This is a genomic window from Solirubrobacter ginsenosidimutans (genome assembly GCF_027587205.1).
This window is the reverse complement of sequence record NZ_JAPDOD010000004.1, coordinates 56,453-287,138: the sequence shown is the minus strand read 5'-3', so window position 1 is coordinate 287,138 and position 230,686 is coordinate 56,453. Positions and strand designations below refer to the sequence as shown.

Here is a 230,686-nt window from a genome sequence, read left to right as displayed (position 1 = left end):
AGCTGGTGATACCGCGAGTAGTCAAGACTTCTCGACCATAATGAGCCGGAGTCGTAACTGACCTGATAGCGGAATGTCAGTGCACTGACACGAGGTTCCCGCGGGTCAAAAGTCCTCTCGCGGGCAATGGGAAATATGTAGGCTTTCACCAATCGCTCATTGCGAGCTCGTCGATTTCCTCGATGACTCGGCGTGGCGGTGGTCGGACCCGTTGGTCCCGCCTAGCGGCGGTGGCATCACCTTCCAGAGCTGCAGTTCTACCGAGTCCGCGTCGTTGGTGATGCGGCGTGGGGTTCACCTGACCGTCATGACGAGTGCCGGCGAAGTGCTGTCCGCCAGTGCATCGAATGCGCCGGCACCGATCGCCTCGGTCGGGTTGCGTCTGGCTCCAGATCCCGCGCGCGAGCACCGGGCGCTGGGCATCTGTCTCCTGGGAGGCTTCCGCCTCGTGCTCGGGGGCTCGGTGATGACCCTGTCGCTCGGTGCGCAGCGACTCGTGGCGTTCGTGGCGCTGCAGCACGGCGCGGTCAGGCGTGACCTGATCGCGGGACTGCTCTGGCCGGCTGTGTCCGAAGGCCGTGCCCACGCGAGCCTGCGATCGGGGCTCGCCCGCCTTGGCGACGCGGCATCGTGCGCGATTGCGGCCGACGGAATTGAACTCGCGCTCGCGGCCGACGTGGAAGTCGATCTCGTCGAGGCGCGGCAGTTGGCTCACCGGCTGCTCGAACCCGGATCGACGATGACGCCGGCGATGACGGTACGGGCGATCCCGCTGCTGGCGGCCGAGCTGCTTCCGGGGTGGTACGAGGACTGGACCTTGCTCGAGGTGGAGAGCTGGCGACAGCTCCGGCTCCACGCGCTGGAGGCGGCGGCCGGTCTGCTCGTCGTAGCGCGGCGGTTCGGCGACGCCGCCGACGCCGCCGTGGCCGCGGTGCGCGTGGATCCGTTGCGCGAGAGCGCCCGGAGTGCACTGATCGGGGTGCATCTGGCGGAGGGCAATCAATCCGAGGCGCTGCGCGAGTTCGAGCGGTTCAGGGTCCTCCTCGACGAAGAGCTTGGGCTCGCGCCCACGTCCACCCTGCACGACCTGCTGCCCTGACCGCGGTTTCCAGTGACGCCGGCGTCAGGGCACGGCGTCAAGGTTTGCGAGATGCCCGTTGGACCGATCGGCCTGCTGCTGATCCGAGCCTGGGCGCCGTGGCGGCCCTCGTCAGCGCATGGCTGCAGGAGACCGTCGAGAAGCCGGCCGGTGAGAGCTCGGCGCTAACGACGGGGCGCCCCTGTCACGCCCCTGTCACGCCACGGTCACGGCGCGGGAGGGATGCTGCGGCGAATGACTGAATCGCGAGATGGGGCACCACGCGACCTGTCGAAGTACGAGCGTCTGTGGACAGCCCTGAGCCCTCTCGTGAACGGGGCGCTGTCGGACACGACGATCGATGCCCTATCGAAGACGGCAAAGATCGACAGGCCGCAGGTCGAATCGCTCGCCCGAGGTATCGGCCTTCTCGCGGAGAATCAGGTGCCGCTGTCACTCCTCGACGCCGGTGTCCGCGGCCTTTCGTCCTCCGCCGACCGGGCCGCTCCGATCGAGAACTTCTTCCCGGTGGCGTATGCCGCCGCAGTGTCGCATCGCACCGGGGTTCCGTACGAACTGCTCTTCCACGCGCTGCCCGCGACGACACGCTCCGCGGATGACGTCGATCCCGTGGCGCTGCGCTCGTCGCTGAGCGGCGGGGAGGCGACGGCGCCGCTGGTCTCGTCCTCGGAGCTCGACCGCATCATGGATGAGGTCGAAGGCTTCCGCGCGCACGTGCCGTTCGAGCAGCTCGTGCTCGCGGATCTCGCCGGCGGCGTCGGTGCGAGCGAACGGGCGCCGCTGCTCGCACGGCTCACCGACATGAAGGTCACGACCCCGGCCAAGTTGCTCGCTTTGTCCTCTGAGGCGGCCTGGGCGGACGAGCTGAACACCGCGGAGCGGCTTGCGGTCAAGTCGCTCGAGGATCATGCGCAACTCGGTCTGCTCAACCTGTCGGGCGCGGGACGCAAGGCGCTGATCGAGGCCGGGTTCGCGGGCCCGACCGACGTCGCGTCCGAGCCCTTCGTGTCGTTTGAGCAAAAGCTCGCTCCGCTGCTCGGACCAATCGAGACGGCCCGGATTCATGACGCCGCGAGCCTGCAGAAGCCGTTTCTCGACTTCGTGGCGGCCGGGCTGAAATTGGCACCGCAACCAGCGCTGGGATCGTCGTCCTATGCGGCGAGCGCGATGTCCGCGTCGGGTGAGGATGCCGCCGACTGCGGGTGCGGCGATTGCGAAGCGGCCACGAGTCCCGCCGCGTATCTCGCGGACCTCATGTCATACGCGAACGCCAAGCTGTCCTGGCAATACGACCCATCGTTCGCGGCGCAACCGACCACGCCCAGCTTTCTCTCCGGCCTGCTCGAGCAGCGCATCACGGATTTCCGGACCGACTGCGAGTCCGTCGATCAGACGATCTCACAGATGCGGCTGTGCATCGAGTCATTGCTGGCGCTCATCGGCGAGAACCTGGATGGGAGCCCCGACGTCGCGTGTTGCCCGCTCAAGCGCCGGGTCTCCTTCGCCTTCGCCGCCGACGTGGACGGCGACGGTCAGGACGAGCTGATCCTCGGCTTCGATGCGGACTACGACGCGTTGCTCACCGCTCGGGAACCCGTCGGGACGGGCGTATGGGTGATGCGATACGCCAAGTCGACAGGACGCTGGGTGCACTTGGCCGCCGGGTCGGATCCCACGGCGGCGACGTTCTATCTGCCGCGCGGGCTGCGCGTGAAGTCTGCCTTCGCGGGGAAATTCAAACTGGAGACGGCGGGTACCCACAGCGATCGCCGGCAACTCGCGCTCGTCATCGAGGACCCCAGTGAGGGTGGGCTCCCCGTCTGGGTGCTCGAGTTCGACGCGACCACGCGCCTCTGGAAGCACGTGAACCCCGGCCCGCTCGGAGTGAGCGTCGAGCCGGGCGGCACGTTCGACCCCGACGTGTTCGACTTCATGTTCGCGCCCGTGGGAGCGAACATGACCGGCTGTTTCGCGGCGGACATCGATCACGATGGCGTCGACGAGTTCATCGCCTACGGCACCACGCCCACGCATCTGAATGCGTTCTGGGTCTACAAGCGGCGGCCGCAGTCGTGGGACACCGTTGGCCCTGTCGGAGCGCTCTACGACGTAGCGTTCGTCTGCCACGCCCCGGCTGCTGGAGCCTCCACGTATCCGATCAAGCTCGCGCTGGCCGGCGACGTCGACCGCGACGGCGTGATTGAGATCGTCGCGTTCCCCGACGCTACGGGCAGGCAGGGGCGCAGTCCCTGGATCATGAAATGGGATGCGGCCAACAGCGTGTGGACGCACCTGGCGCCCACCAGCGCGCGGAACCTCGGCGCGGACGTCGACCTCGGCGCCGCACCCTTGGCGGCCGCACACGTCGTCGTCGGGGGCGTGACCGGTATCGGCAGCGTGGAGCTTCTGGTTGCGCCGGAGGCGACCGTCGGAGCTGACCCCAATCGCTTCGATGTCTACACCTATGCGCCTGTCGGGTACCCGGTGCCCGACGAGCCCGCGTTCAACGAGTTGGCGCCGGTCAACTGCTCGCCAACGCTCGACCGGGTGAGTTTCGTGATCGCGGCGGATGTGGACGGCGACGCGCGCGACGAGTTGGTCGTCCTGACGCGAGACGCCAAGGCCGCCTGGATCATGGACCGGACGACCGCCGGGGTCTGGCAGCACCTGAGCCCGCTCGTGGGTCATCCGGTCGCGGCCGATCTCGACTGGGCGCCAGGCGGTCGTCATCCGGCGAGCTTCGCGTTCGCCGCAAACGTCGACGGCGACAGCCAGGATGAGATCGTGGTCGTCGGAAGCGACTGCACCGAGATCTGGGTCCTCAAATACCGTGAGGCCACGAAGGACTGGGGGCACGTCCGCGCGCCGGAATCGCACGAGGGCCGCTACGAGACGGCGGCGTACCTCGCGCTCTTGACCGAACTCGGAACGTCGTACGACGAAGTACGCCTGACCGGCAGTGGCGACGTGGCGGACCGGCGCGCGCTGGCCGATCGGCTGGCGCTCTCGCTCGGTCCGCGGACCGGCCCGGCCGGTGATCGGCTGGATCGGTTGGCCAACGATCCGACGTCCATCACCGAGCAGCGGATCGAAGAACTGTTCGGGCTGGTCAACACCCGCCGCGACGCGCTGTCGAGCGTGGCCGTGTCGGGCGACACGCAAGCGCAGACCAGTCAGTGGCGCTTTCAAGGTCTCGACTGGTCGGCCGACCCGGCGGCGTCGGCGACCGACAACGACGGAGCGATGTACTGCAAGCTCGCGCTGAACACCGTCACGAGCAAGGTGACAGTCGAGTTGTACCGCAACGCCGCACAGCAGACGGCGGTGGCAACGGGCGTGGGTCCTCGCGCCGGGAACGTGTCTCTGACGGCGCTCAACGGAAGTGGTCTCTCAGGAAGCGTGAAGCTCGACTACAAGGCCGATACGAAGGCCATCGTCCTCACCGCGCTGCCCCAGGTCGGGGTCTGGCAGGCCATGCGCTTGCGCGAGCAGTGGGACGAGGAAGACTGGCCGGCGGACGCGTTCTCGACCGGCAACGCGACCGCGGCATCCCCCCGGTTGCCGATCATCGATCCGGACGTCGCCGGGCCAGATGAATTTCGCCTGCCGTTGCCGAAGGCTACGACCGCTTCGCCCGACGGCGCGTTCGACCTCTGGCTGCGACGCCGCGCGTGGGTTGACGGGCTTCTCCACGACCTGCAATCGCGGCAGCCGGACCTCGACAGCATGTTCGCCTTTCTGCGTCCGCCTGCGTCGGCCCCGGTGCCGGACGACTACCCCTGGCGCCACGCGCCCCCGACGGCGGAGTTCGACGAGCTGTGCGACGACCTGTCAAACGGTGACGCCGCGACCGTTGAGCGAGCCAGAACCACGCTGACCTCGGACCTGCATCTCTCGGTCGACGCGTTCGTTCGGCTGATGGCATTGCGTGAGCAGAAACTGGCCGCGGCGCCGCCGTTGAGCGACGCGGAATGGGAAGAGGTCCGCTCCATCCTCGCTCAGGCCTACAAAGCGTCTCGTTTCGAGCGCTGGCGTAGCGAGGAGAGCGCGGCCGGGCTGAGGTTGGACGCCGAGTCCTTCATCGCGATGGCGTCGTCTCCGAGCGAGGGCGCCTGGCCGCCCGTGTCGTCCGCGACGGTCCCGTGGGTCGATCCGGAGCTCATCGCGATCACCGATCTGCCGCTTTCGCTGGCGGGCGTCGAAGGCCGGGAACTGTTCCGCCGCCGTAGCGCTGAACTGCGCACGAGCGCCGATGCGCTGCGGGCACGGCGGAGCGCCGGGCTCGAGGCGGTTCTGGTCGAGGGACTAGGCGCGGCGCCGGCGGCTGGACCCTGGATCGCGTGGATCGGTGTGCGCGCGGAGCGGCTGCAGCGATCCGACGCGGCTGTCGTCACCCAGGCGGAAGCCGATATCCACAGCGCCCTACCGGGCGTGTCGCTCTCGGTGTTTCGCCGGATGGCGGCGGTCACCGCGATGTCGGCGGCGGTGCTCTCCGAATCGCATTGGACCGACATCGACGCCGGTGCGAGGACCGTGCGCAAGCACCGTCTGCTGTATCCGACGTGGCGGACCGAGGAGACGGATCACGGACGATTCCCCTACTGGAAGACGCGTCGGGCGAGCCTTCCGCGCTGGCGCGCGCCGGTCGACTACCGCCTGCAATGGGAACAGGCGCTCCGCGGCCGAACTCGCCCCCCGGTGATGGATCCCGATTCCGTGCCGCTGGCGTGGATCCGCAGCCGCACGAGCCGCGCATTCATGCTCTATGCCGGCGGGTTCAACGCCGGAGCTCAGCCGCCGCGATCGCGCGAGCTCCGGTTGCGCGAAGACGCGATGCGAGCCGTTCTCACGGCGGCTCCGAGCGCGCTCGAAGGTCTCGACGGCGCCATCGTCGAAGCGCTGACCCCTGGCGCGGACGCCGCGCGTGTGCTCGCCGACATCGTCGCCCGCCGGCAGTCCGGGGGATTCGATCGTCTGCTCGGCGAGATCTTCGGCGAATCGGCAAGCGAGTTCGTTCCGTTGCTCGCCGCGCTCAATCAGGGCGGGGTCCCGGCGGCCACCGCCGAGCGGACGATTCTGCGGCAGTTGTGCTTCGGATCCCTCGACGCCTTTCGAGCCGTGGCGGGTGCGAAGCTGCCCGGCACCATGACCGCCCTGCAGTGGCAGGGCATCGAGCGCACGCTGGCCCGCGTTGAGACCGTCCGCTGGGTCGTTCTCGCCGAACGCCGTTCCACCGACACCGGTGTGAAGGTCCGCTCGATCGTCGAGCAGAGCGGCTTCTCGACGAGCGCTTGGCGCCGGCTATGCACAACGCGCAGCCTCGCTGCGCAAGGCACATCGGCGCTTCTGCCCGACGAGATCGACGAGGCGTTGGCGATCCTGATGCGCGCTGACAAGTCGCGGCGATACGGCCGGTGGCGCGACGAGGAGCGAGGGACGGGCACGGAGATCCCGATCCGACTCGGTCCGGATTCCTTCAGGGTGCCCGTATCCGTGGCATCGAGCGATGTCGCCGAGCCGTCGGCGTGGCGCGTGGTGCCCGCCGAAGCCCGGCAATGGCGCGACACACTGGACGCCCGCACCGCACAGCACGAAGGCCTGTTCACCGCTCTGCGCACGTCGGTGGCGCGCGTTGAGGACTTCGCCCTCCCGATCCTGCGCGATCGACTCGTCTCGCGGCTTCCGGTAGCGAGCGAAGCGAGCGACGCCGCGATGCGCTGGGTCGGGGACTATCTGCTGACCGACCCGCAGACCGGGTCGTGCCGCCGAACGACGCGCGTGGCGCACGCCATCGAGAGCATGCTCGCGTTGCTGTGGTCGGTTCGCAACGGGCAACTGAGCGACACCTACCCGGCGTTCCGTCTGGACGCCCGGACGTTTGACGACGACTGGCGGTGGATCGGCTCCTACACCACGTGGCGATCCGCGATCCTGGTCTATCTCTATCCGGAGAACCTGCTGATTCCGAGTCTGAACCGCAGGCGAACGCCGGCGTTCAGGACCCTCATCGAGCAGTTGCGCTCGGGTACCCGGCTGTCGTCCGGGGCGGCCAGACAACTGGCAACCGACTATTCGGACTACCTCCAAGACGTCTGCTCCCTCCGCCTGGGAGGCTGTGTCGAAGCGGGGACCGCGCACTTCCCGGATCGCGAGGAACATCCGGAGGGGGCCGTTCACACTGTCGCGTTCCTGTTCGGGGTCACCAGCAGCAGCAGGGTGTACTGGTGCATGCGCGACGAGCACGCGCGGACGCCGGACTTTGCGCAGTCGTTCTGGGAGCCGCTCGACGGCTTCTCCGGACCCGTGATCGACCTCATCGGCGCGACCGTTCAACTGCCTGCTAGCGGCGGCCACCCGACGACGCAGCACCCGAAGGTGTTCGTGTTCGCCAAGGTGGCGGGAGAGATCGGCGAGGCGCTCGAGTTCCTCCGGTACGACTTGGAGACGGGGGTCTGGGAGAGCGACGCGATACCGCTCGAGGTTCCGCGCAAGCCGATCTCGTTCACGGCCGCTTTGATGGCCACGGCGCGGACGTCTCCGCCGATGCTCGAATTGCGACCGCGGGCGCAGGACGTCGCCGGCGTGCAATACGAAGTGGCGTACCTCGCTCTCAACGCCACGGGCAATGGCTGGGCTCGTGAGGATCCCGAGTTCTCGTCGCGTGCTCTGGGTGCGTGGAGTCCCCTTGGCGCGACTGCCTCGCTCGACAACCCGGGGCCGGTGGCGATTCGACAGATCGTCGCCGGAGACTTCGACGCCGATGGCCGCGCCGAGCTCCTCGTCAGCGACACGCTGCAAGGTGCGGACGCGGCGGCGGCCAACGACTACTGGCTGCTCGACTACGAGAACGGTCAGTGGTCTCGCCGGCGCAACCTCAACTGCAGTGACGAGCTGGTGGCAGCCGGGTACGCGTTCGCAGGCGACGTGGACGGCGACGGCCGTGACGAGCTGATCGTCGCCGTCGATGATCTCAACCGCGATCGATTCTGGGTCATGCGCTACGACGGCGCGGCGTGGCAACACGTCGGCAAGTCGCCCACCCAGCTCTATGACCTCAACTGCTTCAGCTGGGACGTCACGGACCAGACCGCGCAGTTCGCGATTGCAGCTGAATTCGCGGTGTCGGGGCGCTTCTTCCCAGGCGACAACCGGGACTCGATCGCGGTCGCCATCAGCCCTGGCACCCACGCCGTGGGGATCAATGCCGTGAAGACCTCAACCGGCTTCTGGGTGTTCACGCTCAAGGGCGGCGTCTGGAAGCGCCAGGGGGTTCTGGGGCTCCTCTACGCAGCCTTCAACTGCTGTACCGATGTCAGTCAGACGTTGCGGGCGGCGTTTGCCGTCACGGGCGACTTCGATGGCGACGGGCTCGACGAGATCGCCGTCGCCGCCGCTCCCATGGACAGCAACAAGTCGCTCGGCAACGACTTCTGGGTCATGGATTTCCGCGGCGGAAGCTGGCAGCCGCTCGGTACGACGAGCGGCCCGGCGCAATCCGTCTTCGACCTCAGCGCGCAACCGGTCACAGCTGCGTTTGCGGTGGCCGGGGACTTCGACGGCGACGGTCGCGACGAGCTGATCGTCGCGCCCTTCGTGCCGGCCACGGGCACGCAGTCGCAGCTGTGGCACGTGGAGTACCGGCCGGGACCCGATCCCGGGAATCCGGCGAATGGGGGCAGTTGGAAGTCGACCACTCCCAATGGGCTCGGGCTCGCGTATGTGGCTGCGGGGGCGGTCGTCGGCGACTTCGACGGCGACGGACGCGATGAGATCGCGATCCTGCCGCTCTTCGGCAATGAGATCCAGATCGCCGACTACGACGTCGAAACGGATGAATGGCAGATCCTTTCGCCGCTCGGGAAGCTGACGTCCACCGCGGTCACGGCCTTCGCTGCCGCGGGGAACTTCGCCGGCGGCAGCAGCGCGGGCATCGCCACGGTCGCCGGCGCGCAAAGCGCGCAGTCATCTTCCGCGACGTGGCGCGGCGACTACGTGGGCAATGCCTTCGTGCAACTGGGCCCGTACATCATCAACAAGTACGTCGGCAGCGCGCAGAACCAGAAGTCGGTCTCGGCCAGCCTGTTCGTGGAGACCCAGCCGCTGGCGCAGTGCTCCTGCGTCGATTTCAAACCGGACTTCGCAGGCCCCTACACGGTTCGCGAACGTGCGGATTCACCGACGCGGCGAGCGCTCGTCGCCGAAACGCTCGCGATGAACCGCGCCAAGCCGTTGTCACAGCAGACGTATCTGCACGAGGCGTTCTACTCCGTCCCGCTGCAGATCGCCCTGGCGCTTCAGCGCGCGCACGACTACGCGGGCGCACTCGACTGGTTCCGCCTCGTCTACGACTACAGCCAGCCCATCGCGGAGCGCAAGATCTACACCGCCCTCGACGAGGTCGAGATCGGCGGCACGAACTTCGTCCGCGACCTGCTGCAGTGGGTGCAGGATCCGACCGACCCGCACGCGATCGCGTCGGCTCGCCCGGGAACCTACGCTCGCGGCACGCTGCTGCTCCTCATCCGGTGTCTCCTCGACTACGCCGACGCGGAGTTCACGCAGGACACCAGCGAGGCGATCGAACGCGCGCGCATCCTGTACGACACCGCGCTCGAGTTGCTGCGGCTTCCCGAGCTCGATCAGCGGCTCGGGGTGTGCGAGGACGTCATCGCGCGCATCCCCCTGGTCTCGACCGAGCCCGCCCTGGTGGCTGGGGCGAGGACGTTCTCGCTCGCGCTGCCGGCGGTGGGCAGCGCACGCGACATCGCGACCGGCGCGGACGCGATCTCCGCCGAGCTCGACCGCGACGACACCCCGATCCAGGATCGGCTGAGCAATGCGGAACACATCCTGGCGACGGCGTTGTCCGGCGCCGGTCGCGACACGGCGATCGGCGCAGTGCTCGAACGCGCGCGCAGCACCGGCGCCGCACAGCACAGGCGGCTCCTACAGGATGAAGGGGTTGCGCATTCGGTCGCCGCCCTAGCGGCGCTCGGAGCACTGAACGGAGGCGCGACGACCAATGGGAGCGGTTCCGCCGCGATGGCGGCCGCCACTGTGTCCCACAGCCCGAATAGCCTGCCGAGCCTCTATGCGCTGAACAACAAGCACGGCTTCTGCGTCGGTCCCAACCCGATGTTGAAGGCCCTCCGCTTCCACGCGGAGGTCAGCCTCTTCAAGATCCGGACCTGCCGGAACATCGCCGGGATGCGCCGCTCGCTGGACCTCTACTCGAGCCCGACCGACCAGACGTCCGGACTTCCGGTGATCGGCCTCGACGGGCAGCTGGTCCTCCCGCAGTCCGGACCGCTGATCGCCACGCCGTACCGGTATTCCGCGCTCATCCAACGCGCCAAGGAGCTCGCTGGGCACGCGCAGCAGATGGAAGGTCTCTTGCTGGCCGCACTGGAAAGGCGCGACGCGGAGGCGCTTACGCTGCTGCGGTCGCGCCAGGAGATCCAGGTCGCCCGCGCGGCCGTCCGCGTGCAAGAGCTCAGGATCACCGCGGCGCAGGATCGAGTCTCGCTCGCGGAGCTGCAGCAGGAGCGTGCCGCGATCGAGGGCGACCACTACCAGCAACTGCTGGATGCCGGCGAACTCGATCTCGAGCTCGACGCCATCGGCTGGCTCGAGCAGGCGACGCGCTACATCTACGCCGCCGCCGGGTTCGAAGGCGTCGCCGCGATGGCGCATTCGGTGGCGGCATCGGCCTACTCGTACTCGGCCGTGTACGCATTCCTCCCCGCCGCGATCTCCAGCGCCGTGGCAGGGGCCGCCGGCTCCACCGCCGCGGCCGCGTCAGCCACGGCGAGCGCCCTGTCGAGCCTGTCCCAGGCAGCGTCGACTTGGTCGCAGATCCGGCAGATTCAGGCCAGCCGTGAGCGCACGCGACAGGAATGGCAACTCCGCGTACAGCTGGCGCTTCAGGACCAACGGATCGGCGATCAGCAGATCCGCGTCGAGACCGATCAGGTGCGCATCGCCCAACAGGAGTTCGCCGTCAGCGATCTCCAGGCCGACAACGCCGACGCGATGCTGGACTTCCACATGCAGAAGTTCACCAACCTCGATCTCTACGACTGGATGAGCGGCATCCTGGAGCGGACGTATAGCTTCATGCTCCAGCAGGCCGCCGCGATGGCCCAACTCGCGGCCCGCCAAGTCGCGTTCGAACGGCAGGAGGGCTTGACGCCCGCCATCCACGCGGACTACTGGCAGCCGGCCGCCGACGGCCCGATCTCGGCGAACGGTGACACCGCGGCGCAGGACCGGCGCGGGTTGACCGGCTCGGCGCGGTTGCTGCAGGACATCGTCGCGCTCGATCAATGGGCGTTCGACAGCAACACGAGAAAATTGCAGCTGTCGAAGACGTTCTCGCTCGCGCAACTCGTCCCGCTCGACTTCGAACAGCTGCGGACGACGGGCGTCATGACGTTCAACACCCCGACCGGTCTCTTCGACTACGACTTCCCCGGGCACTACCTCCGCCTGATCAAGCGCGTCAGTGTCAGCGTCGCGGCGCTCACGCCGCCCGGACAGGGCATCCACGCGACGCTGTCGAACACCGGTGTCTCTCGTGTGGTCGTGGGTCCCGACGTGTTTCAGACGACGGTCGTGCGGCGCCAGCCCGAAACCATCGCATTGACGTCGCCGATCGGCTCGACCGGCGTGTTCGCCTTCGAGGCCCAGAGCGAGTTCGCGAACCCGTTCGAGTCCCAGGGGGTCGACACGACGTGGGAGCTGCGGATGCCGAAGGCGGGCAACTTCTTCGACTACACCACGCTCGCGGATGTGCTGCTGACGATCGACTACACGGCCCTCGACAGCGTGGACTATCGAGTGCAGGTGACCCGGCAGCTGGACCGCCGTTTCGTCGGAGACCGAGCGTTCAGCATGCGCAGTGACTTCGCCGATGCCTGGTGGGACCTCCACAATCCCGATCAGCAACCGTCGCCGTTCGCGACACACTTCGAGATCCGGCGCGAGGACTTCCCACCGAACCTCGAGGATCTCGAAATCGCTGAGGTGTCACTGCTCTTCGTCGCGGGCACGGCCGTACCCACCGAGGCCGTCCCGGCCGGGCTGAAATTCACCGAGACGGGAGCGACGACCGCCATCGGCGGCTCCGCGACGCCGGTTGACCACCTCGTCAGCACTCGCCGCGCAAACGGTGGCTCGTGGCGCCAGATCATCGGAAAGATTCCTGCGGGACGGTGGGACCTGACGCTGGTAGACAGCACGGAGACCCGAGAGTGGTTTGAGGGAGACGATCTGCTCGACATTCTGATCGTCGTCTCCTACGCCGGCCGCACGCCGGCGTGGCCGGCCTGAGCGCTGCCCATGGGCGACGCGAACAGCGCACCTGGTCAGACCATCTCGGTCCCGTCGAGCGGCGGCGGGGCCCGTGGGTTGGGGGAGACATTCACGCCCAATCTCCAGACGGGAACGGGCAACCTCACCATTCCGATCAGCCTCCCGGGGGGACGATGCGGAATGCAGCCCGGACTCGATCTCCTCTATAGCTCGGGCAGCGGCAACGGCGCGTTCGGGCTCGGCTGGAACATGGCCGTACCCGGGATCTCGCGCAAGACGTCTCACGGCGTGCCGCGCTACCACGGCGAGGATTCGTTTCTGCTCTCCGGGGCTGAGGATCTCGTCGCGGTGGAGATGGTCGGCGACGGCACGCGCTACCGCCCTCGGACGGAAGGCCTCTTCGCCTCGATCGTGCGGCACGGCCGCGACGACACCGTCTCCGGCGCGCATGACTACTGGCAGGTGGAGGCCAAGGACGGGACCATCGCCCGCTACGGCACGCCGCGTCCGGCCGGCGCGCCGTCTTCCTGGCGGGACCCGGCCGCCACCGCGGACCCGAGGCAGCCACGTCACATCTTCGCGTGGGCCCTGACATGGACGTCGGATCCGCATGGCAATGTCGTCGAGTACGAGTACGACGCGGACGAGGGCGCATCCGCGGGACACGAATGGCGACGCCCACTACTGCGCGGGATTCGCTACGCCGACTACGACGCGCCCGATGGGTCGATCGCGTTTCTCGTGAGCGTCGCCCTCGAGTCCGAGGACAGACCCGACCAGTTCTCCGCCTACACGTCCGGCTTCGAGATCCGCACATCCCGGCGCTACCGGTCGTTGACGACGACCGTGCATCCCGGTGTCGCGCAACTCGTCAGGAAGTACGAGTTCGCCTACACACAGGACGAGTACACGGGCGTCTCGATGCTGTCGAGCGTTGCCGCGATCGGATTCGACGACGACGGCGCACCGCACCGCGACCTGCCGGCCGTACGCCTCGGGTACGGTCGGCTCGATCCGACCGATCGTCGCTTCGAGCCGATCGGCGGGGCCGACCTTCCAGGACTCTCGCTCGCGCGCCCCGAGTGCGAGTTGGTCGACTTGACCGGCAACGGTCTGCCGGACATCCTCGAGCTCAACGGGATCGCGCGCTACTGGCAGAATCTCGGTGGCGGCGTGTTCGACCGGCCCCGTGCGATGGCGCGGACCCCTGCCGGGATCAGCCTTGACGACCCGGATGTGCAGTTGCTCGACGCCGACGGGGACGGCCGCGCCGAGCTGGTGGTCACGTCGGAGGCGCTCGCGGGCTTCTTCCCGCTGAGGTTCGGGCCTTCGTGGGGGCCGTTCCAGCGCTATCGCTCGATCCCGAGCACGGGACTCAAGCATCCGGCCATGAGGCTTGTCGACTTGACCGGCGACGGTGTGACCGATGCGGTCGTGGTGGGCGATCGACCTCGGTGCCTATTCAGCCGGCCAGACGTCGGATGGAGCGGGTCGTTCGCGGCACGCTTCGCGTCCGATCCAACCGGAGGCGGGCCACCGCCGCTCTTCGCTGCGGACCCGCGCGTGCGCTGGGCCGACATGTCCGGAGACGGGCTCCGTGACGTCGTCTCGATCGAGCGCAGCTCGCTGAGCTATTGGCCGAATCTCGGACATGGCTCGTGGGGCGCTCGGATACGCATGCGCGCCGCCCCCCGGCTGCCTTTCGATCACGATCCCGCGCGCGTCCTGCTCGGTGACGTCGACGGCGATGGACTCGCGGACCTCGTGTATGCGGCAGGCGGCGAAGTCGTCGTGTGGTTCAACCGCGGCGGGAACTCGTGGAGCGAGCCGGTGACCGTTCGCGGCGTCCCCGGCGGTGATTGGGACATACGCCTCGCGGACGTTCTCGGCATCGGGACCAGCGGCGTGCTGTTCAGCCGCGACGGTGCCCGCGGAGGGCCCTCACGCGAGGCGATGTACTTTCTCGACCTCAGCGGGAGTGCGGACGCCCGGATGCTGACCGAGGTGGACAATCAGCTCGGAGCCGTGACCCGGATCGCGTACCGCTCCTCGACGACCTTTGCCGCGGCGGACGCCGCCCGACCGGCGACGCACTGGCGGACCGTGCTGCCGTTCCCGGTCAAGGTCGTCGAGCAGGTCGAGGCGATCGACAGGCTCTCGGGTGGGAAGTTGACGACGTCGTTCCGTTATCGGCACGGATACTGGGACGGGGACGATCGGGAGTTTCGCGGGTTTGCCTACGTAGAGCAGATCGACACCGAGACGTTCGATGCCTATCACGGCGAGGGGTTGCATGGATCGCTGCCGTTTACGCCGGTGGCGCGCCAAGCCTTCTCCCCGCCAAGGCGTACGAAAACGTGGTTCCACGTCGGCGCCCACGACTCCGAGGCAGGAGGTCAGGAGGCGGAACTCGACCTGTCAGCGGAGTTCTGGCGAGGCGATCCGCCGCTCCTGCACCACGCCGACGGCATGAAGGCCTTTCTCCGCGGGCTGCGCGATGCTTCCGGTGGGATCGACCATGCGGCGCGCAAGGGCGCGCTGCGAGCGCTGAGAGGCCGGGTTCTGCGGACGGAAGTCTTCGCGGTCGACGGGTCAGTACGGGAGAGCAAGCCCTACACCGTCACCGAACACGCGTACCGCGTGCGCGAGGAGCCGTCCTTGCCGGAGGCGCGATCACATCGGGTGTTCTTTGCGGCGGAGGAGGCACAGCGCGTCACCCGGTGGGAACGCGGGAACGACCCGTTGACCCGCTTCACGTTCACCGGGGAGCACGACCCGTGGGGCCAGCCCAGACGCTTCACGCAGGTCGCCGCGCCGCGGAGGTCGGCATGCCGGCGGCCGGTGACGGCGGCTGCCGTCGGCGATATCGATCCGGACCCTGTCGAGGCCCTGGCGACGCACACGCGCACCGTCTACGCGACTCCGCCCGCCGGCGTGGGGATTCACGACCGCGTCGCCGACGTATCCACGTACGAGCTGGTCGCGGCTCCCACCGTCATGGAAACGGCGGCGGACGACGTCCAGATGGTGCTGATCGACCAGACGCGTACCGCGCGCGAGGTCGCTACGACGTTCGACGCGTTGAGACCCGCCGACGTCAACCGCATCGGGCATGTGGTCCACCACTACGACGGCAACGCGTTCGCCGGCCTGTCACCTCGTCAGCTCGGCGCCCGAGGCCTGTTGACCCGCAGCGAGCGGCTGGTCTTCACCGACCCGATGCTCCGCGGCGCGTACGGGAGCCTGCATCCACAGGCCCTCGGCGGCGCCGCTCCGCCGCCCAACGGCGCCCCCGCCGGAGGGCTTGGCTCACTCGGATACGTATGGCGGAGCGCGGGACCCGTCTACGCGGCGGGTTGGTACGCCGACACGCTCGTCCAGGCGCACGACGTCCAACGCTCGACCGCCGCGAGCCCGCTGCCCGGACGAGGCCTCGTGATCGCGTTTCGTGACCAGCTCGGACACGAGAGTGAAATGACGCCGGACGCGTATTGGCTGCTTCCCACGCGACTCCGCGACGCCGCGGGCCTCGAGGTCTCCGCGACATACAACTACCGCGCGGGGCGGCCCAGTCGTGTCACTGACGCGAACGGCACGACGACCACGGTCCGGTACGACGCGACAGGTGTGGTCGAGGCCGTCGTCGTCGTCGGCCGTGACGGGGCGGGGGACACCCCGGAGCGGCCCTCGACGCTCTACCGGTACGACCTGAAGGCCTTTGCCGAACGCGGTCAGCCCATCTCGCTCCGGACGCAGCAGCGGATACGGCGAGCGAGTGATGGCGCCTCAGACGCCATTCGCGAGTCCTACCAATACTCGGACGGCTTCGGCAGAGCGCTGCAATCGCGTGTTCAGGCAGATCCGCTCACGTTCGGCGTCGACGGGGCCGACAGCGGACTTCGGGGCGCCGGCGCGGCCGGCCCCGCCACCGCCGGCCAGGTCGCCGACCGCTGGGCCGTGAGCGGCTGGGAGGCGCTCGACAACCACGGGCGCGTCATCGAGTCCTATGAGCCGTTCTTCGCCCCCGGCGCGGACTACCAGCCCGAAGTCGACGCGCGGCGGGGCAGGCGTGTCGCCCATTTCTACGATCCCTTGGGCAGGCCCACCCGCACCGTCAACCCGGACGGCTCGCAGCGGCTCCTCGTCGCCGGCCTGCCGCCGGATCTCGGCGCGCCTGGTGTCGTTGAGCCGACCCCGTGGGTGGCGACGGCATACGACGAGAACGACCTGGCCTCGCTCTCGAACGCTCCGGCGGGTGTGTCACTCGCCGACCGTGCGCCGACGCGACACCACCTCACCCCCGCCACGACGATCGCCGACGCTCTCGGCCGGACGGTCGCAGCGCTCGCACGCGGAGGAGACGGGCCGCAGTCGGACCTTCTCACCCGGACGTCGTACGACATCCGTGGGAACGCGCTCGCGATCATCGACGAGCGCGGGCGGACCGCGTTCCAGCACACCTACGACCTCGCAGATCGGCTCATGCGGGTCACGACTCTGGATGGCGGGTCACACATATCGGTCATGGACGCCGCCAGTAACAGCGTGCTCGCCAGCGATGCCCGTGGCGCACTGGTGCTGCGGGTCTTCGATGTGCTCAATCGTCCGGCCCGTCTGCTGGCACGCGAGGACGCAACGGCACGGTTGACCGTCCGCGAACGCATCACCTATGGCGATGCACTGCCTCCGGGCGCGGGCCGTAACGCCGCGATCGCGGCCCAGGCGCTGGGCCGCGTCCGCGTGCATGACGATGAGGCCGGGCGCGTCGTGATCAATCAGTACGACGAGGTCGGAAGAGCCCTTTCACACACGCGCACGGTCGTGTCGAACGCCGCGCTCGCCGCGGGGTGGGAGCCCAACTGGAGCGCACCCGGGGCGGACTCCGCCTTGGAGCCCGGCGGCTCTAAGTCCACGTGCAGCTTCGACCTGCTCGGTCGTCCCCTCCAACTTCGAGTTCCAGGCGGTCAGACCATCGTGCCTCGCTACGGGCGATCAGGTCAACTCGAGTCGGTGTCGGTCGACGGTGTGCCGATCGTGAAGTACATCGCGTACAACGCACGTGGCGAGCGCGTGTTCCTCGAACGCGCGAACGGGCTCGTGACGCGGTACGCCTATGATCCCGACAGGTTCCGGCTCACCCGGATGCGCACAGAGCGAATGACGCGGTCAGGCCAGACCTGGTCCTCCGCGGGCGTCCTCCTGCAGGATCTGACGTACAGCCATGACCTCGTCGGCAACGTCGTCCGGATCGACGATCGCACTCCCGCGAGTGGCATCGCGGGAACGCCGGCTGGTCGAGACCGGCTCGTACGCAGATTTGGCTACGACCCGTTCTACCGCCTGACATCGGCGACCGGACGCGCTTGCGCCGACATCGGCGGCCAGCGTTCGCTGCGGGACGCCCCACGCTGCGGCGCCATCGGCGCCTCCTATGCCCGGCGACCGGTTGTGCCCGACCAGCACAACGCGCCTGACCTCACCGCGGGCTACGTCGAGTCCTACCGGTACGACGAAACGAACAATCTCCTCGACCTCCACTACCGTCCTGCGAGCGGAGCGGGCTGGCACCGGCTGTTCGGCGTGGGTGGGGAGGCGGTGGGCGATTCCGCGAATGCCCCCAACAATCGGTTGACGAGTGTTCGCAATCCCGGCAGCGCTCTGCTCAAGCTCGACTACGACGCCGCGGGCAACCTGCACACCGAGGGCGGGACCCAGACACTGCGCTGGGATTACACCGGGCGCATGGTGGGCTTCACTGTGCAGGCCGGTGCGGGCACGTCGATGCGTGCTCGCTACCTCTATGGCGCGGACGGAATGCGCGTGAAGAAGTGGATTCGCCGCGGCGCGGCCGACGATGAAGACACGATCTACCACGGCGAGCTTTCCGAACAACACAGCTGGAGCGCCGGCGGCGGTGGAGTGAGCGATGTGCTGCACGTGCACGTTGGAGCATCACGTGCAGCCGTGATCAGAACCGGTGACCGTCACCGCCGCGATTTCGGCCCGCCGCTGCGCTATGAGTTGGGCGATCACCTGGGCAGCTCGGCGGTCACGGTGGACGAAGCCGCGACGTGGGTGAGCCGAGAGGAATACTTCCCCTTCGGTGAGACGAGCTTCGGCGGTTTCGCGCATAAACGCTACCGCTTCCAAGGCGTCGAGCGCGATGAAGAATCCGGCCTTTCGTGTCACGGCGCCCGGTACTACGCGGCGCCCTTGGCCCGCTGGACCGCTCTCGACCCGGCCGGCCCTGTAGAGGGCCCGAATCGCTACGTGGCGTTCCGCAACAACCCGATCTCGAACGCCGACACTTCAGGCTGCCAGTCGAATGAGTCGGGGAACATCCTGAACGGCACCTCGTCAGCCAACGGGGCAGGCGGGGCAGAGGGCAGCAGCGGGGCAGGGGGCGCCGCCGGGACGGGGGGCGCCGGCGGGGGAGGGGGCGCCACCGGGGCAGGCGGCGCCGGCGGGGCAGGGGCCGCCGGCGGGGCAGGGGGCGCCGGCGGTGCACAGGGCGGGAACGGTGCCTCGGCACCAGCGCCGAGCGCGCCATCCGACGCGCCTGACCCCTACGGCCAGACCATGTGTTACGACCTCAAGCTGCCGTTGCTGCCTCCGCTGATCGGCGAGATCACCGACGCGCAGCGAGCGCGGCACGTAGCGTTGGACGGCCCGCAGTGGCAGGCCCGCCCGTCTGGCCCCCGTGCGACCGACGACGCGTTCCTGAAGGACATGCAGCGGACGGGACAGAACGCGGCCATCAATTCAGTCGCAGGCGCCGTGCTCGGGGGTCCGACGGTGGCCACCCTGTTCACGAGACAGGCTGTGATGTCAGGTCTCACTTCGTCCGGCTTCAATGTGCTCAACCAGTATTCCCAGCACGGAACCAACCTTTCGGCCTATAACGTCGAGAGCATTCCGGTCGACTATGTCCTCGGCGCCTTTTCGAGCCGATACGTCACCGGAGTGTGCAGCCTCTATCAACCGTTCTCGCGCGACGCTCTCACTGGCGCACTGAAGTTCAGCTTTGCGACCTTCGGTTCACAGCAGGCCAGGATCATCCCCTACATCATGATGAGCTCGGCGGCTCGTGCGACCGTGCTCGATGTCGACTCGGCAAAGAATCTCAAGTCGTCACTCGCAAACACGCTCGGCGCAGCGATCCAGAGCGTGCTCATGCAGTGGTTCTTGAAGTCGGACGTGGGCACGGCGAAGTTCCCGATGGGACAGAACGACGGGGTCATCATCGTTGTGAACAGGGCCCTCAGCTCCCTAAGAAGCTGGGGCGTGGGAAAGATCTGGAATGTCAACGCGTCGAATGAACCGGCGCCGTCGACGCACTGATCAGCGAGGGACGATGCCTACGCCCACTGACCATGAGGTGGTGTACGCGGCGCTGCGAACCCGCGACGCGCTCCGTGGCGCAGCCTCGAGACGCTGCGCCAATTGCTGCTGAGAAGGGGCGGCTGCACACTCCTCGGGCCCCAGCAGATCGGCACAGCAGCCGCTTTGTACACGCATCGTGAGTGCTTCGACGTCTCGAACGATCAGATGGCGGGCGAGGCGGCGCTCGGGCAGACGCCCGTGACGACGCCTGGCTTCCGGTCGCGCCGGTCGTGTTCGACTGGCCGCAGCCGGTCGTGCCGATGTCGACCTGTTCGCGGGCGGCGGCCGAAACCGCAGGCCGTCCGCCCCGGCGCCGGTCCTCCCGGTACGCGGCCCGCTCGTGGGTGAGTTCGCCTACGTCGGTGAGCTCATGCCCCGACGGCGAAACAACTTCTCGAGCGTTGCGGCTTGCCCGTCCTGAGCCATCCCGCGTCGGACCTACAGGATGGCGATGTGGTCGCTCCAGTCGTCGCCGAGCGCGTTCAGGAGCTCCGCGAGATGTTCGCGCGCGTCGTCGCGTTCGCGACCGAGCGGGATGCGGGCGTGGCCGGTTTCGTTCCAGGGCACCGGGGGCTCGATCGCCAGCGAGCTCTGGAGCCGCTCGAGCAACTCGTCCGCGCGCGGGCCCGGGCGCCGACGCTGCAGGTCGATCATCGCCATGGCCATCGTCAAAGTGTCGCGCATCGGCGTCCTCATTGCGGCGGGGTAGCCTGGGCCCTATCGACGCTGCCACCGACATATAGATCGTCGTGGACAACACGGCGGGCGGCGATCGGGACTTTGCCGCCGAGGTTGCTCGCCTACTCGGTGCGCGCGGGTTAGCCGTCGAGGTTCGCGGGCCGAGCGGGCAGGTGCGCTTCGACACGGCGGTCCACCTGGTCTCGACGGGGATCGCCATTCGCGTCTCGAAGGTTCCGGAACCGTCGGTGCTGGTCGCCATCGAGCACGACGTGCGGGCCGCGCTGCAGCACCGCCCGAGCGAGCGCCGGCGCACACGGAGCGTGCCCGTGCACCTCGGCGACACCGTGCGCGTGCTCGAGTGGATCGACATCTTCGACTGACGGTGCGCAAAGCCGTGACTGAATTGGCACAGTTTCGGCACAGTCGCGTCTTGTTCCGTTCAGGCGCGGGTCGCAGGCTTGACGGGTGGGGTCAAAAGATCACGCCACGCGCAACCGAGGGTCCTCACCCGACAAGCGAATCGCCGATATCGCCGCCCGCCAGCACGGGCTCGTCCGGATACAGGACCTTCGCGCGATCGGCGTGAGCGCGGCCGCGGCGAGCCGGCGGCGGGCGCGCGGGCTGCTGCACCGCGTCCATCGAGGGGTCGACGCGGTCGGACACGTGGCGCTCTCGCGAGAGGCGCGCTGGCTGGCGGCGGTGTTCGCTGCCGGGAAGGGCGCGGCGCTGAGCCATCTTGCGGCCGCGGAGTTCTGGCGGCTTCGAGGTGCGAGGGGGTCGATCACCGTGGTGGCGCCGCGCAGAGTCCGGATCGAGGGCGTCCGCGTGTATCGCTGCAACCACCTGGACCCGCGCGATGTCACGATCCGCAATGGCATCCCGGTGACGACGGTTGCGCGGACGATCGTCGATCTCGCGGAGGTCCTGACCGTCAGCCAGCTCACGAACGTGATGTACGAGGCCGAGCACTGGAACCTGCTCGATCTCGATGCCGTGCGGGCGACCGCCGAGCGCCTGCTCGGCCGACATGGCATCGCCGTCCTCGAGGAAGCGATCGACGCCCACCTCAAAGGCAGCGCCGGGACCAAGAGTGACAAGGAGGACGAGTTCCACGCACTGCTCGGCGACCGGGTGCCGAAACCGATCGCCAACGTCAAAGTGCTCGGCCACGAAGTCGACGCCTTTTGGCCCGAGTTCAGGCTCGTCGTCGAGGTCGACGGGCCTGGGCACGAGCGGCCTCGCGCGCGCCGCAGGGATCGCAGTCGCGACCGGGACCTGCGTGATGCGGGCTACGTCGTGCTGCGGTTCACGGATGTCGAGATCGAGCAGCGGCCGGGCACTGTGCGCGCCACGCTCCGCTCGGCGATGAACGGCATGCCCACGGGGTGATGCGACGGAATCAGGCTGAGTCGGCGCGCTCGACCGCCCGGGCGAGTTCGACACGGGAGGAGACGTCGAGCTTGCGGAAGATGTTGCGCAGGTGCGTCTCCACCGTCTTGAGGCTGAGGAACAGCTCGTTGGCGATCTCCTGGTTGGTGCGGCGGTCGACGACGAGGGCCGCGACCTGGCGCTCTCGGCCCGTGAGCGACGCGAGGCCGTTGCCGTCGGCGGAACCGGGGCGGCTGCGGCGGTGGATGACGTGGCCGAGCTTGCGCAGCTCCTGCTCCGCCGCGTCGCGGTGGGGGCGTGCGCCGCAGGCGTCGAACGTGGCGGCGGCGGCTTGGAGTGCGGCCGTCGCCCCATCCGGGTCACCGCTCGCCGCCAGCGCACGTGCCGCGAGCATGCGGGAGAGCGCGGCCTCGAGCACCGCGCCCGCTTGTTCGGCGGCGGCGATCGACGCCGCCGCGCGAGACGCCGCGCCCGCGCTGTCACCGGCGTCGAGCGCCACCGCGGCCTGCGCGCGCTGGGCCCAGGCAACGCCCATCGGCAGCCCGAGCGACACCGCGTGCTCCTCCGCGGCCAGACCCACCCGCGCCGCCTCGTCGCGCCGGTCGACGCGGAGGTATGCGGTAACCAGGGCTTCGAGGCCGAGGAGTCGCCAGACGCCGGGAATCGATCCGAGCACGTCGCCGCCGGCGAGCACGTCGATGGCGCGTTGATGGCCACCGGCCGCCACCGACGCCTGCGCGAGGACCATGGCGGCCCAGGCCGACAGGACGCTCTCGTCGAGTTGCTGCGTGTGCCCGAACGCCTCCTCGGCCAGGGCGAGCGCGGCGGGCGTGTCGCCGATCGCCAGCGAGAGCCAGGAGCGGTTGCGCAGCATCCAGGCCATGCTCTGGGTGATCCCGGCCAGCCGGGCCGCCTCGACGCCGCCGTCGAGGACCGCCGCCGCCTCGTCGAGCCGGCCGCGCATGAGGTGCGCGGCACCCAGCGCCGGCAGCAGCGACGGGTGCAGGTGGCCGGCGGCACGGCCGAGCCGCAGCGCCCGCTCGCCGAGCGAGCACGCCTCGTCGTAGCGATCGATGTACGTCGCGGCCGAGCACAGGTACGCGACGGCTTCGGCGCGTGCGCTGAGCTCGCCGTCGGGCATCGCGGCCACGAGTCGCGTCGTCTCGACGAACGTCGTCTCGGCCTCGGCGACGGCGCCCGAGACGGCGTGCCCGAGGGTCAGGATCGCCGAGGCCGCCGCGGTCAACGGGCGCTCCCCGAGCGAGCGCGCCAACTCCAGCGCCTTCCGCGCCCACGCGAGCATCGACTCCGGCTGCGCACCGAACAGCGCGTCGATCGCGAGCTCGATCATGAGCGAGATCGCGTCGGCGGCCGCCTGGTCGGGCAGGTCGTCGAGGCAGGCGAGCAGCCGCGCGTGCGCCTCCTCGTGCCGTCCGAGCAGGCGCTCGACGCCGGCGCAGGTCGTCGCGAGCTGCACCCGCAGACCCACCGCATCCGCGGGCGCGAGCGCGATGCTCTCCAACAGATCGGCATGGCTCTCGGCGAGGCGACCTTGGGCGGCGAGCGCACGGGCGCGCAGCAGCAACAGCGAGACGCGCTGGTCGAGCGCGATGCCCTCCGGCAGCAGTCGCAGCGCCGCGCCGAACCAGCGGGACGCGCTGGCGGGAGCGCGAAGCAGCGCCGCCGTTCCGGCTTCCGTGAGCACGGCGACGGCGGCGAGGTCTCCGTGACGCGCGGCGAACTCGACGTGATGCGCACGCGCGGTCGCCGGCGCGCCGCGCTCGGCGAGGGCGCCCGCCGCGCGCTCGTGCGCACCCAACCGCCAGCCGCCGGGCGCGCTCTCGTAGATCGCGCGGCGCACGAGCGGGTGGCGGAAGCGGAACCGCCGCGGGATCTCGGTCGCTCGCACCAACCCCAGCGCCAACAGCTCGTCGAACGCCTCCAACGCCGCGTCCGCGTCGATCCCGGCCGCCGCGCACGCGAGGTCCAACTCGAACGGGTCGCCGGAGACGGCTGCCCCGCGCAGCACCCGCTGGGTCTCAGGCGACAAGACGCCGAACTCCTCCGCCAGCGACGCGATCACCGCCGCCGGCACGCCGATCGCTTCGAGGCCCGGCTGCCGCGCGGCGCCCCCGCTCGCCCCCTGAGAGCGCGCGAGCTGCTGCAGGTAGAACGGGTTGCCGCCGGTCTCGTCGTAGAGCTGCTCGACCCCGTTGGCCGTTCCGAGCAGCTCGCCGGCCGCCTCGCGCGACAGGCCGCCGAGCGAGATCCGCACGAGCTCGTCTTGGCGGGCGGTGCGTTCGAGCGCGGCCGCGAGGCGCTCGTCGAGCTGCCGGGGGCGGGCCGCCATGACGAGGAACACCGGGGCGTCGGGCGGGCTGCGCAGCAGCGCGGCGAGCAGGTCCACCGAGGCGGCATCGGCCCAGTGGACGTCGTCGAGGACGAGCACGAGCGGCTGTCGCGCCGCCAGGCGCTCGAGCAGCTCGCGCATCGCGCGGTGCACGCGATAGCGGTCGTCCTGGAGGCCCGGCGCGGCGGCGATCACCGTCTCCGACAGGGACGGCAGCACGTGGGCGAGCTCGCTCCGGACATCCGTGGGCAACGAGGCGATCACCCGCGGATCCAGACCCGCGACATACGCGTCGAGCGCGTCGACGAAGACCCAGAACGGCAGATCGCGCTCCAGTTCGGACGCGCACCCGGTGAGGACGATGCACCGGCGGGCGTCGGCGCGCTCGACCAGCGCCGCGAGCAGGCGCGTCTTGCCGATGCCAGGCTCGCCTTCGAGGACGAGCGGAGCGATCCGCCCGCGACCGAACGTGCCGAGCGAACGGTCGATGACGTCGAGTTCGGCGGCACGACCGACGAGGGGGTTGTCGGCGACCCGGGGCATCCTGTCCAAGCTCAGGGTCGAGCATAACCGGAGATCAGGGTCGGCCGCCGATGTTGCGCGGCCCCACCGCAGGCATGCTCGTCCGGTGCCCCGCTTCCTGATCCACCACCGGCACGAGCCGCATGAATGCCGGGTCGCGTTCGTCGCCTTCCGCGGGCACGACAGCACGCTCCGCCACAAGGCGGCGCTCGCGTCGTGCGCGTTCGGCGACCACGCGATCTGGTGGACGGTCGATGCCGCCGACGAGCAGGAAGCACTCGCGCTCTTGCCGTTCTTCGTGGCGGAGCGCTCGACGGTCACCCGTGTGATCAGCGTCGTGATCCCCTGAACTGAGCAAGGAGAACCGCATGCCCCCCGCCACATCCCCGTACGCCCAGCGCTGGAAGGCGCTCGGCGTCCTGGCGCTGAGCTTGTTCGTGGTCACCGTCGGCAACACCATCCTCAACGTCGGCCTGCCGACGATCCGCAACGAGCTCGGTGCGAGCTCCAGCCAGCTGCAGTGGATCGTCGACGGCTACCTGCTCGTCTTCGCCGGGCTGCTGCTGACCGCCGGGAGCCTCGGCGACCGCTTCGGCCGCCGCCGCGCCCTCGTCACCGGACTCCTCGTCTTCGCCGCCGGCTCTGCCCTCGCCGCGCTCTCGGGCAGCTCGAGCGAGCTGATCGCTTCACGCGCCCTGATGGGGCTCGGCGCCGCCGGGATCATGCCGACGACGCTGTCGATCCTGACCAACATCTTCCCCGCTCAGGAGCGCGCCAAGGCGATCGCGGCCTGGGCGGCCGTGTCCGGGCTGGGCATCGCGGCCGGACCGATCTCCGGTGGCTGGCTGCTCGAGCACTTCAGCTGGAACAGCATGTTCCTGGTCAACCTGCCGATCGTCGCGATCGCCCTCGCGGGCGTGGCGCTGGTGGTGCCCGACTCGCGCGACCCCGCAAAGCCGCGGCTGGACCTGGCCGGCGTGGCGTTCTCGATCACCGGCCTGGGAGCGATCGTCTGGGGCCTGATCGAGGCGCCCGAGCGCGGCTGGGGGGACCCGGCGATCGTCGGCGCGTTCGCGCTCGGCATCGCGGTCCTCACGGCCTTCGTCGCGTGGGAGCGGCACACCGCGCACCCGATGCTCGACGTGCGCGTGTTCCGCAACCTGCGCTTCAGCGCCGCGAGCCTGTCCGTGACGTTCGTCTTCTTCTCGCTGATGGGCGTGCTGTTCTTCCTGACGAGCTACATGCAGGCCGTGCTCGGCTACACCCCGCTCGGGACGGGCGTCCGGGTGCTGCCGGTCGCGTTCGGCCTGGTCGCGGCGTCCAAGCTCTCGGTCAAGTTGGTGCAGCGGGTGGGCACGAAGCTCGTCGTGGCGGGCGGCCTCGTCACGGTCGCGTCGGCCCTCTCGATGTACACCGGCTTCGGCGTCGACACCGGCTACCCGTCGGTCGCGCTGGCGCTCTTGGGGATGGGCGCCGGCATGGGGCTCGCGATGGCACCCGCGACGGAGGCGATCATGGGCGCGCTGCCCAAGGCCAAGGCGGGCGTCGGCTCGGCGATGAACGACGTCGTCCGCGAAGTCGGCGGCACGCTCGGCGTCGCCGTGCTCGGCAGCTTCCTCAGCAGCGGCTTCTCTTCGGCCATGGACGGCAGCGTCGCGGGCCTGTCGCCGGAGCAGGCGCACGCCGCGAGCGACTCCGTCGGAGCCGCCCACGAGGTCGCCTCGCACCTCGATGCCACAGCCGCGTCGACGCTGATCGATGCCTCCAATCAGGCGTTCGTCGACGCGATGGCGACGACCGCCACGATCGCCGCCGCCGTCGCGCTGATCGGCGCGCTGATCGCGGTCGCGTTCCTCCCGTCGCGGGCCCGCTCGACCGGCCTCGCTGCAGGCGCCGCGCTGCCGGCCGTCGGCTAGGTGCTTGAAAGTCAACTGCGCCCTGTGGGGGGGAGTGGCTCGCCCTCCGTTGCTGGCTCGCCGTGAGTCCGCTGCTCGGCTCGGCTCTGTTGACCTCGAATTGCCGCGCCGGGATACCGACAGTTACGGGCTACGGAGAGAGAAAGGGTGTCCCTCGCGCCCGTCTCTCGGTCGCCATGGTGGACCGTGCGCGTTGAGGGTCCGCGCGCGGGTCTCGATCGGGTTCGCACTGGTCGAGTTGGCGCGTTGATGGGGGTGGGGTCAAGAAACTTCCTGTCAGGACGTTTTTTGACCCCACCCCCTCGCAGACCGCGGCATCCGGGTGATCGGCGTGCGTGAGAACGCCCTCGTCCCTCTACGGCGCGCGCTTCACGAACCGCTCGACGGTGTCGATCATCTCGGCGACCTTGAACGGCTTGGTCACGTACTCGTCCACGCCGATGCGCAGGAGGCGCCGGCGCTGGGACGCGTACGCGTCGGCGCTGAGCACGATGATCGGGATCGCGGCGGTCGTCTCGTCGGCCCGCAGTTCCAGCGCCACCTCGTCCCCGCCGATGTCCGGCAGGTGCAGGTCCAGCAGCACGAGGTCGGGCTTCTGTGCGCGGGCGAGCTCGATGCCCGCGCGGCCGAGCGGGGCGGAGATCACGGTGATGTCACCCAGCCGGCTGAGGATGTGCTCGACGAGCCGGAGGTTCGCGGGGTTGTCCTCGATGTAGAGGACGGTGGCCCGCAGCGCGGCGCGTTCGGGCTCGGCCGGCGCCGCGGGGCCGGCGGGGCGGGGTCCCTGGGCGAGCGGCAGCGAGATGGTGAACTCCGACCCGCTCCCGACCTCGGTGTCGATGGTCAGCGTCCCGTCCATCAGTTCGACCAGCCGCTTGGACAGGGCAAGGCCGAGCCCGGTTCCCCCGATGGCACCGCCCGTGGCCGCCAGGCGCTCGAAGGGCTTGAAGAGCTGGTCCAGCGCGGCAGCGTCGATGCCAGGCCCGGTGCCGGCGACGGTGATGATCACGCACTCGCCGCGCATACCCGCCTCGACCCGCGCGTGCCCGTTGGGCCGGTTGTACTTGATCGCGTTGGAGAGCAGGTTGGTGATCGCCTGCCGGAGGCGCTGCGCGTCGGCCACGACGTAGAGGTCGGGCCAGGGCGCCGAAGGGGTGACGATGCCGATCGCGTGCTCGGTCGCCAAGGACCCGACGAGCTCGATCGACTCCACGATCACGGCGCCGACGGCCACGGGTTCGAGCGAGACCGTCATCTGGTCGGCTTCGATGCGTGCCACGTCCAGCAGCTCGTCGACCAGCGCCAGCAGGTGCTCGCCGGCCCGGCGGATCTGGTCCATCGCGTCCTGCTGGTCCGAGCGCAGACCGTCGAACTCGAGGAGTTGCGTGAAGCCGAGGATCGCGTTCAAGGGGGTGCGCAGCTCGTGGCTCATGCCCGACAGGAACAAGGTCTTCGCGCGGTTGGCGTTCTCGGCCGCCTCGCGGGCCTCGCGCTCGGCCGCGGCGGCGGCGCGCTGCTGGGTCATGTCGCGCGTGACCTTGGCGAACCCGCGCAACACGCCGGCCTCGTCGCGCAGCGCGGTGATCACCACGTTGGCCCAGAAATGCGAGCCGTCCTTGCGGACTCGCCAGCCCTCCTCCTCGTACCGGCCGATCTCGCGGGCGATCGTGAGCTCGCTGTCGGGATGGCGCGACTCGACCGCGTCCGGCGTGTAGAACAGCGAGATGTGACGGCCGATCACCTCGTCGCCGCGGTAGCCCTTGATGCGCTCGGCGCCGGTGTTCCAGCTGACGACGCGGCCCTCGGGGTCGAGCATCATGATCGCGTAGTCCTTGACGCCGTCGACCAGCAGGCGGAACCGCTCTCGTTCCTCCGAAAGTTGGGATGCCAGCGTTCCGGGAACCATCGGTGCGAACGGTAGCGAGGCCGTTGGGGGAGACTTCGACATATGCCAGATGAGGGACTCGGCGAACGGCTGCGGCAGATCCCGGACGACAGCGCCCGCTTCTGGGAGCTTTCGAGCGACCTGCTGTGCAGCGTCTCATCCGACGGGCACTTCAGGCGGCTCAATCCGGCCTGGACGCGGATGTTGGGATGGACGGTCGACGAGTTGCGCTCGCGCCCCGTCCTGGACCTCATACATCCGGATGACCACGAGCAGTCGCTGGCCGAACTCGCGCGACTGCAGACCGGCGTCTACGAGTCGGTCGCGTACGAGAGCCGCTTGTGCTGCAAGAGCGGCGGCTATCGGACGATCCTCTGGAGCGCGACGTCGATCCCGGACGAGGGCCTCGTCTACGCGATGGGGCGCGACGTCACGGTGAGCCGGCGTGCCCAGGAGGAACTCGAGCGGTCCGAGCGCTTCCTCGAGTCGGTGCTGGAGAACCTGCCGACGATGGTCTTCGTCAAGGACGCGGACGAGCTGCGGTTCGTGCGCATGAACAAGGCCGAGGAGGAGCTCCTGGGCTGCGCGCCGGGAGAGCTCGTCGGCCAGAACGATCACGACCTGTTCCCGAAGGTCGTGGCCGACGCCTTCGTGGCCAAGGACCGAGAAGCGTTCACGACCGAGGGCGTGGTCGACATCCCGGAGGAGCTGATCGAGATCCCGGGCAACGGCACGCGCGTCCTGCACACGCGAAAGATCGGGCTGCGCGACGAGACCGGCAAGCCGCTCTACCTGCTCGGCATCTCGGAGGACATCACCGATCGCAAGGTCGCCGAGCGCGCCGCGGACGTCGCCCGCGCCGAGGCCGAGCGCGCGAACCTGGCCAAGAGCGAGTTCCTCTCGCGCATGAGCCACGAGCTGCGCACCCCGCTCAACGCGGTCATCGGCTTCGGGCAACTGCTCGAGCTCGACGAGCTCGAGCCCCACCAGACCGAGGCCGTGCAGCACATCCTCGGCGCTGGGCGCCACCTGCTCGACCTGATCAACGAGGTGCTGGACATCTCCCGGATCGAGTCGGGGACGATGACGCTCTCGCTGGAGCCCGTGCACCTGGCGAGCGTCCTCAACGACGCCGTCCTACTGATCCGGCCGCTGGCCGACGCCGCGCAGGTGCGCCTGACGTCCGACGGCGCCTGCAACGGCGACGTCCACGTCGTGGCCGACGAGCAGCGCCTGCAGCAGGTGCTGCTCAACCTCCTCTCCAATGCCGTCAAGTACAACCGCGCCGGCGGCAAGGTCTCCGTCCGCTGCCTGCCGACGGCCGGGGACCACATCGAGATCGCGATCACCGACACCGGGATGGGCATGAGCCCCGAGCAGGTGCAGCGGTTGTTCGAGCCCTTCGACCGGCTCGGCGCCGAGCGGACCGACATCGAAGGCACCGGGCTCGGCCTGAGCCTCGTCAAGGGGTTCGTCGAGGCGATGGCGGGCAGCATCCAGGCGGAGTCCGAACCGGGCGTCGGCACGACGATGCGCCTCCGCCTGAGCGCGGTTCCCGCGCCGCCGGACGGCGCGCAGGCGCGCGAGGACGCCACGCAGTACCTCGGTGGTCTCACCATCGTGCACATCGACGACAACCCCACCAGCCTCCAGCTGGTCGAGCGCCTGCTGCAGCCGCTCCCCGGCCTGCGGCTGTTCGCGGCCCGCAAGGGCCGGGAGGGCGTCGCGCTGATCCGCGCCCACACGCCGGACCTGATCGTCCTCGACCTGCACCTCTCAGACGGCGACGGGCGCGAATTCCTCTCCGAGCTGCGGCACGATCCGCAGACCGCCGCGATCCCGATCGTCGTGCTCAGCGCCGCCGCCACACCGGACGAGGCGGAGCGGCTGCGCGCGGCCGGCGCCGCCGACGTGCTGGCCAAGCCGGTCGACGCCGCGCTGCTGCTCAAGGCGGTCGCGCGCGCTAACGCACGTTGAGCTCCAGCTCGCCGTCGCGGGCGAGCAGCATCGTCAACCCGGTGCGGGGATCGCGGGGCGAGTCGCGACGCTCGCGCAGCACCACCGCGCTCCACCCGGAGCCCACGAGCGGGGCGACGTCGCGGGGGACGTAGCCGACCGGCTCGCCGGACGCCAGGAGCACCGCGACCGCGTTCGGGTCGTGCGGGTTGTCCGGTTCCGCGCGAAGCGTCAGCGGCCGGCCGGGAGCGGCGTCGTCGGACGCCAGCGCCTCCGGGCGATGCACGGCGCCGGCGACGTGGGAGACGATCAGCTCGTCCGGCAACGCCTCACGCGCGAGGAACCGGCCGCCGGCGTCGATCGGGTGGTACCCGGAGACCCACACCACGCCGCCATCGTCCGGATACCAGTACCGCTCCTGGAACTCGACGTCCACGCGCACGCCCTAATGGTTACCCACCGGGGCACTACACCTCGGGGTGATGGCGCTCCTGGTCGCGCTGCCGGTCGCAGTCGCGGCCATGCCACTGCTGCGAGACGTCCTGTTGCAACGAAGGCTGCTCGAGCGGTGCCGGGGTGGCGGCCGCGATCTGCAACGTGCTGTCGACGTTGGTCATGCCGTGCACGGCCACACCAAAGAGCCCGACTCCGGCGGCGAGCATGGCGACGAATCCTGTGCGACGGAGCAACATGGCCCTCAGTGAAGCGCTGGTTCCTGAAGGTTTCTCAAAGCAACCGACGGAACCACCGAAGAGATAGGGCGCTGGCGAGCAGCAGGAGGATCGCCGCCCCGCCCGCGAAACCGGCGGTGACCTCGCGCGGCTGCTTCTTCATCGCGACTTCGGAGCCGAGCTTCTTGTAGACCGCGCTGAGCGCGCTCGTGTCGGACGCCGTGAACGCTTCCCCGCCCGAGCGCGTGGCGATGTCCTGCAAGGTCGTCGTGTCGGGCGGGACGGCGTCGCCGTTGGGCAGCGTGCCCGAGGCGGTGCCCAGCGCGACCGTGTAGATCGGGATGCCGAGCTTCTTGGCCTCGTCGGCCACCGGCAGCGGATCGCGCCCGTGGGTCTCCTTGCCGTCGGAGAGCAGGACGATCGCGCTCGGGACCTTCTTGCCGCTCGAGCGCGCCATCTCGAGTGACACCGCGAGGGCGTCGCCGGTGGCGGTGCCGCCGCTCGGCTTCATGGCATCGCGCAGCGCGGCCTTGAGTTCGGCGCGGTCGGTGGTCGGCGACTGGACGGCCTCGGCCACGTTGTCGAAGACGACGCCGCCGACCCGCACCTGCTTGGGCACCTTGCCCAGGAACGCCTCACCGGCGTCCAGCGCGGCGGTCAGCCGCGAGGGGGCGACGTCGGTCGCCGCCATCGAGCCCGAGTGGTCCATGGCGAGGACGATCGTCGCCTGCTCGGCCGGGACCGCGATGCTCACCTGCGGCCGCGCCAGCGCGCCGATCAGCGCGGCGACGGCGAGCCAGGCGAACGCCAGCGGCGCGTGCCGGCGCCAGCCCGGCCGCCTCGGCACGACCGACGCGCTCACGGCCGGCGCCGCGAACGCCGCGGCGGCGCGCCGGCGGCGCTTCTCCGCCGCGGCGTACGCCCACGCCAGGAACGGCAGCAGCAGGAGGCCGAGCAGCAACCAGGGCGATTGGAACGTCATGGCGTCGCCGTGGACGGCCGTTCGGCGAGGGTCACGTTCAGCGTCTGCGCCGACCCGCCACGCGTGATCTGGACCGCGACCGACTCGCCCGGGTGCTTGTCCTGGATCGCGGCCGCGACGTCGTCCGGGGTGGCGACGGACTTCCCGCCGACCGCCGTGAGGACGTCACCGACCTGCAGCCCCGCGGAAGCCGCCGGCCCACCGGCCGAGACGGCGGCGATCGTCACCTTGCCGGAGTCGGCCGAGGTCGACACGCCGAGGTAGGCGCGCTTGATCTGCTCGCCCTTCTCCAGGCGCGGGATGACGTCGCGGACGGTGTTCGACGGCACCGCGAACCCGATGCCGACGCTCCCGCCCGACTGCGACGCGATCTGCGAGTTGACGCCGATCACGCGCCCCGTGGCGTCGAGCAGCGGCCCGCCCGAGTTGCCCGGGTTGATCGGGGCGTCGGTCTGGATGACCGAGTCGATCTGGAAGCCGTCCGGCGCCTGGATGTGGCGCCCGGTGCCGGACACGATGCCGGCCGTGGTCGTCTGCGAGAGGCCGAACGGCGAGCCGATCGCCACTGCCAACTGGCCGGTCCGCACGGTCGCCGAATCCGCCAGCGCCAGTGGCTTCAAAGTCCGCGACGTCGACACCTTCACGACCGCCAGATCGGAGGAGCGGTCGACGCCGCCGACCGTGCCCTGGACGGTCTCGTCGTCGGCGAACTGCACCTGCACCGTCGATTCCGTCCCCACGACGTGGGCGTTGGTGACGATCGTGCCGTCGGCCTTGACGACGAAGCCGGTGCCCGAGCCCTCGGACGTCTTGATCGACACGACCGAGTTGCGCGCGGCGGCGTAGATCGCGGCGACGTCGCCGGTCTGCTTGGCGCCCACGAGGGCGGGACCGGGCGTCGGCGCCGCGGCGTTGGAGCTCGTGTCGACGAGGCCGAAGGCGAACGCGCCGCCGCCCACGAGCACCGCCGAGACCAAGCCGCCGGCGAGGGCGGCGCTGAAGAGCCCGCGGCGGCGCGGCGGCTCATCTTGAGCCGGCAACGGCGGCAGCGGTTCGGTTCGAGCCTCAGGCGCGGGCTCGTGCGGGCGGGCACGGCGACCGTCGGTCGGATCGCCGTCGAGCCAGAGCAGGGGGTCGGTCATATGCACCGACTCTGAGACACGGTGCGTCAGGTCCGCATAAGCCGCCGCCCGCCGCTTACGTTTCCTTTAATCGCCGCGCACCCAGTCCTTGAGATTCGCGAACGACTGTGCTGGGCCATGGCCGATGAGCTCACCCCGTTTCTGCAGCAGATCGCTCGTACCCCGCTGTTGACCCCCGCTGAAGAGACCCGCCTTGCCCGTCGCGTCGAGAAGGGCGATCTCGCCGCCAAGGAGCGCATGATCGAGGCCAACCTGCGCCTCGTGGTCCACGTCGCCAAGCGCTTCCAGCGCGCCGGCCACGGGCTCACGCTCGCCGACCTGATCCAGGAGGGCACGCTCGGGCTGGTCCGCGCCGTCGAGAAGTTCGACCACCGCAAGGGTTACCGGTTCTCCACCTACGCGACGATCTGGATCCGGCAGGCGATCGGGCGGGCGATCGGCGACAAGGGCCGCACCATCCGCCTGCCCGAGCAGGTCGGCCAGCGGCTGCGGGCGCTCGAGCGCGAGGAGCGCAAGCTCGCCGCCGAGCTGGGGCGCGACGCCCTCCCGGCCGAACTCGCGGAGGCGACCGAAGCCACGCTCCCGGAGGTGATCGAGCTGCAGCAGCTGCGCCGCTCGACGGTCTCGCTCGACGAGCCCGTCGGCGCCGAGCACGACGGCACCTCGCTCGGCGACCTGCTCCCGGCGCCCGCCACGGTGGACCCGGACATCAAGCTGCTGGCCGAGGACGTGCAGCGGGCGCTCACGCATCTTCCCCCGCGCGAGCGCCGCGTGATCGAGACGCGCTACGGCCTGTCGGGCGCGAAGCCGTCGACGCCCTCGGAGACCGCCAAGGCCCTCCGGCTCAGGCCCCGCGACATCCGCCACTTGGAGGAGCTCGCGCTCAGGCGCCTGCGCGCCGCGCCGGAGCTCGCCGCCGCCTGAAGCGCGACGGCCGCCAGGCCGGCGAGGAGCCACGCGACGAGGGTCGCCAGGGGCGCGAGGAGCGAGGCCGCGGGGAAGTAGGCCGCGTCGCGGAACGCGGTCACGCCCGCGCCGACCGGGATCGCCTGCCCGATCTCGCGCCAGAAGGCGGGGAGCAGCTCCGGCGCGGCCAGGCCGCCGGACGACGGGTTGCCGAGCACGACGAAGAGCAGGATCGCGATGCCGGTCCCGGCGATCCCGAAGACGGCCTGCAGCGCGACGGTCACCGCTCCCACGCTGGCCACGATCAGCGCGCCGAGCAGGGACAGGCCGAGCCACGGGCCGGGCAGGCCGCCGAGCGTCTTGGCCAGCAGCGCGCCGCCGAGGCCGACGACCAGCGCGACGCCGGTCAGCGCGCCCAGCCGCAGCAGCACCCGCCCGCGCGTCCCGAACGTCATCCCGAACAGCGTCGCGCCCAGGTAGCCGGCGATCACCCACCCGATCACGGTGTAGGTGCCGAGCAGGCCGCGCGGGTCCTCGGTGGCGAGCGGGTGCGTGGTGGCGTGGGAGACCTTCCCGGGCAGCACTTGGTCGTTGAGCAGCGTCGCGACCGTCGCCGAGGCGGCCGGTGCCGTGGTGAGGCGCAGGCCGCCGCCGTCCTGCGCGGTCAGCGCGCCGTAGGCCTCGCGGCGATCGAGCGCGCCCAGCGGATCGGTCGTGCGGATGACCTTCAGCGCCGGCGAGCGGTCGAGCTCGGCCGCGACCCGCGCGGGCACCCCGGCGCCGACCGCGAGCGGTACCTCGTGCGGGGTGGGCGCGCGCAGGGCGGCTGAATAGGAGGCGATGAAGGCGAGCGAAACGGTGACGATCGCGAGGCTGACGAGGAGGATCTTGCGCATACCTCAAGGGTCGACCCGCGGGCCTTGGTCGACGTCGGCGCCGCACCCGAACCTGAGCGCCTAACTTGTGCACCGTGCACAACGACGTCCTGCGCCGGATCATCGCGCGGATCTCCCTCGACGACCTCGCGGCCGACCTCGAGCGGCGCCTGCTCGAAGCGGTCCCCGCCTACCGCGACTTCGCCAGCGAGGAGACCGCGCAGATCCTGCGCTGGAACGTCGACCAGTTCGTCCGCTGGCTCACCGAGGGCACGCCGCCCACGCGCGAGGACCTGCAGCGCCTGGAAGCGCCGGTGCGCCACCGTTTGAGCGAGGGGATGACGATGGAGGACGGGCTGCGCATCTACCGCAGCGCCGCCCAGGCCGGGTGGGACGCGCTCGTCGCGGCGGCGGACGACGAGGAGCGCGCCGCGCTGCTGAGCGGCGCCGACGTCCTGTTCGCGTACATGAACGCCGTCACCGACGTGTTCTACGGCGCCGAGATCTCGACCGCCGAGCAGCGCGCGCACGAGCAGCTGACCAGGGTGCTCGCGGGCGAGGACCCGGACGCGCGGGACACCTACACGCCGTTCGTCGCGCAGCTCGGCGACGGTACGGCGGGCCGGCACGCCGCGCTCGCCGCCGAGCTGCGCACGCAGGGCGCGCTGGCGGTGAGCGAAGGCCGGCGGGTCGCGGGCCTGCTCACCCGCTCCGCCCGCTGGCCCGCGGCGGCGCTCGTCGCGCTCGGCGAGGAGACGGGGCGCGCAGAGCTGGCCGACGCGCTCGACGATCTGCGCGCCCTCGCGGCCGTCGCGCACGCGCGGACCGGCGTCGTCCGAATCGAGGATCACCTCCCGGAGCTGCTGCTGCACAGCGCACCGCGCCACGCCCACGCCCTGCACGTCCTCGTCTACGGCCCGCTCGACGACGAACTGGCCCGCACGCTGGAGGCGCTGGTGGCGCACGGCTTCGACAAGTCCGCCGCCGCGGCCGCGTTGCCGGTGCATCGCAACACGCTCGGCTACCGCGCCGCGAAGATCGAGCGGCTCACCGGCCTGGACCTCGACACGACCGATGGCCGTGGCCGCGCCTGGCTCGCGACACTGCAGCGCAACGCCGCGTGATATGACGCGGGGATATGGCTTCCCTCAGCGATCCCGCGGTCTCCGCGCTCCTCGACAAACCGAACCACGCCGTCCTCTCGACGCTCAACCAGGACGGCTCGATCCACGCGACGATGGTCTGGCTCAACGTCGAGGACGGCAAGGTCGCGATCAACAGCCAGCGCGGCCGGCACTGGCCGAACAACCTCGAGCGCGACGGCCACGTCACGCTGACCCTGCTCAACGAGAGCGACCCCTACGAGTACGTCGTGATCACGGGCGTCGCCGAGGAGGCGGGCGAGGGCGCCGAGGAGCACATCGACGCGCTCGCGAAGAAGTACATCGACCAGGACGTCTATCCCTGGCGCGTCGAGGGCACCGAGCGCGTGAAGTTCTTCGTCGCGCCCTCGCGCGTGCGCTACGTCAAGGCGGGCTGAGCGATATAGGGCGTAACCCTCGAGCGAGATAGATCGATCGCCCGATGTGCGCGGGCCGAGCGGGGCATACGTTCGGCCGATGTTCATTGCGCACCGTGCGTGTCTCCTCGCGGGGACCGCCCTGCTCGCGTGCGCCGCCCCCTCCGCTGAGGCGGAGCCGGTCAACGGCCGCATCGCCTTCACCACCTTCGAGTCCAGCGCCGATCCGGCCGCCGGCGACATCTGGACCATGAACGCGGACGGGGCCGACAAGCGTCAAGCGATCTTCGATCCCGGCTACGACGCCCAGTCCGACTGGTCGCCGGACGGGACGCGGATCGTCTTCCGCAGCCGTCACAACAACCAGTACGAGGTCTCGATCGTCGACTTCTCGGTCCTCGACCCGGCGACCGGTCGCCCGCGGGTCGTCGAGCTGCCCAAGGCACCCGACGGCACGCAGTCGAGCCAGCCGGCCTGGTTCCCGGACGGTTCCGCCCTCCTCTACCGCCGGACCAACGGCCCGGAGTCGACGCGCTCGGACATCTGGGCGATGAACCTCGACGGGACCAACCGGCACCCGGTCGCGGTCCTCCCGCAGGATCAGTTCTATCCCAGCTTCTCCCCGGATCGTTCGAAGCTGCTGTTCGCGACCGTCGCGCCGCCGTCGGGCCGCAGCATCCAGGTCATGGACGTCGCGACGGGCGCGGTCACGACGCTGTTCGACTACAGCGCGCAGAGCTTCGATTCGGCGCCGGCCTGGTCGCCGGACGGCCGCCAGATCGCCTTCGAGAGCAACCTCGACGGCGACATGGAGATCTTCGTGATGAACGCCGACGGCTCGAATGTCCGCCAGATCACCCACAACACGCTGTGGGATGAAGGGCCGGCGTGGTCGCCGGACGGCACCCGGTTCGCGTTCTCGCGCGGCGCCGACGACCTGCACCTCGACATCTGGACCATGAACGCCGACGGCTTCGACGCCCGCCAGCTCACGACGTACCCGGGCCGCGACGAGTCACCGGACTGGGGCGTCAACCCGCACCCCGTGAGCGTGGGGGCGAACGTCGCGCCCGTGCTCTCGCTCCAGCTGGGCACCGGGGGCTTCGGCGCCTTCATCCCGGGCGTCGCCCGCGACTACTCGGCGAGCGTCGCCGGGTCGGTCACGAGCACCGCCGGCAACGCGACGCTCTCCGCGGCGGACAACACGGGCCGCTCGCCCGGGCATCTCGTCAACGGCACGTACGCACTGGCGCAGCCGCTGCTCCTGCGCGCGGCGGGCGGGACGTTCGCGCCGTTGCCGGCGGACCTGCTGCGCTATCCCGGGCCAGTCTCTAACGCTCAGGTCGAGGTTCAGTTCCAGCAGGCGGTGGGCGCCACGGAGCCGCTGCGGACCGGGACCTACGCCAAGACGCTGACGTTCACCCTGTCGACGACGGAGCCGTGACGCGCAGGAACGAGCCGTCGACCGCATGCTCGTGCCCGGGAGGGATCTGGACCCACGATCCCTCCGGGGCATAGGTCTCCTGGGCGCCGGCGGTGAGCTTGAGATCGCCCTCGAGCGCCCAGTAGGACGCGAGCGCGTGGAACGTCCGCGGCTCCGTCACGCCGTCGAGACGCTCGACGCGGATCGCGTCGACGTCTGTCAGGACACCGACACCCTGGCTGACCTCCGCCTCCGTGAGCGGGCGGCCGCCGTCGGCGGGTGGGTCGTGCTGGTCGTAGACGACCTTGACGCTGTCCCGCAGTCCGCGCATGTAGGTCGCGAAGTCGCACCCGGGGGCGTGGAAGTTGAGGTAGCGCATCTCCACTTGGCCCGCGTTGCGGAAGCCGTGGACGACCCCCGGCGGAACCCGCGCCAGCGCGCCCGCGGGCACCGTCAGCTGCCGATCTTCAAGCCCCAGGCGGACGGTGACCTCGCCGGCCAGCACATAGAAGAGATCGCTGTGCTCGTAGTGGACGTGGAGGTCCGCTCCTTCCTGCCCGGCCGCCAAACGCGCGACGGTGGCGTGGACCGGGGGCCGGTCGGAGAGGATCTCGACGCGGCGGGTGGGGGAGTCACCGATGACCTCGCCGCCACCCGGGCTGACAACCGTAAGTGGACGCACGTCGTAAAAGGTTAGGCGGCGTCAGATTTCGGGCTACCGTTGAGCCACCCGACCCGAGGACCACGACCCGTCTTGCCTCTCCCGCTCAGGCGCGCTGTCGCCGTGCTCTCTGCATCCCTAGCTGTTGCCATCGTCGCGCCGGCCGCCGCGTCCGCGCAGACCGCTTCCTGGAACGACCCGACGTACGGCGCGAGCCTTCCCGCGCACGAGTACGTGATGCCCGCGGGCACGTCCGAGATCCACGATGTGAGCACGGACCCGACCGACCGCGCGTCGCTCGCCCGCGCCGGCGATGCCGAGAGCTTCGCGCTCGGCTACGCCAAGGACTGGTACACGTCGCACGTCGGCGCGATCAACCCCGACACGACGTACTCGGTCGGCGACACGGACACCACGCTCACCAGCGAGACGGAGACCTCGCGGACGTGGAGCACCTGGGTCCTGATCTACACGGTCGCCGATCCCGAGCGCGGCTACCGCTACTGCGAGTCGCACTACACGACGACCGCGGAGCTCCAGGACGACGAGTGGACCACGTCCGCGACCCTCGCTCAGACCGTGGCCTGCCGGATGATCCCCACCTGGGGGCCGATCGCGGGCTCGCCGATGCCGCTCGAGACGACCGCCTACACCTCGCCGGTCAGCAAGATCAGCCGGGGCAACGCGGGTTACCAGGCGATGACGAGCGAGTCGATGCGCTGGGAGAGCACGCTGCCGAGCCTGGCCGACTACGGCATCGGCGTCAACTACGCGGCACAGCTGGACGCCGACACGTGGTACGTGATCGTCACCGCCTACTCGCCCTCCGCGCGGTACTTCTGCTCCGACGGATGGACCGTGGACTTCAACTCGCCGACGTCGATCGACACGACGCCGTCGGGCTATGAGACCTGCACCGACTACTAGTCGGGGGGATTGACGACCTTCCAGGCGGGCGGGAACCAGGCCGTGAAGTCCTGCGGCCGCTCGTCCAGCCACGCCGACAGGTCGTCGAGGGCGATGAAACGCCATTCGACGACCTCGTCGGGGTTGGGCTGCGGGGTGTCGGTGACCTCGGTCAACAAGAGGTGGTCGAGCTCGTTCTCGACCAGGTCCATGATCTCGGCCCGGTAGCGGTACACGCCCGCGGGGACGAGCTTCCCGCACGTCATCCCGAGCTCTTCGAACAGGCGCCGGCGGGCGGCGTCCTCAGTGGCTTCGCCGGGACGCGGGTGCCCGCAGCAGGTGTTCGTCCACAGCCCGCCGGAGTGGTACTTCGACAGCGCGCGCCGCTGCAGGAGCAGCTCTCCGGCCGCGTTGAACGCAAAGACGGAGAACGCCCGGTGGAGCGCTCCCTGCCGGTGGACATCCAGCTTCTCGCCCTCGCCCAGGGCGGCGTCCGCCTCGTCGATGAGCACCACGTTCTCGATCACGGCGAGAAACGGTATCCGCTCGGCTCGAGATGCCGTGCGACACTGCGAAGGGCGATGAGCGAGACCACTCCCGAGACCGTTCCGGTCGGTCCGCGCCCGCCGCGCGAGGCGGTCGCGGCGATGCGCATCCACGCGCCGACCGAGCGCAACCCGCGACTGAGCCGGTTCCTCGAGGCGGCCAACGCCAGCGAGAAGCTCAAGGCCCGCTGGCTCGGCCAGCAGGTGACCGCGGACCGGCTGGAGATGTCCGACCACTCGTGGGTCCACCTCCAGATCGTGCTCAACCGCGCCCTGCACCTCTTCCGCCTGCTGCACCGCAGCGGGCTGAAGTCCTCGGTCGAGACCGACTACGCGATGTCGCACAAGGACGCCGAGGTGATCATCGCCGGCGGCTGCCTGCTGCACGACCTCGGCATGTCGATCCACCGCATCGACCACGAGGCGTTCAGCCTGTTCCTCGCCGCCGACCTGCTCGACACGCTGCTCGAGAAGGTCTATGACGAGCCCGAGCGGACCGTGATCTCCTCCGAGATCATGCACGCGATCATCGGGCACCGCAAGGACGGCCGGCCGTTGACCTTCGAGGCGGGCGTGGTGCGGGTGGCCGACGCGCTGGACATGGAGCACGGCCGCTCGCGGGTGAACGTGGAGACGTCGCTGGCGAACATCCACTCTTTGAGCAGCGCCGCGATCGACGAGGTCCGGATCGTGCCGGGCGAGGAGCGCGCGGTCCGCGTCGAGGTGCAGATGAACAACTCGGCGGGCGTCTTCCAGGTCGACTCGCTGCTCGCGAACAAGCTGCGCGGGTCGGGGCTGGAGAAGCACGTCGAAGTCGTCGCGCGGATCGACGCCGAGCACGAGAAACGCCTCCTCCGCGTGTACCAGATCTGATGACGCGGATCGGACTCGCGGGGTACGGCTTCGGAGGGCGCATCTTCCACGCTCCGCTGCTGGCTTCGGCCCCGGGCGTCGAGTTCGCGGGGGTCGTGACGCGTTCGGAGCAGCGGCGCGCCGAGCTCGAGCAGGATCATCCCGGGACGCCCGCCTTCGAGAGCCTGGCGGCGTTGCAAGCGGCGGGCGCGGACGCCGTCGCCATCTCCACGCCCGCGGACACGCACATCCCGCTGGCTTTGGAGGCGATCGCGCTCGGCCTCGCGGTCGTGTCGGACAAGCCGTTCGCACTCGACGCGGCGCAGGCACGGACCGCGGTGGACGCCGCCGCGGCGGCGGGCGTCCTGCTCAGCGTCTACCAGAACCGCCGCTGGGACTCGGACCTGTTGACCGTGAAGCGCCTGCTGCGTGAGGGCGCGCTCGGCGAGGTCACGCTGTTCGAGTCCGCCTTCGAGCGCTTCGCGGGCGACGAGCCGGTGCCCGCGGCGGGCGGCGGCATCCTGCGCGACTTCGGCAGCCACCTGATCGATCAGGCGCTGCACCTGTTCGGCCCGGTGGCGTCGGTCTACGGCGAGGTGGGGGGCGGCGGCCCGCTCGAGGAGCGCTTCTTCGCGGTGCTCGAACATCGCGGCGGCATGACGTCCCACATCAGCGGCGACTGGTGCCAGGGCGCCCCCGCACCGCGCTTCCGCGTGCGCGGCAGCGCGGGTTCCTACGTCGTCGAGGGCATGGACGGGCAAGAGCCGGCCTTGATCGCCGGCCGCACGCCCGCCACCGAAGGCGATGCCTGGGGCACCGAGCCACCGGAACGCTGGGGCCGCCTCCAGCGCGGCGACGCGAGCGAGCCGGTACCGAGCGAGCGCGGGCGCTGGGACACGTACTACCCCGCCTTCGCGGCCGCCGTCCGCGGCGAGGCGCCGGTGCCGGTCGACCCGGCCGACGCCGTCGCCGCGCTCACCGTGATCGACGCCATCCGCGCGAGCGCGGCGCAAGGACGGACCATCGGGCTGTAGGTGCTTGAAAGTCAACTGCGCCGGGTCGGGGAGGGGGAGTGGCGAGCCACCCGTCCCGGGCTGCCGTTGTTCGCTCGGTGCGCGGCTCTGTTGGCTCGAAACGCCGTGCTGGGATACCGGCAGTTACGGGCGTGGTATTGACACCCCCGTCCGCTCCGGGCCTGCCCGTGATCGGTTTCGGTGAGCAACGAGGTCATGCGCGAGGGGGGTAGTTCGTTTTGGTTCACCCCCTGTGAACAAAGTCGAAACACCCCCTCGAACGCGCCAGCTCGACCAGTTCGATCCTGATCGAAACTCGCGATCCGGCCCTCAAACGCGCACGGTCGACCATGGCGACCGAGACAGCACGAGTGTGGGAGACACCGGCCAGCCCACGCCCGTAACTGTCGGTATCCCAGCACGGCGATTCGGACCAACAGAGCCGAGCCGAGCGGCGGACGGCGCGAGGCAGACCCGGAGGGTGCGCCACTTCCCCCTCCCCCACCCGGCGCAGTTGACGTTCGTCCCCAGAATCGACGATCCGACGATCCTCAGCCAGATCCGCGGGTGAGGCGCGCCCGGCCCCGCGGGGCCGGGCGCCTGGGTCCTACGGGGTGGTGGTCGAGAGCGTGAACGTCAGCGTGCGGCTATAGGTGCCGGTGCGCAGGGCGTCGGTGGCGCCGATGTGCTGGCGGAACGTGATCGCCACCGCATCGTTGGAGATTGGCCCCGTCCATGACGCCTTCGAGAACTCGACGCGGAGTGCCTCGGGGAGCGAGAACGCGCCGTTGGTGAGGTGGCCGGGATCGGAGACGGTGAGCGCCGCGTCGCCCGCGGTGGACGTCACGGTCGCGGTCGTCGAGGCGGTGTACTCCTTGTCGGCGCCCGGCGTGAAGGCACCGAAGCTCGCCTGAGCGCCGAGGGTGAGCGAGAGCGTCGCCGGCACGGTGCCGCCGACGCCGCCGATCGCGCAGGAGCTCTCCGGGCAGGTGGCGACGGTGTGCGCTCCCGCCGCCGCGTCGACGTACGCGTAGTCCGCGTCGGTGCGCGACGGCGTGACCTCGCGGCCGTCGACGAGCAGCCGCACGCTGCGGCCGTAGGTCGGCACCGCGACCGTGCGCAGCGCACCCGCCGGCGCGCTGTAGCGCGAGACGAACGTGCCGGCGGCCGGGTTGGCGTCGTAGGACTGCGTGATCACGCCCGCGGGGGTCGTGAGCTGGCCCTCGACGTGATGCAGGTCACCCGGATGCGGGATCAGGTCGTACGCCGGCCCGCCGTCGGGGTCGGGATGCACGCCGAGGACGTAGAAGGTCAGCGACGCGGTCGGGCCGGCGGACCAGCCGTGCGACGCGCTGATGTAGGAGCCGCTGTAGTCCGAGGAGCCGTCGGTCTTGTAGCCCTCCCAGTACGTGCTGCCGGTGCCGTAGGGCGCGTTGAGCATGTAGCCCCACTCGAGGCGTAGCAGGTCGAGGCCGGCCTTGTCGTCGCCGGCCTGGAAATGGGCCATCGCCTCCATCGAGCCGGGGAACGGGTGCACGGAGGTCGCGCTCTTCTCGGGCGTGAGCGCACCGACCGGCGTCCAGCGCTTGCTCAGCGCCTGGCTGATCGCCAGCCCGGTCTGGGGCGACCCCACGAGCCCGAACCAGACCGCGAGCGAGTTGCCGTCCTGCGGGTAGACGCTGCTGGTCGGCGTGTCGCGGTAGAGGCCGGTGGCAGCGTTGTAGTAGCCGCCCGCGTTGACCGCCGTCTTCAGCGTCGCCGCCTTCTGCGTGCAGGCGTCGGCGGTCGCGATGTCGCCCTCGGTCCTGGCGACCGCGGCACACGTGGTGAGCGTGCGGTACATGATCGCCTCGGCCTCGATGTTCTTGCCGCCGGAGTTCGCGCGCGCCCAGTCGGCGGACGCGGTGACGTTGAGCAGGCCGTCGGCGCCGAGCTTGGCCGTGATGTAGTTCAGCGCGCTCTTGTACTTGGGCCAGATCGCGTCCAGCCACGCCTTGTCGCCGCTGTACTGGTAGTAGCTCGCGGTCCCGATCAGCGTCCACATGTGGTACGCGTCGGAGTTGCCGATGAAGTTCACGGCCGGCCCCGCGTAGGGCAGCGCGCCCGCGGCGTTCTGGTGGTTGTAGAGCGTCTGCAGGGAGCTCTTGATCGTCTCCATGTCACCCAGCGACACGAAGTCGGTCGGGACCGAGATGCCGAGGTCGCCCGGCCACACCGTGCGGTCGCGCTTGGCGCCGTCGACGAGGACCGTGGTGCCCAGCTCGCCGACCACGGCGCCGTTGTTCCATCCGATCGCGGGGGCGGAGTTCCACACCCGCCCGGTGTCGTTGCCGATGATGTTGGTCTGGACGGTGTAGGCGCCCGCGTACCAGATGCGATTGATCAGCGGGTCGTCGGAGTAGAAGTAGTTCGGGTAGGCCCGCAGGTCGCTCATGTTGGGCGCGAACGAGATGTTCACCGAGGCGCCGTCGAGCTGCAGGTTGCCCGGGCCGGGGTTGGTGACGGTCAGGTAGCGGAAGCCGCCGCGCAGCTCGCTGTTGGCCTGCCAGACCGTGGCGCCGGAGGCATGGGCCTGGGCGAGCGGCGCGGTCAGCGTGACGGTCGTGCCCGAGACCGAGGCCACGCGCGCCGTCTCCCCGCCGACGTCGAGCTTGGTGCCCGCGGTCAGGTAGGTCGTCGCCGCGACCTTGATCGCGGCGTCGCCGGCCGCGGCCGCGGCGGTCAGCGTCGTCGCGGAGCCCGTGCCCGCGCCGTTGGACGGGCCCGGATCGGCGAACGTGCCCCAGGGCCCGGCGCCGTAGGTGCCGTTGGCGAAGGCGCCCGACCAGGTCGAGTCGTCGAACGCGGCGGTGTTCCAGCCCGCCTGCTCGGTCTGGCTCGCCTTCCACGAGGTGTCGGTGACGATCGTGGTCGAGCCGAGCGCGAGCTTGGCGAGCGCGCCCGCGGGGCCGGCCGAGGCGTTGGCGGCCTTGATCGCGACCACGTTGGTGCCGGCCACGAGCTGCGGCTTGATGTCGGCGATCGCCGACGTCTGGAACGAGTTGCCCATCGAGGCGACCTGGGTGCCGTTGACGTAGGTCACCTCGTTGTCGTCGACGTTGACGCGCAGGATCGCGGAGGCGAGCGCGGACGGGTCGGCGACGGTGAACGTCTTGCGCAGGTAGACGGTCGACGCCGGCGCGCTCGAGTTCGCCCCCTGGGTCGCCCAGATCCAGTTCGCGCCGTCCAGCGGCAGTGCGGGGGTGCCGGCGACGGGCTGGGTCGAGCCGGTGTCGATCGCGCCGCCCGCGGGTGCGGGGTAGATCACGGGCGGCTCGTTGTTGCTCGCGCCGTTGGACGCGTCGCTGCTCGTCGGCGACGCGTAAGTCGACCACTCGGAGTAGGTCAGCCCGGCCGTCGGCGCGGCGCTGCCCGGGGCGAAGTGCAGGCGGGCGAAGCCGCCGACCTCCTTGCCGAAGTCCAGCGTCACGTAGCCGTTGGGCCCGATCGTGGTGACGCCGCCGTTGGTCACCCCGGCGGCGTTGGTCACGTCGCCGCCGCTCTTGAGCACGCCCGTGGCCGGGACGGAGCGGCTCGCGGGCGACAGGTTGAACGCGTCCCACGGCCCCGGAGGCGCAGCGGCCTGCGCCGGAGTTGCCATCGCGGCGAGCGCGCAGAGCACTGCGGCTGCACCGACTACACGGTTCATCACGGGTTCTCCCCCCATACCTCGTTACGCCAACTGCGATGCGACCATACATGATCGAAATGACGAGATGCGTCGATCTATCTCTCATGATCGCTCAGAAGCGAGCAATTTTCGAAACCCGGGAATAACTGCGGGTCCGCGAACGTCCGCACTACGTGCGCGTTCTCGCTACCACGACCGGGTCGGCCGGTCACTTCGGTCCGCTGATCCCGTTCCTGGACGCCATCCGCGGCGCCGGGGGCGACGTCCTGGTCGCGACCCGCGAGTCGTCGGCGGAGACGATCCGGGACGCCGGGTACCCGGCGTGGTCCTTCGCCGACGCTCCCGCCGAGCGGCGCGCCGCGATCTTCGCGACGCTGCGAGGACTGCCCGTGGTCGAGGCCAACCAGCGCGCGGCGCAGGAGATCTTCGCCGGCATCGACGCCGACGCCGCGCTGCCGGGCGTGCTCGAGGCGTGCACGCAGTGGCGGCCCGACATCGTCGTCTCGGAGGCGAGCGAGTTCGCGGGCGGGCTCGTCGCCGGGCACCTGGATCTGCCGACCGTCACGGTCGCGATCACGCAATTCGCGGTCGAGCACGAGGTCTTCGACGCGACCGACACGGCGCTTGCGCGGCTCCGCGCGGCCCACCGTCTCCACGCGTCCAACGGCGCCGGCGCGGCGCATTTCACGCTGGTGCCGCCGTTGCTCGAGCGCCCGGCGCAACCCGGGCGCCCCGGCGTCCGGCGCTTCCGCGAGCGCGACGCTCCCGCCGCCCGGCCGCTGCCCTACGACTGGGAGAACGCCGACGCTCCGCTGGTCTATGTCACGTTCGGTTCCGTCGCGGCGCAGATGGGCTACTTCCCCGATCTGTACCGCGCGGCGATCGAGGCGCTGGCGCCGTTGCCGATCCGGCTGCTCGTCACGATCGGCCGTGACGCGGACCCGCGCGTGCTCGTCCCGACGCCGGCCAACGTCCGCGTCGAGCGGTGGATCGCGCAGTCCGCCGTGGTCGCACACGCCGCGGTGGTCGTCTCCCACGGCGGCTCCGGCACGGTCCGCGGCGCGCTGGCGGCCGGCGTCCCGCTGGTGGTGGCCCCGCTCTTCGCCGACCAGCCCGACAACGCCGAGCGGGTGCAGGAGCTGGGCGCCGGCATCGTCCTCGAATCCGACGGCCACGGCCTCGCGACCGCCGTCGCCAGGGTGCTCGCCGACGGCCGCTTCGCCGAGCGCGCCGCGACGGTCGCGGCGGACATCCGCGCGCTCCCGCCCGTCGACGCCTCCGTCGACGTCGTGCGCGACCTCGCCGCGCGCGGCGACGGAGGCTAGAGCGCCCTCGCCGCGTCAGAGGGCCGAAACTCAACTGCTCCGGGTGGGGAGGGGGGGCGGTTTCGTGGTGCCACCCGTCCCGGGCTGCCGTGGGCCCGCGGGGTGGCCGGCCTTCCCACCTCATTTGGCCCCGAGACTGACCGTCGAGGTACGGGCCACGGAGACAGAAAGCGCGTTCTCACGCGCGCCGATCGGTCATCGGCGAGGGGGTGTGTAACCAGAGCTGCCTCGCAGGAAGCTCTCGTTCCGCACCCCCACCCTCGCGCCAACTCGAACAGTGCGAACCTGATCGAGAACCGCGCTCGGGCCCTCAAACGCGCACGGTCGACCGCGGCGGCCGGACCCAGGCGTGTGCGGGACACACTTTCAATACCACGCCCGTAGCTGTCGGTAGCTCAGAGCGCGTGCAACCGGTCGAGGACGCGGTCCAGCCCACCGCGCACGTCGTCGAACACGCCGGCGGTGGCGAGCGTCTCGTGGAACAGCTCGTTGATCCCACCGCGGGTCGCGTGATCGCGGGCGAGTTGTGCGAAGTCGTGCTCCCCGCGGAGCGCGGTGGCGAGGTCCGCGAACAGCGAGGCGACATACCGCTCCGCCTCGTCCTTCGGGAGCCCGCGCATCTCGAGCCAGCCGCTGATTGCCTGCAGGTAGGCGAAGTGCGCGGCGACCGTCGCCGTCGACGCCGAGAGCGCCTCGAACCCGGCGAGGTCGGGCACCTCCAGCGCCTCGCCCAAACGGTCGAACAGCGCCTTCGCGGTCGCGTTCGGCGGGTGGATCGGGGTGATGCCGGCGCGCGTCGCCACGGACGGGAGCGGAATCGTTCGCGCGACGTCCGTCGCCGGCGCCACCAGCCGGAGCAACTCGCCCACCGACACTCCCGCCATCGCGCTGATCACGACCTGGCCCGCGGTGAAGCGCAACCGGCCCAGCGCCTCGCGCGCGTCCTGCGGCCGCAGGCACAGGAGCACCACCGACGCTCCATCGACGACCGCCTGGTTGTCCGCCGCGACCGTGACGGTCGGGAAGCGCCCCGCGAGGTCCGCGGCGATGCCGGCATTGCGCGGTGAGAGCAGCACCGGCGGCGCTCCGTCCGCGTCGTCGCACAACCCCGTCACGATCGCCGCAGCGATCGCGCCCACGCCGAGCACGCCGTAATCCATCGCGGAAGCCTGTCAGGTCAGGTCTTCAGCCACCCCGCGTCGACGACGAGGTCGGCGACGAGCCCGGTCCAGCCGGTCTGGTGCGACGCGCCGAGGCCGGCGCCGCTGTCCCCGTGGAAGTACTCGAAGAACAGCAGCTGATCGCCCCACGCGGGATCGTGCTGGAAGCGATCGGACGCACCGAGCGAGGGCCGCGCGCCGTTGCGCTGGAGGAAGACGGACACGAGCCGCTCCGACAGCTGGTTCGCGACGTCGGCGAGGCTCGCCTGAGTGCCCGAGCCGGCGGGTGACTCGACCCTCAGCGCGTCGCCCGTGTAGGCGTAGAACCGGCGCAGCGCCTCGATCACGAGGTAGTTGACCGGGAACCACACGGGTCCGCGCCAGTTGGAATTGCCGCCGAAGAGGCCGGACTGCGACTCGCCCGGCTCGTAGTCGAGCTGGGCGGTCGTGCCGTCGACCGAGAACGCGTACGGGTGGTCACGGTGGAAGCGCGAGACCGAGCGCACGCCGAACGGGGAGAAGAACTCCTCCTCGTCGAGCAGGGTCTCGAGGATGCGCTTCAGCCGGTCCGGGGAGACGATCGAGAGCAGCCGGTCGGCGTCGTCGAGCGAGATGTTCGCCACCTCGGCGTACTCCGGCTTGCGCGCCACGAAGTCGCGCAGGCGCTCGGCGAAGCGCGGCAACCGGTCGAGCGTCTGCCGGCTCAGCACGGTCACGGCGTACAGCGGGATCAGCCCGACGATCGAGCGCACGCGGACCGGCAGCGAGCGGCCGTCGGGCATGCGCAGGACGTCGTAGTAGAAGCCGTCCTGCTCGTCCCACAGGCCCTTGTTGTTGATCGCCCACGCGATCCGCGCGAAGTGCTCGAAGAACTTGGTCGCGATGTCCTCGTAGGTGTCATCGCGCTCGGCCAGTAGGAGTGACATCTCGAGCAGGTTGAGGCAGTACATCGCCATCCAGGACGTGCCGTCGGACTGCTCGAGGAAGCCGCCGCCCGGCATGCTCGCCGAGCGGTCGAACGGGCCGACGTTGTCGAGCCCGAGGAAGCCGCCCTCGAAGACGTCGTCGCCGCCGACGTCCTTGCGGTTGACCCACCAGCTGAAGTTGAGCATCAGCTTGTGCAGCACCCGCTCGAGGAACTCGAAGTCCTTAGAGCCGTCGATCTCGAAGATGCGCAGCGCCGCCCAGGCGTGCACGGGCGGGTTGACGTCGTCGAACGCCCACTCGTACGCCGGCACCTGCCCGTTGGGATGCATGTACCACTCGCGGCAGATCAGCACGAGCTGGTTCTTGGCGAAGTCGGGATCGACCTGCGCGAGCGCGACGCAGTGAAACGCCAGGTCCCACGCCGCGTACCAGGGGTACTCCCACTTGTCCGGCATCGAGAGGATGTCGAAGTTGGAGAGGTGCCGCCAGCGGGCGTTGCGCCCGCCCTTGCGACTGTCGGGCGGCGGCGGGCCGGCGGGATCGCCGTCGAGCCACTTCTCCACGTCGTAGTGGTAGATCTGCTTGCTCCAGAGCATCCCGGCGAAGCCCTGGCGCATCACCGAAGCGATCTCCGGCGTCGCCTTGGCGGGGACGATCGACGCGTAGAAGTCGTCGGCCTCGGCCTCGCGCGCGGTCAGCGCGGCCTCCCACGTGGCATCGAGATCGCGAGCCTCGGGAGCGAAGCGCAGCCGCAGCTCGGCGGTCTCGCCACCGGCCACCGTCAAGACGTGATGGAAGGCGGCCTTCGTCCCCTCCTGCGCGGGGTTGACGCTCGCGCTGCCCGACACGACGTGATCGTTGATCGCGTCCTTGGGATAGGGCGCGCCGTCGACGCCCCACAGACGCCGCGCGTTGGACTCGTTGTCACAGAACAGCAGCTCGGCGTCGCCACTTGCGCTGAGCACCATCGGATCGAGCTCGTCGTGGGCCGCGGCGATCGCTGAGTCGTGCACCACCAGCGACGGCTTGTCCGCCGACCCGGTCCACGACCAGGTGTTGCGAAACCACAGCGTGGGGAGGACGTGCAGCGTCGCCTCGTCCGGCCCCGCGTTGCGCACCGACACGCGGATGCAGACGTCGTCGTCGGCCGCCTTGGCGTAGTCGACGGTGAGCTGCCAATAGTCGTCCAGCGCGCCCGTGTCGAGCAGCTCGTACTCGGGGTCGAACTTGCCGCGGCGGCGATTCTCCGACACGAGGTCGTCATACGGGAACGCCTGGCGGGGATAGTGGTAGCGCCAGCGCATCCACGAGTGCGAGGGCGTGGAGTCCAGATACCACCAGTACTCCTTGGCGTCCTCGCCGTGGTTGCCCTCGTTGCCGGTCAGGCCGAAGATGCGCTCCTTGAGGATCGGGTCGTGTCCGTTCCAGAACGCGAACCCCAGACACAGTCGCTGGCGGATGTCACACAGCGCACCGAGGCCGTCCTCGCTCCAGCGATACGCGCGCGAGCGTGCCTGATCGTGCGGGAAGTCCTCCCACGCGGTGCCGCCCGCGCTGTAGTCCTCGCGCACGGTGCCCCACGCGCGCTCTGACACATACGGGCCCCAGAACTTGGAGCGCTCTTCGCCCAACCGGGCGCGCTCTGCCTCGCCGCTCACGTTCGCCACGCCCCTCAGTCGGCTTCGCGAGCCCACGCGAGCTCGTTGACGACCGTTCCGGTCGCGGTCACCATCGGCGGCGTGCGCAGCACGAGCTCGCCGTTGTCATATGTGAACGGCCGCGACTGCTCGGCGCCGGCCCAGTTCGGATACAGACATTGATCGATCGTGTGCACGACGGTGTCACCCTGCACGACGTAGGAGCCGACATAGGCCAGACAGGTCGAGTACGCGGCGGCCCGCTCGCTTTCGTCACCGCCGAGCGGGTCATCGGTATGCAATTTCGGACGGCCGGCGGCGGTGAGTTGCACCGCCATGCGACCGCTCGCACTGTACATCAGCGTGCCGGTCGCGTTGTCACCAAGCGGATAACTGACTTCCCCGTCGCCGGCGATCCTGCGCCACGCGACGAGCCTCCAAACCCCCGACAGATCAATGGCCACGGCGCGAGCGTACCCGGCCTCTCAGTAGCGCATTTTCCGGTAAGTCATGACGGGGACTTTTGCTCAACACGGTGTGTTCAAACCGTGTAGGAATCGCGCCGTGGACTCCCGTTCCGATCGCTTCATCGTGCTCTCGGCACGTTTGACCGGCTTCGGCCGTGTGACGTTGCTCGGCACCGGTATGACCGCCGAATATCTCGCCGCGCTCGATGCCGTGCTCGGCGCGGCGCTGGTCGATGAACTGCTGGCGACCGAGGACGTCGCCGCCCTGGTCGAAGACCCCAAGCTCGGGCCGGTCGCGAAGAACGTGATCCTGCTGTGGTACTGCGGAACCTGGACCGCGCTGCCCGAGGACTGGCGCGCGCTGTACGGGACCTCACCCCTGGACACCACGCGCGTGGAGTCCGCCGAGGCCTACCAGGCGGGGCTGCAGTGGGTCGTCGCCGGCGGGCATCCGGCGGGCGCCCGCCAGCAGGGGTTCGGCGCCTGGTCGATCGCACCCGAGGGAGTGACCGGATGAGTGACGAGACCTACGACGTGGTCGTCGTCGGCGCCGGTGTCACCGGCGCGCTCATGGCCAAGCAGCTGACCAACGCCAAGCTGCGCGTGCTCGTACTCGAAGCAGGCCCGGATACCGCGTGGTCCTTCGAGGGCTACACCCGCCACGTCGAGCGCTTCTTCGCAGCGGCCGCCAAGAGCCCCGAGTCGCCCTGGCCGGCGAGCCCGAACGCGCCCCACCCGGACACGCGCGACGTCCGCGCGGGCAACGGCTACTTCGTGCAGAACGGCCCGCAGCCCTACGGCTCGAGCTACACCCGCCTGCAGGGCGGTTCGACCCTGCACTGGCTCGGCGTGTCACTGCGCATGCTCCCCGAGGACTTCGAACTGACATCGCGTTACGGCGTCGGTCGCGACTGGCCGCTCGGCTACGACGAGCTCGAGCCGTACTACCGCGCCGCCGAGTTCGAGCTCGGCGTGGCCGCCGACGTCGCCGACCAGGCGCATCTCGGCGTGACGTTCGCCGACGGCTACGACTACCCGATGCAGCGGGTCCCGTCGAGCTACGCCGACGCGGTGCTCGCCGAGGCCACCGACGGGATGGAGGTCACGGTCGGCGGCGAGCGGATCGAGCTGAAGATCCGCAACTATCCCGCCGCTCGCAACTCGATCCCGCGCGGCGACTATGTGCCGGTCGGCGCCGTCGACGAGCGGCCCGACGGCCAGGCGCTCGGGCGTGACCTCGGCCAGCGCTGCGCGGGCAACACCGCGTGCACGCCGATCTGCCCCATCCAGGCCAAGTACAACGCGATGAAGTCGCTCGCGCAGGCCGATCGCGGGCACCTGGAGGTACGCGCGCAGGCGGTCGCGTCGAAGGTCAACGTCGACGCGGTCAGCGGCGAGGTCACGAGCATCGAGTACCAGCGCTACGAGGACCCCGACTCGCCACGCCACACCGTCCACACGGTCTCCGCCCGCGCCTACGTGCTCGCCGCCCACGCGGTGGAGAACGCCAAGCTGCTGCTCGCCTCCGGCCTCGAGGGTGCCAATGGCCTGGTCGGCCGCAACCTGATGGACCACCCGTCGATCTACGCGTGGGGACTCTCGCCGGTCCCGATCGGCTCCTACCGCGGCCCGCTCTCGACGTCTGGCATCGACGACGCGCGCGGCGGGCGGTTCCGCGCCCAGCACGCCGCGTTCCGCGTCGACATCGGCAACGACGGCTGGCGCGCGCCCGCGGGCGCGCCCGACACGACCGTGGCCCGCGCGGTGACGAAGGACGGGCTTTACGGCGACGCTCTGCGCGCGCACCTGGCCGACACACTGCCGCGTCACGTGCGCTTCTCGATCAACGTCGAGCAACTCGCCTCCACGGAGAACCGCGTGACCATCGACCCGCGCCACATCGACGCGCTCGGCAACCCGCGGCCGGTGATCGACTACCGGATCGACGACTACACGCTGGGTGGCATGGCCGCGGCGACCGCCTTCTACAAACAGGTCTTCGCCCACGCCGGCATCGAGGACCGCACCGATCCGGCCACGGGCTCCTGGTTTCCGACCGTGCCCTACGGCGACACCGAGTTCCACTACCACGGCATGGGGCACTTCGCGGGCACGCACGTCATGGGAGCCGACGCGAGCACCTCGGTGGTCGACGCCGACCAGCGCGCGTGGGAGCACCGCAACCTGTTCCTCGTCGGCTCCGGGAGCTTCCCGACGATGGGGACCTCGAACCCGACGCTGACGATGGCGGCGCTCACGCTGCGCACCGCCGAGCGCCTGGTGAAGGAGCTCACGGTATGAGCGTCGCGCGACTGAAGGAGCTCCTGCAGGCCGCGGTGACGCTCGAGCTCTCCACGATCCCGCCCTACCTCTGCGCGCTGTATTCGATGCACCCGCATGGCAACGACGAGGCCAAGCTCGTCATCCGCTCGGTCGTCGTCGAGGAGATGCTGCACATGGTGCTGGCGGCGAACACGCTCAACGCGATCGGCGGGCAGCCGCTCGTCGCGGGTGGCGAGCACGTGCCGCGCTACCCGCACGAGCTGCCCGACGGCGTCGTCCTGGACCTGCTGCCGTTCTCGCCGGAGGCCGTCGAGGCGTTCCTGGCGGTCGAGAACCCGGGCCACAGCGTCCACACCGCGCTCGACCCGGCGGTCCGGCGGCACGAGCATCACCTTTCCAAGGCGGTCGAGACGGCGACCGGCCCGACGACGATCGGCGAGTTCTACGCCGAGATCGTCGCGCTCCTCGACGAGACGGCGAAGGACATCGGCGAGGCCGCGCTGTTCAGCGGCGACCCCGCGCGCCAGGTGACGCGCGAGTACTACTACGCGGCGGGCGGCGGGTCGATCACCGTCACCGACCTCGCGAGCGCGCACGCCGCGTTGGCGGAGATCGTCGAGCAGGGCGAGGGCGAGATGCACTCGATGTACGACGACGAGGGTGACCTCGCGCACTACTTCCGCTTCCAGCAGCTCAAGTACGGGCGCGCCTACGTGCCCGAAGACGACGCCGGGGAGCCCAGCGGCGCCCCGGTGAGCGTCGACTACGCGGCCAGCTACCCGATGCTCGCGAACCCGCGCACGGCGGAATACGGCGACCCGGAGTTGCGCGCGGTCTCCGACACCGCCAACCGCGCCTGGTCGGAGCTGCTGGTCCAGCTCGAGCGTTCGTTCAACGGCGAGCCGGCGGAGCTCATCCCCGCCGTCCACAGCATGTTCAAGCTCCGCGACGCAGCGCTCGTCCTGCTCGCCAACCCGGTCGCGGAGCATCCGGGGCGCCACGCCGGGCCCACCTTCGAGTGGCTGGAGCGCGTGTGATCTTCCCCCGCGGCGCAGCGCAGGAAATGGACCACGACAGCGCCGCCGAGGTGCTCTACGACGCCGTGGTCGTCGGCTCAGGCATCAGCGGCGCGATCGTCGCCAACGAGCTCAGCAGGGCTGGGCACCGCGTCCTGGTCCTCGAGGCCGGACCCGGCGAGGACGCGACGCTGAAGGGCTACGAGGACTACCTCGAGCGCTTCTATACGACGGCCTTCAAGGACAACCAGTCGCCGTACCCGGTCACCCACGAGGCGCCGATGCCACGCGGCACCGACGCGCGCAAGATCCGCCCCGGCCACCCGGACGCCTCGGCCTACCTCGTGCAGAACGGCCCGTTCGCCTCCGACACCACGTACACGCGCGTGCTCGGCGGGACGACCATGCACTGGGAGGGCAAGACCCCGCGGATGATCCCCGAGGACTTCGCGCTGGGCGAGCGCTTCGACCAGGGCGTGGACTGGCCGCTCAGCTACGAGCAGATCGAGCCCTACTACGTTCGCGCCGAGCGCGAGATCGGCGTCGCGGCCGACGTCGAGGACCAGTCCTACCTCGGGCTCACCTACAAGCCCGGCTACGTCTTCCCGATGCGCGGCCTGCCGCTCTCGCACCTCGACAAGACGGTGGCGAAGGGCGTCGACGGCACGCCGGTCGAGCTCGACGGCGAGCAGTTCGAGCTCAAGGTGCGTCCGTTCCCGCAGGGCCGCAACGGCATCCCCAACCCCGCCTACGACGAGGGCAAGGGCTTCAAGCCGGTCGGCGCGGTCAGCACGTCGCAGGTCGACGAGGGCGAGCGCTGCCAGGGCAACATCAACTGCGTCCCGATCTGCCCCGTGCAGGCGAAGTACAACGCGGGCAAGACGCTGGCGAAGGCGCTGCAGTCCGGGCGCGTCGACCTGCTCGCGCAGTCGGTGGCGTCCAAGGTCGTCGTCGATCCCGACAGCGGCCGCGTCACCCACGTCGAGTACAAGACCTACGGGGACACCGAGGGGCGCACGACCCGGATCGCACGCGGGCGCCTGTTCGTGATCTGTGCCAACGCCATCGAGACGCCGCGCCTGATGCTCGCGTCCGGCTTGAAGAGCTCGAGCGGGCTGATGGGCCGCAACCTGATGGACCACGCGTACCTGCTCAGCTGGGCGCTGCTGCCGCAGATCGCCGGGACGATGCGCGGGACGGTCTGCACCGGCGGGATCTCCGATCTGCGCGGCGGCGCCTTCCGCCGGCGCCAGGCCGCGTTCGCCGTCGACATCCACAACGACGGCTGGGGCTGGGCGACCGGCTCGCCCTACACCGACCTGATCAACCTCGTCGACGACCAGAACCAGTTCGGCGCCGGCCTGCGCCACGAGCTCGTGCAGCGGATCTCGCGCCAGCTGCTGCTCGCGTTCATGGTCGAGGTCCTGCCGAGCCCGAGCAACCGCGTCTCGGTCGACGCGAGCTTCAAGGACGAGCTGGGCAACATGCGACCGGTCATCTCCTACAACATCCCCGAGTACACGATGCGCGGCGTCGCCTACGCCCGCCAGCTCTCGCGCCGGATCTACCAGCGCCTCGGCGCCGCCGACCACACGTTCTACGACCCCTCCGACTACGGCTACGTCAGCTACGAGGGCGAGGGCTACGTCATCCGCGGCGGCAACCATCTCGCGGGCACGCACATCATGGGCTCAAGCCCGAGCACGTCGGTCGTGGACGCCCAGCAGCGCTCGTGGGACCACGAGAACCTGTACCTGGTCGGCGGGGGCAGCATGCCGTCGGTCGGCACGTCGAACATCACGTTGACGATCGCCGCGCTGTGCTTCCGGAGTGCCCGCCACATGGTCGAGCAGATCCGCAAGGAAACCGCGCCACTCGAGCTCGCACGGCACTAGGGGGAACTGTGGCATCACCGAGGATCACCACCGTCGAGGAGCTTCAGCGCTACCTCTACGCGGCCATGCAGCTCGAGCACGCGACGATCCCGCCGTACCTGACCGCGCTGTACTCGATCCATCCGGGCACCAACTCGGACGCGTTCCACGTCCTGCGCGTCGTGGCCGTCGAGGAGATGCTGCACCTGACGCTCGTCGCGAACGTGCTGAACGCGATCGGCGGGACGCCGGACCTCACGGCGCCCGACTTCATCCCGGTCTACCCGGCCTACCTGCCCGACGGCGAGGTCGACTTCGCGGTCAGCCGCGAACGGTTCTGCCGCGACTCGCTCGACACGTTCCTGAAGATCGAGCGCCCGCGCGAGGCGCCGGACGAGGAGTCGCGCCTCGTGCATCGCCAGCACCGCGGGACGAAGCTGATCACCGCAGCGATCGGCGCCGAGGACATGCGCTTCTACAGCATCGGCGAGTTCTACCGGGAGATCGAGCGCGGTCTGCGCTTCCTGGAGAAGGAGAAGACCGCGGCCGGCGAGGAGCTGTTCGTCGGCGACCCCGCGCGCCAGATTCTGCCCCAGTACTACTACTCCGGCGGCGGCGAGGTCGTCCCGGTGACCGACCTGCACTCCGCGTGCGCGGCGCTGCGGCTGATCGCCGAGCAGGGCGAGGGCGTGGGCGGGCGGATCTACGACGTCGAGCGCGAACTGGCGCACTACTACCGCTTCAAGCAGCTCCTGCACGGCCGCTACTACCAGGACGGCGACGAGCCGGACGACCCGACCGGGCCACCGCTGGACGTCGAGTGGGACGCGGTCTACCCGCTCAAGAAGAACGCGAGCCTCGCGGACTACCCGGAAGGCTCGGAGCTGCACACCGCGGCGCTCGCCTTCAACGCCGCCTACGCGGACTTCCTGGAGCTGCTGACGCGCGCCTACACCGGCAGCCCTGAGCTGCTGATCGAGGGTGTGGCGGACATGTTCCGCCTGCGCGAGCGGATGACGGCGCTGATGCACAACCCGATCCCTGGACAGGACGGCGTCAACGCGTCGCCCACGTTCGAGCTGGCGCCGGTGGCGGTGGGGTCATGACCCGGCTCGACCAGTTCCTGGCGTTCTCCGCCGATGTCACCGCGTTCACGGTCTTCCAGCTGCGCGGGACCGGGCAGGCGGAGGCGTACCTGGGCGCGGTGACCGACGTCGTCGGCGAGGAGCTCGTCGGCGACCTGCTCGACCGTCACCAGGCGCTCGGGACCGGCGAGCTCGACGATCTGCTGCGGCGCGAGATCTTCAGCGACGAGCGGCTCGGGCCGATCGCCCGCAACATCGTCAAGCTCTGGTTCGTCGGCACCTGGTACGAGCTGCCCGCGGCGTGGCGCGAGCGCTTCGGCCCCCTCGACGGCGATGTCACCTTCACGGTCTCGGCGATGGCGTACACCGAAGGCCTGCTGTGGCCGGCGATCGGCGCCAACCCGCCCGGAGCCAAGGGGCCGGGGTACGGCTCCTGGTCCGGTCCGCCGCTGATCCCGGAAATCGCATGAGCGCGCCCGCCGCCGTGGCCGACGACGTCGCGCCGATCCGCTTCGGCCGCGAGGTGGCCGGCGACCTCGAGGTCGCCGAGCAGCGCGAATGGCTCGTGACCAACGGCATCGGTGGGTACGGCTCCGGGACCGTCGCGGGCACGATCACCCGCGGCTACCACGGGCTGCTGGTCGCGTCGCTGAAGCCGCCGATCGACCGCCGCCTGATGCTGGTCAAGCTCGACGAGTCGCTGACCTACCGCGGCGAGTCGTACGACCTCGCCGCCGATCGCTGGGCCTCGGGCGCCGTCGGCCCGACGGGCTTCGCGAACATCGAGAGCTTCGAGCTGGAGGGCTCGGTCCCGCTCTGGCGCTACGCGTGCGCCGAGGCCGTGATCGAGAAGCGGGTCTGGATGAAGGCGGGCGCGAACACCACGTTCGTCGCCTACACGCTGGTCTCCGCCGCCGAGCCGGTGCAGCTCTCGATCCGCGCGATCGTCGACAACCGCGTCTTCCACAACACCGGGATGGTCGCCTGGCCGCAGAGCGTGGAGCCGGTCGACGGGGGCCTGCGCGTGACCTCCGGCGGCGACAGCCGCCCGCTGCTGCTGCGCGCGAGCGCCGGCACGGCCACCGCCACGTCCGAGCTCTACCAGGGGTTCTCGCTGCCCCAGGAGGCCGCGCGCGGGCTCAACGACCGCGACGATCACGTCCACGCCGGCACGTTCGAGGCGACGCTCGCGCCGGGCGAGACGCTGACGTTCCTGGCCAGCGCGGAGGACGAGGCGGCGTTCGAGGAGGCAGAGGTCCGGCACGCGCACGACGCGCGGCTGCTCGAGCGCTTCAGTGCGACGCGGAGCGCGCCGACGCCGGCGTGGGTCGAGCGGCTCGTGCTCGCGGCCGACCAGTTCATCGTCGCCCGCCCGACCGAGGCGCAGCCCGACGGGTTGAGCGTGATCGCCGGCTACCACTGGTTCGAGGACTGGGGCCGGGACACGATGATCAGCCTCCCGGGCGTGGCACTCGCCGCCGGGCGCCCGGAGCTGGCGGCGCCGATCCTGCGCGCGTTCTCGCAGTACGTCGATCAGGGCATGCTGCCCAACCGTTTCCCGGACGGCAGCTCCACCCCGGAGTACAACACGATCGACGCGACGCTCTGGTACGTCCGGGCGATCAAGTCCTACGTCGACGCGACGAGCGATCTCGCGCTGCTGCGCGACCTGTGGCCGACGCTGACCGAGATCGTCCGTTGGCACGTCGAGGGCACGCGCTATGGCATCAAGGTCGATGCCAGCGACGGGCTGCTCGCGGGCGGCCAGCCGGGCGTGCAGCTGACGTGGATGGACGCGAAGGTCGGCGATCACGTGATAACGCCGCGGATCGGCAAGCCGATCGAGGTCAACGCGCTCTGGTACGACGCGCTGCTCTCGATGGTGGCCTTCGCCCGGCGGCTGCGCAAGCCGACGAAGACGCTGCAGGCGCAGGCCGATGCCGCCAAGGCCGGCTTCGAGCGCTTCTGGAACCCCGAGACCGGCTACTGCTTCGACGTCCTCGACGGCCCGGACGGGCACGAGTGGGCGTTGCGGCCGAACCAGCTCTTCGCCGTCGCGCTGGGCGGCGGCCTGTTCGACGCGCCGCGCGAGCGGGCGATCGTCGACACCTGCGCGCACGCGCTGCTGACCTCGCACGGGCTGCGCTCGCTGGCGCCGGCCGATCCGGCGTACGTCGGGTTCTACGGCGGCGACCAGACCCACCGCGACGGCGCGTACCACCAGGGCACGGTGTGGGCGTGGCTGATCGGGCCGTTCATCGACGCGCACCTGCACGTCTACGACGACCCGGCCGCGGCGCGGCGGATCCTCGAGCCGTTCGGCGACCACCTCGCCGCCGCGGGTCTGGGCACGGTCTCAGAGATCTTCGACGGCGATCCGCCCTTCACGCCGCGCGGCTGCGTCGCGCAGGCGTGGAGCGTCGGCGAGCTGCTGCGCGCCTTCACGCGAACCGACAATCACTAGAGAGATGAGACGATGAGCCTCGATGCCGAGAAGGTCCGCCTGGGCGTCACGCCGACGCTGTGGTGGAACGACGACTTCCGCAACATCGACATCGGGATCACCTTCGGGCAGTGCGTGTCGGAGATGGCGCTCGCCGGCTTCCAAGGCTGCAGCGTCGGCCACAAGTACCCGACCGATGTCACCGAGCTCAAGGCCGCGCTCGATCTCCGCGGGCTGGCCGTGTCGGAGCCGTGGGTGAGCACCTACTTCACGATCAACGCGATGGAGGAGCAGACGCTGGCGACGTTCCACCAGCAGCTCGACTTCATCAAGGCGGTCGGCGGCACCGAGATGGTCGTCGCCGAGTTCGGGGGCGCCGTGAACCCGCTGCCCGTCGCGGTGTTCGCCAACCGGCCGATCTTCGACGACGCGCAGTGGGACGCGCTGACGACCGGCCTGAACCGGCTCGGGAAGATCGCCCAGGACGAGGGCATGCGGCTCTGTTACCACCATCACATGGGCACCGGCGTGATGACCCGTGCCGAGGTGGACCGGCTGCTGGCGAACACCGATCCGGCGCTGGTGAACCTGCTGCTGGACACCGGGCATCTGGCGTTCGCCGGCGACGACCCGGTCGCTGCCGCGCTCGCCCACGCGGACCGGATCAAGCATGTTCATTTGAAGGACGTGCGCCCAGACATCGTCGCCAAGGCCACGGCCGAGGGCTACTCGTTCGAGGCCGCGATCGAGGCCGGCGTCTTCACCGTGCCCGGCGACGGGTCGATCGACTTCGTGCCGATCTTCGAGGCGCTCGCGGACGCGGGCTTCGAGGGCTGGCTCGTCACCGAGGCCGAGCAGGATCCGGCGAAGGCCAACCCGCTCGAGTACGCGCTCAAGGCGCGGGCGTACCTGCGCGAGGTCCTGGGCTGGTGACGCCGCGGGAGCTGTACTTCAGCTTCTTCATGTTCACGGTCGACCTGCGGCCGGGGGACGCGAAGTACGCGGAGACGATCGTGCGGCACATCGAGGCGCTGTCCGAGCTCGGCTACGCGGGCTTCGACCTGCCGATCTCGGCCACGCCGACGCGCGATCACGCGGCCGAGGTGGAGCGCTACGCGGTGCTGAAGGACGCGCTCGATGCCGCCGGCGTCGGCGGCGTCGGCATCTCGACCAACGTGGGCGCCACGCGCACGTTCAATCCCGCGTCGCCCTACGCGGAGCAGCGCGAGGACGCGCTCGCGTACCTGAAGTCGCGGGTCGACATCACCACGCTGCTCGGCGGCACGATCATGGCCGGGCCGATCATCTTCCCCTACGGGCTCTATCCGACCGGTGACTTCGGCGACCCATTCTGGAGCGACGCGTTGCAGGACTGGACCGCGGCCGGTTACGCGGCCGCGCAGCCGGTACTGCAGGAGCTCGGGGTCTACGCGGAGACCAAGGGCGTCACGCTCGCGATCGAGCCGGTCGACCACTGGGAGACCGCCGCGCCGAACATGGTCGGCGAGGTGCTCGCGTTCCTCGAAGGCGTGCCGAGCACCCAGGTCGGCGTGTGCGTCGACAGCGCGCACGTCCTGCTCGGCGACGACGGTCCCGCCGCGTTCACCGCGCAGATCGAGGCGTCCGCGAGCCGCGTGCACTCCGTGCACGTCTCCGCGCCTGACCGCGGCGCGATGCGCGACAGCTGGATTCCGTGGGACGCGTTCTTCGACCCGATCCTGCCGGTCTACGACGGCCCGCTGCTGGTCGAGGTCTTCAACGCGATCCCGCCGTTCTTGGAGTCGCTGCGATTGACGCGGCGCAAGTTCTGGATCCCGGGCGAGGACGCGCCCGTCGACGGCGTCCCGGATGCGTACACGGTCGCGGGTGAGGCGCTCGCGGCGACCCGCGAGGCATTGGAGAGGAGCGGCGCGTGACCTTCAGAGGTGTCTCCGGCCACGCCGCGACCGCCGACAGCCTCGGGCCGTTGCGCGATCTGAGCGGCTTCTGGGAGGGCACGGGCTTCAGCCTGATCGCGCGGCCGAGCTCCGATCCGGCGAACGAGGACGGGTTCTTCCTGGAGCTCAACGTGCTCCGCGAGACGATCGAGTTCACGGCGATCGCGTCGCCGATCTTCAATCGCGGCAGTCGCCAGGACGACATCGCGATGTACGGCGTCACGTACCTGCACCGGGTCACCGACGGCACCACCGGCGGCGCGCTGCACATCGAGCCCGGCGTCTGGCTCACGATCCCGGACACGACCGTGCCCGCCTCGGGGCCGACGATCGCGCGCTTGTCGACGATCCCGCACGGGAACGCGTTCTGCGCCGTCGGCACGGCGTTGGAGCTCGTGCCCGACGGGCCGCCCGAGATCCCGCCGGCGAACACCGTGCCGTTTGCGATCGGCGGCTCTCCGCCGCCCGCCGGGACGAAGAACCCCTACCGCGCGTACGACCTCACCGTCGAGTCGCCGCACCGGACGAGCCCGCTCCCGCTCTCGATCACCCAGGAGCTGGTCGACGATCCCAACAGCCTCGGCCGTCAAGCGCTACAGGGCCAGACGCTGAGCCACGTGACCCATCTGTTCGCCTCGACGACGTCGGCGGCGGACCTCGGGAACATCCCCTTCATCAACGAGAACGCCAACACCGTGAGCCTGGACTCCGTGTTCTCGGTCGAGCGCGTCCACGGGCTCGGCGACACGGAGTTCTTGCAGCTCCAGTACTCGCAGACCGCGTTGCTGGAGTTCGGCGGGATGTGCTTCCCCCACGTCACGGTGGGCACCTTGGTCAAGGCCTTCTGACCCGGTGGTGGAGACGTGGCTGCTGTTGCACTTTCCGACCTGGCTGCTCGGGTTGGTCATCGTCGGGGTGTGCGTCGGGATCTCCCTCGGCGGCGTCGTGCTCGTGCGGCGCAGCGTCAAGCTCTCAGACCTCGAAGAGCATCACGACGTCGCCGGCTTCATCCTCGCGTGGTGGGTGTCGTCTACGCGGTGCTGCTCGCGTTCGTGGTGGTGATCGCGTGGCAGCAGTTCGATGATGCCCGCAAGGACGCCGACCACGAGGCGACGGTCCTGACCGCGATGTACCGCAACGCCGACGCGTTGGAGGGCGCCGGTCCCGATGCACGCCCGGCGATTCGCGACTACGTGCGACTCGTGGCCGACCGGGAGTGGGACAAGATGGCCACGTTCCATCGCCAGGATCTCGCGGCGGACCGCGCGCTCGGCGCGGTATGGACCGCATTCCGGGCGATCGAGCCGCGCACCAAGTCCGACGAGGCGTTCTACGACCAGGCGGTCTCGAGCCTCAACGACGCGACCGAGCTGCGCCGGGAGCGGATCGCGACGAGCGGCCGTGAGCTCCCGACCGCGATGTGGGGCATGCTGATCATCGGCGGCATCATCTCCATCGGCTTCACGTACTTCTTCGGCGTCTCGAGCTTCGCCGCGCAGGCGCTGATGGTGGGGGCGCTGGCGGCGTTGGTGGGGCTCGTGCTCTCGCTGATCCTCGCGCTCGACCTGCCGTTCACGGGCAGCGTGGGCGTGGGGCCGGACGCGATGCACGACGCGCTGCGCGAGTTCACGCTGATCTCTTCGTAGGGACGAAAGTCAACTGCGCCGGGTGGGGAGGGGGAGTGGCGAGCGACCCGTGCTTGGCTGCCGCCGTCCGCCTCGCGGCTCGGCTCCCATGCCTGGGTTGTCGCGCCGGGATACCGACAGTTACGGGCTACGGAGAAGCAAAGTGTGTCCCTCGCACGCCTTGTCCCGGTCGCCATGGTCGACCATGCGCGTTTGGGGGTCGTTGCGCGGGTTTCAGTCAGGTTCGCACTGTTCGAGTTGGCGCGCTGATGGGGTTCGTACGCTAAGTCCGGTCAGGCCGGAATAGAAGTACGCACCCCCCGGCAACCCGCTCCGGCGGGGTGATCGGCGAGTGTGAAAACGCACTTTCTGTCTCCGTGGCCCGTACCTGTCGGTGTCCCGGCGCGACGCCTCAGCGTGGGCAGGCGGACAAGGCGCGGTCCACGAGAGTAGGACCCGGAGGGCGCGCCACTTCCCCCTCCCCCACCCGGCGCAGTTGACTTTCGTCCCGGCGTAGCCCATCTGCGATGTTTCGCCGATGGCGCACCGCAAGCAGCTTCCCGGCGTGCAGCTCGTGAAGCCGAGCCGCTTCCGGCCGCGCTTTCACTACGAGCTGCTGGTGTGCGGGGTGGCGGGCCACGAGTTGATCGGCATCGACGCCCGCACGCTGACCGCGGAGGATGCGCTCGTGGCGCGCGAGATCGACGGGGTGCGCTGGCATCGTTGCGTGCGCTGCGACTCGTGGTTGCCGCTGTCCGCGCCGGTCGCGCCGGCGCGCGAACGCCCGCCGCTGCCGGCCGACATCCAGCTCCCGCTGCGCGGGAAGCCGCTGCGCGACAAGATCGTGCTGCGCCTGATCGCCATCAATCGCGCCGTGCACTTCGTCGTCCTGGGAGCGCTCGCGGCGTTCGTGTTCGTGTTCGCCTCGCACCGCGAGGACCTGCGCGGCCCGGTCTACCGCGTGCTCGTCGACCTGCAGACCGGCGCGGCGTCCGGGAAACCGCCCCAACACGGCCTCGCGCACGAGATCGAGCGCGCCTTCTCGCTGCAGTCGGACACGTTGCGGCTGGTGGGTCTGGTCTTCGCGCTGTATGCGCTGGTCGAGGGGGTCGAAGCCGTGGGGCTGTGGTATCAGCGCCGCTGGGCCGAGTACCTGACGTTCCTGGTCACGACCTCGCTGTTGCCGCTGGAGATCTACGAGCTGGCGCACCGCCTCTCGCCCTTCAAGCTGGTCGCGTTCGTGATCAACGTCGCGGTCGTCGTCTACCTGCTCCTGGCCAAGCGCCTGTTCGGTCTGCGCGGCGGCGTTGCCGCCGAAGCGCGCGAGCGTGCCGAGGACATCGGCTGGCCGGCGCTCCAGCGCACCGCCCCCGAGGCGATCACCGCCGCTTGACACATCGCCGGCCGCCTTTCCCGTAGGCTTGCCACCGATGTTCCCCGCCTTGCCCGGCGTCGTGACGCGGCAGTTGCCGAAGGTCGTCGGTCCGCTCGGCCTGAGCGGCGTCCCGCCGATCCGCAGCCTCCTCAGCCGGCTCGTGATCAACCAGTTCGGGTACGCGACGACGCTGCGCCCGCGCGCGCTGTCACTGGCGAGCGACTACACGAGCTGGAAGAGCCTCACCGATCGCACGTACTCGGGGCGCCACCTGCCGCCGGCGACGCCGGAGGAGCACGCCGCGCTCCCGCCGGAAGCGGACGTCGTGGCGCTCTACCGGCGCGAGCGCATGCTCCCGTCGACCGACACCAGCGTGATGTTCATGTTCTTCGCGCAGTGGTTCACGGACAGCTTCCTGCGCACCAGCCTCACCGACTACCGCAAGAACGACTCCAACCACGAGATCGACCTCTGCCAGATCTACGGGGTCAACCCCGCCAAGACCGAGCTGTTGCGCGCGCATCAGGGCGGGCGGTTGAAGAGCCAGCGGATCGACGGCGAGGAATACCCGGCGTTCCTGTTCGAGCCGCGCTCGCCGGGTGGGCCGCTGGTGTTCAAGCCCGAGTTCGTGGGCCTCCACGACGCGCACTTCATCACCGACGTGATCCTGCGCAGCGCGCCCGAGGAGCAGAAGGACACGTTCTTCGCGGTCGGCCTCGAGCACGGCAACTCGACCATCGGCAACACGGTCATGAACGTCGTCTGCCTGCGCGAGCACAACCGGCTCGCGGGCATCCTCGCCATGGAGCATCCGGACTGGGACGACGACCGCGTGTTCGAGACCGCGCGCAACATCATGATCGTCCTGCTGCTCAAGCTCGTGGTCGAGGAGTACATCACCCACATCGGCCCGTTCGACTTCGCCGTCGAGACCGTCCCGTTCATCGCCGACGAGGAGCGCTGGAACCGGACCAACTGGTGTGCGATCGAGTTCAACCTGCTCTACCGCTGGCACCCGCTGGTGCCGGACACGATCGGCACCGGCCCGGGGCAGCTCGCCTCGACGGAGTTCCGCAACAACAACCCGCTCGTCATCTCCGAGGGCATCGAGGCGTTGATGGCGCTCTGCTCGATGGAGGCCGCCGGCCGGATCACGCTGCGCAACACCCCGGCTTTCCTGGTCGACAGCCCCAACCCGGAGTGGCCGTCCGTCGAAGCGGTCACGATCGCGCTGATGCGCAACGCGCGCCTGCGGTCCTTCAACGACTACCGCGAGGCCTACGGGCTGCACCGGATGCACAGCTTCGAGGAGCTGACCGGCGATCGCGAGGTCCAGCAGCGCCTGAAGGCCCTCTACGGGCACATCGACAAGCTCGAGTGGTACGTCGGCATCTTCGCCGAGGACTCGCCCGACTACATGATGATGGGCGAGCTGATGACCTACATGGTCGCCAACGACGCCTTCACCCAGGCGCTGACCAACCCGCTGCTCGCGCGCAACGTCTTCAACGAGGACACCTTCACCAAGACCGGCATGAAGGTGATCTCCGCGACCAGCTCCCTGCAGCAGATCGTCGCCCGCAACTCGCGGCGCCCGGACGCGATCCACGTCAGCTTCAAACGCGCGAACTAGCGGAGGTTCCAATGAGCAGCACGCAGCAGAGTGACGTCGCGGCCCTCGCGCAGCTCCTGCACGAGACGGCCGAGGCCCATGGCTCCTTCGAGGCGATCGCTCCACCGCACGACTGGTGGGACTGGTACGCGGCGTACATGCACGCCCGCCAGGCCGGCGGCACACCGGATGAGGCGACCGCGAGCGCCGACCGCTACATGGCGGAGGTCAAGCAGGTCGTGGTATCGCGCTGAGCCCTCACGAGACCAGCTGCTGGCCGCCGTCGATGTCATAGGTCGCGCCGGTGAGCGCGGTGTTGATCATGAGGTGGACGGCGAGCGCGGCCACGTCGGCGGGGCCGACGACGCGCCCGATCGGGAGCATCGACCGCAGCTCGTCGCGCCGCCGATCCAGGTCGTCGCCGAGGATCGCGGCCGAGAGCGGCGTGTCGACGAAGCCCGCGGCGATCAGGTTGACGCGGATCGGCGCGACCTCGAGCGCGAGGTTGGCGATCAGCGTGTTCTGCGCCACGGTCGCGGTCGAGGCGATCGCGAGCCCGACCCGCGGGCGGCGCGCGCCCGTCCCGCCCATGAACACCAGCGAGCCGAGCGGCCGGACCTTGCCGACGGCGACACGGGCGATCGTGAGGGTGAGCAGGAGGTGCTCGGTGAGGCCGCGCTGCGCCTCCTCCCGAGACATCTCCAGCGGCGGTCCGTAGTGCGGTGCGCCGGCCGTGACCATCACGTGGTCGATCGGCGACTGGAGCTCCGCGAAGAACGCTTCGACGGCGGCGGGATCGGTGGCATCGAACGCGGCGGTCCGCTGGACATCGAGCTCGTCCGCGGCCTGATCGAGCCGCGCTTGGTTGCGGCCGGTGAGCACGACCTCGGCGCCTTCGCCGAGGGCGCGCCGGGCGGTCTCGAGGCCGATGCCGGCGCTGCCGCCGATCACGACGACGGTCTGCCCGAGCAGTTCCGGTTCGCGTGTGGAGGGTGTCATGGGTGCTCCGGTGGGTCGGCGGTTGACGAGGTGGGTGCCGCTCAGGCCGGGATCAGGTCGGACTCCGAGCTCGGCATCGCGCTCGGCAGCTCCCGGCGCGACCGGATGCCGAGCTTGGTCCGCCATCTCCGAGAACAGGCTCAAGACGCCCAGGCCGACGAGAAACCGGTCCGGCGCGGCGCCCGCGCTGCGCCCGAAGACGATCTCGAGCGCCTGACGCTGCGGCAGCGGCAGCCGCGGAAGCCGATCGAGCATCGGTGCGCAGAGCTGATGCAGGCTGGCGAAGGCCAGCTCCATCTTTGACTCCACGCCCGTCGCCCGCGCGAGCGAGACGTCCGTGGCCGAGGCGACGAGGTGGTCCAGGAGCGCGGTCTTGCCGATGCCGGCTTCGCCGCGCAGCACCAATGAGCGGCTCTCGCCGCCCCGGATCGCCACGACGAGCGCATCGAGCGCGGCGCATTCTTCGGCCCGTCCCCGCAGCCCGTCCATCCTCAAGCGGATCGTAAAGGACGCGCGGGTCCGTATGTGGATTTCAGTACGGTGACGAACCGTGTCCGGCGGTGTGCACCTGCCCGCGCTCGACGGGGCGACCGAATGGCTCAACACCGAGCCGCTGGACCCTGCCGGCCTGCGCGGACACGTCGTCGTCGTGAACTTCTGGACGCTGACGTGCATCAACTGGCTGCGCCAGGAGCCGTACGTCCGCGCGTGGTCGCAGGCCTACCGCGACGACGGGTTGATCGTCATCGGCGTCCATACGCCGGAGTTCTCCTTCGAGCAGGAGCTCGAGGGCGTGCGGGAGGCGACGCGGGTGCGCGGGATCGACTACCCGGTCGCGCTCGACAACGACTACGAGGTCTGGAGCGCCTTCAGCAACCACTACTGGCCGGCGCTGTACTTCGTCGACACCGACGGCATCATCCGCGACCAGCACTTCGGCGAGGGGCGCTATGAGCACTCGGAGCACACGATCCAGCGGCTGCTCGGCGTCAAGCGCGATCACGTGGCGGTCGAGGGGACCGGTGTGGAGGCGCCGGCGGACTGGCATCACCTGCGCACGCCGGAGACCTATCTCGGCGCCGCGCGCGGCGAGCGCTCCGATCATTGGTCGCTCGACGGTCGCTGGCGGACCGGGCGGGAGAGCGTCGTGCTGGAGGAGGCGGGCGGGAGCATCACGTACCGGTTCCACGCGCGTGACGCGCACCTCGTCCTGGCACCGGGAGTGCGCGATCCGATCGCGTTCCGGGTGCTCCTCGACGGGGAGGCTCCGGGCCCGTCGCACGGGGCGGACGTCGACGCCGAGGGCAACGGGGTGCTGCGCGACGGGCGGCTCTATCAGCTCTTGCGCGAGCCCGGCAAGGTGCGCGAGCGGACGCTTGAGATCACGTTCCTCGCGCCCGGCGCCGAGGCGTACGCGTTCACGTTCGGATAGTGCGCGCGCTCTGCGCGTTGGTCAGGCCCCAGCTGACGATCCGCTCCGGGTGGATGCGGATCAACGGCGTGGGCAGCGCGATCGCCTCGCCGCGCCCGCGGATCTCGATCCCGCGCGGATGCCAGGGCTCGGTGCTCGCCAGATCGTCGATCACGATCGCGGCCCGGCCTGAGCGGGCGATGTCACGGAACTTCTTGGTGTCCTCGAGCTCGTAGCCGCCGATGTCGATCGTCTCGCTGGCGGCGTTGTAGAAGAACGCGACCGGGACGACGTGCGGGGTGCCGTCCGCACCCACCGTCGCGAGCCGACCGAGCTGCCGGCCTCCGACCATGTAGCGCAGCTCGATCTCGGTGAACACGCTCACGGGGTTCAGAAGGACCGGTGGGCGCTGTAGCCGCACTGCACGCTCGCCGGCGGGAGCTGCAGCGGCACGCTCTGCTTGCCGGCCCGCAAACCTTCCACGGCGGCGTCGGGCAGGAACGCGACCCAGGCGTTCTCGCCGCGCAGGGAGAACGTGCGGGGCCGGATGATGCGCTTGCCTTCGAGGATCACCTGCGGCGCTGTGAGCCCGTCCGGCAGGGGGCCGTAGACCATGGCCTGACGCGGGTCGCAGGGAACGGTGACGGCGGCGCGGTAGCGGTTGACCGGACCGTCGATCGGGGTCCCGGGGTGCGGGTCCGTGCAGAAGGTCGGCGCCTGCGGCGGGCCGGTCGCGAAGGCGGTCAAGCAGGGTGGCTCGCCCGAGGTCCGGACGAGTTCGAAGCGCTGCGCGCCGCGCCTGGCCAGGACGGTGCGCTTGACCCGCGGCACCCGGATCCCCTTCGTGCTGAGGCCGATGATCGTGCCGGCCGCGTTGCGGACCACCGCGCCGGTGACCTCGCGGCCGGCAGCGATCTGCGCGGCGAAGAACCGGACGCGGCCCGCCCACCGGCCCGTGTAGGCGGGGCCGTCGGTCGTGCCCACCGTGACGTCCCGGCCGCGGTTCAGCTGGAGCGTGATCCGCGCCGCGTCGCGGCTCAGCGCGCCGGCGACGGTCCGGCCCTGCCGGATGAGCGCCGGAGCGTCGGAGTCAAACGGCGGCGGCGGGCACGTGCCGGCCGGCAGTGCGCTGCCCAGGCCGACGCACAGCGTCTCGCCCTGGTCGGCCACGAGCAGCGATTCGCCGCCGGCTGCCGCGACCGCGACGGCGCCGGCCGGCGGCGCCAGCGGCTCCAGGTCCCCGCTGAAGTGCACATCGCCTCGATCGTCGCCGACGCACGGCCGGCCGCCGGGTTCCGTGCCGACCAGGATCTGGGCGACGCCTTGGCCCGCGGCGTCGAGCGCCGTCGCCGTGCGAACGGCCTCGCCAGGCGGCACCGTCGCGCCGATCGCGCGCCGGCCGCCGAAGACCGCGGGCAGCTCCTGTGCCGGGATGCCGACCTCTCCGCCGCTGCCCAACGTCAACCGCACGCTCTCCACGCCCGCGGCGACGATCCCGCCGACGAGATCAGGCGCGCCGCACTCGCCCAGCAGCTGCAGTCCGTTCTCGCTGTCGAGGTCGCAGATCCCGCCGCCGCCGAAGCGGTTGGCGACGTCGACGCACGCGAGCGTCCGCAGGCGGTCGGCCTGGTCGGGCGTCGGCGCGAGCCGCAGTTCGGTGTGCGCCTCGACGCCTTCGTCGTGCGTGCCGAAGACCGGCGTGAGGTTGGCGCCGAGGTCGATGTAGCCGGCCGGGCCGCCGTCGATGCCGAGCAGCGTTCCGTCCACCCCGTAGAAGCGCACGAACATCGCGCTCGGCGGGGCCGGGATGAGCACGAAGCGCTCCGCGAACCCGCGCGCGGCGAACGTCCGGTGCCGCGCCCGCTTGCCGCTCCGGCTCTCGGTCTCGGCCGTCGTGACGGAGGCCGGCACGGCCGCCGCGTAGTTGTCGAAGCCGATGTACGGGAACATCCGCACCGGCCGCTGCGCGGACCGCGGGATCCGTCCGCACTGGTCGCCCTGATAGTGCCGGTTGCGCCGCAGCGTGATGCAGACCTTGCCGCCCTTCTCCTGCGCCTGCAGCGTGAACTCGCCGGTTCGCGCGACGGTCTTCGCGGCCGCGTGCGCCGGAGCGCACCACACCAACGCCAGGACCGCGATGAGCGCGCCTCGCCACATGCCACCAACCTAGTGTGTCCTGAGTGGGCAGTGCGCCGCACGCTTGGTTGACGAACCGCGCCGGGTGGGGGGAGGGGAGACAGAAAGGGCGTTCTCACGCACGCCGATTCCCCGGATGCCGCGGTCTGCGAGGGGGGTGGGGTCAAAAAACGTCCTGACAGGAAGCTTTTTGACCCCACCCCCATCAACGCGCCAACTCGACCAGTGCGAACCCGATCGAAACCCGCGCGCGGACCCTCAAACGCGCACGGTCCACCATGGCGACCGAGAGACGGGCGCGAGGGACACCCTTTCCTTCTCCGTGGCCCGTAACTGTCGGTATCCCGGCGCGGCAATTCGAGCCGACAGAGCCGAGCCGCGAGGCGGACTCACGGCAGCCCATGACCGGTGGCTCGCCACTCCCCCCTCCCCACAGGGCGCAGTTGACTTTCGTCCCTCTAAGCGCTCACAGCGCGTCGCAGTCCTCAGCGCGCGCGGGCGACGACGCGCAGCTCGCACGTGTGGCGGCCGGCGTCGCTGCGCAGCCAGCAGTCCTGCGGGCCGGGGAGCATCTCGGTGAACTCGAACGGCGCGCCAGGCGCCTGCTCGCGCGCGGGAGCGACGAAGCGCGCCAGCGTGCGGGTGAGCGAGGCGCTCTTGAAGTCGACGTAGCGGGGCTTGCGCTCCAGCGGCGAGCGTGCGAAGACGCGGCGGGGGAGACCACGGTCGCGCGCCCATGCGGCGAGCTCGGGCGCGCCGGTCGGCAGCTCGTTCGCCGGCGCCGACCAGTGCTCGCGGCGCACCACGAGCTTGCCGAGCTGCGCCCGCCCTTCGTGCTCGCCGATCGGGTCGAAGCTGCGCAGGGCGGCGACGAAGATCGGCAGATAGAGAAACCGCGCGAGCGGGGTGCGAAACGTGCCCTGGCGGTCGCGCACGTGCCCGTCGCCGTCGATGACGACGTCGTCCAGCGCGACGCGGTGGGTGCCCGGCGGCGCGGGCTCATCCCCGCTGGTGACGACGACGTCGCCCTCGGGATACAGGGGCCAGCTGCGCGCGGTCATCTCGACCACGCCCCGTCGCGGCGGCGAGAGGTGGACGCCGGGGCCGGCCTCGGCGGCGATGCGGCGCAACATCCCGGCGGGATCGGGGTGCCGTAGCCCGAACAGGCCCTGCGCGAGCGGGTTGTCGCCGCCGTGGAAGTCGCCGAGCACGACCAGGAAGTCGCCGCGGGCGATCGCGTCGGGGCTCTGGGCGGCGATCTGCAGATCGGCCGAGTGGTAGTCGGACGCGTACCAGGCGGGCGTCCAGTCGGCGAACGCGGCGGCGTCGCCGTTCACCGCCGACGCCCAGCGGCGCCGCAGCTCCTCCTGCTCCTCGCCCATCTGGTCCCAGAGACCGAAGCCCGCGCCCATGAGGCGGCCGAGCAGCGGGGCGAGCGGCCCCTCGTGGCCGTGCGCGATCCGCTCGAGCAGCTCGGTGCCGCGGTCGAACACCCGCCCGCACCACCAGCGCGACGCGGCGAGGACGATCGGCAGGCTCGAGCGCAGCTCGTCGATGACCGCGGGACCGAGTGTCAGGTCGAGGTCGCGCATGCTGTCCAGGTAGGCGATCGTCCGCCCGCCGCCGCTGTCGCCGGTCGCGTGCGCAGCGGCGCGACCGGTCACCTGTTCGAAGACGGCGTCGAGCTGATCGAGCGCGGCGGCCACGTGCTCGCGGGGCGCGTTGCCCACGTCTTCGCGCGTCCGTTCGAGCCGGTCGAGCGCGGACGTGTCGTGCAGGAGCGGGCGCAGCGCGCGCTCGGGGAACGGGCCCATCGGCAGCGGGGCGTGCACGCCGGACGAGAACGCCAAGGCCTCCATCGCCCAGGTCTCGAAGTGCACGACGCGCTCGCGTTCGAGCGTGCCCGCGCGGACCGCGATCGGCGCACCGTCGGCTGCGAACGACCCCCACGCCAGCGGGCCGAAGAACCCGATCGTGTCGTTCTTCGCGCAGTAGCGCTGCCAGTACCCGGCGACCACGTCCGTCCAGCGGCGCTGCTTCGACGGGCTGCCGGGCGCGCCGGCGGCGAGCTTGTCGACGGCGCGGGTGAGCGACTCACGGCTCTGCCACGCGACCGCCTCGCGGAAGGCGGGATCGCGAGCGACGCGCGCGAGCCGCTGCTCCTCTCCGGGCCCGAACACGTCGAGCCCCTCCACCGGGAAGCCCGAGCTGCGCACGGCGAACTCCGGCCACAGATCCCACTCGCGCGTCAGCTCCATATTCACTAGAGTGTCACCTTAGTCAATGGCAGTCAAACGCAAGTACGATGCGCCAGGACGCCGCGAGGCGGCGGCCCAGACCCGCGAGCGGGTGTGCGCGGCGGCAGAGGCGCACTTCCTCCGCGACGGCTACGCCCGCACGAGCATCCGCGCCGTGGCAAAGGCGGCGGGCGTGGCGGAGGCGACCGTCTACCTCGCGTTCCCGAACAAGCCCGCGCTCCTGAACGCCGTCATCCTGCGCGCCGTCGGCGACAACGCCTCCGAGCCTCTCGACGTCATCGCCGCCGCGCCGCCTGCGGAGATCCTGCCCCGCCTCGCGACCTCCAACGCCGCGCTCATGGTCCGGGCCGGAGCGCTGATCGCACTCGGCGAGGCCGCGAGCCTGATGGACACCGAGTTGCGCCCCTGGCGAGACCGCGCCCACACGAACCTGCGCGCCGCGTTCCGCGTGATCGCCGGCGCCCTCGACGCCGCCGGGCTCCTACGCGTGAGCGCCGCCGAGGCCGCCGACACCCTCTACGCCCTCGCGAGCGAGAGCACCTACCTGCGCAGGAGCGAGGCCGCCGGGCCCGGCGACTACGCGCGGTGGCTCGAGCGCGTCCTCACCGCGGCGCTGACCTGATCGCTGCGCTAGGCGCTGCCGAGGCGGGCGCGCATGCCGGTCGCGGCGCGGTCGAAGACCGTGCGGTCGTGCATGAGCTGGAACTGCTGGTTGGCGGCTGAGCCGAGGGCGTCGAACTCGAAGGCGAGCTGGGCGGGCTCGACCGACGGGTCCAGCTCACCCGCCTCCTGGGCCTTGGCGATCTCGCGTTCGAGGAAGGCGAGGAACTGGCGCATGTCCTCGGTGACGATCTCGCGGACCGCGTTGTCCGGGCGGCTGTCGAACTCGGCCTTGACGCTGCAGAAGAAGCACCCGCCCGGGAAGACCTCGGCGCGGAAGTAGCGCAGCCAGTCCTCGAGCAGCGCTTCGAGGCGGGCGCGGCCGCGGGGGAGCGACCGCGACGGGCGCACGACGTGGTCGACGAAGCGCCGGCGGGCCGCGGCGATCGTCGCCAGCTGGAGCTCCTCCTTGGAGCCGAAGTGGGCGAAGAGGCCGCTCTTGCTCATCCCGAGCTCGGTCGCCAGGCGGCCGATCGTCAGCCCTTCCAACCCCTCGACCGAAGCGAGGTCGGCGGCGGCCTGGAGGATCGACTCGCGGGTCGCGTTGCCGCGGCGCTTGCGGCCGTCGGCCTCGTCGTCGGAGACGGGCTCGGCGCTCGCGAGCGTCTCCAGATCCTCGGCGTCGACCATGCCGAGAAAAGTAGCACGATCGTTCGATCTGTGGTACAAAGCACGACCGATCGTTCTTTTTTACACCGACCAGAGGCGGACTCGATGACTGCGATCGCGGTACCGCGAACCACTCAGAACGTGCTGGCGGTCGCCGCCGGCGCGGCCTTCCTGGCCCTGCTGGACACGACCGTCGCGAACCTCGCCGTCGCCGACGTGCAGACAGACTTCGCGGGCATGTCGGTGAACGGGGCGACGTGGATCATCACGATCTACGCCGTCGTGTTCGCGGCGCTGCTCGCGCCCGCCGGGCGGGTGGCGGACGTCGTGGGACGGCGCACGCTGCTGATCGCCGGCGTCGGCGGGTTCACCGCCATGAGCCTGGCCTGCGCGCTCGCGCCCAGCCTGCCGGCGCTGCTGGTCGCGCGAGCCCTCCAGGCCGCGGCGGCGGCGGCGATGATCCCCGCCTCGCTCGCCGTCGTCCTCGCCGACACGCCGCCGGAGCGCCGCGCCGCCGCGATCGGCGCGTGGAGCGCCGCCGGCGCCCTCGCCGCCGCGGCCGGGCCCGCGATCGGCGGCGTCCTCGTCGATCAGGTCGGCTGGCGTGCGCTGTTCCTCATCAACGTCCCGGTCGGCGTGCTGATCGTGCTCGGCGCGCGGCAGATCCCGGCCGGGAAAGGCGCGGGACACCTCCCGGACGCGCTCGGGACGCTCCTGCTCGGCGTGGGGATCGGCGCCGCGGCGCTCGGCATCTCGCAGGGTTCGACGTGGGGCTGGGGCGACCCGAAGACCGTCGCCGCGATCCTCGGCGGCGTGCTGGCCGCCGCGGCCGCGATCTGGCGTTCCACCCGCCACGCCTACCCGGCGCTCGAGACCCGCCTGTGGCGCTCAAAACGCTTCGCCACGGCCAACGTCGCGAGCCTGCTCTACGGCGCCGCGCTGTTTCCGTGGATGCTCGTCGGCGTCCTCGTGCAGGTGACGCTGTGGGACTACTCGCCGCTGCAGGCGGGCCTGGGCATGACGCCGGGCGCGATCGTCGCCGCGGTCGTCGCCGTGCTGGCGTCCAAGCGCCCGCACAAGCCGGTCATCCTCGTCGGCGCCGCCACGCTCGCCGCGGCCGGCGCGATCTGCGCCTTCGCCCTGCCCGCGACGCCGGACTTCCTCGGCTTCTGGCTGCCGGTGGGCGTGCTGATCGGGATCGGCATGGGCGCGGTCACCACCGGCATCTCGACCGCCGCCGCGCTCAGCGTCACCCCGGACCGCTTCGCCGCCGCGGTCGGCCTGAACTCCGCGGCCCGCCAGGTGGGCGGCGCGCTCGGCGTCGCCGTGCTGGCGGGAATCGTCGACGGCGACATCGCGTCCTTCAAGGACGTCTACCTCTTCTGCACACTCGCGACGCTCGGCGTCGCCCTCGCCGGGAGCCGGCTATGAAGCTCGACATCACCCTCGATGAGATCCTCGAAGACCTCTGCCACAACGGCCTGCCGCCGGGGCGCTGGAACGTCCCTCAGAGCCCGAACTCGGCCCGGAAGTCCTCCGGCACCAGGTCCACGTACTCCGGGTGGCGCGAGATGTACCCGTTGACGAACGGGCAGAACGGCAGCACCGCCACGCCCGCCGAGCGTGCTTCGCCCAGCACGGCCGCGATCAACTGAGACGCGAGCCCCTGGCCTTCGAAGCGCGCATCGATCTCGGTGTGGATGAACGCGATCAACCCCTCGCGGCGGCGATACTGCACGAAGCCGGCGAGCTCGTCGGAGACGTGGATCTCATAGCGGTGCTGGTCCGGGACGTCTCTGATGGTCACGTACGGCAGAACCCTAACCGCCATAACGGAGGAGGAGCAGTGTCAAGGACTCCGCAGGAAGTGTTCCAGCACCACGCCGAGGTGCTGATCGCGGGCGATCTCGAGGGCATCGTCAGCGACTACGCCGACGACGCGGTCTTCATCACGCCCGCCGGCGCGCTGCACGGCAAGGACGGGGTGCGCGAAGGCTTCACGAAGTTGCTCGCCGACGTCCCGAACGCCGAATGGGCCGTCCCGACGCAGATCTTCGAGGGCGACGTCCTGTTCATCGAGTGGAGTGCGAAGGCGGCGAACTCCCGGGTGGAGGACGGCATCGACACGTTCGTCTTCCGCGACGGCGAGATCACCGTGCAGACCGTCAGGTACACGTTGATCGACTGAACATTTTAGGTTTGGCGAGCGTGTCTACGGAGCACGCGTGCGAGCGAGATGAAGAGGCCCCTCCTCGCCGCCGTGGGCGCGCTCGCCGCCCTCGCCTTCGGTGCTCCCCAGGCGCTCGCCGCCTGCCCCGCGCAGCCACTCGACCAGACCTTCCGGCCCTGGCTCGACCCCGCCTACTACCAAGCGGCGCCGGACAGCGGCTTCGAGGCCGGCGGCAGCTGGGTACTGGCGGGCGGCGCGACGGTCGTCGACGGCAACCAGCCGTTCCTCGCCGGCACCCGCTCGCTCGACCTCCCGCCGGGCTCCTCCGCCACCACCGCGCCGATCTGCGTGACCGTCGCCCACCCGACGATCCGCTTCTTCGCCCGCAACGCCGGCGCGGCCCTCTCGCCACTGATCGTCACCGTCCAGTTCAAGACACTGCTCGGCCTGCAGCTCGAGCTGCCGGTGGGTGTCGTCCTGGGCGGCGGCGAGTGGCAGCCGACGCTGCCACTGCTGATGCTCGGCAACCTGCTGTCCAACGAGGTCCGCTTCCGCCTGACCGCGGCACCGGACAGCGCCTGGCAGGTCGACGACGTCTACGTCGACCCTTACAGCAAGGGATAGACGCGCAGCGCGAGCAGCGCCAGGTCGTCGCGCGGAGGCCCTTCGGCCTCCGCCTCGGCCTGCGCGGCGAGATGATCGACGATGCCCTGCGCGGAGCGCCGCCGCGCGCCGCCGATCGCCGCGTCCAGGTGCGCGCGTGACCACACCCGCGGCGCCGTGACCTCGGTCAGGCCGTCGGTGTAGAGCACGAGCGCGTCGCCCGGACCGAGCTGCGAGCTGCGGTCGTCGAGGTCGACGTCGGCGAGCACGCCGAGCAACGTGCCGGTCGTCCCGAGCTCCTCGACCAGCCCCGTCGAGCGCAGGATCCGGGGCAGCGGGTGGCCTCCGCTTGCGACCGTGGCGATCACCGTCCCGTCGGTCTCCAGCTCCAGGCGCGCGATGGCGAGCGTCACGAACCGCCCCGCCTGCTGGCGCAGCATCGCCGAGTTCAGCCAGCGCAGGATGCCCGCGGGGGAGCGGTTGCGCATGACCGCGGCGCGGATCGTGTAGCGCACCATCGCGGTCACCGCCGCGGCGGGCGCGCCCTTGCCGCACACGTCGCCCATGACCGCGAACCACTCGCGCTCACCGGTCGCGAAGAGGTCGTAGAAGTCGCCGCCGACCTCGATCCCCTCGCCCGCGGGGCGGTAATGCGCGGCGGCCTCGACCCCGGGGATCTCCGGCAGCTCGGGCGGGAGCAGGGACTGCTGCAGCGTGTGGGCGATCGTCGCGCGCTGGTGGTAGAGGTTCGCGTTGTCGACCGCCGACCCGACCCGGAGCCCGAGATCCTCGGCGAGCGCGATGTCGGGCTCGCTGAAGTGGTGGTTGTGCAGCGTGATCGTGCCGGCGATCCCGTCGCGGACGAGGATCGGCACCGCCAGCGCAGTCGTCCGGCCCGCCTCGACCCACAACCTCGGAGTCCCGCGCGCGACGACCTCTTCGAGCCCGGGCGGCGAGACCATCTGGCCGCGGCTGGCGCCCATCAGCCGCAACTCTCCATCCTCGAACAGGTGGATGGCGCAGTCGTCGGCGAGCGTCGCTGCGACCAGCCGGGCGACCTCGGGCAGCGTCTCCTCGAGCTCCAGCGACCGGGCCAGCGCCCGCGAGCTGTTGGCCAGGAAGCGCTGCGCCTCCTCGGCCTGCTTGATCTCGGTGATGTCCTCGAAGACGCTGATCGCCAGTCGCGCGCCACCGTCCTCGAGCACCGGGCTGGCCTTCACGCGCGACCACCGCGACTCGCCGGGGTGACGCACGACGAGCGCCTCGGCGGGCGCGCCCTTGAACACCCGCCGTCCCGGCAGCAGGTCGGCCGGGACGCCCAGCCGCGAACCGAACTCGTCCGCTCCGCCCAGCAGCCGCGCGGCGGCGGCGTTGACGTAGACGAGACGGCCGTCCGGATCCTCGGCCGCGACGGCATCGGCGACGCCTTCCAGGATCGCGCGCAGCTCGGCCGACGTGCGCCGCATCAGCTCCTCCAGGCGCAGGTTCTCGAGCGAGACCGCGGCCTGCGCGGCGAGGTGCTCCAGCAGGTCACGCTCGACAGGGGAGAAGGCAGCTCCGGGACGCGCGACGACGAGCACGTGGCTCAGCCCGACGGCGATCGCCAGGGCGCCGTCGCACAGGGTCCCGAGGGAGAGCTCCGCCGCGCGCAGGGCGTCGTCGTCGCGGCCGATCGTCAGCCGCGCATGCAGCACACCCGCCTCGTCGAGCTCGCTCAAGCGCCCGCAGTCGGCCTGCAACGCCTCGATCGTGGTCGTCAGCAGCATCCGCTCGAGCGCGCTGCGATCCTCGGGCGGGCTCGCCGATTCGCCCGCCTGCAACCGCCCCGCCTGGCGGCGCAGATCCTCCGCGCGCGCGTCCAATGCGCGGGTGGAGCGCCGGAACGCCCGCTCCAGTGCGAGCTCGTGCGCGATCCGGCTGCTGCGCTCGCGGGCGATCAGGCCGAGCAGGGCGCCGGGAGCGATCGCGAGTAGGTACGCGTGCTGGTAGACCTCGGACGCGAGCACCGCGAGGAAGCCGATCGGCGCCAGCGTGGCGTCGATCAGATACACCAGCGCCAGGACGGGCAGCAGCTCGCTGGGGGAGATGCCCGCGCCCAGCCATTCGCGCAGCGTCGAGGCCGTGAAGTCGACCGAGATCTGCGCTGCGAGCGCGAGCAGGAGCACACCCCAGGCGGCGTCGACCGGGTCGCCGCCGGAGAGCGCGGCGATGACCACGGCGGGCCCCACCGCGTACCAGCCGTCGGCGATGATCACGAGCAGGCGCTCCGGGTGCGCCCGCCGCCGCAGCAACTCGGGCAGCTCGCCCAGCAGCGAGCCGGCCGTGACCAGCAACGGCACCGCCGCCGCGGGCGTGAGGAAGAGCATCGGGACGAACACCAGCTGGGTCGGGCGGATCAGACCCGGCCCGAGCGGGAAGCGCACCCGCCGCATCAGCGCGTAACACAGCGTCAGCAGGACGGCGGTGGAGGCATCGTGCTCGTGGGGCGCGACGAGCGCCATCACCATGGCCACGACGAGGAGCAGCACGGCCGCGGTCGTCTCGACGCCTCGCTCGCGGGCGGACAGGCGGCGGGTGAGAGCGGGCCCTCGGCGTTCGAGCAGCGCTTCGGCGACCGCGGCCGCGGCAGCGACGGCGACCTGGGGCTTCTTCAACGCCGCGCCCATGTGCGAAGGGAGTATCCGCGTGCGGACACGCCGGTCCGCCGGTTCCCTTTTGCACCTCGAAGCCACTTTTCTTACACATGGCCGAAGTGGCCCGGACTGAGCGGAAACTACGGGGTCAGCGCGCGAACATTGCGGCCTAGAGCGTGTCGCTCGTGCCGGCGTGGAAGGCGTTGTCCTTGACGCCGAACCACTTCGACAGGATCAGCCGTGCGGCGGGCGCGGCGGTCTCGGCCCCGAACCCGCCCTTCTCGACCGTGACGACGACGACGATCGGGCGCTCCGGATCGTTGACGAAGCAGGCGTACCAGGCCTGGTCGGGGTTGACGCCGCGCTCGGCCGTGCCGGTCTTGCCGTAGACCGTGTAGCGCTTCGGCCAGCCCTTGAACACGTCGGCAGAGGTCCCGTCGGGCTGCGTCGTGGCTGCCTTGAGGCCGCCGAGGATGACCTGGCGATCGCGCGCGCTGAGCTTGATCTTGCGTCGCGGGTCGGTGTGGATCGCGTGGATCGGGAAGCCATTGCCGTCCTCGACGGAGAGCCCGAGGTGGGGCTTCACGATCGTGCCGTCGTTGGCGATCGCCGAATAGGCGACGGCGAGCTGCAGCGGCGTGGCCTGGAGGTCGCCCTGACCGACGGCGAGGTTGACGTTGTCGCCCGGCGTCCAGGGCTTGTCGATCCCGCCGCACTTGTACAGCGCCGGCAGCGTGTTCTGCAGCAGGTGCGCCTTGTCGACGCAGGCGGCGTACGCCTTGTACTCGCGGGTGCGCCACGCCGAGTCGGGGACGAGGCCGGGGGACTCGCCGGGCAGGTCGATCCCGGTCTTTGACCCGAAGCCGAACCGCTTCGCCCAGCGCTGGATCAGGTTGTCGTGATCCTCCGCGGCCGCGCCGAGCTGGAAGAAGAAGATGTCCGAGGAGACCTTCAGGGCGTCGGCGACGTTGATCGTCCCGAAGCTCGCCTGGTTGGCGTTCTGGTACTTCTGCGTGCCGAGCGCCCAGTGGCCCGTGTCGTCGATCGTGTAGCTGGGGTTGATCAGCCCGCCCTCGAGCGCGGCGAACGCGGTGACGGGCTTGAACGTCGAGCCGGTGGGATAGGCGGACTCGGTGACGCGATTGAGCAGCGGCGCGTCCTGGGCTTGCGAGGTCAGTTCCTGATACGTCTTGTCCGAGAACGGCTTGGCGAGCTTGCTCGCGTCGAAGCTCGGCGCGGACCCCATCCCGTACACGGCGCCGTTGCGCGGGTCCATCGCCAGCCACGCGCCCGCGCGGGTGGGGTACTTGGAGGCGCTGAGCGCCTTCGCCAGCGCGGCGTCCCCGGCCTGCTGCAGCCCGAGGTCGAGCGTCAGCTGCAGCCGGTCGCCCTGCTTGGGCTCGGTGACCTTGACGCCCTGGCTCTCGTCGAGCTGCCCGCTCGCGTCGACGGTCAGGCGGGTCTTGCCCGGCACGCCGCGCAGGACCTCGTCGTAGTGCTGCTCGAGCCCGCTCTGGCCCTTCTCCTGCGAAACCGTGCCGAACAGCTGCGCCGCCAGCGATCCGTGCGGGTACTCACGCAGGAACGTGTCGGTGATCACGACGCCCGGGAACTGCTGCGGCCGTTCGCGCATGTAGTCGAACTCGGCGCGCGGGACGTCGGTGCGGATCGTGACGTTCGTGTACGGCGCCTCCGCGAGCCCGCGGATCACCCGTCCGTGCACGGTCTCGGGGCGGATCTGGAGCACCCGCCCGATCCGCGCGTAGAGCTGCGCGAGCTCCGGCTCGGTCGCGGGCAGCGGCGGGATCGGGACCGCCTTGGCCGTCTCGGCGGCGGCGCGCAGCCGCGCCGTGGCGGCGTGCTCCGCCTTGGTCGCCCTGTGGCCGTCGTCGCGCAATTGGCGCTCCAGCGCCTTCAGTTGCGTCTCCGCCCGCGCCCGCGCGTTCTCGGCGTCGGCGAGCGCGACGTGGTAGTCGTCGCCCTGCGTCCGGACCGCCGCGGGCAGCGACGCGGGCGCGATCTGCACCACCGCCGCCCTGCGCGTCGTCACCAGCTTGTGGTCGTTGCGATCCACGATGTCGCCGCGCGGGGCCTCGATCGGCACCACCCGCCGCCCGTTGTCGCGCGCCTGCGCGACAAACCGGCTGCCGGAGAGCACCTGCAGTGACCACAGACGGAAGAACACGGTCGCGAACAGCAGGAACGCGACCGCCCCGAGCACGGCGACGCGCCACGCCAGCTGGGGCGTGATCGGCGGCACCCGCTCGTCGGTACGGCGCACTGTCAATGCATTGCCTTCGCGGCGGGATCTGTGACGGGCACGACGCTCGAACGTAACCGCCACAAATGAGATCCCACGCAGACCGCATATCTGAACAGTCCTTCAGCTATCGTGTCGGTGATGGCGCACGGCTCCGAACACGAGGACGTCACGCGGCTGCTCGACGACGCCGCCTTCGCGCGTGCCGCGGCGGACAGCATCCAGGCGCTGTCGGCGCCGAGCCGGCTGCGCATCCTCGCCCGCCTGCACGCCGGGCCGGCCTCGGTGAACGAGCTCGCCGAGGCGGTCGGGATGGAGGGCTCGGCGGTGTCGCACCAGCTCCGGCTACTGCGGCATCTCGGGCTCGTGACCGGACAGCGGGACGGTCGCCAGGTCGTGTACGAGCTCTACGACGATCATGTCGCGGACCTGCTCGGGCAGGTCGTCTCGCACGTCGAGCACGTGCGGCTCGGCCTTGCGGGGCGCCATCAGGCGGTCGAGGCGTGAGCCACGCCCACACCCACTCGCACGGCCTCGTCCACGATTCGATCAAGCGTTCCCACGAAGGCGTGCGCGCCGTCTCGCTCGCGTTGGCGGTGCTGCTGCTCACCGCCGTGGCGCAGGTCGTCGTCTACGTCGCGTCCGGCAGCGTCGCGCTGCTCGCCGACCTGATCCACAACGCGGGTGACGCCGCGACGGCGATCCCGCTCGGCATCGCGTTCGCGCTGCGCAGTGCCCGCGCCGAGCGGTGGGCGGGGCTCGCGGTCGTGCTGGCGATCTTCGCCAGCGCGTGCGCCGCCGGCTACGAGGCGGTGGCGCGGATCGTCTCGCCGACCGACGTGCACCGGCTCGGCGCGCTCGCTCTCGCGGGGGCGATCGGCTTCGCCGGCAACTGGCTCGCCGCGCGCATCCGCACCCGCGCCGGCCGCCGTCTCGACAGCCCGGCGCTGGTCGCGGACGGGGCGCACGCGCGGGCGGACGCCTACGTCTCGCTGGCGGTCATCGCGTCGGCGGCCGTGGTGGCGATCGGCGCGCCGGTCGCCGACCCGCTGATCGGCCTCGCGATCACATTGGTGATCCTGCGGATCACGTGGACGTCGTGGCGGACGCTCCACGGCCACACGCACTAGCCACTCCACACCTCGAGACGGTGGCACTCCGTGATGCTCGGCGCCTCCCAGTCGTCGAGCACCCGCTCGACCGCCTCCCACGGGACCGGCCGCCGACGCTCTTGATTGTGCCGGCGCAGCTCGTGGGGGCGTGCTTCGACGGCGACGATCGTGACGTGGGCGCGATAGTCGGCGAGCAGCGAGATCGTGGAGGCGCGGAGCTCCCGGGAATGGTGGGTCGCGTTCCAGATGAACGGCTTGCCCTCGCGCAGATACGTGCGTGCCCGTTCACGGTCGTCGACGGCGATCGTCGGGCGCCCTTGGTGATGGCGGGCGATCCACTGGTCCTTGCCCGCGCCGGGCAGGCCGGACAGCACGACGACGCGGCTGCGGGTGTCGTCATGCGCCGCGTAGGCGGGGTCGCGGCTCGGGTGGGTGAAGTAGGTGAAGCGGGCGTGGTCGGACGCGAACGGGTACGGGCGCTCGAGGCAGCCGAGCTCCTCCGCGTGCACGGCGAAGAGGTCGACGTCGGTCGTCAGGTCGTCGCTGCGGGCGAGGGCGTCGGAGCGACTCAGCAGGTGCTGGCGGCGGACGCCGGCCTCGAGCGAGATCTCGATCGTGCGGCGCGTCGCGTGCTCGGAGTCGATCAGGCGATACGGCGCCATGTGGTGGCGGACGAGCCCGCAGATCCGCTCGCGCGCGAACGGGCTCAGGCCCGCTTCCCACAGCACGCGACGGGCGATGATCGCGCCGTGGCGGGCGTGGCCCGGCGCGGTCCAGCGGCCTCTCTCGTAGCGGGTCGTGGCGGGCTTGCCGGCGTCGTGCAACAGCGTCGCGAGCCAGAGCTCTCCACGGTCCTCGGGCTCCATCCGCCGCCACTGCGGCGACCGCAGCAGCTGCTCGGCGACCAGTCGCGTGTGGTCCAGGACGTCGGTCTCGCCATCGTCGACCGGGGTGCCGGCCAGCGCCGCCAGCCACGGGTGCTCGGCGGCGAGCACACGGAGATCCGGGCACGACGCGCCCGGCTCAGGCGTCGCCGGCAAAGCCATCGCTTACGCGGCGGCCTCGTCGGACACCGCGGGGTCGACAGCCCGGCACCGGTGGATGACGGTCATCCCCGGCACGATCGGGCACGCGTTGGCTCGCTTGAGCCAGCTCACGACGATGTGCCACGTCCGGCTCACCGCGCGAGCATCGCAGCCGGTCCGGACGATGATTTTCGGAGACGATCCCGGTCATGACTCCCATGCGCAAGCTCTTCTTCTCCATGAGTGTCTCGCTGGACGGCTACATCAATGGCCCGGACGGCACGTTCGGATGGACCGCTCCCAGCGAGGAGCTCCACCGGTTCCACAACGAGCGGGTGGCCAAGATCGGGACCCAGCTGCTCGGCCGGCGCCTCTACGAGACGATGCTCTTCTGGGAGGCCGACGAGTGGGACGACCCGGTGATGGCGGACTTCGCCCGCGTCTGGAAGGGGCTGGAGCGGATCGTCTTCTCGCGCACGTTGAGCACCGTGCAGGGCGACGCGCGGCTCGCGACCCGCGGCGTCGCGGAGGAGGTGGCGGCGCTGAAGGCGCAGCCGGGGAAGCCGATCGCGGTCGGTGGCGCCGGGCTCGCCGCCGAGTGCACGAAGCTCGGGCTGATCGATCAGTACGAGCTGTTCGTCTATCCGGTCGTGGCGGGTGGCGGGACGCCCTATTTCCCGCTCCTGGACGGCCTGCTGGAGCTCGAGCTGGCCGAGACGCGGACCTTCGGCTCAAACGTGGTCTACCTGCGCTATGTCGTCCCCGCCCTCGACTAGCCGCGGGCCGTAGGCCGGAGGGGCGATCAGGAAGCTCGTGCCGAAGCCGGAGCCGATGCCGATCACGCACGCGCCGACCCACGTCGTGGTCTTCCAGCCGATGCCGTGCTCGAGCGCGAGCAGCCCGAAGTAGGAGAACCAGAGCACGACCGCGGCGAGGCTGCCGACGAGGCGGATGCCGCCGAGCGTCAGCCGCCGCCGCGGGCCGGGCGCGAACCAGTGCTGCATCAGGTCGATCGAGACGCCCGTGAGGACGAGCACGATCAGCGTCCAGGCATCGCGGTACTCGGTCATGATGTTCATCAGCAGCCCGAACGCGGCGAACGTGATCGTGAACGTTCCGTCCGGGACCCGCCAGCGGCGCAGGATCAAGAGCGTCGGCCCGAGCAGCACGATCGTCGAGATGACGATCGAGCCGAGCGCCTGGCCGACCGTGTAGTAGTGGTACGGGAAGAGCTTGCCGCTGTAGTCGCGCAGGCCTTCGGAGAGCCCGATGTGCTGGTTGCTCATCACGTCGGGGAAGTGCTTGAGGTTCTCGACGAAGGCCTTCGTCGGCGCGACGTTGGTCATCCACGCCGACAGGTACATCGTGATGAAGTTGATCATCGCGATGAAGAGGATCCCGCTCAGCAGCGCGGGCAGGTACTCGCGCATGCTGGGGGCGATGTCGCGCTTGGCCCACATCGACCGGATGCCGGTGGAGGAGACGAGCAGCCCGCCGAGGAAGAGCGCGAGGTGCGGCGGGCTGACGATCGCCTCGACATTGATCTCGAAGCCGTAGAGCGAATGCCAGGTCAGGTCCGCCGGCCCGGCCACGCCGAGGATGCACAGCCCGATGATCGAGACGCCGTAGCCGACCGGGATCGCCTTGAAGTCGAACGAGCCGCGGCTGGGATGGGCGCCCGACTTGAGCTGGTAGCGGTTGATCAGGATCGCGACGTAGATCGCGAACACCGTCATGCCCGCGTAGAGCACGATGTGGGCGGTCGTGAAGAACGACTCGATGCCCGTCCGGTTGTTGTGGTTGCGGCCGTCGAAGAACAACGCGGTGATCGGCCAGATCGCGAGGATCATCGCGTTGAGGTCCTCACGCCAGGTCGTCGTCGGGCGCACGCCCAGGGCCGCTGCCGGCGCCTCGCGTACGGATTCGATCAGTCGTGAAGTGGCCACCGGCGTCGATCGTCCTCGACGCCGGGGGAGCGATCGATGAGAGCCCTCCGGCTAGAGGCCGGACTTGACCGCCTTCTCGAACGCGTCGACGCCGAACGAGCCCTCCAGGCGCGCGGTGATCTTGCCGCCCTTGTCGACGACGAACAGCCACGGCTCGGTCTCGACGTGGAAGGCCTGCAGCGGCGGTCGCAGCGCGCTGTTGAGCTTGTTGTCGGCCCAGACCTCCTGATGGATGAAGGTCATCCGCTTGCCGTATTTGGCCTTCATCTGCAGCGCGATGTCGGCCACCGGACCGCAGACCCGCGACACGCACAGCTGCGGCGTCGCGAACAACAGCGCGACCGGCTTCTTCCCCACCGCGTCGGCGAAGTTGGAGTGCATGTCGGTCTTCGGGTCGCGCGTGTCGAGCAGGTCCTTGTCGCCGTCGAGCGACTCGAGCGTGTCGGTGGCGACCTTCGGCGCGCTCTCGCCGACGTCCGGGATCGTGTCCTGCTTCTTGGTCTTGACCTGGATGCGCATCGGCGCGCCCACGAGCCGGCCGCCGCTGCGCGTCATCACCAGCACCGCCCACGTCCCGGGGGCCGAGAACTTGACCTGCGTGGCGTAGATCGCGGCGAACGGATCGGTCTCCGTCGCGGCCTGCTTGGAGCGATAGCGGGCCTGCGTGAGCAGCACGTCCGCGGGGGCGGCGAACGGGCCCTGCGCGGGCTGGTTGGGGGCGGGCGCGACGTAGATCGCGCTCGGCCCATAGATCGGCTTGCCGTCGGCGTCGATGACCCCGAACGCGAACCGGTTCTCGCCCGTCGTGTAGACCGAGCCGGCGACTGCCGCCTGCGGACCTGACGTGACCAGGCCCGCGATGTCCTCCAGCGTCTGACCCTTGACGGGCGGGAACGACGTCGGGTCGGGCGATTGCGCCTCGCGCACCGCGTCGCGCAGACCGGGCGTGTCCGGGACCTGCTCGACCGGATCGGTGTTCGGGGGCGGGGCGGAGTCGTTGCCGCCGCCGCACGCCGCGAGTAGAGCGGCGCAGACGAGAAGGATGGAAGCGATACGGATCATCGGAGCGGGCAAGGCTAGCCGGACGGTCACGCGGTTACACGCACCATGGGGCGCGTAATGTCAGTCGCCTTCATACTCCGCTCGGCGCCGAGCTTGAGCTCGACGTCGATGCGCTTCTCCGTGGCTGGGGCCGCACCCACGTAGAGGCCGTCCGAATAGCACGTCGGGAAGCGCACGTCGGCGGTCGCCGCCCCGAAGACGGACTCGCCCGGGAGCGCCTCTAGGGACACGATGCGATCCCCGCAGTCGTCAGGGGTGATGTCGCTGCGTTGAGTCCGGCAACGTGAGGGGGCGGCGGGGGTTCCCCCCGGATTACCGCGCGGGGGTGGGCGTCAGTTGGTGAAACCAGCCAACGCGAAGGAGCCCCACCGTGTCCGTCCTGAAGCACCTGCTCAGTCCCCATTTCGCCCTCGCCGTCGCGACGCTCGTCCTCGCGCTCGGCGGCACCGCCATCGCGACCACCCAGATCGCGGGCTCAGACGCTCCGGAGACCGTGCTGCGGATGCGCGTCACCAAGGACGGCAAGACGATCGGCAACCACAATGACGGCACGGTCAAGAAGGCCGGCGTCGGGATCTACGACATCACGTTCAACACCGGCCCGACCGGCGGGAAGCTCCCGCTGGACCTCGAGGACTGCGCGATCGTCGCGACGACGCGCGTCGAGACGGCGTCGAAGCCCGAAGAGGTCGCCGCGGACCTGGACGTCCAGCGGCTCGGTGGCGCGCGCATCTTCGTCGAGTCCACCCGCCTGATCCCGTTCGGCGACAACAAGATCACGCCGTTCCTCACCAACGTCAGCTTCGACGTGGCGGCCATCTGTTAATCGGGTTTCACTTCTCCGGAGCCGTCGACGCGCTTGGTCACGGCCGGGTGGCCGTGGTAGTGGATGGTGCCGGAACCGTCGACCTTGGCGTCGAGGCGGCTCTCGGCGCGGACGCGGGCGTCGCCTGAGCCGCCGACGGCGACGTTCGCGTCGCGGGCGGTGAGGGCGGTGGCGTTGGCGTCACCGGAACCGTCGAGGGCGAGCGCCAGCCGTCCCGCCTTGCCGTCGAGCGAGATGTCGGCCGAGCCGTCGGAGCGCACCTGGAGGGCGTCCGCGTCGATGCCGTCGGCGTCGACGTCACCGGAGCCCGAGGCTTCGATCCCCGTCAGCTTCGGCACCGTCGCCTCGACGACGACGTTGCTGCCGCCGATGCCACTGTCGTGGTCGAAGGTGAGGTGCAGCGTGCCGTCGCGCACGTCGGTTCTGACGTCGTCGATCACCTTCCGGCCCGCGCGGACCTGAAGCCGCTGCGGCCCGCCGACGTGGAGCCGCACGTCGACCGAGTCCTGGTTGTCGATGCGGGTGAAGCCGGCGACGTCGCGGTTCTGCGAGGTCATCGGGCCGTCGTCGGAGAGGGCGCAGCCGGTCAGCAGGACGGCGCCGACGGCGATGGGGACGAGGAGGACGGAGCGGCGCGGGGAGGACATGGCCTCAAGCTACGCGCGGCCCGTCGCCCCGACACTGCGGGTCCCCTGCGGACGCGGCGGGGGTCCGCACGCGTCCGCAGGTAGGGCTTTCCGCAGGCTCAGCCCGCGACGCGGATGAGCTTCTTGTTGACGAACTCGTCCGCCCCGAAGCGGCCGAGCTCACGGCCGAAGCCGGAGTTCTTGACGCCGCCGAACGGCAGCTCGACGCCCTCGGCGCCGACGGCGTTGATGAACACCATCCCGGCCTCGATCTTGTCCGCGACGCGCAGCGCCTGATCGGGGTCGTTGGTGAACACGTAGGAGCCGAGGCCGTACGGCGTGTCGTTGGCGAGGCGGATCGCCTCGTCCTCGCTTGAGGCCTTGTAGACCGACGCGACCGGACCGAAGAACTCCTCGCCGTAGGCATCGTTGTCGGGCGTGATGTCGGTCAGGACGGTCGACTTGAAGAAGTTGCCGTCGCGGCCGCCGCCGGCCACGAGCGTCGCGCCCTGGTCGGTGGCGCGCTTGACCTGCTCCTCCAGGCGGTCGGTCGCCAGATCGGAGGACAGCGGGCCGAGCACCTCGCCACCCGGCTCGACGTCGGTCAGCGCCTTGGTGAACTTCTCCAGGAACGGCGTGTAGAGGTCATCGACGACGATGAAGCGCTTGGCCGCGTTGCAGGCCTGGCCGCCGTTCTCCAGACGCGCGCCGACGGCCGCCTCGACGACCGTGTCGAGGTCGTCCGTGGCGAGCACGAGGAACGGGTCGGAGCCACCGAGCTCGAGCACGACCTTCTTCAGGTTGCGGCCGGCGATCTCCGCCACCGCCGCGCCCGCGCGGCCGGAGCCGGTGAGCGACACGCCCTGGACGCGCTTGTCGGCGATCACCTCCGCGATCTGGTCGTTGGTCGCGTAGATGTTGATGTAGGCGTCGGCGGGGAAGCCGGCGTCGTGGAAGATCTGCTCCATCGCCTCGGCGGACTCCGGGCACTGCGGCGCGTGCTTGAGCAGGATCGTGTTGCCGATCACCAGGTTCGGGCCGGCGAACCGCGCCACCTGGTAGTAGGGGTAGTTCCACGGCATGATCCCGAGCAGCACGCCGAGCGAGCTGCGGCGGATGAACGCCGACCCTTCGCCGTCGAGCAGGTCGATCGGCTCGTCGGCGAGCAGCTTGGCCGCGTTGTCGGCGTAGTACTGATAGATCGCGGCGCTGAACTCGACCTCGCCGACCGCCTGTTCGATCGGCTTGCCCATCTCGCGCTTGATGATCTCGGCGAGCTCTTGCTTGCGCTCCTCGTGCAGCTCGCCGACGCGCGCGATCAGCGCGGCGCGCTCCTCGACGGTGGTGCCGCGGCTCCACCCGTCGTGCGCCGCGTGGGCGCGGCCGATCGCCGCATCCAGCTGCTCGTCGGTGATCGTGGGGTAGGTCTTGATCGTCTCCCCGGTGGCCGGGTCGACAACCGCATAGTCAGCCATGAAACTCCTCCGTTTCCGCGATCTGCTCACCCTATCGAGACGCCGAGAACGGGCGCGGAACCTGCAAGGCAACGAGCTCCTCTTGGTGCCGTTAGCGCAATGACAATCCTCACGGGCTTGACGGCGGGTTCACATCCAGGGCGGTAGCGGCTCATAGGTTGGCCGGCGAATCGGCCCGCCTGACCGAGGGCGGGCGACTCCTCACTTCCCTGAAGGGGACTCCATGACGAAGCTCGCTCGCACCGGGTTGTGCGACGAACCCCGCTGCGCTGTTCACGGCCGTGGGTGCGCGCTGTGATGCGCCACAACCAGCTCAGTCGCCGCAACTTCCTGCGGCTCTCCGGCGCGAGCACCGCCGCCGTGGTGCTCGGCACCGTCGGCGCGGACTCCGCGATCGCGACCGCGACGAAAGGCAAGAACGCGACCGTGACCGGCCGCGTCTTCGTCGACAACGGCGGCCGCGGCAAGAACCTCGCCGGCGTCCTCGTCTCCGACGGCGTCAACATCGCCGTCACCGACCAGCGTGGCGAGTACACGTTGCCGATCGATCCCAGCCGGCGCCTGACCGACATGGTCTTCGTCTCGCTGCCCGACGGCTACGAGGTCCCGGTCGCGCCCGCCAGCCGTACGCCGCAGTTCTTCACGCGCATCGACCAGCTCCTCAAGGGCGAGACCCGCCGCTACGAGCTGGCGGTCAGCAAGCGCCAGGGCGGGCAGAAGCCGACCGGCGAGTTCATCCACCTCACCGACGTGCACGTGAACCGTGGCAGCGACCTCGCGAACAACCGCGAGCGCTTCCGGGCGCAGGTCGACCAGCTCAACGCGTTGAGCGACCGGCCCGACTTCATCCTGCTCAGCGGCGACCTGATGGATGCCGGCACGGTGGAGGAGTTCATCGCCTACCAGGACGCCGTCAAGGACTCGGTCGACACGGTCTTCTCGAGCGTCGGCAATCACGATGTCTCGGGCGGCCCCAAGAACGACTACGCCGAGGACATCGAGAACTTCCGCCACTACCAGGGCCCGGAGTGGTACTCGTTCGAGTGGCGCGGCCACCACGTCGTCGTCATCGACAACTACGACGCGGGTGACTTCAGCCCGAGCGGCGAGCCGGAGTCGACCCGCAACGAGCAGCAGTTCAACTGGCTCAAGGCCGATCTGCAGCACATCGACAAGTCGCGCCCCCTGATCGTCGTCGCGCACGTCGCGCTCAACGATCCGCTGACGATCCCCGGCACGGACCGCTACATCAAGCTCCTGCGCAAGTACAACGTGCGGCTGGCGCTCTCCGGGCACACGCACCGCAACGACGTCGACCCGAACGTCTTCCCGGGCGCGTTGACGGTCGTCACCGAGCCCGGGTGGTCGCCGCAGGACGGCGGACCGGTGGGCTTCCGGCGGATCATCCTGGAGCAGGACGGGACCTTCTCGATCCCGTTCAAGCAATTCGACGTCGACCGTCGCGTCGTCGTGGCGCACCCGGCGGACGGCTCGACCGTTCCGGTGGGCAAGGTCCCGTTGCACGTCAGCGCCTACGACACCTCGTCCGAGGTCAAGAACATCGCCGTGCTGCTGGACGGCCGTCGGTGGGGCGACCTGGAGCGCGACGGCGCGTGGACCTGGGTCGACGACAGCCCGGACCGCGTCGACGCCGGCGCGCACCGCCTCGACGTCCGTGTGAAGGACGACGCCGGCCGCGAGTGGACGACCTCGACAACCTTCACGGCCGAGAAGCAGGCGCAGGGCCCGGCGCCCGTCGCGGGCGCCGACTGGCCGAGCTTCGGCGGCGGCATGAGCCACGGCGGGAAGGCCACGGAGGCGGTCGTGCCGCCCCTGAGCCTCGCGTGGACCTTCCGCAGCGGCGGCGGCGCGATCCTCAACAGCTCGCCCGTCGTCGTCGGCGGCACCGCGTATATCGGTCTCAAGGACGAGAACGGCGTCGACAACAACGGTGTCGTCGCGGTCGACCTGTGGACCGGGCGCGAGCAGTGGCGCGTGCACACCGACGCCGCGGTGGACGGGACGCCGTGCGTCGTCGACGGGCGCGTGCACTTCAGCTCGATCCGCGGAACGGTGCACACCGTCGACGCCAAGCGCGGCACGATGCTGTGGGAACGGCGCTACGGCGTCGATCCGGCCGACAACGTCCAGCGCTGGTGGGCCTACGCCTGCCCGATCGCGGCGAACGGCCTCGTCTACCAGAGCTTCGGGCACCAGATCGTCGCGCTCGACGCGGTCTCCGGCGAACAGCGCTGGGCGTTCAACGGCGGCGGCGCCAACAGCTACTACGGCATGCCGGCGCTGAGCGAGGACGGCAAGATCGTCTACTTCCTCTCGAAGGGCGACGCGATCTGGGCCCTCGACGCGCTGACCGGCGCGCAGCTGTGGCGCGTCAACCCGGTCGACGGCCTGTACCGCTCGACTCCGGCCGTGTCCGGTGGCGTCGTCTACGCTCGCGCCGGCGGCCTCGTGCTCGCCGTCGACGCGGCGACGGGCGCCGAGGTGCGGCGCTACACGGGGCTCGGGTACACGTACAACGCGGAGTCGCCCGCGGTCGCCGGCGGCGAGCTGTTCAGCCCGGGCCAGAACGGCCGCGTGATGTGCTTCGACGTCGCCTCCGGCGCGGCGAAATGGACGTTCAACGCGCCCCCGACGGTCGAGTCGACGCCGGTCGTCAGCGGCGACACGGTGTACTTCGGGTCCCACGACGGGTCGCTGTACGGCGTCGACCGCGCGGCGGGCACGCTGAAGTGGCGCCACCCGATCGGCCCGTGGGTCAAGTCGTCGCCGGCCGTGACGGGCAACTCCGTCCTGGTGGGCGCTTACGACGGGAACCTGTACTGCTTCACGGCGGACGCCGTCTAGGAGGGCCAATGGCGGGCGCCGGTCGCACCGGCGCCCGCCCGCGGCGGCGCCAGCTCGGATGAGCGTTTGGCAGCGAGTTTGATCGTTTGAATTGACAATCGACCAATAGCGCGCAAATCTTCTCTCCGTTACCCAAGGAGGAGAGGTTGTGAGGAGACGTCTGCTGACGGTCGCCGTGGCGGCCGCCGTCGTCGTTGCGCCCGCTTCGGCGCAGGCAGCCGGGTTTGCGGATTCGTTCGCGGCACCCGCGCGCCAGTACCAGCCGAAGTTCCGCTGGTGGTGGCCGAACGCGCTGGTCGACAACGCCGAGATCCAGGCGGAGCTGGACCAGATGGCCGACGCGGGATTCGGCGGCGCCGAGATCACCGACGTCCACCACAGCGCCACGCAGCCACTCGATCCCGCCGGTCATGGCTGGGGCACGGCCGCGTGGGTGTCGGCGACCCAGACCGCGCTCGAGAAGGCCAAGGCGCGCGGCATGAAGATCGACCTCACCGCCGGCCCGGCGTGGCCGTCCGCGGTCCCGAGCATCACGCCCGACAGCGCGGCGGCGATCAAGGAGCTCGCGTACGGCACCGCCGATGTGGCGTCCGGCGCGACGTTCAGCCGCGCCCCGCCCGCACCCGCACTCGCACCCACCTCGAGTGCGGTCACGCAGAAGCAGCTCGTCTACGTGCAGGCCGCGAAGGTGACGGTCGCCGGCGCCCCGCCGAAGACCGCGTACACGCTCGACGGCTCGACGGTGACCAACGTCCCGATCGCCGCCGACGGCACGGTCAGCTGGACCGCGCCCGCCGACGGCGGCAACTGGATCCTGATCTCCTACTGGGAGCGCGGCTCCGGGCAGAAGCCCGAGGGCAACGCGCACACCACGCCGGACTCCTACGTCGTCGACCACTTCAGCCAGACCGGCACGAAGGCGATCACCGACTTCTGGGACCAGCACATCCTCACGCCGGAGATCCGCTCGCTGCTCAAGGACGCGGGCAACTCGTTCTTCGAGGACTCGCTGGAGCTCGAGACCAAGTCCGCGCTGTGGACGCCCGGCTTCGCCGACGCCTTCCAGCAGCAGCTCGGCTATTCGCTGCTCCCGTACCTCCCGCTGGTGGCCAAGAACGCGGAGAAGGCCGTCTTCAACTACACGGACGCGACGACCGCCGCATCAGTGCGGCGTGACATCAACCTCGTCCTGACCAACCTCTACAACGACAACCACCTCAAGCCGCTGAAGGCGTGGGCGAACGCGCTGGGATTGAAGCTGCGGGTGCAGCCGTACGGCCTGCAGACCGACGCGATGCAGGCGTCCTCGATCCTCGACATCCCCGAGGGCGAGTCGCTCGGCTTCAAGAACCTCGACGACTACAAGCGCGAGGCCGGCGGGCGTGACATGGCCGGCAACACGATCCTCTCCAACGAGGCGGGCGCGACCGCGGGCGGCGCCTACAGCACGACGTGGGAGACCGAGCTGCGCAAGCTCGCGCCGGAGCTGGCGGCGGGCGTGAACCAGAACGTCTTCCACGGCTTCTCGTACGCGACCACGCCGGAGTCGCGCTGGCCGGGCTTCTCCGCGTTCTCGCCGCTCAGCGGCGTGGCCGGCTACGGCGAGTCGTGGGGTCCGCGCCAGCCGACGTGGAAGCACGCGGCGGACATCAGCGGGTACTTCGCGCGCAACCAGGAAGTGATGCAGACCGGCAGGAACACGGATGACGTCGGCGTGCTGATCCAGACCGGCTACGTCGCCGCGGGCTACGGCGCGCCGTACTTCTCCGCCGACACCCGCGAGGCGTCGCAGATCCTCAAGGACGGCGGCAACCACGTCGGCTGGACCGACGAGATGATCAGCGAGTCGATGCTCGACCTGCCCAACGCGACGGTGCGCGGCAAGCGCTTCGCGCCGGACGGGCCGAACTTCAAGGCGCTCGTGCTCGAGGGCGACGTCGCCTTCAGCCGCGCGATCCTCCTGCGCGTCGCGACGGCGCAGAAGCTGTTCGACTGGGCGAAGGCAGGGCTACCGATCGTGATCGTCGGCAACTGGTCGGCGCCGAGCGTCCCGGGCCTGGCCAAGGCGGGCGAGAACGCGACGCTGAAGTCGCTGGTCGACCAGATCCTGGCCCAGCCGACCGTCCGCAACCCGCAGACGAAGGACCTGATCCCGAGCGCGCTCGCCGACCTCGGCGTGCAGCGCGACGTCGAGTACCCGGTCGCGCCGCTGGAGACCGCCCACCGCGTCAGCGGCGACACCGACTACTACTTCATCGCCAACAGCCACGCCACCGCGGCCGCGAGCGTGGACGCGTCGTTCGCGATGACCGACCCGACCGCCGTGCCGTACTTCGCCGACGCGTGGTCGGGCAAGCTCGTCCCGGTCGCGAACTACACCGTGTCCGGCGGGCGCCTGAAGACGCGCATCGCGTTGAAGGCGGGCCAGACGACGATCCTCGTCCTCGGCCACGACCTGAGCGCGCTGCCGCTGCACGCGACCGCGACCACCGCGGACGCGGTCCGCGCCGACGGGTCGAACCTCGTCGCCCGCGCGGCCACGCCCGGCACCTACACGACGACGCTGTCGGACGGCCGCTCGGTCGATACCACCGTCGCGTCGGTCCCGGCCGCGCAGTCGCTGACGCACTGGAACCTGTCGGTCGACGACTTCCTCCCGGGCGCCACGGCGACACAGACCCTGCATGCGACCCACACGCTGACGCTCGACGGCCTGAAGGCGTGGTCGGACATCCCCGAGCTGGCCGATGTCTCCGGGGTCGGCACCTACACGACCACGGTCAACTGGCAAGGCGGAGGGGGCGCGTACCTCGACCTCGGCGAGGTCTTCGACACCTACCGCGTGAGCGTGAACGGTGTCGCGTTGCCGCCCTCCGACCAGCTGTACACGACGGTCGACATCGGCCCGTGGCTGAAGGCGGGCGAGAACACGATCACGGTCGAGGTCGCCACGACGCTGCTCAACCGCCTGCGGGCGGGTGACGTCGCCTACGCGACCGCCAAGCGCCAGGCGTACGGCCTGATCGGCCCGGTCAAGCTCACGCCCTACGGCGAGGCGACCGTGTACGCGCGGACGGACACGCCCGGCACGGTGGGCGGGTCGGTCCCGGCCACACTCTCGCTCTCGCTCGGCGCGGCGGCGTCCTTCGGCGCGTTCACTCCGGGCGTGGCGAAGGACTACACGGCCTCGACCATCGCGAACGTGATCAGCACCGCGGGCGACGCGGCGCTGACCGTGAGCGATCCCGGCCACCTGACCAACGGGACGTTCTCGCTCCCCTCGCCGCTGGAGGTCGCCTTCAGCAGGGCGAGCTGGACCGCCCCGGTCTCCAACGACCCCGTGACGATCGCGTTCAAGCAGCACATCGGCGCCACCGACGCCCTCCGCACGGGCGCCTACGCCAAAACGCTCACGTTCACGCTCTCCACGACCACGCCGTAGATAAAGAGGGTCTGACCCCCTTTACATAAATGGGGTCAGACCCTCTTTAGATTTGAGGGATGCACGCCGACGACGATCCGCCTCCCGAAGCCGCACGGCTGCCGAAGGGGCGGATCGCCCGGACGGCTCAGATCGGCGGGATGGTCACCGGGCAGGGGCTGCGGTGGGCGGGGATGCGCACGGCCAACCGGGTGCGCTCGCCCGAGCGGGCGGCCGAGGCGCGCGACGAGCGGACGGCGAAGCTCGTGGGCGAGCTGGTGGATCAGCTGGGCAAGATGCGCGGGGCGGCGATGAAGGTCGGGCAGCTGCTCTCGATGATCGAGTTCGACGAGTTGCCCCCGGAGCAGCGCGGCGAGCTGGAGGCCAAGCTCGCGACGCTGCGCGACGACGTCCCGCCGGTGCCGTTCAAGCGGCTCGAGAAGCTGATGCGCGAGGAGCTGGGCGGTCCGCTGAGCAGCGTGTTCTCCGACTTCGACGAGCGGGCGTTCGCCGCCGCCTCGATCGGTCAGGTGCACCGGGCGACCACGCTCGACGGCGAAGACGTCGTCGTGAAGGTGCAGTACCCGGGCGTGGCCGAGGCGGTGGACAGCGACCTGCGCAGCGCGGGGTTGTTGCTCCCACTGCTCAAGCGGCTCGCGCCCAGCCTCGATGCCAAGCCGCTGCTAGCCGAGCTGCGTGACCGCATCGGCGAGGAGCTCGACTACGAGCTCGAGGCGCAGCACCAGCGGCGGGTGGAGCGGCGCTTCCGCGGCCATCCCTTCATCAGCGTGCCGCGGGTGCGGACCGACCTCAGCACCCGCCGCGTGCTCGTCTCGGAGTACGTCGAGGGCGAGCGCTTCGAAGCGGCCCGCGCGCTCGACGAGGCGCAGCGCGACCGCTACGGCGAGATCGTCTTCCGGTTCTTCTTCGGCCTGCTCTACCGCGACCGGATCGCGCTCGGCGATCCGCATCCGGGCAACTACCTGCTGCGTCCCGACCGTCGCGTCGCGTTCCTCGACTACGGGCTCGTGCGCGATCTCAGCGCGGAACGCATCGACGCCGAGCGCGCGATCGCGCACGCCGTGCGCGCCGAGGATCCCGCCGCGCTTCAGGCGGCGCTGACCGCCGGTGGCTACCTTCGCGACGCCGACGGCTTCGATCCCGAGATCGCGCTGACGATGACCCGCGGGGCAATCCGCTGGTACGCCATCCCGGGGGAGCGGCGCCTCACGCGCGAGCGCCGCGAACGCCGGGCCCGCGAGATCGACGCGCAGGACGCGGAGCTCCGGGCCGCCTACAGCGATCAGGCGTCACGGTTCGTCCTCCCGCCGGAGACGATGCTGATCCGCCGCATGCACGTGCTCGTGGCGGTGGTGCTGAGCCGGTTGCGCGCGAACGCGGACTGGGGCGCGATCGCCGCCGAGTACCTCCATGGCGAGCCGCCGGCGACCGAGCTCGGCCGCGCCGAGGCGGACTTCTTCTCACGCTGAGCTCTCGAAGATCCCGGTCCGGTAGGCCAGCACCACGGCCTGGACGCGGTCGCGCAGGCCGAGCTTCTGGAGGATGTGGGTGACGTGGGTCTTGACGGTCGTGTCGCCGATGTAGAGGCGTTCGGAGATCTCGGCGTTGGAGAGGCCGTCGGCGATCAGCCGGAAGATGTCGAGCTCGCGGGCGGTGAGCTCGTCGATCGCCGCCGGCGGCGCGGGGCGGGGCAGGCGCGCGAACTGGCGGATGACGCGCTTGGTGACGGCGGGGGAGAGGAGGGCGTCGCCCGCGGCGACGGTCCGCAGGGCGGCGATCAGCTGCTCGGGCGGGTCGTCTTTGAGGACGAAGCCGCTCGCCCCCGCCTGCAGCGCTTCGTAGACGTACTCGTCGAGGTCGAAGGTCGTGAGGATCAGGATGCGGGCGGCGGCGTCGGCGGCGAGGATGCGGCGGGTGGCCTCGAGGCCGTCGAGGTCGGGCATCCGGATGTCCATCAGCACCACGGTCGGGTTGAAGCGCGCGGCCTGCTGGACGGCTTCGATGCCGGTGCGCGCTTCGGCGATCACGTCGATGTCGGGCTCGCGGGCGAGCAGGAGGCGGAAGCCGGCGCGGACCATCGACTGGTCGTCGGCGACGAGGACGCGGATGCTCATGCGCCGTACTCCTTCAACGGCAGCGTCGTGCTGAGCCGGAAGCCGCCGCCGGTCGCGGCGCCGGCGGTCATCTCGCCACCGTAGAGGTGCACGCGCTCGCGCACGCCCACGAGACCGTGCCCGGCGCCGTTCGCCGGTGCGCTTCCGTCGCCGTCGTCGAGCACCTGGATGCGCAGCTCGTCCTCGCCGTAACCGATGCGGACATGCGCCTGGCCGGCGTGGGCATGCTTGAGCGCGTTCGTGAGGCCTTCTTGCACGATGCGGTAGGCGGAGAGGTCGATCGCCACGGGCAGCGGCACCGGCTCGCCCTCGACCTGCAGGTCGACCGGGAGCCCGGCGCGCCGGACCTCGCCGAGCAGGTCGTCGAGGCGGGCGAGGCCGGGTTGCGGCGCCAGCTCCGCGCTGTCGTCGCCGCGGCGCATCGCACCGAGCAGCCGGCGCATCTCGCCGAGGGCGGAGCGCCCGGTCTCCTCGACCCCGCGCAGCGCGTCGATGTCCTCGTCCAACTCCGGCGGGAGGCGATGCCGGACGGCGCCGGTCTGCAACACCATCACGCTGACCGCGTGGGCGACGATGTCGTGCAACTCGCGGGCGATCCGGGCGCGCTCCTCGGCGACGGCGATCCGGGCGGCGACCTCGCGCTCGCGCTCGGCCTGCAGCGCCCGCTGCTCCGCGCGCAGGACCTGCTCCGCCCGCTCGCGGTGGGCGAACCCGCCGAGCCACGCCAGCGCGAACGTGGCCGGGATCAGCAGCACCTCGCTGAGCGTGTGGTTCGGATCGTTGAGCGCGATGATCGCGGCGCTGCCGGCGACGATCGCGAGGCCGATGCGGCCCTGGCGCTCGTCGCGCAGCGAGCCGATCAGGAACGCCGAGATCAGGCCGGCCGCGTAGACGAACGCCGAGCCGACCACGAGCCGGCCGTCGAGGAAGGACAGGGCGGCGGCGAGCAGCCACAGCCACGTGGGGGCCAGGAACGGCGAGCGCCGGCGAGCGAGCAGCGGCAGGATCAGCGCCAGGACCGCGGCTGACGCGACGAGCGGTGCGGTCGCCGCGTCGTCGTCGCGCAGGACCACCTCGACCACGGCACCCACGGCCACGATCACGACGAGCAGATCCAGGGCATGTCGGGCCGGTTTCACTGCCAGCGAACCTACTCCCGTCCGGGCCGTGCCGCCTCCTACTTGAGGAGGAGATCGGAAGGCACGCAGTGACGATGTGGGAACGCCGGCGCGGCCGTAGCTTCGGCGCCATGAGACCGACGACACGCATCTGGACACCGGGCAGGATCCTCGCGCTGCTGGCGATCGGGATCGTGATCGCGGGCCTTGCGCGCCAGAGCCTCGCGCACCCCGCCGGCTGGGCGAAGGTGCCCGACGGGGCGCGGGCCGGGCAGCTGAGTTTGCAGCGCTGCACCTATCCCACGGAGGCGGGCAAGGTCCGCGCCGACTGCGGCACGCTGGTCGTGCGGGAGAACCGCGCCGATCCGAAGTCGCGGCTGATCGCGGTGCCGGTCACGCGCATCCGGTCGCGCTCAGCGCACCCCGGAGCACCGATCTTCCGGCTCGAAGGTGGCCCGGGGCGGAGCAACATGGACTTCCCGTTCGCGAGCCGCTACATCGACGGCCATGACCTCGTCCTGGTCGGCTACCGGGGCGTGGACGGGTCGGCGCGGCTGGACTGCCCCGAGGTCACCGACGCACGCCGGCACACCGCAGACTTGGTCAGTGCTTCCGCGTTGCGCGCCTCGGCCGCCGGGATGCGCGCGTGTGCGAGCCGTTTGACGGCGGACGGATACGACCTGGCGGGCTACACGCTGGCCGAGCGCGTCGACGACCTCGATCAGGCCCGTGCCGCGCTCGGCTACCGCAAGGTCGACCTGCTCAGCGAGAGCTTCGGCACCCGCGTCGCGCTGGTCTACGCGTGGCGGCACCGGCAGAGCATCGAGCGCTCGGTGATGATCGGCGCCAACCCGCCCGGGCACTTCGTCTGGCAGCCCGAGCAGACCGCCGCGCAGCTGCGGCGCTACGCGACGCTGTGCGGGCCCGATCCCGCCTGTCGCACCGGCTCCGGCGACCTCGTCGCCTCGATGCAGCACACCGCGACGCACTTCCCGAAGCGCTGGGGCCCGTTCCCGATCCACCGCGGCAACGCCGAGCTCGCGGCGTTCTTCGGCCTGATGGACGCCTCGTCGGATGCGGCGCCGATCTCGGCGCCGATGACGATCGAGGCGTGGCGGGGCGATGCCTCCGCGCTCTGGTTCGAGTCGCTCGCGAGTGCGCTGCTGTTCCCGCGGGCGCAGGTCTGGGGCGACTCGGCCGCGATGGGCCGGATCGACGTCGCCACGGCCGCGGCGCACTTCGGGAGCGCCCAGGGCGGGGTGCTCCGCGACGCCGGCTCGCGTTTCCTGTGGGCGGGTGGCGAGCTCGCGAACGCCTGGCCGGCAGGCCCGGACGAGCAGGCGTACGCTCGGATGCGCGGCTCCGACGTCCCGACGCTGCTGATCGGTGGCGCGCTCGACGGCGCGACGCCGGCCGAGAACGCGACGAAGGACCTGCTGCCGCACCTGTCTCACGGCCGTCAGGTGATCCTGGACGGCTTCGGGCACACGACGGACTTCTGGAACCAGCAGGTCCCGGCCGGCAATCACCTGATCAACACCTACTTCGATCGCGGCACCGTCGACGCGTCGCGCTACGTGCCGCAGAAGATCGACTTCACGCCGTCGCTTGCGCAGAGCACGCTCGCGAAGGACGTGGTGGGCGCGCTGGTGGGGCTGGCACTGTTCGCGCTGGCGTCGCTGGCCTGGATGGCGTGGCGGGTGCGGGCCCGGGGTCGCCTCGGGCGCGTGACACGGGTGCTCGCCCGCTCGGTGTGGGCGGCGATGATCGGGCTCGGCGGGTGGTTCGCCGTCACCCTGTTCGTCGTCGTGGTCACGCCGAGCGTTCCGGTCGACGCCGTGGTGCCGCTGGTGGGTGGCATGGCCGTGCCGGTCGCGCTGGCGAGCTTCTTCGGCTGGCGCGTGCCCACCCGCTCCGCGCCGAAGGCGGCGGGCCTCGCCGTCGCGCTGGCCGGTGCGCTGGTCGGCGGCTGGCTCGGCCTGCAGTGCGGTGCGCAGCTGCTGGCGCTGCTGACCACGCTCGCGGGCACGGTGGCGGGTGCGAACCTCGCCCTGATCGCGTGTGACATCGCGTTCGACGTCAAGCGTCGCCCGGCTGACGCGGCCCTGGTCGTCGACCGCGCTACGGCGGTCAGCCTGACGGTGTGACGAGCCTCGAGGTCAGGGGTGAGCGACCGTGCCGCGCTCATCCGCTCATGGGTGTCATGAGCGCATCGGTGGGGCGGGTGTTGAGGACGTCGGCGCGCGTCGCGCCGCCGCGACGCGCGGTGTGCACGGAGAGCGGCAGGTTCGCGAGGCCGTTCACCGAGTGCGCGTCGGTCGAGCAGACGATCCGCACGCCGGCGCTGAGCGCCTCGCGGACGTGCTCGCCGCTGAGGTCGAGCCGGGCGGCCAGGCCGTTGACCTCCAGCGCGACGCCGTGCTCGCGCGCGACCTCGAACACGCGCTCGAGGTCGAGCGCGTTCTCGGGCCTGCGGCCGATCAGCCGGCCGAGCGGGTGGCTGAGGCAGCGCACGGCGGGATGGCGCAGCGCCTCCTCGACCCGCCGGGTCATCTCCGGGCGCGGCATCCGCTGCCCGCCGTGCACGCTGGCCTGGACCCAGTCGAGCTCGGCGAGGACGTCGTCCGGGAGGTCGAGCCGGCCGTCGGGCAGGATGTCGCACTCGATGCCGCGCAGGATGCGCAACGGCGCCAGCCGCTCGTTCGCGGCCGCGATCTCCTCGCCCTGACGGCGGACGTCGTCGGCGGTCAGGCCGCGAACCGCGCCCACGGCCGGCGTGTGGTCGCAGATCGCGATGTAGTCGTAGCCGCGCTCGCGGGCCGCGCGGCCCATCTCCTCGACGCTGAACCGGCCGTCGGACCAGGTCGTGTGGCAGTGCAGATCGCCGCGGATGTCGTCGACTTCCACGAGTGCGGGAGGCTCGCCGTTGAACGGCGCCTCGCGCAGCTCGGGCGGGAGCCACGGTACGCCGAGTGCGTCGTAGACGGCGGCCTCCGACGGCGCGTCGGGCAGCGGCTCGAGCGCCGCGACGTAGTGTGCGGAGCCCGTGGCGCGGAGCAGCTCGGTGCCGAAGCGCTCGGGTGCCGCGACCACCACGTCGATCGGCACGCCCTCGACGGTCAGCCCGCGCACGCGGCGTTCGTCGCGCTCGATCACCGCGACGATCTGCGGCAGCGCTTCGAAGCGGGTGAGCAGCGAGGCTGGATCCGCGGCTGAGCAGACGACGGCGAGGTGTTCGCACGTGTCGCGCCAGCGGCGGGTGTCGCCCGCCGGCTCGCCGTCCAGCGCGCTCGCGATGGCGCTCACGAGCGCGCGCGCCCGATCGAGGAGCAGCCCGGGCCGGGGCGTGTTCTCGCGCGCGAGCGCCTCCACCACGCGCGCCTCGAGCTTCGGCCCCACCCCCGGGACCGTACGCAGCCGGCCCGCGGCGACCGCGGCGCGGAACTCCTCCGGGGTCTGCACCTCGAGCGCTCGCGCGAGCTCGATCGAGCGCTTCGTGGTCAGGCCGAGGAAGCGACCCAACCCGACGATCCCGGGCACGATCTCGCGCTCGAGCTCGCGCAGCTCGGCGATCTCCCCGGTCTCGACCAGCTCGCGTAGCCGCGTGGCGATGCCGGAGCCGATCCCGCGCAGCGCCTCCGCGCGGCCCGTCCGCACGAGCTCCTCGATCGGCACCGGCGCCGCCCGGATCGTCTCCGCGGCCCGGCGGTAGGCGCGGGGTTGGTACGGGTTCGCCTCGGCGAGCTCAAGCAGCGTCGCGAAGGCGTCGAGGCGGTCGGCGATCTCCGCGTTGTCCACCCGCACAGTCTGCTCGGCTCGTCGTCCGACTAACCGGACAGGCTATCCGCTACTCTGATCCGGAGAGGCTATCCACTTCGAGAGGAACCATGGACCATGCCTGAAGCACCCCGGACCCGCTTCGGGATCATGACCGCCCCGATGCAGGTCGACTACCACGACATCCTGCGTGTCTGGCGCGAGGCGGACGCGATCGCGGAGATCGAGCACGCGTGGCTCTTCGACCACCTGATGCCGATCGGCGGCGACCCCCTCGGCCCGGCCTACGAAGGCTGGACGCTGCTCTCCGCCCTCGCCGCCCAGACGCAGCGCCTGCGGCTCGGCCTGCTCGTGACCAGCAACCGCTTCCGGCCGCCCGCGCATCTGGCCAAGATCGCCGCGACCGTCGACGTCGTCTCCGGCGGGCGGCTCGACTTCGGCATCGGCGCCGGCTCGCGGCCGAACCACCCGATCGCGCGCCGCGAGTACGAGGCCCACGGCCTGCCCTTCCACGACTTCGCCCACTCGGTGGGGAGCCTCGCCGAGGCGTGCACGGTCATCCGGCGGCTGTGGACGGAGGACGAACCGTTCGACTTCCACGGCACGTACGTCGACGTCACCGGAGCCTTCGGCAACCCCAAGCCCGTCCAGCGCCCGTACCCGCCGATCATGATCGGCGGCCGCTCGGCCCCGGTCCTGCGCGTGGTCGCCGAGCACGCGGACATCTGGAACATCCCCGGCGGCGACATCGACGACGTCACCCGCCGCAGTGCCCTCCTGGACCGCTACTGCGCCGAGATCGGCCGCGACCCCGCCACGATCACCCGCTCGATCCACCTCTCCGTGTCCTACGACCGCCCGAGCGCCACCCGCGAGGCGATCGCCGGCGCGACCGCCGCCGGCTTCACCCACATCGTCCTCGGCCTCCCGTCGCCCTACCCGCCGAATGTCGCGCGGTGGGTGGCCGAACAACTGCTCCGGTAAAGCCAACGCGAGCCCCTTCAAACCATCTCTCAGTCGCAATGGACGACCGTGCGCGCCTGAGGGGCGCACTGTTCGAACGGAACCGCCACTCCCGGCTCCCTCACCGGCGAGTCTCGCGCTACGGCCGGCCGCGCCAAACCGGGGCTCGCCACCAACTAAAGCGCGTTCCAGAGCGGCGCGGCCGGGTCGCCCTCCCAGTAGCGCAGCCGGGCGCGCGCTTCGGCGGTGAAGCGCTGGTCGGCGACGATGTTGAGGGTCGCGGCGAGCAGGCGCAACGTCGCGAGCTCTTCAGCCGGCGGCGATCCGCGGAGGTCGGCGCCGTAGCCGCGGGCGAAGTCCGGGTACGCCGCGGGGTCGCCGCCGTAGCGGTCGGCCCAGGGCAGCAGTGCGGCGTGGTCGAAGGCGGCTGGAGCGAGGCAGAGGCTGTCCCAGTCGACGATCACGACGTCGTCGCCGCGCATCAGGACGTTGCGGGGGTGGACGTCGCCGTGGCAGACGACGAGCGGAGCCGCACGGGCTCGCTCCTGCCAGCCGCGCAGCGCGTCACAGGCGCGTACGAGCGCGGGGAGTTCGGTGCCGGTCTGCGCGAGGCGGCGATCGACGGCCAGCCAAGCGGCATCGCCGAAGAACGGCAGCGCACCGAGCTCGGACGGCGCGACAGCGTGCAGGCGGGCGATGATCGCGCCGAGCTGCTCGTAGTCGATCGTCCGACCCGCGCCGGCGACGTACTCCCACAGGCTCACCGGTACGCCGTCGACGGTCTCTGCGTCGGCGAGCGGCGCCGGGACCGGGAAGCCCTCGGCCACCAGCCGGCGCGCGAGGCGGACCTGGCCCGCGACGTCGGCGGAGCCGGCCGCCACGCGGATCACCGCGTCGCCGGCGCGGAAGACGTGGTTCGCGCCGCTGCGCAGCAGTTCGACCTGGACTCCGAGGCCGTGCCGGGCGGCGGCGAGCGTGGCCACGCGCGTCGCCTCCGCGGGCGACACGCCGCGCATCAGGCGGCGAAGTCGACCGCGGCCGTCTCGACCGTGCCCGCGGTGCGGCCCGGGGCCGTGTGGTACGCCCAGTAGAGGTTCGTGTGGGCGATGACGCCGGCCGGGGGCGGTGCGCCGTAGGGCGAGAGATCCTCGGTCGTGTGGGCGTCGCTGACCAGCGTCGCGTCGTAGCCGCGGACGAACGCGCCGTGCAGGGTCGAGCGGATGCACTCGTCGGTCTGCGCGCCCGCGATGAAGAGCCGGCCGATGCCGCGCTCCGCGAGCACCGACTCGAGCTCGGTGGCCTCGAACGCGTCGGCCCAGACCTTGTGGATCAGCGGCTCGCCGTCACCGTGGACGAGCTCGGGCACATACTCCCACGCCTCGCTGCCGCGCACGAGCTCGTCGCCGCTGTGCTGGACCCAGATGACGTCGACGCCGGCGTCGCGCGCCTTGTCCACCACCGCGGCGACGTTGGCGATGACGGCGTCGCGGTTGTACGCGTCGCCGACGACGCCCTTCTGCATGTCGAGGATGACGAGGGCGGTGTTGGGCCGGTCGGCGAGCGTGGTCATGGCTCGGCGAAGGCTAGCCTCCGAGCGGCGTCTCGCGCCAGCCGATCGCGAGCGCCTGTGCGTTGAACGCGGCCGCGGCGGCCCGGGCTGCTGATGCTGATGATCTCTGATGCAACCGCCACGCCGCACGCGCATCACGCCCCGGACCGTGTGAGCGCCTCCGCCACCCGCCAGGCGTTGGCCATGATCGTCACGCACGGGTTCACGCCGCCGTTGGTCGGCAGCAGCGAGCCGTCGGCGACGAACACGTTGGAGGCGCCGTGCAGCAACCCGTCGCGGTCACAGGCCGACGTCGCCGGGTCCTCGCCCATCCGGCACGTGCCGGCCGAGTGCTCACCCGCCGCGGCGGGGCGGGCGGTGGTGAAGTCCACGACGCCTTCGACGCCGGCCTCGGCGAGCCACCGCGCCAACCGCGAGGCCATGTAGGCGCGCACCTCGAGCGTCGCCGGATGCACCTCGGAGGCGATGCGGGCCACGGGCATCCCGTGCACGTCGACCACGGCCGGGTCGGCGCTGACGCGCGTCCGCGCGGCGGGGATCTCCTGACCGATGCCCATGCCGCCGACGAGCTGAGGCAGCCCCGTGCGCATCCACTGCTTGTGCGCGGCGCCCCAGGCGGGATGGCCGAGCCGGCCCGCCGCGTCGGCCGCCGCGACCGGCAGCAATGAGGGCGCGTCGAACAGCACGCCGCCGCCCCACGCCTCGCCGTCGCGGTGCACGAAGTCGAGCGTCGCGACGGAGTGGCCGGGACCTTCGAAGTGCTCGAGCCCTTCACGCGCGGTGCCGTAGAGGATCGAGAACGAGTGGCTGTGCAGGTTGGTGCCGACGACGTCGTTGCCGAGGCCGGAGGCGAGCAGCAGGCGGGGCGTCTCGACGGCGCCGGCGCTCACCACGACGCGGTCGCAGCGGACCTCGCGCTCGACGCCTCCCGCGATCACCCGCACCGACCGCGCGCGGCCGCCGGCGTGCGAGATCCCCACCACCTGCGCGGAGACCAGCAGGTCGCAGTTGCCGGTCGCCAGCGCCCGCGGGATGACCGTGTTCTGCGTGCCGTTCTTGGCGTCGACCACGCACGCGTGGCCGACGCATTGCGAGCAGTGCGCGCACGCCGCCCGGCCGTCGCGCGGCACGCTGTTGACCGCGAACGGGACCGGTCCCCATCCCCACCCGAGCCGATCGGCCGCGGCGCCGAACGCGACCCGGATGGCGTCGTCGCGCAGTGGCGGCATCGGGTAGCCGCGGGCACGCGCGAACCGGTCGGTGAGCGGGCCCGAAGACGCGCCGGCGACGCCGATCTCCCACTCGACCCTGTCGTAGAACGGCGCCAGGTCCTCGTAGCCGATCGGCCAGTCCGCGAGGCAGCTCCCGGCGGGCACGCCGTAGCGCGTCGCCATCTCGAAGTCCTCCGGCAGGAAGCGCCACGCCATCCCCTGCCACACGCGCGTGCCGCCGCCGAGCGCCATCGCGTTCAGCCCCCACGCCCACGGATCGGTCACGACATCGACGACGCCGACACCGTCCAGCACGCGCGGGTGGCCCGGACCGGGCCCGGCGACGGGGTCGTAGCGCTGCGAGCGCTTGCCGTGCAGGTGATCGTCGCGCAGCTCGGCGCCGGTGTGCCGGCGGGCGCGTTCGACGAGCAGCACGCGCAGCCCCGCCTCAGCCAGCACGCACGCCGCCACGCCGCCGCCCGCGCCCGCGCCGACGACCACGACGTCATAGAAGTCGCGCGGCGATGCGACGACCGGCAGCGGCGCCGGCTCGATGGACGCCGACGCATCGCCCAAGGGCCGGAAGCCGACCATGTCCCACGACCGCGAATTCGCGTAGTAGCCCTCGAAGCAGACCCGCACCAGCGCGGCGAACGCTTCCGGATCATCACGCTCCAGCGCACCCACGCTCTCCGCCCGCGTCGCGCGGTCGAGCAGCGGCCCCGCCCAACCGAGAACGTTTTCGGCCTCGCGCGTCAGCAGCTCGCGCACGCCGCCCTCCCACCCGCCCGGCCGGTCGTCAGGCGGGATGATCGCGTCGACCAGGTCCTGGAGCCGCACTCAAGGCCTCAGCAGGATCTTGCCGACGCCGGGCTCGGAGGCCATCACGCGGAAGGCCTCCCGGATCTCGCTCAGCGGCAGCTCGTGGGTGACCAGCGGGACCGGGTCGAGCAGGCCCGCGGCGAACGCCCGCACCGTGTGCACCCACGCCCGCGACGGCGCGCCGAAGACGTTGAAGACGCTGACCGCCTGCGTGACCATCTTCTGTGCCGAGACGCCGTCGGCCACGTCGACCGGGATGCCGGTCAGCACGACCCGCCCGCCGCGGCGCGCGATGTCGACCGCCAGCTGCGCGGAGCCCGGCGTCCCCGCGGCCTCGATCACGACGTCGAAGCCGGGGGAGACCTCGTCCGGCGTGACGAACCGGTCGGCGCCCATCCGCAGCGCCAGCGGCTCGCGCGACGCGTGCCGGGCGACGACGACGAGCTCCCGCGGGGAGGACGCTCGCAGCAGCTGCGCGGACAGCATCCCGAGCGTCCCGCTGCCCACGACCGCCGCCCGCTCGCCCGGGACCAGCGCGGCCAGCAGGCACGCCTCGGCGACGCACGCCGCCGGCTCGAGCAGCGCGGCGGCGCGCAGGTCCGCGTCGTCGGGGAGGACGTGCAGCAGCCGCGCCGGCAGCCGCAGGTAGTCGTTCCACGCGCCCGGCTGGGTGAAGCCGGTCTCGTCGTAGGCCGCTTCGCACAGCGTCGTCTGCCCGGTCCGGCACGCGGCGCACGCCTCGCAGTTGCGAAACCCCTCGCCGACGACCTTGCGCCCGACGAGCCGCGGGTCCGCGCCTGCTCCCACCTCGCTGACGACGCCCGACCACTCATGCCCCGGGATGACCGGATAGCGGACGAACCCGGCCGGACGCCCGCCTTCGAGCAGCTCGCGGTCGGAGCCGCAGATGCCGGCGTAGGCGATCTTCACGATCGCGTCGCCCGGCCCTGGCGGACCCACCGGCTCGTCGACGAGCGCGAGCTGACCTGGAGCCGCGATCCGGACCGCTGTCACTTCGTCCCCCGGAACTGCCAGTCGTGCGCGAAGAGGTCGAAGTGGGCGCCGGAGCTGGGGCGCTCCGCCACGAAGTCCACATCGAGGACCACGCCGAGCCCCGGCGCCGTGGGCAGCGAGAAGTACCCGTCGACCACCGGCGGAAGCCCGGGCGCCGCCTGCAGCACGTCCTGGTCGGCGAAGTCGTTGAAGTGCTCCTGGATCTTGAAGTTGGGCGTGCACGCGGCGAGGTGCAGGCTCGCCGCGGTGAGCACCGGGCCGCCGACGTTGTGCGGTGCGATCAGCACGTAGTGCGTCTCGGCCGTCGCCGCCAGCTTGCGCGTCTCCAGGATGCCGCCGATGTGGCCGACGTCGGGCTGGATGATCCCCGCGGCCTGGCTCTCGAACAGCTCGCGGAACTCCATCCGGTCGTGGATGCGCTCGCCGGTCGCGATCGGCAGCGGCGTGTGCTCGGCGACCTTCGCCAGCGCTTTCAGGTTCTCCGGCGGGACCGGTTCCTCCAGCCACGCGGGGTGGAACTCCTCGAGCAGCCCGGCGACCCGGATCGCCTCGTGCGGCGCGAAGCGCCCGTGCATCTCGACGAGCAGCTCGACCTCCGGCCCGACGGCGTCGCGCACGGCCTCGACCAGCGCCACCGAGCGCATCCGCTCGTCGTGCTCGAGCTCGAAGCGCCCTTCGCCGAACGGGTCGAACTTCAGCGCGCGATAGCCGCGCTCGACCACCCGAAGCGCCGCCGCATGGAACTCCTCCGGCGAGCGCTCGACCGTGTACCAGCCGTTCGCGTAGGCCTTCACGCGGTCGTGGACGGCGCCGCCGAGCAGCCGGTACACGGGCTGGCCGAGCGCCTTGCCCATGATGTCCCAGCACGCCATCTCCACGCACGCGATGCCGGACATGACGATCTCGCCCGCCCGCCCGTAGTCGCCGTACTTCATGCGCTGCACGAGCGACTCGATCGCGAAGGGATCGCTGCCCACCACGTGATTCCGGGTCGCCTCGGCGAGGTACCCGATCAGCGCCTGCGTGTGGCCGAGCATGCGCGTCTCGCCGACGCCGGTCAGCCCTTCGTCGGTGTGGACCTGCACGAACGTGAGGTCGCGCCACGGCGTGCCGAGCACGTGGGTGGTGACGTCGGTGATCTTCATCCGAACCGCTCCGGCACCGGCAGCGCCGGTGCGCCGATCGGGGACATCTCCAGCGGCGCGCCGCCGCCGCGCTCCACGATGTCCAGCGCGAGCCGCGCGCGCCCCACGCGCGCCCGCCCGGTGTCCGCCGCAGCGCCCCGCAGATGCTGTCCGACGGGATAGATCCCGGGCGCGTTGCGCAGACCGAACTTCACGTAGACGGGTGCGGCGACCCGGATCAGCTCGGCGGTGTCGTAGAGCCGCACGAAGCCGCCGACGTCGTCGGGCGACTCGACGTAGAGGTCGAGCGTGACGGCGCTGGCCGCGCGCAGCTCCGCGATCTGCGCCACGCTCAGGTCGCTCGGGACGTTGACCGAGTCCGCCCCGATCCCCGCCCACACCCGCAGCGCGGCCGGGTTGGTCGGCCCGGTCAACACGCTCACCTTGAAGCGCATGTCGGTGGGCAGTTCGCCGCTCGCCCGCAGCTGGTGCGCGGCCCACAGCACGCCCTCGTCGGCGACCAGCACATTGCGCACGCCCAGGTCAGCCGCGCGGCGCGCGTCCTCCAGGCATTGGCCGAGCTGGTCGCGGCCGCGCGCCCGCGGCCCGGAGCCGCCGCTCAGCGACCGCGTCGCCGCGCCCACGTCCCACGTGCCGCGCGGGCCGAGGAAGAGCGAGACCTCGATGTCCCCCGCCAGGTCGAGCATCGCCGAGATCTCGGCGTCGGTCAGCATCATCACGCCGCTGCCCTGGCTGACGCGGTGGATCGGCACGTCGAGCGTCGCCGCCTCCTCGAGCACGGCTTCGAGCGCGTGTGGCCCTTCGACCGACGGGATCTCGACGCGCCACGCGCCGCCGTCCGGGAAGCGCTTCTCCGACGTCGCGGGCCGCGGCTGCGTGACGTCGAGTCCGAGCCGGACGAGCGCGGCCTCTCCTGGCAGTGGTTGCACGTTCTCCTCCTTCATGTCAACCGCAGGACGTTCCAGGACCGGGGCGGGAGCTCGGCCCCCGCGACGCGGCGCGGGGTGACCCGATCGGGGTGTTCGGCCGTGTTGGACGCGCCGAGCTCGCCGTCCAGCACCAGATGCTCGGTGACCGTCAGGTCGAGGTCGCGCACGACGAGGTCGAGCGGCGTCGTCCCGGCGGACCGATTGACCGCGAAGACCGTCACGCCGTCGCCGTCCCGCACCGCGGTCGCCTCCACCTCGTCGCCGGCGAGCTCGACCCGCAGCACGGTCCCGTGGCCGAAGCGGGCGGCGTGCGCGAACGGGTGAAACGTCGTCTGGCGCCACGCCGGGCCGCCATTGGAAGTCCGGATCGGCGGGATCACGTTCACGAGCTGCGCGAGGCAGCCGATCCTGACCCGGTCCGCGTGGCGTAGCAGCGTGATCAGCAGGCAGCCGACGACGAGCGCGTCGGCGACCGTGTGCTCGTCCTCCGCCAGCGCGGGCGCGTGCTTGAACGGGCCGTCATGGCCGACGTGATGCGGGTTGGCGGTCTGATGCCACACGTTCCACTCGTCGACGCTGATTCCGATCCGCTTGCGGGAGCGCTTCCGCCCGGCGACCGCGTCCGCGGTCGCGACGACGGTGTCGATCATCCGGTCGAGGTCCTGCGAGCAGCGCAGGTAGGCGTCGACGTCCTCGAACTTGGCCGGGTCGTAGTAGGTGTGCAGGGAGATGTGGTCGGCGATCTCCCACGTGAGGTCGAGCACCGTGTCCTCCCAGGACCCGAACGTCGGCATCGACGAGTTCGAGCTGCCGACGACGCACAGCTCGATCGACGGGTCGACCCACTTCATCGCCTTGCCCGTCTCGGCCGCGAGCCGGCCGTACTCGACGGCGGTCTTCTGTCCCACCTGCCACGGCCCGTCCATCTCGTTGCCCAGGCACCACAGCTTCACGCCGTAGGGCTCGTCGCGCGGCCGCATGTCCGCCCACTTGGTCCCGCGGGGCGCGTTGACGTACTCCAGCAGCGCCCGCGCGGCGTCGATCCCGCGCGTGCCGAGGTTGACGGCGAGCAGCGGCTCGATGCCGGCGACCGCCGCCCAGCGCAGGAACTCGTCGGTGCCGAACGTGTTGGGCTCGATCGAGTGCCAGGCGAGGTCGAGGCGGGTCGGGCGCTCCGGTCCGACGCCGTCCTCCCAGTCGTAGGCGGAGACGAAGTTCCCGCCCGGATAGCGCACCAGGCTGACGCCCATTTCTCGCACCAGTGCGAGGACGTCGCCGCGGAACCCGTCCGCCGTCGCGGAGGGGTGCGTCGGCTCGTAGATCCCGCCGTAGACGGCGCGACCCATGTGCTCGACGAACGAGCCGAACAGCCGGTCATCCACCTCGCCGACCTTGAAGGCCGGGTCGATCACGATCCGCACTCTGTTCCTCCGGAGTAGCTTCCCAGCATGATGCCGTGGACGGACACGACGCGCCCGCTGCCTGAACGCGTGGAGGCATTGCTGGCCGAGATGACGCTCGACGAGAAGCTCGCGCAGCTCGGCAGCGTGTGGGTGGGGGCGGAGCTGGGCTCGGGCAACGTGGCGCCGATGCAGGAGGCGTTCGCGGAGCCCGCGGCGTTCGAGGAGGCGACCGCGCACGGGATGGGCCACATCACCCGCCCGCTCGGCACGAGCCCGGTCGACCCGGCCGACGGCGCGCGGCGGCTCGCCGAACTGCAGCGCGACCTGATCGCGCGCAGCCGCCTCAAGGTCCCCGCGATCGCCCACGAGGAGTGCCTGACCGGCTTCACGACCTATCACGCGACGGTCTTCCCGACGCCGCTCGGGCTCGCCGCGACGTTCGATCCCGAGGGGGTCGAGCGGATGACGACCGCGATCGGCGAGAGCATGTGCGCCACCGGCGCACACCAGGGACTGTCACCGGTGCTTGACGTGGTTCGCGACTACCGCTGGGGCCGCGTCGAGGAGACCTTCGGCGAGGATCCGTATCTGGTCGGCATGATGGGGGCCGCGTACGTGCGCGGCCTCGAGTCGACCGGGCTCGTCGCGACCTTGAAGCACTTCGCGGGCTACAGCGCCTCGCAGGCGGCGCGCAACCACGCGCCGGTCTCGATGGGGCCGCGCACGCTGCGCGACGTGATCCTGATCCCGTTCGAGCTGGCGATCCGCGAAGGCGGCGCCCGGTCGGTGATGAACTCCTACTCCGAGATCGACGGACTGCCGGTCGCGGCCGATGCGGGGTTGCTCACGGGTGTGCTGCGCGACGAGTGGGGCTTCGAGGGAACCGTCGTCAGCGACTACTGGTCGATCGTCTTCCTGCTGAACATGCACCAGGTCGCGGGGACGCCCGGCGAGGCGGGTGCGCTGTCGCTGGCGGCCGGGATCGACGTCGAACTGCCGCACACGCGCTGCTACGGCGAGCCGCTGGCGGAGGCCGTGCGGGCGGGTGCGGTGCCGGAGGAGCTGGTGGACCGCGCGGCGCGGCGGGTGCTGCGCCAGAAGGGCGAGCTCGGCCTGCTCGACGCGGGCTGGACGCCGACGGTGCCCGACGGGCCGCTGGACATCGACCCGCCGGAGCACCGCGCGCTGGCGAAGGAGCTGGCGGAGCGCTCGATCATGCTGCTCGCCAACGACGGCACGCTGCCGCTGCGCCCCGGGCAGCTCGCGCTCGTCGGGCCCTGCGCCGCCGATCCGCTCGCGTTCCTCGGGTGCTACTCCTACCCCAATCACGGCGTCATGGCCGGCCACCCGGACATGGGCCTCGGCGTCGAGGTGCCGACGCTCCTCGACGTGCTCGGCCACGCGCTCTATGCGCCGGGCTGCGACGTCATGGACGACGATCCGACGATGCTGCTCGCCGCCGTCGAGGCCGCGAGCGCCGCGGAGCTGTGCGTGTGCGCCGTCGGAGACCGGCCCGGCCTGTTCGGCCGCGGCACGTCGGGCGAGGGCTGCGACGCCGCGGACCTCTCGCTGCCGGGCATCCAGGACGAGCTGGTCGAGGCGCTGATCAAGACCGGGACGCCGATCGTGCTCGTCGTGATCAGCGGGCGGCCGTATGCGCTGGGGCGCTACGAAGGCCGCGTGGCGGCGATGGTCCAGGCGTTCCTCCCGGGAGAGGAGGGCGCGGCGGCGGTCGCCGGCGTGCTCACGGGCGAGGTCATGCCCACCGGCAGGTTGCCCGTCCAGGTCCCGCGGGTGGCGGGCGCGCAGCCGAGCACGTACCTGCATCCGATCCTCGGCGGCAACAGCGAGGGCGTGTCGAACCTCGACCCGACGCCGCTGTTCGCGTTCGGCCACGGGCTCTCCTACACGACGTTCGAGTACGGCGAGTTCGCGCTGAGCGCGGCGGAGATCGCGACCGACGGCTCGGTTGAGGTCTCATGCGTCGTCCGCAACGCCGGCGAGCGGGCCGGGGCGGAGGTCGTTCAGCTCTACCTGAGCGGTCCCGTCGCGCCCGTGACGCGGCCCGTGACCCAGCTCGCGGGCTTTCTCCGGGTCGAGCTGGAGGCGGGTGAGGCCGCGCGCGTGACGTTCACGCTCCACGCCGACCGCACCGCGTTCACGGGCGTCGACCTGCGGCGGGTCGTGATTCCCGGGGAGATCGGGCTCGCGCTCGGCGCCTCGGCCGCGGACGTCCGCGGCCGCCTCACGCTCCAGCTCGTGGGGGAGGAGCGTGAGGTCGGCCACGACCGCGTGCTGACTACCCCGGCAACCCGTTCGCCCGTGTGACCTGCGCGTAGAAGCGGGCGCTGTCCTTCGGCGTGCGCTTGAGCGTCTCGTAGTCGACGTGGATCAGGCCGAAGCGCTTGCTGAAGCCGTACGCCCACTCGAAGTTGTCCAGCAGCGACCAGACGAAGTAGCCGCGCAGGTCGACGCCGTCTCCGATCGCGCGCTGCGCCGCCGCGAAATGCGCCCGCAGGTACTCGACCCGGTCCGGGTCGTGCACGGCGCCGTTGGTCTTCACATCCGCGAACGCGGCGCCGTTCTCGGTCACGTACAGCGGCACGCCCGGGTAGTCGCGGGCGACGCGCGCGAGGATGTCGTAAAGGCCCTGCGCGTCGATCTCCCAGCCCATCTCGGTTTTGGGCAGACCGCGCTCGACCGGGTCGATGTCGCGGTGGAGCGGCCAGATCGTCGGGCCGTCCTTCTCGGCGGCCTTCCGGACGACGGTGCGGAAGTAGTAGTTGACGCCGAGGAAGTCGAGGTCGGCGTTGATCGTCTCCAGGTCGCCGTCGGCGATGTGATCGCTCGGCAGCCCGAGGTCGTCCGGATAGGTGCCCTTCAGGAGCGGGTCGAGGAAGAGGCGGTTGGCGAGCCCGTCCGCGCGGCGGGCCGCATCGACGTCCTCCGGAGCGCCTGAGGCCGCATCTGTAGGGCTCAGGTTGAGCGTTATGCCGAAGACGCTGTCGCCGCCTCTGGCCCGCATCGCGTCGATTGCCAGCCCGTGGCCGAGCATGAGGTGGTGGGCGGCTTTGATTGAGGCGCCGTCGTCGGTCAAGCCGGGCGCGTGGGCGCCGGCCGAGTAGCCGAGGATCGAGGAGCACCAGGGCTCATTGAGCGTCGTCCAGGCGGTGACGCGGTCGCTGAGGCGTTCGTAGACCGCGGCCGCGTACTCGGCGAAGCGCTGGGCGGTATCGCGCTCCGGCCACCCACCCGCGTCCTCGAGGACCTGCGGGAGATCCCAGTGATAGAGCGTCACCCAGGGTGTGATGTCCTTCGCCAGCAGCGCCTCGATCAGGCGGGCGTAGAAGTCGACGCCCGCCTCGTTGAGCGCGCCCCGGCCGTCCGGTTGCAGCCGCGGCCAGGCGAGCGAGAAGCGATACCAGCCGACGCCGAGGTCGGCCATGTGCTGCACGTCCTCGGCGTAGCGGTGGTAGTGGTCGTCGGCGACGTCGCCGTTGTCGCCGCCGTCGACCTTCCCGGGCGTGTGGGAGAACGTGTCCCAAATCGATTTCGATCGCCCGCCTTCGTCGACCGCACCTTCGATCTGGTAGCTCGCGGTCGCCGTGCCCCAGGCGAAGCCCTCGGGAAAGCTCATGGTGCGATCTCCTCCCACAACTCGTCCGGGATCGGCCGGCGAGCGTTCTCGATCAGGCGGTCGACCTCGCCCGGCGTGACGCAGCCGGCGAGCGTCGCGGTGATGCGGTTCTCGCGCATCGGGAACTGGATGGCGGCGGCGGCGAGCGGGACGTCGTGGCGCGCGCAGGCCGCGTCGAGCGCGTCGACGCGGGCGAGGATCTCCGGGCTCGCCTTGCGGTAGGCGAAGAAGCCCTTCGACGCTCGCGATCCAGCCAGGATCCCGCCGCCGAACGCGGCCGCGTTGAGCACCGCCACGCCGAGCTCGGCCGCCTCGTCCAGCAGCGGCTCGGCCGACTGGTCGATCAGGTTGAAGCGGTTGTGGGTGAGGACGACGTCGAACGCGCCCGTGCGGATGTACTGGCGCATCAGGTCGATCGGTCCGCCGGCGACGCCGAGGTGGGCGATCACGCCCTCGCCTTTGAGCTCCTGCAGGGCCTCGAGCGGACCGTTGGGCGCGACGCCTTCCTCGAACGTGATGTGCTCGGGATCGTGGAAGTGCACGAGCCCGAGCCGGTCGAGGCCGAGCCGCTGCAGGCTCTCCTCGACGGACCGCCGGACGCGGTCTCCGGAGAAGTCCCCGGTCTCCATGTCGCGATCGACCTTGGTCTCGAGCACGAAGCCGTCGGGCAAGCCGCCGAGCTCGCGCACGACGATGCCGATGCGCTGCTCGGCGTCGCCGTAGTTGTTGCTCGTGTCGAGGTAGTTGATCGGGCCCTCGAAGACCCTTCGCACGGTGGCCAGTGCGTCCTCTAGCGGGACTGCCTGCTGGTAAGCCAGCGGCGTGTTGCCGAGCGGCGCGCTCCCGACACACAGCGGTGTGACCTGCAACCCGGTCCGGCCAAGCGTGCGAAACGCCAGGCCCTCTCCTCCATAGCGGACCATCTCGGCAGCTTATGGGACGATGGGCCCGAACCGTGCGCCTGGCCTCACCGCTTCCACGGACCTTCGACTCCGCCGACGGCTGGATCGTGCTCCTGCGCGAGCGGGGGTTCCGCACGGCGTACTGGCCGCTGGCCGACGACGCGCCGCTCGACGAGGTCGACGCCTACGCCGCGGCGGCGGAGGCGGCCGGGATCTCGATCGCGGAGATCGGCGCGTGGCTGGCCAACCCGATCAGCCCCGACGACGCGGTACGGGCCGCCGGCCTGGCGCGCTGCAAGGCGCAGCTCGCGCTGGCCGACCGCGTCGGCGCCCGCTGCTGCGTGAACGTCGCCGGCTCACTCGCCGGCACGTGGGACGGTCCCCACCCGGAGAGCCTGAGCGCGGACACGTTCGCGCTGATCGTCGACAGCGTGCGCGACATCCTCGACGCGGTCGCACCCACGCGCACCTACTACTCGCTCGAGCCGATGCCCTACATGCTCCCCGACTCCCCGGAGCGCTACCTCGAGCTGCTGCAGGCCATCGACCGGCCGCGCTTCGCCGTGCACCTCGACCCGATCAACATGATCAACACCCCGGCGAAGCTCTACGACAACGCCCGCTTCCTGCGCGAGTGCTTCGACACCCTCGGCCCGCACGTCCGCGCCGTCCACGCCAAGGACATGACGATCACCAACGCGCTGACCCTCGACATGCCCGAGCGCCGCCCGGGTCTCGGCGACATCGACTTCCACGCGTTCATCCGCGAGATGCAGCGCCTGGACCCCGACACGCCGTTCCTCGTCGAGCACCTCGACTCCGACGCGGACTACGTCGCGGCCGTCGCCCACGTGCGCGCCGTCGCCGGCGAGCTCGGCGTCGCCAGCTGAATACACCGAGAGCGTTGAGACACTTCCACGCTGACCACTCGTCGAAGGCGGCCGGCACGCGCAAACGCCCTTAGCCGATGCTCATGCGGCTTTCGTAGCGTCGCCCAGGTGTACGAGCGAGTCGAGGTGGCCGCTGCGCCGGAGGTCGTCGTCCTGCGGCTGCGGGAGGCGCTCGTCGCGCGCGGGGTGACGGAGTACGCCGTCGTCGACCACGGGCGTGACATGGCGGCGGCCGGGCGGCCGGGGATCATCGCGTGGACGCTGGTGTTCGGGAACCCCGCGGCGGGTGCCGACGTCCTCGAGCATGACCTCGCGGCGGCGGCCGACCTGCCGCTGCGGATGGGCGTGATCGCCGACGGGAAAGGACACGCCGCGATCGTGTTCCGGGACATGCGGACGCTCTTGCGCGACGAGCTCGCCGATGTGGCGGACGCGATGACCGCGACGCTGCGGTCGCTGGCGACGGGGGTCTGAAGAAGCCCGTATGTTCGACGCGCCACCCGCCTGAGACCAGGAGACACGCACATGCCCGAGGTTCCGCGCCGCATCGTGACCGGCCACGACGAGACCGGGAAGTCCGTCGTGCTCTCCGACGCGCCGACGCCCAAGACGCTCGACATCGGCACCGCGGTCTTCCACGAGCTGTGGGCCACGAGCGCGGTGCCCGCGGCGATCGACGCGACCGAGCCCGAGCCGACGACCCGCCCTCTGCGCACGCCGCCCGATGCCAATGGCATCGTCGTCCGCTTCACCGAGATGTCGCCTGGTGCCGCCTCGCCGATGCACCGGACGGAGTCCGTGGACGTCGGCATCGTGCTCGACGGCGAGACCTGGCTGCTGCTCGACGACGGCTCCGAGACGCGGATGGGCGCCGGCGACGTGGTCGTCCAGCGCGGGACCAACCACGCGTGGGAGAACCGGTCCGAGCGGGTCGTGAAGATGGCGTTCGTGATGATCGACGGGACGATCGGCGACGGCGTGCGCGCGACCGCGCAGCCGCTGGAGTTCTTCGACGCCGTGCTGGATTAGGCCGGGTCAGGCCGGAGGTCGAGGTCGCGGAGGCGGGTCCCGTTCACGCGGATCAGTCCACGCACGACGAAGAGGAACGCGCCGCCCGGGCCGGGACGCACGGATCGCCGCCGACCGTCGTCGTTGATGCTGACGGAGCGCACGGACGGCTGTGCGCGGCCGTAGAGGATCGTGCGCGGGGGGGTCTCGCGGATCGTCAGCGCGTCCGAGAACAGGCGCAGGTGGCGGAGGCTCCCGCAGGCTCCGGTGGTGCCCTGCTCGTAGGGCCGGAAGCGCCCGTCGCGTACCCGCCCCAGCGACACGCCGCGGACCTGGCCCGCGATTATGCAGGGCTGCCCACCGCTCGAGGTGTAGATGCCCGCGCCCCACGCGAGCTCGGAGTCGGGATCGGGTGCCTTGACCACGAGCTTCACCTGCGAGCCGCCGCGTGGGGCGTAGCGCGGCACCTTCACGCTGCCGTCGGGCAGCGGCGCGCCGACGGAGATCAGATCCGTGGCGCCTGCGGCGACGCTCACGCCGAGCAGCGCGACGACGGCCAGGCCCGCGCCGCGCCAGCGCCACGAGAACCGCCGCCGGCGCGGGGCGACGGCGAGGTCTCGCCGCGCCGCCTCGAGCAACTGGTCACGGATCGAGTCCTGTGCCGCCCGGCGGGGATCGGCGGTCTTCATGCCGGGTCCCGCGTGAGTTCGTCGGTGGGCGAGGCGGCCATCGCGCGCGCCAGCGCCCGCAGCCCGCGGGAGACGCGCGCCCGCGCCGCGGCCTCGGCGACGTCGAGCGTCGCGGCGATGTCGGGGTAGCCGCGTTCCTCGACGACCCGCAGCTCGATCGCGCGCCGCTGGTCGGACGGCAGCGCGGCCAGGGCCTCCGGCAGCGTGGCGAGCAGCGGCGCCAGCCCTGCCAGCTCCTCGATCCGCTCGAATTCGGGGTCAGTCAACACCGGCACTGTGACGGAAAGCCGGTGCAGTGCGCTGCGCTCGACTCTGCCCGCGCGCCAGTACTGCGAGAGCTCGCGGCGGGCGATCGCGAACAGCCAGCCCTGTTCCTCCTCCGTCGTCGTCCCCCGGAACTGGCGCGAGCGCTCCAGCGCCGTGGCGAACGTCTCGGACATCAGATCGAACGCGACCTCGGGATCGAGCACGCGCCGCGCGAGAAAGCCGAGGACGCGGTCCGAGTAGGCCTCGAAGAACGCCGCGAAGGCCTCTGGGTCCTCCCACGACTGCGCGAGCAAGCAGTCGCGCGACTTTGGCTGGCGGAAGCGGCGGAGCACGCTGGGGCGAGCGTAGAACACGACGCTCACCATTGGACCTTGTCACAGAATTCGGCGTCGCGCCTCTTATGGCCTGAAGTCGCCCTGGGCTGGAGGGAACGTTGTGAGCAGTGCAAGCCATATCTCGCACCGGGGATTGGGTGCGGACGCCATCGTCGAGCTCTACCGGCGGCTCCGGCCGCGGCTCGTCCATTTCTTCCTGCGGCGGACCCGCGATCTCGACACCGCGTGCGACCTCGTGGGGGAGACGTTCGCGCGGGCGCTGGAGCACGCCCGGCGCTTCCGCGGCGGCCCGGACGCCGATCCGTGGGTGTGGGGCATCGCGCGCAATGTCCTGGCCGAACACGTGCGCCGCGACCGCGTCGAACAGCGCGGCTTGCACCGGCTCACGCTGGAGCGGACGGAGACCACGGCCGAGCTGCGCGACGAACGTGCGGGCGACGAGCCCGGCCCGGCCGTGCAGGCCCTGGCGACCCTGGTCGTCGATCAGCGCGACGCGCTGCACCTGCGGGTGGTCGAGCAGCTCGACTACGAGGTCGTCGCGCGGCGGCTCGGCATCAGCGAGCCGACGGCGCGCGCGAGGGTCTCGCGCGGTCTGCGCAAACTCGCCCTCTCGCTCGACGGCGGTCACAACCTCAATGGTTGGACGCACTAGAGGAATATGCGACGTCTCATTGCCGCAGTGGCCTTCCTCTGCCTGTTGCCGGCCGGCACCGCCGCCGCTGCCGGCGTCCAGCAGGAGCGCATCGACCTCCTCAACCGCGCGATCAAGCAGGTCTACGCCGGCGCGCCGAGCTGCAAGCCGCCCGACCCGTTCGCGCAGCGGACGACCACGACCGACGCGGACCCGAGCGCGGATCTGCTGAACACGTTCGCGATCTTCCGCCGGCCCGCGACCGCGGAGGAGCTCGCGCTGGCGACCAAGGAGCGGCGGCTTCCGGCCGGCGGCCTCTACCGGCGTTACGCCCGCATCGTCATGAGCGCGAGCGGTCGCCGGCAGCTGGTGCTGCCCGCGCAGAACGCGCGCTCCTACCAGCCGCGCCCGCAGCGTTGCGTGGACTCGCTGCGCCGCCACATGGCTGCGCTGCTGCGAGGCCATGACGCGGCGTTCAAGCGGGGGACGAGCCGCGTGCTCGAGCAGGTCATCCGCGACGAGTGGGCCGGTGAGGCGCAAGGGCCGACCGAGGGCATCTTCTTGTTCACGTACGACGGCCACGGGACCGGCGGCGGAGGCGGCGGAGCCGACCTGAACACGCTGCGCACGAAGGGGATGTTCTTCTCGTTCGGCGGTGGCGCGCGCCCGTCGCTCGTCACCGGGCTGATCCCGGACGGCGTCGCCTCGATCGAGCTCCTCTATCCCGCGACCGCCGATTCCGCCGAGGTCAAGCGGACGGTCGCCGTGCGCGACAACGTCGTCTCCTACGAGGTGCGGCGATCGGGGATCGACGCGCTGGTGGAGCCGCAGATGACGTGGCTGGCGGCGGACGGTTCCGTCGTGCGCGTCGTCAATCCCGTCACCTACGTGGCCGGCTGCGGCGTGGCCGGTCAACTGGAGTTCAAGCCGTCGCGCTGTGCGGCGGGCAGCCTGAACCTGTCGAAGGTGCAGTGGCAGTGGTGGGACAGCGCGCACGCAGCGACCGGCACGGGTGAGGCGCTGCTGCGCAAGGGGTATCGGGCGCGGGCGAAGATCGTCCTCTCGCGGCCACTCTCGTGCACGACGGAGAACGGCGTCATCCTGCGCTACTTCTCGCGGGCTCGGGTCTCGGTGCTCTACCGGTCCGGCAACACGCTCGGCGAACGACCCGGGTGGCGTTCGTACGTCGTCAAAGTGGAGGCGTCGGACGGGCTCTGCGAGCTCTCGCCCTAGTCGGTGTCCCGAGTCGGATTGCGCCGGGCCGCTCGACCGCCGGCGGCGAGGGGGTGTGTAACCAGAGCTGCCTCGCAGGCAGCTCTCGTTCCGCACCCCCACCTGCGCGCCAGATCGAACAGTGCGAACCTGATCGAAACCCGCGAGCCGGCCCTCAAACGCGCGTGGTCGATCACGGCGACCCGGCCACTCCCCGACCCGGCGCAGTTGACGTTGAGTCCTTCTAGGCGATGCGGTCGAGGTCGGCGCGCGTGACGGGGTGGGCGAACGGCTCGCCCCGCGCGTAACGTTCGAGCTCGGCCAGCGCCGACTCGCCGAGCCGCCGGACCTCGACCCCGAGCGCGCCCGCGATGTGCGGCGTGAGCACCACGTTCGGAAGGTCGTAGAGCGGTGAGCCGGCGGGCAGGACCTCAGGCTCGGTGACGTCGAGCACCGCGTCGATCCGGCCGGTCTGCAGCTCGGCGACGAGCGCGTCCTGGTCGATCAGTGCGCCGCGGGCGGTGTTGATCAGCGTCGCGCCGTCGCGCAGCAGCGCGAGGCGCCGGGCGTCGAGCATGTGGCGGGTCGAGGGCAGCGAGGGTGCGTGGAGGCTGACGACGTCGCACGCCTGGAGCAGATCGTCGAGCTCGACGCTGCCTTCGAGGTACGGATCGCTGACGAGCACGCGCAGGTCGAATGGTCGGAGGAGCTCGACCACGCGCCGGCCGATCCGCGACGCGCCGACGATGCCGACCGTCTTGCCGAAGTTGCCGATCTCCGGGTAGGCGGCGATCAGGTCGATCGCCTCGCGTCGCTGCCGGTAGGTGCGGCTGAGGCGGTCGGCGGCCTTGTTGGCGAGCAGGATGCGCGCGAGCGTGTACTCGGCGACGGGCTCCGCGTTGGCTCCCGCCGCGGTGGAGACGAGCAGCCCGCGCTCCCAGCACGCGTCGGTCACGTGGCCCTTGACGCCGCCGGCGGCGTGGACGATCGCGCGCAGGTTCGACGCGCGGGCGAGCAGTTCCGCGTCCAGCGGCGGGCAGCCCCAGCCGCTGAGCACGATCTCCGCGCGCTCGAGATCGACGACCGCCGCGACCTCGTGCAGCCGGTCGCCGAACAGTCGCTCCGGCAGGTCCGGGCGCATCATCAGCACGACCTCAACGCGCGACACGTCGCAGCTCCTCGGCTTCCTCGGCGACGAGCGCCGCGTCGTCACCCGGGACGAACTCGAGCAGCGCGTCGCCGTGGGTGAACGTCGCGAACACCGCCTCCCACAGCTCGCGCCGCTCGCACAGCCGCAACCGCGTGCTGCCCGGCCACCACGAGAAGACGTGCACGGCGGGCACGTGGGGGAGACGGCGCAACGCGTCGAGCGCAGCCGCGTCGGCCATGTCCTGCGGCGGCTGCCAGTACGCGCGAACGCCGGAGGCCTCGATCAGCGCGAGCGCCGAGTCGACGTCGTCGGTCAGCGTGCCGCCATGAAACTCGAACGCGAGGTCGATGGGTGCGGTGGCGGGGGGCGAGGTCGCGGTGGTGGCCGGCGTGGCCGCGGTGGTGGGCGGCGTGGCCGCGGTGGTGGGCGGCGTGGCCGCGGTGGTGGGCGGCGTGGCCGCGGTGGCGGGCGGCGAGACTGCGGTGGCTGCGGCCGCTCGCGCGGCGCGCGCGATCTCCTCACGCTCGGCCGGCGACGCACCGGCCGAGCCCACTTCGCCCGCCCAGATCCGCACCCGCGGCGCGCCCAGCTCCCGTGCACTCGCGAGCACCGGCGCGAACGGGCCCGCGCAGCGCCAGTAGGACCCGTAGGACGCGACGCGCAGGCCGGCGGACTCGGTGGCCGCTCGGGCGCGGCGCGCGGCGTCGAGGTCGCCCGGGGGGACGTGCACGTCGGCGCCCCACTCGATGCACTCGAGGCCCGCGTCAGCCGCCACCGCGACGACCGCTTCGATCCCCAGCGCCCGCAACGTCACCGAACACAGACCGAGGCTGAGGTACGGTTTCGGCATGGCCGTCGCCGACAGCCTAGGCCCCGCCGCTCGAGGACGCCGGCTCGAGCAGGTCGGCGCGCTGCGCGAGTCGCGCGCGACCGACGACCTCAACGCGCGCCTCCAGCAGGACGGGTATCTCTTCGTGCGCGGTCTGCTCGACCGCGAGCTGGTCCAGGCCGGCCGCGCGGAGCTGCTCGACCAGCCCGTGCTCGAGCAGACGTACCCGATGCGCAGCGACGCGATGAAGGCCGTCGTCCACGGCCCACGGATCCTCGGCTTCTTCACCGAGCTGTTCGGCACGCCCGCCCGCAGCTACGACTTCATCTGGCTGCGCCACCAGCCGCCGAGCTATGGCATCGCGCCGCACTGCGACACGGTGTTCATGGGCCGCGGGACGCCCGACGTGCTCACCGCCTGGATCCCGTTCGGCGACATCGCGATCCGCGGCGGCGGGCTGATGCTGCTCGAGGACTCGCATCGCATCGGCCGCGAGCGGATCGCCGACTACCTCGCCCAGGACGTCGATCGCTACTGCGAGAACGGTCCCAACGCGCAGGCGGTCGAGACCGGCGAGATGAAGTGGGAGCACTGGCGCGACCACACCGACTGGAACGGCGAGATCACCGAGGACCCGCACCAGCTCGCCGCTGATTGGGGCACCCGCTGGCTGACCGCCGACTTCAGGATGGGCGACGCCCTGATCTTCACGCTGCGCACCGTCCACGCCGGCACCGACAACGAGACGGACGCGCTGCGGCTCTCGACCGACAGCCGCTACCAACCCGCGAACCAGCCGATCGACGAGCGCTGGATCAATGGCGAGCATGGGGAGGACCCGATCGGTCACGGGCTCGCCGCCAAGCAGGGCACGATCTGCTGAGCGCACTCAGTCGACGCCGGCGGCCAGACCGGTCTGCCAGAAGCGCTGCAGCAGCACGAACGCCAGGATCATCGGGATGATCGCGATCAGCGAGCCGACGATCGCGCCCGAGTTGCCGATCTGCGTCAGGCCGATCGTCAGCGGATACCACTTGGATTCCGAGAGCATCAGCAGCGGCAGCAGATAGTTGTTCCACGTCTGAACGAACGCGAACAGCATCACGGTCACGAACCCGGGCGCGAGCAACCGGAACACGATCGAGCGGAAGATGCGCCACTCGCTCGCGCCGTCCAGGCGCGCCGCCTCGATCAGCGACGAGTCGATCGCGCGATCGGCGTAGATGCGCATCAGGAAGACGCCGAACGGGCTGACCGAGCACGGCAGGATCACCGACAGCGGGCTGTTGGTCAGATCGACCTGCGCGAACAGCAGCCAGGTGGGCACGGCCAGCGCCTGCGTGGGCACCATCACCGAGCCGAGGATGACCCAGAACATGACCTGCCGGCCGCGGAAGGCGAACTTCGAGAACCCGTAGCCGGCGGCGGTCGCGCACAGGCCCGCGATCACCGCGCTCGACACCGAGTACAGGAACGAGTTGCGCAGCCAGACGACGTACGTCCCGCCGTCGAGCGTGCGGATCGAGAACAGGTCGCGGACATTCTGAACGAGGTGGAAGTCATCCGCGAACCACAGCCCGAACGTGCTGAAGAGGTCGCTGCGGTCCTTCGTCGCCGCGACGAACAGCCAGAACAGCGGGAACGCGAAGTAGGCGAGGAACGCCAGCATCAAGAGCTCGGAGGCGAACGAGCGACGTCGTCCGCCTCCGAGCGCTCTGCGTGCTTTCACCCCTTGACGCCGCCGCTACCGAGGCCGCTCTGCCAGTAGCGCTGCAGGAAGATGAACGCGAGGATCAGCGGCACGATCGACAGCAGCGAGCCGGTGATCACGATGTTGAACGCCGACGTCGCGCCGCCGCCGGCAGTGGCCTGGCTGTTCCACTGCTGCAGGCCGACGGTGAGCGGGTACCACTTCGGCTCCGAGAGCATCACCAGCGGCAGGAAGTAGTTGTTCCACGTGGCGACGAACGTGAACAACAACACCGTGACGAAGCCGGGGGTCAGGAGCCGGAACGCGATCTTGCGGAAGATCAGGAACTCGCCCGCGCCGTCGATCCGCGCCGCCTCGATCAGGTCCGACGGCACCGCCGCCTCGGCGTAGATCCGCATCAGGTAGATCCCGAACGGCGAGACCAGGGACGGCAGGATCACCGCCAGCGGGTTGTTGGTGAACCCGAGCTTCGAGAACATCAGATAGGTCGGGATCGCCAGCGCGGTCGTCGGCACCATCACCGAGCCGAGCACGAACCAGAACATCAGGTTCTTGCCACGGAAGGCGAACTTCGCGAAGCCGTAGCCGGCGGCCGCGGCCAGCAGCGCCGCGCCGACCGCGCTCACCACCGAGTACATGACGGTGTTGCGCAGCCAGTCCAGGTAGACGCCGTTGTCCTGATTGAACGTGTCCTTGACGTTGTCGATGAAGTTGAAGTTCGCGAACCACAGCCCGAACGAGTCGAACAGGTCGTCCAGCGACTTCGTCGACGCCACCACCAGCCAGAACAGCGGCATCAGGAAGTAGACGAGGAACGCGAGCATGAAGATGGTCGGGACGACCATCCCGCCGGTCGATCCCGGCTTGCGCTGCGCGCGGGTGCGGCGACGCGTCTTGGCGGCGGTGGGGGCGCCGACATCCGGCGCGACGGTGGGAACGCTCACGACCGCACCTCCTGACGAGCGGAGATTCGCATCACGATGAACGACACGACGAACACCACGGCGCCGAGCAGGAATGACAGGGCGGCGGCGTAGTTGAGCCGCTGGTCGGCGAACGCGAGGTTGTAGACGTAGAGGTTCGGCGTGTAGGACTTGCCGATCACCTGCGGGGCGATGTCGTAGAACACGCGCGGCTCGGCGAACAGCTGGAAGGAGCCGATCACCGAGAAGATCGTGCACAGCAGGATCGCCGGCCGCAGGAGCGGAAGCTTGATGTACAGCGCCGTGCGGAACGCGCCCGCCCCGTCGACCGCGGCGGCCTCGTAGAGCTCGGCCGGGATCGCCCGCAGCGCGGCGTAGAAGATGATCATGTTGTAGCCCGTGAACGTCCACGTCGAGACGTTCGCGATCGACCACAACATCAAGTCCTCGCCGAGGAAGTTCGGTGGTGTGGCGCCGAGCTTGTCGGCGACGTCGGCGATCGGGCCGAAGTCACGGCCATACAGGAAGCCCCACATCAGCGCGGCGATCACCGTCGGGACGGCGTAGGGCACGAAGAACCCGACGCGATACAGCCGGGCGAAGACGACCTTGCCCGAGTCGATGATGAGGGCGAAGACCAGTGCCAGGACCAGCATGATCGGCACCTGGACGATCATGAACAGCGCCACGCGCTTCACGCCGTCCGTGAACGCCTTGTCCTTCAGGCCCTCGGTGTAGTTGTCGAGCCCGACGAACGCGTTGCCGCCGACGAGCTGCTCGCGATAAAGACTGAGGTAGAGCGCGTAGATGAGTGGCGCGATGAAAAGCGCGAGGAACAGCACCATGAACGGCGCCGTGAACAGGAAACCGGCGAAGCCGTGGCGCTTGAGGGCCTTCTTGCGGCGGCCGCCGGGCACCCGTGTGGTTGAACTCGTGACGGTTGCTTGAGCCATGATCGTGAGTCGGTCGGCGGAGTGCCCGCCCGCCGCTCGAGCGGCGGGCGGGCTTGCTCCTGCTATTGGCCTTGGACCTTCAGGCCCTGCTGCTTGGCGTAGTTGACAACGGCGTCCTGCCACGGCTGGAGCGCCGCGGTCGCGCCCTTGCCCTGGTCGACGGATTTGCTCTTGATGTCATCGCCCTGAGTGGCGACGTATTCGAGGATCGGCGGCCACTGCCAGGTCTTGTCGACGACGCTGGCCGCGTTCGCGTAGACCTTGTTGACCTCCTGGCCCCCGTAGAACGGGTACTTCTTGGTCAGCCAGGTGTCGTTCTTGAGCATCTCGTTCTGCGGCGGGAAGAGGAAGCGCTCGTAGCTGAACATCTCGACCGGCTGCTGGTTGGTGAGGATCCAGCGCGCGAACTCGACCGCGGCGGCCTTGTTCGGGGAGTCCTTGAGGACGGCGAGCGTCGAGCCCCCCCAGTTGCCCGAGATGTTCTCGCCCTCGTTCCACTGCGGCAGCGGCTGGGCCTGCCACTTGCCCTTGGAGCTCTTCGTGTAGTCCTGGAGGAAGATCGGGCCCCAGGCGGCGGAGATCCAGCCCGCGTACTTGCCCTTCGAGAAGCCCTGGTACCAGGCATCGGCGAAGTCGGCGTCATGTGAGATGGCGCCGCTGGCGTAGAGCTTGTCCCAGTACTCGGTGACCTGCTTGATCTTGTCGCTGGTGAGGTCGACCTTGAGGTTGTTGGGGTCGGAGTTGAACGGGCGCGCCCCGGCCTGCCAGAACAGGCCCATCCACTGGCCGGTCTGCCCGCCCGGGAGGTTGGTCAGATACGACTTCGGGAACTTCTTGTGGTACTGCTCGGCCGCGGTCGCGAAGTCCGCCCAGGTCTTGATCGGCGTCTTGATGCCGGCTTGCTCGACCAGGTCCTTGCGGTAGATGAACCCGAGCGGGCCGGTGTCCCACGGGATGCCGTAGATGCCGTTGTCGACGTTGATCTGCTTCTGGATCCACTCGGGGTAGCCGGAGAGGAAGTTGTCCGGCAGATACGGCGTCATGTCGAGCAGGCTCTTGGTGAGCGTGAAGCTCGGGATGTACTGGAACTCCATGTGCACGACGTCCGGCAGGCCCTTGCCCGACTTCAGAACGGTGCGCAGTTTGCGGTAATGCGGCGGTCCTTGGCCCACGTTCTGGAGCTTGACCTTGATGTTCGGATGGGCCGCCTCGAACATGGCGACCGCCTTGTCGGTACCGGGCGTCCACGCCCAGACCGTGATCGTTGCCGGCTTCTTGAGCTCGGCGGCCATGTCGACTTTCTCCGTCGAGCTGCTGCTGCTACTGCCGCCGCTGCCCGACCCGCTTGAGCTGGAGCTGTCGCTGCCTCCGCAGGCGGCCACCATGGCCGCGATCCCAAGACAACACGCGACCAGCAGAGCGCGCCATCGGGCGCTGTCGTGCCGTGCCGTGTTACGCAAGAGGTCTCCCCTCCTCGTCGTCCTTCTTCCGGGGCCTCTCCAAGAGCACCCGGACGTCCCATGCTCCCAGATGCAGTTCCTCGCCGAAAGCGAGATCTGTCCCGTTGAGCACATCTGTCATCGCGACCGGCAACGCCAGCCGCGCCTGCTCCCATGACCAATTCGCGACAAACCGCACAAGTCCCCCCTCCGGGGCTCGTCCGCTCGTCACCGTAACCGTTTTTGGGCGGTCCGCAAAGACGTCCGGATTCGGACGTAGCCAGCGCGCGAGCCCGACCGCGAGCTCGCGGTCCGGGAGGGTGCCGACGTACGTCACGCGGCCCTTCCCGTGCTCGTGGGTGGTGATCGCCGGCCAGCGTCCGAGATGCGGATGCTCGTAGTACGCGAGCGTCTCGGCGGTGGTTGGTTGCAGCGCGTCGGCCCAGGCGGTGGCGGCGCCAGTGAAGTCGCCGCTGCACCGCACCGGGGCGGTCAGGTTCGTGTATTCGTCATAGGTCGCGCCGACCGCCTCGAACAGGCGGCCGGGCTGCTTGGTCGTGCGCGGGCGCGCCTCGTGGTCGGCGTACCCGCCGCGGAAGCTCAGCACCAGGTGGCCCCCGTCGTGCGCGTAGGCGGCGAGGCGGTCCAGCAGCGCGTCGTCGGCGACGTAGAGCCCGGGCACGATCAGGACCGGATGCTCGGTCCCGTCGAAGTCCTGGGCGAACAGGATCTCGGTCTGCACGCCGGCCGTGAACAGGCCCTCGTAGAAGCGGCTGAAGATGCGCTCGTAGGAGCTGCGGTCGGCGGCGCCGGCGGCGGTCGCCAGAGGCGGGTGGAACTCCATCGCCCACTTGCTCTCTCGGCTGTAGAGCAGCGCGACGTCCGCGGTCGGCTCGAGGCCGACGACGGCCGCTCCGGCCTGCTTGAACTCGGCCGCGATCCGCTGCACCTCGGCGTAGGCGCGGCCGGGCTCGCCGTCGTGGTTGAGCACGCCGAGCCAGAACTGCTCGTGGCCGTAGTGGATCGAGTGCCAGTGCCAGTACTCGATCATCCGCGCGCCGCGGGCCACCAGCGCCCACGCCGCCTGGCGCCACTGGCCGTCGAAGGCGGGGAAGTTGCCGTGCGACGCGCCGATCGAGAGCGCGTTGGTCTCGGTCACGAGGAAGGGCTGCCGGAGCGCGGCGCGCGCAAGATCGGCCTGGTAGTGGATCGCCCAGACGCCGCTGTGCGTCTCCCACTCGAGCTGGGGCGCGTCGGGCGGCGGCTCCGGCATCGTCAGCGCGTCCTGCATCGGGTAGTAGGGGTTCACCGCCGCGATGTCGAGGCTGCGGTTGAGCTCGCGCGGGTCGAACGCGGGACGCTTGAGCGCCATGCAGGTCGTCACGAACTGGTCCGGGCGGGCGAGCTCGCGCACGATCTCCGCCTGCGCGGCGATGAAGTCAGTCGTCAGCTGCGACTGGTAGCGCCGCCAGGCGAGGTCGTAGGACGGCACCGTGTTGCCGTCCGGCGGCCACAGCTCGTCCCAGCGGGCGATGCGGTGCGACCAGTAGACGAGCCCCCATTCGCGGTTGAGACGCTGCGGGTCGTCGTCGTAGGTGTGGCGCAGGCGGTCGACGAAGCCCTGGAAGGCGGCGCGGTTGTGGAAGAGCTCCATGCCCGGCTCGTTGTCGACCTGGAAGCCGATGACCGCCGGGTGCGGCGCGTAGCGGCCGGCGACCTTGCGCGTGATCCGGTCGGCGTAGTGGCGGAAGGCGGCGTTGGAGTAGTCGCCGTCCTGGCGGTGGCCGTAGGGGATGCGCACGCCGGTCTTGCGCTCGGCCGTGACCTCCGGGTACTTGCGCACCAACCAGGGCGGCATCGCGTAGGTCGGTGTGCCGAGGATGACCTTGATACCGCGCGCGTGCGCGCCGTCGAGCACCGGATGCAGCCACTCCAGCTCGAAGCGTCCGTCCTCCGGCTCCCACGTGGACCAGACGGATTCGCCGACCCGGATCACCGTCAGCTCGGCGGCGGCCATCAGGTCGAGATCGCGCTCGAGGCGGTCGTACGGCTGGTACTCCGCGTAGTAGGCAACGCCGTAGAGGACCTGCTGTGGCAGACCTGAAAGGCGTTGCTCTCGTTGCGCGACCTGCGGACCCACGTCTCCCTCGTGATCCGGGTTTGCCACCACTTTCCTCCTTGCGGCGAACCGGTTTGTACCAAGGATTCGGTCGGACGTGTACTAATTGCTCGTCTGTAACGCCCGCTCAATGCAGCCTTTACGCGCCAGCGCGCATTCCTGGGAGCCGAAATCGTTTGCCACGGGCGTCCGGCGTTGCCTGCGGACCATCAGCGCGCGAAAGTGGCGTCTCAGGCAATACTTCAGTCGCGAACCTGACGACAGGAGGGGATCCTGGCTGTGACTGTGCTCGATGACCTGCGGGTGGTAGAGGAGCGGATCGCTGCTCGCTTGGCGGAATTGGAGCCGCTCGTGCAGGAGTACAACGAGCTCCAGCAGATCGCCGAACGGCTTGGCATCGATCGCGAACGTGCGCTGGCTGAAGCCGCCGCGATCGTGGCGACGCCACAAGCCGCGGCAGTGCCTGCGACGGCGCCCGCGCCCGCGCCCGCGCCGAAGGCTGCGGCGGCCAAGCCCAAGCCCAAGCCCGCGGCCAAGGCGAAGCCCAAGGCCAAGCCGAAGGCCGCGGCGGCCAAGCCCAAGGCGAAGGCGGCGCCCAAGCGGCGGGCGGCCAAGGGCGCGGCGGTCCGGCGCCAGCCCGGTGGCACGCAGAAGGCCGGCGCCGAGCGCCGCGAGCGCATGCTCCAACTGATCCGCGAGACCCCGGGCATCACGGTGCCGGATCTCAGCGTGGCCCTGGAGACCGACGCCCCGTCGCTGTACCGCGTGGTGCGCAAGCTCCAGTCCGACGGCATCGTGGCGAAGGACGGCAAGAGCCTGCGGCTCGTCGCGGGCGGCTGAGCTTGCTGGGCGTCGAGCCGATCGGATACGTCGTCGGCGGCCGCGCGGAGCCCGTCGATGACGACTGGGACGCGGTCACCGCGACGATCCGGCTCGATGCCACACGCTTCGACGCCGACGCCCTGCGCTGCCTCGACGCGTTCTCGCACGTCGAGGTGCTCTACCACTTCCACCAGGTCTCGCCCGACGCCGTGCAGTCGGGCGCGCGGCGCCCGCGCGACAACCCCGCGTGGCCGGAGGTCGGCATCTTCGCCCAGCGCGGCAAGGTCCGCCCGAACCGGCTCGGGGTCTCGGTCTGCGCGATCGAGGGCGTCGAAGGGCTCGAGGTCGCCGTCCGCGGCCTCGATGCCATCGACGGCACCCCGGTCGTGGACCTCAAGCCCGTGATGCGCGAGTTCCTCCCGCGCGGCGACGTGCGTCAACCGCCGTGGTCGAGCGAGCTGATGGCCGGCTACTGGCGAAGCTGAGCACCTCTTCGAGCGGGCGGCGGAGCGAGCGGGCCGTCGGGGCGCCACCGTGGGAGACACGCAGGACGAGCAGGATCGGGTGCGCGGGGTCCAGCGCGAAGGGCTCCGCCGCGCGAGTGAGCGCGTCGCGTTCGAACGGTTCGAGCGACGCCGGGTCCTCGTGGAGCCGCTGGAAGAGGAACGGCGAGCCCCACGGGTGGATCGCGAGCCGGAGGCGGGTGGCCTCGAGCCACAGCCGCATCAGGCCGCGACCGGCGTCGACCAGCGCGGCGTCATCGAGCGCGGCCGCCCGCAGCACGATCGCGCCCCCGGACCCCGCGAACGCGTCCCGAGCGGTCTTGCGCAACCCCCACCCGCGATCGTTGGCGGCCAGGAAGTCCATGCCCGCACCGGTGCGCAGCACGTCCATCGCGGCACGGTCGGTGGCGTCGAGCTCGAGCGAGGCCACGTCGATCCCATCCGCCGCGGGCTCGCCCCCGAAGCGCAGCTCGCCGAGCATGTCGGCGCGCAGGCGTGGCGACAGAAACCGCACTCGGTCCAGCGCACCCAGCGCGGTGCCGAGCGCGGGCAACCCGCCGGCGGGCACGACCTCGGCGCGCAGCGGCGCGCCGCGCCGCGCAAGCGAGGCGAGCACCTCGGCCGCAACCGGCGGCGAGCCATCCACTCGCCGGTTGCAGCACCGCGCCCACAGCAGCTCCACCCACCTAAAGGGGACAGTCCCCTTTAGGTTCGCGGGCAGCGGCAGGCCGTCGCCGCAGGGGTCCGCCAAGGTAAAGGGGACAGTCCCCTTTAGGTTCGCGAGGGCCCAGACCGCGTCTGCCGGTGCGACGCGGGTCGGTTCCAGGCCGATTGCGCGGGCGCCGATCGTCGCGCCTTCCAGCGCCGCGCCGAGGGCGAGCAGCGACGCCCGGCCGCGGAAGTCCAGCAGCGATGAGCGGGTCGGGTCGAGGTAGGCGCGCAGGACGTCGTCCTCGGCCTCGAAGCGCCAGGGCTGGATGTTGCCGCCGGACGGCGCGGAGGTCGCGCACGCGACCACGAAGCGGATCGCGTCGCGGCCGTCCGCGGCCGGACGGGCCGGGACCCGCACCACCGGCGGCGGGGCGTCAGGTGCGGGCGGCGGCGGCAGCGGCGCCTGGCGCCCGTCGGCGATCAGGTGGTCGAGGTCGGCGAAGAAGCGGCCGGATGCGGTCAGGCCGCCGAGCGCGATCCGGCGCACCGCGTTGGTGACCATCGCGCCGCCGAGGGCGACGTCCGAGGCGAGTTGGGGCCACGTCGAGACCGACTCCTTGACCTCGATCAGCGACGCGGCCGCGCGGTCGGTCAGGGTCTCGACGCCGAGGATCCGGAGCACGTACGGGACCTTCTGCTTGGTCGTCAGGCCGGACAGCTCGGCCGAGGTGACATCGCCGAGCAAGCCGTGGAACGGCGCCCGGGCGGGCTCGAGGTCGAAGCGCTCGACGTCGAGCATCCCGCGGTGGCTCGTCGCCATCACGACCGGAACGCGCGCCGCGCGGGCCCGCTCACGCAGCCGGACCTTGATCTCCAGCCCGTCGCACTCGTCGACGATCACGTTCGCGCCGCCCACGAAGGCCTCGATGTTCTCCTCGTCCACCCCTCGCTCGAACGGCACCACGCGCAGGTACGGATCGAGCTCGGCCACCTCCCGCGCGGCCAGCACCACCTTGCTCACGCCGACGTCGGCGACGCCACCGGGCACGCGATTGAGGTTGGACAGATCGAGCACGTCGAAGTCGGCGAGCCGCAGCTCGCCGCCGATGCCCTCGTGCACCAGGGTGGTCACGACCGCTCGCCCGACCGACAGCCCCGCGACACTGACAACCAGCGCGCCGAGCCGTTCCTGCTCCTCCTCGGTGATCGCGTACCGGTTGCGGTCCAGCCGCAGCTCGCGGTGCAGCGGCGCGGGCAGGACGTGGACGAGCCGGCGGCTCCACGGATAGAAGACCCACGCGGGCGGATCGCAGCCGTCCAGCACTTCAGCAATCGCCTCCGGCGAGGGTGGCGCGTCGTCGCGCGGCGAACGCCCACGGCAGAGGTGCTCGAGCTGCGCGGGGAGCTCGTCGACGACGGTCACCGTCGGGTCCCCGGCGAAGTCGCCACGATCGACGAACAGCGGCGCGAAGGACGTGACATCGCGCTCCATCACGCCGCCGCCCGCATGCCCGCGAAGCCGGCGGCGGATGCCATCGCGGCCAAGGTCGGCGTCGCCGGCGGCGCGGCGAGCAGCCGCTCGGCGTCGAGCACGATCAGGTGCGAGCGAAAGCGCCAGCCGGGGCGCGGCTCGACCATCCGCTCCTCGAGCAGCTCGAAGCCCATCGCCGCGTACATCGCGAGCAGCTCGTCATCACACGCGCCGAGCACGTAGCGATGCCCGGACTGCACGGCGACCCGCACGGCGTGCTGCATCAGCGCCACGAACAGCCCGGCGCGCTGGAAGTCGGGGTGCATCGCCCCCGCACCCGCCTCGACGAACCCGGCGTCCCAGAGCCAGCGCGGCACCTCGTGCCCGCCCCAGCTGACGTACTGGCTCCTGGTGGGTTCACCGTCGACGAAGATCACCCGCACGTAGCCCACGATCCGCCCGCCGAAGCGACACGTCAGGTGGCGCGCGTGAGCATCGAAGGGGGAGCGGAGGTCGGCGATCGACGCCGCTTCGAGATGCCCCGAGGTCTTGTGGGCGAGCAGGCGCAGGGCGAGGATCTCCTCGTGCTCGCCGGCGCTGGTCGCGTAGCCGTAGGAGACGACCCGCTCGACGCTGCCGACGCGCACCCCGCCCGCCCGCAACCGCGCCGGCGTCAGCGTCGTGTCGGCGGAGAGCAGGTAGTCCGCGAGCGCCTCGTGCAGGGCGGGCGACGGAGCGTCCCACGCTACGCCGATGTAGGGGCGCCGCACCGTCGTCACCCGCCCGCGCACCCGCACGGCGGCCGCGAAGGCGAACTGGAGGTCGAGCTCCAGCTCCATGCCGCCGAGCAACGCCGGCGCAGGCCGCGCCGCGCGCAGCGTCACGCCCTCGGCGCCCGCGCGCACGATCCTGAAGCGCAGGTGCTCGCCGAAGAACCACGGGCAGCTCGCCGTCGCGAACGCGGGCTGTCCCTCTGGGCAGTCGAACTGGGTGTCGCGAGCCGGCGAGCCGTCTCCGATCAGCGCGAGGCCGATCCGAGTCAGGTCGCGCACGCGGCCGACATGGCGCACCAGCGCCGGCAGCGCGGTGTCCGTCGCGCCCCGGCCGACCGGGCGGACGCGGACGCGCTCGCCCACCGCGGGCGCGTCGCCGTGGGTGATCGCGAGCCCCAGGCCCTCCGACGTCAGGTCGACGGCCTCGGCGTCCAGCCGGCGGTCCCGCCGCAGGACCTCGAAGGAGAGGCCTTCGCCGAGATAGACCCGGCGGCGCTGCAGCGAACGGAAATCGTGTCCTTCGGGCATATCCAGCAGAGCGGATCTCCGGCAACGCGGATACACCGGGCTGGGATACTTCCTCCCTATGAGTACGGGTGCCGTGCAGATCCGACTCTCGGCGGTGATCGGCGCGATGTCGTACGCGCTCGACGTCACGGAGGGCGAAGCGCCTGGGCACGCCCAGCGGGCGTGCAAGATCGGCATGCGCCTGGCCAGCCAGCTCGGGCTCGACCCGCACACGCGCTCGCAGCTCTTCTACGCGCTCCTGCTCAAGGACGCGGGCTGCTCGGCGAACTCCGCGAAGATGGCCGCCCTGTTCGGCGCCGACGACCACGTCGCCAAGCGTTCCTCCAAGCGCGTCGACTGGTCCGGGAAGCTGCCCGCGCTGGCCTGGTCGTTGCGCACCGTCGCGCCTGGCGGCTCGGCCCGGGCGCGGCTCGATCGCCTGCTCGCGATCAAGTCCGAGGGCGAGGTCACCAAGGCGCTGATGCAGGCGCGCTGCGATCGCGGGGCTGACATCGCCCGCCTGCTCGGCCTCGAGAGCGCGACGGCCGAAGCGATCCGCGGGCTCGACGAGCACTGGGACGGCGGCGGCCAGCCGCGCGGGCTGCGTGGCGAGGAGATCCCGCTGCTGGCACGGATCCTCTGCCTCGCCCAGACGGTCGAGATCTTCCACGCCGCGGGCGGAGTGGGCGTGGCGTGGCGCGTGGCGCGCAAGCGACGCGGCGGCTGGTTCGATCCCGCGCTCGTCGACGCGCTGGGCGCGACCCTGGGTGACACCGCGTTCTGGGGCACGCTCGCGGACCGCAACATCGGCGACTGGGAGCCGCCGGACCAGGTCCAGACCGCCGATGACACGAGGCTGGACCAGATCGCCGGCGCGTTCGCGGGCGTGGTCGACGCGAAGTCGCCGTGGACGTACCGGCATTCGGACCGCGTCTGCCTGATCGTGCTCGGCCTGGCGACCGCGTTCGGCGCCGACGAGGCCGAGCTGCGCGACCTGCGCCGCGCCGCCCTCCTGCACGATCTCGGCAAGCTCGCGATCTCCAATCGCATCCTCGACAAGCCCGCGGCGCTGACCAACGCGGAGTTCCGGCAGGTCCAGCGGCACCCGCTGGTTACCGAGCAGATCCTGCGCCGGCTGCCCGGTCACGAGCACATCGCCGAGGTCGCGGCCGCGCACCACGAGCGCCTCGACGGCGGCGGCTACCCGCGCGGCCTCTCAGGCGCCGACATGACCCGCAACATGCGCCTGCTGGCGATCGCCGACGTCTACGAGGCGCTGACCTCCGAGCGCCCGTACCGCCGCGCGCTGCGCTCCGACGAAGCGCTGACGATCATCCGCGCCGACGTCCCGCATCGCCTGGACCGCGAGGTGTTCGTGCTGCTCGAGCAGCTGCTGGCCGACGAGCCCGACGCCGACGAGCGCTTCGACGCGGGCCGCGTCCAGGCGGCCCTCGATCACGACTAGGTTCCCGCCCAGGTGGAGGGGACGTCCGCGCCGCCCTCCTGCGCGATCCTCGGCCCCATCTTGACCAGCGCGGGGTGCGACGACAGCTTGCCGCCGACCAGCGCCTGCCCGAGCGTGAACCCCGCCGCGAGGTCCAGCAGGCCGGCCGGGATGAACGAGAAGACGTCACGCGCGTAGGCGAGGTCGGCGGAGGAGTTCATCCGCATCAGCACGAGGTTGTCGCACTGCGAGACCACGTTGGGGTGCACCTTCTGCGGGCGCTGCGTGGCGGTCAGCAGGTACAGGCCGAACTTGCGCCCTTCGGCGGCGATCCGGATCGCGTGCTCGGTGGCGAGCGCGGTGAGCGGGTCGGCGGGTACGGCGGGACAGACGTTGTGCGCCTCGTCGATGACGATCAGGGTCGGCTCGCGGCGCGCGCGCAGCCGCCACAGCCGTTCGAGCACCGCGCCGGCGGTGAGCGCCTGCTCTTCGCGGGTGGCGAGCGAGCCGAGGTCGACGACCAGGCAGCGCACGGCGGGGTCCTCGAGCGCGTCGAGCGTCGAGCCCGGGTCCGTGCGCGCCCAGACGCTCCATGCGTCGACGCCGAGGTTGCTCGCGCGCCGCGCGAGTGCGGCGGCGGCGGGCCGGTCCGCGGTGTGCAGCGCCGCCAGCGTCTCGGGCCGCAGGTCCGCGAGCAGCGCCGTCAGCTCGGCGTACTCGTCGCGATCGCGGATCGGGTCCAGCCGCAGCGCGGCGGCCTGCGCCTGCTCGTCCAGCTCGCCCAGCCGGAAGCGCAGCCGCCCGGTGCCCGACGCCGCGGCGCGATGCACGACCACGCCCGCCGCCGCCTCGCGGTAGCGGGCGGCGAGCTCGGGCGCGACGTCGTCGCGCACCTCGGTCAAGCGCACGTAGTCCGAGTTGGGGTCGAGCACCACGATCCGCAGGCTGGTCGCCAGCAGCAGTCGCTCGAGCAGCACGCCGAGCGCGTAGGTCTTGCCCGAGCCCGACTGGCCGCACAGGAACGTGTGGCGGTCGAAGCCGCCCGCGTCGAGCGCGTGCACCAACCCGTCCGCGCGGGTCAATTGGCCCGCCGGGAGCACCGCGCGGCGCGGCGCGGTGGCGTGCAGCCACGTGCGCACCTCCTCGGGGGCGGCGGGGCGCACGATCGCGTCGTGGAACGGCTCCAGCGGCCCGTCGAGCACGACGCCCTCGCCCCGGGCGAGGCGAATCAGCATGTGCGTCGAAGCGCCATGCAAGCCGACCTCGCCGGCGTCGGCATGCTCGACCGCGAGCGAGAGCACCTGCCCGAGCCGGGGCGCGCCGGTCGACTCGAGGACGACGTAGCCGCCGACCCGTAGGGCGAGCGGTTCCAACGGCGCCTGGAAGCCGAAGCGGAGCCCGTCGACGGACGTCGCCAGCGGGAGCACGCTCGCTTCGAGGTCGCGCCGCATGACGCGGTACTCGGCGAGCCGGCCTGCGAGGGTGGCATCCATGCCGCGCATGCTCACCGCCGGCCGGGCGAAGACGCCTCGTCCGCGGGGGATGAGGCGCCGTCAGCCTGGTGCGACGCGGGGTCCGGATAGGACCGAGGGGCGATTGCACGGCAGGCTCCGGTACGGGAGAATCCTTGCGTGGTGAGCGGTCGGCCCCTCGCGCATTTGCCCCCGGTCAGCTCGCTGGCGCTCGAGGCGCTCGCGCGGGTCAGCGCGATTCCCGTCAAGATCGACAAGCATGTTCCGGTCCGTTTCTCCGACAGCGTCGAAAGCACCGCCGCGACGGTGCGGCCGGCGGGCGATGAGGCGGGGCTGCGCTTCGACGTCGTCGACGACGGCCACGGCTTCGACCCCGAGGCCGGCGTGACCGGCTTCGTCCCCGCTACAGGAGCGCTCGCCACGACATGATCACCGTCGCGATCGCCGACGACTCCTATCTGGTGCGCGAGGCGCTCCAGCAGATCATCGGGCGCAGCGAGCACCTCACGCTCGCCGCGGTCTGCGCCGACGGCGACGAGTTGCGCGAGGTGATCGCGCGCGAGCCGCCGGACGCCGTCGTCACGGACCTGCGGATGCCGCCCTCCGGGGACGGCGAGGGGCTCGCCGTGGCGCGCGAGCTGCGCGAGGCGCACCCGGAGATCGCCGTGATCCTCCTCAGCCAGTTCGCCGAGCCGCGCATCGCGCTCGAGCTCCTCGAAGACGGCGCGCAGCGTCGCGGCTACCTGCTCAAGGACCGCGTCGCCGACGCGGGCGGGCTGCCGGCCGCGATCGAGGCCGTGGTCGCCGGCGGGACGCTGATGGACCCGGGGATGGTCGGGAGCCTGATCGGCGCCGCCGCCCGCAGCAACCACTCGCCGCTCGGCGAGCTGAGCGGGCGCGAGCGCGAGGTCCTCGCGCTGATGGCCGAGGGAATGTCGAACGCCGCGATCGCGGAGCGGCTCGTGGTGACGCAGCGGGCCGTCGAGAAGCACGTCAACGCGATCTTCCGCAAGCTGGGGCTACGCGACGAGCATCTGGTCAGCCGGAGGGTCAAGGCGGTGCTGTTGCACCTCTCCGGCTGAGCAAGTGGTGCTTGCACCACCAGTGACACGTGCCAACACCGTTGCGCGCCGGTCACTGCGTCGTCAGCCTCGCACCCATGGGGATTTCCCCACCGCTGGTACTCGCCCAGCTTGCCGTTCCGCCGCTGCCGCCGGCGACGATCGCGAGGCCTCGGCTGACCGAAGCGGTCATGCGCGGCCTACAAGGCCCGGTCACTCTGGTCTGCGGGCCGGCGGGGAGTGGCAAGACCGTTCTCGTGTCCTCCGCGGTCGGCGGAACGCGCGTCGCGTGGGTCTCGGTCGAGCGCGAGCACAACGAACCCGCCCGGCTGTGGGAGGCGCTGCAGCGCGCGCTGGCGCCCGAGCCGGGAACGCCGACCGCCGAGCTGACCTACGCGCCGGGGCCCGCGTTCGGCGTCGCGCTGGTCAACGCGCTCGCGACCCTGCCCGAGCAAGCCGTCCTGCTCCTGGACGACGTGCACGCGCTGCGTTCGCGTGCCTCGCTCGCCTGGCTGAGCTTCCTCGTGCTGCACGCTCCGCCGACCGTCCGGCTGCTCTTCTCGAGCCGGTCCGACCCGGTGCTGCCGCTGCATCTGCTGCGCGTCCACGGCTCGCTCACCGAGATCCGCTCCGACCTGCTGGCGTTCACCGAGGACGAGGCGGTCGAGCTCTTCGCCGCGCACGGGGTGACGCTCGATCCCGAGCAGGTCGTCGCGCTGCACCGTCGCACCGAGGGCTGGGCCGCCGGGCTGCGGCTCGCGGCGCTCACCCTGCAGCGCCGCGACGACCCGGCGCGGTTCGTGACCGAGTTCGCCGGTGACGACCGTGCCGTCGCCGACTACCTCGTCGCGGAGGCCTTGAAGACCGAGACGCCGCGGCGCCGCGCCTTCCTGCTGCGTACCTCGATCGTGGCCGGGCGGATGTGCGCCGAGCTCACCCACGCGATCTCCGGCGACCCGAATTCGGAGACGATCCTCGAAGAGCTGGCGCGGACCAACGGCTTCGTCGTCCCGCTGGATGCGCAGGGACGGTGGTTCCGGCTGCATCGCCTGTTCGCCGAGCTGCTCAATGCGATGGCGAGGCGTGAGCTCGCGGGCGAGCTTCCCGCGCTGCATCGCCGCGCCGCGTTGTGGTTCGCGGGCGCGGGCGAGCCGTGGAACGCGCTCGACCACGCGGTCGCCGCCGACGAGCCCGAGATCGTCGGGGCCCTCATGCTCGCGCACTGGGTGGAGCTCTCCGCCGACGCGCTGCGCCTACAACCGTTCCTGGATGCGGCGGCGGGCCCGGCTGCGCTGGAGCCGCTCGTCCGGCTGCGCCGGGCGCGCGTGGCCGGCGACCTCGCGGCGGCGGAGACCGCGGTGACGGAGGTGGCCCCTGCCCTGGAGTCCGTCGTGCGGCTCGACGTGGCGATCACCGCGTTCTGGGCGGGAGCGGACGAGCGCGCGGAGCAGGAGCTCGCCGAGGCGCTCGCGCTGGCGGTGGCCGGCGACGTGCACTGGGCCGCGGCCGAGGCCGCCGCCCACCTCGCGCTGCACGCGGCGCTGCGCTCGGGCCCGGTCGCGGCGGGCCCGCTGCTCACCGAGGCACGGCGGCTCGCCTGCGGTCGCTCGGTCGCGGCGCTCGACGCCGCGGCGGGCACGTGTGCGCTGTTCGCGGGGCACCCGGCGGAGGCGGCGGCGTTGCTGGCGGCGGCGCGTACGGCAGCGCTCGACGCCGGCCTGATCGAGCTGCTGGAGGACCCGTCCCGCGCCGCGCCCGGGTTCGCCGCGATCGAGGCGCTGCTGATCGACGCGCTCTCCGACGACGATCCGCGGGTCGCCGACGCCGCGATCGGGGCCGCGCTCGCACAGGCGGAAGCGACGGGACACCGTTCCGTGTTCAAGACCCTCGGCGAACGCGGCGCCGACCTCCTGCAGCGGCAGGTCCGGCATGGCACGTCCCACGCGGCGCTCGCCGCCGAGCTGCTCACGCTGAGCGACGCCGCTCAGGCCCCGAAGCGATGCGAGCCGCTGACCGAGCGCGAACAGGCGGTCCTGCGGCTCCTCCCGAGCCCGCTGTCGGCCCAGGAGATCGCCTCCGAGCTCTCGATCTCGCGCAACACGGTCAAGACGCACCTGCGCAGCCTCTACCGCAAGCTCGACGCGGCGGATCGCCGCGACGCGGTCGACAACGCGCGCGCCCAGGGTCTCCTGCCGCGCTCGATCGGCCGCTCAGGCTCAGTCCACCCCGTCGGCTGACCCGCCGCGCAGCGCGGCCATCTGCTCCGTCCGCGGCCGCGTGGCCTCGCGCAGCACGATCTTGACCACGGCGGCGAACGGCACGGCCAGGATCGCGCCGACGACGCCGAGCAGCGATCCGAACATCAGCACCGCGGCGATCGTCGTGAACCCCGAGAGCGAGACCGCCTTGCGATAGACGATCGGGTAGACGACGTAGTTTTCGAGCTGCTGATAGACGAGCTGGACGATCAGCATGATGATCGCCTCGGTCGTGCCGACGGTCAGCGCGACGGCGACGAGGATCACCGCGGCGACCGTCGCGCCGATCTGCGGGATCAGGTCCAGCAGGCCGGTGATCACCGCCAGCACCAGCGGGAACGGCAACCCCAGCAGCCAGGCCGACACGCCGGCGACCGTCGCGGCCACGAGCGAGATCGCGAGGTTGCCGATCAGTGAGGAGGAGATCGCGCTGATCGAGTCCTCGAGCACCGGCCGCCAGCGCCCGTCGGTCTCCGGCCGGGTGAACCCGAACAGCCAGTCGGTGATCGTCGGTCGTTCCATCAGCAGGAAGAGCGCGAGGAACGTGAGCGTCACGAGCGACAGCACCGAGCCGAAGACGCCGCCGGCGATCCCGAGCAGCGCGCTGGCCGCGTCCGGAAGGCCCTCGGCCAGCTGCTTGAGCAGGTCGGCGATGTGGTTGTCGGCGTTCGCGGTGGAGAGGATGTCCTGGAAGCCCGGCTTGCTGCTGATCTCCTCCCAGTAGCCGGGAACCGCTTGGATGAACTCCACGATCTCCCGCCACACGGGTCCGGCCGTCACCAGCACGAGCGCGAAGACCGCGGCGAAGAGCCCGAAGAAGACCGACAGGGACGCCACCCCGCGTTTCCAACCGCGGGCGACCAGGCCCACGACGATCGGATCCAGGCCGAACGCCAGCACCGCCGCGAGCACGATCGAGATCACGGTGCCGAGCGAGAGCAGTCCGAGCGCCACCAGCGCGGCGACGCCCAGCAGCGTGAGCAGCGTGCGCGCGGTGAAGACGATCTCGACGCGCTGGGCCTCGGCCCGGCGCGGATCCTCGCCGGGCGGGTCCTCCGTCATCGGGGGCAAGGTCGCCATGATGGGGCTGGAGCTTGGTGCGCCGGGGGGTGGGGGCGCGTCATCCGGAGTGGGTGACCCAGCGGCGGCGGGCGAGCAGCGAACACGAGCCACCAGGTGTGCGACCCGACGCCGGCTAGGGCGACCGTCGGACGCATCGGAACCCGATGTGGCTCATCCCCGTGTCGATCATCTGCGGGCGCCGCGCGGCGGGGCGGTAGCGGGCGCAGTAGCAGTCGGCGCACAGGAAGGAACCGCCCTTGACGACCCGGCGCGGGATCCGCACGGTGGGCTGGTTCGGGTCGAACCGCGGCTCGAACCAGGTCCGCGTCCACTCCCAGACGTTGCCCGCCATGTCATAGAGCCCGAAGCCGTTGGGCGCGAAGGAGCCGACCGGCGCCGTCGTCCCGTAGCCCGGCTCCGCTCGCCACGGGAAGTCACCGTGCCAGTAGTTGGCGCGCCGCTCGCCGGCCGCCTCCGGCTCGTCACCCCACGTGTAGGCCGCGCCGTCGAGCCCGCCGCGCGCGGCGAGCTCCCATTCCGCCTCGGTCGGGAGTGCCTTCTCCGCCCACTCGGCGTAGGCGCGCGCGTCCGCGTACGCGACGTGGACGACCGGGTGCTGCTCGCGCCCCGCGAGCGTCGAGCCGGGCCCGTCCGGATGCCGCCAGCTCGCTCCCGGCGTCCACGCCCACCACTGATCCATCCGCTTCAGGTCAACGGGTCCGCGGCTGCGGCGGAAGACCATCGACCCGGCTTTGAGGTTCTCGGGCGGGGCGCCGGGGAATGCGGCCGGGTCGAGCGGGCGCTCGGCGACGGTGACGTAGCGCGTGGCGTCCACGAACGCCGCGAAGGCGCCGTTCGTGACCGCGTACGGATCGATCCAGAACCCCTCGACCGCGACCTCGCGCGCCGGCGCCTCCTCGGCGTGGTGGGCGTCCGAGCCCATCCGGAACGTCGCCGGGGGGATCCAGACGGCGCCGTCGATCGCGGTCGTGCTCATGCGAAGACGCGGCTCCAATCGCGCTGCATGCTGACCACCGTCCAGCCGAAGTGCTCCGCGGTGGTGAGGATCGGCTCGGCGTCGGGGTTCGTGACCGCCACGCTGTCGTAGGCGTACTCGCGTTCCTCGTCGTCGTGGTCGATGACCACGCACAGCGACGGCCGATCACCCGCGTGCACGTACTCGAGCATCTCACGGTCGCCGGCGCTGTTGCCGACGGCGAGGATCGGGCGGCGGCCGATGTGGGTCTGGATGTTCACCGCCTTGGGCGCGCCCTCGTTGGGCGAACCGAGGATCGCCGGCTGGCGGACGAGCACCGCGCGCCCGTCGCGGCGCTCGAAGCTGACCTGCACCGCGGAGCCGATCACGTCGTTGGGCGCGACCCCGTAGAGCGCCTCGCCGACGGCGCGCACGAACTCCACGCCGCCGCCGGTGACGACGAACACGTGGAAGCCGTTGGCCCGCACGTACTCGAGCAACTCGAGCATCGGCTGGTAGGTCAGCTGCGCGAATGGCACGTCGAAACGCGGGTGCTTGGCGCCGGCGAACCACGTCTCGACGTCGCCGGTGAACTCCTCGGGCGTGCGGTCCGCATCGAGCGCGAGCACGGCCTGGACGAGCCCGTGCTCCATCAGCTCCGGGCGCTTCGCGAGCCGCTCCTTGAGGAACAGCTCCTGTACGTAGGCGGGACGCTCGACCCACAGGGTGCCGTCGTTGTCGAAGACCGCGAGACGTTCGTTCTCGGGCACGTCGCGCACCGTGCGCTCGACGAACTCGATGATCGCCGAGCGGGCCTCCCCGTCGTTCCAGGACTCGAGCGTCATCGGCCTGAGGTGATGACCGACTCGAGCTTGGCGACGACCTGGTCGATCGTGAAGCTGGCGGCCTTCTGGCGCGGCGGGAACTCCTGGAAGGTGGACAGGAACTCGGCGACGACCGTGGTGGCGGCGAGCAGGATGAAGTCGCTGTTGAGCAGCCAGTCGTAGTAGGTGTTCGAGGTGATGTCGGCGCGCTCGAACGGGTCCATCCGCAGGTTGTAGAGCTTGGGCACCCGCAAGGGGACGAACGGCTCGGCCCAGATCTGGATCGTGCCCTGGACGCGCTGCTCCATGAAGACGACTTTCCAGTTGTCGAAGCGCAGCGCGAGCACGTCGCCGTCATCGGAGAAATAGACCATGCCCTTGCGCGGCGAGGAGTCGACCTCGCCGGTGAGATAGGGCAGCAGGTTGTAGCCGTCGATGTGGACCTTGTAGCCGTTGTGGCCGGCCTTGAGCTTTTCCACGATCTCGGCATCGCCGGCGGCGGCGAGGAACGTCGGGAGCCAGTCGTGATGCTGGATGATCTCGTTGGAGATCGCGCCGGCGGCGATCTTGCCGGGCCAGCGGATCATCTCGGGGACCCGGAAGGCGCCTTCCCAGTTGGTGTTCTTCTCGCTGCGGAACGGGGTCATGCCGCCGTCGGGCCACGTGTTCATGTGCGGGCCGTTGTCGGTCGAGTACACGACGATCGTGTCCTCGGTCAGCCCGAGCTCGTCGAGCTTGTCGAGCATCGCGCCGACGACCTTGTCGTGGTCGATCATCGTGTCGTGGTAGGGCGACTGCCAGCGCCCCGCCTGCCCGAGGCTCTCGGGTTTGCAGTGCGTCCGGAAGTGCATGTGGGTGGTGTTGAACCAGACGAAGAACGGCGTTTCAGCGGCAGCCTGGCGCTCGACGAAATCCACCGCGTGCTCGAGCACCTCGTCGTCGATGGTCTCCATCCGCTTGGCCGTCAGCGGGCCCGTATCCTCGATGCGCTGGCGCCCGATCGGGCCGTAGCGGCCGTCCTCGGTCGGATCGTCGGTGTCGGTGGCCCAGGAGTGGACGACGCCGCGCGGGCGGAAGCGCTCGTTGAAGCGCGGGAAATCCTCCTGCGACGGCCAGTTGGGATGCTCGGGCTCTTCCTCGGCGTTGAGGTGGTAGAGGTTGCCGAAGAACTCGTCGAAGCCGTGGACCGTCGGCAGGAACTTGTTGCGGTCGCCGAGGTGGTTCTTGCCGAACTGCCCGGTGGCGTACCCGCGCTCCTTCAGCAGCGTCGCGATCGTCACGTCCTCCGGCTGCAGACCGACGTCCGCGCCCGGCATGCCGACCTTGCTCAGCCCGGTGCGGAACACGCTCTGACCGGTGATGAACGAGGACCGCCCGGCGGTGCAGCTCTGCTCGCCGTAGGAGTCCGTGAAGCGCATGCCCTCATTGGCGATGCGGTCGATGTTGGGCGTCCGGTAGCCCATCAGCCCATCGCTGTAACAGCTCAGGTTCGTGATGCCGATGTCGTCGCCCCAAATGACCAGGATGTTGGGTGGCATGACCGGCACCGTCGTGGCCGCGCGGGCGAGTACGCATCGCCCACCCCGGGTGACGCGGGCGTTCAGCTCGCCCGTGTCTCTTTGAGCTCCTCGAGCGCGCGCTCGATCCGGTCCAGGCGCTCGGCGAGCTCGTCTTCGTCGCCGCGCTTACGCCGCGCGGACTCCACGAACGCGGCGCTGATCGACGCGGTGATGACGCTGAGGAAGCCGATGCCGAACACCATGACGACCCCCGCGAGCACCTTGCCGCTGGTGTTGGCCGGGACGTGATCGCCGTAGCCGACCGTGGTCACCGTCTGCACCGCCCACCACAGCCCGCTCCAGACGGTCGGGAACTCGTGCGGGTCGAGCAATCGCATCAGGACGGCGCCGACGATCGATACGAGGACGGTCGCGATGGCGATCAGCTGACCCGCGCGGCGGGCGGTGGGAGGCGAGATCTTCATCAGAACACGCAGCGTTTCCGAATCGCGGGTGGTCGCGCGTCATCCAGACGAGGTGAAGTCGCATCACCCGGCACAGCGTGACGATGCCGGCATGACCCGCTCGCAGACGCCGGCGTCGCTGTCGGCGCTGACGCAGGACCTGACCCGCCTCGCGGCGATCCCGTCGATCTCCGCGCCCGGCTACCCCGAGTCCACCCACGCCGCCCTCGGGGAGGCCTACGAGCTGACCGCGGAGCTGCTCCGCGACGCCGGGTTGCAGAACGTCGCCCCGCTCGAGCTGCCCGGCACCGCGCCGGCGGTCACGGGCGAGATCCCCGCGCCGCCCGGCGCGCCGACCGTGCTGCTCTACAGCCACTACGACGTCGTCCCCGCCGGCGACGAGTCGCTGTGGACGTCGCCACCGTGGGTGCCGACGGAGCGCGACGGCGCGCTCTACGGCCGCGGGACGTCGGACTCCAAGGCCAACGTGATCGGCCATGTGGGTGCGCTGCGCGCGTGGGACGGCAAGCCGCCCGTCGGCATCAAGGTCATCATCGAAGGGCAGGAGGAGGTCGGCGGCGGCGCGCTGCTCACCTACCCGCAGGCCCATCCTGAGACCTTCGCGTGCGACGCGATGGTGATCGCCGACATGGGCAGCGTCCGCCCGGGCGTGCCGACTCTGACGGTCGCGCTGCGCGGCATGGCGATGGCGACGATCGAGGTCACGACCCTGAAAGGGGCGAAGCACAGCGGCCAGTTCGGCGGCGCCGCGCCCGATGCGCTGCTGATCCTCCTGCGCGCGCTCGCGTCGCTGCACGACGACAACGGCGACGTGGCCGTGGCCGGCCTGGATCGCAACGAGTGGACCGGAGAGTCCTACAGCGACGACGAGTTCCGCGAGCTCGCGGAGGTCCTGCCCGGGCTGCCGCTGCAGGGCACCGGCGGGCTCGGCTCACGGGTCTGGTCGGGGCCGGCGATCACGGTCACGGGCATCGACGTGCCGTCGGTGGCCAACGCGCTCAACGCGGTCTCCCCCCATGCGAAGGCGAAGATCAACCTGCGCGTGCATCCGGCGCAGGACGCGGGTGAGGCGCAGGCCGCGCTGGTCCGCCATCTCGAAGCCGTCAAGCCGTTCGGGATCGCGCTCGAGGTGACCGCGCAGGAGACCGGCAACGGCTTCGCGGCGGACACGACCGGCCCGGCCTACGAGGCGGCGCGCAAGGCATTCTCGGCGGCCTGGGGCACGACGGCCGTGTTCGCCGCGGGCGGCGGATCGATCCCGCTCGTGAGCGCGCTGCAGTCCGCGGTGCCCAAGGCCGAGGTGCTGCTCGTCGGGGCGACCGACGGGTACGCGAACATCCACGCTCCCGACGAGCGCGTCCTCCTCGACGAGCTCGACAAGGCGACGCTCGCCGAGGCCACGTTCTTCGGCGAACTCGCCGCCGGCTGGAGCTGAGCGACGATGGCGGACACGATCCCGGCCCCGGAGGCCGCCGATCACACGTTCACCGAGCGCATGCTCGACGGCATCGAGCGCCTCGGCAACAAGATGCCGGACCCCGCGCTGCTGTTCGTCTGGCTCTGCCTCGGCGTGATCCTGCTCTCGCAGGCGCTGGCGTGGCTCGACGTCAAGGCGACCTACGAGGTCGTGGCGCCGCCGCCGGTCCCGGCGCAGGAGACCTACTACGGCGGCTCGATCGACCCGGTCTACGTCGCCCCGTACGAGCACGAGCCGGCGGACCTCTACAAGGTGCGCAAGGAGACGACCGAGGTCAAGGGGCTGCTGACCGTCGACGGCATCCGCTTCCTGTTCACGTCGTTCGTCGACAACTTCCGCAACTTCGCCGCGGTGGCGATCATCCTGGTGGTGATGATCGGCGTCGGCCTGGCCGAGGCGGCCGGGCTGATCGGGGCGCTGATCCGCAAGCTCGTCGCGGCGTCCTCGCCGAGCACGCTCACCTTCATCATCGTGCTGCTCGGGATGATCTCGAGCGTCGCCTCCGACGCGGGGTACATCGTGCTGATACCCCTGGGGGCGGCGGCGTTCTTGAGCGTCGGCCGGCATCCACTCGCGGGCATCGCGGCCGCGTTCGCGGGCGTCGCGGCAGGCTTCGGGGTCAACTTCCTGATCACGCCGCTGGACGGCGTGCTGACCGAGATCACCAACGACGCGTCCGCGCTTGCCAACCCGGATGCGAACATCGACCTCGCGGCGAACCTGTTCTTCGGGATCGCCTCGGCGCTGTTCGTCACGGTCCTGCTGACCTTCGTGACGGCGCGGTTCGTCGAGAACCGGATGGGCGCCTACGACGCGTCGCAGGCGGGCGACGAGCCCGAGGACGAAGCCCCGGCGCTCGCACCCGAGGCCGAGGCTCGCGGCCTGCGCTACGCGCTGTGGGCGACGCTCGGCGTGGTGGTCGTCATCGCGCTGCTGACGGCCATCCCCGGCGCGCCGCTGCAGGACCCCGAGACCGGCCGCGTCATCGGCGACTCGCCGTTCATGGACAGCCTGATCGTGATCATCGCGGCGATCTTCTTCGCAGCGGGCCTGGCGTACGGCTACGGGGCGGGAACCATGAAGGGCAGCGCGGCCGTGCTGGCCTCGATCACCAAGTCCTGGGCCGGCCTGGCGAGCCTGCTGTTCCTGTTCCTGCTGATCGCGCAGTTCATCGCCTACTTCAACTTCTCGAACATGGCGCAGGTCGCGGCCGTGCAGCTCGGGGACCTGCTCGAGCGGGCCGACATCGGCGCCGTCTGGCTGCTGATCGGCTTCATCCTCGTGACCATGGTCGTCGACCTGATCATGCCCGCGGCGATCGCCAAGTGGGCGATCCTGGCGCCGATCTTCATCCCGCTGTTGATCCGCCTGAACGTGACGCCGCAGACCGTGCTCGCGGCGTACCGCGTAGGCGACTCGCCGCTGAACGTGGTCACGCCCTTGATGGCCTACTTCCCGCTGATCGTGATCTTCGTCAAGCGCTACCAGCGAGATGCGGGGATCGGCACGGTGGTCTCGCTGATGCTGCCGTACGTGGTCATCCTGTCGGTCGGCTGGATCCTGTTCTTCGTGGCCTGGTACCTGCTCGGCATACCGTGGGGTCCGGGCGCGCCAGTGCATTTCTAGTCGTCGTCGATGGACGACAGCACAATCACCTTCGTCGTACTCGGCGCAGTCGTCGCGCTGTTCGTGTGGGACCGGCTGCCGGTGGCGATCGTCGCCATCGGCGTCGCGTTGTCGTTGTGGGCGACGGGCGTGCTCTCGCTCGACGACGCGCTGGCGGGCTTCGGCGATCCGACGGTGCTGTTCATCGCGTCGCTGTTCGTGGTCTCCGAGGCGCTGGACGCCTCGGGGGTGACGGCGTGGGTGGGGCAGGAGCTGGTCGCGCGCGTAGGGGACAGCCGGACGAAGCTGATCGTCTACACGATGGGGCTGGTCGCGCTGCTCACCGCGCTGATCAACGTCAATGGCGCCGTGGCGGCGCTGGTGCCGGTGGCCGTGGTGATGGCGGTGCGGACCGGGCGTTCGCCATCGCAGTTGTTGCTGCCTTTGGCGTTCGGCGCGCATGCGGGCTCGCTGCTCGCCCTGACGGGGACGCCGGTCAACGTGATCGTCTCCGAGGCGGCGGCGGACGCCGGCGTGGGGAGCTTCGGGTACCTCGAGTTCGCGCTCGTGGGTGTGCCGCTGACGCTCGGCGTGATCCTGATCGTGGTGCTCTTTGGCGAGCGGCTGCTGCCCGAGCGCCACCCGCGCTCGATCGCGCCGGACTTCAGCGGGCATGCGCGGACGCTGATCGAGCAGTACGAGCTCGACCATCGTGAAGATGCCCTGATGACGCGGCGCTACGGCGTCGCCGAAGTGGTCATCCCACCCCGTTCGCAGCTCGCCGGTGACCGCGTGTTCCCGGGCATGATCACCGCGAGCGGCGATCTCGCGATCCTCGCCGTCCAGCGCGGCGGCGATGACACCGGCCCCGGCGAGACGGTGCTCGCGGAGGGGGACACGCTGCTGCTGCAGGGCTCGTGGGCGGCGCTGGACTCCAACCTCGACGACCCGGAGGTCCTGGTCGTCGACGCTCCCGATCTGGTGCGCCGCCAGGCGGTGCCGCTCGGAGCGGGGGCGCGGACGGCGCTGATCGTGCTGCTCGCGATGGTGGTGGCGCTGGCGACCGGTGCGGTGCCGCCCGCGGTCGCCGGCCTGGGCGCCGCGTGCCTGATGATCCTGCTCGGCGTGCTGACCGTCGAGCAGGCGCAGCGCGGCATCTCGTGGACGACCGTGGTGCTGGTCGGCGGCATGATCTCGCTGTCGACCGCGATGGTCTCGAGCGGCGCCGCGGGTCAGCTCGCGGACGCGCTGGTCGACGTGGTCGGCGATGCCGGCCCGCACGCCCTGCTGCTCGGTCTGTTCGTGCTCACCGCGGTGCTCGGCCAGCTGATCTCGAACATGGCGACGGCGCTGATCGTGATCCCGATCGCGCTTTCGGCGGCGGCGGACATGGACGTCTCGGCCAAGCCGGTGCTGATGGCGGTGACGGTGTCCGCCGCGGCCTCGTTCCTGACGCCCGTCGCGACGCCCGCGAACCTGATGGTCATGGAGCCGGGCGGGTATCGCTTCGGCGACTACTGGAAGCTCGGGCTGCCGCTGCTCGTGCTCTTCGGGGTGGTCGCGGTCCTGCTCGTCCCGGTCTTCTGGTCGTTTTGACGCGGCGGGTCTTCGCGGCGCCGGCCGACCAGCCGCGGGTGCGGCGGGGGACCGACGTCGTGCTGCTTGCGCCCGCGGTGTGCGTGTTGGTGATCGCGATCGCGTCCTATCCGCCGCGGCGCCTGGAGGTGGCGCTGGAGCGGCTGCTCTCCGCGCTGCCGGGCTGGCTCGAGCCGGTGTGGCAGATCCTCGCGTCGGCGTTGTGGGGGTGGGCGGCGGTGCTGATCGTCGCGGCGGTGGGTGCGCGGCGCTGGGTCGTGGTCGCGCAGGCGCTGACGGCGCTCGTGGGCGCGGCGTTGCTCGCCGCGCTGACCACGCGGATCGCGGTCGGGGACTGGCCCGACTCGCGCTTTCCGACGCTGTGGGTGGGGGAGGCGACGACGGTGTTGGTGACCGTGTCGCCGCACCTCGTGCATCCGCTCCAGGTCTTCGGCCGGCGCCTGCTCGTGGTGGGCGTGCTCGGCGCCGTGGTGACCGCGAACGGGACGCCGGGCGGGACCGTCGCTGCGCTGGCGATCGCGGTGGCCGTCGCGTCGGCGCTGCGGCTCGCGTGGGGCACATCGGCGGGGCGGCCCGGACTGGATGACGTGGCGGCTGGGCTGGCCGAGCTCGGGGTGGTCGCGTCGTCGCTGGCGGACGCGGATCAACACGTCGCGGGGGTGTTCGGCGTGAGCGGGCGCGGCGCCGACGGACGGCCGCTGCTGATCAAGGTCTACGGGCGCGACGCGTATGACCGGCAGTTGCTCGCGCGGGTGTGGCGGCGGATCTGGTACCGGCGACCCGGCCCGTCGCTCGCCCTCGGGCAGCTGGGGGCCGCCGAGCACGAGGCGTTCGTGACCCTGCTGGCGGCGCGCGGCGGCGTGGCGGCGCGCGAGGTCGAGACGGCGGGGGAGACCTCCGTGCACGATGCGTTGCTGGTGTTGCGCGGCGCGGTCTCGCCGCTCCCGGGCGAGCGCGTGGGTGAGGCGTGGGACGCGCTGGCGCGGCTGGCAGCGCTGCGGATCGCGCATCAGCGGATCGAGCCGTCGACGCTGGCGGTCGCGGGCGGCGGGCGGGTGGGGTTCGTCGACTTCGGCGTGGCGGCCGTCGGACCGGACGAGCACCAATTGGGGACGGACCGCGCGCAGCTGTTCGTGAGTTCCGTGGTGGTCGCGGGGGAGGAGGTCGCGCTCTCGTCGGCTCTCGGCGCTCTGGGCGCGGACGGTCTCGCCGAGATGTTGCCCTACCTGCAGACCGCGGCGTTCCCGCCGTCGTTGCGGCGGGTGCTGAAGGCGGCGTCGATCGACGTCGACGAGTTGCGCAAGCGGGCCGCTTCGACCGCGGAGGTCGAACCGCCGGAGCTCGTGAAACTGCGCCGGGTCTCCTTGTGGTCGGTAGGGCAGGGCCTGCTGCTCGTCTTCGCCGCCTCGACGATCCTCACGATCGCCGCGCACGTCGACTGGGACGAGGTCGGCTCAGAGCTCGCCCACGCGTCGTGGGGCTGGCTGGCCGCGGCGCTCGTGGTCGCGCAGCTCCCGCGCCTCGCGCAAGCCGCCGCGACGCTGGGCACCGTGCCGGTCTCGCTCCCGTTCGGCCCCGTCTACGCGCTCCATCTCGCGTCGGGCTACATGAACATCGCGCTGCCGTCGAGCTTCGCGCGGATGGCGGTCAGCGTCCGCTTCTTCCAGCGCCAGGGTCTGAGCGTCACCGTCTCCGTCGCCTCCGGCGTGATCGACATGATCGCGACCGCGGCCGTGCAGGGCGTGGTGCTCGTGGCGCTGCTGGTGTTCTCGGAGGCGACCCTCTCGCTCGACCTCGACCTCCCCACCGGCGACACCCGCACCGTGTTGTGGATCCTGGTGGCGCTGCTCGCCGTGGTCGTCGCGCTCGGCTTCGTCGGGCCGATCCGGCGCCTGATCGTGGGCCGTGTGCGCGCCTGGTGGCCGGACGTCCGCGCCGCCCTGATCGGCCTCCGCGCCTCCAACAAACTCGCGCTCCTCGTCCTCGGCAACCTCGCCGCCGAGGTCCTGCTCGCGATCGCCCTCGGCCTGATCGCCCGCGCCCTCGGCTACCACGTCACGCTCGCCGAGCTCCTCGTGATCCAGACCAGCGTGGCGTTGTTCTCAGGTCTGATCCCGGTCCCGGGCGGCATCGGCGTGGCCGAACTCGGCCTCACCGTGGGCCTCGTGGCCGCGGGTCTGACCCCTGAAGCGGCGCTGGCCGCCGCGATGGCGTTCCGGATCGCGACCTTCTACCTCCCGCCGCTGTGGGGCTTCTTCGCGTTGTCGTGGCTGCAGCGCGGGAGGTATCTATAGGGCCGAAAGTCAACTGCGCCGGGTGGGGAGGGGGGAGTGGCTCGCCCTTCGTTGCTGCCTGCCGTCGTCCGTCGCTCGGCGCGGCTCTGTTGGCCCGAATCGGAGTGCTGGGATACCGACAGTTACGGGCGTGGTGCTGACACACCGGTCCGCGGTGGGCCTTCCGGTGATCGGTTCGGCGAGCAACGAGTCATGCGCGAGGGGGGGTGCGTACTCCTATTCCGGCCTGACCGGACTTAGCGTACGAACCCCCTCAACGCGCCAACTCGACCAGCGCGAACCTGATCGAAACCCGCGCACGGAGCCTCAAACGCGCACGGTCGACCACGGCGACCGGGACAGCACGAGTGCGGGACATACTGGCCAGCCCACGCCCGTAACTGTCGGTATCCCAGCGCGAGATTTCGGGCAAACAGAGCCGCGCACCGAGCGGGTCCACGGCAGCCGAGGGACGGGTGGCTCGCCACTCCCCCTCCCCACCCGGCGCAGTTGACTTTGAGTCCCTAGACCGGGTACCGAAGGATCGCCGCCACACCCGCCTCGGACGGGATGTCGTCCCGCCGCAGAGCCAGGACGCGGCCGCCTGACTCGAGGACGCGGCGGGCGATCTCGTCGCGAGACACCAGTCCCGGGCTGCCGTGGGTCCGGCGCGCGGCGCGGCCCTGTTGGCTCGAATTGGGGTGCTGTGACCGTGCGCGTTTGAGGGACAGATCGCGGGTTTCGATCAGGTTCGCACTGGTCGAGTTGGCGCGTCGGTGGGGGTGATGAACAATTGAGTCCTCACAGGACGCATTTGTTCATCACCCCTCGCGCACGACTTCTTTGCTCGCGGACACCGATCACCGCAAGGCCCGGCGCGGACGGGGGTGTCAGCACCACGCCCGTAACTGTCGGTATCCCAGCACGGCACTTCGACCCCGACAGAGCCGCGCACCGAGCGGGTCCACGGCAGCCGAGGGACGGGTGGCTCGCCACCCCCCCTTCCCACCCGGCGCAGTTGACTTTGAGTCCCTAGACCGGGTACCGAAGGATCGCCGCCACACCCGCCTCGGACGGGATGTCGTCCCGGCGCAACGCGAGCACCCGGCCGCCGGATTCGAGGACGCGGCGGGCGATCTCGTCGACGACGCCGTAGTTGACCGCGTCGTCGTCTCCATCCAACGTCACGACGCCGCTCTCGGCGTCGACGAAACCGGGAACGACGTCATCGATGTCGGTCATCAGGGTGTCCACGGCGCCGAAGGTCGCGGCACGGGCGACGTCGGTCAGGTCGGTTGCGCCGCGGCCTTGGGTGACGCGGCGTTCGAAGCGGCGGCGCACCGCGACCAGCTCGTTCGCGTAGAGCGCGTCGAGGATCGGGCGGGCGGCGGCGGCGAGCTCGGCGGCCGAGGACTCCTCCGGGTTGCCGGTGATGCCTTCGGCGAGCAGGTCCGGGTAGCCGTTGACGGAGCGGTAGATCGACGCCAGCGGCTCGGTGGCGGCGAGGATCAACGGGAGGCCGAGGCCGGCCAAGACCGGTCGCAGGGCGCGGTCGACCGCGCGGGCGTACTGGCGCATGCGGACCTTCTCGGCGCCTTCGATCCGCCCGGTGGTGGTCGCGTCGACCTCGAGCGGGAGGTCGGCGATCGACAGCTCGGAGGCGGGGACGTCGCCGGCGACCTCGATCACGCGGACCGAGCCCTGCGCCAACGCGAGTACCAGCGCGGCCTGCGGGAAGGTCACCGAGCGAAGCAGCGGTTTCAGGTGGAAGCGGTCGGAGACCTCGACCATCGCCGTCAGGTGGTTGGGCAGCCGGAACGTGCGCAGCGAGTCCGGCGTGATGAACACGGCGAGGCTGTTCGCGAGGTAGGCCCAGAAGGCGTCGTCGGCGAGCAGGTCGTCGAGGTGTTCCTGGACGCGAGCGTCGCCGTCGAGCTGGCGGAGCGCCTCGGCGCCGAGGTTCTTGAGCTCGATCCGGGCGCCTTCGGCGTCCTGCGGCAGCGGGCTCGTGGGGAGGTAGATGGAGACGGAGCCGGGTTCGCGCGCGTCCAGCAGCGCGGCGACCTGAGCCCGCGTCGGGATGTCGATATGCAGGGCCACGCTCGCAGCCTCGCGCGCCCGCGGGTGACGGCGCATCGTCCGGCCGGGGTGACGTCGCGTCACCCGCGCGACCCGCAGAGTTCCGGTCCGTGCCCGTCCGCCTGCTCGGCCGTCTAACGCTCGTTCTGATCCTCGACGCGCTGGCGCTGCTCGCGCTCAGCGCGCTGCTGTCGGGCTTCACGCTCGCCGGCCCGCTCGCCGCGCTCGGCCTCGCCGCCGTTCTGGGCATCGCCAACGCGGTCGTCTGGCCCCTCATCCTGCGCTTCGCGCTGCCGTTCACCGTCGCCACGCTCGGCCTCGGCGCGCTCGTGCTCAACGCCGCGATCCTGCTCGGCGCGGCGGCGCTGCTCGACGACGTCGAGATCGCGGGCCTGACGGAGGCGATCGTCGTCGTGCTCGGCCTCACCCTGATCACGACGCTGGTCGGCGGCGTCCTCGCGCTCGACCGCGGCGACCTGTGGTATCGCCACATCGTCCGCCGCCAGCTCAAACGCGCGCAGCTGGCCGAGAAGACCAAGGTTCCCGGCGTCGTCTTCCTCGAGATCGACGGCCTCGCCCACGACGTGCTCCGACGCGCGCTCCGGGACGGCAACGCCCCCGTGCTCGCCGGCTGGATGCGCGATCGCGGCTACCGCCTCGAAGGCTGGGAGACCGACTGGTCGTCGCAGACCGGCGCCTGCCAGGCGGGCCTGCTCCACGGCTCCGACGACGACATGCCCGCCTTCCGCTGGTGGGAGAAGGACACGGGCCGCGCGATCGTCACCAACCATCCACGGGACGCGGCGGAGATCGAGCGCCGCCGCTCCGACGGCAAAGGCCTGCTCTACGCGGACGGCGCCAGCCGCGCGAACATCCTCTCCGGCGATGCCCCGCACAGCATGCTGACGATGAGCACCGTCCTCGACCGCAAGCGCGAGGGCCGGCTCGGGCAGGACTACTTCGCCTACTTCGCCAGCCCGTACGGCGTCGCCCGCACGCTCCTGAGAGTCATCGGCGAGTTCTTCATCGAGCGCTGGTCGGCGGTGCAGCAGGTCCGTCGCGACGTGCGCCCGCGGATCAAGCGCGACTGGAAGTACGCGCTCGTGCGCTCCTACGCGACCGTGATCCAGCTCGACCTGCAGGTCGCCGCGGTCACCGCCGACGTGCTCGCCGGCCGCCCGGTGGTCTACACGACGTTCCTGGCCTACGACGAGGTCGCGCACCACTCGGGCATCGAGCGCCCGGACACGCTCGCGGTGCTGCGCAAGGTCGACCAGGCGATCGACCGGATCGCCGCCGCCGTCGAGCACGCGCCGCGCCCGTACGAGCTGATCGTGCTCTCCGACCACGGCCAGAGCCAGGGCGCCACGTTCCGCCAGCGCTACGGCGAGGGCCTGGAGGACATCGTCGGCCGCTTCGCCGGCGAGGGCGAGGTACGCGCCGAGGACGCGCACAGTGATGAAGGCCTCGCCTCCTTCAACGCCAGCGTCAGCGAGGTCGCCACCCGCGACACGCCCGTCGGCCACGCCGTGCGCACCGCCGCCGGCAAGCGGCTCGACGAGGCGCCGGACCCGAGCATCCCCGAGGTCTCCGTGATGGCGTCGGGCAACCTCGGGATCATCTCCTTCCCGCGCGAGCCGGGCCGCGTCACGCTCGAGCAGATCGCCGAGCGCCGCCCCGGCCTGCTGGACACGCTGCGCGGCCACCCGGGCATCGCGTTCGTGCTCGTGCGCTCCGAGCACCTCGGCCCGGTCGTGCTCGGCCCGGCGGGGCAGCGCTTCCTCAACGACGACACGGTCGAAGGCGACGACCCGCTCGCCCCGTTCGGCCCGTTCGCCGCCGACCACATCCGCCGCACCGACGGCTTCCCGCACTGCCCCGACATCGTCGTCAACAGCACCTACTGGGACGAGCTGGAGGAGGTCGCGGCGTTCGAGGAGCTCGTCGGCTCGCACGGCGGGATGGGCGGCGGCCAGGCACACCCGTTCGTGATGCACCCGCCGGAGCTGCAGTGGCCGAGCGAGCCGGTGGTGAGCTCGGAGGCCGTGCACCGGATCCTGCGCGGGTGGCTCGTCGAGCTCGGCCAGACCGCCTACGCCGAGGAGCGCGAGCCCGTCACCCGCTGACGCTAGGAGACCAGCAGCGAATCACCGGGCGCGAGCGTCTCCACCTGGACCGAGGGCGCGTGCTTCTCCATGTGCCGGGCGAACTCCAGCGGTGGCTCGACGAGCAACCCCGGGTAGCGACGCCCGAGCCCGATCGGGAGGAACGTGCCCCAGTGGATCGGCACCGCCACCCGCGGCTGCACCAGCGCCATCGCGCGGGCCGCGCCCTCGGGGTCGAGATGGCCCGGCCCGAGCGACGTTCCCCAGCCCCAGATCGGGATCAGCGCGACGTCCACCTGGCCGCGCAGCGCGGCCATGTCGTCGTCGATGTCGGTGTCGCCCGCGAACCACACATCGCCGATCAGGTAGCCGAGCGTGTCGTGCTCGACCACGCCCGGACCGGGCCGCCGGCGCCCGTCGTGCCACGCCGGCACGGCGCGCACGGTCGCGTCGCCGATCGTCACCGACTCGCCCGCCCGCAGCTCGAGCACCCGCCCGAACGGGATCCGGTCGAGATAGTGCCCCGCGCCGGTCGGCAGGATCGCGGTCGTCGACGCGTTCGCGACCGTACGCAATGACGGCTTGTCGAAGTGGTCGTGGTGCAGGTGCGAGAGCAGCACCGCGTCGACCGGCCCGGGATCGGGCGGGTCGGGGACCTGGCGCAGCAGGTGCGCGACCCGATGGCGCAACACCGGGTCGGTGATGATCCGGGCGCCGGGCGTCTCGACCAGCACGGTGGCGTGGCCGACCCAGGTGACCCTCACCCCGGCGGGGCGAGGCTCGATCACCCCGGGCACCTCAACACTCGCCGCATGCCACTTGGTCCGCTGCAGGTCATGGTCGTGAATTTCGAGGACACCAACTTCACGGGTGAGATCGAGGCCGAGTTGATCCGCCTCGAGGAGACCGGCACGCTGCGCGTGCTCGACGTGATCTTCGTCGCCAAGTCACTCGACGGCGAGATCGAGGTCGTCAGGACCGACGACGTCCACACCGGCGCGCTCTCACAGGCGCTTCTGGGCATGGGCGACGGGGTCTCCGCGACCGAGGCGCTCGCCGAGGACGCCGACGTCTGGTACGCCGCGGACGCGATCGAGCCCGGCTGCGCCGCGGGGATCATGGTGCTCGAGCATCGCTGGTCGATCCCGCTGCGCGAGGCCATCCTCGCCGCCGGCGGCAAGAACGTCGTGACGGAGTGGGTCGACGAGGCCGAGGTCGCGGGACTCGGCGTGGCCCTGCCGACGGACTGACACATGGACACGAACCGGATCCTCGGGCGTGAGGGAGCGACCTTGCCTCATCCAGTGAGGGTGACGTCGCTGTGAGCGGCCCCTTCGTGCTCTGTTACGACGGCTCGGACCTGGCCAAGCACGCGATCGAGGTCTCGATCGGCTTGCTCGGCCGCGGCCACAAGGCGAAGCTGCTCTACGTCTACAAGCCGATGGAGCGCTCGCTCGGCGTCGCGCAGGCGCTGACCGGCGGGCGCATCGACGCGCCGGTCAGCGGCGAGACGGACGCCAACGAGCTGATCGAGCGGGGCGTCGCCTTCGCCCGCGAGGTGGGCTTCGACGCCGAGCCGGTGCTGGTCAAGGCCGACCGCTCGATCGCGGAGATCATCACGGCCACCGCCGAGGAGGTGGACGCCCCGGCGATCGTGATGGGTCAGCGTGGACGTTCGGGCCTGAAGAGCGCGTTGCTGGGCAGCGTTTCGCGTGACGTGGTAAACGCCTACCATCGCCCCGTCATCATCGTCTGAGCGCCCCCTGGGTCGCTACGCCCTCTGGCGCCACCGGCTCGAGGACGGCGAGCGGACGACGGTCTACGCCGTCCGCTACTCGCTCGCCCGCACGACCGTGCGCGTGCTGCACTTCCCGCGCCCCCAGCGCCTGGACGTGTGGTGCCGCCGCCACGGCGTGGGCGAGGCGATCGTCGGCGGGTTCTTCGTACGCGACCCCTACCGCGCGCTCGGCGAGGTGTGGGTGCGCGGCCGCGTCGCGCGGCACGAGCCGATCGCGGAGCCGTACGCGCTCCCGCGCGCCTGCGTGGTCAGCAATGGGGACGGGGTGCGATTCGCCGCACGCGAGCACGCGCCCGACCCGCCGCGCGGCGACCTCATCCAAGCCGGCCCGCTGCTGGTCTCTGGCGGCGCGATCGCCTTCGACGCGTCCGACGACCGCGAGGGCTTCTCCGCCGGCGCGGGGCAGTTCGACTCCGACATCACCGACGGCCGTCACCCGCGCGCGGCGCTGGGGGTCTCGGCCAAGGACGTGATCGCCGTCGCGTGCGACGGGCGGCGCTCCGGCGTCGACGCCGGCCTGACGATGAGCGAGCTGGCCGCGGTGATGGTCGAGCTCGGCGCCGAGAGCGCGATCAACCTCGACGGCGGCGGCTCGACCACGCTGGTGCACCGCGGGCATCTGCTCAACCGGCCGTACTCGTCGCAGGATCAGCCGGCGCCGCAGTCGCGCCGGATCCTCAGCGCGCTGGCGTTCGAGTGATGCGCCGCGCGGCGTCCTGGGCCCTCGCGGTGTTCGCGGCCGTCGCGCTGACGGTGGGCGTGCTGGCGCAGTTCGCGAACCGCACGATCTTCAGCGCGGACGGCTTCGCGGACCGTACCGAGGCCACGCTCCAGTCGCCGGCGGTGAGCGCTGAGCTCGCGCGCCGCATGACCGACGGCGCGATCCGAGCCGAGCCGGACCTGATCGCCGTCCGCCCGCTGGTGACGGGCGCGGCCGAGGGCGTGGTGAGCAGCGCCGCGTTCCGCTCGGTCGTGCGGGCCGCGGCGCGTGACGTGCACCGCTCCGTCTTCGACCGCGACGCGACGACGGTCACGCTCACGGTCGTCGACGCGGGCGTGCTGCTCTCCGAGGCGGTGAACCATCTCCGCCCCGATCTCGCGAAGCGGATCCCTCCCGAGCTGCAGGTCACGCTGTCCGGCGCGGCCGAGCGCGCGACCGCGCACACGCTCGACGCGGCCGAGCGCGTGCGACTGCTGGCGGTGATCGCGCTGGTCGCGGCGCTCCTGCTCGCCGCCGGCGCGGTGCTCGTCGCGCCCGCGCGACGCGACGCCGTCGTGCGCGTCGGCTTCGCGGTCGCCGTGGTCGCCGGCCTCGCCGGGCTGACGGCGACCTTCGCCCCGCCCGTGCTGACCGAGAACGCGGCCGCGCGGGCGGTGCTGCGGGCGTGGCTGGACCCGCTCGCGGTCTGGTGCTGGACGCTGGCGGGCTCCGGCCTCGTCGTCGGCCTGGCGGCGGCGTCGGTGCTGCGGCCGGTCGTCATCCTGCCGCTGCTCGCGCGCGGGCGCGCCGCGATCCTCCACACCCCCGACCGGCCAGGGCCGCGCGCTGCGCGCGCCGTGGCGGCGATCGCCGTCGGCCTGCTGGCGATCCTCGACCCGCTCACCGTGCTCGAAGTCCTCGTCGCCTCGGCGGGGCTGCTGCTGGTCGTGGCGGGAACGAGCGAGCTGCTGCGGCTCGTCGGCGGGCCGGACGCGCCGCGCGCCCGCGTGCGGCGCGGCGTCCCTCGCGCGGTGCGGATCGGCGCGCTGGCGGGCGCGCTGATCGCCGCCCTGGCCGTGACCGCGTTCGCCGTCGGCGGCGGCCCCGAGCCGATCCGCGTCGGCCGCTGCAACGGCGAGGCCGCGCTGTGCGACCGGCCGCTGAACGAGGTCGCCTTCGTCGGCACCCACAACTCGATGGCCGCCGACGGCGAGCCCGGCTGGCTGTTCGCCGCCCAGGACGCGGGCATGGACGCGCAACTGCGCGAAGGCGTGCGCGCGCTGCTGATCGACACCCACTACGGGTTCGCGACCCCGCGCGGCGTCGCCACCGACCTCTCGCGCGACTCTAAGAGCCGCGAGAAGGTCACCTCCGAGGTGGGCGAGCGGTTCGTCGACACCGCGGAGCGGCTGCGCGAGCGGATCGGCTACACCGGCGGCGGCACCCGCGAGGTCTTCCTCTGCCACGCCTTCTGCGAGGTCGGCGCGACCCGTGCGCTGCCGGCGCTCGAAGGCGTGCACCGCTTCCTGCTCGCCCACCCGGAGGAGGTCCTGATCCTCTCGATCGAGGACGACACGGACGCCGCCGACACGGCGAAGCTGATCCGCGACAGCGGCCTGATCCACGAGGTCTACCTCGGTCCCGCCAAGCCGCCGTGGCCGACGCTGCGCCAGATGATCGACCGCGATCAGCGGGTGCTGGTGCTGATCGAGAACGAGCCGGGCGACGAGCCGTGGATGCACAAGCAGGACGAGGTCGCCCAGGAGACGCCGTACCGCTTCAACACCGCGGCCGAGCTGGCGGCGCCGACGACGTGCGCGCCCAACCGTGGCGGCACCACCGGCTCGCTGCTGCTCGTCAATCACTGGGTCGACACGTCGCCGGCGCCGCGCAAGTCGATCGCGCGGGAGGTCAACGCCCCGGCGTTCCTCGGCGGTCGCCTCAAACGCTGCCAGGCGGAGCGGCACCTGCTGCCGAACATCGTGGCCGTCGACTTCTACCGCCAGGGCAACGTCTTCGGCACGGTCGCGCGGCTCAACCAGCCTCAGTGAGCGAGGCGGGCTCACCCGATCGCGGTCTAGCCTGACGGTTGCATGGGCGGCCGAGCACGCATCGCTTGGGTCTGCGCCGCGCTCCTGATCCTCGCGGGCTGCGGCGGCGACGACACGCAGACGGCGGCGACGCCCACACCCACCCCGACGGCGACCGAGACCGCGACGCCAACGCCAACCGCCGAAGCCGCGATCGAAGCCGACGCCGTCGCGAAGATGCCGGAGGTTCCCGTCGGCGCCGTCGGCACGCTGCCGCCGCCCGCCTCGGCCAAGGTCCACGACCCCGGGCTGCTGCACACCGCGTTCGAGTCGGCCGAGACGATGTGGGAGCGCGAGTTCGGCGCCGCCGGCTCCCGCTACCAGCACGCGAAGCTCGTGTTCTTCCACAGCACGGTGCGCACGAAGTGCGGCGAGCAGAGCCGCGAGACCGGGCCGTTCTACTGCCCGGCCGACTTCGGGATCTACCTCAACACGACGTTCTTCGACGGCCTGGCGCGCAAGTACGCGCTCCAGAGCGGCTTCGCCGCCGGCTACATCACCGCCCACGAGGTCGCCCACCACGTGCAGGAGCTGCTCGGCGTCCACCAGCGCGTGGCGGCGGCCAACGCGAGCGATCCCGCCGGCGCCAACGCCCGCTCGATCCAGGTCGAGCTGCAGGCCGACTGTTATGCCGGCGTGTGGCTGCACACCGTGTCCGCGCGCGGGGAGCTGACCGAGGCCGACGTGCAGGACATCGTCACCGCCGCGACCGTCGTCGGCGACGACTACCAGCGCAACTCGGCGGGCGCCGAGCTCGCGCCGGAGACGTGGACGCACGGCTCCTCGGCGGACCGCGTGCGGTGGGTCCTGACCGGGTTGCAGCAGGGCCTGCCGTCGGCCTGCAACACGTTCGCGTCGTGAGCGACCCGATCACGCGGGCGCTCGACGCGCTGCGCCGCGAATGCATCGACGAAGCGGGCGAGGGCGCGCTGGCCGACTACATCCCGGAGCTCTCGCGCGCCGACCCGTCGCAGTTCGGGATCGTGCTGGAGAGCCACGAGGGCGACGCGTACGCGGTGGGCGACGCGACCGCGCCGTTCACGATCCAGTCGATCTCCAAGCCGTTCGTGCACGCGCTCGCGCTCGAGGACCTCGGGCTCGACGCGGTCTACGCGCGCGTCGGGGCCGAGCCCAGCGGCGAGCCGTTCAACGCGATCAGCCTGGAGCCGGGGACGGGGCGCCCGGCGAACCCGCTCGTCAATGCGGGCGCGATCCTCACCACCTCGCTCGTGCGCGGCGGGTTCGAGCGGATCGCGGCGGGCCTGTCGGCGTTCGCCGGCCGCCCGCTCGAGGTCGACGAGGCGGTGTTCGCCTCCGAGCGCCGGACCGGCGACCGCAACCGCGCGATCGCCCACCTGATGCGCGGAGCGGGGTCACTGCGCGGCGACGTCGACGAGGTCCTGGACACCTACTTCCGGCAGTGCGCGCTGATCGTCACCGCGGCCGACCTGGCGGTGATGGCCGCGACGCTGGCCAACGCCGGGCGCGACCCTGTGAGCGGCGCCCGCGTCGTGGGGGAGGAAACCGCGCAGCACGTGCTGTCGGTGATGGCGATGTGCGGGATGTACGACTCCGCCGGCGCGTGGATGCTGCGGGTCGGGCTGCCGGCCAAGAGCGGCGTCTCCGGCGGGGTGCTGGCGGTCAGTCCGGGACAGTTCGGGATCGGGCTCTTCAGCCCGCCGCTGGATGCCACCGGCAACAGCGTCCGCGGCGTGCTCGCGTGCGAGCGGCTCGCGGCGCGCTTCGGACTGCACCTCCTGCACGACGCGACCGCGGGCGCCAGCGCCGCCAAGGTCCTGCCCGACGGCGACGTGCTGCGGTTGCGCGGCGACATCGACTTCGCGGCCGCCGAGCTGGTCCTCCGCCTGAGCCGCGAGCACGGCGGCGCGCCGCTCGTGCTCGACTTCAGCGGCGTGACGCGCCTGCACCCGGTCGCCCAGCGTCTGCTGGAGGCGCTTCCGGGTCATCCGGCGTGACGGTCGTCTGGCGCGGGCCGATCCGGTCGGAGATCAGCGCGCCGCCCGTGGCGGCGACGACGAGCACGCCGGCGACGGCGACCATCCAAGTGAGCAGCGCGAAGCCGATCCCGATCACCCCGAACTGGTCGGCGGAGGCGGCGATCGTGTGCGGCATCCACAGCACCGACCAGATGCCGACGCCGGTCATGCCGATCACCGACAGCACGGCCAGCGGCGCCAGCCGCAGCCAGTAGACCCGCCGGCCGAGCAGGAGATACGGCGTCACCAGCCACAGGAGGCCGGAGATCAAGAGCGACATGATCGTCTCGAGGTGGCCGCTCAGCCCGCCCAGCACCATCGGGCGCAGCGTGACGAGGACCGTCACCGCGGCCAGCCACAGGACGCCCCACTTCGTGTTCTTCACCCCCAGCGTCGGCAGCGAGAACGCGCCCTCGTAGAGCCGCTGCAGCCCGCGCGTGAAGGAGAGCCCGGAGAACAGCAGCAGCGCGACGCTCAGCACCGTGATGCCCGACTGCACCGCACCCACCGGCGCGAACGCCTGGCGCACCGAGGCGGCCGCGGCCCCGTCGAGCTCGAGCCGGTCGATCAGCATCTGCGACATGCTGCGCCCGCTCTTGAGCGGCGAGATCGAGATGTAGACGATCAGCAGCGGGAAGAGCGCGGTGTACGCCTGCGCGCCGATCGCCATCGCGCGATCGACGCCCTGGACGGCGACGAAGCGGCCGATCCAGTCGCGGATCAGGTCGGCGAACGCCGCGATCGGGGAGAACCGCTGCACGCGCCCCGGCACGGAGAGCTTCACGCCGGGCATCGTCGGCGGGGGCGAGGCGACGCGGCTTCACCCCGGCGGGATGACGTGCGCTCATCCCGGCACGGGGCACCTTGACTACGACCCCGATGCGAGTGAGGTGAGGACGATGGAGGCCGGATCACGGTTCCGTCAAGAGTCGTCGGCCGAGATGCCGACGCACCCTGCAGACCAGGCGTTCCGAGACGCGCCGCGGATCGGCAGCGGGTGGGTGGCGTTCGCGGGCTCCTATCTCGTTCTCGCCGGCATGCTCAACCTGATCTGGGGCATCTCCGCGCTCGCCAACAAGAGCTATTTCGCCGAGAACGGCCTCCTCTGGTCCTCGCTGAGCACGTGGGGCTGGATCGCGATCGTCATCGCCGCCGTCCAGATCATCGGCGGCGGGCTGCTGTTCGCGCGCAAGGTCGGCGGCGTGATCATGGCGATCGTCATCTCGATGTGCGGCATGCTGGTGAACTTCCTCTCGATCGGCGCCTACCCGGTGTGGTCGGTCGTCGCGATGGTCTGCAACGCACTCGTCCTGTGGGCCGTCACGGTGCACGGGAACGACTTCACCTGAGCCGCACGTCGCGGCGATGCGCTGGTCCACCGGGCGCCTGGAGGCCTTCAGCGACGGCGTGATCGCGATCGCGATCACGCTGCTCGTGCTGGAGATCAAGATCGAGCCGCCCGGGTTCGAGCACCTCTGGAAGTCACTGGCGGATCAGTGGCCGTCCTACCTCGCCTACGTGACGAGCTTCCTGACGATCGGGGGCGTGTGGCTGGCCCATCACGCCCTCTTCGAGCGCCTGTCGGCGATCGACCCGGTGCTGATGCGGCTCAACCTGCTGTTGCTGATGGTCGTCGCGTTCCTGCCGTTCCCGACCGCCCTGATGGCGGAGGCGCTGCAGGAGTCACGCGAGGCCGAACGCGCCGCGGTCGTCGTCTACGGCGTCACCGCGGCGGTGATCGAGCTGCTGCTGGCCTCCGCGTCGCGCTACGCGGCGTCACGGCCGGACCTGCTGGCCGGGGACGCCCCGCCGCCGGCGCCGGCCGACCGCACCCGGGGCGGCGTGCGCGCGTTCCTCTACGCGGCGATGCTCATCGCGGGGATCCTGATCCTCCCGAGGCTCGCCGCGTTCGGCTACTTCGCCGTCGCCGCCTACGCCGTCCTCTCCCCGCGCGGGGAGGGACGGCTGACCCTGAGGGGCGGACGTCAGGCGTAGGACGCGGTGTGGACCTGCGCCGACTCCGGGTGGTGCGCGAGTTTGCGCAGCTGGAAACCGAGCACGATCGCGAGCGTGCCGCGGACCAGCATCGTGATCGCGAAGAAGACCGCGAGGGTCACGAGCCCGATGTCGGGCCAGGCGAGGATGATCGCGCCGACGGCGACGTCGATGACGCCCGCGGCGACGCCCCACCAGCGCCTGCCCGTCGACCCGAACGCCCGCACCACGCGGATCACGCCCTCGGCGACGAGGAAGATGCCGGCCACGATCACGATCGCGAGCAGGCTCTCGCCCGGGCGGCGGAGGAAGATCAGGCCCGCGATCAGCGAGACGATCCCGAGGATCGCGCTCAGCGCCCGCCCGCCGGGCTCGCCGATGATCGCGTCGATGATCTCCATGATCGCGGTGACCAGCAGGTAGATGCCGGCGAAGATGCCGAGGGTCAGCAGCGTCAACCCCGGCCACACGATCGCCAGCACGCCGGTGATCACGCAGACCACGCCGAGGACGACGAACAACCACCAGTTCTTGCCGATCTCCGGCACGTCGCCGACCATCTAGAGCTCCTTCCGCCAGGGTGTTCGTGAAGCGTGCGCGCGCGTGGGATGAGCGCGCTTCATCCCGGCCGGGCGAAGCAGGCTCACACCCGCGCGCGGGAGCCTGCGGACATGAGCAGCAACGTCGAGATCAGGATTCGCGGGACGCTGCCGGCGGACGCGGCAGAGCGCCTCGGCATGACCGCCAGCCGCCAGCCCGGGGACACCGTTCTGCGCGGCGTCGTCGCCGACCAGCCCGCACTGCACGGCGTGCTGGACCGTTTGCGCTGCAACGGCATCGAGCTGATCGACGTCCGCCGGATCCCCGGCCACAGCGAGGTTCCGCCGCCGCGCTGAGGGCTCGTCACGGGCGGACGACGCAGCGGAAGCCGATGTGGCTGGTGGAGGTGTCGATCGCCTCGCCCTGCAAGGCGGCCGGGCGGTAGCGGTGGCAGTAGTTGGGGGCGCAGAGATGCGAACCGCCCTTGATGACGCGCCGCGGCACCTCGCCCGCGGTGGGGCCGCAGCACCCGCCGTGGCCGAGCTCGTAGGGGTCGGCGGTCCACTCCCACACGTTGCCGACCATGTCGAGGAGTCCGCGGGCGTTGGGCGGAAATGCCCCGACGGGCGACGTCCCGCGATAGCCGCGCCACGGGAACTCGCCGTACCAGCGGTTGACGAGCTCGTACTCGCCGGCCGCCGCGTACTCCCACTCGGCCTCGGTCGGCAGCGACGCGCCCGCCCACGCCGCATAGGCCTCCGCGTCCTCGGGCGTCACGTGCACGACCGGGTGCTTGCCGCGCGTGTAGGTGTCGCTCCCCGGGCCTTCGGGTTGATGCCAGCAGGCGCCTTCGACGTACGACCACCACTGCCGGAAGTCGTCCAGCGCCACCGGTCCGGCGGTCGGGTGGAACACGAGCGAGCCCGGCGCCGGGTCGAGCTCGCGCTCCGCGACGGTGACCCAGCCGGTCTCGCGCACGAAGCGCCGGAACCGCGCGACCGTCACCGGCGCCACGTCGATCCAGAAGCCGTCGACCGTGACCTGCCGCACGGGCCGTTCCTCGGGGTAGAAGTCCTCGGAGCCCATCGCGAACGTCCCGCCCGCGATCCACGTCATGCCCTCGCGCGGGGGTGCCCCAGGCTGCGCCGTCGCGGCCATCGGGAGGCAGACTACGCGGCGCGGGATGAGCGCTCATCATCCTCGGAGGGTGACCCGGCCTCACCCTCCAGGCGTTGACGATCCGGCCTATCCGAGTGACCACGATGGAGCCGCTCGCGGCCCGGCTGGAGCGCGCTCTCGTGCGTTTTCGGGTCCAGACCGCACACAACCTGCTGGACGAGGCGTTCGCCGCGGGGCAGCCGGAGGTCATCGCGCGTGACTTCGTCGTCCCGCTCTTCAGCCGGGTCGAGGCGGGGGGCGATCCCGCCGTCACGCGCTTCGCGGCCTCGCTGTTCGAGATCCGCCTGCTCGTGCAGGCGCGCGGGTGGGAGCGGATCGACGGCCCGCGGGTCACGCTCGCGTGCGCGCCCCGCGAACAGCGCACGCTCGCGCTGATCGCGCTCGGCCTCGGCCTCGCCGGGCGCCACTGCCGGATCAGCTACCTCGGCGGCTTCACGCCGACCGCGGCCGTGATCGAGCAGCCCTCGGCGCTCGTCGTCGTCAGCGCCGAGGAGGACGACCTCACGCTGGTCGAGCGCGCCGACCTGCGCGCGCTCGCTCCGCTGCTGATCGGCCGCGCCGCGCCGGCCCTCGCGCCGGCCCTCGGCGGCACCGCGCTGCCCGACGACCTCGAGGTCGCGACGGTCCGCGCGGCGAGCCTGGCACACCGGAGGTCATCCCGGACGGGGGACGCGACGTCACCCGGCGACCGCTGATCATTCCCAGACTCGATGTCCCTCATCTACGAGATCCGCATCAAAGGGCGGGTCGGCGATCATCTCGCGGACGCGCTGGGCCTGGCGACCGTCGTCGAACCCGTGGACACGGTCCTGCGCGGCCCGGTCGCCGACCAGGAGGACCTGCACGGCATCCTCGCCCGCCTGCAGGACATGGGTCTCGAGCTCGTCGAGATCCGTCAGCTCCCGCCGGTCTAGGTCGCTGGGTGCTTGAAAGTCAACTGCGCCGGGTGGGGGGAGGGGGGAGTGGCGAGTCGCCCGTCCCTGGCTGCCGTGTGTTCGCTCGGCGCGCGGCTCGGTTGGCCTTCGAAATGCCGTGCTGGGATACCGGCAGTTACGGGCGTGGTGCTGACTCCCCGAGCCGCGCCGGGCCTTCCGGTGATCGGTTTCGTCGAGCAACGAGGTCATGCGCGAGGGAGGTGGGGTCAAAAAGGGTCCGGTCAGGAAGCTTTTTGACCCCACCCCCACCAGCGCGCCCACTCGACCAGTGCGAACCTGATCGAAACCCCGCGATCTGTCCCGCAAACGCGCACGGTCGACCACGGCGACCGGGACAGCGCGAGTGCGGGACAACACTGGCCAGCCCACGCCCGTAACTGTCGGTATCCCAGCACGGCGATTCGGGCCGACATAGCCGCGCACCGGGCGGAACCACGGCAGACCGGGACGGGTGGCTCGCCACCCCCCTCCCCACCCGGCGCAGTTGACTTTCAAGCCGCGAGCGACTGGGCGGCAGCCAGCGGGTCGCCGCACACGATCGTCGCCTCGAACGGCCCTGTGAACGTCCGCGCGCGTGTCGGGTCGCGGAACCCTACGACGATCCGCGCGGGGACCAGTGCGGCGGCGATGCTCGCGAACACCTCGACCGCGGTGTCGGCGCCGAGGTAGACGACGCGCCAGCCACGGCGGCGCAGCGCGAGCACGAGGACGAGCAGCTCGATCGTGTCGTGCTCGCCGGGCCCGCAGCCGGCCAGCGCCAGCGGACCGGTGCCTTCGTGCCACGTCGCGCCACGCGCCGAGAGCCGCGCCTCGACCATCCGCTGGGCGAAGTGCCGGCGCTCCGGTGGCAGCTCGGCGAGCAGCGGGAGGATCTGGCGTGCGACGACCACTTCGGGCTCCGGCCCGCCCAGCAGCGCGTCCAGCGCGACCTGCGCGCCGTCGGCGTCGAGCGTGCGCCAGGCCTCGGCGAGCGCGGGCCGGCCGTGGCTCTCGTCCTCCTCGGCGAGCACCACGCGGGCGGACTCCGCGGCCGCCATGCCGCGCCCGAGCAACGCCCGCATCCGTCTCACCCGGCGTTCCTCTTCGGGCCCGTACAGACGGAACCCGCCGCTGGTGCGCCGCGGGTTGAACAGGCCGTACCGGGTCTCCCACGCGCGCAGGACGGCGGCCGAGATCCCGACCTGGCGGCTGAACGCGCCGATCCGTAGCGAGCTGGAAACTGGTGCGGACACGGCGGGCGATGTTCCCCGATCAAACACTCGACAAACCTTCGACAGCCGGTAGTCTCACGCTTGACATGCCGGGAGGCAAGTCCGACGGGACTCCATCACTTGTGACGCAGTTCGCGCCACCGTCTCCACCATTCGGTCTGGTGGAACGCGGACGGTTGCTCGAACGCCTCGAACGCGGGCTCACCGAGCCCGTGACGCTCGTCTGCGGCCCGGCCGGGAGCGGGAAGACCGCGCTGCTCTCCTCCGCGCTGGGCACGGGCGGGGATCACCGCGTCGCGTGGGTCTCGCTCGAGCCGGGGGATGACGACCCGGCGCGCTTCTGGGACGCGGTGCTGGCCTCGCTCGGGCTGGCGGGCGCGGCGCCGTGCGGCTCTGCCCTGGCGACGCTCGCCCCGCCGGTCCGCGATTCCCGCAACGTGTTCATGCCGCTGCTGGTCAACGCGCTCGCCGAGCTCGACGAGCCGGTGATCCTCGTCCTGGACGACGTGCACACCCTGCGCTCACGCGAATGCTTGAACGATCTGGGCTTCCTCGTCCTGCACGCTCCGGCGCAGCTGCGGCTGGTGCTCGGGGCGCGCGCCGACCCGGCGCTGCCGCTGCACGTGCTGCGGGTGCGCGGGCGGCTGACCGAGATCCGCGCCGCTGAGCTCGCCTTCACCGAGTGCGAGGCGGCGGCGATGCTGGCCGCCCACGGGCTGTCGCTCGCGCCGGAGCTGGTGTCCGCGCTGTGCGTGCGGACGGAGGGCTGGGCCGCCGGGCTGCGGCTGGCCGCCCTCAGCCTGCAGGGGCGCGACGACCCCGAGCGCTTCGTCATGGAGTTCGCCGGTGACGATCGCGTGGTCGGCGACTACCTGCTGGCCGAGGTGCTCGACCGTCAGCCGCCGAAGCTGCGCGCGTTCCTCCTGCGCACCGCGCTGGTCGACCGGATCAGCGGCGACCTCGCCGACGCGCTCACCGATCAGAGTTCGAGCACCGACATGCTGGCTGACCTCGAACGCACCAACGGGTTTGTCATCGGCGTCGACTCCCGCCGCGAGTGGTACCGCTACCACCGCCTGTTCGCGAAGCTGCTGCGCACGCGCGCCCGCCGCGAGCTCGCCGACGAGCTGCCCGAGCTCCACGCCCGCGCCGCGCGCTGGTACGCCGAGCGCGGCATGGGCTCGGAGGCGCTGCACCACGCGGTCGCGGGGGGCGAGTGGAACCTCGCGGTCGAGCTCGTCGCCGAGCACTGGTTCGACCTCTTCGTGTGCGGCCAGGGCGACGCGATCCGTGGCCTCGTGGACGCGCTGCCGCCGGCGCTGCTGCGCTCGGACGCCGAGCTGGCGGCCGCGCTCGCGTGCGCGGCGTTCGAGGTCGGTCACACCGAGGCGGGTGAGCTGCATCTCGCGCACGCCCGTGAGGCGGAGCCGAGGCTTCCGGCCGCGCGTCGCCGCCGCTACCTGGAGACGCTCGCGCTCGCGCGGCTGTACCGCGCCCGCCTGGACGGCGACTTCGACTCCGCCCTCGAGGCCGCTGACGAGCTGCTCGCGGAGGCCGCGGTCCACGGCGGCTGGTCCGACGACGCCCGCCAGGCGCTCGTCCGCGCGCAGCTCGGCCGCTCCGCGCTCTGGGCCCACAAGCTCGAGCGCGGGCGCGTGGAGCTCGAGCAGGCCGTCAGCCAGGCGCGCGCGGTCGGACTGGACTATGTCGCGGTCTCCGCGCAGAGCGTCCTCGGGCTGCTCGCGGTGATGCAGCACGGGCCGGTCGCGGTCGCGAGCGCCCGCGACGCCGTCGAGCTGGCCGAGCGCCGCGGCTGGCTGACGATCTTCGAGACGGCGTCCGCGCACGCCGCGCTCGCGATCGCCGCCTTCTACGACCTTCGCCCCGAGGCCGCGGAGGAGCATCTCGCCCGCGCCCGTGACGCGGTCAGCCATGGCCGCATGCGGCACGTCGAGTTCATGCTGCATCACCTCGAGGCGCGGATGGCCGCCGCGGCCGGACATCCCGACGAGGGCCTGCGCGTGCTGGACGCCTACGTCGTCACCCACCGCCACGGGACGCCTTCGCCCTACGAGGACGCGTCGATGGCCAGCCTCCGCGCGCGCCTGCAGGCCGGCCTCGGCGACTTCGAGGCGGCCGCGGCGACGATCGCGCCGCTGCTCGACGCCCCGTGGCTGGACGTCCAGGTCACCGCCGCTCGGCTGCGGCTGGCGGCGGGGGAGCCGGAAGCGGCGCTGGAGATCCTCGGCCGCGCTCAGGGCAGCCCTGTCCACACGGTCGCGCTGGTCGAGCACGCCGTGCTCGAGGCGATCGCCCGCGACAGCGCGGGAGAGGCGACCCGCGCGAGCGAGGCGCTGGAGCGGGCGCTCGAGCTCGCCGAGCGCACCGGCCACCGCTGGACCTTCCTCGAAGGCGGGCGGCGGGTCGAGACGCTGCTGCGGCGGCAGATCCGCAGCGGCACCGCGCACCGCTCGATCGCGGGCGAGCTGCTGCTCGCGTTCGACGACCGCGACGACGAGCGGCGCACGGTCGCCCCGCTGCTGGAACCGCTGAGCGAACGCGAGTGCGCGATCCTGCGCTACCTCCCGACGACGCTCTCCAACCGCGAGATCGCCGCCGAGCTGTTCGTCACCACCAACACCGTCAAGACGCACCTGCGCAGCATCTATCGCAAGCTCGACGTCGCCCGCCGCCGCGAGGCCGTCGACCGCGCGCGCGACCTGCGCCTGCTGTCATCCGGGCGCCGCTGACGCGCGCGAGTGCAGCGCGAACGCCGCGAGCCCCAGCGGCAACGGCAGCCAGTAGGAGAAGAGGCGATAGGCGAAGGTCGCCAGCACCGCCTCGCCCGCGCCCACGCCGGCGAGCGCGAGCATGGCGGTCAGGCCCGCCTCGACGAACCCGAGTCCGCCCGGCGTGACCGGGATCTGCGCCAGCACCTGGGCACCGCAGAACGCGAGCAGGACCAAGCCCGGGCGCGGGTGTGAGCCGATCGCGGCCAGCGCGGCGAGCAGCGTCAGGTAGTCGAAGGTCCAGCGCCCCACCGTGGCCGCCAGCGCGCGCTTCCAACGCGGGCCGAGCGTCGCGAGGATGCGGTCGCGCTCGCGCAGTAGGCGCTGCGGCAGGTGCTGCAGCGGCTCCGCGTGGCGGCGGCGCAGCCGGTTGCGGATCCGCTGGGCGAGGCGCCCGATCCAGGCGAGCGGGCGATCGGTCGAGAACAGCACGGCGCCGATCGCGCTCGCCACGAAGAAGATCACCAGCCCGATCACCGCGGTCTCGAGCAGGCCGCGATCGACGGCGCCGCGCAGCAGCGCCGGGATCGCGAGCACCGGGAGCGCGAGCACGACGGCGAAGACGAGCAGGTTCACCGCGGTCAGCGCCGACACCGTTGCCGCGGGCGGGAGCCCGGACTGCACGAGCATCCGGTACTGCAGCGCGGCACCGAGCGCGCCGCCGCCGGGCGCGACCTTCGCGAGCGCGTTGCCCGCCAGTTGCGACGTGATCACCGGCGGCCACCGCTTCGCCCGCAGCGCGACGTGCTGGAGCGCCCACAGGCAGGCGAGCGACGCCACCTGCAGCGCCGCCATGCCCAGCAGCGAGCCGACCGAGAACCGCGTGATGTCGCGCCAGGAGCCCAGCGTCTCGATCACCGACGGGAAGACCAGGTACAGCGAGATCCCGGTGACCGCGAGCCAGAAGACGTTCTTGAACGTGATGCGGCGGCGCGGCTCTGCTTGCTCGAGCTCGGCAGCGACGTCCGTCCGCTGCTCGATCGCGTGCTCGAGCCGGTCGCCGAGCGTCTCAGCGGGCCGTGCGGAGGGCGTCTCCGTGTGCGGTGAGGGCGTAGATCACCACCCCGTCGAGCGCGAGGATGACCAGCGCCCATACGGGATACGCCCCGACGGACAGCAGTACGAGCACGGCGTTGAGCACGGCCAGCGTGATCCCGAGGAACGCGCCGATGATGTTGCCGCGGAAGACGAGCATCGCCGTCAGGAGTTGTACGGCACCGAGCACGAGGTAGAAGGTGCCCCACATCGACAGGTCGCCGAACAGCAGCTCGTCGGCGTGGAAGTAGTCGTCGTTGGCCAGCGCGGCGATGCCGTCGACGATGTTGAACATCCCGAGGACCAGGAAGACGATGCCGGCGAAGGCGGCCCAGTTCTCGCCCCGATCGCTCTGCGAGGGATAAGCGCTCATACCTGCACGGTCTCGCGCGACGGGGTGACGGTGGATCACTCCGGCCGGATGAGCACATGTCACCCGTGCGCACGCGAGGCTCGTATCCGATGGCCGACGAAGACCTGGTCGCCGAGGTCGAGCGCCTCCGCGCGGAGAACGACAAGTTGCAGCGCAAGACCGCGCGGCGCGAACGTAGACGGCGCGCGGCCGTGGTCGGGCTGCTGGTCCTCGGCTGCGGGCTCGCCGCCCTGTCCGTGGTCGCGATCTGGCTGCGGGTGACGCTGCTGGACACCGACCGCTACGTAAACACGGTCGCGCCGATCGCCGCGCAGCCCGCGGTCCAGCAGGCCGTGGCGGACAAGCTCGACACCGCGATCAACCAGAAGATCGACTTCTCGTCGCTGGCCCAACAGGTGCTGCCGGACCGGGCCGACGTGCTCGGGCCCGTGATCGAGACCGGCGTGCAGGGGTTCATCCGCACGCGGATCGACGAGTTCACGAAGTCGCCGCGCTTCCAGGAGTTGTGGATCGAGGCCAACCGGCGCGCGCACACGCGGCTCGTCGAGTTGCTGGTCGGCGGGCAATCGAAGCGGCTCGTGCTCGACAACGACACCGTCTACCTCGACCTCTCGCCGGTGATCGAGCGCATCAAGACCGGCCTGCAGGACCGTGGGCTGACGCGGATCGCGGACGCGATCCCGCCGACGGTCGACGGGCGCATCGAGCTGGTCCAGTCGCAGGCGCTGGTCAGCGCCCAGAAGGGCGTCAAGCTTCTGAAGGCGATCGCGATCCTGCTGCCCGTGCTGGCGGTGCTGTGCCTCGCCGGCTCGGTCTACCTCTCGCGTCCGCGGCTGCGCGGGCTCTTGCGGGCGGGGATCGGCGTCGCGCTGGCGATGCTGCTCCTGGTCGCTGCGCTCGGGATCGCGCGTTCGGCCTACCTCGACGCGCTCGGGAACGGCGCGCTGCCGCGCGACGCGGCGTCGGGCATCTTCGACGCGGTCGTGGCGTTCCTGCGCCACGGGCTGCGGATCGTGACCGCTGTCGCCGTCGCGCTGGCGCTGGTGGCGTTCATCTTCGGGCTCCCGCTCGGGAAGGTGTGGAACGCGCTGGTGACCGACTCTCGGCGCACCTGGATCGCCGAGCACCGCAACCCGCTGCTGATCGCGGACGCCGTCATCGCCGGACTGTGGCTGCTGCTGCGCAACCCGCTCACGGGCGGCGCCGCGCTGGTGATCCTGCTCGTGGCGGCGATCGCGGCGGGCGCGATCGCCCTGCTCGGCCTACAGGCCGGCGATTCCGTCGCCGACGAGTTTGACGCCGATCACCAGGGTGATCACGGCCATGATCACGGTGTTGTTGGCGGCCATCCATGACTTGACGCCGTCGAGGAGCTTGCGCGAGCGCTCCCCGAGGACGAGGTACATGACGACCGGGGCCCCGACGCCGAGTGTCCCGATCAGGATGAAGATGGCCAGCGCGATCGTCTCCTGAGCGGGGTCGATCCCGGTCCCGGCGATCGCGGCCGAGGCCGCGACGGTCAGCATCAGGTTCTTCGGGTTCACGCTCGAGAGCAGCACCCCGAACCCGAGCGCCTTCGCCGGCTTGAAGCTGTCGATGGTCGTCATCCACTTCGGCAGCGGCGCCTCCTCGTCGCCGCGCGGGCGGCCGCGCCATTGCTTGAACGCGAGCCCGACCAGCGCCAGGCCGAGCACGAGGACGAGGATGCTGACCCAGGTCGCGGGCCCGCCGTCGTCGGACGGGTCGATGGCGCCCGAGATGAGCAGCACGATCACGCCCACGATCGTGAGGCCGGCGAGCCACCCGACCAGGAAGGCCACGCCGTTGGCGCGCGCCCGCGGCGTGGCGAGCATCAGGACGATGGCGATGATCGGCACGGGGCTCAGCGCCACGACCAGCGCGAGCGGGAGGATCTGGCCGATGGCTTCGTTCATGACCGGCGATGCTGCGGCGCGCGGGGGTGGAGCCGCATCACCCGCGACGCATGAGGTGCCATCACCCCTCGCCTTCGCAGACTGCCGTCGATGTTCGCCTCGCTGCGCGGCTATCAGAAGGCGTGGCTGCGCGGCGACCTGATCGCGGGGCTGACGGTCTGGGCGGTGCTGGTTCCCGAGTCGCTGGCCTACGCGTCGATCGCGGGCGTCTCGCCCGTCGTCGGCCTCTATGCGGCTCCGGGCGCGCTGCTTCTCTACGCCGCGCTGGGCAGCTCGCGGCACCTGATCGCGGGGCCGATGTCGGCCACCGCGGCGCTGAGCGCCGCGACGGTCGCGTCGATCGTGCCCCTCGGCGACTCGAAGTTCGTGGCGATGACCGCCGGGCTGGCGATCGCGACGGGGCTCGCCGCGCTGATCGCCGGGCTGCTGCGGCTCGGCTTCCTCGCGTCGTTCATCTCCGAGCCCGTGATCAAGGGCTTCATCGTCGGGCTCGCGCTGACGATCATCATCGGCCAGGTCCCGAAGCTCTTCGGCGTCCCCAAGGGCGAGGGCGACTTCTTCGAGCAGGCGTGGGACTTCCTGTCTCACCTGGGGGACACCGATCTTTTGACGCTCGTCGTCGGGCTAGGGTCGCTGGCGGTGGTGCTCGGGCTGCGGCGGGTCGCCCCCGTGGTGCCCGGCTCGCTCGCGGCCGTGCTGCTGGGGATCGCCGCCGTCGCGGCGCTGGACCTGAACGTTGACATCGTGGGTCACATCGACGGCGGCCTGCCCTCGCTCGGCCTGCCCGACCTGAGCCTGCACCAGTTCGGCCAGCTCGCTTCGGGCGGGGTCGCCGTGATGCTCGTCGGGTTCGCCGAGGGACTGGGCGCGGCGAAGACCTACGCCGCGCGCGAGCACTACGAGATCGACACCAACCGCGAGCTGCTCGGCCTCGGCGGCGCCAACCTGGCGGCGGGGCTCTCGAGCGGCATGGTCGTCAACGGCAGCCTGTCCAAGACCGCGGTCAACGGCGGCGCGGGCGCGCACTCGCAGCTCTCCGGGCTGATCGTCGCCGCGCTGACGATCGTCACGCTGCTCGTGCTGACCGGGCTCTTCGAGCAGCTGCCCGAGGCGACGCTGGCGGCGGTCGTGATCGCCGCCGTGATCGAGCTGGTCGACGTGGGGGCGCTCATCAAGCTCTACCACGACGCCACCCGCGGGCTCAACCGGGTCGCCGCCCGGCCGGACTTCATCGCCGCCGTCGCCGCGATGCTCGGCGTGCTCGTCTTCGACACGCTCCCGGGCCTGTTCATCGGGATCTCGATGTCGCTGGGGCTGTTGCTCTATCGCGCGTCGCGGCCGTACGTCGCGACGTTGGGGCGGGTGCCCGGGAGCGAGCAGTACGGCGACATCTTCCGGCACCCGGAGAACCGCGCGCCCGAGGGCGTCCCGGTGCTGCGGGTGGAGGGCGGGGTCTACTTCGCCAACGCCGACGCGATCCGCGGCCACATCATGCGCGCCGCCTCGGCCGACGGCGTGCGGGCGGTGGTGCTCGACGCCGGGACGATCCCGTTCGTCGACGTCACCGCGGCCCGGATGCTCGGCGAGCTGGCGGGTGACCTGCGCCGGCGCGGCATCGAGGTCCTGATCGTGCGCGACGTCGGCCAAGTCCGGGACCTGCTCGGTCGCGAAGCGCCGGACCCGGCGCTGCAGCACGTGTACCCGAGCGTCCAGGCGGCGGTCGATGCCGCCGCCGGACGCCCGAGGGTCAGCGCCTAGTCACGCGCCATCGCGGCGGCGAGGTGGCTCTCGACGTCGACGTACGCGTCGTCGGCGACGTCGAAGACGACCTTCTCGATCGTGCCGCCGGTGAACTCGAAGCGATGCGGATACGACGTCGTGACCTGGTCGCCGCTGTCGTAGCCGATGCACAGGCCTTCGCCGCAGAGTGAGAAGTGCCCGAGCACCGTCCGGATCTCCTCTTCGGCGACCTTCTCGTCGTCGACATAGAGCCGGAGCGGGCCGATCGCCTCGCGATGGTCGCCCACGCGCTCCTTGGCGAAATCGATGCCGACGATGTGCTTCCCGGAGCTCGGCAACGGCGCGGAGATCCGGTTCTCCGGCGGGATGCCCAGGAAGTTGTACGTGTAGTGCAGCTGGTGGTCCTGCACGTACAGCGCGTGGCCGCCGAAGCGCGACCCGTGGGCGAAGATGACGCCCTCGGTGTCGGGGGTCAGCTCGACCTCGGCCAGCGCCTTGTACGACACCCCGTGGACGTTGGCGGCGGAGCGCTCCGGGATCTCGCTCGTACCCGGGTAGTACGTGTACTGGCCGCTCGGCGGGACGGGCAGATGGAACTCCATCTTGATGAAGGTCTCGAAGTCCTTCGGGTTGCCGAGGATCTGCAGGTCGTTGAGCGGCAGGACGTTGTTGGCCTTGGCCTCCTGCATCCACAGCGCCTTGAGCTGCTCGACCTTCTCCGGGTGCTGCTCGGCGAGGTCGTGCGCCTCGGAGCGGTCCTCGTCGGTGTGGAAGAGCTGCCAGACGTCGTCCTCGAAGTGGCTGCGGCCGTTGCCGGGCCCGTGCACGGTCACGGCCTTCCAGCCTTCGTGCCAGAGCCCGCGAGAGCCGAACATCTCGTAGTACTGGGTCTGCTTGCGCGTCGGAGCGGCCGCGTCGTCGAACGAGTAGCGCATCGACACGCCGGCGAGCGGGTTCTGCTTGGCGCCGTTGTATACGTCCGGCATCGTGACGCCGCAGACGTCGTAGATCGTCGGGACGATGTCGGTCGAGTGGTGGTACTGCTCGCGGACCTCGCCGCGCGCCGCGATTCCGGCCGGCCAGTGAATCACCAGCGGGTCGCAGATCCCGCCCTGGTACGTGTAGCGCTTGAACATCCGGTAGGGCGTCGAGAACGCCATCGCCCAGCCCGTCGGATAGTGGTTGTAGGCGTCCGGGGTGCCCAGCTTGTCGACCATCGTCAGGTTCTGCTCGAGGTCGTCCGGATAGCCGCCGAAGATCTTGCCTTCGTTGACCGAGCCGTTGGGGCTGCCCTCGCCCGAGGCGCCGTTGTCGGCGCAGTAGAACACGATCGTGTTCTCGAGCTGCCCCGAGACCTCGAGGTAGTCGACGATCCGCCCGACCTGCGCGTCGGTGTACTCCGAGAAGCCGGCGTAGACCTCGGCCATGCGGCAGAACATCGCCCGCTCCTCGGCGGAGAGCTCCGCCCACGGGCGGACGGCGTCCATCGGCGTGAACGTCCCGTCGGGCATCGGGTTCATCGGCGTCAGCTCGGTACCGGGCGGGAGGATGCCCTTCTCGATCATCCGCGGCAGGACCCACTCGCGGTAGGCCTCGTAGCCGTCGTCGAAGGCGCCCTTGTACTTGTCGATGTATTCCTGGGGCGCGTGATGCGGCGCGTGATTGGCGCCCGGGCAGAACCACAGGTACCAGGGCTTGTCCGGCTCGGTCTGCTTGGAGTCGCGGATGAACTCGAGCGCCTTGTCGGCCAGGTCCTTGGAGAGGTGGTAGCCGTCCTCCGGCAGGTAGGGCTGCTCGATGTAGTGGTTGTCCTCGGCGAGGCTCGGATACCAGTTGTTGGTCTCGCCGCCGATGAAGCCGTAGAAGCGGTCATAGCCCTGGGCGAGCGGCCACTCCTTCTTCGACGAGCCCATGGTCCACGCGTCGATCGGGACGTTGTGGTTCTTACCGACCCAGAACGTCGACCAGCCCGCGTCGCGCAGGATGTGCGCCATCGTGGCGTTCTCCGGCGGGATATGGGAGCTGTAGCCCGGAAAACCGGTCGAGGACTCCGAGATCGAGGCGAAGCCGTTGGAGTGGTGGTTGCGGCCGGTGAGGAACGTCGAGCGCGTGGGTGAGCACAGCGCCGTCGTGTGCCACTGGCTGTACGTCAGGCCGCTCGCCGCCAGGCGATCCATGGTCGGCATCTGGATGCGTCCGCCATACGGCGACCAGGCGGCGCACCCGGTGTCGTCGTACAGCACGACGAGCACGTTCGGCGCTCCCTCTGGCGCGCGATCGGCGAGAAACGCGTCCCAGTCCGGCGTCGAGTCCCGGACGTCGAGGTTGATCACGCCCTTGAATGGTTTGGCCATGCGTCGATGGTTCCGGCGCGCCGGGCGGGCTCGCCTCGCCCGTTGCGGGTGATGCCGGACCACCCTCGCGGCTCCCAGGATGGCTGCACCCGATCGGAAGGAGTTCCCTCCCATGAGCAATCTTGTCGCCGTCGCGTTTCCCGACCGTGCCACCGCCGAAGAGGTCATGGCCACCCTCGGCCGCCTCCAGACGGAGCACGCGATCGAGCTCGAGGACGCGGTCATCGTCACCCGCGACGACAAGGGCAAGGTCAAGCTGCACCAGTCCAACAAGCTGGCCGCCGGAGGCGCCCTCGGCGGCGCGCTCTGGGGCGGGCTGATCGGCCTGATCTTCTTCGTGCCGCTGTTCGGCATGGCGATCGGCGCGGCCACGGGCGCCGCGACCGGCGCGCTGACCGACGTCGGCGTGGACGACAACTTCATGAAGGACCTCGGCGCCAAGCTGCAGCCCGGCGGCGCCGCGGTGATCGTGCTGATCCACAAGTCGACGCCGGACAAGGTCCTGCCGGAGATCGCCGGCTTCGGCGGCGAGGTCATCCAGACGTCGCTCGACGACGACGCCGAGCAGCGGCTGCGCCACGTGCTCGAGACGCGCAGCGCGACGGCCGTGTAACGCCTTGTGGGGGAGGGCGTGATGCGTCGCGTCCTCCCCGCGTGGCTCGCCGGCTACCAGCGCGCGTGGCTGCGGCCCGACGTGGTCGCCGGCCTGGTGGTCTGGAGCGTGGTCGTCCCGCAGTGCGTCGCGTACGCGCAGATCGCGGGGCTGCCGCCGCAGGCGGGCCTGATGGCGGCGCCGGGAGCGCTGATCGCGTATGCGTTCCTCGGCACCTCGCGCTCGCTGGTGGTGAGCGCCACGACGGCGACCTCGGCGTTGTCGGCGGCGGTCGTCGGGCCGCTCGCCGGCGGGGACGTCGCGAAGTTCGCGGTCTTGTCGGCGGCGCTGGCGCTACTCACCGGGGTCGTCCTGCTGGTCGGCGGGTTCCTGCGCCTCGGCGTGATCTCGGACTTCGTGTCGGTGCCGGTGATGACCGGCTTCCTGTTCGGTCTCGGCCTGACGATCATCGTCGGGCAGTTCCCGAAGGCGATGGGGCTGAAGGACGGCACGGGCAACTTCTTCCCGCGCTTGTGGGACGTCGTGTCGTCGATCGGCGACGCGCACGCGTTGACCGTCCTGGTGGGCGCGTGCAGCGTGCTGGCGCTGGTCGCGCTGGCGCGGACGCCCGTGCCGGCGACGCTCGGCGTATTGGTGATCTCGATCGCTGTGTCGGCGGTGTTCGACCTCTCCGCCCACGGGGTCGACGTGATCGGGAAGATCCCCTCGGCCCTGCCCGACCCGGCCTGGCCGTCGATCACCGGCGACGAGTTCACCACGCTGCTCCCGGCGGCGTTCGGCGTGCTGATCCTCTCCACCGAGGCCGTCGGCGTCGCCCGCTCTTTGGCGACGATCCACGGCTACCGCGTGGACCCGAACCGCGACCTCTCCGCGATGGGCGCCTCCAACGTGCTCGCCGGCCTCTCGTCGGGGTTCGTGCAGTCCGGCGGCGCCAGCCAGACCGCGGCCGCGGACCGCGCCGGCGGCCAGTCACAGCTCGCGACGCTGATCACCGCGGCGCTCGTGCTGCTGACCGGCGCGTTCCTGGCGCCGGTGTTCAAGGACCTGCCGCAGGCGACGCTGGCGGCGATCGTGATCGTCGCCGTGACGAGCTTCCTGCGCGTGGGTGAGCTTCGCCGCTTCGCGCGGGTCCGGCGCAGCGCGATCGTCCTCGCGCTGCTGGCGCTGCTCGGCGTGCTCACGCTGGGCGTGCTGTCCGGGCTGATCGTCACCGCCGCGATCTCCCTCGTCGTGGTCATCCAGCACATCAGCCGGCCACCGGTCGTCGTGCTCGAGCAGGACCCGCTGGTCCTGCGCGTGGAGGGCGGCCTCTTCTACGCCAACGCCGTCTCGGTCAAGGACCACGTCCTCGCCCTGGCCCCACCGGGCACAACCATCACCCTCAACCTCAGCTCGAGCTACGACCTCGACGTCGAGTCCTTGGACATGCTCGGCGAGCTCGCGGCCGTCGTCGACCTGCGGCTCACGAGGGTCCGCCCCCGAGCCGCTGAGATGCTCGCCCGCGCCGGCCTCGCCGACCGCGTGGTTCACGAACGTCAACTGCTCCGGTGATCCGTTCGCGGGTTTCGATCAGGTTCGCACTGGTCGAGTTGGCGCGCGGGTGGGGGTGTCAGCACCACGCCCGTAACTGTCGGTATCCCGGCACGGCATTTCGAAGGCCAACAGAGCCGCGCACCGAGCGGTTCCACGACAGTCAGACCCGGAGGGCGCGCCACTCCCCCCTCCCCACCCGGCGCAGTTGACGTTCGTCCCTCGGCACGCGCAGGACCCCGCCCACCGGCCCGGAAGTACCCGCCTACCGTGGCGCTCGACGACTTCAACGATTTCCTGCTCGCCTCGGGCGGTGTGGCCGGCGCGCTGATCGGGCTGCTGTTCGTGGCGATCTCCGTCGCGCCGGAGAAGCTGCTCTCGGAGAAGGCGGCGCAGTCGCATCGTGTGCGCGCGGCGACCGCGCTGACGACGTTCACCAACGCGCTCTCGATCTCGCTGTTCACGCTGATCCCCGGGCTCGGGGCGGGGTGGACGGCGGCGATCGTCGCGATCGTCGGTGTGCTCTTCGTGGCCGGGTCGCTGATCTCGCTCGTGCGCGTCCGCAAGACGCAGCCCGGCGAGTTGCGCGACGCCGGGTTCCTCGTCGGCGTCGCCGTCGTGTTCGTCCTGCAGCTGTGGTTCGGCCTGCGGCTGGTCGCCGATCAGGACGACCACGGGGCGCTGCAGGGCGTCTGCATCCTCGTGGTCGTGTGCTTCCTGGTCGGTATCGCCCGGGCCTGGGAGCTGATCGGCGGCCCGTCGATCGGCTTGCGCAGTCAGGTGGTCGCGACGTTCCGCGACCACGGCGACGGCGAGTAGCTCAGGCGTCGCGGGGACGGAGCAGCAGCGCGGAACGCGTCCAGCGGGGCATCCACCAGTTCGCCTCGCCGAAGAGGCGCATGAGCGCGGGGACGAGGAGGGCGCGGATGATGGTCGCGTCGATGATGATCCCGGCGGCGAGGCCGATCGCGAGCTCCTTGGTCTCGACGCCCGGGGTGGTGGAGAGGACGAGGAACGCGAACATCAGGATCAGGGCGGCACTGGTGACGAGCTTGCCGGTGCGGGCGAGGCCGAGCTCGATCGCGCGCTCGGTGGAGCCGGTGGCGTCGTAGGCCTCGCGCATGCGGGTGAGCATGAAGACCTCGTAGTCCATCGAGAGGCCGAACAGGAACGCGAAGATCAGCAGTGGGATCCAGGCGTTGATCGAGTGGGTGGCGTCGAGGTCCCAGAGCGAGGCGCCGAAGCCGAACTGGAAGACGAGCACGATCACGCCGAAGGCCGCAGCGAGCGAGAGCAGGTTCAGCAGCGCCGCCTTGACCGCCAGCACGATCGAGCGGAAGGCGCGGGCGAGCAGGACGAGCGTGAGCAGCACGACGAAGGCGAGGACGGCGGGGAAGCTGCCGTAGAGCGCGTGGACGAAGTCGCGGTCCGCCGCGGCGGGGCCGCCGAGGGTCGCGCGCTCGCCTTCGAGCGAGCTCCGGATGCCGTCGATCGTGGCATCGACGCCGTCAGCTGCGCCGTCGACGGCCGGGAAGGCCTCGACGATCGCGAGCTCGCCGCTGCGCCAGGCGGCGGGTGCCGCCGCGCCGTCGACGCCCTCGACGCCGCGCAGCTTCGCCGCGACGGCGTTTGCGTCGCCGCCACGCTCCACCAGGACGTCGAACGGCTTCATCACGCCGGCGCTGATGCCGGCGGCGGCGAGGGCGTCACGGCCCGCGACCGCGTCGCCGCTGCCGGGCACGGTCTTCAGCTGCGCCTCGTTCGGGTTCAGCTGGGTCCCGGCCACGGCGAGCGCGACGACGATCGCGAGGCCGGCGATCGCGGCCGGCCAAGGACGGCGGTTGACGAGGCGGGCCCAGCGACCCCACGCGCCGCTCTCCGCGTCCCCGCGGTCCATCAGGCGCCGAGGCAGCACGCGCACGCTGTTGATGCGCGTGCCGAGCACGGCCAGCAGCGCCGGGAGCAGCGTGATCGCCGCCAGGACCGAGACGGCCGGGATCAGCATCCCCGCGATGCCGATCGACCGGATGAAGGGCAGCGGCAGCAGGACGAGCGAGAGCAGTGCGATCGCCACCGTGGAGCCGGAGAGGATCACCGAGCGGCCGGCGTGGGTCATCGTCTCGACCAGCGCGGTGTCGACGTCCTTGCCCTCGCGGAGCTCGGCGCGGAAGCGGAAGATCATCAGCAGCGCGTAGTCGATCGCGACGCCGAGGCCGACGAGCGCGATCAGGAACTGCACGATGATCGAGACGTCGGTGACCGTCGTCAGTGCCCACACGAGGGAGAACGTGTTCAGGATCGCCGCCAGCGCGACGGCGAGCGGCACCATCACGGCAGGCACCGTGCCGAAGACGAAGAGCAGGATCACGAGCGCGCCGAGGGCGCCGATGAGCGCCTCGACCAGCACGCCGGTGCCGCCCCGCTCGCCGTGCTTGCTCTCCTCCGACAGCGGGTCGCGACCGGTGACGTGCACGCTGATGTCCGCCGGCAGCCCGGCCATGGCCGCCCGCCGCGTCTGCGCCGCGTGGCTCGGCAGGTCGAAGATCGCCTCGCCGCGCGGGTAGATCTGCAGGAACGTCGTGTGCCGGTCGCGCGAGACGTAGGCGAGGCTGCCGGTCGAGAAGAACGAGCTCGTGCGGGCGCCGGGGTTCGCCTGCTCCGCCCGGGTCATCGCCGCGCGGATCTCGGCGCTCCGGGTCGCATCGCCGGCGGTGTGGAAGACGACGACCTTGGGCGGGCGCTGACCAGTGCCGAACTGCTCGAGCGTGCGCTGGTTGGCGTTGTAGGCCGACGAGCCGGGGACCGAGAACGACTGGGTCCAGCGGTCGGCGACCTGCCCCGCGGCGTAGGCGCCGAAGACGGTGAGGACGATCCAGCCGGCGATCACCGCCCAGCGGTGGCGGGAGATGACGGTGGCGAGGCGGGCGAGCGGGGAGGGCATGGCCACAGCATCTGCCTCGGAGCGCGGTTCCACCATTGGTCGCTGGGCGACCATCGGCCGCCGAAGGTCGATGGTGCGATCGACTTCGGTCGGGTGTTCAAGGAGCCCCGTGGGGCATAACCTGGACGCGTGCTCGAAGAGGAGACGCCCACGCGCCGGACGCGGCGCGACTGGATCGTCGACAGCGCGCTTTTCCTGGCGACGGCTGTGGCCAGCGCCGCGGCACTCGCGGAGCAGATCGACCGCGGGCTGGACGGGCCGCTGCTGATCCTCGACGTGATCGCCGGCGCGGGACTCCTCCTCGCCCTGTGGGGCCGGCGGCGCTGGCCGCTGGGAGTCGCGCTCGCGGGGGTCCCGATCGCCGCCTTCTCGTCCTTCGGGTTCTTCCCGGCGATGGTCGCGCTCTACACCGTCGCTGCGCGCCGCCGCTGGCAGCTCGTGGGCCTCGTCTTCGCGCTGCAGCTCGCGGTGCTGCCGATCTACCGCACCGTCCAGATCGGCGACACGGTCCCGAACGCGCTGCACTACGCCGTCTGCTTCTTCGCGTACACGGCGATCGTCGCGTCGGGCATGTTCATGCGGGCGCGCCGGCAGACGCTGCGCGAGCGCGCCCGCCGCGCCGCGGCCGAGCAGCAACTGCTGCTCGAACAGGCCCGCTACGCCGAGCGCACGCGCATCGCGCGCGAGATGCACGACGTGCTCGCCCACCGGATCTCGCTGCTGAGCCTGCACGCGGGCGCGCTCGAGTTCCGCCCCGGCGCTCCCGCCGAGGAGATTGCGCGCGCCGCCGCGGTGATCCGGGCCAGCGCGCACCAGGCACTCGAGGACCTGCGGGCCGTCATCGGCGTGCTGCGCGACCAGCACGACGGCGAGTCCCCGCAGCCGCCGCAGCCGACGCTCGCATCGCTCCCGGCGCTGCTGGAAGAGTCCCGCGCGGCCGGCATGCGCCTGCACGCCGAAGTGCTCCTCGACGATCCGTCAAGCGTCCCGGACGCCGTCGGGCGTCACGCGCTGCGGATCGTGCAGGAAGCGCTGACCAACGCGCGCAAGCACGCGACGGCGGCGCCGGTCGAGCTGCGGGTCGAGGGCGCGCAGGGGGAGGGCCTGACGATCGAGGTCCGCAACCCCGCGCCGGTCCTGGCGGGCGGTGGAAGCGTGATCCCCGGCGCTGGGGCCGGTCTCGTCGGCCTCGCCGAACGCGCGACGCTCTCCGGCGGCAGCCTGGAGCACGGGCTCGACGAGGACGGCGAGTTCCGCGTCCACGCCTGGCTTCCATGGCCGGCGTGATCCGCGTGCTCGTCGTCGACGACGACGCGCTCGTGCGAGCCGGGCTGGCGATGCTGCTCGCGGGAGTGGAGGAGATCACGATCGTCGGCGAGGCGGGCGACGGCACCGAGGTTCCTCACGCCGTGGCCGAGCACCGGCCCGACGTCGTGCTGATGGACATCCGGATGCCCGGGATGGACGGCCTCGCCGCGACCGAGCTCCTGCGGGCAAGGCCCGACCCGCCCGAGGTGATCGTCCTCACCACGTTCGAGGCCGGCGACGACGTCGTCCGCGCCCTGCGCGCCGGCGCGAGCGGGTTCCTGCTCAAGGACACGCCGCCCGCGGACCTCGTCCGCGCCGTGCTCGCGGTCGCGGCCGGGGATCCGATGCTCTCGCCCGCGGTCACCCGCCGGCTCATCGGTCAGGTGACCGCGGACGGCTTCAGCGACCGGCAGCGGCGCGCCCGCGAACTGCTCGCCCAGCTCACCGACCGCGAACGCGAGGTCGCCGTCGCGGTCGGTCTCGGCAAGTCCAACGCCGAGATCAGCCGCGAGCTCTACATGAGCGTCGCGACCGTCAAGGCGCACGTCTCACGGCTGCTCTCGAAGCTCGAGTTCAACAACCGCGTCCAGATCGCGCTGCTCGCCCACGACGCCGGCGAGGCGTAGCTACGCCGCGAGCCCGGCCTTCTCGGCCCCCTTCGCGCTCATCGCCGCCGGGCCGGAGATGATGCACTCCGTCGTCAGGATCGTCTTGGCGATCGAGGCGGCGTTCAGCAGCGCGCAGCGAGTGACCATCACCGGGTCGAACACGCCCGCGTCGAACAGGTCGCCGTAGACGCCGGTCGACGCGTCGAGCCCTTCGCGCAGCCCGAGCGCACCGACCGCGGTCACGGCCGTCGACGGCTCCAGGCCGGAGTTGCGCGCGATCTGGCGCAGCGGCTCCTCGAGCGCGCGGCGCACGATCTCGGCGCCGGTCACGACGTCCTCGTCCTGCCCGGAGGCGTCGATCGCGGCGCGGGCGTGGATCAGCGCGGCGCCGCCGCCGGCGACGATGCCCTCGGTCCGCGCCGCGCGGGCGGCCTGCACGGCGTCCTCGACGCGGTGCCGGCGCTCGTGCATCTCGGTCTCGGTCGCGGCGCCGACCTTGATGATCGCGACGCCGCCGACGAGCCGTGCCATGCGCTCGCCGAGCTTGCCCTTGTCGAAGTGCGTCGTTCCGCGCTCCTCCATCTCGCGCCGGATCTGCTCGATCCGCATCTCGATGCCGACCGGGTTGCCCTGGCCTTCGATGATCGTCGTCGTGAGCTTGTTCACGACGACCCTGCGCGCCCGCCCGAGGTGGGCGAGCTGGATGGTCTGGAGGCTGAGCCCGAGGTCGGCGGCGATCGGCATGCCGCCGGTCAGCAGGGCGAGATCCTCGAGCACGCGCGAGCGCCGCTCGCCGTACTCGGGCGCGACCACGGCGACCGACTTGATCGACCCGCGCAGGTTGTTGCGGACCAGCGTCCGCACCGCCTCGCCCTCGATCATGTCGGCGATGATCAGCAGCGGATTGCCGGTCGGGGCGACGAGGTCGAGGACCGGCATGAGGTCCATCGCGAGGTCGATCTTGCTGTCGGCGATCAGGATGTACGGGTAGTCGAGCACCGCCTCGGACCCGTTCCCGTCGGTCGCCATGTCGCCGGAGATCAGCCCGCAGTCCATCCGGGCTCCTTCGCTCACCTCCAGCTCGAGGTGCAGGGTCTGACCGTCCTGGATCGAGAGCCGGCCGTCGTTGCCGACCGCGTCGATCGCGTCGGCGATCATCGCGCCGATCGCCGGGTCGCCGGAGGAGATCGCGGCCACGCGCGCGGTCTGGTCACGATCGGTGAGCTGCACCGCCTGGACGTCGCGCAGGTGGGCGACGACCTGGCCGACGGCGAGCTCGATGCCGCGCCGCAGGGCGAGCGGGTGCGCGCCGGCGGCGACGTTGCGCAGCCCGTGACGCACCAGCGCCTGGGCGAGCACGGTCGCCGTCGTCGTGCCGTCGCCGGCGACCTCGTTGGTGGCCGCGGCGACCTGCCGGACGAGCCGCGCCCCTGAGCGCTCGAAGACGGCCCCGAGGTCGATCCCGGCGGCGATCGTCGCGCCGTCGTTGGTGATCGTCAGCCGCCCTTCCTCGTCGACCACGAGCACGTTGCGGCCATGTGGGCCCAGCGTGACCTTGATCGCGTCGGCGATCCGGTCGACCCCGGCCTGCAGCGTCGCGCGCGCCTCGGCGCCGTAGCGCAGCTCGCGCGGCGGGCGGTGCACGACGGTGTTCGAGTGGTCGTTGACCGCGCGCGCGAGCGTCGTCAGGTCGCCGAAGCCGGGCTCCGTGACGACGCATTCGGTCGTGAGCACGTTCTTGGCGATCGAGGCGGCGTTCGCGAGCGCGACGCGCGTGACCATCACCGGGTCGATCACGCCCGCCTCGAACAGGTCGCCGTAGTCCCCGGTCGCCGCGTCCAGGCCTTCGCGGACGCCGAGCATCGAGACCGCGGCAACCGCTGACGACGGCTCCAGCCCGGCGTTGATCGCGATCTGGCGCAGCGGCTCCTCCAGCGCGCGGCGCACGATCTCGGCGCCGGTCGCCACGTCCGCCTCGCGGTCGCCGGCGTCGATCGCCGCACGCGCGTGCAGCAGGGCGGCGCCGCCGCCCGCGACGACGCCCTCGGTGAGCGCGGCGCGGGTCGCCCGCACGGCGTCCTCGGTGCGATGGCGGCGCTCGATCAGCTCGGGCTCGGTGTCGGCACCGACCCGGATCGCGGCGACGCGGCCGCCGAGCCGCGCCATCCGCTCGCGCAGCTTGTCGACCTCGAACTCGTTGAGCGCTTCGCCGTTGGCAAGCTCGGAGCGGATGCGCTCGACCCGCGCCGCGACCGCCTCGTCGCTGCCTCGGCCGCCGACGATCGTCGTCGACTGCCCGTCGACGATCACCCGCTCCGCCTGGCCCAGCTGGCTCAGCCGGATCGCGTGCAGCGACACGCCCAGCTGCGTCGTCACCGGCAGCCCGCCGGTGAGGACCGCGATGTCCTCGTGCAGGCGCGCGCGCTGTTCCTGCACGAACTCCGGCGTCGGCACGGCGACCACGCTCAGCGCGCCCTGGTTCTTGTTGAGCACCAGCGTGCCGAGCGCCTCGCCCTCGATGTGCTCGGCGAGGATCAGCAGCGGCCGGCCGGTCGGGATGACCTGCTCCAACAGCGGCAGGACGTCCTGCGCGGTCAGCAGCCGGTCCCCCGAGATCAGGATGTACGGCTCCTCGAGCACCGCCGTCGACGAGCCCTCGTCGAAGAGGTACGGCGAGACCGCCCCGCCGGGAAGTGTCATGCCTTCGACGAACTCGAGCTCGACGCCCGGCAGGTCGCGGAACTCGACCCGCACCACCGCGTCATTGCCCGCCTCGGCGAACGCGTCGCCGATCAGCTCGCCGACCTCCGTCTCCCCGGCCGAGATGCCCGCGACGCGGGCGATCAGCTCACGCGACGTCACCGGCACGGCCTGCACGTCGCGCAGGTGCGCGGTGACCTGCTCGACGGCGAGCTCGATCCCACGGCGCAACGAGAGGGGATCCGCCCCGGCGGCGACGTTGCGCAGCCCGTGCCGGACGATCGCCTGCGCGAGCAGCGTCGCGGTCGTCGTCCCGTCGCCCGCGACGTTGTTGGTCTCGCTCGCGACCTCCTTGACCAGGCGCGCGCCTTGACGCTCGAACAGCGGCCCGAGCTCGATCTCTCCTGCGATCGTGACGCCGTCGTTGGTGACGACGACGTCGCCGGTGCCGAGCGCCAGCATCACGTTGCGACCCTTGGGGCCGAGCGTGACCTTGACGGCGTCGGCGACGGCGTCGATCCCGGCCAGCAGCGAGGCGCGCGCCTCGGCGTTGTAGCGCAGGTCCTTGGCGCTCATCCGATCGGCACCTTGATCGTGGCGCTGTTCTCGTCGAACTCCGACGTGCGGACGGTGACCTCGATGCTCCAGGTCCCGGCCAGGCGAAGCGGCGCGCCGGAGACCACGAAATGGCCCCCGCCGAGCGACTCGACCGTGGGCTTCAGTGGCGCGATGCCCAACGACGGGAGGCTCATGGCGACCCGCACCTCCTTGGCGCGCGTCGATGCGCCGCCGTCCGGATTGCGTACGAATAGGTTGATGTGATTCGGGCCGACCCGTCCGGGGTCGACGGTGTAACGGACGAGCACCGGGCCGATCGTCACGCGGCCGGCCGACGGGGCTCCGGTGGAGCGGACCACGGTCGCCGCCGCGGCCTGGCTGTTGCGCTCGTTCGCGGGCGCGTAGGCGACCAGCGCCGCGGTCACGGCGAGCACGAGGCAGATGACGGCGACCTCGACACGGACGTTGCGCCGCAGCCAGTCCGCGACGCGGCTCGGCTCCACGCCGGCGGCCACCGCGCGCTCCAGTGCGGGGAGCAGGCGCTGGCGATTCGCGGCGCCGAGCCCGATCAGCGCGAGCAGGAGCACCACCTTGATCACGACGGCCCGGCCGTAGCCGGTGTCCACCAGCGCCGGGAAGCCGCCGACCTCGACGATCGCCTGCACCGTGCCGGTGATCGCGAGCGCGATCACGGAGGCGAGCGCGAGCGGCGAGAAGCGGCCCAGCGCACCGAGCGCGACCCGTGCCCGCGCGCTCGGCTCCAGCGGCGCGAGCGCCGCCGGGAGCGCGATGGCGAGCGCCGCCAGGCCCCCGAGCCAGACGCACATCGCGCTGACGTGGATGACGTCCGACGGCAGCAGCAGCCAGGCGCTGCTCTGCGTGCGGGCGTGGCCGGAGAGCGCGGGGGAGACGAGCAGCGAGCCCGCAGGGAGCAGCAGCAGCGCCGCCAGCTCCGGGCTGACCGGCCGCCGCGGCGCGAGGCCGGTGGCGCCGAGCGACGCCGGCCGCATGACGGCGGTCCGCCCGCGGGCGGTGATCGCCGCCAGCAGCACGCCGAGCAACAGCCACGCGGCGAGCCGCAGGGTCATCAGCGAGCCGAAGCGGGTGTTGAGGACCTCGTCCAGCGTGTCCGAGTTCAGCGCCGCCCAGAAGGTCGTCCCGCCGGCGCTCGCCGCCTCCAGCGGCAACGCGACGGCCGTCGCGAGCGTGCCCGCGACCACCGCGCCGGCGGTCAGCAGGCGTGCCCGCCGGTCGAACCCGGCGGAGGCCTGCAACCACTCCTCGCCGCCGCCCGCCTCGGCGGCCAGCGTGCGCCACCAGCTCCAGACGACGAAGAACGGGACGCCGAGCGCAAGGCCGAGCGCGAGGAAGCCGATCCAGCGATCAGCCCAGAACGCGGTCGAGGTCACCTTCCCGGACGTGATCTGCGGCGGCGGCAGGACCCGCTTGCCCGCGACCGCCCCCGCCGCCGGATTGCCGACCGAGAACGTCGTGGAACCGGCGACCGGGTGCGAGTCGGCGGAGATGATCCGGTAGGTCGCGGTGTACGTGCCCTCGGGCAGGTTCGGCTTGAGCGCGATCGCCAGGGCTTCGTCGTTGCCTTCGGGGCGGAAGACCGACCCGGTCTCGACCTCGTTGCCGCCGGCGTCGAACACGCGCAGGGCCCCGAAGTTCGCCTCGATGACCTCGTTGAAGTAGAACGCGATGCTGCCCGGCCCCTTCCGGAGGTGGGCCCCGTCGGCGGGGACCGCGCGGTCGAGCTTGGCGTGTGCCTGCGCCTGCGGAGCCCAGATGAGCAGGACGGCGAGGACGATGACCGGAAGCCGCTTCACTTGCGCCCCTTGATCTGGCCGATGACCCGCTGCTCGTCCTCGGCCACGAAGGCCACGCCGTCCGCGTTGCGGCTCTTGCCGAGATAGAGCGCGAACACGGCGGTCGCCGCTTCGCCCTCGTAGTTGGCGGGGTAGGAGACGTAGCGCCAGCAGCCGTCGCGCCACTGCTCGCTCGGCGCGTCCGCGGCGAGGTAGGGGCGGGCGTCGCTGAACAGGTTGCTCTGGCGCAGCCGCTCGAGCGTGCGCCTGGGCGGGGCCGGCCGGTGGGCGCAGACGAGGTCGTGGGCGCGCGCCCGGGCGTGGCGGGGACGAAGCTCCGGCGTGGTCGCGGCGAGCGCGGCCCCGGCGCCGAGCACGACCGCCGCGGCGGCGGCACGCGGCAACGAAGCGGCTCCGCCTCGCCGGCCGGCGGCAGGGCGCCGGAACGCGTTCGTCCACGCGCCGCCGCCGGTCGCGGCGGCGAGCGCCAGCGCCGACAGCACACCCGCGCGCACCGCGGTCCGCGGGCTGACGGGCTCAGAGCGCGCGCCGAAGCAGCCACAGCCGGCATCGGGCGCGTTGCGGACGCCCCACGCGGCGAGCGCGCCCGCCGCGGCCAGTCCCGTACCGCCGGCGAGCTGCGGGTAGGGCCGTGCGACCCCCGCGAGCACGAGGCCGCCGACCACGAGTTCCGCGCCCGCGACGGCCGCCCACGCCGGGCGCGGCGGCACCGAACGCCCGACCGCACGGAACAGCAACGTCCCACCGTCGACCGCGTCGTCGCGCACTTCGCGCGCCTTCGCCACGCCCCCGGCCAGCAGGAACACGCCCGGCCAGACGGCCAGGCCGGATGCGGACGCGGACAAGGATTCAGACCACTGCGACATCGTCTCTCCGGGACGTTCGGAACCTACCAACTTCGTTCAAAGTGCGGTAGCTTTCGCATGGATGCGCTACGGGTTTCGTCTCATGTTGGTGCTCATCCCCCTGATCGCCGGGGTCGTTCTGACCGTGGTGATCGCCGGCGGCGGGGATGAGACGCCCTCCGGCAAGAACGCGTCCGCGGCGGCGACGCCCGCCCCCGCGCTGCCGCCGATCCAGGGGCTGCAGATCGGCGTCGAGGGGCTCATCTACAACGTCACCGACGTCCGCCTGCTCGATTTCGACAGCCCGTCGGCCGCGCCGTACCTGACCAACCTGCAGCGTCCGCCCAAGGGCAACGCCTTCCTCGGCGTGTTCCTGCGGGTCTACAACCCGACCGGCCGCGCCATGGGCAGCGCGCCCGGCTTCCTGCTCGAGCCGAGCAAGAACCCGGAGCTGGTCGAGCAGAACAAGGCCACCGAGAGCCCGTACAGCTTCAAGCTCGGCGCGTCGGTGCCGGCCAAGGGCGTGATCCCCGCACCGGGCAGCGCCGCGGCTTCCGGCCAGTTCCCGGGCGGGCTGCTGCTCTACGGAGTCACGTCGAACACGACCAAAGCGCAGCCGCTCGATCTCGTGATCCATACCGCCAAGGGCGCGATCGCCAAGCTGCGGCTCCCGCCGGTCCCCCAGGTGAATGGCAAGCCAGGACATGGCTAGCCGATCCCCGGGAAGCGCCGCGCCAGCGCGCTGAGCGCGGGCGCCCAGTACTCCTCCAGCACGCGGTCGGCGTCGTAGGGGAGGGCGTGCTCGCGCGCCTGGGCGGCGAGCGCCGAGCGCTCGGCCGCGCTCTGCGCGTAACACGCCTCCAGGCTCTCCACGAGCTCCTCGAGACGCGGGCGCGCCTGCCATGACGACTGGTCGCTCCAATAGCGCTCGTAGCCGACCTTCCAGCCCGCGCCGCACACCTCGCGCATCGCCGTGAAGTCGGTCACGATCGCGGGCACGCCGCAGGCCTGCGCCTCGAGCACGGTGAGCCCGAACCCCTCGCCCATGGAGGCGTTGAACAGCACGTCGAACGTGGCGTAGGTCGCCGCCATGTCCTCCGGCGCGAACGGCTCGTACAGGTAGCGGTACTGGTCGACGACGATCACGGATCGCTCGTCGATCCCGAGGTCCTCGATCAGCGACGGCAGGTGCGTGCCGGACTGCATGCCGGAGAGCTCGGTGTGCAGGTAGAGGATCGCGTCGTCGTGGCGCTGACGGAAGATCGCGAACGCCTCGATCATCTCGGCCAGCGACTTCCGCGACGGCGCGCCCTTGTTGACCGCGACGATCCCGACCACGAACGCGTCGGCGGGCAGGCGCGCGGCGGCGCGCGCCGCACCCCGGTCCTGCGGCGTGAAGACGTCGGTCGCGACGCCGTGTGGGATGTAGAGCGGGTCGAGCTCGCTCAGGCGATCGGACCCGAAGCGGCTCATCGCGATCGGCACCGCGCCGGTGGCCTTGAAGAACGCCGGAACGGCCGGCGGCGCCGGGTCGTGGTCGACCGGCGTCCAGCAGGCGACGTTGAGCCCCGCGAACGCCGACGGCTCGAGCACGAAGACGTCCACCAGCGTGATCACGAGGCCTGGCGAGGGCCCGAAATGGCGCTCGGCGTGGGGGCGCAGGATCTCGTTGCCCCAGCCCGCGCCGCTGCCGGGGTAGACCCGCAGCGCGCCGAAGTCGAACGGCGAGCCCGTGAGCCCCTGGAAGGCGCTGATGCCGACCTCGTGGATGTCCGCCAGGCGCGGCGCGAACATCGCCGCCTGCTGGCCGTAGCCCGACGCCGACCAGGGCGCGTTGCTGTGCAGGAGGATCTTCATAGGTCCTCCACCAGTCGCCAGAAGTCCCGCGAAGCTGACTCGATCGCCTCAGGTTTCTCGAGCCACGCCAGCGCGCCGACGTTGCGGTTGACGATCAGCTCGCAGCCCGCCGCCCACGCCTCGACCACCGCGCGCCCGAACGGCTCGGGGTGGGTGGGAAGGAAGACGAAGCGCCGGTAGAGCCGCAGGATCGTCCCCACGTGGTCGTGCGGGACCGGGCCCTTGACGCGGACGCGCGCGGTCTCGGGGACCGCCACGTGCCCCCAGAAGTCGACCGGCTCGTTGGCCTCGGCCCACTCGCACGCCTGCAACAGCCCCTTGCCCGCATGCTGGCCGGAGCCCAGCCAGCACGCCCCGCGCACCCGCTTGCGGCCGGCGCTCGCGCCGTAGCGTCCGAGCCCGATCGCGGGCGGGATCAGCCTCGAGCCCTCCGGGACCGTGTGCGGAAAGCGCGCGCGATGCAGTGGCGAGGTGAACACGTTGGTCGCGTGCGAAAGCGCCCAGCGCAGCAGCGTGGTGTGCGCCGCGCTGTCGGGCCACGCGAGGTCATGCCAGTAGCGCAGGACAGGCTTGCCCGCGAGCGCGTCAACGGTCTCGGCCGGATAGCTGACCGTGTTGTGCACGCAGGCGACATCGCACGCGGCGAGCGCGTCCAGCGCGCCGGGCGGGCACTCGACGACCTCGATCCCCGAAGGCGCCGCGGCCCGGAACTCCGCCTGCGTCAGCTCGGCCCCACCGGCGAACTCGACCGTGTCGGCCAGCCATGCCACCTTCATGCCAGCGCCTCCCGCCAGCGCGGGGCGAGCATGGCCATCGAGTGGCGCTCCTCGACCGCGCGGCGCGCCCGCGCACCCACCTCGGCGCGCATCGCGGGGTCGTCGACCAGCCGCAGTAGGACCTGCCCCAGCTCGTCCGGCGTGCGCGCGTGAAAGCCGGTGACGCCCGGCTCCAGCGAGGAGTGCAGCCGCGGATCGCCGACGAACGGCATGCCCCACGCCGCCGCCTCCAGCCAGCGCAGCGGGCTGCGCGCGCGCCGCCAGGCCGCCTTGCCCAAGGGGTCGAAGACGATGTCGAAGACGCTCATCGCCGCCGGGAGCTGATCCGGCAGCACCAAGGGGATCGAGAGGCAGCGTTCCGGCGCCACCGCGCCCGACTCGGACAGGACCTCGCCGTAGGGCTCGCCGATGCTGACGAAGTTGGCGACCGACCGCGCACGCAGGACGCCCGCCACCTGCGCCAGCCACACGCGCATCTCGTCGTATTGCAGCGTCCGCCCGGACCAGCCGATGTTGACCGTGTCGTGCGGCGGGCGGGTGAGCGTGTAGGCCGCGAGGTCGATCCCGCTCTCGCAGACGTGCGTGTTGGCGTTGAACGCGCCGTAGCGCTCGGCGATCTGCTCGGTCGCGCAGATGACACCGTCGCAGAGCTCGATCAGCGACTCGACCAGCGCCAGCGCCTCAGGGGCTTGGCCGAACGCGTGCAGGTCGTAGTCGATGTCATAGAACACCCGCGTCCCGGACGCCTGCGCGCGTGCGATCACGTCGAGCCAGCCGTCCTGCGCCGGCGTCTGCACGACCAGCACGTCATAGCTGTCGAACGCGGGCAGCCCGTCCTGCCCGCGCACACTCCCGCGCCCGACCACCGACAGCGGCGGTGGGGCGTCGAGCCCGCACCAGTCGCAGCCGAGCGCCTGCGCCGGCAGCATCACGCGGTGATAGCAACTCGCGTCGGCCGTCTGACCTACGAACAGCGCGTCCATCACAGCCCGCCGGCGAGTTCGGCGACGGGGAGGTGCGCCCACTTGCGACGCAGGATCTCGAGGCTCTGGTCGTGCCAGCGCTGCAGCTTCTCGTCCGGCCGCGAGCGGAACAGCGACTCGTGGTGGATCGCCGTGATCGCCGGCTCATAGAGGCAGCGGAAGCCTGCCTGGAAGACGCGCAGGCAGTAGTCGACGTCCTCGTAGCCCATCCGGAACTCGGGGTCATACGGGCCGACGCGCTGGAGCACCTCGGCGGGGATGTACTGGAAGGCGCCGGTGACCGGGCAGACGGTCTGGACGTTGGCCTCGGGCAGGTTGCCGGGCGCGTAGCGGAAGCGGTGCTCGAAGACGTTCGCGATCAGCGAGAAGTACAGCCCGGCGTGCTGGATCAGCCCGTTCGGGTAGAGCAGGCGGGCGCCGACGAGCGTGGGCGACGACGCGGCGCGCCGGCAGCGGTTCAGCCAGCCGGGCGTGAGCATCACGATGTCGGCGTTCATCAGGATCGCCTCGCGCCCCTCCGCCAGCGCCCGCTGCAGCCCGACGTTGACGGTTCGCGAGAACCCCTCGTTGGTCTCGGAGCGCACCAGCTCGAAGCCCGCCCGCTCGTAGCGCTCCTCGAAGACGTCGACCAGCCACGGCGCCGGTGAGCAATCGTCGATGATCAGCACGTCGACCGTGTCGGACACCGTGCGCCGGATCGACTGCACGCACTCGCCGAGGATCTCCATGTCGGCCTCGTGCGACATGTAGTTCGGGATCACGACGAGCGGTTTCATGCAGCCCTCGCGGGGATCCGGATCGGGGCGCGGTCGGCGATCCGCTGCTCGATCGCGTCCAGCGCCGGCAGCCAGTCGCGCTCGAACACGGTGTCGACGTCGTAGTGCAGCGCGTGCTCGCGGGCACGCGCGCCGAGGGCACGGCGATCCGCCTCCGGGAGCGCGTAACACGCCTCCAGCGAGTCGACGAGCTCGTCGACCTTGGGCCACGCCTGCCACGAGCGCATCGGCGTGCGCACGCGGTCGTAGCCGACCTTCCAGCCGGCGCCGCAGACCTCGCTCATCGCGGTGAAGTCGGTGACGATCGCCGGCACGCCACATGCCTGGGCCTCGAGGATCGGCAGCCCGAAGCCCTCGCCCATCGCGGGATTCAGCAGCACGTCGAACGAGCTGTAGAGGTCGACCAGGTGCTCGGCGGGGAGCGGGTCGAAGCGGTAGTGGTACTGATCGGCCAGCACGACCGCATCCTCGCCGAGCCCGAACGCGGCCAGCAGCGGCCGCAGGTCGTAGCCCTCGTTGTAGTGGCCGGTGACCTCGGTGTGCAGGTACAGCAGGGCTTCGCCATGACGGGCGCGGAAGGCGGCGAACGCCTCGACGATCTGCGGCAGCGACTTGCGCGACGGGACGCCCTTGTTCATCGCCACGGCGCCGACCACGAACGCGGACGCCGGCAGGCCAACGCGCTCGCGCGCGCCCTCGCGCGCGTGAAACAGCGTCGTGTCGATTCCGTGCGGCACATACAGCGGGTCGAAGCCCGCGAGGCGATCCTGTCCGAACCGTGACATCGCGATCGGGATCGCGGCGGTCTGGGCAAGGAACGCGCCGACCGACGGCGGTGCCGGATCGTGGTCGACCGGCAGCCAGCACGCGACGTCCAGCGCGCGCCAGAGCTGCGGGTCCAGCGCCGGGACGTCGAGCAGCGTGAGGACCAGGCCCCCGCGCAGCGCGCCGAACACCGACTCCGCGTGCCCGAGGATGCTCTCGTCGCCGTAGGTGCCGCCGACGCTGGGCAGCACGTCGATGTCATGCCAGCGCAAGCGGCCGCCCTGAAGGCCGTGGAACGCGCTCAGCGACAACTCGACGCGGCCTGCGAGCCGCGGCGCGAACAACGCGACCTGTTGCCCGTATCCCGACGGGCTCCAGGGCGCGTTGCTGTGCAGCAGGACCTTCACACCCCTACGCGGGGCACTTCTGGCGCTTCGTGCGCCCCGGCAACAGGCAGCTGTCGCTCCGCTGCGGCGCGTGCCCACGGCGAATCGTCACGATGGTTACCTCACTGACATAGCCCTTGCGCGCGATCGTCAGCTGGATGTGCGTCCCGGCCTTCAGCGTGCGCTCGAATTTCGCCAGGTGCGACGTGTGGCCGCCCTTGACGGTCTGCTTGCGCACGGGGCAGGTGCCCTTGCTGCAGGCCAGCGTCGTCGTCGCGCCCTTCGGCGCCTTGACCGTGAACGTCGTGATGCGCGCGCCGGTCGAGGTGTACTTGCCGACGATCCGGACCACCGGCTTGGGCTTGATCCGCTTGGAGCCGGCCGGGAGCGCCGGGCCGGGCTTGCTCGCGGTGGGAGTGACATCGAAGCTCGGGCCGCCAGGCGTCGCCGGCGGAGCGGGCGTGTCGCCCGAGCTGGTCTTCACGACCGCGGTCGGATCCGAGGCCTTGTAGCTGGAGTCGTCGCCCTCCGCCGCCCACATCGTCACGCGGATCATGCTGCCCGCGTCCGCGTTCTGGACCTCGTACGCGTCCGTGGTCGCGCGCGGGATCGTTACGCAGTCTTCGAAGTCGGTGTCAGGGCAGCGCAGCCACGTGAAACCGGTCGCCGCGTCGGCGCTGCCCGAGTACGCGCCGTTGACGGCGTGCAGCGTTTCGCCGACCATCGGCGTGCCAGTGATATCCGGCGCCCTCGTGACGACCGGTGGGTCGGCCGCGGCAACCACACTCGGCCAAGCGAGCGCAGCTACGGCGCCCAGCGCCAACAGGCCATCACGGATGGCGCCCTTACGAGTGAAGATCCAGACCACCTTCGCCCTCCTCCAGGGTTCGACGGCGATTGTGGCTTTCCCAGCGGAAGCGGTCAAGGTCAACGCGCCGAATTTATTAGTCGCTCACTTTTGCCGGGTGGGGGACTAGCTTTTGCGTCTTCGGTGCGGTAGAAGTCGGGGAGTTGGGTCTGTGAGTTGTGTCGCAAAGTCTTTCCCCCGGGGGGCGATGGCCGCCCGGATCCCCGCCAGTGGAGGAGGAGCAGGTGAAGGAGAAACACTCAGGAGGCCGTCTGGATCGACGCGGTTTCCTGGCTGCTGCCGCAGGAGCTGCGGCTACGGGAGCCGCTGCCGGTGCATTGGGACCGCTTTCCGGCGCTGCCGGAGGCAAGGTTCAAGCCAAGGGCGCCAAGGCCAGTGGGGACGTGTGCCTCGAGCACCCGATGGAGCTGCCGAAGATCCGTCGCGGCTCGATCCTGTACACGCTGCCGGCCACCGCGTGGAACACGAAGGACCTGTTCCTTCAGCACATCGCGTTCATGAAGGACCTGAACATCAACGCGTGGGAGTTCGCGGGGCAGTACCCCGTGGTCGACGGCGTGAACCTCGGCACCAACCCGGCGGGTTGGGCCACCTTCGGGTCCTACGCGAAGCAGTACGGGTTCCGCATCGTGGGCACCCACGACGGCCCGAACGCTTCGAGCGCCGCGAACCTCGGTTCCGCCATCACGAAGATGAACGGCTGGAACTGCAACCAGCTCGGCGCCGGCAGTGGTTGGCCGAGCGTCCCGGGCGCGGGTACGGCGATCACCACGCCGACCACGATCTCCGCCTGGCAGGCGAGCTGCGCCACCATGAACAGCTGGGGCAAGGCGTTCCAGACCGGTGACGGCAGCGGCGTCCTCGGCGCCAACCCGGCGTTCACGTCGGGCCTGTTCAACGGCAACCCGGTCGCGGGTCGCCCGTGCGCGCGGTACTACCGCCACTTCCACTCCGAGCAGGGCAAGTGGATCACCGGCACCGGCACCAAGTACGACAACAACTACATCTCCGCCGTCGCGTACACCGAGCTGGACTTCCAGTACTCGTACGCGCAGTCTGACCTCTGCTGGCTGCTCGACGGCCTGTGGATGTCCGGCGGCGGCCCGAGCATCGGGCTCCAGGGCGCCGGCGATCCGAACCCGGGCCAGGGCAAGAACCGCCTGATGGCGCCGGACGTCATCGAGCGCTGGCAGGACCGCGTCGCCACCTTCCACGTGAAGGACCTCGGCCCGAACGATCAGGGCACGCAGGTCGCCAACGTCGGCGACAACAACGGCCCGGGCGCGGCCGCGTACCCGTTCGGCGCGGTGCCGTACGACCCCAGCCAGGACACGGTGCCGTTCCAGGCGATCTTCGAGCGGCTGCGCCGCCCGGAACGCCACGAGTACCTCTACGAGCGCGATGGCCAGAGCGGCACGGTCACCAGCAGCGCGTACTACAAGAAGCTGTACGTCCAGGTGTCGGACATGTTCGACAAGCTCGAGCTGGACCGCACGCTCGTCCGCAAGCCGTTCGTGTTCCCCACGAGCGACGCGGAATGGGCGGCGATCGGCGTGACGGCCATCGGCCAGCGCCCGCCGGAGACGTCCGGGGCCCCCGGTCCCGCGTGCCCGCCGAAGCTCTCGGGTGGGTCCGAGGTCGGCGACACGGTCGAGGTCACCGACCTCGGCGTGTGGTCGCGCTTCTCCGAGAAGGCGCGCAACTTCAACTACGTCTGGCTGCGCGACGGTGCGCCGCTGGCGAGCTACAACGGCGCGCCGATCGGCCCGGAGGACGGGCCGTGCCACACCGACGACGAGCCGACGTACACGCTCACGCAGGATGACGTCGGACACTCGATCAGCTGCCAGGTCACGGCGCTGAACCCGAAGAGCACCCAGGACAGCGCGTCCTCGCAGATCACCAACGCCATCGCCGTCTCGGCGAAGCCGCTGCTCGGCACTCGCACGCTCGGCTCGGGCTCCTCGACGCTCACGGCCGGTCTCCCCGAGGCCTACCGCGCGCAGACGGGCGACACGGGCGGCACCGTCGACTCGCTCCAGGTCTACGTCGAGGAAGGCACGACCGCGAACTGGCTCGTCGCCGGCATCTACACGAACTACCACAACCATCCGGACCTGCTCCTGGCCACCGGTGAGGTGCGGATCAGCCGCAACCGCGCCGGCGGGTGGGAGACGGTGGACATCGGTTCCGTCAAGCTCGCCAAGAACACCAAGTACTGGATCGCAGTGCTCGGCACGGGCGGCAACCTCAACGTCCGCAACTACGACGGCGCCAACGGCTTCTCGCCCAGCGAGACCTACAAGCGCACGAAGGGCGACGCGGCCGAGCTGCCGACCGCCTGGAAGACCGGCACGGTCTACCCGCACGACGGTCCGCTGACCGCCGCCGCCGGCTAGTCCGCATCGATCGCTGACCCGCGGGGCCCGGCTGATGCCGGGCCCCGCGTCGGTTGACCGCCAGATCGGGGCGCGAAAGCGACACCGGTCAGACGGGGCAGCTCATTGGCGGCGGGTACGGCCGGCCGCGAGGGTCTGGGGCATGCCCCCACGTGCCAGAGCCCTCCTCGCCGCCGCGCTGCTCGCGCTCGCGGCACCGTCCATCGCCGCGGCCGAAACGCCGCTCCCCGATACGCCTGACGCCGAGGTGTGGACGACCGACGGCCCGGTCCGGACGATCGCCACGGTAGGGGAGACCACCTACCTCGGGGGCACCTTCAGCTACATCGGCCCACCGACCGGTGCCGCGGTGTCACTCGACGGGGCCGGGCACGCCACGCCGCTGGGACCGGTGCGAGGCCAGGTCCGCGTCGCGATCTCCGACGGCGCCGGAGGCGTCTATCTGGGCGGGCAGCTCCAGGTCGTGGGCACGAAGACGGCGTCGAACCTGCTGCACGTGCTCGCGGACGGAAGCATCGACCCGGCGTTTCACCCGCCCGCGTTCTCGGGCGGCGGCGGCGCCTTCACTCAGGGCGTGCGCGCGCTCGCGCTGTCGGGGCAATCGCTCTACGTCGGCGGCGACTTCCTCCACGCGGGCGCGGCGGTGCGCACGGCGCTCGCGGCGGTCGATGCGGCCGACGGACACCTGCTGCCCTTCGCGCCCGTGTTCGCCGAAAGCGGGGATGTCGCGAGCGTCAACGCGCTCGCGGTCGACGGCACGTTGCTCTACGCGGGCGGCGAGTTCGACCACGCCGGCGGCGGCGCCCGGCAGAACCTCGCGCTGCTGAACGCCCAGGGTCAGCTCCTGTCCGGCATCGCGGGCGCCGAGCCTGACGGCACCGTCGAAGCGCTCGCCGTCCAGGGACCGCACCTGTACGTCGGTGGGCAATTCGGCAAGCTCGGGGCTTCCGCCGGTGCATACCTGCGCCGGTACTCGCTGTTCAGCGATCAGCCCGATCCGACCTGGCTGCCCGCGCCCGACGGCAGCGTGTGGTCGCTCGCCGCGACGGGTTCGGCGATCTACTTCGCGGGCTACTTCACCCACGCGGGGAAGGGCGCGGGCGCGCCGCGAGCCGGCGTGGCGGCGGTCGCTATCGGTGACGCGAGCGCGACGGCGTGGGATCCGGCGCCCAGCGGCACGTTGAACGGCCTGAGCACCGCTCGCGTGTCGAGCCTGCTGGTGTCGGGGGGAGCGGTCTACGTCGGCGGGTCGTTCACGACGCTCGGCGGGCAGCCGCGGAGCGACCTCGCGGCCGTCGATCCCGCGACCGGTGCGGCGACCGCCTGGGATCCGAGCGCGGGCGGTGACGTGTCGGCGCTGGCCGCGACGCCGGCGGGGATCGTCGCGGGCGGCTCGATGGCCTCCTTCGGGGGCGTGCAGCGTCGCAACCTCGCGGCGCTGGGGGAGAACGGCCGGCCGACGCCGTGGCGCGCCGACACTGACGGCAGCGTCGCCCGGCTGCTGGCGGACGGCGACACCCTGTTTGCCGGGGGCAGCTTCCTGCACGTGAACGGGGTGGGACGCGCGCATCTCGCCGCGCTCTCGGCGGTCACCGGTACGCCCAGCTCGTTCGAGCCCAAGCCGGACGGTGACGTCTACGACCTGCTGCTCACGCCCGATCACGCGACGCTGTACGTGGCCGGGACCTTCGCCACGCTCGGGCAGTCGGCGGCGGTCAGCCGTCCGCACCTGGCCGCGGTGTCGACGACCACCGGCGATCCGACCGCCTGGCGGCCCGCGCCGGACCAGTGGGTCGGGCGCATGGCGTTCGCGCCCGACCGCTCGGTCCTCTACGTCAGCGGCGTCTTCGGGCACATCGGCGCGCAGTCGCCGCAGCTCGCCCGCCGCTCGATCGCGGCGCTGACGCTCGACGCCGGTGTCGCGACCGCCTTCGAGGTCGTGATGCCCGTCGGCGGGATCTACGACCTGCTGCCGCTGGCGGACGACGTCTATGTGGCGGGGAGCTTCACCAGCCTCGGCGGCGGGAAGCGCAACGGGTTCGCGGCCGTCGGCCTCGACGGGATCGCACGGCCGTTCGACCCGCACCCGCTGACCAACTCCGGCGGCGTGCTGGCGCAGACCGCGTCGGGCTCGCTGCTGATCGGCGGCTCGTTCTACGGGCTGGCGGGAGCCACTGACCGGACCTCACTCGCCGAGGTCGACCCGGCGACGGGCGCTCCGCTGCCCTGGAATCCGCGCGCGACCGGGATCCCGGGCATGATCGCGGTGGCCGGGCGGCACGTGTGGGTGGGAGGACCGGGAGCGATCGGCACCGTCGCCGACCAGGGCCTCGCGCGCTTCACGCGGCCGGCGGCGCAGCCTGACGGAGGTACGGCGGAGCCGGGCACGGATGCGGGAGGCGGCACGGATCCGGGTGTCCCGGCCGCACCCGCGAGTGACATCACCGCGCCCCGGCTCTCGGCGGTGTCACTCACGAGGAAGCGGTTCGCGGTCGCGAAGGGCGCCACCGCGCTGACCGCTCGCGCGGCGGCCAAGGGAACGGCCCTGCGGCTCACGCTCAGCGAGGCGGCGACCGCGCGTCTCGCGATCGAGCGCGCCCTGCCGGGCAGGCGCACCGGGCGCGCCTGCCGCCGCGCCTCCCGCGCCACCGCCCACCGCGCGCGCTGCACGCGCTACGTCGCCGCGGGCGCGCTCACCCGTCGCCTCGGCGCCGGCGCCGCCCGCATCGCGCTCAGCGGCCGGCTGGGCTCCAAGCCGCTGCGTCCCGGTCGCTACCGCCTCGTCGTGTCCGCCCGCGACGCAGCGGGCAACGCCTCGGCCCCGGCGACCCTCGCGTTCACGGTCGTTCGTCGCTGATCCCCTTGACACGAGGCATGTAGTTTTGATTTCATAATAGTTATGGATCAGCAACTACATGCCTCCGGGTCGCTCACCCGCAATCGCAAGGTGGGTGTGCTGCTGATCTGCTGCCTGAGCCTGTTCGTCGTCGGCCTCGACATCACCGTCGTCAACGTGGCGCTGCCGTCGATCGCGCGCGATCTGGACGCCGGCATCTCCGGGCTGCAGTGGACGGTGAGCGCCTACACGGTCGTGCTGGCGAGCCTGCTGCTCTTCTCGGGCTCGACCGCGGACCGGTTCGGCCGGCGGCGCATCTTCGTCGTCGGCCTGGCCGTGTTCTCGCTCGCGTCGCTGCTGTGCAGCCTGGCGACGAGTGTCGGTCTGCTCGTGGCCTTCCGCGTGCTGCAGGCGGTGGGCGGGTCGATGCTCAACCCGGTCGCGATGTCGATCGTCACCAACACGTTCACCGAGCCGCGCGAGCGGGCGCAGGCGGTCGGCGTCTGGGGCGCCGTGTTCGGCGTGTCGATGGCGCTCGGCCCGGTCGTGGGCGGGATCGTGGTCGACGCGATCGGCTGGCGGCCGATCTTCTACGTCAACGTCCCGATCGGGCTGATCGCGATCGTCCTCGCGCTGCGCTTCATCCCCGAGTCCAGGGCGCCGCGGGCGCGCCGGTTCGACCCGCTCGGGCAGGCGCTGGTGATCGTGTTGCTGTCGACGCTGACGTTCGGCATCATCGAAGCGCCGAGCCAGGGCTGGGCCTCGCCGGTGATCGTGGGCGCGCTCTCGGCGTCGGTGGCGGCGCTGGCGGGCCTCCTGTGGCACGAGCCTCGCCGCGAGGAGCCGCTGATCGACCTGCGGTTCTTCCGCTCGATCCCGTTCTCGTCCTCGATCACGATCTCGGTGGCCGCCTTCTCCGCGTTCGGCGGGTTCCTCTTCCTCAACACGCTCTACCTGCAGGACACGCGCGGCCTCTCCCCGCTGCACGCCGGCCTGGCGACCGTGCCGATGGCGCTGATGACCGTGATCGCGTCGCCGCTCTCGGGCCGGATCGTCGGGCGTCGCGGTCCCCGGATCCCGCTCCTCGTGTCCGGCTTCTGCCTCACGATCGCGTCCGCGATGCTGATCGGCATCGAGCCCGCGACCCCGCTCGCGCACCTGATCGCCGCCTACGTCATCTTCGGCATCGGCTTCGGGCTGGTCAACGCGCCGATCACCAACGCCGCCGTCTCGGGGATGCCGCGGGCCCAGGCGGGCGTGGCCGCGGCGCTGGCCACGACGTCGCGGCAGTTCGGCCAGACGCTCGGGGTCGCCGTCGTCGGCGCGATCGTCGCGTCGCAGGCGGGCGGGTCCGCCGGGGCCGACGTGGTCTCGGCGGGTCATGCGGCCTGGTGGGTGCTCGTCGCGTGCGGTGGCCTCGTCTTCCTCCTCGGGCTCGTGGCGACGGGCGCGCGCGCCCGCGCCTCTGCCCGCAGCACGGCCGTCGCGCTGAATCCGGAGGCGCTCGTTGCGTAGCCTGGGGGCGGATGAATGACCCATCGGCCACCGCGCGCGACGTCTGGCTGCTCATGTCCGACCTCGTGCTCGACAACCAGCGGCGACGCGAGGTCGCCGACGCCGTGGGCATCAGCTTCGGCCGGACCCGCGCGATCCGTCGCCTCGCCAAGCGCCCGATGTCCATGCGCGAGCTGGCGACGGCGCTGGGGATCGACCCGCCGAACGCGACCGTGGTCATCGACGACCTGGAGTCGCAGGGGTTCGTGCGCCGGCGGCCGCATCCCACGGATCGGCGCGCCAAGCTGGTCGAGACGACACCGAAGGGTCAGGCGCTCGCCGAACAGGCCGACGCCATCCTCGCCACACCGCCGCCGGCGCTGAGCGCGCTCAGCCCCGACGAGCTCGAGACGCTGCGGCAGCTCCTCGCGCGGGCGAGCGTCTAGGACACCGCTTCGGCGAGCCGCGGATCCGGCGCTCGGACCCGGCTGCCGAGGGCGGTGAGGTCGATGACCTGATCGAGCGACAGCTCTGACCCGATGCGGATCGCGGCCGTGTCGGCGGACACCGTGACATCGCGTCGGCGACCGGCGACGACGACGCTCACGCGGGTGCCCGAGCGCTCGTCGCCGACCTGCGAAGCGACCTTCGACGGCCCTGTACCGACGCGCCGCACGTGCACGCCGTACTTGCGGACCAGTTCGGCGACGAAGCCGTCGGCATAGCACTGCCGCGTCTGCGGGCTGATCGTCGCGGCGTACGCCCGCTGCGCCCCGCCGGCGTCGGAGAACTGCAGCGCCGCGGTCACCAGCTGCACGCCGCTCTCGTTGACGACCATCGACGCGCCGTCGCCGGACCCGCTGTGCCGCGCCCGCATCGCCGCGGGGCATCTGACGCCGTAGCCGCGCGGTAGCTGCACCAGCTTGTAGCCGAGGAAGTCGCCGGGAATGGTCTTCGTGACGGGCTCCTGCGTCCCGCAACCGGCGAGCAGCGCGACGGCGAGAGCGAGGAGCGGGAGGCGAGCCATCGCGCGGAGTCTCGCGCCATGGCCACCCAGCGGCAATCGGGGAACCACCCCGAGGTTTGCGCCGCCGCAGATGCATGACTGGTCATGTATCTGCGCTATGATTGTCCGAACAACCAACCAGGCGGACGACATGCAATTCGGCATCTTCTCGGTCAGCGACATCACTCGAAATCCAGTCACGGGGTACACGCCCAGCGAGGCGGAGCGGATCGCCGCGATCGTGCAGATCGCCCGGCGCGCCGATGAAGTCGGGCTCGACGTCTTCGCGATCGGCGAGCATCACAACCCGCCGTTCTTCTCCTCGTCGCCCACGACGCTGCTGGCGAACATCGCCGCCCAGACCGAGCAGATCGTCCTGAGCACCGCGATCACGCTGATCACGACCAACGACCCGGTGAAGATCGCCGAGGACTACGCGATGCTCCAGCACCTGGCCAAGGGGCGCCTGGACCTGATGCTCGGCCGGGGCAACACCGTGCCGGTGTATCCGTGGTTCGGCCAGGACATCCACAAGGGCCTCGAGCTCGCGCTGGAGAACTACAACCTGCTGCACCGGCTGTGGCGCGAGGACGTCGTGGACTGGGAGGGCAGCTTCCGCACGGCGCTGCAGGGCTTCACCTCGATCCCGCGGCCGCTGGATGACGTGCCGCCGTTCGTCTGGCATGGCGCGATCCGCACGCCGGAGATCGCCGAGCAGGCCGCCTACTACGGCAACGGCTACTTCGCCAACCACATCCTGGCGCCGAACTTCCACTTCAAGCCGCTGGTGGACCTCTATCGCCAGCGCTTCGCCCACTACGGCCACGGCACCCCGGAGCAGGCGATCGTCGGGCTCGGCGGCCAGTCCTACATCGCCAAGCGCTCGCAGGACGCCGTCCGCGGCTTCCGTCCCTACTTCGAGGGCTCGCCGATCTACGGCACCAGCTACCGGCTCGAGGACTTCATGCACGGGACGCCGCTGACCGTCGGCAGCCCGCAGGAGGTGATCGAGAAGACGCTCACCTTCCAGGACGGCTTCGGCGACTATCAGCGCCAGCTGTGGGTCGTGGACGCGATGGGTCTGCCGCTCGAGGAGGCGCTGGAGCAGGTCGAGTTGCTCGGCACCGAGGTCGTGCCGACGCTGCGCAAGGAGCTGGAGTCCCGCCGCGCCGCGGGCGCGCCGGACGCGCCGACGCACGCGAGCCTGGTGCGGGCGAAGTACGGCGACGCCGAGCCGCGCCAGCCGCGCCCGAACCCCAATCGCGGCGACAACGTGACCGGGACCTCTCCCTACCAGGACTCGGATCCGGAGCTCGTCGCCGATCTCCCGCTCGTGGGCTGAGCACGATGCCGAGCCGCACCCGCATCGCGAACGAGGCGTGGGAGGCGCTGTTCCGCGCGCAGGCGACGGTGGGCCGGGAGCTCGCCGGCGCCGACGTGTGGGACCGGGTCAGCTCGAGCGAGTACGGCGTGCTCTACGCCCTGTCGAAGGCGCCGGAGGGCATGCGGATCACCGAGCTCAGCGGCGACGCGCTGCTGACGCAGGGCGGCATCTCGCGCCTCGTGGCGCGGCTCGAAACGTCCGGGCTGCTGGAGCGCGTGCCCGATCCCGATGACGGCCGCGCCTCCCGCATCCGCCTCACCGAGGCCGGCGCGAGCGCCCAGCGCCACGTCGGCCTGCGCCACGGCCACCACGTCGCGCAGATCATGACCCAGGCCTTCAGCGTCGAGCAGCTCGAACAGCTGCGCGCGCTCTGCGAAACCCTCACCGAAAGCGCCGCACCATGAAACGTCTCGTCGTCATCAGCGCCGGCACCGGCAACCCGTCGTCCACCCGCCAGCTCACCGATCGCCTCGCGCAGAAGAGCCTCGATCTCCTCGACGACGCGACGGTCAGCGTGATCGAGCTCGGACCGCTGGCCGCCGACACCGCGCGGGCAGCCGTCGCCGGCTTTCCCGGCGAGGTGCTCAAGCAGGCGATCGACCGGCTCGCGGTCGCCGACGCGATCATCGCCGCCACCCCGATCTACAAGGCCGGGATCAGCGGGCTGTTCAAGACCTTCATCGACGTGCTCGACAACGACCTGCTCGTCGCTAAGCCGGTCCTGCTCGCGGCCACCGGCGGCGCCGCGCGCCACGCGCTCGTCATCGACGACCAGATGCGCCCGCTGTTCGCCTACATGCGCGCGCTGACGCTCCCGACCTCGGTCTACGCCGCCCCTGAGGACTGGGGGACCGGCGACCTCGGCCAGCGCATCGAGCGCGCCGCGACCGAGCTCGCGGTGCTGGTGCGCGCGGGCGTGGAGCAGCAGATCGCCGACCAGGCGTGGTCGGGCTACCAGCACCAGTTCGCCGGCAACGCCAGCCGCGCGGAGCGCACCGCGGCCGACCTGGATTTCGAGTCCCCGCTGATGCGGCTCGCCGCGGGCGGCCAATAGACGGCGGCGGAGGAGCCCGACGCCGTCGCGCGGTCCAGCGAGGCCGTCGACGCGCCCGAAGGCGCGGCGGTGTGACCAAGGGCTGACGGCCGGCAGGGGGGACGCGAGGGGTTCCCCCTGGATTGCCGCGTGACGGCGGGCGTCTTTGGCGGTGAACCCACTCCCAAGGAGACCCGCCATGACCTCGCTCCGCCACCTGCCGACGAGCTTCTTGCTCGCGGCGCTCGTCGCCATGCTCGCCCTCGCCTTCGGTGCCGCGGCGCGCGCCGACGCCGCACCGACCCAGTTGACCAACGCCGCGCAGCGCCAGAACGCGATGGAGGTCCTGGCCAACGGGACGGTCGCACTGCGTCCGTCCAAGGCGGCCTCGTTCCGCCAGAAGTGGGAGAAGGAGCCGTTCGGCACGATCGGCTTCCGCTTCCGCAACCTGGCGACCAACGCCTGCCTGATCACGCCGTCGACCGCCATCAACAACGAGGTGCTGCGTGTCGGCGCCTGCGGCGGGGTGGGCAGTCGCAACCTGTGGGGCGTCCGCAACCCGGTGAAGTTCAACGGTGCCGGCCAGCCCGTGAGCGTGCAGACGGGGCAGGCTCCGCTCCCGGATTCGACGGGCCTCCTGCGGCTGCGCCCCGCTTCGTTCGTGGCCTCCCTCGGCCCGATCGCCGAGTACTTCGGGATGTAAACCCCGCAGGCCCCTTCTCCTTAAGGAAGTCAACGGTGTAAAGTCATCGTAGATGAATTCATTCTTGAGGAGGTCGCGCATGTCCGCCCAGAACCGATCTGAAGGCTTCTGGGCGGGGTGCGCCGCGCATTTCGCCGCGGCGCGCTTCGCGGTGATCGGACTCGTCCTGCTGTTCGGGTTCTCGGCGGTGTTCGCGGCCGCGTTCCACAATCCGCAGCCGCATCAGGTCAAGGTGGCAATCGTGGGTCCGCCGGAGGCGTTGCGGCAGGCGCGCGCGACGCTTGACCCGCAGCAGTTCTCCGCCGTCTCGTATCCGACGGAGGCGGCCGCCCGCGAGGCGCTGCGCGCGGAGGCGGTGCACGGCGGCTACGCGAACGGCCGCATCCTGGTCGCGTCGGCCTCGGGCTTCGTCGCCGCGCAGAAGACCGGTCAGGCGCTGCAGGCGCTCGATCCGCGGGCGGCGGTCGTCGACGTCGCGCCGCTGCCGGCACACGATGCCCGCGGGCTCTCCCCGTTCGTCACCGTGACGGCCACGACGATGGCGAGCATGGTCTTCGCGGTCCTGCTGACGTTCGCCGGCGGGCGGCACGCGCTGCGCGCGCGGATCGTCGCGCTGCTGCTGGTGGCGGGGCTCGGCGGAGTCGCGGTCGCGCTGTCGGTCGACACGATCGTCGGGGCCTTGACGGACGACTTCTGGGGTCTGGCCGGGGTGATCGCGCTGCTGATCCTCGCCGTGGCGCTGACGGTGCATGGCCTGGGGCGCCTGATCGGCCACGCCGGCGTCGGCGTCGCCGCCCTCACCTTCATGCTCGTCGGGATCACCTCGTCGGGCGGCGGCGTCGGGCAGCAGTTCGAGCCGGGCTTCTACCGCGCCGTGTCGCAGGTGCTGCCCAACGGCGCCGCGCTGACCGCGGTGCGCAACGACGTCTACCTGTCAGGTGCGCACACGGCCGGAGCGCTCGCCGTCCTCTGCGCGTGGGCGGCGGCGGGCGCGGTGGCGCTGCTCGTCGGCCACCATCGCGGACCGCTCTTCGCGACCGCGTGACCCGCCTACTGGGCGATGATGAACCGCCCGTTCCTCCGCACGAACACCTGAACCCCGTTCCGGCGTTCGAGCCGCGCGACCCGCGTCGCGAAGGCCAGTTGAACCGCAGCGGAGCCGGCAGCGAGCAAGCCGACCAGCCAAGTGTGGTGGGTCGGGTAGACCACTGCTCCGAACGCGAGGATCGCCGGGCCACAGCAGATCAAGGCGATGCGCCCCGCCGGCTGTCGTGGCGATGCGTCGTCCGCGGAGTCGGTCGTCGCGCGCGCGAGCCGGCGCAGGAGCCGCCAAATGACACTGGCCAACCCGGCGAACGCGGCGCTCGCGAAGATGGCCGCGAGCCGATCGGCGCGTGGATCGCCGCCCACCAGTCCTGCCCCCGTGATGATCAGTCCGGCGACCAGCGTCGCGGCGCCTCCCCACCGGAATTGCTCGATCGCGCGCACCACGCCGCGCACCGTAACGCGAGACGTGGTCCGCTCGGGAGCGGGTTCGACGAACGTCCTATCAGGACTCGTGCACTGGCGTGAGCTTGATCGGTGCGGGCCGCGTGGCCGGCGGGCGCTCGCCGAGCTTGACGACGACCACCCCGGCCACGATCAGCAGGCCCCCGGCGAGTTGCAGGGAGGTCGGAACCTGGTCGAGCAGGAGCCACGCGAACGTGACGCCGGCGACGACCTCGAGCAGGGCGACGAACGAGGACAGACGCGACCCGAGGCGGCGGCTGGCGGCGATCCCGAAGCAATAGGCGAGGCCGGCGGTCACGACCCCCAGCCCGAGCAGCGGGAGCCACCATGTGACGGAGCTGTCCGCGTAGACCGGCGAGGCGGTCGTGGCGTGCATCGGGAGCAGGCCCACGGCGCCGACGGCCGCGAGCACGAGCGCCCCGACGGCCAGGCCGGAGCCGGCCAGCGCGACCGGCGGCAGGTTCGGGCGCGGGGTGGCCGCGAGCACGAAGTAGGAGGCGCAGCCGACCATCGCGATCAGCGCCCAGAGGATCCCGGCGGGCGCGAGGTCGGACCCTGACAACAGGTCGAGGACGAGCACGAGGCCGAGCGCGGCCAGGCCGGCGCCGCCCACCGTCAACGGGCCCGGACGCTCGCCGTGGCGCAGCCAGAGCCACAGAACGACGGCGGCGGGTGCCGTGTACTCGATCAGCAGCGCCGGGCCGACGTCCATGCGCTCCACCGCGGAGAAGTAGGCGAACTGCGCGCCGGCGACGGGGATCGCACCGAAGAGCAGGATGAACCCGGCGTCCGCACGCAAGGCGCCCCACCGGCCGCGCAGCGCGCGGGCCGCGAGCGGCGCGACGACGAACGCGGCGATCGCCAGCCGCGCGAGGACGACGGCGCCGGCGGTCCAGCCGGCGTCGAGCAGTCCGCGCGCGAGCGACCCCGACAGCCCGAACGACGCCGCCGAGGCGATCGCCAGCACCAGCCCGGCCGCGACGTCTGGGCGCGCACCCGCGTCATTACCCATCCCTGTCATGGCCAATGACAATAGGCGACGTGGAGTAAGCTGTCAACGTGCTGTTCGCCAATGACACCGAGGCATCGCTCAGATCCGCGGTCGCGCTGGTCAACAGCGCTGCGGAGCCGGACACGCTCACCGAGATCGGTCAGCTCGACGCCTGGTACGACGAGCACGCATTCACCGGCCGCCACGATTCCGATGCGGCCGAGCTCGAAGCGGTGCGCGCGCTTCGGCCCGTGTTGCGCGCGTTGCTCACCGCCGAGCGCGACGACGCCGCGGCGCAGGTCAACGTGCTGCTCGCCGACGCGCGGGCGCTGCCGCAACTGCGCCGCCACGACGGCCTCGACTGGCACATCCACGCCGTTCCGGCCGACGCCCCACTCGACCGCCGGGTGGCGGTCGAGGTGGCGATGGCGATGATCGACGTCATCCGGGCCGACGAGCTCTCGCGGCTCTCGGTCTGCGCCGACCAGGGCTGCGAAGGGCTCGTCCTCGACCTCTCACGCAACCGCTCGCGCCGCTTCTGCAGCACGACGTGCGCGAACCGCAATGCGGTCGCCGCCTATCGCGCCCGGGCGCGGCAGCAACCCTGAGTCAGGCGGCGGTCTCCCGGTGCGGAAGCTTCCAGCCCGGCCGCGGGAAGTGGCAGGTGTAGCCGTTCGGGATGCGCTGGAGGTAGTCCTGGTGCTCGGGCTCGGCCTCCCAGAACGGGACGGCCTCGCTGATCACGGTCACGACCTTGCCGGGCCACAGGCCTGAGGCGTCGACGTCGGCGATCGTGTCCTCGGCCACCTGGCGCTGCTCGTCGCTCAACGTGAAGATCTCCGAGCGATAGCTGGAGCCGATGTCGTTGCCCTGGCGGTCCTTGGTCGTCGGGTCGTGGATCTGGAAGAAGAACTCGAGGATGTCCCGGTAGGAGATGCGTTCGGGGTCGAAGACGATCTCGACCGCCTCGGCGTGCCCCGGATGGTTCCGGTAGGTCGGGTGCTCGTTCTCCCCGCCGGTGTATCCGACCCGGGTGGAGATGACCCCGTCGCGCCGGCGCAGCAGCTCCTGGACGCCCCAGAAGCAGCCTCCCGCGAGGATCGCGGTCTCAGTGTTGTCGCTCATCGTGCTCTCTTTCGTCGGAAAGCTCTGTGGCCAGTATGAGCATGTATCAGACGGGTCGCGCGCGCGGTCATTAACCGACCGATGGCCTCGTTGTTCATCAGCTACGCCAGCAGCGACCGGGCTGCGGCGGCGGCGATGGCCGAGCGCCTCCGGACCTGGGGCTTCGCCTCGCTGTTCCTGGACGCCGACCCGGTCGACGGGCTCCCGGTCGGCAGCGAGTGGGAGGAGGAGCTCTACCGTCGCCTGCGCAGCGCCGACGCGGTGATCTTCCTCGGGACGGATGCGTCGGTTGCCTCGCGCTGGTGCTCGATCGAGCTCGCGTTCGCGCGTGCGGGGCGCAAGCCGGTCTTCCCGCTCTGGCTGGGCGGAGACGGCGGCCGGCGCGCGCTCGAGGATCGCCAGTGGCTGGACGTCACCAACGGCGGCTACGAGCGGCTGCGCCAGGCGTTGACCGACCGCTTCGACGCCCGCGTCGGCTTCACGTGGGACGCTCGCCGCCCGCCCTACCCCGGCCTGCGTTCCTTCGAGCGCGACGACGCCGCCGTGTTCTTCGGCCGCGAGCGCGACGTCGCCAAGGTCCTCGCGCATCTCGACCCGGGGCTCGGGCGCAGCGGGTCCGTCGCGGTCGTCGGGGCCTCGGGCAGCGGCAAGTCGTCGCTGGTGCGTGCGGGTGTGGTCCCGCTGCTGGAGCGCGCGCCGGACGCGTGGGTGGTCGTGCCGGCGTTCACGCCGGGCGAGCGCCCGCTCGCGTCGCTGGCGCGCGCGCTGGGCGTCGAGCGCGTGCAACGGGACGGGCTGCGCGAGCTGATCGCGGACCGCGCGGTCGCGGCGGATGGCTCGCGCCGTGCCGTGCTGCTGGTGATCGACCAGGCCGAGGAGCTCGTGTACCTCAGCGGCGACGCGCGGCGCGAGGAGTTCATCGCCACCGTCCGCCACGCACTCGGCGGCGCGGCGCGCCTGTGGGTGCTCGGGACGCTGCGTTCGGAAGCGCTCGGCACGTCGTTGCAGGAGGGCGGGCTCGGCCGGCTGTTCGACGAGTCCGTGCTGCTGTCGCCGCTCGGCCGGGACCGCATCCCCGCGGTCATCGAGGGCCCGGCGCGCAAGGCGGGCATCGAGTTCGCCCCCGGGCTGATCGCGCGCATGGTTCAAGAGACGCACGGCGGCGACGCGCTGCCGCTGCTCGCCTACACGCTCCAGCAGCTCTACGACAGCGACGCCACGGCGGACGGGTTCGTCTCCGAGGAGGAGTACGACGCGCTGGGCGGCGTCGACGGCGCGCTCCAGAAGCGCGCGGACGCCGTCGCGGCCACGCTGGCCAACGAGGGACGCGGCGAGCTCGTCGTCCCGACGCTCCTGCGGCTCGCAACCCTCGACGCCGACGGTCAGCCCGCCCGTCGGCGCGTGCCGCGCCGAGACCTCGACGAGGATGTCGTGCGCGCGTTCGTGGAGGCGCGGCTGCTCACGAGCGACGGGCCGCTCGTGGAGGTCGCCCACGAGGCGCTGCTGCGGACGTGGCCGCCGCTCGTCGACGCCATCTCCGCGTCGCGCCGGCGCCTGCGCACCGAGGCGGAGGTCGAACGGCTGGCGCGCGAGTGGGACGAGGCCGGACGCCAGGCGAGCTATCTGCTCCGCGACCAGCGGCTCGACGCCGTCCGGGCCGAGGGCGTCGAGTTCGACGGCCTCGCCGGCGAGTTCTACGCCGCGAGCGTCGCGCTCGAGCGCGACGCATCTGCGGCGGCGCGCCGCCGGCGGCGGTGGACAGTGGGTGGGCTGAGCATCGCGCTGGTCCTGATCAGCGCCGCCGCGGTCGTGAGCTTTCTCCTCTACCGGCAAGCCAACGAGCAGTCGCGCCTCTCGCGCGCGGGCGAGCGTGCCGCCACCGCGCTCGCGCAGCTTCCGAACGAGCCCGTGCGCGCGCTTCGCTCGGCGCTCGCCGGGGCCCGCGGGGCCGAGACGCCCCGGACCCGCGACGCGCTCCGGCGCGCGCTGGCGTCGCCGGCGCGGCTCGACCTGCGCGGCCACCGCCAGGCCATCGTGACCATCGACTCCACCCGCGACGGGCGGCGGATCGTGACCGCGAGCGAGGACGGGACGGCGCGGATCTGGGACGCCGCGACGGGTCGCTCGCTGCACGTCCTCAGCGGGCACGACGGCTTCCTCAACGCCGCGAGGTTCAGCCCGGACGGCCGACTTGTGGCCACCGTCGGCGGAGACGACGACACGATTCGCCTCTGGGACAGCAGCACCGGCGCCGAGCTGCACACCCTCACCGGTCACACCGGCATGATCGACGACGTCGCCTTCAGCCCGGACGGAACGCTCCTGGCGTCGTTCGCCGGCGACGGCACCGTGCGGCTCTGGACGACGGCCGACGGCGAGCTGCACGCGCTGCTGCGCGGCCATTCGCGCACGATCGTGGCCGCGGCGTTCGACCCTTCAGGGAAGCTGCTGATCACCGGCGACGTGGACGACACGGCGCGGATCTGGTCGGTCGCGGACGGCAAGCAGCTGCGGGTGCTGCGCGCCGGTGAGGGGATCGTGTTCGCCGTCGCGTTCAGCCCGGACGGCAAGCAGGTCGCGACGTCGCTGAGTCGCGACGACGACAGCCTGATCACACTCTGGGACACGAAATCCGGGCGCATCGAGCGGCAGCGGACCACGCCGGACGACATCGTCGGCGACATCGAATACACCCCGGACGGTCGTATCGTGCTGCTGGGGGGCGAGCACGCGAGCCCGCGTCTCTGGACGCTCGCGGGCGGCCGCGACCGTGTCCTGGCAGGCGGCGGGACTCCCGCCCATTTCGACGCGGACGGACGACGGGTGGTCACGGCCGGCGAGGACGCGCGGGTCTACGACGTACGTTCCGGCGTGCGGCTGACCGTGCTCGACGCGGGGATCTCCGGGTTGCGGGACGCGCGCTTCGCACCGGACGGCCGGACCATCGTGACCGGCGGCGACGACGGCGTGGCCCGGATCTGGGCGGTCAACGTGGAAGCCAAGCACGTCGACCCGATGGCGCCGACCGGGCTCGCGTTCAGCCCGGACGGCCGGCGCTTCGCGACCGCGGCACGGACGGGTGAGGTCACGATCCGCGAGGTGGCGAGCGGACGCGAACTGGCGCGGGCGCTCCTTGCCACCCCGACCGACAAGACCCGGCCGCTGGCCGGCGAGCTGAGGTTCAGCCCGGACGGCCTTCGCCTGTTTGCCACCTTCGGCGACGGCATGGCGCGTATCTGGACGCCCGATACCGGCGAAGTGCGCGTGCTGCGACACGTCGGCAACCGGTTCATGGACGTCTTCGTTGCGGTCCCCGGCGTCCTGTCCCGCGACGGCGCGCGCATCGTGATGCGCGGGGACGAGCCCATCGTTCGTGATGTCGCAACCGGCCGCGAGGTGACGCTGCGGCGCCCCAACCACAAGGTGGAAGGATTCGGCGTCGTGCGCGTTGCCGCGTTCGACCCGGCCGGAAAGCGCGTCGTCACGGCGGGCCGTGACGGCATCGCGTACGTGTGGAATGCCGAGACCGGAGCGCGGATCAAGCAGATCGCCGCCGCCGAGGTCTCGGTCGGAGACGCGCAATTCTCGCCCGACGGCAAGGAGATCATCACGGCCTCCGACGACGGGGTCGCGCGGATCTGGAACGTCGCGACGGGCGCGCGCCGCCTCGAGCTACGCGGCCACACCGACTCCGTCTTCACCTCCGCCTTCAGCGACGACGGCCGTTTCGTGATCACGAGCGCGAGTGACCAGACGACCCGCATCTGGTCCGCGCGCACGGGCGAGCAGGTGCTGCAACTGGCCGACTCGGGCGCGAGCGTCACGCTCTCGCCGCACAACAGCGTCGTGGCGGTCGTGAAGCGGGGCTCCTCGGCGGCGCTCTTCGTACCCTGCGACGCGTGCGCGGGCTGGGAGGAGCTCAAGGCGCGCGCGGCGCAGCGGCTGGGTGAGTAGTCAGCGCAGCGTCAGGATCGCCGAGCCGAGCTGCGGAAAGCTGACCAGCACGTCAAACGGAGGCGGTTGTGCGGCCATTGCCTGCACGCCGGCGGGCGTCAACGGCAGCGGCATCGATGCCGCGTGATCCGGCGGTGCGGTGACGGTGCCTTCGGCCAGGACGACGGTCGGGTCACGCGCCAGGCTCACCGTGAGTGCGATGACACCGATGCCGGTGACGGAAAGCTCCCCGCCATCGGCGACCAGCTCCGTCGAGATCCGCGGACCGTCACTGGAGTGGCGCGACGGGATCCACCACTCGCAACCGGGAAGGCGCTGCGGCTGGCGTCGTGTACCCCCTCCGGCACACGTGTCCGTACCGGTTCCGCCCGACGATGCGTGCCCCTGGCTGACCAACGTGTCGTTGCCGTCGCCGCCGGCGAGGTGGTCGCCCGCGGTCGTCGGCACCGGGGACCCGAAGACGCCCGAGCTGAAGGACGGCTCGCTCCAGACGTCGCCGCCGCCCTGCAGTTCGTCGTCCCCGCCACGACCGTCGAGCCGGTCAGCCCCGGCCATGCCGTCGAGCGCGTTGGCGCCGTCATCGCCGATCACGCGGTCGGCGCCCGAGCCGCCCTGGGCGTCTTCGATGCCGCGCAGGACGTCACGCTCGCCCCGGCCCGTGGCGCGACCGCCACGCAGATCGACGCGCATCGCTCGCCGATGCGCGCGATAGGAGACACGATCGCGTCCGGGACCGCCGTCGAGCGTGTCCGAACCCGCCGGCGTGTGGTTCCGATGCCGGCCGGAATGCGCGTCCTCGTCGTCGTAGAGCTCGTCTTGGCCGGCGCCGCCTGAGAGATGGTCATCGCCCGCACCGCCGAACAGCGAATCCTCCCCCGGCCCGCCCACAAGCCGGTCGTCGCCCGGTCCACCATCGAGCAGGACACCTTGGAGGCCGGCCGGAGCGCGCAGCTCGTCAGGTCCGTCCCCGCCGTAAAGCTCCACCCAACTCGGCGTTCCGGCGACGACGATGCGATCGGGGCCGTCGCCGGCGCGGATCGTGACGACGACGGGGTCGCGGGACAGGCGGCAGCGGACCAGCTGGGGCGATGGGCTTCGGCACGTGGGGGAGCCGGAGCGCACCGGCGCGCCCGCGTCCCGCACGATCAGCTCACGGTCGTTCACGGTCACCGACAGGCGATTGCGTTCGCCGCGCGCCGCGGCGATCGTCACGTCGGTGTAGGCCTCACCGTCGTAGGTCTCCTCGCCCTCCGTGTACGCCGTTTCGAGCTCAACCGTGGAACCGATGGCCGTCGCCGGCGCGGCCAGCGCCAAGCACGCACACGCGGCAGCGAACGCCACGTTGTGAGCTGCTCGCGATTCTCCGGGGATTCCGCCGACGCTACTCCCTTCGCAGCGCTCGCACGTCCGAATCCAGCTCTGGAGCGCCGAGCCCTTCAGTTCGCGGGCCGGCGGTCGAACACATGGGGGACGTCCATCAGCAAGGAGATCCCCCGCGTGATCGCACGTAAGCTCACCATCGCCGCGACCGGTGCCTTCCTCGCCGTCGGCCTGCTGCCGGCGGCCGCGAACGCCGCCAAGCCCACAGGCTCGTCCACGGCGGTGTGCAACGAAGCCGAGAACTCGTTCCAGGGTGGCTACACCGTCAACGGCGGCCCGGTCGACCCGAATCCGCCCGCCTTCCTGCGCGGGTCGCAGATGCGCGTCGGCAACGGTCACGGTGCCGGGCTGGTCAACGCCGCCGAGCATTCGCCCGCGCTGCGGACCTGCGGTCCGACCGACACGGGCGGCGGTGGCGGCGACGACGGCGGACCCGTCGGCGACGTCTGAGGCCCGGGGCTAGCGGGTCCGACGGCGCCTGATATCCGCCGGACCCGCGGTCGCGGAGGCGAGCGCCGGCGCGAGCGCGCGGCGGCGGGCGTGGCCGGCCAGTGAGCCGCCCGCGATGACCAGCGCGAGCACCGCGCCGCCGCCGAGCAGCTCCCACGGCAACGGCGAAGGCGGGTGCGCATAGGCCACCGCGGCGCTGTCGGCTTCGAACGCGTGCTCGCGACGGCGCTGCTCCTGGACCTGGGTCGCCTGGAAGGGCTGCGCCTGGGTCGCGGCCGCGGACTGGACCGCCAGCCCGGACGGCGGTGCCGGAGGCGCCGGCGGGGCCGGCGCCTTGGCCGCCGGGGCGACGGGCGGGCGGGCGTGAGGATCGGTCGGCGACTGGGTGACCGGCGGAGGCGACTGCACGGGAGGCGCCGGGGCGGGCGCCGCGGGCGCGGGTGGCGGCACCGCCGGGGCGGGGTGCGGCGACTGGTGCACGACCACGGGATGGTGGGGCTGCACCACCTGCGGCGGGAGGATCGCCGCCGGACCGGGTCGCTGGGGCGCCGCCGGGGTCTCAGGCGCGGCGGCGGCCGTCTTCTCGGGGGGCTTGATCACCGTGAAGTCGGGGAAGCCGCACGTTCCGGGCGGGATCGGCGTGACGTGCACCTGGCTCGGGAGCCCGCTCAGCAGTGACGTCTTGACGACCTGGACGGAGGCGGTAACGCTGCGCCCCGCCGTCGTCACCGTCACGTCCGTCGAACCCGCCGCCAGTGGGCAGAACACGCCGCGCGCGTCGTCGACGACGTGCCCGTCGGCGTCCAGGACGACCTCGGGCAGCCGCGCTCCTCCGTTCTGAAGGCTGCGCCGCGCCGCGACGAACCGCGCGACCCGCGGGTTCGACGAGGAGAACGCGAGGTCGGTCGGTATGGCGCTGTCGCACGTCGACGACCACAGCACGCACTGCTCGAGCGGCAGGAAGACCCCGTTGTAGGCGCCGGCGGGCTGCAGCGGGGCGCCTTCGCCTTCGCGCCACAGGAACCGCATCGGCGCCGGATCGGTCGCGGCGACGCCGAGTGGCTGCGCGAAACCGACCGGGATCGCCTGCACCGTGGTGTCGAGTGCGACCGCGTTGACGAGCGGCTCTGACACCGCCGTCACCGGGGCCACGCCGGTGCGCGCGTCGAACTTGCCGACGGCGACGTCGAGCATCAGGAGCGCCGCGCTCGTCTGGCGGGTGTACTCGGCTTCGTCGATGTCGTCGTCGTACTGCGTGAGCGACCGCGGGGCCGAGTAGCCGAGCGTCGACGACTGAAAGATCGCCAGCGGCGCTCCCGCGTCGGGACGCATGACGTCGGTGCGGGACAGCACGCCGCCGAAGTGGGGGTCCTGCGGGTCGTCGACTCCGGCGGTCGCCACATAGGCGGAGGCGTGACCGGCGAGCAGCGAGATCTCCGCGTCGGCGTCGTCGGCGCGCGGCATCAGCTGCGCGCCGTCCAGCGAGACGCTGCCCACGACGACGACCGGGACGCCGAGGCTGCGCGCGCCGTCCATGACGCTGCGCAGCCACTGCGCCTGCGGTCCGTCCGGGCCGCCGGCCAGGGCGCCCGCGGCGTTGTCGATCGCGACGACGCGCACGCCGCCGGCCGCGGCACGTACGTCGAACGCGAAGAAGCGCCGGCCGCCGGCGGCCTCGGGTTGGGTGATCGCGCCCACGTCGACCCCATCCGGCACGGCGCCGGTTCCCTCCGGGGCCGCCGCGTCGGCGAAGGCGCGGGCGAACGCGGCGTCACCCCCGCCGGGGAGATCGCCAGGCCCGGGCAGCACGTACGTCGGCACGCCGGCGCCCTGGGTCAGCTGCCGGTAGCGGCGAGCGCCCGCCTCGTCCAGCGGCTCGCCGCCGCGCGAGGCGCGCCCGCCGCCGAAGAGCAGCGCCGACGGGCCGTTGCCGGCGGCGACCATCGCCTTCACGCGTGTCACCGCCGCGTCGAGATGGACGTCGGGCGTCACGCCTTGCCCGCCGCCGCCGGTGCAGCGATCCAGGCACGCCGCGTGCCCGCCCACTGCGAGGCGAACGGTGTCGCCGGGCAGCGTGCCGGTCTCCGCCGGCGCGACCGCCGGCGGAGTCGCCGGCGCGCCGCCGTGCTCGAGCCGGCGCGTGCTCGAGGTGGGGGAGACGGGGTCGGCGGCGCGCGGGTCGGGCTGGGTGCCGCCAATGCCGCCGAGCGCGACGCCGGTGCCCGCCGGATCGAGCACGAGGACGCGCGTGTTGGGCGTCGTCCGCGGGAGGTCCCGGCCTCCGGACGGCTGGTAGCTCGTGCCGTCGAGGTCGACCCAGCCGTCGGCCGTCTCGCGCAGGACCACGGTGTCGACCGGCGAGACGTCGAAGGGCACCGGGTCATGCCGGGGCCCGCCGTCATCCTCCTCGGGAGGTCCGGTGTCGCCGTCGTCGGGTGTCACCGGGGTGGGCAGCGGGACGGCTGCGGGGGCGGCGGAGACGATCGTGCGGACGCTGTCACCGTCGCGGATCGCGGCGATCGCGACCGGGTGAAGGTCCAGCGGCGCGCTGGTCGCCCGCCACGGCGCCGTCGGTGCGTCGCGCTCGAAGCTTCCGTCGACGACGGTGCCGCCGCCGGGCTCGGTCGCGACGCGCTCGACCGCCGCCGGACGGCCGGCGGCCTCCAACTGCGCGCGCAGCGCGTCGTCACGCGTCCAGTGGCCGTCGTCGTCGCCGGCATAGAGGCCATCCGTGGTGGCGACCAGCGGCGTCCGCCCGTCGTAGGCGACGCTCGTGAGGTCCGTCGCACTCGGGGTCTCCGCGGGCAGGTGCTCGACCTTCCAGCGCTTGCCGTCGCCACGCACGATCAGCCCGTCGCGACCGACCGCGGTGCAGTCGAGCGGGTCGGCGGTGGTGCACGCGATGGCCAGCAGCGTCGCCTCCACCGGGAGGTCGTCGTACCGGGAGACCTGGCGCCCGGTGTCGTCCAGCAAGCCCTCCAGCGTCAGGTCGAACGGCACCGGGTCGTTCGTCGCCGTCACCAGCGCGCCGGCGCTGCCGACCCCGATCAGGAGGTTCGGGCGTGGCCACACGATCGCGCGCAGCGCCACGAAGCGGCCGTGCGACAGGGTCGACATCAACCCGGTGTTCGGGTACTTCCAGCCGCGCTCGGGTGTGTAGAGCATCGCGCCGCCCTGGCGCGAGATCGCGAGCACGCGCCCGTCGCCGTTCGGCGCGGCGGCGGCCGACACGATCGCGTCGCCGAACGAGGTCAGCGGCACGTCGGCGACCGTCGCCGGCCGCGCCGCGGTCGCCGCTCCGAAGGCGACGGTCCCGCCGGTGAAGCCGGTCGTCCCGTCAGGGGAGAACGCCAGCGCCTGCGTCGTGGACGTGCCGTCCTCGCCGATGCCGTCACGCAGGGCGAACGCGTCACCGGCGAGCTGGGCGTAGCCGCCCTGGCGTTCGGCCTCGCGGGCCCGCGCGCCGGCGGCGACGCCGGCGTCCACGGGCGCGCTGACCTCCCGCACGCCGAACGGCGCGCCGTCGGCGGCGGGCCCGGCGACCGAGCGGTAGCCGGTGGTGCCGCGCGCGAACGCGAATCCGAGGCGGTGGTCGCAGAGCGACCCCGAGAGGTCGCACCAGCGACCGTCGAGCGTCGCCGCCGTGACCGGCCCGGGCGTGGCGGACGGGGACGGCGAAGGCGTGGCGGATGGCGTGGCCGTTGCGGACGCCGTTGCCGTGACCGTGGCGGTCGCCGCCGGGTCGCCCGCCGGCGGCGAGTCGGCGACGGCGAGATGCTCGGTCACGTCGACGGGCTCCGAGCCGTTGGCCGGCGTGACGCGGAGGTCCAGCCACACGCCGTCGGGGGTCGCCGTGAGCGGATCGGCGGGCGGGCCGTCGACCGTGACCGTGCTCAGCTCGGCGGGCAGGGGTCGGCCGGCGAGCAGGGCGTCACCCACCGGCGTCACCGGTACCCAGCGCGGGTCGCCGCCGGCGGGCGTCTCACGGTGCAGCAGGACGACCCCGTCCCCGGTGGTGCCCAGCAGCCACGCCCGCGACGGCCCCGCGGCCGCGAGCGCGACCGGGCGCACGGCGCCGTCGAGCGCTTCGCGATGCCAGCCGTCGGCGTCGAGCCGCAGCACGCTGGTGGCCGTTCCCTCCGCGTTGGTCGGCGCGACGAGCGTCGCGGCGTCGGCACCGCCGATGACCGCGATCAGCGCTCGCGCCTGCGGAAGGGTCGCGTCGGGCACGAGCCGCTCGCCGGACTGCAGGACGGCGTCGGCCGCGGGCGCCGCCGTGAACGCCCCGCCCGGCGCGCGGACGAGCAGTTGCGCGTCCTGGCCGGGATGGTCGGGATCGGCGAGCAGGATCGCGCCATGGCCGTCCGCCGACAACTCGCCGGCGTGCTGCGGCGCGCTCCCGCCGACCGGTCGGCCCGTCACGGGCAGGCCGGTCGACGACCACCCGCCGTTCGGCGCGCGCTGCAGGACGACGGTGCGCGCTGCGGCCTGTCCGAGCGCCCACGCCCGGAACCCGTCCGCCGTCGTCTCGATTCCGAACGGGACGAGCGTGCGCGCCGACCCGGGGACCTCCGGTCGCGCGCCGGAGGGGAGTCCTGGCACCGACCCCGGCTGGCCGTCGGCGGTGAGCGCGAGTGCGAGCGCGGCGCCCACCGAGGCGATGGCGACCGCGATGGCCGCCGGACGGCGCCTCACGGCGCCACGTTCCCCCCGTCGACATCGCGCAGCGGCGCGGCGTGGACGCCGGCCAGATGCGCGAGCAGCGGGACGCCGTCGAGCGTCTCGTACTCGACGAGATCACGAGCGATCGCCTCGACCACGACCCAGTTCATCCGCAGCGTCGCCATCGCCCGCTCCTCGGCCGCCTCGACGATCGCGCGCGTCTCGGCGTCGATGCGCTCGAGCGTGCCGGGGCCGACGCTGCCCAGCTCCTGCAGCGACGCGCCGAGGAACACCTCGGCGCTGTGCTCGCCGATCGTCACCGGGCCGAGCGAGGACATGCCGAACGAGGTGACCATCGAGCGCGCGAGCTGCGTCGCGGTGTGCAGGTCCTCGTTGACCGCGGTCGACACCTCGCCGAACGCCAGCCGCTCCGCGGCGGCTCCCGCCATCGTGACGGTCAGCTGGCGCTCGAGATCGCTCCGGCGCAGCACCGCGCGGTCGCGGTGCAGGAGCAACGCCGTCGCCCGTCCGAGCCGGCGCCCGCGCGCGACGATCGACAGGTTGTGCAGCTGGTCGCCGTCGCCGTACGCGGACGCGACGACGGCATGCGCCGCCTCGTGGATCGCGATCGTCTCGAGCTCCTCGTCCGAGAGCACGTGCGTCTCGGTCCGCGGCCCGCCCACGACGCGTTGGATCGCCTCGTCGAGGTCATGCACGCCGATCATGCGCTGGCCCGAGCGAGCGCTGAGCAGCGCCGCCTCGTTGACGACGTTCTCCAGCTCGGCGCCGGTGAAGCCGGGGCAGCGGCGAGCGATGTCGACGGCCACGACGTCCGGGTCGCACGGGCGATCCGCCAGATAGAGGTCGAGGATCGCCGTCCGGCCCTCGAGGTCGGGAGCGTCGACCGTGATCTGGCGATCGAACCGCCCCGGGCGCAGCAGCGCGGGGTCGAGGATGTCCGGGCGGTTCGTCGCCGCGAGGACGATCAGCCCGCGGCCGGCATCGAAGCCGTCCATCTCGACGAGGAGCTGGTTGAGCGTCTGCTCGCGCTCGTCGTTGCCCTGGCCGACACCGGCGCCGCGCTTGCGCCCGACGGCGTCGAGCTCGTCGATGAACACGATCGCGGGCGCGGCCGCGCGCGCCTGGGCGAACAGGTCGCGGATGCGCGCGGCGCCGATGCCGACGAGCGACTCCACGAACTCCGCGCCCGAGACGGAGAAGAAGGCGGCGTGCGCCTCGCCCGCGGTCGCGCGGGCGAGCAGCGTCTTGCCCGTGCCCGGCGGGCCCACGAGCAGCGCGCCCTTCGGAGCCCGCGCCCCGAGCGCCGCATAGCGCTCCGGGAAGCGCAGCAGGTCGCACAGCTCCTGCAGCTCGGCGACCGCGCCGCCGGCGCCCGCGACGTCGTCGAACGACGGGCCGCCCACGTTGCCGGGGCCCAGCGCCGAGCGGCGCCCGCGCCAGCGTGAGAACCCGCCCATGCCGCCGGCGTCGGACTGCTGGCTGAGCCGCATGAACAGCGCGAACAGCGCGGCGAGGATCAGGATCGGCAGCAGCACCTGCACGATCAGGCGACGCGCCTGCTTGCTGCTCTGAGAGTCGATCACGACCGCCGCGCCCTTCGCGGACAGCTGGCTCAGCAGCTGGTCCTCCAACGCGCCGTTGGCCGGGTAGCTCGTCCAGCTCTCGCGTCCGGCGCGGTCGGTGATCAGCAGCCGGTGGTCGTAGTCGAGCTGGGTCGCGCGGCGGACCTGCCCGGCGGCCGCCATGCGCTGCACGCTCGAATACGGCAGCTCCACCCCGTTCGAGCGCGGCTGGGTCGCCCCGAGCATCACCAGGAAGACCACGAGGAGCAGGGCCGCCAGCGTCGCGAAGGCGATCGCGAGCGGCTCGAAAGAGAGCTTAGGCAGGCGCACGGAAATGGTTTGGGAGCGAGAAGCTAATGGGGCACTCTACGACGGTCTGCCTCCACTGCGACGCGAAATAGACGGATATCTGGCGTCAGCCGAACCAGCGGGAGAGGTGGTCGTCCAGGTTCCGCTGATCGTCGCCGATCCAGGCGACGTGGCCGTCGGGGCGGAGCAGGACGCACGGAGCATCCAGTGCCGCGGTGGGGTCCGCGAGGTGATCGACCCGGTCTGACCAGCCGCCGACGGTCAGGCGTTCGGTGCGGTCCAGCAGCAGACCGCGGCAGCGATGCAGCCGACCGTAGAGGTGGCCCTGTTCGAGGTCGATGTCGGGCAGGCGGCGGCCGAGCAGGTCGGGGCCTTCGCCGAAGTCGTAGCGGATGTCGATCGCGGTGATCTTCTCGATCAGGCGGCGGTTGACCTCATCGAGGTCCATCAGTTCGGTGAGCAGCCTGCGCACGGCCTGTGGGCCCGGTTCGGTGGACAGCAGCTCCATCTGGGCGCGGGTGTTGTCCAGCACGTCCGCGGCGACCGGATGACGTTCGGCGTGGTAGGTGTCCAGCAGTGTCTCCGGCGCCCAGCCGCGGATCTGCGCGGCGAGTTTCCAACCGAGGTTGAACGCGTCCTGAACGCCCAGGTTGAGGCCTTGGCCGCCGGCGGGTGGATGGATGTGCGCCGCATCGCCTGCCAGCAGCACCCGCCCCACCCGATACCGCTCGGCCAGCCGGGTGGCATCCCCGAAGCGGGACATCCAGCGCGGGGAGTGCACGCCCAGATCGGTTCCGGCGATGGCGCGCAGCTGGTGCTTGAAGTCCTCAAGGGTGGGCGGTTGGGCGCGGTCGCTGACGCCCGCGGCGGGGACGACGACGCTGTAGATCCCTTCGCCGAAGGGCCTGAGCCAGAGCCGCTGGCTGGTCTCGCGGAGTTCGCGCAGCGTGGTGGCGATCTCTTCCTGCGGCACACCCACTTCCATCTCGCCCATCAGCGTGTCGGTTCGTGACGGCTCGCCGGGGAAGCCGACGCCGAGCCGTTTGCGCACCGTGCTGCGCGCGCCGTCGCAGCCGACGAGATAGCGCGAACGCAGCTGTTCCCCGTCGGACAGCGTGACGGTCACGCCCTCGTCGTCCTGCTCGAAACCGTCGACCGAACGACCGCGCCGGACCTGCGCCCCCAGTTGGATCGCATGTGCTTCGAGCAGCGCAACGATGACCGGCTGCGGGATGCCCAGCAGATAGGCGTACGCGGAATCCAGGCCCTCGGGCGCCGGTTTGGCGATGGCGGCGAAGATCCCGCCGACCGGACGCCGTCTTCCGCGTTCGAGCATGCGCTCCAGCAGTCCGCGCATCGCCAGCAGCTCGAGGCTGCGGATATGCAGACCGACGATGCGGACGAACGACACGGGCTCGGTCTCCTGCTCCACAACGAGCACCCGCACGTCGTGCAGCCGGAGTTCGGCGGCCAGCATCGCACCAGTCGGCCCGCACCCGGCGATGATCACGTCGAACATGCGCGGCGCAACGTACCGCGCGCTGGTCGCCTTTCAGGCGATCCAGGAGTTCGTGCCCGCTAGCGCTGGGCGTTGAAGCGGCGCAGGCGCAGCGCGTTGGAGACGACCGAGATGCTGGAGAAGACCATCGCGAGACTGGCGATGACCGGGTTGAGCAGGCCGACCGCGGCCAGCGGGATGGCGGCGACGTTGTAGCCGAACGCCCACGACAGGTTCTGCTTGATCGTGCGCAGCGTCGCGCGCGAGAGCCGGATCGCGTCGGTGGCGGCGCGCAGATCGCCGGAGACGAGCGTGAGGTCGGAGGCCTCGATCGCGACGTCGGTGCCGGTGCCGATGCTCAGCCCGAGGTCGGCCTGCGCGAGTGCAGGAGCGTCGTTGACGCCGTCGCCGACCATCGCGACGACGTGGCCTTCGGCCTGCAGGCGGCGGATGACGTCCGCCTTGTCGCCCGGCAGGACCTCGGCGATGACCTCGTCGATGCCAACCTCGTCCGCGACGGCGCGCGCCGTGGTCGCGTTGTCGCCGGTGAGCAGCACGGGTCGCAGCCCGAGCGCCTTCAGTGACGCGACGGCATCGGCGGATGACGCCTTGACGGTGTCGGCGACGACGAAGATCGCGGTCGCCTGTCCGTCCCAGCCGGCCGCGATCGCCGTCTGCCCGCGCGCCTCGGCGGCACGGCGGGCGGCGTCGAGCTCGGGCGGGAGCTGCATGGGCGGGCGTGCCGAATTCAGCAGGGCCGGCCGGCCGACGACGAGTGCGTGGCCCTCGACGAGGCCCTCGACGCCGAGGCCCTCGCGATTGGTGAAGGCCTCGACGTCCGCCGGCGCGCTCTGCGCGGCCGCCGCCCTGGCGATGGCCTGGGCGATCGGGTGCTCGGACGCGTGCTCGAGGGCGCCGACGAGCCGCAGCGCCTGGTCGCGGTCGACGCCGTCGGCGACGGTGAACTCGAGCAGGCGCATCTTGCCGGTGGTCACGGTGCCGGTCTTATCGAGCACGACCGTGTCGACGCGGCGCGTGGACTCCAACACTTCGGGGCCTTTGATCAGCAGTCCGAGCTGGGCGCCGCGACCGGTGCCGACCATCAAGGCGGTCGGCGTCGCGAGCCCGAGCGCGCATGGGCAGGCGATGATCAGCACGGCGACCGCGGCGGTGAACGCGAAGCTCGCGCTCTCGCCGGTGCCCAGCCAGAACCCGAGCGTCGCGAGCGCGAGCGTGATCACGATCGGCACGAACACGCCGGAGATGCGATCGGCGAGGCGCTGGACCGGGGCCTTGCCGGTCTGGGCGTCCTCGACGAGGCGGGCGATCTGGGCCAGCGCGGTGTCGCCGCCGACCTTGGTGGCGCGCACGATGAGGCGTCCGCCGGCGTTGACCGTCGCGCCCGCGATCACGGTCCCGGGCTTGACCTCGACGGGCACCGACTCGCCGGTGAGCATGCTCATGTCAACCGCGCTCACACCGTCCTCGACGATGCCGTCGGTGGCGACCTTCTCGCCGGGGCGGACCATGAAGCGGTCACCGACCTTGAGCTGCTCGACCGCGATGCGGCGCTCGGTGCCGTCGGCGTCCAGAACGGCGACGTCCTTGGCGCCGAGTTCCAGCAGCGCGGTGAGCGCGGCGCCGGCACGGCGCTTGGCCTTCGCCTCGAAGTAGCGGCCCGCGAGCAGGAACGTCGTGACGATGCCCGCCGTCTCCAGATAGATCTGGTCGGCACCCTCACCCGGTTTGGGGATGACGTCGAAGGCCATGCGCATGTCGTTCATGCCGGCGTCGCCGAGGAACAGCGCGTACAGCGACCACAGCCAGGCAGCGAGCGTGCCGACCGAGATCAGCGTGTCCATCGTGGCGGTGCCGTGTTTGAGATTGGCCCACGCGGCCTTGTGGAACGGCAAGGCCGCCCACAGCACCACGGGCGTGACGAGGTTCAGCGAGAGCCATTGGAAGTTGTCGAACTGCAGCGCGGGGATCATCGCCAGCAGCAGCGCCGGCACCGAGAGCAGCGCGGCGAGGATCAGGCGGCGCCGCAGCGGCGCGGTCTCATCGAGTTCGCCCGCCGCAGCGGAAGCTTCGGGCTCAGCGGACGGCA

179 protein-coding genes and 3 pseudogenes (1 of these 182 only partly in view) are annotated in these 230,686 nt (G+C 71.3%); 95 read left to right on the top strand and 87 right to left on the bottom strand.

Annotation, left to right across the window (positions count from 1 at the left end; all coding sequences use genetic code 11):
* Positions 1-307: 307 nt before the first annotated feature.
* The 3 genes from OM076_RS07785 (at position 308) to OM076_RS07775 (ending at position 19,753) form a co-directional block, all read left to right on the top strand.
* Positions 308-1,099 (top strand): AfsR/SARP family transcriptional regulator, encoded by a 792-nt coding sequence (locus tag OM076_RS07785; RefSeq protein ID WP_270038933.1) that lies wholly within the window; start codon positions 308-310, stop codon positions 1,097-1,099.
* Positions 1,100-1,522: 423 nt separating this feature from the next.
* Positions 1,523-12,430 (top strand): Tc toxin subunit A-related protein, encoded by a 10,908-nt coding sequence (locus tag OM076_RS07780; protein WP_270038932.1) that lies wholly within the window; start codon positions 1,523-1,525, stop codon positions 12,428-12,430.
* Positions 12,431-12,439: 9 nt separating this feature from the next.
* Positions 12,440-19,753 carry a SpvB/TcaC N-terminal domain-containing protein gene (locus OM076_RS07775; RefSeq protein WP_270038931.1) on the top strand — a complete coding sequence of 2,438 codons (7,314 nt, stop codon included), beginning with the start codon at positions 12,440-12,442 and terminating at the stop codon, positions 19,751-19,753.
* Between the two features lie 480 nt (positions 19,754-20,233).
* On the opposite strand, the gene OM076_RS07770 is transcribed toward OM076_RS07775, so the two are convergent.
* On the bottom strand, positions 20,234-20,479 hold the full coding sequence (locus OM076_RS07770; protein ID WP_270038930.1) for a hypothetical protein: 246 nt from the start codon (positions 20,477-20,479) through the stop codon (positions 20,234-20,236).
* Positions 20,480-20,646: 167 nt separating this feature from the next.
* Here OM076_RS07770 and OM076_RS07765 point away from each other — a divergent pair, with 167 nt between their 5' ends.
* Positions 20,647-20,856: a hypothetical protein gene (locus OM076_RS07765; protein WP_270038929.1), complete on the top strand. Its 210-nt coding sequence runs from the start codon at positions 20,647-20,649 to the stop codon at positions 20,854-20,856.
* An 85-nt stretch (positions 20,857-20,941) separates the two neighbouring features.
* A complete protein-coding gene (locus OM076_RS45945) occupies positions 20,942-21,865 on the top strand; it encodes a type IV toxin-antitoxin system AbiEi family antitoxin domain-containing protein (protein ID WP_270038928.1) in 924 nt (307 codons plus the stop codon).
* Positions 21,866-21,875: 10 nt separating this feature from the next.
* On the opposite strand, the gene OM076_RS07755 is transcribed toward OM076_RS45945, so the two are convergent.
* Complete coding sequence (locus OM076_RS07755; RefSeq protein WP_270038927.1) at positions 21,876-24,758, bottom strand: helix-turn-helix transcriptional regulator; 2,883 nt, start codon at positions 24,756-24,758, stop codon at positions 21,876-21,878.
* 85 nt (positions 24,759-24,843) lie between these two features.
* On the opposite strand from OM076_RS07755, the gene OM076_RS07750 reads away from it, so the two are divergent.
* The gene (locus OM076_RS07750; RefSeq protein WP_270038926.1) at positions 24,844-25,086 is read left to right on the top strand and encodes a hypothetical protein; all 243 of its coding nucleotides are present in this window, start codon (positions 24,844-24,846) and stop codon (positions 25,084-25,086) included.
* 19 nt (positions 25,087-25,105) lie between these two features.
* The gene (locus tag OM076_RS07745; protein WP_270038925.1) at positions 25,106-26,653 is read left to right on the top strand and encodes a DHA2 family efflux MFS transporter permease subunit; all 1,548 of its coding nucleotides are present in this window, start codon (positions 25,106-25,108) and stop codon (positions 26,651-26,653) included.
* 355 nt (positions 26,654-27,008) lie between these two features.
* Here OM076_RS07745 and OM076_RS07740 read toward each other — a convergent pair whose 3' ends face one another.
* Entirely contained in the window at positions 27,009-28,559 is a 1,551-nt protein-coding gene (locus OM076_RS07740) for a PAS domain-containing hybrid sensor histidine kinase/response regulator (protein WP_270038924.1), read from the bottom strand.
* Between the two features lie 42 nt (positions 28,560-28,601).
* On the opposite strand from OM076_RS07740, the gene OM076_RS07735 reads away from it, so the two are divergent.
* Positions 28,602-30,515, top strand: a complete 1,914-nt coding sequence (locus tag OM076_RS07735) for a PAS domain-containing hybrid sensor histidine kinase/response regulator (protein WP_270038923.1) — start codon at positions 28,602-28,604, stop codon at positions 30,513-30,515.
* Here OM076_RS07735 and OM076_RS07730 read toward each other — a convergent pair.
* The 4 genes from OM076_RS07730 to OM076_RS07715 all read right to left on the bottom strand — a co-directional run bounded on the left by OM076_RS07730 (position 30,502) and on the right by OM076_RS07715 (position 33,289).
* Positions 30,502-30,936: an HIRAN domain-containing protein gene (locus tag OM076_RS07730; protein WP_270038922.1), complete on the bottom strand. Its 435-nt coding sequence runs from the start codon at positions 30,934-30,936 to the stop codon at positions 30,502-30,504. The two genes, OM076_RS07735 and OM076_RS07730, sit on opposite strands and share 14 nt — an antisense overlap.
* Positions 30,937-30,961: 25 nt before the next feature.
* Positions 30,962-31,156, bottom strand: a complete 195-nt coding sequence (locus OM076_RS07725; protein WP_270038921.1) for a hypothetical protein — start codon at positions 31,154-31,156, stop codon at positions 30,962-30,964.
* Between the two features lie 64 nt (positions 31,157-31,220).
* Positions 31,221-32,147 (bottom strand): VWA domain-containing protein, encoded by a 927-nt coding sequence (locus OM076_RS07720; protein ID WP_270038920.1) that lies wholly within the window; start codon positions 32,145-32,147, stop codon positions 31,221-31,223.
* Positions 32,144-33,289: a S1C family serine protease gene (locus OM076_RS07715; protein WP_270038918.1), complete on the bottom strand. Its 1,146-nt coding sequence runs from the start codon at positions 33,287-33,289 to the stop codon at positions 32,144-32,146. The genes OM076_RS07720 and OM076_RS07715 overlap by 4 nt, the downstream gene beginning before the upstream one ends.
* Positions 33,290-33,406: 117 nt before the next feature.
* Between OM076_RS07715 and OM076_RS07710 the strand changes: the two genes are divergently transcribed.
* The 4 genes from OM076_RS07710 to OM076_RS07695 all read left to right on the top strand — a co-directional run bounded on the left by OM076_RS07710 (position 33,407) and on the right by OM076_RS07695 (position 38,033).
* Complete coding sequence (locus tag OM076_RS07710) at positions 33,407-34,213, top strand: sigma-70 family RNA polymerase sigma factor (protein ID WP_270038917.1); 807 nt, start codon at positions 33,407-33,409, stop codon at positions 34,211-34,213.
* Between the two features lie 952 nt (positions 34,214-35,165).
* The gene (locus OM076_RS45940; protein ID WP_270038916.1) at positions 35,166-36,194 is read left to right on the top strand and encodes a PucR family transcriptional regulator; all 1,029 of its coding nucleotides are present in this window, start codon (positions 35,166-35,168) and stop codon (positions 36,192-36,194) included.
* Positions 36,195-36,208: 14 nt separating this feature from the next.
* A complete protein-coding gene (locus OM076_RS07700) occupies positions 36,209-36,610 on the top strand; it encodes a TIGR03618 family F420-dependent PPOX class oxidoreductase (protein ID WP_270038915.1) in 402 nt (133 codons plus the stop codon).
* 79 nt (positions 36,611-36,689) lie between these two features.
* A complete protein-coding gene (locus OM076_RS07695; protein ID WP_270038914.1) occupies positions 36,690-38,033 on the top strand; it encodes a beta-propeller domain-containing protein in 1,344 nt (447 codons plus the stop codon).
* Here OM076_RS07695 and OM076_RS07690 read toward each other — a convergent pair.
* Entirely contained in the window at positions 38,008-38,694 is a 687-nt protein-coding gene (locus OM076_RS07690; protein ID WP_270038913.1) for a cupin domain-containing protein, read from the bottom strand. The two genes, OM076_RS07695 and OM076_RS07690, sit on opposite strands and share 26 nt — an antisense overlap.
* Positions 38,695-38,796: 102 nt before the next feature.
* Between OM076_RS07690 and OM076_RS07685 the strand changes: the two genes are divergently transcribed.
* The gene (locus OM076_RS07685) at positions 38,797-39,600 is read left to right on the top strand and encodes a hypothetical protein (protein ID WP_270038912.1); all 804 of its coding nucleotides are present in this window, start codon (positions 38,797-38,799) and stop codon (positions 39,598-39,600) included.
* On the opposite strand, the gene idi is transcribed toward OM076_RS07685, so the two are convergent.
* Positions 39,597-40,106: an isopentenyl-diphosphate Delta-isomerase gene (gene idi / locus OM076_RS07680; RefSeq protein ID WP_270038911.1), complete on the bottom strand. Its 510-nt coding sequence runs from the start codon at positions 40,104-40,106 to the stop codon at positions 39,597-39,599. The two genes, OM076_RS07685 and idi, sit on opposite strands and share 4 nt — an antisense overlap.
* Before the next feature lie 54 nt (positions 40,107-40,160).
* On the opposite strand from idi, the gene OM076_RS07675 reads away from it, so the two are divergent.
* On the top strand, positions 40,161-40,997 hold the full coding sequence (locus tag OM076_RS07675) for an HD domain-containing protein (protein WP_270038910.1): 837 nt from the start codon (positions 40,161-40,163) through the stop codon (positions 40,995-40,997).
* Complete coding sequence (locus OM076_RS07670) at positions 40,997-42,010, top strand: Gfo/Idh/MocA family oxidoreductase (RefSeq protein WP_270038909.1); 1,014 nt, start codon at positions 40,997-40,999, stop codon at positions 42,008-42,010. Before OM076_RS07675 ends, OM076_RS07670 begins: the two co-directional genes overlap by 1 nt.
* Positions 42,011-42,596: 586 nt before the next feature.
* Here OM076_RS07670 and OM076_RS07665 read toward each other — a convergent pair.
* Positions 42,597-45,677 carry an alpha-L-rhamnosidase-related protein gene (locus OM076_RS07665; protein WP_270038908.1) on the bottom strand — a complete coding sequence of 1,027 codons (3,081 nt, stop codon included), beginning with the start codon at positions 45,675-45,677 and terminating at the stop codon, positions 42,597-42,599.
* Between the two features lie 155 nt (positions 45,678-45,832).
* Between OM076_RS07665 and OM076_RS45935 the strand changes: the two genes are divergently transcribed.
* Positions 45,833-46,984 (top strand): glycosyltransferase, encoded by a 1,152-nt coding sequence (locus OM076_RS45935; protein WP_270038907.1) that lies wholly within the window; start codon positions 45,833-45,835, stop codon positions 46,982-46,984.
* Positions 46,985-47,379: 395 nt separating this feature from the next.
* On the opposite strand, the gene OM076_RS07655 is transcribed toward OM076_RS45935, so the two are convergent.
* From OM076_RS07655 to OM076_RS07645, 3 genes are read right to left on the bottom strand one after another with little or no spacing between them, the layout of a single operon-like run.
* On the bottom strand, positions 47,380-48,144 hold the full coding sequence (locus OM076_RS07655; protein ID WP_270038906.1) for an NAD(P)-binding domain-containing protein: 765 nt from the start codon (positions 48,142-48,144) through the stop codon (positions 47,380-47,382).
* 17 nt (positions 48,145-48,161) lie between these two features.
* Positions 48,162-50,729 (bottom strand): MGH1-like glycoside hydrolase domain-containing protein, encoded by a 2,568-nt coding sequence (locus tag OM076_RS45930; protein WP_270038905.1) that lies wholly within the window; start codon positions 50,727-50,729, stop codon positions 48,162-48,164.
* A 14-nt stretch (positions 50,730-50,743) separates the two neighbouring features.
* Positions 50,744-51,172, bottom strand: coding sequence for a lipocalin-like domain-containing protein (locus OM076_RS07645; protein WP_270038904.1), 429 nt, complete (start codon positions 51,170-51,172; stop codon positions 50,744-50,746).
* A gap of 100 nt (positions 51,173-51,272) precedes the next feature.
* On the opposite strand from OM076_RS07645, the gene OM076_RS07640 reads away from it, so the two are divergent.
* The 15 genes from OM076_RS07640 to OM076_RS07570 all read left to right on the top strand — a co-directional run bounded on the left by OM076_RS07640 (position 51,273) and on the right by OM076_RS07570 (position 66,679).
* Positions 51,273-51,692 (top strand): hypothetical protein, encoded by a 420-nt coding sequence (locus OM076_RS07640; RefSeq protein ID WP_270038903.1) that lies wholly within the window; start codon positions 51,273-51,275, stop codon positions 51,690-51,692.
* A complete protein-coding gene (locus tag OM076_RS07635; RefSeq protein ID WP_270038902.1) occupies positions 51,689-53,476 on the top strand; it encodes a GMC family oxidoreductase in 1,788 nt (595 codons plus the stop codon). The genes OM076_RS07640 and OM076_RS07635 overlap by 4 nt, the downstream gene beginning before the upstream one ends.
* The gene (locus OM076_RS07630; RefSeq protein ID WP_270038901.1) at positions 53,473-54,495 is read left to right on the top strand and encodes a ferritin-like domain-containing protein; all 1,023 of its coding nucleotides are present in this window, start codon (positions 53,473-53,475) and stop codon (positions 54,493-54,495) included. The genes OM076_RS07635 and OM076_RS07630 overlap by 4 nt, the downstream gene beginning before the upstream one ends.
* Entirely contained in the window at positions 54,492-56,369 is a 1,878-nt protein-coding gene (locus OM076_RS07625) for a GMC family oxidoreductase (RefSeq protein WP_372518005.1), read from the top strand. The genes OM076_RS07630 and OM076_RS07625 overlap by 4 nt, the downstream gene beginning before the upstream one ends.
* Before the next feature lie 8 nt (positions 56,370-56,377).
* The gene (locus tag OM076_RS07620) at positions 56,378-57,454 is read left to right on the top strand and encodes a ferritin-like domain-containing protein (protein WP_270038899.1); all 1,077 of its coding nucleotides are present in this window, start codon (positions 56,378-56,380) and stop codon (positions 57,452-57,454) included.
* The gene (locus OM076_RS07615) at positions 57,451-57,903 is read left to right on the top strand and encodes a hypothetical protein (RefSeq protein ID WP_270038898.1); all 453 of its coding nucleotides are present in this window, start codon (positions 57,451-57,453) and stop codon (positions 57,901-57,903) included. Before OM076_RS07620 ends, OM076_RS07615 begins: the two co-directional genes overlap by 4 nt.
* Positions 57,900-59,897, top strand: a complete 1,998-nt coding sequence (locus OM076_RS07610; protein WP_270038897.1) for an amylo-alpha-1,6-glucosidase — start codon at positions 57,900-57,902, stop codon at positions 59,895-59,897. The genes OM076_RS07615 and OM076_RS07610 overlap by 4 nt, the downstream gene beginning before the upstream one ends.
* Before the next feature lie 12 nt (positions 59,898-59,909).
* A complete protein-coding gene (gene iolE / locus OM076_RS07605; RefSeq protein WP_270038896.1) occupies positions 59,910-60,809 on the top strand; it encodes a myo-inosose-2 dehydratase in 900 nt (299 codons plus the stop codon).
* A 29-nt stretch (positions 60,810-60,838) separates the two neighbouring features.
* Positions 60,839-61,792 carry a sugar phosphate isomerase/epimerase family protein gene (locus tag OM076_RS07600; protein WP_272597743.1) on the top strand — a complete coding sequence of 318 codons (954 nt, stop codon included), beginning with the start codon at positions 60,839-60,841 and terminating at the stop codon, positions 61,790-61,792.
* Entirely contained in the window at positions 61,789-62,661 is an 873-nt protein-coding gene (locus tag OM076_RS07595) for a heme-binding protein (protein ID WP_270038894.1), read from the top strand. The genes OM076_RS07600 and OM076_RS07595 overlap by 4 nt, the downstream gene beginning before the upstream one ends.
* Positions 62,662-62,686: 25 nt before the next feature.
* A complete protein-coding gene (locus OM076_RS07590; protein WP_270038893.1) occupies positions 62,687-62,875 on the top strand; it encodes a hypothetical protein in 189 nt (62 codons plus the stop codon).
* Positions 62,833-63,459 carry a bestrophin-like domain gene (locus tag OM076_RS07585; protein WP_270038892.1) on the top strand — a complete coding sequence of 209 codons (627 nt, stop codon included), beginning with the start codon at positions 62,833-62,835 and terminating at the stop codon, positions 63,457-63,459. The genes OM076_RS07590 and OM076_RS07585 overlap by 43 nt, the downstream gene beginning before the upstream one ends.
* 517 nt (positions 63,460-63,976) lie before the next feature.
* Positions 63,977-64,831 carry a DUF2127 domain-containing protein gene (locus OM076_RS07580; RefSeq protein ID WP_270038891.1) on the top strand — a complete coding sequence of 285 codons (855 nt, stop codon included), beginning with the start codon at positions 63,977-63,979 and terminating at the stop codon, positions 64,829-64,831.
* Positions 64,832-64,868: 37 nt separating this feature from the next.
* On the top strand, positions 64,869-66,446 hold the full coding sequence (locus OM076_RS07575) for a peroxidase family protein (protein WP_270038890.1): 1,578 nt from the start codon (positions 64,869-64,871) through the stop codon (positions 66,444-66,446).
* A gap of 11 nt (positions 66,447-66,457) precedes the next feature.
* Positions 66,458-66,679, top strand: coding sequence for a bleomycin resistance protein (locus tag OM076_RS07570; RefSeq protein WP_270038889.1), 222 nt, complete (start codon positions 66,458-66,460; stop codon positions 66,677-66,679).
* Positions 66,680-66,683: 4 nt separating this feature from the next.
* Here OM076_RS07570 and OM076_RS46785 read toward each other — a convergent pair whose 3' ends face one another.
* Together OM076_RS46785 and OM076_RS46780 are read right to left on the bottom strand one after the other, a co-directional pair.
* Positions 66,684-67,424, bottom strand: coding sequence for an SDR family oxidoreductase (locus OM076_RS46785; protein WP_372518011.1), 741 nt, complete (start codon positions 67,422-67,424; stop codon positions 66,684-66,686).
* A 204-nt stretch (positions 67,425-67,628) separates the two neighbouring features.
* Positions 67,629-67,913, bottom strand: a pseudogene (locus OM076_RS46780) (AAA family ATPase); the annotation flags it as partial.
* 61 nt (positions 67,914-67,974) lie between these two features.
* On the opposite strand from OM076_RS46780, the gene OM076_RS07560 reads away from it, so the two are divergent.
* The gene (locus OM076_RS07560; protein WP_270038887.1) at positions 67,975-68,856 is read left to right on the top strand and encodes a redoxin domain-containing protein; all 882 of its coding nucleotides are present in this window, start codon (positions 67,975-67,977) and stop codon (positions 68,854-68,856) included.
* On the opposite strand, the gene OM076_RS07555 is transcribed toward OM076_RS07560, so the two are convergent.
* The 3 genes from OM076_RS07555 to OM076_RS07545 all read right to left on the bottom strand — a co-directional run bounded on the left by OM076_RS07555 (position 68,843) and on the right by OM076_RS07545 (position 73,229).
* Positions 68,843-69,220, bottom strand: coding sequence for a PPOX class F420-dependent oxidoreductase (locus OM076_RS07555; RefSeq protein ID WP_270038886.1), 378 nt, complete (start codon positions 69,218-69,220; stop codon positions 68,843-68,845). The two genes, OM076_RS07560 and OM076_RS07555, sit on opposite strands and share 14 nt — an antisense overlap.
* A 5-nt stretch (positions 69,221-69,225) precedes the next feature.
* Positions 69,226-70,992, bottom strand: a complete 1,767-nt coding sequence (locus OM076_RS07550; RefSeq protein WP_270038885.1) for a hypothetical protein — start codon at positions 70,990-70,992, stop codon at positions 69,226-69,228.
* 464 nt (positions 70,993-71,456) lie between these two features.
* Positions 71,457-73,229, bottom strand: a complete 1,773-nt coding sequence (locus OM076_RS07545) for a lantibiotic dehydratase (RefSeq protein ID WP_270038884.1) — start codon at positions 73,227-73,229, stop codon at positions 71,457-71,459.
* A 25-nt stretch (positions 73,230-73,254) separates the two neighbouring features.
* On the opposite strand from OM076_RS07545, the gene OM076_RS07540 reads away from it, so the two are divergent.
* Positions 73,255-73,851 (top strand): TetR/AcrR family transcriptional regulator, encoded by a 597-nt coding sequence (locus OM076_RS07540; RefSeq protein ID WP_270038883.1) that lies wholly within the window; start codon positions 73,255-73,257, stop codon positions 73,849-73,851.
* Positions 73,852-73,859: 8 nt separating this feature from the next.
* On the opposite strand, the gene OM076_RS07535 is transcribed toward OM076_RS07540, so the two are convergent.
* Positions 73,860-74,519 carry a TetR family transcriptional regulator C-terminal domain-containing protein gene (locus tag OM076_RS07535; protein ID WP_270038882.1) on the bottom strand — a complete coding sequence of 220 codons (660 nt, stop codon included), beginning with the start codon at positions 74,517-74,519 and terminating at the stop codon, positions 73,860-73,862.
* 84 nt (positions 74,520-74,603) lie between these two features.
* Here OM076_RS07535 and OM076_RS07530 point away from each other — a divergent pair, with 84 nt between their 5' ends.
* Positions 74,604-75,929 carry an MFS transporter gene (locus OM076_RS07530; protein WP_270038881.1) on the top strand — a complete coding sequence of 442 codons (1,326 nt, stop codon included), beginning with the start codon at positions 74,604-74,606 and terminating at the stop codon, positions 75,927-75,929.
* Between the two features lie 76 nt (positions 75,930-76,005).
* On the opposite strand, the gene OM076_RS07525 is transcribed toward OM076_RS07530, so the two are convergent.
* Positions 76,006-76,305 carry a GNAT family N-acetyltransferase gene (locus tag OM076_RS07525; RefSeq protein WP_270038880.1) on the bottom strand — a complete coding sequence of 100 codons (300 nt, stop codon included), beginning with the start codon at positions 76,303-76,305 and terminating at the stop codon, positions 76,006-76,008.
* Positions 76,306-76,344: 39 nt separating this feature from the next.
* Between OM076_RS07525 and OM076_RS07520 the strand changes: the two genes are divergently transcribed.
* Positions 76,345-76,686 carry a nuclear transport factor 2 family protein gene (locus tag OM076_RS07520; RefSeq protein ID WP_270038879.1) on the top strand — a complete coding sequence of 114 codons (342 nt, stop codon included), beginning with the start codon at positions 76,345-76,347 and terminating at the stop codon, positions 76,684-76,686.
* Positions 76,687-76,734: 48 nt separating this feature from the next.
* Positions 76,735-77,292 carry a hypothetical protein gene (locus tag OM076_RS07515; RefSeq protein WP_270038878.1) on the top strand — a complete coding sequence of 186 codons (558 nt, stop codon included), beginning with the start codon at positions 76,735-76,737 and terminating at the stop codon, positions 77,290-77,292.
* Here OM076_RS07515 and OM076_RS07510 read toward each other — a convergent pair.
* Positions 77,277-79,937 (bottom strand): SpoIIE family protein phosphatase, encoded by a 2,661-nt coding sequence (locus tag OM076_RS07510; protein WP_270038877.1) that lies wholly within the window; start codon positions 79,935-79,937, stop codon positions 77,277-77,279. The genes OM076_RS07515 and OM076_RS07510 overlap by 16 nt on opposite strands.
* Positions 79,938-80,073: 136 nt before the next feature.
* Complete coding sequence (locus OM076_RS07505; RefSeq protein WP_270038876.1) at positions 80,074-82,185, bottom strand: penicillin-binding transpeptidase domain-containing protein; 2,112 nt, start codon at positions 82,183-82,185, stop codon at positions 80,074-80,076.
* Between the two features lie 120 nt (positions 82,186-82,305).
* Here OM076_RS07505 and OM076_RS07500 point away from each other — a divergent pair, with 120 nt between their 5' ends.
* Together OM076_RS07500 and OM076_RS07495 are read left to right on the top strand one after the other, a co-directional pair.
* Positions 82,306-82,671, top strand: a complete 366-nt coding sequence (locus tag OM076_RS07500) for an ArsR/SmtB family transcription factor (protein ID WP_270038875.1) — start codon at positions 82,306-82,308, stop codon at positions 82,669-82,671.
* The gene (locus OM076_RS07495) at positions 82,668-83,294 is read left to right on the top strand and encodes a cation diffusion facilitator family transporter (RefSeq protein ID WP_270038874.1); all 627 of its coding nucleotides are present in this window, start codon (positions 82,668-82,670) and stop codon (positions 83,292-83,294) included. The genes OM076_RS07500 and OM076_RS07495 overlap by 4 nt, the downstream gene beginning before the upstream one ends.
* Here OM076_RS07495 and OM076_RS07490 read toward each other — a convergent pair.
* Positions 83,291-84,322, bottom strand: coding sequence for an AAA family ATPase (locus OM076_RS07490; protein ID WP_270038873.1), 1,032 nt, complete (start codon positions 84,320-84,322; stop codon positions 83,291-83,293). The two genes, OM076_RS07495 and OM076_RS07490, sit on opposite strands and share 4 nt — an antisense overlap.
* Before the next feature lie 3 nt (positions 84,323-84,325).
* Positions 84,326-84,457 (bottom strand): hypothetical protein, encoded by a 132-nt coding sequence (locus OM076_RS07485; RefSeq protein WP_270038872.1) that lies wholly within the window; start codon positions 84,455-84,457, stop codon positions 84,326-84,328.
* A 62-nt stretch (positions 84,458-84,519) separates the two neighbouring features.
* On the opposite strand from OM076_RS07485, the gene OM076_RS07480 reads away from it, so the two are divergent.
* Positions 84,520-85,077 carry a dihydrofolate reductase family protein gene (locus OM076_RS07480; protein WP_372518010.1) on the top strand — a complete coding sequence of 186 codons (558 nt, stop codon included), beginning with the start codon at positions 84,520-84,522 and terminating at the stop codon, positions 85,075-85,077.
* On the opposite strand, the gene OM076_RS07475 is transcribed toward OM076_RS07480, so the two are convergent.
* Both OM076_RS07475 and OM076_RS07470 read right to left on the bottom strand, forming a co-directional pair.
* Positions 85,033-86,247 carry a hypothetical protein gene (locus tag OM076_RS07475; RefSeq protein WP_270038870.1) on the bottom strand — a complete coding sequence of 405 codons (1,215 nt, stop codon included), beginning with the start codon at positions 86,245-86,247 and terminating at the stop codon, positions 85,033-85,035. The genes OM076_RS07480 and OM076_RS07475 overlap by 45 nt on opposite strands.
* A gap of 51 nt (positions 86,248-86,298) precedes the next feature.
* Positions 86,299-87,309: a hypothetical protein gene (locus OM076_RS07470; protein WP_270038869.1), complete on the bottom strand. Its 1,011-nt coding sequence runs from the start codon at positions 87,307-87,309 to the stop codon at positions 86,299-86,301.
* A gap of 370 nt (positions 87,310-87,679) precedes the next feature.
* Here OM076_RS07470 and OM076_RS07465 point away from each other — a divergent pair, with 370 nt between their 5' ends.
* Positions 87,680-88,135, top strand: a complete 456-nt coding sequence (locus OM076_RS07465; RefSeq protein WP_270038868.1) for a hypothetical protein — start codon at positions 87,680-87,682, stop codon at positions 88,133-88,135.
* Here the strand turns inward: OM076_RS07465 and OM076_RS07460 are convergent.
* Complete coding sequence (locus tag OM076_RS07460) at positions 88,132-88,782, bottom strand: head GIN domain-containing protein (RefSeq protein WP_270038867.1); 651 nt, start codon at positions 88,780-88,782, stop codon at positions 88,132-88,134. The two genes, OM076_RS07465 and OM076_RS07460, sit on opposite strands and share 4 nt — an antisense overlap.
* A gap of 98 nt (positions 88,783-88,880) precedes the next feature.
* Positions 88,881-90,236 carry an NAD-dependent succinate-semialdehyde dehydrogenase gene (locus OM076_RS07455; protein ID WP_270038866.1) on the bottom strand — a complete coding sequence of 452 codons (1,356 nt, stop codon included), beginning with the start codon at positions 90,234-90,236 and terminating at the stop codon, positions 88,881-88,883.
* Between the two features lie 297 nt (positions 90,237-90,533).
* On the opposite strand from OM076_RS07455, the gene OM076_RS07450 reads away from it, so the two are divergent.
* From OM076_RS07450 to OM076_RS07440, 3 genes are all read left to right on the top strand, one after another.
* Complete coding sequence (locus OM076_RS07450) at positions 90,534-93,101, top strand: outer membrane protein assembly factor BamB family protein (RefSeq protein ID WP_270038865.1); 2,568 nt, start codon at positions 90,534-90,536, stop codon at positions 93,099-93,101.
* A 148-nt stretch (positions 93,102-93,249) separates the two neighbouring features.
* On the top strand, positions 93,250-96,543 hold the full coding sequence (locus tag OM076_RS07445) for a glycosyl hydrolase (RefSeq protein ID WP_270038864.1): 3,294 nt from the start codon (positions 93,250-93,252) through the stop codon (positions 96,541-96,543).
* A gap of 59 nt (positions 96,544-96,602) precedes the next feature.
* Positions 96,603-98,012 (top strand): ABC1 kinase family protein, encoded by a 1,410-nt coding sequence (locus tag OM076_RS07440; RefSeq protein ID WP_270038863.1) that lies wholly within the window; start codon positions 96,603-96,605, stop codon positions 98,010-98,012.
* Here OM076_RS07440 and OM076_RS07435 read toward each other — a convergent pair.
* Positions 98,004-98,657, bottom strand: a complete 654-nt coding sequence (locus OM076_RS07435) for a response regulator (protein WP_270038862.1) — start codon at positions 98,655-98,657, stop codon at positions 98,004-98,006. The genes OM076_RS07440 and OM076_RS07435 overlap by 9 nt on opposite strands.
* Positions 98,654-99,796, bottom strand: coding sequence for a sensor histidine kinase (locus OM076_RS45925; RefSeq protein ID WP_270038861.1), 1,143 nt, complete (start codon positions 99,794-99,796; stop codon positions 98,654-98,656). Before OM076_RS45925 ends, OM076_RS07435 begins: the two co-directional genes overlap by 4 nt.
* Before the next feature lie 110 nt (positions 99,797-99,906).
* Here OM076_RS45925 and OM076_RS07425 point away from each other — a divergent pair, with 110 nt between their 5' ends.
* Positions 99,907-101,922: an alpha/beta fold hydrolase gene (locus OM076_RS07425; protein ID WP_270038860.1), complete on the top strand. Its 2,016-nt coding sequence runs from the start codon at positions 99,907-99,909 to the stop codon at positions 101,920-101,922.
* Between the two features lie 37 nt (positions 101,923-101,959).
* Here OM076_RS07425 and OM076_RS07420 read toward each other — a convergent pair whose 3' ends face one another.
* Positions 101,960-103,573, bottom strand: a complete 1,614-nt coding sequence (locus OM076_RS07420) for a PHP domain-containing protein (RefSeq protein WP_270038859.1) — start codon at positions 103,571-103,573, stop codon at positions 101,960-101,962.
* A gap of 96 nt (positions 103,574-103,669) precedes the next feature.
* Between OM076_RS07420 and OM076_RS07415 the strand changes: the two genes are divergently transcribed.
* Entirely contained in the window at positions 103,670-104,536 is an 867-nt protein-coding gene (locus OM076_RS07415) for an LLM class flavin-dependent oxidoreductase (RefSeq protein ID WP_270038858.1), read from the top strand.
* A 155-nt stretch (positions 104,537-104,691) separates the two neighbouring features.
* Here the strand turns inward: OM076_RS07415 and OM076_RS07410 are convergent, their stop codons facing one another.
* The 7 genes from OM076_RS07410 to OM076_RS45920 form a co-directional block, all read right to left on the bottom strand.
* A complete protein-coding gene (locus tag OM076_RS07410; RefSeq protein ID WP_270038857.1) occupies positions 104,692-105,498 on the bottom strand; it encodes a phosphotransferase enzyme family protein in 807 nt (268 codons plus the stop codon).
* 32 nt (positions 105,499-105,530) lie between these two features.
* Positions 105,531-106,085: an isochorismatase family protein gene (locus OM076_RS07405; protein WP_270038856.1), complete on the bottom strand. Its 555-nt coding sequence runs from the start codon at positions 106,083-106,085 to the stop codon at positions 105,531-105,533.
* A 134-nt stretch (positions 106,086-106,219) separates the two neighbouring features.
* Positions 106,220-108,136, bottom strand: coding sequence for a GMC family oxidoreductase (locus tag OM076_RS07400; RefSeq protein ID WP_270038855.1), 1,917 nt, complete (start codon positions 108,134-108,136; stop codon positions 106,220-106,222).
* A complete protein-coding gene (locus tag OM076_RS07395; protein ID WP_270038854.1) occupies positions 108,137-109,132 on the bottom strand; it encodes a zinc-dependent alcohol dehydrogenase in 996 nt (331 codons plus the stop codon).
* On the bottom strand, positions 109,129-110,277 hold the full coding sequence (locus OM076_RS07390; protein ID WP_270038853.1) for a mandelate racemase/muconate lactonizing enzyme family protein: 1,149 nt from the start codon (positions 110,275-110,277) through the stop codon (positions 109,129-109,131). The genes OM076_RS07395 and OM076_RS07390 overlap by 4 nt, the downstream gene beginning before the upstream one ends.
* On the bottom strand, positions 110,274-111,221 hold the full coding sequence (locus OM076_RS07385) for a U32 family peptidase (protein ID WP_372518004.1): 948 nt from the start codon (positions 111,219-111,221) through the stop codon (positions 110,274-110,276). Before OM076_RS07385 ends, OM076_RS07390 begins: the two co-directional genes overlap by 4 nt.
* Positions 111,218-112,618 (bottom strand): alpha-N-arabinofuranosidase, encoded by a 1,401-nt coding sequence (locus OM076_RS45920; protein ID WP_270038851.1) that lies wholly within the window; start codon positions 112,616-112,618, stop codon positions 111,218-111,220. Before OM076_RS45920 ends, OM076_RS07385 begins: the two co-directional genes overlap by 4 nt.
* A gap of 36 nt (positions 112,619-112,654) precedes the next feature.
* Between OM076_RS45920 and OM076_RS07375 the strand changes: the two genes are divergently transcribed.
* Entirely contained in the window at positions 112,655-114,937 is a 2,283-nt protein-coding gene (locus tag OM076_RS07375) for a glycoside hydrolase family 3 N-terminal domain-containing protein (RefSeq protein ID WP_270038850.1), read from the top strand.
* Here OM076_RS07375 and OM076_RS07370 read toward each other — a convergent pair.
* Both OM076_RS07370 and OM076_RS07365 read right to left on the bottom strand, forming a co-directional pair.
* Entirely contained in the window at positions 114,909-116,246 is a 1,338-nt protein-coding gene (locus OM076_RS07370) for a GH1 family beta-glucosidase (protein WP_270038849.1), read from the bottom strand. The two genes, OM076_RS07375 and OM076_RS07370, sit on opposite strands and share 29 nt — an antisense overlap.
* On the bottom strand, positions 116,243-117,169 hold the full coding sequence (locus OM076_RS07365; protein WP_270038848.1) for an aldo/keto reductase: 927 nt from the start codon (positions 117,167-117,169) through the stop codon (positions 116,243-116,245). Before OM076_RS07365 ends, OM076_RS07370 begins: the two co-directional genes overlap by 4 nt.
* A gap of 32 nt (positions 117,170-117,201) precedes the next feature.
* On the opposite strand from OM076_RS07365, the gene OM076_RS07360 reads away from it, so the two are divergent.
* The 3 genes from OM076_RS07360 to OM076_RS07350 all read left to right on the top strand — a co-directional run bounded on the left by OM076_RS07360 (position 117,202) and on the right by OM076_RS07350 (position 119,067).
* A complete protein-coding gene (locus tag OM076_RS07360; protein WP_270038847.1) occupies positions 117,202-118,038 on the top strand; it encodes a sugar phosphate isomerase/epimerase family protein in 837 nt (278 codons plus the stop codon).
* 108 nt (positions 118,039-118,146) lie between these two features.
* Entirely contained in the window at positions 118,147-118,512 is a 366-nt protein-coding gene (locus OM076_RS07355; RefSeq protein ID WP_270038846.1) for a DUF302 domain-containing protein, read from the top strand.
* A 51-nt stretch (positions 118,513-118,563) separates the two neighbouring features.
* On the top strand, positions 118,564-119,067 hold the full coding sequence (locus OM076_RS07350; RefSeq protein ID WP_270038845.1) for a cupin domain-containing protein: 504 nt from the start codon (positions 118,564-118,566) through the stop codon (positions 119,065-119,067).
* On the opposite strand, the gene OM076_RS07345 is transcribed toward OM076_RS07350, so the two are convergent.
* Positions 119,064-119,735 carry a hypothetical protein gene (locus tag OM076_RS07345; RefSeq protein WP_270038844.1) on the bottom strand — a complete coding sequence of 224 codons (672 nt, stop codon included), beginning with the start codon at positions 119,733-119,735 and terminating at the stop codon, positions 119,064-119,066. The genes OM076_RS07350 and OM076_RS07345 overlap by 4 nt on opposite strands.
* Positions 119,732-120,334, bottom strand: a complete 603-nt coding sequence (locus OM076_RS07340) for an RNA polymerase sigma factor (RefSeq protein ID WP_270038843.1) — start codon at positions 120,332-120,334, stop codon at positions 119,732-119,734. The genes OM076_RS07345 and OM076_RS07340 overlap by 4 nt, the downstream gene beginning before the upstream one ends.
* Before the next feature lie 136 nt (positions 120,335-120,470).
* On the opposite strand from OM076_RS07340, the gene OM076_RS07335 reads away from it, so the two are divergent.
* Together OM076_RS07335 and OM076_RS07330 are read left to right on the top strand one after the other, a co-directional pair.
* Positions 120,471-120,989 (top strand): RNA polymerase sigma factor, encoded by a 519-nt coding sequence (locus OM076_RS07335; protein WP_270038842.1) that lies wholly within the window; start codon positions 120,471-120,473, stop codon positions 120,987-120,989.
* Between the two features lie 27 nt (positions 120,990-121,016).
* Positions 121,017-122,201, top strand: a complete 1,185-nt coding sequence (locus OM076_RS07330; protein WP_270038841.1) for a hypothetical protein — start codon at positions 121,017-121,019, stop codon at positions 122,199-122,201.
* A gap of 223 nt (positions 122,202-122,424) precedes the next feature.
* On the opposite strand, the gene OM076_RS07325 is transcribed toward OM076_RS07330, so the two are convergent.
* Together OM076_RS07325 and OM076_RS07320 are read right to left on the bottom strand one after the other, a co-directional pair.
* Positions 122,425-123,324: a hydroxyacid dehydrogenase gene (locus OM076_RS07325; RefSeq protein WP_372518009.1), complete on the bottom strand. Its 900-nt coding sequence runs from the start codon at positions 123,322-123,324 to the stop codon at positions 122,425-122,427.
* Between the two features lie 10 nt (positions 123,325-123,334).
* Complete coding sequence (locus tag OM076_RS07320) at positions 123,335-124,180, bottom strand: hypothetical protein (RefSeq protein WP_270038839.1); 846 nt, start codon at positions 124,178-124,180, stop codon at positions 123,335-123,337.
* Between OM076_RS07320 and OM076_RS07315 the strand changes: the two genes are divergently transcribed.
* Positions 124,179-125,042 carry a phytanoyl-CoA dioxygenase family protein gene (locus OM076_RS07315; protein ID WP_270038838.1) on the top strand — a complete coding sequence of 288 codons (864 nt, stop codon included), beginning with the start codon at positions 124,179-124,181 and terminating at the stop codon, positions 125,040-125,042. The two genes, OM076_RS07320 and OM076_RS07315, sit on opposite strands and share 2 nt — an antisense overlap.
* Positions 125,043-125,048: 6 nt before the next feature.
* On the opposite strand, the gene OM076_RS07310 is transcribed toward OM076_RS07315, so the two are convergent.
* The 5 genes from OM076_RS07310 to OM076_RS07290 all read right to left on the bottom strand — a co-directional run bounded on the left by OM076_RS07310 (position 125,049) and on the right by OM076_RS07290 (position 131,352).
* The gene (locus tag OM076_RS07310; RefSeq protein WP_270038837.1) at positions 125,049-125,828 is read right to left on the bottom strand and encodes a carbohydrate ABC transporter permease; all 780 of its coding nucleotides are present in this window, start codon (positions 125,826-125,828) and stop codon (positions 125,049-125,051) included.
* 56 nt (positions 125,829-125,884) lie between these two features.
* On the bottom strand, positions 125,885-126,814 hold the full coding sequence (locus tag OM076_RS07305; RefSeq protein WP_270038836.1) for a carbohydrate ABC transporter permease: 930 nt from the start codon (positions 126,812-126,814) through the stop codon (positions 125,885-125,887).
* Positions 126,811-127,746 carry a carbohydrate ABC transporter permease gene (locus tag OM076_RS07300; protein ID WP_270038835.1) on the bottom strand — a complete coding sequence of 312 codons (936 nt, stop codon included), beginning with the start codon at positions 127,744-127,746 and terminating at the stop codon, positions 126,811-126,813. Before OM076_RS07300 ends, OM076_RS07305 begins: the two co-directional genes overlap by 4 nt.
* A gap of 62 nt (positions 127,747-127,808) precedes the next feature.
* Positions 127,809-129,038 (bottom strand): ABC transporter substrate-binding protein, encoded by a 1,230-nt coding sequence (locus tag OM076_RS07295; protein WP_270038834.1) that lies wholly within the window; start codon positions 129,036-129,038, stop codon positions 127,809-127,811.
* A 160-nt stretch (positions 129,039-129,198) separates the two neighbouring features.
* Entirely contained in the window at positions 129,199-131,352 is a 2,154-nt protein-coding gene (locus OM076_RS07290; protein ID WP_270038833.1) for a beta-galactosidase, read from the bottom strand.
* Between the two features lie 231 nt (positions 131,353-131,583).
* On the opposite strand from OM076_RS07290, the gene OM076_RS07285 reads away from it, so the two are divergent.
* Positions 131,584-132,144 (top strand): winged helix-turn-helix transcriptional regulator, encoded by a 561-nt coding sequence (locus OM076_RS07285; RefSeq protein WP_270038832.1) that lies wholly within the window; start codon positions 131,584-131,586, stop codon positions 132,142-132,144.
* Positions 132,145-132,146: 2 nt separating this feature from the next.
* On the top strand, positions 132,147-132,611 hold the full coding sequence (locus tag OM076_RS07280; protein WP_270038831.1) for an SAM-dependent methyltransferase: 465 nt from the start codon (positions 132,147-132,149) through the stop codon (positions 132,609-132,611).
* On the opposite strand, the gene OM076_RS07275 is transcribed toward OM076_RS07280, so the two are convergent.
* Positions 132,520-134,772 (bottom strand): Rv1355c family protein, encoded by a 2,253-nt coding sequence (locus OM076_RS07275; protein WP_270038830.1) that lies wholly within the window; start codon positions 134,770-134,772, stop codon positions 132,520-132,522. The genes OM076_RS07280 and OM076_RS07275 overlap by 92 nt on opposite strands.
* The gene (locus OM076_RS07270; RefSeq protein ID WP_270038829.1) at positions 134,772-136,052 is read right to left on the bottom strand and encodes a GNAT family N-acetyltransferase; all 1,281 of its coding nucleotides are present in this window, start codon (positions 136,050-136,052) and stop codon (positions 134,772-134,774) included. The genes OM076_RS07275 and OM076_RS07270 overlap by 1 nt, the downstream gene beginning before the upstream one ends.
* Before the next feature lie 58 nt (positions 136,053-136,110).
* On the opposite strand from OM076_RS07270, the gene OM076_RS07265 reads away from it, so the two are divergent.
* A complete protein-coding gene (locus OM076_RS07265) occupies positions 136,111-137,496 on the top strand; it encodes an HD-GYP domain-containing protein (RefSeq protein ID WP_270038828.1) in 1,386 nt (461 codons plus the stop codon).
* Here OM076_RS07265 and OM076_RS07260 read toward each other — a convergent pair.
* Positions 137,493-138,968 carry an ATP-binding protein gene (locus OM076_RS07260; RefSeq protein ID WP_270038827.1) on the bottom strand — a complete coding sequence of 492 codons (1,476 nt, stop codon included), beginning with the start codon at positions 138,966-138,968 and terminating at the stop codon, positions 137,493-137,495. The genes OM076_RS07265 and OM076_RS07260 overlap by 4 nt on opposite strands.
* Before the next feature lie 141 nt (positions 138,969-139,109).
* On the opposite strand from OM076_RS07260, the gene OM076_RS07255 reads away from it, so the two are divergent.
* The 3 genes from OM076_RS07255 (at position 139,110) to OM076_RS07245 (ending at position 142,245) form a co-directional block, all read left to right on the top strand.
* Positions 139,110-139,376, top strand: a complete 267-nt coding sequence (locus OM076_RS07255; RefSeq protein ID WP_270038826.1) for a hypothetical protein — start codon at positions 139,110-139,112, stop codon at positions 139,374-139,376.
* Complete coding sequence (locus OM076_RS07250; RefSeq protein WP_270038825.1) at positions 139,373-140,029, top strand: response regulator transcription factor; 657 nt, start codon at positions 139,373-139,375, stop codon at positions 140,027-140,029. The genes OM076_RS07255 and OM076_RS07250 overlap by 4 nt, the downstream gene beginning before the upstream one ends.
* Before the next feature lie 77 nt (positions 140,030-140,106).
* On the top strand, positions 140,107-142,245 hold the full coding sequence (locus tag OM076_RS07245) for a LuxR family transcriptional regulator (protein ID WP_270038824.1): 2,139 nt from the start codon (positions 140,107-140,109) through the stop codon (positions 142,243-142,245).
* Here the strand turns inward: OM076_RS07245 and OM076_RS07240 are convergent.
* The 5 genes and pseudogenes from OM076_RS07240 to OM076_RS07220 all read right to left on the bottom strand — a co-directional run.
* Complete coding sequence (locus OM076_RS07240; RefSeq protein WP_270039024.1) at positions 142,225-143,328, bottom strand: AI-2E family transporter; 1,104 nt, start codon at positions 143,326-143,328, stop codon at positions 142,225-142,227. The two genes, OM076_RS07245 and OM076_RS07240, sit on opposite strands and share 21 nt — an antisense overlap.
* A gap of 133 nt (positions 143,329-143,461) precedes the next feature.
* Positions 143,462-144,325: a formylglycine-generating enzyme family protein gene (locus OM076_RS07235; protein WP_270038823.1), complete on the bottom strand. Its 864-nt coding sequence runs from the start codon at positions 144,323-144,325 to the stop codon at positions 143,462-143,464.
* Positions 144,322-145,149, bottom strand: coding sequence for an HAD family hydrolase (locus OM076_RS07230; protein WP_270038822.1), 828 nt, complete (start codon positions 145,147-145,149; stop codon positions 144,322-144,324). Before OM076_RS07230 ends, OM076_RS07235 begins: the two co-directional genes overlap by 4 nt.
* Complete coding sequence (locus tag OM076_RS07225; RefSeq protein ID WP_372518002.1) at positions 145,146-146,675, bottom strand: arylsulfatase; 1,530 nt, start codon at positions 146,673-146,675, stop codon at positions 145,146-145,148. Before OM076_RS07225 ends, OM076_RS07230 begins: the two co-directional genes overlap by 4 nt.
* A gap of 53 nt (positions 146,676-146,728) precedes the next feature.
* Positions 146,729-147,127, bottom strand: a pseudogene (locus OM076_RS07220) (potassium channel family protein); the annotation flags it as partial.
* Between the two features lie 76 nt (positions 147,128-147,203).
* Between OM076_RS07220 and OM076_RS07215 the strand changes: the two are divergent.
* From OM076_RS07215 to OM076_RS07200, 4 genes are read left to right on the top strand one after another with little or no spacing between them, the layout of a single operon-like run.
* Complete coding sequence (locus tag OM076_RS07215; RefSeq protein WP_270038820.1) at positions 147,204-148,547, top strand: M20/M25/M40 family metallo-hydrolase; 1,344 nt, start codon at positions 147,204-147,206, stop codon at positions 148,545-148,547.
* Between the two features lie 6 nt (positions 148,548-148,553).
* Positions 148,554-150,215: an AbgT family transporter gene (locus tag OM076_RS07210; protein ID WP_270038819.1), complete on the top strand. Its 1,662-nt coding sequence runs from the start codon at positions 148,554-148,556 to the stop codon at positions 150,213-150,215.
* Positions 150,216-150,224: 9 nt separating this feature from the next.
* A complete protein-coding gene (locus tag OM076_RS07205) occupies positions 150,225-151,790 on the top strand; it encodes an SLC13 family permease (protein ID WP_270038818.1) in 1,566 nt (521 codons plus the stop codon).
* Positions 151,787-154,084: a lysylphosphatidylglycerol synthase transmembrane domain-containing protein gene (locus OM076_RS07200; protein WP_270038817.1), complete on the top strand. Its 2,298-nt coding sequence runs from the start codon at positions 151,787-151,789 to the stop codon at positions 154,082-154,084. Before OM076_RS07205 ends, OM076_RS07200 begins: the two co-directional genes overlap by 4 nt.
* Before the next feature lie 1,011 nt (positions 154,085-155,095).
* On the opposite strand, the gene OM076_RS07195 is transcribed toward OM076_RS07200, so the two are convergent.
* Positions 155,096-156,163: a baeRF11 domain-containing protein gene (locus OM076_RS07195; protein ID WP_270038816.1), complete on the bottom strand. Its 1,068-nt coding sequence runs from the start codon at positions 156,161-156,163 to the stop codon at positions 155,096-155,098.
* Between the two features lie 89 nt (positions 156,164-156,252).
* Between OM076_RS07195 and OM076_RS07190 the strand changes: the two genes are divergently transcribed.
* Positions 156,253-158,268: a phage holin family protein gene (locus OM076_RS07190; protein WP_270038815.1), complete on the top strand. Its 2,016-nt coding sequence runs from the start codon at positions 156,253-156,255 to the stop codon at positions 158,266-158,268.
* 2 nt (positions 158,269-158,270) lie between these two features.
* On the opposite strand, the gene OM076_RS07185 is transcribed toward OM076_RS07190, so the two are convergent.
* Entirely contained in the window at positions 158,271-159,035 is a 765-nt protein-coding gene (locus tag OM076_RS07185) for an MBL fold metallo-hydrolase (RefSeq protein WP_270038814.1), read from the bottom strand.
* 24 nt (positions 159,036-159,059) lie between these two features.
* On the opposite strand from OM076_RS07185, the gene OM076_RS07180 reads away from it, so the two are divergent.
* The 6 genes from OM076_RS07180 (at position 159,060) to glsA (ending at position 164,811) form a co-directional block, all read left to right on the top strand.
* Positions 159,060-159,497 (top strand): DUF6325 family protein, encoded by a 438-nt coding sequence (locus OM076_RS07180; RefSeq protein WP_270038813.1) that lies wholly within the window; start codon positions 159,060-159,062, stop codon positions 159,495-159,497.
* 71 nt (positions 159,498-159,568) lie between these two features.
* A complete protein-coding gene (locus OM076_RS07175) occupies positions 159,569-160,003 on the top strand; it encodes a universal stress protein (protein WP_270038812.1) in 435 nt (144 codons plus the stop codon).
* Positions 160,004-160,106: 103 nt separating this feature from the next.
* Positions 160,107-160,745, top strand: coding sequence for a phosphodiester glycosidase family protein (locus tag OM076_RS07170; protein ID WP_270038811.1), 639 nt, complete (start codon positions 160,107-160,109; stop codon positions 160,743-160,745).
* The gene (locus OM076_RS07165) at positions 160,745-162,796 is read left to right on the top strand and encodes a phosphoinositide-specific phospholipase C-related protein (protein ID WP_270038810.1); all 2,052 of its coding nucleotides are present in this window, start codon (positions 160,745-160,747) and stop codon (positions 162,794-162,796) included. Before OM076_RS07170 ends, OM076_RS07165 begins: the two co-directional genes overlap by 1 nt.
* A gap of 42 nt (positions 162,797-162,838) precedes the next feature.
* Positions 162,839-163,696, top strand: a complete 858-nt coding sequence (locus tag OM076_RS07160) for a neutral zinc metallopeptidase (protein WP_270038809.1) — start codon at positions 162,839-162,841, stop codon at positions 163,694-163,696.
* Positions 163,693-164,811: a glutaminase A gene (gene glsA, locus OM076_RS07155; RefSeq protein WP_270038808.1), complete on the top strand. Its 1,119-nt coding sequence runs from the start codon at positions 163,693-163,695 to the stop codon at positions 164,809-164,811. The genes OM076_RS07160 and glsA overlap by 4 nt, the downstream gene beginning before the upstream one ends.
* On the opposite strand, the gene OM076_RS07150 is transcribed toward glsA, so the two are convergent.
* A complete protein-coding gene (locus OM076_RS07150) occupies positions 164,741-165,616 on the bottom strand; it encodes a YhjD/YihY/BrkB family envelope integrity protein (protein ID WP_270038807.1) in 876 nt (291 codons plus the stop codon). The two genes, glsA and OM076_RS07150, sit on opposite strands and share 71 nt — an antisense overlap.
* A 157-nt stretch (positions 165,617-165,773) precedes the next feature.
* Between OM076_RS07150 and OM076_RS07145 the strand changes: the two genes are divergently transcribed.
* Both OM076_RS07145 and OM076_RS07140 read left to right on the top strand, forming a co-directional pair.
* Entirely contained in the window at positions 165,774-166,181 is a 408-nt protein-coding gene (locus OM076_RS07145; protein ID WP_270038806.1) for a DUF7144 family membrane protein, read from the top strand.
* Between the two features lie 16 nt (positions 166,182-166,197).
* On the top strand, positions 166,198-166,827 hold the full coding sequence (locus OM076_RS07140) for a TMEM175 family protein (RefSeq protein WP_270038805.1): 630 nt from the start codon (positions 166,198-166,200) through the stop codon (positions 166,825-166,827).
* Here OM076_RS07140 and OM076_RS07135 read toward each other — a convergent pair.
* Positions 166,818-167,387, bottom strand: coding sequence for an HdeD family acid-resistance protein (locus OM076_RS07135; protein WP_270038804.1), 570 nt, complete (start codon positions 167,385-167,387; stop codon positions 166,818-166,820). The genes OM076_RS07140 and OM076_RS07135 overlap by 10 nt on opposite strands.
* Positions 167,388-167,498: 111 nt before the next feature.
* Between OM076_RS07135 and OM076_RS07130 the strand changes: the two genes are divergently transcribed.
* A complete protein-coding gene (locus tag OM076_RS07130; RefSeq protein ID WP_270038803.1) occupies positions 167,499-167,723 on the top strand; it encodes a DUF8691 family protein in 225 nt (74 codons plus the stop codon).
* Positions 167,724-167,730: 7 nt separating this feature from the next.
* Here the strand turns inward: OM076_RS07130 and OM076_RS07125 are convergent, their stop codons facing one another.
* Positions 167,731-168,525, bottom strand: coding sequence for an SUMF1/EgtB/PvdO family nonheme iron enzyme (locus OM076_RS07125; protein ID WP_270038802.1), 795 nt, complete (start codon positions 168,523-168,525; stop codon positions 167,731-167,733).
* A 74-nt stretch (positions 168,526-168,599) separates the two neighbouring features.
* On the opposite strand from OM076_RS07125, the gene OM076_RS07120 reads away from it, so the two are divergent.
* Positions 168,600-169,241: a hypothetical protein gene (locus tag OM076_RS07120; protein WP_270038801.1), complete on the top strand. Its 642-nt coding sequence runs from the start codon at positions 168,600-168,602 to the stop codon at positions 169,239-169,241.
* Positions 169,242-169,256: 15 nt separating this feature from the next.
* Entirely contained in the window at positions 169,257-169,460 is a 204-nt protein-coding gene (locus tag OM076_RS07115) for a DUF8691 family protein (protein ID WP_270038800.1), read from the top strand.
* Between the two features lie 512 nt (positions 169,461-169,972).
* Here OM076_RS07115 and OM076_RS07110 read toward each other — a convergent pair.
* Positions 169,973-170,713, bottom strand: coding sequence for a MerR family transcriptional regulator (locus OM076_RS07110; protein WP_270038799.1), 741 nt, complete (start codon positions 170,711-170,713; stop codon positions 169,973-169,975).
* Positions 170,714-170,853: 140 nt separating this feature from the next.
* Between OM076_RS07110 and OM076_RS07105 the strand changes: the two genes are divergently transcribed.
* Complete coding sequence (locus tag OM076_RS07105) at positions 170,854-173,442, top strand: winged helix-turn-helix domain-containing protein (RefSeq protein WP_270038798.1); 2,589 nt, start codon at positions 170,854-170,856, stop codon at positions 173,440-173,442.
* Here the strand turns inward: OM076_RS07105 and OM076_RS07100 are convergent.
* Positions 173,425-174,339 (bottom strand): lysylphosphatidylglycerol synthase transmembrane domain-containing protein, encoded by a 915-nt coding sequence (locus OM076_RS07100; protein WP_372518001.1) that lies wholly within the window; start codon positions 174,337-174,339, stop codon positions 173,425-173,427. The two genes, OM076_RS07105 and OM076_RS07100, sit on opposite strands and share 18 nt — an antisense overlap.
* A gap of 151 nt (positions 174,340-174,490) precedes the next feature.
* Positions 174,491-174,889, bottom strand: a complete 399-nt coding sequence (locus tag OM076_RS07095) for a DUF7144 family membrane protein (RefSeq protein ID WP_270038797.1) — start codon at positions 174,887-174,889, stop codon at positions 174,491-174,493.
* Positions 174,890-174,978: 89 nt separating this feature from the next.
* Here OM076_RS07095 and OM076_RS07090 point away from each other — a divergent pair, with 89 nt between their 5' ends.
* Positions 174,979-176,244: a hypothetical protein gene (locus OM076_RS07090; RefSeq protein WP_270038796.1), complete on the top strand. Its 1,266-nt coding sequence runs from the start codon at positions 174,979-174,981 to the stop codon at positions 176,242-176,244.
* Here OM076_RS07090 and OM076_RS07085 read toward each other — a convergent pair.
* Positions 176,152-176,823 (bottom strand): GAP family protein, encoded by a 672-nt coding sequence (locus OM076_RS07085; RefSeq protein WP_270038795.1) that lies wholly within the window; start codon positions 176,821-176,823, stop codon positions 176,152-176,154. The two genes, OM076_RS07090 and OM076_RS07085, sit on opposite strands and share 93 nt — an antisense overlap.
* Before the next feature lie 90 nt (positions 176,824-176,913).
* Here OM076_RS07085 and OM076_RS07080 point away from each other — a divergent pair, with 90 nt between their 5' ends.
* Positions 176,914-178,581, top strand: a complete 1,668-nt coding sequence (locus OM076_RS07080) for a SulP family inorganic anion transporter (RefSeq protein ID WP_270038794.1) — start codon at positions 176,914-176,916, stop codon at positions 178,579-178,581.
* On the opposite strand, the gene OM076_RS07075 is transcribed toward OM076_RS07080, so the two are convergent.
* On the bottom strand, positions 178,578-180,917 hold the full coding sequence (locus OM076_RS07075) for an arylsulfatase (RefSeq protein WP_270038793.1): 2,340 nt from the start codon (positions 180,915-180,917) through the stop codon (positions 178,578-178,580). The two genes, OM076_RS07080 and OM076_RS07075, sit on opposite strands and share 4 nt — an antisense overlap.
* A gap of 112 nt (positions 180,918-181,029) precedes the next feature.
* Here OM076_RS07075 and OM076_RS07070 point away from each other — a divergent pair, with 112 nt between their 5' ends.
* The 3 genes from OM076_RS07070 to OM076_RS07060 all read left to right on the top strand — a co-directional run bounded on the left by OM076_RS07070 (position 181,030) and on the right by OM076_RS07060 (position 183,879).
* The gene (locus OM076_RS07070; RefSeq protein ID WP_270038792.1) at positions 181,030-181,530 is read left to right on the top strand and encodes a DUF1269 domain-containing protein; all 501 of its coding nucleotides are present in this window, start codon (positions 181,030-181,032) and stop codon (positions 181,528-181,530) included.
* A gap of 21 nt (positions 181,531-181,551) precedes the next feature.
* On the top strand, positions 181,552-183,081 hold the full coding sequence (locus tag OM076_RS07065; RefSeq protein WP_270038791.1) for a SulP family inorganic anion transporter: 1,530 nt from the start codon (positions 181,552-181,554) through the stop codon (positions 183,079-183,081).
* Between the two features lie 249 nt (positions 183,082-183,330).
* Positions 183,331-183,879 (top strand): hypothetical protein, encoded by a 549-nt coding sequence (locus OM076_RS07060; protein WP_270038790.1) that lies wholly within the window; start codon positions 183,331-183,333, stop codon positions 183,877-183,879.
* A 1-nt stretch (position 183,880) separates the two neighbouring features.
* On the opposite strand, the gene OM076_RS07055 is transcribed toward OM076_RS07060, so the two are convergent.
* Positions 183,881-186,001 carry an MMPL family transporter gene (locus OM076_RS07055; RefSeq protein ID WP_270038789.1) on the bottom strand — a complete coding sequence of 707 codons (2,121 nt, stop codon included), beginning with the start codon at positions 185,999-186,001 and terminating at the stop codon, positions 183,881-183,883.
* Positions 186,002-186,130: 129 nt separating this feature from the next.
* Here OM076_RS07055 and OM076_RS45915 point away from each other — a divergent pair, with 129 nt between their 5' ends.
* Both OM076_RS45915 and OM076_RS07045 read left to right on the top strand, forming a co-directional pair.
* On the top strand, positions 186,131-187,288 hold the full coding sequence (locus OM076_RS45915; RefSeq protein ID WP_270038788.1) for a sensor histidine kinase: 1,158 nt from the start codon (positions 186,131-186,133) through the stop codon (positions 187,286-187,288).
* Positions 187,276-187,935 (top strand): response regulator, encoded by a 660-nt coding sequence (locus OM076_RS07045; protein ID WP_270038787.1) that lies wholly within the window; start codon positions 187,276-187,278, stop codon positions 187,933-187,935. The genes OM076_RS45915 and OM076_RS07045 overlap by 13 nt, the downstream gene beginning before the upstream one ends.
* On the opposite strand, the gene groL is transcribed toward OM076_RS07045, so the two are convergent.
* The 4 genes and pseudogenes from groL to OM076_RS07030 all read right to left on the bottom strand — a co-directional run bounded on the left by groL (position 187,936) and on the right by OM076_RS07030 (position 193,852).
* On the bottom strand, positions 187,936-189,561 hold the full coding sequence (gene groL, locus OM076_RS46775; RefSeq protein ID WP_372518008.1) for a chaperonin GroEL: 1,626 nt from the start codon (positions 189,559-189,561) through the stop codon (positions 187,936-187,938).
* 72 nt (positions 189,562-189,633) lie between these two features.
* Positions 189,634-191,193: pseudogene (groEL, locus tag OM076_RS46770) on the bottom strand (chaperonin GroEL); the annotation flags it as partial.
* Entirely contained in the window at positions 191,190-193,007 is a 1,818-nt protein-coding gene (locus tag OM076_RS07035; RefSeq protein ID WP_270038785.1) for a copper resistance CopC/CopD family protein, read from the bottom strand. The pseudogene groEL and the gene OM076_RS07035, both read right to left, overlap by 4 nt.
* Complete coding sequence (locus OM076_RS07030) at positions 193,004-193,852, bottom strand: MauE/DoxX family redox-associated membrane protein (protein WP_270038784.1); 849 nt, start codon at positions 193,850-193,852, stop codon at positions 193,004-193,006. Before OM076_RS07030 ends, OM076_RS07035 begins: the two co-directional genes overlap by 4 nt.
* Before the next feature lie 103 nt (positions 193,853-193,955).
* On the opposite strand from OM076_RS07030, the gene OM076_RS07025 reads away from it, so the two are divergent.
* A complete protein-coding gene (locus OM076_RS07025) occupies positions 193,956-194,564 on the top strand; it encodes a hypothetical protein (RefSeq protein WP_270038783.1) in 609 nt (202 codons plus the stop codon).
* Here the strand turns inward: OM076_RS07025 and OM076_RS07020 are convergent.
* The 6 genes from OM076_RS07020 to OM076_RS06995 are packed head-to-tail and all read right to left on the bottom strand — an operon-like array spanning position 194,561 to position 200,119.
* Complete coding sequence (locus OM076_RS07020; protein WP_270038782.1) at positions 194,561-195,709, bottom strand: glycosyltransferase; 1,149 nt, start codon at positions 195,707-195,709, stop codon at positions 194,561-194,563. The genes OM076_RS07025 and OM076_RS07020 overlap by 4 nt on opposite strands.
* Positions 195,706-196,485, bottom strand: coding sequence for a glycosyltransferase family protein (locus tag OM076_RS07015; protein WP_270038781.1), 780 nt, complete (start codon positions 196,483-196,485; stop codon positions 195,706-195,708). Before OM076_RS07015 ends, OM076_RS07020 begins: the two co-directional genes overlap by 4 nt.
* Complete coding sequence (locus OM076_RS07010) at positions 196,482-197,468, bottom strand: glycosyltransferase family protein (RefSeq protein WP_270038780.1); 987 nt, start codon at positions 197,466-197,468, stop codon at positions 196,482-196,484. Before OM076_RS07010 ends, OM076_RS07015 begins: the two co-directional genes overlap by 4 nt.
* Complete coding sequence (locus tag OM076_RS07005) at positions 197,468-198,244, bottom strand: glycosyltransferase family 2 protein (RefSeq protein WP_270038779.1); 777 nt, start codon at positions 198,242-198,244, stop codon at positions 197,468-197,470. The genes OM076_RS07010 and OM076_RS07005 overlap by 1 nt, the downstream gene beginning before the upstream one ends.
* Complete coding sequence (locus OM076_RS07000; RefSeq protein WP_270038778.1) at positions 198,241-199,416, bottom strand: glycosyltransferase; 1,176 nt, start codon at positions 199,414-199,416, stop codon at positions 198,241-198,243. The genes OM076_RS07005 and OM076_RS07000 overlap by 4 nt, the downstream gene beginning before the upstream one ends.
* 4 nt (positions 199,417-199,420) lie before the next feature.
* Positions 199,421-200,119, bottom strand: coding sequence for a hypothetical protein (locus tag OM076_RS06995; RefSeq protein ID WP_270038777.1), 699 nt, complete (start codon positions 200,117-200,119; stop codon positions 199,421-199,423).
* A 461-nt stretch (positions 200,120-200,580) separates the two neighbouring features.
* Between OM076_RS06995 and OM076_RS06990 the strand changes: the two genes are divergently transcribed.
* The 4 genes from OM076_RS06990 to OM076_RS06975 all read left to right on the top strand — a co-directional run bounded on the left by OM076_RS06990 (position 200,581) and on the right by OM076_RS06975 (position 207,438).
* A complete protein-coding gene (locus tag OM076_RS06990) occupies positions 200,581-202,662 on the top strand; it encodes a hypothetical protein (RefSeq protein ID WP_270038776.1) in 2,082 nt (693 codons plus the stop codon).
* A gap of 142 nt (positions 202,663-202,804) precedes the next feature.
* Positions 202,805-205,519: a hypothetical protein gene (locus OM076_RS06985; RefSeq protein WP_270038775.1), complete on the top strand. Its 2,715-nt coding sequence runs from the start codon at positions 202,805-202,807 to the stop codon at positions 205,517-205,519.
* Positions 205,520-205,561: 42 nt separating this feature from the next.
* A complete protein-coding gene (locus OM076_RS06980; RefSeq protein ID WP_270038774.1) occupies positions 205,562-207,013 on the top strand; it encodes a DHA2 family efflux MFS transporter permease subunit in 1,452 nt (483 codons plus the stop codon).
* 11 nt (positions 207,014-207,024) lie between these two features.
* Positions 207,025-207,438 (top strand): MarR family winged helix-turn-helix transcriptional regulator, encoded by a 414-nt coding sequence (locus OM076_RS06975; RefSeq protein ID WP_270038773.1) that lies wholly within the window; start codon positions 207,025-207,027, stop codon positions 207,436-207,438.
* On the opposite strand, the gene OM076_RS06970 is transcribed toward OM076_RS06975, so the two are convergent.
* Positions 207,435-208,019, bottom strand: coding sequence for a hypothetical protein (locus OM076_RS06970; protein ID WP_270038772.1), 585 nt, complete (start codon positions 208,017-208,019; stop codon positions 207,435-207,437). The two genes, OM076_RS06975 and OM076_RS06970, sit on opposite strands and share 4 nt — an antisense overlap.
* Before the next feature lie 130 nt (positions 208,020-208,149).
* Between OM076_RS06970 and OM076_RS06965 the strand changes: the two genes are divergently transcribed.
* The 5 genes from OM076_RS06965 (at position 208,150) to OM076_RS06945 (ending at position 212,163) form a co-directional block, all read left to right on the top strand.
* Positions 208,150-209,340 (top strand): CE1758 family FMN-dependent luciferase-like monooxygenase, encoded by a 1,191-nt coding sequence (locus OM076_RS06965; RefSeq protein ID WP_270038771.1) that lies wholly within the window; start codon positions 208,150-208,152, stop codon positions 209,338-209,340.
* A 5-nt stretch (positions 209,341-209,345) separates the two neighbouring features.
* The gene (locus OM076_RS06960) at positions 209,346-209,786 is read left to right on the top strand and encodes a MarR family winged helix-turn-helix transcriptional regulator (RefSeq protein ID WP_270038770.1); all 441 of its coding nucleotides are present in this window, start codon (positions 209,346-209,348) and stop codon (positions 209,784-209,786) included.
* On the top strand, positions 209,783-210,436 hold the full coding sequence (locus tag OM076_RS06955; protein WP_270038769.1) for a CE1759 family FMN reductase: 654 nt from the start codon (positions 209,783-209,785) through the stop codon (positions 210,434-210,436). Before OM076_RS06960 ends, OM076_RS06955 begins: the two co-directional genes overlap by 4 nt.
* A gap of 178 nt (positions 210,437-210,614) precedes the next feature.
* A complete protein-coding gene (locus OM076_RS06950; RefSeq protein ID WP_270038768.1) occupies positions 210,615-211,118 on the top strand; it encodes a ricin-type beta-trefoil lectin domain protein in 504 nt (167 codons plus the stop codon).
* 79 nt (positions 211,119-211,197) lie between these two features.
* Positions 211,198-212,163, top strand: a complete 966-nt coding sequence (locus OM076_RS06945; protein ID WP_270038767.1) for a hypothetical protein — start codon at positions 211,198-211,200, stop codon at positions 212,161-212,163.
* A gap of 5 nt (positions 212,164-212,168) precedes the next feature.
* Here OM076_RS06945 and OM076_RS06940 read toward each other — a convergent pair whose 3' ends face one another.
* Both OM076_RS06940 and OM076_RS06935 read right to left on the bottom strand, forming a co-directional pair.
* Entirely contained in the window at positions 212,169-212,609 is a 441-nt protein-coding gene (locus tag OM076_RS06940; protein WP_270038766.1) for a hypothetical protein, read from the bottom strand.
* Positions 212,610-212,667: 58 nt separating this feature from the next.
* The gene (locus tag OM076_RS06935; RefSeq protein WP_270038765.1) at positions 212,668-213,648 is read right to left on the bottom strand and encodes an EamA family transporter; all 981 of its coding nucleotides are present in this window, start codon (positions 213,646-213,648) and stop codon (positions 212,668-212,670) included.
* Between the two features lie 38 nt (positions 213,649-213,686).
* Between OM076_RS06935 and OM076_RS06930 the strand changes: the two genes are divergently transcribed.
* On the top strand, positions 213,687-214,226 hold the full coding sequence (locus OM076_RS06930; protein ID WP_270038764.1) for a CGNR zinc finger domain-containing protein: 540 nt from the start codon (positions 213,687-213,689) through the stop codon (positions 214,224-214,226).
* Between the two features lies 1 nt (position 214,227).
* Here OM076_RS06930 and msrA read toward each other — a convergent pair whose 3' ends face one another.
* Positions 214,228-214,743 carry a peptide-methionine (S)-S-oxide reductase MsrA gene (gene msrA, locus OM076_RS06925; RefSeq protein ID WP_270038763.1) on the bottom strand — a complete coding sequence of 172 codons (516 nt, stop codon included), beginning with the start codon at positions 214,741-214,743 and terminating at the stop codon, positions 214,228-214,230.
* Positions 214,744-214,824: 81 nt separating this feature from the next.
* Here msrA and OM076_RS06920 point away from each other — a divergent pair, with 81 nt between their 5' ends.
* Entirely contained in the window at positions 214,825-218,697 is a 3,873-nt protein-coding gene (locus tag OM076_RS06920) for an nSTAND1 domain-containing NTPase (RefSeq protein ID WP_270038762.1), read from the top strand.
* Here the strand turns inward: OM076_RS06920 and OM076_RS06915 are convergent, their stop codons facing one another.
* The gene (locus OM076_RS06915; protein WP_270038761.1) at positions 218,698-220,038 is read right to left on the bottom strand and encodes a calcium-binding protein; all 1,341 of its coding nucleotides are present in this window, start codon (positions 220,036-220,038) and stop codon (positions 218,698-218,700) included.
* 156 nt (positions 220,039-220,194) lie between these two features.
* Here OM076_RS06915 and OM076_RS45910 point away from each other — a divergent pair, with 156 nt between their 5' ends.
* On the top strand, positions 220,195-220,527 hold the full coding sequence (locus tag OM076_RS45910) for a hypothetical protein (RefSeq protein ID WP_270038760.1): 333 nt from the start codon (positions 220,195-220,197) through the stop codon (positions 220,525-220,527).
* A 9-nt stretch (positions 220,528-220,536) separates the two neighbouring features.
* On the opposite strand, the gene OM076_RS06905 is transcribed toward OM076_RS45910, so the two are convergent.
* From OM076_RS06905 to OM076_RS06890, 4 genes are all read right to left on the bottom strand, one after another.
* Complete coding sequence (locus OM076_RS06905; RefSeq protein WP_270038759.1) at positions 220,537-225,222, bottom strand: hypothetical protein; 4,686 nt, start codon at positions 225,220-225,222, stop codon at positions 220,537-220,539.
* On the bottom strand, positions 225,219-227,102 hold the full coding sequence (ftsH, locus tag OM076_RS06900) for an ATP-dependent zinc metalloprotease FtsH (protein ID WP_270038758.1): 1,884 nt from the start codon (positions 227,100-227,102) through the stop codon (positions 225,219-225,221). The genes OM076_RS06905 and ftsH overlap by 4 nt, the downstream gene beginning before the upstream one ends.
* Before the next feature lie 85 nt (positions 227,103-227,187).
* Complete coding sequence (locus tag OM076_RS06895) at positions 227,188-228,600, bottom strand: FAD-dependent monooxygenase (protein WP_270038757.1); 1,413 nt, start codon at positions 228,598-228,600, stop codon at positions 227,188-227,190.
* A 59-nt stretch (positions 228,601-228,659) separates the two neighbouring features.
* A protein-coding gene (locus OM076_RS06890; protein WP_270038756.1) for a heavy metal translocating P-type ATPase crosses the window boundary here: on the bottom strand, positions 228,660-230,686 show its 3' portion. 217 nt of this gene lie beyond the right edge of the window; only the last 2,027 of its 2,244 coding nucleotides appear in the window; its start codon lies beyond the right edge, outside the window; it ends in the stop codon at positions 228,660-228,662.

Excerpts from the sequence above, each read along its gene's own strand:
- OM076_RS07785 (WP_270038933.1), top strand. The coding sequence starts at position 308 with ATGACGAGTGCCGGCGAAGTGCTGTCCGCCAGTGCATCGAATGCGCCG.
- OM076_RS07775 (WP_270038931.1), top strand. The coding sequence starts at position 12,440 with ATGGGCGACGCGAACAGCGCACCTGGTCAGACCATCTCGGTCCCGTCG.
- OM076_RS07770 (WP_270038930.1), bottom strand. The coding sequence starts at position 20,479 with ATGCGCGACACTTTGACGATGGCCATGGCGATGATCGACCTGCAGCGT.
- OM076_RS07755 (WP_270038927.1), bottom strand. The coding sequence starts at position 24,758 with ATGCCCCGGGTCGCCGACAACCCCCTCGTCGGTCGTGCCGCCGAACTC.
- OM076_RS07745 (WP_270038925.1), top strand. The coding sequence starts at position 25,106 with ATGCCCCCCGCCACATCCCCGTACGCCCAGCGCTGGAAGGCGCTCGGC.
- OM076_RS07740 (WP_270038924.1), bottom strand. The coding sequence starts at position 28,559 with ATGGTTCCCGGAACGCTGGCATCCCAACTTTCGGAGGAACGAGAGCGG.
- OM076_RS07735 (WP_270038923.1), top strand. The coding sequence starts at position 28,602 with ATGCCAGATGAGGGACTCGGCGAACGGCTGCGGCAGATCCCGGACGAC.
- OM076_RS07725 (WP_270038921.1), bottom strand. The coding sequence starts at position 31,156 with ATGCTCGCCGCCGGAGTCGGGCTCTTTGGTGTGGCCGTGCACGGCATG.
- OM076_RS07720 (WP_270038920.1), bottom strand. The coding sequence starts at position 32,147 with ATGACGTTCCAATCGCCCTGGTTGCTGCTCGGCCTCCTGCTGCTGCCG.
- OM076_RS07715 (WP_270038918.1), bottom strand. The coding sequence starts at position 33,289 with ATGACCGACCCCCTGCTCTGGCTCGACGGCGATCCGACCGACGGTCGC.
- OM076_RS07710 (WP_270038917.1), top strand. The coding sequence starts at position 33,407 with ATGGCCGATGAGCTCACCCCGTTTCTGCAGCAGATCGCTCGTACCCCG.
- OM076_RS07700 (WP_270038915.1), top strand. The coding sequence starts at position 36,209 with ATGGCTTCCCTCAGCGATCCCGCGGTCTCCGCGCTCCTCGACAAACCG.
- OM076_RS07695 (WP_270038914.1), top strand. The coding sequence starts at position 36,690 with ATGTTCATTGCGCACCGTGCGTGTCTCCTCGCGGGGACCGCCCTGCTC.
- OM076_RS07675 (WP_270038910.1), top strand. The coding sequence starts at position 40,161 with ATGAGCGAGACCACTCCCGAGACCGTTCCGGTCGGTCCGCGCCCGCCG.
- OM076_RS07670 (WP_270038909.1), top strand. The coding sequence starts at position 40,997 with ATGACGCGGATCGGACTCGCGGGGTACGGCTTCGGAGGGCGCATCTTC.
- OM076_RS07665 (WP_270038908.1), bottom strand. The coding sequence starts at position 45,677 with ATGAACCGTGTAGTCGGTGCAGCCGCAGTGCTCTGCGCGCTCGCCGCG.
- OM076_RS07655 (WP_270038906.1), bottom strand. The coding sequence starts at position 48,144 with ATGGATTACGGCGTGCTCGGCGTGGGCGCGATCGCTGCGGCGATCGTG.
- OM076_RS07635 (WP_270038902.1), top strand. The coding sequence starts at position 51,689 with ATGAGTGACGAGACCTACGACGTGGTCGTCGTCGGCGCCGGTGTCACC.
- OM076_RS07630 (WP_270038901.1), top strand. The coding sequence starts at position 53,473 with ATGAGCGTCGCGCGACTGAAGGAGCTCCTGCAGGCCGCGGTGACGCTC.
- OM076_RS07615 (WP_270038898.1), top strand. The coding sequence starts at position 57,451 with ATGACCCGGCTCGACCAGTTCCTGGCGTTCTCCGCCGATGTCACCGCG.
- OM076_RS07610 (WP_270038897.1), top strand. The coding sequence starts at position 57,900 with ATGAGCGCGCCCGCCGCCGTGGCCGACGACGTCGCGCCGATCCGCTTC.
- iolE (WP_270038896.1), top strand. The coding sequence starts at position 59,910 with ATGAGCCTCGATGCCGAGAAGGTCCGCCTGGGCGTCACGCCGACGCTG.
- OM076_RS07600 (WP_272597743.1), top strand. The coding sequence starts at position 60,839 with ATGTTCACGGTCGACCTGCGGCCGGGGGACGCGAAGTACGCGGAGACG.
- OM076_RS07580 (WP_270038891.1), top strand. The coding sequence starts at position 63,977 with ATGGCGCACCGCAAGCAGCTTCCCGGCGTGCAGCTCGTGAAGCCGAGC.
- OM076_RS07575 (WP_270038890.1), top strand. The coding sequence starts at position 64,869 with ATGTTCCCCGCCTTGCCCGGCGTCGTGACGCGGCAGTTGCCGAAGGTC.
- OM076_RS07570 (WP_270038889.1), top strand. The coding sequence starts at position 66,458 with ATGAGCAGCACGCAGCAGAGTGACGTCGCGGCCCTCGCGCAGCTCCTG.
- OM076_RS46785 (WP_372518011.1), bottom strand. The coding sequence starts at position 67,424 with ATGACACCCTCCACACGCGAACCGGAACTGCTCGGGCAGACCGTCGTC.
- OM076_RS07550 (WP_270038885.1), bottom strand. The coding sequence starts at position 70,992 with ATGTGGCGAGGCGCGCTCATCGCGGTCCTGGCGTTGGTGTGGTGCGCT.
- OM076_RS07545 (WP_270038884.1), bottom strand. The coding sequence starts at position 73,229 with ATGGAGCTGACGCGCGAGTGGGATCTGTGGCCGGAGTTCGCCGTGCGC.
- OM076_RS07540 (WP_270038883.1), top strand. The coding sequence starts at position 73,255 with ATGGCAGTCAAACGCAAGTACGATGCGCCAGGACGCCGCGAGGCGGCG.
- OM076_RS07535 (WP_270038882.1), bottom strand. The coding sequence starts at position 74,519 with ATGGTCGACGCCGAGGATCTGGAGACGCTCGCGAGCGCCGAGCCCGTC.
- OM076_RS07530 (WP_270038881.1), top strand. The coding sequence starts at position 74,604 with ATGACTGCGATCGCGGTACCGCGAACCACTCAGAACGTGCTGGCGGTC.
- OM076_RS07515 (WP_270038878.1), top strand. The coding sequence starts at position 76,735 with ATGAAGAGGCCCCTCCTCGCCGCCGTGGGCGCGCTCGCCGCCCTCGCC.
- OM076_RS07510 (WP_270038877.1), bottom strand. The coding sequence starts at position 79,937 with ATGGGCGCGGCGTTGAAGAAGCCCCAGGTCGCCGTCGCTGCCGCGGCC.
- OM076_RS07500 (WP_270038875.1), top strand. The coding sequence starts at position 82,306 with ATGGCGCACGGCTCCGAACACGAGGACGTCACGCGGCTGCTCGACGAC.
- OM076_RS07490 (WP_270038873.1), bottom strand. The coding sequence starts at position 84,322 with ATGGCTTTGCCGGCGACGCCTGAGCCGGGCGCGTCGTGCCCGGATCTC.
- OM076_RS07480 (WP_372518010.1), top strand. The coding sequence starts at position 84,520 with ATGCGCAAGCTCTTCTTCTCCATGAGTGTCTCGCTGGACGGCTACATC.
- OM076_RS07470 (WP_270038869.1), bottom strand. The coding sequence starts at position 87,309 with ATGATCCGTATCGCTTCCATCCTTCTCGTCTGCGCCGCTCTACTCGCG.
- OM076_RS07460 (WP_270038867.1), bottom strand. The coding sequence starts at position 88,782 with ATGTCCTCCCCGCGCCGCTCCGTCCTCCTCGTCCCCATCGCCGTCGGC.
- OM076_RS07455 (WP_270038866.1), bottom strand. The coding sequence starts at position 90,236 with ATGGCTGACTATGCGGTTGTCGACCCGGCCACCGGGGAGACGATCAAG.
- OM076_RS07450 (WP_270038865.1), top strand. The coding sequence starts at position 90,534 with ATGCGCCACAACCAGCTCAGTCGCCGCAACTTCCTGCGGCTCTCCGGC.
- OM076_RS07440 (WP_270038863.1), top strand. The coding sequence starts at position 96,603 with ATGCACGCCGACGACGATCCGCCTCCCGAAGCCGCACGGCTGCCGAAG.
- OM076_RS07435 (WP_270038862.1), bottom strand. The coding sequence starts at position 98,657 with ATGAGCATCCGCGTCCTCGTCGCCGACGACCAGTCGATGGTCCGCGCC.
- OM076_RS07425 (WP_270038860.1), top strand. The coding sequence starts at position 99,907 with ATGAGACCGACGACACGCATCTGGACACCGGGCAGGATCCTCGCGCTG.
- OM076_RS07415 (WP_270038858.1), top strand. The coding sequence starts at position 103,670 with ATGCCTGAAGCACCCCGGACCCGCTTCGGGATCATGACCGCCCCGATG.
- OM076_RS07405 (WP_270038856.1), bottom strand. The coding sequence starts at position 106,085 with ATGACCACGCTCGCCGACCGGCCCAACACCGCCCTCGTCATCCTCGAC.
- OM076_RS07390 (WP_270038853.1), bottom strand. The coding sequence starts at position 110,277 with ATGAAGATCACCGACGTCACCACCCACGTGCTCGGCACGCCGTGGCGC.
- OM076_RS07385 (WP_372518004.1), bottom strand. The coding sequence starts at position 111,221 with ATGAAGGAGGAGAACGTGCAACCACTGCCAGGAGAGGCCGCGCTCGTC.
- OM076_RS07375 (WP_270038850.1), top strand. The coding sequence starts at position 112,655 with ATGATGCCGTGGACGGACACGACGCGCCCGCTGCCTGAACGCGTGGAG.
- OM076_RS07370 (WP_270038849.1), bottom strand. The coding sequence starts at position 116,246 with ATGAGCTTTCCCGAGGGCTTCGCCTGGGGCACGGCGACCGCGAGCTAC.
- OM076_RS07365 (WP_270038848.1), bottom strand. The coding sequence starts at position 117,169 with ATGGTCCGCTATGGAGGAGAGGGCCTGGCGTTTCGCACGCTTGGCCGG.
- OM076_RS07350 (WP_270038845.1), top strand. The coding sequence starts at position 118,564 with ATGCCCGAGGTTCCGCGCCGCATCGTGACCGGCCACGACGAGACCGGG.
- OM076_RS07345 (WP_270038844.1), bottom strand. The coding sequence starts at position 119,735 with ATGAAGACCGCCGATCCCCGCCGGGCGGCACAGGACTCGATCCGTGAC.
- OM076_RS07325 (WP_372518009.1), bottom strand. The coding sequence starts at position 123,324 with ATGATGCGCCCGGACCTGCCGGAGCGACTGTTCGGCGACCGGCTGCAC.
- OM076_RS07315 (WP_270038838.1), top strand. The coding sequence starts at position 124,179 with ATGGCCGTCGCCGACAGCCTAGGCCCCGCCGCTCGAGGACGCCGGCTC.
- OM076_RS07320 (WP_270038839.1), bottom strand. The coding sequence starts at position 124,180 with ATGCCGAAACCGTACCTCAGCCTCGGTCTGTGTTCGGTGACGTTGCGG.
- OM076_RS07310 (WP_270038837.1), bottom strand. The coding sequence starts at position 125,828 with ATGCTGGCGTTCCTCGCCTACTTCGCGTTCCCGCTGTTCTGGCTGTTC.
- OM076_RS07300 (WP_270038835.1), bottom strand. The coding sequence starts at position 127,746 with ATGGCTCAAGCAACCGTCACGAGTTCAACCACACGGGTGCCCGGCGGC.
- OM076_RS07295 (WP_270038834.1), bottom strand. The coding sequence starts at position 129,038 with ATGGCCGCCGAGCTCAAGAAGCCGGCAACGATCACGGTCTGGGCGTGG.
- OM076_RS07275 (WP_270038830.1), bottom strand. The coding sequence starts at position 134,772 with ATGGAGCGCGATGTCACGTCCTTCGCGCCGCTGTTCGTCGATCGTGGC.
- OM076_RS07270 (WP_270038829.1), bottom strand. The coding sequence starts at position 136,052 with ATGCCCGAAGGACACGATTTCCGTTCGCTGCAGCGCCGCCGGGTCTAT.
- OM076_RS07265 (WP_270038828.1), top strand. The coding sequence starts at position 136,111 with ATGAGTACGGGTGCCGTGCAGATCCGACTCTCGGCGGTGATCGGCGCG.
- OM076_RS07260 (WP_270038827.1), bottom strand. The coding sequence starts at position 138,968 with ATGGATGCCACCCTCGCAGGCCGGCTCGCCGAGTACCGCGTCATGCGG.
- OM076_RS07250 (WP_270038825.1), top strand. The coding sequence starts at position 139,373 with ATGATCACCGTCGCGATCGCCGACGACTCCTATCTGGTGCGCGAGGCG.
- OM076_RS07245 (WP_270038824.1), top strand. The coding sequence starts at position 140,107 with ATGGGGATTTCCCCACCGCTGGTACTCGCCCAGCTTGCCGTTCCGCCG.
- OM076_RS07240 (WP_270039024.1), bottom strand. The coding sequence starts at position 143,328 with ATGACGGAGGACCCGCCCGGCGAGGATCCGCGCCGGGCCGAGGCCCAG.
- OM076_RS07235 (WP_270038823.1), bottom strand. The coding sequence starts at position 144,325 with ATGAGCACGACCGCGATCGACGGCGCCGTCTGGATCCCCCCGGCGACG.
- OM076_RS07230 (WP_270038822.1), bottom strand. The coding sequence starts at position 145,149 with ATGACGCTCGAGTCCTGGAACGACGGGGAGGCCCGCTCGGCGATCATC.
- OM076_RS07215 (WP_270038820.1), top strand. The coding sequence starts at position 147,204 with ATGACCCGCTCGCAGACGCCGGCGTCGCTGTCGGCGCTGACGCAGGAC.
- OM076_RS07210 (WP_270038819.1), top strand. The coding sequence starts at position 148,554 with ATGGCGGACACGATCCCGGCCCCGGAGGCCGCCGATCACACGTTCACC.
- OM076_RS07205 (WP_270038818.1), top strand. The coding sequence starts at position 150,225 with ATGGACGACAGCACAATCACCTTCGTCGTACTCGGCGCAGTCGTCGCG.
- OM076_RS07180 (WP_270038813.1), top strand. The coding sequence starts at position 159,060 with ATGCCACTTGGTCCGCTGCAGGTCATGGTCGTGAATTTCGAGGACACC.
- OM076_RS07165 (WP_270038810.1), top strand. The coding sequence starts at position 160,745 with ATGCGCCGCGCGGCGTCCTGGGCCCTCGCGGTGTTCGCGGCCGTCGCG.
- OM076_RS07160 (WP_270038809.1), top strand. The coding sequence starts at position 162,839 with ATGGGCGGCCGAGCACGCATCGCTTGGGTCTGCGCCGCGCTCCTGATC.
- OM076_RS07145 (WP_270038806.1), top strand. The coding sequence starts at position 165,774 with ATGCCGACGCACCCTGCAGACCAGGCGTTCCGAGACGCGCCGCGGATC.
- OM076_RS07140 (WP_270038805.1), top strand. The coding sequence starts at position 166,198 with ATGCGCTGGTCCACCGGGCGCCTGGAGGCCTTCAGCGACGGCGTGATC.
- OM076_RS07135 (WP_270038804.1), bottom strand. The coding sequence starts at position 167,387 with ATGGTCGGCGACGTGCCGGAGATCGGCAAGAACTGGTGGTTGTTCGTC.
- OM076_RS07130 (WP_270038803.1), top strand. The coding sequence starts at position 167,499 with ATGAGCAGCAACGTCGAGATCAGGATTCGCGGGACGCTGCCGGCGGAC.
- OM076_RS07125 (WP_270038802.1), bottom strand. The coding sequence starts at position 168,525 with ATGGCCGCGACGGCGCAGCCTGGGGCACCCCCGCGCGAGGGCATGACG.
- OM076_RS07115 (WP_270038800.1), top strand. The coding sequence starts at position 169,257 with ATGTCCCTCATCTACGAGATCCGCATCAAAGGGCGGGTCGGCGATCAT.
- OM076_RS07095 (WP_270038797.1), bottom strand. The coding sequence starts at position 174,889 with ATGAGCGCTTATCCCTCGCAGAGCGATCGGGGCGAGAACTGGGCCGCC.
- OM076_RS07090 (WP_270038796.1), top strand. The coding sequence starts at position 174,979 with ATGGCCGACGAAGACCTGGTCGCCGAGGTCGAGCGCCTCCGCGCGGAG.
- OM076_RS07085 (WP_270038795.1), bottom strand. The coding sequence starts at position 176,823 with ATGAACGAAGCCATCGGCCAGATCCTCCCGCTCGCGCTGGTCGTGGCG.
- OM076_RS07080 (WP_270038794.1), top strand. The coding sequence starts at position 176,914 with ATGTTCGCCTCGCTGCGCGGCTATCAGAAGGCGTGGCTGCGCGGCGAC.
- OM076_RS07075 (WP_270038793.1), bottom strand. The coding sequence starts at position 180,917 with ATGGCCAAACCATTCAAGGGCGTGATCAACCTCGACGTCCGGGACTCG.
- OM076_RS07070 (WP_270038792.1), top strand. The coding sequence starts at position 181,030 with ATGAGCAATCTTGTCGCCGTCGCGTTTCCCGACCGTGCCACCGCCGAA.
- OM076_RS07065 (WP_270038791.1), top strand. The coding sequence starts at position 181,552 with ATGCGTCGCGTCCTCCCCGCGTGGCTCGCCGGCTACCAGCGCGCGTGG.
- OM076_RS07055 (WP_270038789.1), bottom strand. The coding sequence starts at position 186,001 with ATGCCCTCCCCGCTCGCCCGCCTCGCCACCGTCATCTCCCGCCACCGC.
- OM076_RS07045 (WP_270038787.1), top strand. The coding sequence starts at position 187,276 with ATGGCCGGCGTGATCCGCGTGCTCGTCGTCGACGACGACGCGCTCGTG.
- OM076_RS07025 (WP_270038783.1), top strand. The coding sequence starts at position 193,956 with ATGTTGGTGCTCATCCCCCTGATCGCCGGGGTCGTTCTGACCGTGGTG.
- OM076_RS07020 (WP_270038782.1), bottom strand. The coding sequence starts at position 195,709 with ATGAAGATCCTCCTGCACAGCAACGCGCCCTGGTCGGCGTCGGGCTAC.
- OM076_RS07015 (WP_270038781.1), bottom strand. The coding sequence starts at position 196,485 with ATGAAGGTGGCATGGCTGGCCGACACGGTCGAGTTCGCCGGTGGGGCC.
- OM076_RS07010 (WP_270038780.1), bottom strand. The coding sequence starts at position 197,468 with ATGGACGCGCTGTTCGTAGGTCAGACGGCCGACGCGAGTTGCTATCAC.
- OM076_RS07005 (WP_270038779.1), bottom strand. The coding sequence starts at position 198,244 with ATGAAACCGCTCGTCGTGATCCCGAACTACATGTCGCACGAGGCCGAC.
- OM076_RS06995 (WP_270038777.1), bottom strand. The coding sequence starts at position 200,119 with ATGGTCGGCGAAACGCTGCACGCCGTCAACGGCGCGTACTCGGGCAGC.
- OM076_RS06985 (WP_270038775.1), top strand. The coding sequence starts at position 202,805 with ATGCCCCCACGTGCCAGAGCCCTCCTCGCCGCCGCGCTGCTCGCGCTC.
- OM076_RS06980 (WP_270038774.1), top strand. The coding sequence starts at position 205,562 with ATGGATCAGCAACTACATGCCTCCGGGTCGCTCACCCGCAATCGCAAG.
- OM076_RS06975 (WP_270038773.1), top strand. The coding sequence starts at position 207,025 with ATGAATGACCCATCGGCCACCGCGCGCGACGTCTGGCTGCTCATGTCC.
- OM076_RS06970 (WP_270038772.1), bottom strand. The coding sequence starts at position 208,019 with ATGGCTCGCCTCCCGCTCCTCGCTCTCGCCGTCGCGCTGCTCGCCGGT.
- OM076_RS06965 (WP_270038771.1), top strand. The coding sequence starts at position 208,150 with ATGCAATTCGGCATCTTCTCGGTCAGCGACATCACTCGAAATCCAGTC.
- OM076_RS06960 (WP_270038770.1), top strand. The coding sequence starts at position 209,346 with ATGCCGAGCCGCACCCGCATCGCGAACGAGGCGTGGGAGGCGCTGTTC.
- OM076_RS06955 (WP_270038769.1), top strand. The coding sequence starts at position 209,783 with ATGAAACGTCTCGTCGTCATCAGCGCCGGCACCGGCAACCCGTCGTCC.
- OM076_RS06950 (WP_270038768.1), top strand. The coding sequence starts at position 210,615 with ATGACCTCGCTCCGCCACCTGCCGACGAGCTTCTTGCTCGCGGCGCTC.
- OM076_RS06945 (WP_270038767.1), top strand. The coding sequence starts at position 211,198 with ATGTCCGCCCAGAACCGATCTGAAGGCTTCTGGGCGGGGTGCGCCGCG.
- OM076_RS06935 (WP_270038765.1), bottom strand. The coding sequence starts at position 213,648 with ATGACAGGGATGGGTAATGACGCGGGTGCGCGCCCAGACGTCGCGGCC.
- msrA (WP_270038763.1), bottom strand. The coding sequence starts at position 214,743 with ATGAGCGACAACACTGAGACCGCGATCCTCGCGGGAGGCTGCTTCTGG.
- OM076_RS06920 (WP_270038762.1), top strand. The coding sequence starts at position 214,825 with ATGGCCTCGTTGTTCATCAGCTACGCCAGCAGCGACCGGGCTGCGGCG.
- OM076_RS06895 (WP_270038757.1), bottom strand. The coding sequence starts at position 228,600 with ATGTTCGACGTGATCATCGCCGGGTGCGGGCCGACTGGTGCGATGCTG.